Here is a 189,790-nt window from a genome sequence, read left to right as displayed (position 1 = left end):
TTTCATTTAGAAGGGCGGTTTGGAAAGCCATTCTTAAGTAAGTGTAGTTGAAATGCTTCACAACGCGCCAAAAGCCATCGTCAGAGAATCCACCTTCCGTAAGAAGGCAGTGGATATGGGGATTCCGCTCAAGAGGCCGGCCGAAGGTGTGGAGGACACAGATGAAACCGGGAACAAAGTTTCTGCTTTTATTCAACGAGTAGAACATTCGGAGAATGACACTGCGTACCGCTTGGAAAAGACAATCCAGCAGGGGCCGTTCTTCGAGGAAGAAGGGGCGGAGATCCTCATCAATGGTAAAAACACAGTGTCGGTGGGTGCAGCGGATGAGCTTAAAGGACATTTTGGTTGAGCGGTCAATACAATATCGGTTCCCTCAGGTAGGGCAAAACTTGGAGTGGCAGCGGAACGGAACAAACTTAATCTCACCACAAAAAGGGCATCCGTACATGGCANAGATAACGGCTGATATATTTCACTACGGTATCAGGATCGCAGAGACTGGGCTTTGCATAAACGTAGAATCCATTTTTGTTTTTGTGGTAAATGGCAGCCTTGGTTTTTTTGAAAGAGGGACCGATGCGTTTTTCCATTTCATTTAGAAGGGCGGTTTGGAAAGCCATTCTTAAGTAAGTGTAGTTGAAATGCTTCACAACGCGCCAAAAGCCATCGTCAGAGAATCCGCCTTCCGTAAGAAGGCAGTGGATATGGGGATTCCANGATAAGAGAAAAAGTGTGCGCCACCGATTAAAGTCTAACAGGATTTTGTGCTTTGATTTTGGCACGGCTTTACAAAGCCGTCTGTCTGCCTCACGGTGCCTTGCATAAAGACCATAATATCGGGTCATTTTGAAATGTTTTTCTGGTATGTGCTGGATGAGAAGTTTCATGAAGTCCAACACGGGAATCGTTTTCACAACATAAGAGTTATCCTCGTGCTTGTTGTAATGGAAGGTCACGTTTGTGCCATCGTAGGAATCAATCCTGGAAGTGGCAATGACAGGGCGGCCGAGATAACGGCTGATATATTTCACTACGGTATCAGGATCGCAGAGACTGGGCTTTGCATAAACGTAGAATCCATTTTTGTTTTTGTGGTAAATGGCAGCCTTGGTTTTTTTGAAAGAGGGACCGATGCGTTTTTCCATTTCATTTAGAAGGGCGGTTTGGAAAGCCATTCTTAAGTAAGTGTAGTTGAAATGCTTCACAACGCGCCAAAAGCCATCGTCAGAGAATCCGCCTTCCGTAAGAAGGCAGTGGATATGGGGATTCCACTCAAGAGGCCGGCCGAAGGTGTGGAGGACACAGATGAAACCGGGAACAAAGTTTCTGCTTTTATTCAACGAGTAGAACATTCGGAGAATGACACTGCGTACCGCTTGGAAAAGACAATCCAGCAGGGGCCGTTCTTCGAGGAAGAAGGGGCGGAGATCCTCATCAATGGTAAAAACACAGTGTCGGTGGGTGCAGCGGATGAGCTTAAAGGACATTTTGGTTGAGCGGTCAATACAATATCGGTTCCCGCAGGTAGGGCAAAACTTGGAGTGGCAGCGGAACGGAACAAACTTAAGCTCACCACAAAAAGGGCATCCGTACATGGCACCGCCGAAAGAGGGATCCCCACAGTGAATCATTTTTTCAACATTCTCTATGACAACGTCACGAGGATGAAGAATATATAGCATTTCTTCATAATGGTCAATAAAAATCTTTTGCAGGACATTCATAAGACCATTATAAAGAAAAAGTCGCAAAAAAGGAATCCCCTAATTCCCCTCATGAATGAGGGGCTAGGGGAGTTGAGGTGCCGAAGGCACTTTCTTGTATCTAAAATAGTAATTGAAGTTTGCAGTACCCAAGCGGGTGCTGCATTTTTGTGTCAAGGAGGTTTTGAAGTGAATAAACAGATTACGACTATTACTGCAAAAAATAATCACATAGATAAAAAGTTAAAGGTTGCTGCTTACTGCTGTGTCAGCACCGAGCATGAGGAGCAAAGACAGAGTTTAAAATCGCAAGTAGCTTACTACACGCAAAAAATCTGCAATAACCCGGATTGGAATTTTGCTGGTATTTACGCTGAACAGGAATCAGGTACAAGAGTGGATAACAGAGAGGAAATTCAGCGATTAATGAATGATTGCAGAAAAGGAAAAGTAGATTTGATTTTAATGAAATCCCTTAGCCGTTTTGGGCGTAATACGCTGGATGTCCTGCTTATGCTTGATGAATTATCAAAATTAAATGTAGTTGTCTACTTTGAAACTGAGAACATTTGGTCTAATGATCCTCGGGTGAAAAAGTATATTACTATGGCAGCTGCGGCTTATCAGGAAGAAAGCAGACAGAAAAGCGAAGCAATCAAATGGGGTATTCGACAGAGCAGTCACCATGGACATATAAAGCTAAATCACTCACAGTTTTTAGGCTATGGCAGAGATGATAATGGAAACTCAAGAAACATCTTGAAGATCACGGTATCAAGACTGTCACTGGCAAGGAGCAATGGAGTACATCAACCATTGACCGAATTCTATCCAACGAAAAATATATTGGCCGCAATGTTACTCCAAAAACTCATACTCCAGATTTCCTCACAGGTAAACAAGAAGAAAACCAAGGACAGATTGATACGATTATCATTAAGAATTCTCACCAAGCGATTATTAGCCAAGAGATGTTTGAGACAGTACAGAATTTAAAAGGAAATATTAAATACGAAGATAGCAAGACATAAAAAGCATAATGGACGAGAGTATTTGTGCGCAACCGCACCTGAAATAGTTACTATATTTATGTGTAGCATTATCGTTCGACATGCCTGTTGATACCTTTGAAATTATAAAGAGAAAAAAACTCTCATAATCTCCAAAAATAGTTGTATAATATAATAGTAAGTGGTAATATAATAGTTATTAGAGATATTTTCTCTCAAATTTGAAAAGAGGTGTTTTTATGCTTATTAGATTTTCGGTGGAAAATTTTTTATCTTACAATAAAAAACAAACTTTTTCTATGATTGCAGGACGCACTCAAAACCATCTTGATCATATATTTAAAATTGAAGATGTTAGCTTGCTTAAATTGAGTGCTATTTATGGTGCAAACGCCTCTGGAAAAAGTAAAATTTTTGAAGCAATGAAATTTGCTTCCCATGTGGCAAAATCAAATCTTCCCCTAGACTCAAAAGATATGTTTTGCAAACAAGCAAAGGAAAATGAGATGCAGCCGTCATTATTTGAATTTGAGTTCTATACAAATGGCTCGTTTTATGCTTATGGATTTTCTGCAATATTATCTCAACAAACAGTTACTGCAGAATGGCTTTACAAATTATATCCTAGTAAAGATAAACAAGAGTATATTTTCGAAAGGGAGTTTGACAATATACAAAGTTCATACAATTTGAATTTAAACAAAAGTTTCCTTAACTTATCAGATGAGGAAATCCACTTTTTAAATATATCAAATGATTTTATGGATGATAGGCGTATTTTGCTTCTTAATACAGTGAATAAAAGCAAAAAGGCAACTAACAGCAAGAATTTAATTAGTTTTGTTGATGTATACAAATACTTCACTTCAAATCTTGATTTTATTATGCCTGACACTGTAATTCAAAGTTTTGAATGCTATGAAAACAGCGAAGATAATTTTCAGTCATTTGTTGATGCTGTACGTAGTTTTGATACCGGGATCATTGACATAAAGAACGAGCACATTGATATTTCGGAGTTGGAAACTAAGTTACCTAGCGGAGTATATAAAGCAATTGCCAAGGCTCTAGATGAAAATCAAAACAATTCATTAATTAAAGGGTTTGCTATTATTCATTCTGGACCCACGGGTTGGTATAGAATTGAACAAAAGACAAAAGAAGAATCATTAAAAGTAACTACAATAATTCTACATCATAAAAATAGTGTATATGATTTTGCTTTCTCCGAAGAATCAGATGGTACTCAAAAAATATTCGATTTATTGAGAATTGTTATGCAAAATAAAGAAGGGGGAGTTTACATTGTTGATGAATTAGAAAGAAGTTTACACCCCAAGGTAACAGAACGGTTATTACAGTTGTTTGTAGAATTAACTAAAGGTAAAAGCACACAACTTATTTTTACAACGCATGAATCTTCAATAATGTCACAGGATGTCTTCCGGCGTGACGAGATATGGTTTGTTGAAAAAAATGAAGATAATGCTTCGATAATTNCCACAGTGAATCATTTTTTCAACATTCTCTATGACAACGTCACGAGGATGAAGAATATATAGCATTTCTTCATAATGGTCAATAAAAATCTTTTGCAGGACATTCATAAGACCATTATAAAGAAAAAGTCGCAAAAAAGGAATCCCCTAATTCCCCTCATGAATGAGGGGCTAGGGGAGTTGAGGTGCCGAAGGCACTTTCTTGTATCTAAAATAGTAATTGAAGTTTGCAGTACCCAAGCGGGTGCTGCATTTTTGTGTCAAGGAGGTTTTGAAGTGAATAAACAGATTACGACTATTACTGCAAAAAATAATCACATAGATAAAAAGTTAAAGGTTGCTGCTTACTGCTGTGTCAGCACCGAGCATGAGGAGCAAAGACAGAGTTTAAAATCGCAAGTAGCTTACTACACGCAAAAAATCTGCAATAACCCGGATTGGAATTTTGCTGGTATTTACGCTGAACAGGAATCAGGTACAAGAGTGGATAACAGAGAGGAAATTCAGCGATTAATGAATGATTGCAGAAAAGGAAAAGTAGATTTGATTTTAATGAAATCCCTTAGCCGTTTTGGGCGTAATACGCTGGATGTCCTGCTTATGCTTGATGAATTATCAAAATTAAATGTAGTTGTCTACTTTGAAACTGAGAACATTTGGTCTAATGATCCTCGGGTGAAAAAGTATATTACTATGGCAGCTGCGGCTTATCAGGAAGAAAGCAGACAGAAAAGCGAAGCAATCAAATGGGGTATTCGACAGAGCAGTCACCATGGACATATAAAGCTAAATCACTCACAGTTTTTAGGCTATGGCAGAGATGATAATGGAAACTCAAGAAACATCTTGAAGATCACGGTATCAAGACTGTCACTGGCAAGGAGCAATGGAGTACATCAACCATTGACCGAATTCTATCCAACGAAAAATATATTGGCCGCAATGTTACTCCAAAAACTCATACTCCAGATTTCCTCACAGGTAAACAAGAAGAAAACCAAGGACAGATTGATACGATTATCATTAAGAATTCTCACCAAGCGATTATTAGCCAAGAGATGTTTGAGACAGTACAGAATTTAAAAGGAAATATTAAATACGAAGATAGCAAGACATAAAAAGCATAATGGACGAGAGTATTTGTGCGCAACCGCACCTGAAATAGTTACTATATTTATGTGTAGCATTATCGTTCGACATGCCTGTTGATACCTTTGAAATTATAAAGAGAAAAAAACTCTCATAATCTCCAAAAATAGTTGTATAATATAATAGTAAGTGGTAATATAATAGTTATTAGAGATATTTTCTCTCAAATTTGAAAAGAGGTGTTTTTATGCTTATTAGATTTTCGGTGGAAAATTTTTTATCTTACAATAAAAAACAAACTTTTTCTATGATTGCAGGACGCACTCAAAACCATCTTGATCATATATTTAAAATTGAAGATGTTAGCTTGCTTAAATTGAGTGCTATTTATGGTGCAAACGCCTCTGGAAAAAGTAAAATTTTTGAAGCAATGAAATTTGCTTCCCATGTGGCAAAATCAAATCTTCCCCTAGACTCAAAAGATATGTTTTGCAAACAAGCAAAGGAAAATGAGATGCAGCCGTCATTATTTGAATTTGAGTTCTATACAAATGGCTCGTTTTATGCTTATGGATTTTCTGCAATATTATCTCAACAAACAGTTACTGCAGAATGGCTTTACAAATTATATCCTAGTAAAGATAAACAAGAGTATATTTTCGAAAGGGAGTTTGACAATATACAAAGTTCATACAATTTGAATTTAAACAAAAGTTTCCTTAACTTATCAGATGAGGAAATCCACTTTTTAAATATATCAAATGATTTTATGGATGATAGGCGTATTTTGCTTCTTAATACAGTGAATAAAAGCAAAAAGGCAACTAACAGCAAGAATTTAATTAGTTTTGTTGATGTATACAAATACTTCACTTCAAATCTTGATTTTATTATGCCTGACACTGTAATTCAAAGTTTTGAATGCTATGAAAACAGCGAAGATAATTTTCAGTCATTTGTTGATGCTGTACGTAGTTTTGATACCGGGATCATTGACATAAAGAACGAGCACATTGATATTTCGGAGTTGGAAACTAAGTTACCTAGCGGAGTATATAAAGCAATTGCCAAGGCTCTAGATGAAAATCAAAACAATTCATTAATTAAAGGGTTTGCTATTATTCATTCTGGACCCACGGGTTGGTATAGAATTGAACAAAAGACAAAAGAAGAATCATTAAAAGTAACTACAATAATTCTACATCATAAAAATAGTGTATATGATTTTGCTTTCTCCGAAGAATCAGATGGTACTCAAAAAATATTCGATTTATTGAGAATTGTTATGCAAAATAAAGAAGGGGGAGTTTACATTGTTGATGAATTAGAAAGAAGTTTACACCCCAAGGTAACAGAACGGTTATTACAGTTGTTTGTAGAATTAACTAAAGGTAAAAGCACACAACTTATTTTTACAACGCATGAATCTTCAATAATGTCACAGGATGTCTTCCGGCGTGACGAGATATGGTTTGTTGAAAAAAATGAAGATAATGCTTCGATAATTTATTCGCTTGATAAATTTAGCGAACGGTATGATCGCAAAATTGACAAAGCTTATTTAGATGGGCGGTATGGTGCATTGCCCATCTTCACACAAACCGAATGTAAAGGCGGTGATCAGTGATGCCGCTTAGAGAATATCGCCCTCTTACTAGAGAGGTTGACATTGGTCTACCGGGTGAGTTTAGGATTGCATACTATATTGTGTGTGAAGGACAAAACACAGAATGGACATATTTTACATGGATATGTAATTCCAAAAGACAGCTAGGCATACACAATGCAATCAATATTGTCCCGTTGGAAAAGACAGGGGAGCATCAAGGGTGGAGCAATCCTAAAAAGCTTTTTGGACTTGCCGAGCAAAAACGGAAAGAGCTTAAAGAAACTGAAAATTCAACCTATACTGAAGACGACAAATTTGTAATTGTATTTGATCTGGATATTTATAACGGTACAGAAAGTGCTGATTTTATTGAACTACTGACAAATGTAAAGCAAGATGAAATTATGGTGACAACAAATCCGTGTTTTGATATGTGGTTGTTATTACATGCTCCAAACGCTTATAATAATTACATTCTTGGAGATGAAAAACAAATATTACAAAATAGTAAGGTGAGCCTCAAACACACTTATACCAGTAAGAAAGCATCAAAAATATTGGGGTTTAATACAAAGGGCAACTTCACGTGTCAACCGCTACTAAACACTGTGGATGATGCAATAGAAGAAGAAAAGAAAATCTGCGAGGATGTAAGTGTTATGCTCAATCAGATAGGCTGTAACATGGGTACTTTCATAACAGAATTACGTAAAAAGCAATTTGAATAGTAAAAACATAAGGAGTCATAGTCACCGAACTCGTCATTCAACTGGGTTTGGAGATAATCCACATTTGGACTCAGCTTTTTCAAAATTTTTTATGATTTATTTAAATCCTGCATCTATTTTGACCTAATGACACACAGGATCGGGTCAAAATAGATGCAGAGCTGAAAAAGCCAGTGTTTATGAGGCCTGACGAGGGTTTTGAATGAAAGGTTCAAGGCCCTCGTTTTTTATAGATGCACCCTGCTTTTTTAGAAAAAAGCGGGGTGTTTCTATTTTTTTAGGCTAGAAGCAGTCCGGCAGACAACTAAATCAAGCCAATACCTTATTACGATACCGGGCTGAGTAGCTATTGTGTTTTTGGGAAAGCGGTCAGTGCCTAAAGAACTTCCACTATCTCTTCTCGCTTAAGGCACTTACCCCTATTTGACGATTTAATGGATGATTTGAAAAAGAAGTCCGAGGAAGAAGGTACAAGCAATTTTAAAGTATCCATGCGCTCTAATCACAGCTTCTTTAATTTAGAATTTCAAAAAGGGAAAGAACCGAAAGTCACCACAATTAAGTTAAAACACGGAAAATCATTTTACAGCTATAAATTTAAAGAAGAGTCCGATGGTACCCGACGCTTATTTGAACTGCTGGATATGCTGCTAAACAAAGGAAATAACAAGGTTTATGTAATTGATGAAATGGAACGCAGCTTGCATCCAAAACTTACTTCCAAGTTTATTGAGCTGTTTGACAAGCTCCATTGTGATCAAAAGATGCAACTAATTTTCACTACACACGAATCGTCAATAATGGATCAGGAACTGTTTCGAAGAGATGAAATTTGGTTTGTTGAAAGAGACAAGGATAACAGCAGCCATATATATTCACTCGATAAATTTAAAGAGAGATATGACAAAAAGCTTAGCAAGGCCTACTTGGAAGGTCGATATGGTGCTATACCTGTGTTTACCTCTTTTTGCTTTAAGGAGGAATAAGTTATGGCACCAATTCGCTCATATACCAATTGGAATGTCCGTTCAACAGACAACGATGCTCAAATTGAACCTTACAGACATTATTACTTCATTTGTGAAGGCCGGAACACTGAGAAATGGTATTTTGAAAAGTTAATAGATATTCGAAAAGAATTGTCAATCCATTCAGACATAGAACTGGTTTACCTTGAAAAAACTGATGAAGATGAAAATTTGTCAAACCCTACGCAGCTTATTGATTTTGCCGATCAACAGAAAAGAAATGGTGCAATAGCCTTCGATCACAAATTTGATAAGATGATTGTGGTATTTGATGCTGATGTTTTTGAAAGCATCTATACTGATTATAATGAAGTAATTGCCAAGGGGCTTCAAAAGAACTTACTCGGAGTGACGAATCCAAGCTTTGAGCTGTTTCTGCTCTTACACTATCCAAATTCAGTTGATGAGTTGATTCTTACCGATCAGGTCAATATCATTGCCAATAATTGGGTTGGAAATGGACAAAACCGCAGACGGTATATCGAAAATTTATTTAGAAAAAAATCTGGAATGCGTCCAAAGAGCAACAGCGCTATCGGAGAACTTGCACATGATGTTCTGATTGCCATTGAACAAGAGAAAAAACTTAACAACGATATTTCAATCTGCAAAGGTACCATAACCAGCAATATCGGATGTATCATCGAATCAATAATTAGGGACCAATGTAATTAGCTTTCAGCGAAATGTATTTACCTTTATGCAGGCATGGCAAATTAAGTCAGTTAGGCAGACAACTTAATAAAGTCAATATCGTACGAACAATTTGAAGCGTCTGTATTCTTTGTAGTAACTTTTCCGTTTTCGGTAAATTGAATCTGGATTTTGCCGCCGGTTATAGAAAAACAGAAGAATTTTTAAGGTAGGTAGGCCTTTGAAATGTATGAATGATATATGGAGGCTTTTATGGATAATAAGGAGAAAGTAAAATATTTTTACGAGCATGTTACTTCCAACCATCTCATTGACGAGGTTTGTGAATACGTATCCGATGCCTGTACGATTCGGTTAGGAGAAAGTACGATTCCCGTTGGGATAGAAGGAATGCAGCAGCATATGGTGGAAGTAAGGAAAACCTATCCCGATTTAAAAATGACCATTACCCGCCAATACTGTGACGGCGATTATGTGATTTCCGAATTCATTATGGAAGGTACGCATAAAGGTGAATGGCTGGGGATGAAGCCTACCGGTAAAAAAATATGCATAACCGGGGTTGATATCGATAAAGTGGTAGACGGAAAAATTATTGAACACGGTGGAGCAGCCAATACTTTTGATGCTTTGTTTGAAGCCGGGATCATCCGCCCTGCTCTGTAAAAAGATAATTTATTTCATATGGAGTGACAGGATGTCTTCGAAAATATTAACAGAAAAAGCCATTCAGTATTTATTAGAGGATCATCTTTCTAATATAGATATGCTGGAGCCGCTTCGACGCGGAACAGCGGACATTCTATATGCTGAAAACGATGGCGTAGTGATCCATGAACGAAACAGTCATGCATACATGATATCAATGCAGGATTTGGAAAAATGTCAATCAATAATTGACTTTGGCAAGTACCGTTTGTTTGCTGTCCATCAAAATAATATAGCTGACTGGATCCGGAAAAAAGGCAGGTTTTCTAATCGGTTTGAAGTCTGCCAGGCAGTATACGGAAGGAATGAAACCTTTGAAGGTCACTTTGATTCAATAAGAGTTTTATCCTATGAATATATAGATCAAATCTGCCGGAATTATGATGCCATGGATGATAGACAATATATTGAAAAACTAATTGACAAAAAACAATTATGGGGAATTTTTGACAATGATGCTCTGGCAGGTTTTATAGGCGAGCATCTGGAAGGAAGTATGGGGCTGTTAGAAGTTTTGCCTGAATATCGGAGAAAAGGTTATGGGTATAAGCTGGAAACGTTTTTAATAAATCATTTTCTGCAATTAAATGTGATACCTTTCTGCCAGGTCAGAATTAATAATTCGGAATCCCTCGCATTGCAGAAAAAAATCGGAATGGAGATATCAGAGCTGACGACATTCTGGATTTCTGACTAAGTAAGGTCCGGTCGGGGAGGATTATGATGAATGGTGCGGCTGTAGTTCGTAGTTGAGTTAAGTAAATAATACATTCATACAGGTGAAAAAATGTCATGCGGTCAAAACCTCATGGCATTTTTTTTTAATATCATTTATATGGATCCCATTGCTTCATTGCTTAATAGATGCATCCCTCATATCCTGCTGATACCTATCGTCAGGTGTCGCAAAGAAGCAGCGGATACAATATGCAAAGCTAATAAGTTAAGGCATAAATTGTAAATGCTTATGCGGGAAGTCCGGTGACGTAAAAAAACCACAGTCAGCCATGTTATTATTTTAACAATATGATAAGAAAGTTGAGAAAGTAAAATCAATAAAAAAATAAGTATGACAAAAAATCTTACAATCCTTTGATTAATATGGAAAAAATGGAAGAAAGAAAAAGCCGTACAAATAGGGTTGTTAAAAAAATACCGTTTTTGCCAGCAGAATAGGATTGTTAAAGCTTTAAAATTCCCAAAATGAAGTGAAAAATATATCAATGTGCCTTTTTTCCTCCTTTTAAATTGAACAGATTGTGCAAAAAGAAAAATCAATAATGATAGAAAAATGAATTAATTATCAATAATAACAGTAAATAAAATTAATTATTTTAACAAGCAAAATAATTTAAAATGTTAAATAATAATCAGGAAAAGATAATTAAATATCAAAATAATGTGAAATTAATATTTAAATTGACAGATTAAAAAGCGGGAATATAATGGTCAGTAAAGAACCTGTCGAATACACAATTCCGGAAAAGAGAGGAGAATAAATGATGAAGAACGTAGAGCTTCAGGAAAGATATCAACTATTTATAGGAGGTCAGTGGAAAGATGCATCCGACGGTAAAACATTTCCGACTGCCTGTCCGGCTGACGGGAGGGTGCTGGCTGAGTGTGCACAAGCCACAAAAGATGATGTGGATGAAGCGGTCCGGGCAGCATGGAAGGCATTTGAATCGTGGAAGCATGTGCCGGTGAATCAGAGAGCTGTTATTCTCAATAAAATTGCCGATATCATTGATGCCAACAGAGAGCATCTGGCAATGGTGGAATCATTGGATAACGGGAAACCCATACGGGAGACCCTGGCTGTGGATGTTCCGCTGGCAGCCCGGCACTTCCGCTATTTTGCAGGCTGTATTTTAGCGGATGAGGGCAGTGCTAATGTGCTGGATGAGAATACCCTGAGTCTGATCCTCAGGGAACCGATCGGCGTGGTCGGGCAGATCGTTCCATGGAATTTCCCGTTTTTAATGGCAGCCTGGAAGCTGGCGCCGGTTCTGGCCAGCGGCTGCTGTACGGTTATTAAGACTTCCAGTACAACACCGCTCAGCATACTTGAGTTTGCAAGGCTGGTTCAGGATGTGATACCGGCCGGGGTATTCAATGTTATTACAGGTGCAGGTTCCAAGTCCGGGCAGTATATGCTGGAGCATGAGGGCTTTCGAAAGCTGGCTTTTACCGGGTCCACAGAAGTGGGAAAAAGTGTGGCGCTGGCAGCTGCGGAAAAGCTTATTCCGGCTACCCTGGAGCTGGGCGGCAAGTCAGCCAATATTTTCTTTGAGGACTGCGATTGGGAAATGGCTATGGATGGCGTACAATTGGGGATTCTGTTCAATCAGGGGCAGGTGTGCTGTGCCGGTTCAAGAGTCTTTGTACAGGAAAGCATTTACGATAAATTTGTGGAAGAGGCGGTGAAGCGTTTTAACAAGGTGAAGGTAGGCCTTCCATGGGAAGCAGATACCCAGATGGGAAGCCAGATCAACAAAGGGCAGATGGAGAAGATCCTGGGCTATGTAGAAGTGGGAAGAAGTGAAGGCGCTGAGGTGCTCTGCGGCGGAGTACAGGTCAGGGAAGACGGCCTGGAGAATGGAGCCTTTTTACGGCCAACGCTTCTTGGTAATGTGACCAACCATATGAGGGTTGCCCAGGAAGAGATCTTCGGACCGGTTGCATGTATCATAAAGTTTAAAACAGAAGATGAGGTTATTGCCATGGCCAATGACAGCCAGTTCGGACTGGGCGGTGCTGTTTGGACCAGGGATATCAACCGGGCCATCCGGGTTGCCAGGGCGGTGGAAACCGGACGCATGTGGGTCAATACTTACAATGCCATTCCGGAGGGAGCTCCGTTTGGCGGATATAAGACTTCCGGGATCGGACGTGAGACACATAAGGTGATCCTGGACCATTATACCCAGATGAAAAATATTTTAATAAATTTAGGGGAAGCTCCTTCCGGTGTTTATCCGGTAAAATAATATTTTAAGCAGGGAAAGCGGTTTTGGATCCTGAGGTTCCAAGGCCGCTTTTTTGCATGAGTACTTCATTTGCCGGAAAATGTATGGTATGATTGTTGAAAAAGACAGCGTAAATTGTAATAAAGTAAAAAGGAGTACGACAAATGGAAAGAAAGATTCTTCTTCTCGGTGATCCAAAGCTGTATGAGATGAGTAAAGAATGCACGAAAGATGAATTGCCCCGAATCAGGCAGATACAGGATGATCTGCGGGACAGCCTGATTGAATTTCGAAACAAATATGGTGTGGGCAGGGCAATTGCGGCTCCCCAGATCGGAGTAAAGAAACGGATCATATACCGGCATCTGGAGTCGCCGATATTATTTATCAATCCCCGGATCGAGTACCCGGACGATGAAAAGATGGAAGTGCTCGATGATTGTATGTCATTTCCGGGACTTTTTGTTAAGGTGATGCGGTATAAAAGGTGCGTGTTCCATTACAAGGATGAGAACTGGAATGATTGTTCCCTGGAATTCGAAGGGGATATGTCTGAGCTGCTGCAGCATGAATATGACCATCTTGACGGAATCCTCGCTACAATGAGGGCCATTGATAATAAATCGTTTGTAATCAAGGGATAGCTTCATTTTACCTTAATCAGATAAAACAGGAGTTTGGGGAGCCGGAAAGCGATTATGAATACAGTTCTGAAATCAAATACAGCTATGGCAAAAAGAAAAAGAATATCGAGATGACGTTTGATAAAGATAACGGAAATAAACTTGAACAGCTATATGTTGAATACAATGTACAATAGTTAAGCGGAATTCAAAGAAGAGCAAACGTCAACAAAATTTTCAGTACAAACAGGTTACAAAATATATGAAATAAACAAAATAAAAATAAATATTGTTACCGAGGCGTGATTGTGATATAATCCTATTGCTTTCGATGTTTTACATAAGTTAAAGCTGGGGGCTGCCAATACCAATTGACTAGGAGAGAATATGAAAAAAAGATTTTATTGTTTATTTTTAGCTTGTTTATTAATGTTAGCATTTACGGGATGCAATAAAAAAACTGAAACGGCTGCAGAGGCTTCTGAGACTTCAGAATCTGCAGTAAATGCAGAGACAGTGGAGACAACAGAAGAAGCGAAGGAAACGGATCCGGCCGATGCATTTAAACCGTTTGAAGATCCTAAGGGCGCGTTTACAGCGGCTTTTCCTGGAACGCCCGAAGAGAGCGTACAGATGGTGCCTGCTGCCGGAACCTCGGTTGAATTACATTCTTATTATGTAGAATTAAGTGATACAGCATATAATGTGATTTATAGTGACTATCCGGAAGGCAGTGTTACTGATACGGCTGCAGTATTGGAGAGCGCAATGACGGGCATACCTTATCCCATTGAAGAAAGCAAAGACATCATGCTGGGGGATTATGCCGGCAAGGAAGTCAAATATTCAGGACAGTCAGGTTCTGATACAATTACCTTTTATCAGAGAGTTTACGTTGTAGGAGATCGTATGTATCAGCTTCAGGCAATGAATACCACAGGAGAAAGAAGTCCTGAAGTAGATGTCTTCTTTGACTCTTTTGCTCTGTCTGAATAAAGAACTGACAAATATAAAATTTAATGATTCCCCATTTTTAATGAACCTTTTTATATCGAAAGAAACGGTGTCTTTCTTAGACATAGTTTAAGAAAGGCCCATGGCTGCACCTGCAATGGAAGTGCTCCCATGGGCCTTTTAGTATTACTGGATAAAGGTTCCTGCCTTGATCTGGTCTACGATTTCCTTATACTGGGTCTGAACATCCTCAGGTACGAGATTTGAGAAGGTTCCGATGCTTAAACAGCCGTTGCTTAAATCGCCGTAGATGGTACGGTTACCAAAGGAACCGGACTCCACGTCTTTCATACAAGCCTTGATCAAAGCTGCGTTATCGGTCACTACGGAACAGATGATAACCTTATCATCGGCAGAGCCTAAGTCTCCAGGCTGGCCGATGTCGTATTTGCCTTCTGATCCTGCCAGGGCTTCCCGTGCACCGGTATCAACCGCAGATGCATCGCCGAACATCACATCCACATGATAGGTGGAAATCATGGAGGAAGCGATTTCCTTTCCTTTTGCGGTATCACTGAATGAACCGGCGTATGCAGAGGAAACCTTGATATCCGGATTTACCTTCTGTGCGGCTTTCTCGTAACATTCCAGCTTTGCCTTTGTGGTGTCAAGCTCCATGCCGCCGATGAAACCGATGCTGCCGGTTTTGCTCATAAGGCCTGCCAGCGCGCCTGCCATATAGCCGATCTGCTTTGCATCCGGAAGGATGGAGGTGATGTTATCGGTTTCTACGGTTCCGTTTAACAGGGCGAACCTGATCTCCGGATATTCTTCCGCCACCTGCTTTACTGCATCGGTGTACTGGTTGCCGGGAGCAAAGATAAGGTCATAGCCCAGCTCTGCATAATCGGTCATGACCGTAGCATAATCTGCAGTTGCCACATTATCGGTATAGACGGTCTCCCAACCGCTGTCCTTAGCGGCGTCGACCATTGCCTGGTAGCAGCTGGCTCCCCAGCCCCCGTCCGAAACAGAAGAATCCAAAACCATGGCAATCTTAAAGTCTTTGCCTTTTGCGGTTTCAGCGGCAGCAGTGGTTCCGGCGGCTGATGTACCGGAAGCAGAGGTGTCTGCTGCGGTTGTTTCTGCGGAAGATGGAGAGGTGGAATTACCGCAGGCTGACAGGCTCATGGCGGTAAGAGCGGCTGCCAGGAACAGAAAAGCTGTTTTCATAGTCTTTTTCATAATGAAATCCTCCTTTGAATGTTTGAAGTAGTATATAATCCCAGGAAATGTCCTGTAATTACCATTAACGTTCTTCCCGGTAGTAGGGCTGTCCGTTTGCCTTGGGGCCGCTTTTTTTGATGCCGAAAAATGCCAGTACGAACAGGGTGCACAGATAAGGGATCATCTGGAGTATCTGGTAGGGGGTGGAAGGGCTTAAAAGCTGCAGGCGGATCTGTAAGGCGTCGCAGAAACCAAAGAGCAGGCAGGCAAGCAGGACACCGGCCGGCATCCAGCGGCCGAAAATAACAGCTGATAATGCGATGAAGCCCCGCCCGGCTACGATTCCCTCAGAATAGGTACTGGTGTAACAGATGGTTAAATACGCTCCGCCAATGCCGGCCAGGGCCCCGCAGATGATGCAGGCAATGTATTTTTGAAGGACCACATTGATTCCCAGAGTCTCGGCGGCTTTTGGAAATTCCCCTACTGCCTTGAAATTCAGCCCTGCCTTTGTCCGGTTTAAGAAAACAGCCGTGACCGGAACCAGAAGGTATGCAATATATACCAGCGGGATATGGTTGAAGAAGACAGGCCCAATGACCGGGATATTGCCAAGTACCGGAAGGGGCACTGCCTTCATGGATACCCCCTGGATCAGGGTGGAAGTGTCGGAAAACGACAGGCGGTAGAGGAAGGAAGCCAGGGCCGGAGCAAAGATGTTGATTGCCATGCCGTACACGATCTGGGGAGCGCAAAGCTTAATGGTGCAAAAGGCATAGATCATGTTAATGGCGATTCCGGACAGAGCGCCGGCTGCGATTCCCGCCATGGGGCTTCCGGTGCGGAAGCCGATGAGAAAGCCGGCTAAGGCGCCGAAGGACATGATGCCGTCAAGGCCGATATTAACCAGACCGGCCCGTTCGGAATAGGTTTCCGCCAGAGCTGCAAACAGGATAGGAGTTGCCATACGGACGGTCGATAACAGCAATTCCACAAAAAAATTCAAGTTGAAAAAAGCGTCCATCAGTTCATTCCCTCCTTTTTCCCGGATTGTCTGCTAAAGTATTGTTTGATCGCCGGCAGTTTAAGGAGTGCGGTGCCGGCAACGGCAAATATGATAACTAACGCCTGGATGATGTCAACGACTGCGGTAGGGACCTGCATTCCGGTCTGGAGCGTGCTGGCCCCTTTTCTGAGTATTGCAAAGATAAAAGCCACGATTGCTGTGCCTATGGGGTTAAGCTGGGCGATGAGGGCGATTGCCACGCCGTCAAAGCCAAAGCCCTGGCCAAAACCGCTCATCAGGCGGAGCTGTTTCCCGTGAAGCTCCACGCTGCCGCCCAGCCCGGCGACAGCCCCCGAGGTAATAAAGGAGAACAGCACATACCGGTTGACCGGAAAGCCGTTAAAAAATGCGGCGGTAGCATTTAAACCGACTGCCCGCAGTTTAAATCCCTTGGAAGTGCAGAAGAGAAAGTAATAGCCTGCGGAGGCCAGGAAAAGTGCAATGGCGATTCCCCAGTGAACCGGAAAGCTTTTGGAAATAAAAGCGATTTTTGTACTGTCAGGAATGGCATAGGTCTGCGGTACGCTCCCGTCGCGCAGGAGCGTGGTGTATACATAGCCCATGAACAGCGTTGCCACGTAATTGAGCATGATGCTGACGATCATCTCATTGAGCCCCCGGGTAATTTTAAGGATTCCCGGGATTGCACCCCAGACGGCACCGCCGGCCGCGCCGATGAAAAGGCTTAACAGGATTCCCGGAGCCCCTTCGATTCCGGACTTCGTGACAAAAAAGATGCTGGCAACGGCTCCCATGATGAACTGACCCTCTCCTCCGAGATTGAAGACGCCGCATTTATAAGAGAAAGAAGCGGTCAGACCTGTGAAGATCAGCGGACAGGCGATGACCAGGGTCTGGGCTATCTTCCTGCTGCTTCCGAATGCACCGGAAAATAAGAAACCGTATGCCTGGAACGGATTTTTTCCGAGACACAGTATGATGATTCCGCCTATAGTAAAGGCCGCCAGAATGGAGATCACCGGCACAATGATTTTAATCAGGTTATCTTTTTGTTTCATGTCTGGTTCTCCTTTCCGGCCATGGCCAGTGAGATTTGTTCGATGGGTGGATTGTCTCCGGGATAGACGCCCATGACCCTGCCTTCAAACATAACGATGATCCGGTCAGAAAGATTTAAGATCTCATCAAAGTCCGCACTGATTAAGAGAATGCCGCAACCCTTTTCCCTGGCTTCGATCATGGTGTCGTGAACGTAGCGGGCAGCCCCGATATCAAGCCCTCTGGTGGGGTGGACTGCTACCAGAAGCTCGGGCTTGTTTTCCAGTTCCCTTGCCAGAATGATTTTCTGCTGGTTTCCGCCGGATAGGTTGCGGACTTCCTGTTCGATGGAAGCACAACGGATGTCATTTTTTTTCTGCATATCCAGGGCAAAGGCGGTTATGGATTTTTTCTTTAGCAATGCACCGCGGCCATAGGAGAACCTCTCCTCTTCCGTGGATTTTAATACCAGGTTTTCCCGCACGGTCATGTTTCCGATAAGGCCCATTTTATTCCGGTCCTCCGGTATGTGGGAGACGTGGGAAAGGATAAAGCCATTTGGTGCGAACCGGGAGACCCGGCCGGCTTTCAGCGTCACGGTTCCCTTATCCGGTGAAATGACCCCGGCAGCCAGCTGGGCCAGCTGGGACTGACCGTTTCCGTCAACACCTGCGATGCCCAGGATCTCACCTTTTTTTACCGTAAGGCTTACATCATTTAAACCGCTGTGCTTATGTTCCTTCTGGTAATCCACGTGTTCCAGGCCCAATATCTCTGCTCCGGGTTTTGTGATCTTTTTATAGTTGCCCGGAGCCATTTCCCGCCCGATCATCAGATTGGCGAGCTGGGTTCCGTCCGTCTTATCCTTGTCCAGTGTGGTCACTGTTTCACCCGCCCGAAGAATGGTGATGCGGTCGCTGATGGCAAGCACTTCGCGCATTTTATGGGAAATGAAGATAACGGATTTTTTTTCCCCCGTCAGTTTGCGGATGATCGCAAACAGGCCCTCGGTCTCAAGATCGGTAAGTGCGGCTGTAGGCTCGTCCAGGATGAGGAGTTCTGCACCGCGGTATAAGGCTTTTAAAATTTCCACCCTTTGCTGGGCTCCCACGGAAATTTCAGTAACAGGCTTATCCAACTCAACGTCCAGGCCATATTTCCCGGAGAGGTGTAGGATATCCTTTTTCAGATGTTCCTTTTTTATAAAGATGGAGGAATCCTTCTTGCTGCCCAAAATGATATTTTCAAAGACGGTCATGGCTTCCACCAGCATGAAATGCTGATGCACCATGCCGATGCCCAGCCGGACTGCTGCCTTTGGAGATTCGATCCGTACCTTTTCCCCGTGCAGACAGATTTCCCCGCCGGTGGGCTGGTATAAGCCTATGAGAATGTTCATCAGTGTGCTTTTCCCTGCACCGTTTTCCCCTAACAGGGTATGTACCTCTCCTTCCTGTACCGAGAGATTGATATTGCGGTTGGCGTACACTTCCCCAAATTTCTTGGTGATATGTTCCATTTTCAGCAATTCTTTCATGAGTCCCTCCTATCCTTTGATTTCCTTAATCAGGATTTCTTTGCAATATACGAAATAAGCATTTAAGTCAAATGCCTGCGGATCAACCAGAAACTGGACTGCGGCCCCTTCTAACAGGGAGACTGCGATACCGGAAAGCAGATTCTGTTTGCCGGGAGGCATCTCCGGCGCGAAACGGCCGATCATATCCCGGATCTCCTGGCGCCAGCTTTCGTAAGAACGGCAGAATTCCTGATGCATGTCCGGCTCCAGCCGGGACTGGTTCCAGAAATCCAGTTCTGCAACGTCATATTTATCTTCGTTCAGAATGGTATGTATCTTCTGCTTTATGAAGATGTCTAAATGATCTTCAAGAACCGGCGGTGAGCCGGTTTTTATAAGACTGATGGAGTGTTGGCGGATTTCGCGGTAACGGTTTAAGACTTTTTTCTGGACGGCAAGGAGCAGATCCTTCTTGCTGTTGTAATAATAGTGGATATTGGATTGAAACATATGGGCTTTTTCTGCCACCTGGCGGATCCTGAGCCCGCTTATGGTTTTTTCCTGAATGATATCCAGGGCGGCATCCAGAATCCGGTCTTCGGTTGAGCTGTTTTGATTTTTCATATCATTACCCCTTTTGGTCAGGTGACCAATTTCTTGCATTATACGGAAACAGCAGATGGGTGTCAACGGAAAAAAAGAATAATTGCTAATGTTAAGCTGGGGATTAATATTATAAGACAAAACCGTTTAAAACTAAGAAAAATAGAAAAAATAATAAGGGGAAGAAATAAAATTCCCATAGATTGGAATAATAGACGGAAAAGCATTACGGGATGAGTATTGCTGATATATTAGTATCAAAGCAAGGCGCTGTTTTAATGTTTTTACAATGTTTAAAACACAAAAACAACTGGTACAAATATGCGGTATTTTGTGAAAATATGACAAATAATCGGCAAAAAAACCGGGATAATACCCATATACAAGCTGATATTTTAGTACTAATATATTAGTATCGACGGTGGGGAATCACCACCGAAGGGGAGGCAGAAGGCTTAAGGGGGTCTTCTGCGGGTTACTGTTCACAACATTTTTTATAAGGAGGGTTCGTATGAACATCAACGTAATCATCGGTATTATCATGATTCTGTCTTTCCTTGGCATGGTATGGTACTGTGTAAAAGGATTCAACCTTATGGTGGGATTTGCAATCATGGCAACATTCTGGACGGCTCTTGCGCTGGTAGGAAATGCATTTTCACCAAATTCCGCCATGGAGGGCAAGTCCTTTATTGATGTATTGACCTATGTATATGCGGATGGCCCGGCAGGTTACGCAAAATCCATCCTGGTCAACGTATTCTTTGGAGCATTCTTTGGCAGGGTTCTGGTTGATACGGGAATCGCAGCAACGCTCATCCGTAAAGTTGTTGAGCTGGGCGGCGATAAGCCCAGGATCACCATGGGCCTGCTGTGCGTTGTTACCGCAATCATCTTTATGTCCATGACCGGTATCGGTCCGGTTATTTCCATTGCAGTGATCGTGCTTCCGATTATGCTATCCCTTGGCATTCCGGCACCTATTGCAATGTTCAGCTTTATGGGGTCCATCATGGCCGGTATTTTTGGAAACATTGTTAACTTCAAGCAGTACCAGACCATTTATGCAGGTTTTAATCCGGCTGCGGAAAACTACACCTATAATGACTATTTCCGGATCGGCGTTATCTGCATGGCGATTGCACTGGTTGCCGTACTCGTCGTATCAAACCTGTTTATGAACAAAAAAGCGGCTCACGCCTGGGCGGCAGTCGGCTCATCTGCAAGCGATAATGCTCCGGCTATTTCCTGGATTTCCGTTATTCTTCCGGTCCTTGGCGTTGTGCTTTTTAAGGTCCCGATCATTCTGGGATTCTGCCTTTCCGGCATCTATGCGCTGATTACCACAGGCAAGATGAAGGGCTCTTATTCTGAAATATGCCGGCTCTTTGCAAAGCTGTTTACGGATGGTTCCATTGATGTGGCTCCTATGGTGGGATTTTTGCTTACCCTCTCCATGTTCAACAATGCAGCTACTTATGCGGCGCCGTATTTTACCGCTATTTTGGGAGGATTTGTTCCGAAGACGGCCATCCTGCTTGCCATCATTTTTGCAGCTCTGACTCCTCTTGGCTTTTTCAGAGGCCCTATGAACCTGGTCGGATGCGGTACCGCCATTCTCGCGGTCGTGGTAGCTACGCTTCCTGATGCGCCGGTAGCATTTTTGTACCCGCTGTTTGCAATAACCACCATTGCACCGCAGCATCTGGATATCACGCAGTCCTGGGTAGCATGGGGCTTTGGGTATACGAAGGTTTCCACAAAGGATTATATGAAAATGTCCATACCCACAGGCTGGATCATCGGTGTCATCTGCTGCATTGCAGTGTTCGTGCTCTATGGCGGCTTAATGTAAAAAAACAGGAAGTATTCCGGAACTGGCGGGAGCTGCCGCCGGTTCCCTGCGAATCGAACTACCTTTAAAGTAAAAGAAAGGAGCGGTCTTAAAAATGGGAAGATCAGTAAGAATGGGCATCGATGTGGGAGGCACCCATACAAAGGCGGTCGCCATTGATAACGCCACCCATGAGATCATTGGGAAATCTTCGGTGAAGACTACCCATGACGATCCCAGGGGCGTTGCGGCAGGAGTGGTTAAATCCTTTCAGAACTGCTTGCACGAAAATCAAATCAGCCCGGAAGACGTAGTATTTGTAGCGCATTCCACGACTCAGGCCACCAATGCGCTGATCGAAGGCGATGTGGCTACGGTAGGCGTAATCGGCATGGCAAAGGGCGGTCTGGAAGGATTCCTTGCCAAGAAGCAGACCAGGCTGGCAGACATTGATCTGGGAAACCAGAAAAAAATTAAAATCGTAAATGAATTCCTGAATGTAAAAAAGATGGATAAGTCCGCGGTAGAAGGGGCCATTGACGGCATGAAAAAGTCCGGTGCCGAGGTGTTCGTTTCCTCTATGGCCTTTGGCGTTGACGACGGAGGCCCGGAACAGGAAGTTTATGAAGTGGCAAATGCCAGGGGGATCCCCACTACCATGGCCTCTGACATTACCAAGCTTTACGGGCTTACGAGACGAACCAGAACGGCCGCCATTAACGCTTCTATCCTGCCTAAAATGCTGGATACCGCCAATTCCACGGAAAATTCCGTACGGGAGGCGGGAGTCCATGTGCCTTTGATGATCATGAGGGGCGACGGCGGCGTAATGGAAATAACCGAAATGAAGAAACGTCCCGTGCTGACCATGCTGTCGGGACCGGCTGCTTCCGTAATGGGTTCTCTCATGTATCTGCGCGCGTCCAATGGCGTTTATTTCGAGGTCGGCGGAACCACGACCAACATCGGTGTCATTAAAAACGGCAGGCCTGCCATTGACTATTCCATTGTCGGCGGGCATCCTACCTATATTTCTTCCCTTGATGTACGGGTTCTTGGTGTGGCCGGAGGTTCCATGGTCCGGGCCAATAAGCAGGGAGTCGTGGATGTAGGACCCCGTTCCGCCCACATTGCCGGTCTGGATTATTCCGTGTTTACGGATACGGACAAGATCAAAGGGCCAAAGGTGGAGTTCTTCTCACCAAAGCCCGGCGATCCGGATGATTATGTGAGGATCCGTCTGGAAGACGGTTCTGCAGTCACTCTGACAAACTCCTGTGCAGCCAATGTGCTTGGGCTGGTTAAGCCGGAGCATTTCTCCTATGGGAACGTAGAATCTGCCAGAAAGGCCATGCAGGCACTGGCTGATTACTGCAGCACTACCGTCGAGGATATTGCCAAACAGATCATGGAAAAAGCTTATGCTAAAATAGAGCCGGTCATCCTGGAACTGGCGGAAAAATATAAGCTGGAAAAGGATCAGATCTCCCTGGTGGGAGTAGGAGGCGGAGCGGCTTCCCTGATTATTTATTTCAGCGAAAAGATGGGAGTCAAATATTCCATACCGGAAAATGCAGAAGTCATTTCCTCCATTGGCGTTGCCCTTTCCATGGTGCGGGATGTGGTGGAGCGTATTATTCCTTCTCCGTCCAAAGAGGATATCCGGGCCATTAAGAATGAGGCCTTAAATAAAGCCATTGAATCCGGTGCAACGGCGGAATCGGTGGAAATTCACGTAGAGATTGATCCTCAGACCTCCAAGGTAACGGCCATTGCAACCGGATCCACGGAAGTCAAGACCGCGGATCTGTTAAAAGAGTGCGATGAATCGGAAGCAAGGCATCTGGCAGCACGGGATATGAGGCTTTCCGACGGTGATACAAAGCTTCTGGCAAGCTCGGGTTACTTCTATATATATGGAGAAAATGTGGATGCAGGCACTCCGGGAGCGGTACGTATTGTTGACAAGAAGGGCTTCATAAAGGTGCAGAGAGGGCGGGCTATGTGTTTAAAAACCACAGCAGCAAACTATCTGGATGCCTTAAAACAGCTTTGGGATGACATGGCTGTTTATCAGACAGAGCTCATTGCAAGACCGGATTATTATCTGTGCATGGGTGCGCGTGTCATGGACTTCTCAGCCCAGGACTTTGAACAGCTGGAGCTGCTGACGGATCTGGAGGTATCCTCTCTGGAGCCTGATGCTGAAATTCTTATCGTAGCAGCCAACATAAAGCAGAACTAAAGGTCTGGAGATAAATATGGCGGAGACAGCATTGCGTGAAATGGCAGAGTATCTGTCACAGATTGATGATATATCCTGGGGAATGTACGCATTCTCCAGGGATATTCTGCGTGATAAAGTGGACAGGGCGGAAAAAAAGAAGATGATTGAAAAGGCAATCCGCTGCGGACAGGAAAGGGCAGAGCGGATTATAGATAATATGGGAACTGAGGATCCCTGGAAACTGGCAGAAAAATTGAAGCTTAAAGTGGAGTTTATGGACAGGGGGCAGATAGCAGACAGGGTGTTATTTGCTCTTTTTACGCCCCCTGACCGCATTCAGATCATGAAGGAACCCATAGAACGGGCGGCCGGGAACAGGGAGCTTACGGGTCTCATTACAGGGGAGCAGATGGAAAAGCTGATTCTGGGACATGAGATTTTTCATTATCTTGAGGAAGAAGATGAGGAAATTTATACGAAAAATGAAAAAATTGTTCTGTGGAAGCTGTTTGGATATGAGAGCAAATCGACCATCCGGGCATTATCTGAAATTGCGGGGATGTATTTTTCGAAGAAAATAAATGAATTTCCTTATTCACCATTTGCGTTAGATATACTTTTGTATTATAATTATAATCCAGACGAAGCCCTGAAAATGTACAGGGAAGTAATAAGTTTTTAACAGGAGGCATTCATGGGCGGCACAGACAACAACCAGGAAGACACCATTTACGATGTATTAAGATCAGACATACTGGATTTGAAGCTGCGCCCTGGAATGATATTCAGCATCAAGGACATCAGCGAGTCTTATCAGGTTGGAAGAACTCCGGTACGTGATGCTTTAATCAGCCTTTCCAAGGAGGGGCTCATTACCTTTCTTCCCCAGCGGGGAACCATGATATCGAAAATTGATTATGATAAGGTCCGCAACGAACGTTTCCTTCGGACCTGTGTGGAAGAAAATGTAATGCTGGAGTTTATGGCCGTGTGCAATTTAAAAGCCATCACAGCCCTTGAAATGTCATTGGACCGGCAGGAGCAGCTCGACAAGACAGAAGATATACGGGCGTTTCTGGCAGAGGACATGTATTTCCATTCCATTTTTTATGATGGAGCAAACAAAGGCTATTGCAACGACATTCTGGCCGCCAATTCCGGCCATTACCGGAGAATGCGGCTGCTGTCCATGGCGGACGCAGGAATTGAAAAAGGTCTGGTAAAGCAGCACCGGGATCTGGTGGATGCCATCCTTGCCAAGGATTCCGAACGGCTTCACGGAGTTTTAAACCATCATTTGAACCGTATGGTCAGCAAAGAGCGGCCGCTGGTATCCAAATATCCGGATTTGTTTGACCGTGAAAAAATAGAAGTACGGCGCGAGACAGATGGACTGGGAGTCGACTTCCTGGTGGATACGAAGCTTAAGTACCACGCGTAGGTTATCCGGGGAAATGCATAAGCGGGAAGAGGCAGAAAAAAGTAAAAAAATTGTTTTCAACCTCTTGCATTTCCCAGGAACATATGCTATAATCCCTGTGTTGTCACAATTGAATAAAAAACAAGATTAATTATGCGCGAGTGGCTCAGTTGGTGGAGTACGACCTTGCCAAGGTCGGGGTCGCGGGTTCGAGTCCCGTCTCGCGCTCTTTATTTTTTCTAGAATTTACGAGGGTTTCCGGCATGTTGGGATCCTTTTTTTGTTTACATAATGTAATTTGTTGAAAGTTTTTACTTAAAGTTTTCATGATATTAAAGAACTTTTAGGATATCGTACTATCAATTTTTATATATTCATTGATTAGTTCTTTTTGCTTTCTGTATCTGACTGAGTGCAAAGTTAAATCAGAGTCTTCGGGCTGGTCTCCATAATAAGTAAAATTAAAGCGGAAATCGTACAACTTAATCTGAATAGAGTAAAATAAAGAGGGCGGGGTTGATCCCCGCCTTTTTCTTATGAATATTTTGAAGTAATATAATCTACACCAGATTCTACGGGCATTACCTTGTATGCATCTTCTTTTAATATACTGATAATGGTATCGAATTTATTAGAATTTAAGATGTCAATATCATATAAAAAAATGGTTTTCTTTTCATTTCTCATTTCCCTTGCACTGTATGCCCATGCTTTGGCTGTGAATATTAATCTTGAAAGTTCTTTTTCTTCGAATTTGAATAGCTTAATTCCAAAATCATTAGTGACTAAATCAAAATTTATAGATTCGTTATGCTTGCCAATGATAGGTTCTTCGGTATAATTTATATTGGAAGATTTTAAAACCATTTTAATGTACTTTTTCTCAGTATCCTTTTTTAATCTGTGTTTTTTGTCATAATCAAATTTTAAAAAAAGTTTAGTAATATTTTCAATAAAATTTACATCATCTGTTGTTTCTGTTTTTATAGTGGAAAAACGTAATTCATTAACAAAAGGTTTGATATATTCACTTAAATTAAATTCTTTATTATGATTGAATATATTATTTTCGACTTCTTCCCTTATACTTTCTAAATAATCCCGGAAGAAATCTACACTTATTTCATCATCAAATGTTGCTAACCGTTTAAAATTCTTAATGCTTTTAAAAATCCTTGTATTTGTAGTTAGATTATTAAACAGCATTCCGACGTATAGGCATTCTTCAGAAATGCAGGAGTTATAATATTTTAATGCTGTGTATTCAATTGTATCCATTCCCATACCTCCTTATGCTTTTATATAATCTATGATAACTGTGCAAATTTGATCCAGGTGTTCCAAACGATATAAAATATAATTTTTCAGAGCAATTAAGTTTATATCACTCACATGCCATTCGTGTGGAATTTGTGACATTATATCTCCCAGTAAATGCTCTGTCAAGATAGACTGCATTTCATGTGCACATTTTGTCAAGTTCTCGTAGGTGATATTTATAGTCATATAAAACATTTGATAAAGCTGTTCATTGTGAATCATAATATCATTATCTGCATAATCATTTTCTTCTATACCAATCTTAAAACAATTAGAATCCCATATGGTCTGATTTTTAAAAACATGAGAATGATCTATGACGGAAACAAAAATATTTTTCTTACGATATTCTACAAGCAGATTACCAATGTTTCTATCTGTATTGTATATCAGGTGATCAAAAATTACCACTTTTAGGAATACATCTATATTTGAAATATATTTCATGATTCCTTGCTTAAGAAGTGTGTTTTTTTCTAGATAAGTGGAATAGAAGCCATAACCATAATTCTTTTTATTAATATAATTAGAATGATCAACGGTACTTTCATCGCACAAACATATACCTGAGTTTGGCATTGGGAGACCAAGTGCACATGCTAATTTATAACAAATATACTCATTGACTAATGTAAGATTGCCTTGACAGTTATTAAATACTTTAACAACTGCCCTTTTATCGTTATCCAGAATACATAATAGGGGTTCTGTAACACCATTACCAAGCATATTTTCGACACAATTTACGTGCTTTACATTAATTTTGACGCACCTCTTTTGCAATAAGATATGATTACTACAAAAGAAACTTATACTATAATTATGAACCTGTCAATAGCATTTTATAAACTTATTATAAATTAATGTGTTTTAATTGTCAGGACTGAGATATTATCATAATATATGTTGTATATCTAATTATACAGAACATGTGTTCTGATGTAAAGCGCAAGTTATACCAAATTTTGCACTGCAAATTGTTCTATTTATACGAAATTCATTAAATTACTAAAATGGAGGATATCCAGATCGATCATGACGGGGCGCTACAGTATCCAGGGTTGGCAGTATAAGATTAACATAGTAGGGAAGATTTCAAGCTTTGAAGTAAATGAAAACAACGAATAATGAAAGGGCTCCGGGAAATTGGGGCTTTTTCTTTTTAGAGGAGAGTGAAAAAGGCGGGTATCCGCTGTTTGGGGCCCTTCTTTTAATTGTGGGCCGTGATCCATTTAAAACAGAGTTCCGGAAGGCAGCATTATTTTAACGGAATCCGACATTGCATTTGGCGTGAGAAAATACTATAATACGGAATTACCGAATTTTAAGCTGGAATACCAGGGAGGTAAATATGATACATATTAAGAACATAATAAAAATCTTTATCGGTGATATAAAACATATAGCATTTAATCCGGTGGCTGTTATTATCTCACTGGGACTCATGATGCTTCCGGCCCTATATGCCTGGTTTAACATTGCGGCCTGCTGGGATCCTTATGCAAATACAAAGGGTCTGAAGGTCGCGGTTGTCAATCTGGATGAAGGAGCTTCCATCGACAGCATATTTGATGCGGATATTGATGATTCGTCCATCAACATCGGGGAGATGATCCTGGATGAGCTCAGAAAGAATGAGCAGATAGGGTGGCAGTTTGTTGATAAGGAAGAGGCAATTGGCGGAGTAGAATCCGGGAAATATTATGCGGCGGTCATCGTACCGGAGGATTTCAGCCAGAAGATATCAAGCATTCTCACCTCTCACATAGAACGTCCGGCGCTGCAATATTATGTGAATGAGAAGAAAAATGCCATAGCAACAAAGATTACGGGCAAAGGGGTGGAGAGCGTACAGCAGCAGATCAATGAGACATTCATCAATTCAACCTCCAAAGTAATTGGAAAGGTCTTAAACGGATATTCGGATGACTGGAGCACGGATAAAGAAACAAACAGGAGCAATGCCATAAGCTCTCTTACGGATGCAAAAACAGATTTAAACCAGCTGGCGGATACCATAAACATGCTTCAGTCCACCCTTCGGACCGTCAACAGCTTAAACGACGGAATGAAAGGGACCCTTCCGGATGTCAGCAAAATGGTGGATTCGGGCGGAAAAACCGCTGACAGTGCAAAAGAACTGATCGATTCCTCCAGAGGGCTTTCCGATACGGCGGCCGGGGGCGTTGGGGATATGCTGGATCAGATCATGCAGGTTGAGGAATCGGTGTATGAATCCTTTCAGTTAATCGGGAAACTTACGGATACGTCTGCAGATACGGTTGTGGATGCATTAAGAGCCATGGAGAATCTGGTTACAGGAAGCATCGGCCAGTGTAATAGCGTGAACAGTATTTTGGGATCACTGAACCAGAAGCTGCCGGTTCCGCTTAAAGAAGTGGCAGCCTTTCAGCAGCAGATGGCAGAGGTCATAAAGAAACAGCAGGATCTGGTCAAGGAGCTGCAGGCTGCACAGCAGACCGTAAAGCAGACAAAAAAGCTGCCTGATGATATGAGGGAAGAGATCGGAAATTCTCTTGATACGGTTTATAATTCCATATCGGACCTCCTTGACTTTTATAACGGTAAGATAGAGGTTCCCTTAAAAGACAGTGTCAATAAGACTTATGATACCCTGGATTCCACCGCAGGGGCTTTAGACAGTATCGGAAACCTGACGGGGCAGATCGATACCACGCTTACCAGTGTAACGGCCTCATCCCAGAGTCTGATAGAAGCCCTTAACAGTACCCTTAACCTGATAAACAGGAGCAGGGACCGGGTGGATGATATGATTGATGATGTGAACAGAATAGCGGACAATAAGCAGCTTAACAAAATTATGGATATCATGCAGAATGACCCGGAACAGCTCAGCGATTTCTTAAAAATGCCCACAGATATGGTTACGAACAAGATCTATCCGGTAGAAAACTATGGCTCTGCCATGGCTCCGTTCTATACCATTCTGGCCATCTGGGTAGGAGGCCTCATTCTTGTCGCCCTGCTGAAATGCAAGGTGGAGGAAAAGCGGGCAAAGGGGCTCAAGCTCTATGAGACCTATTTTGGAAGATATCTTACTTTTATGTTATTCGGAGTTGCCCAGGCGCTGGTGGTGTCGTTGGGAGATTTGTATATGCTTAAGATCCAATGCCTGTACCCGGGAAAATTCATATTGGCAGCAGTGGCCGCAAGTATCATATTTACCAACATCATTTATTCCATGACTGTTTCCTTCGGAGATGTTGGAAAGGCAATTGTAGTGGTATTTATGGTGATCCAGGTTGCGGGATCCGGCGGAACGTTTCCGATTCAGGTAACGCCGCGGTTTTTCCAGATTGTAAACCCTCTGCTTCCCTTTACCCATCTCATAAATGCCATGAGGGAGTGTGTGGGAGGAATCTATCAGGATGCTTACTGGAGCGATATACGAAACGTGCTGATCTATATCCCGATATCGCTGCTGGTTGGAATCGTATTGCGGAAGAAGGTGCTTGAACTGAATGAATTCTTTGAAGAAAAACTCAGCCAGACAGGAATCATGTAAGAAAAACCGGGGAAAGAAGAAAGCTGGAAACAGGCTCTTCCTGGCAGGGACCGTTGCTGCTGTTCTTTTGCTCCCTGTCCTTGGAGTCATGGGGTGGCATTATTTCCCCGCGTATTATGCTAAATTTTATCTGACCCGGTCGGCGCTGCAGACCAAAGGGAGATTCATGGATCTGTGGGGGAAAGATAAGGGAGATGGCGATGCTTATGAAGATGCCTTAAAGCTGGTAGCGGACGAAGTGGAATGGAACGGCCATTCTGTGCTGGTACTTCCAGGCGGCCTTGGAATCTCCTGGAAGGAGCAGCGGGATGAGAAAAACACGTTTGCCCAGGGAAATGTTGACGTGTATTTTCTGGGAGCCATAAGGGAAGGGGTCCATTATTGGGCGGATCAGGAAAACGTTGTGCTCATGGCACCCGAGATTAACGGAGCATCGGTAAGGACCAGCCAGGATGCGTTAAAAAGCGTTACGGGGTTTTCCATTATTCCGGATAAAAAGAACCGGTTAAGCGAAAAATTACAAACACTGAAAAAAGATACCGTTAATATGATAAGCCAGAGCCGGATAGAATTTAACGGGAGGGATGAGAAAGGTGTAAAAATTAAGGCCAGTGTTCCGGCCGGACTCTTTGACTCTTATCTGAGTGAAATAGGAGACTTTCTTGGAGACGGCCCCGGAAAGGATTTGAAAGAATGGAAGACCAAAGGTGAGATACAGGAAATTCTGTTTACCATTGATAAAAAGTTAAATATAACGGAGATCCGCGTAGAAGGCCTGGCTGACATGAGCCTTTTGCTGGAATCCGATGGAAGAGTGTCGGCCGGAGGAACGGTGAAGCTTCATGAAAAGGAGATCCATATGAATACAAAGATCTGTTTCGGCAATGGACAGGAAGGAAAACGTACGTTTCAGATACCGGAATTAAACATTACATACCATAATGAAAAGTTCCGGCTCCGGCTTAAACTGAGCGGGGGATATGAAGGCGGCAGGATTTCTGCAGGGGCATTGGAATATGGGAGACTGTCTGCGGCAGAGGGAGAACCGGCCGATGGAGGCTTGCAGGAGGTCATAAATACGTTTTTTGAAAGAATTGGAAAATTGGGCTTCGATTTTAATAAGTAAATAAAAAAAGCTATTGACAAATATAACTGTAACTTTTATAATAACAGTAAAGCTACTGAAACTTATAAAGTTACAGTTATCCCATTGGCAATAATCACAAAAACGGGGATATTTAAGACAATAATGATAAAACTATAAAAGAGAGAACCGTTTGTTGGGAGACATGGAAGAGGATATACTGTTCGTTATATCATACAATAGCATTTCCGGCTTTATCAGGGAATGCCGGGAAAATGAATAAAAGCGCTTTTTCATAAAGGCAGAAAGAGCAGATTAAGAAGGAGGAACATGATATGGCAGTTGTAACATTAACACAGGAGAACTTTGAGAATGAAGTAGTAAAGAGTAAGGGGATTGTTCTGGTGGATTTCTGGGCTACCTGGTGCGGCCCCTGTAAGATGTTTGCACCGGTAATGGAAGAGATTGCAGGAGAGAACCATCCTGATGTTAAGATTGGTAAGGTGGATGTGGATCAGCATCCTGATCTGGCAGGACAGTTCAGGGTCATGAGCATTCCGACTCTTGTACTTTTTAAGGACGGAAAGGCGGCAGCTACCTCCGTAGGAGCGAAATCCAAGAAAGAAGTTTTGGAAATGATAGAAAAGTTAAGATAAAATATTTCAACAGATCACAGGCCCTCCGGATTAGCGGAAAGGCCGGTGGTCTTTTTTTTTACATTTTTTTCTGCTTTCAGATTTCATCTTTTTCATTTAATATAGATTACATAAGTAGATATTGACATTCCCCTATACAGGAAGGGTTATACTAAATTTGTCGATACGCGGAAGACATGTAAATGAAAAGAGTAATTGATTAATGAACATTATGACAAAGGCACATGTTTATGGGGGTTTCCATGGAAGAAAAAAAATTATACTCAATCGGGGAAGTTAGTAAGATCTGCAACATTTCGGCAAAAGCCTTGCGGTTTTACGATAAAATCGGGATCATATCTCCTGATATGATCTGCAAGGAAAACAGTTATCGGTATTATAATAAAGAAACGCTTCTGACTGTTCCGGTGGTGAAATACTACAAACAAATGGGATTTAAACTGGAAGAGATGCAGGGGCTTGTCGAAGGAAATACCTATTACTATCTGGAACAGAACTTTCGTAACAAGATTGACCAGCTGCGTCTTCAGGAGCAGCAGATCCATAACAGCTATATTTCGGTTAAGGATTGGTATGAGCTGATACAGGAAGCCAAGCTGGTGCGCCAGAATGATATTCATGATGTTGCCGTAAAGTATATACAGCCTGCGGTTTTCTGCGGCATGGAACAGGACTTTGACTATCATTACATGGAATCCATCATTAATATAGAATGGACCAACCATCTGGAATCGGCTGAGAATGAGATTACAGGGGCGGTAATTTTAAAATTCGAATCATTTGAGGAAAAGATGGCAGGCAGGTGCAGGCGTGCCAGAATCATGCAGCAGGCTATCCACCCGTGTAAGGGCTGCGTAAACCGGCAGACCTATGGAGGATTTATGGCAGCATCGGTTTATCATATCGGCAGACATGAGACCATTGATGAAGAGTATGAGAAAATACTGAACTGGGCGGCTAAAAAAGGTTATAAATGCGGAAAAGAAAGCTTTGAACGGTATGTGGTGGATTACTGGACCACCAGAGATCCGGCTGAATTTGTTTCAGAAGTAATTGTTCCGATATACAGAGAATAAGGGAGCACGTTGAACCGGCTGGCTCCCCTGGAACAGCATCTTTTGGGAATGCTGTGCCAGGGGAGCTTTTATGCTGTTATTTGCTCCCAATAATTGGAGCATAAAAAAATTAAAAAACCGGTTGACATTCCCCATAGGGGGAAGATTTATACTAAATGCATAGAAAAACACAAAGCGCTGTCATAAAATTGGTAACATTAACTGGCGTGATGTGTTTTCTAAACGTTTTCAGCTGAACGTAAAGAAAAAGAAGAGAAACAGGCTAACTTGAATTTTGTGCAGTATTCAAATGGGGAAGGAAAACTTAGATGACGGAAGCACGAAAAAAATTTAAAACAATTGGCATTACGACAGGCTTAATATCCGGTCTTATGTATGGGTTATATACCACATTCGTATTGATCGCCGGTTATTACAAGCCTCTTGCCGGAGCAGCCGGGCTGTTTGCTGCTCCCTATGTAACCTCAGGCCTGAACGATTTATTTGCAGGTCTCTGGCTGACAGCTTACAACGTAAAGACCGGAAGGATCCGGGAGATCGGAAGAAGCTTAAGCCTGTTCCCGGGAAAAATCATTCTGATCGGCTCTCTGGTAGGCGGCCCAATCGCAAGCGGTGCTTACCTTATGGGACTTGCCATGGCAGGAGCTTATGCAATCCCGATTTCTGCCATGTACATTCTCTTTGGAGCATTGTTCGCAAGGATCTTCCTGAAACAGAAAATTGTCCCAAGAGTCGGCATTGGAATGGTGATCTGTGTGGTTGGAGCGATTGTTATTAACTGGGTAAAGCCGGAAGGCAGCACCAATTTTACGCTCGGGATGATCTGTGCTTTCGTTGCGGCCATCGGCTGGGCGCTGGAAGGCGTATTTGCGGCTTACGGAAGCGCCATGCTGGATACCGATGTGGTGATCAACATCCGCCAGCTTTTATCCGGTATTGTCGATCTGATTGTTATTTTGCCGATGGTGGGAGGCATGGGACTTTTAAAAGGCACCCTTTTCTCCCTGCCCCCGGTTGTGTGGCTGCTGGTTTCCGGACTTTGCGCCGCAGTGTCCTACTTGTGCTGGTATAAATCCAACAGTACGGTCGGCTGTGCAATGGGAATGTCATTAAATATTACCTACGCGTTCTGGGGCGTGCTGTTCTGCATTCTGTTTATCAAACAGCCTGTAACCCCGACCATAGTCATTGGTTCCATGATTATCATTCTGGGTGCGGTTTTAGTATCCGTGGACCCATTTGAATTGCTGAATAAAAAGGAGGAATTAAGCAATGAAATATGATGCATTAGGAATGATCGAGACAAAGGGCCTGATCGGTTCCATCGAAGCTGCAGATGCAATGGTGAAGGCAGCAAATGTTACGCTTTTAGGAAAAGAATTTGTCGGCGGCGGCCTTGTTACCGTTATGGTAAGAGGCGACGTAGGCGCTGTAAAGGCAGCAACCGATGCTGGCGCAGCAGCAGCCCAGAGAGTTGGGGAACTGGTTTCCGTTCATGTGATCCCACGTCCTCACGCTGAGGTTGAAACCATTCTTCCGAAAGAAAAAAAGGAGAGTAAGTAATGAGTAACCAAGGAATGACATCTGCATCCGCGGATGCAAAAATGGCAGCGGTCAACAAAAAATTCAGGACAACCGGAATGACAACCGGTGCATTATCCGGGCTTACATACGGGATCTATACCGTGCTTGTACTGGTAGCCGGATATTATGAACCTCTTGCCAGTGCGGCAGGACTTTTGGCAGGGCCATACGTGTGCTCTGGTTTAAATGATCTTTTCGCGGGAATCTGGCTGACTGCTTATAATGCAAAAAGCGGCCGTATCCGTGAGATGGGAAGAAGCCTTAATACATTCCCTGGTAAAATGATCGTCATCGGATCCCTTCTCGGCGGTCCGGTAGCCAATGGCGCTTATCTGGTAGGTCTTGCCATGGCCGGCGCCTATGCGATTCCGATTTCCGCATTATGCAGTTTGTTCGGAGCAATTTTTGCATGGATCTTTTTAAAACAGAAAATCACAAAGAGAGTTATGGCAGGTATGCTGGTATGCGTAGCCGGTGCCATCATCATCAACTGGACGAAGCCGGAAGGCAGCGATAACTTCACGCTGGGAATTATCTTCTCCTTTGTCGCAGCGATCTGCTGGGCCCTGGAAGGTGTATTTTCCACTTACGGCGGAGCCATGATCGATACCGATGTTGCGGTAAATTTACGCCAGCTTATTTCCGGTGTTGTGGATTTATTCGTGATCCTGCCCATCGTTGGAGGCTTAGGACTTCTGGGCGGAACACTTTTTGCGGGAATTCCTGCTGTCTGGCTTGCAGTTTCCGGCTTAAGCGCCGCAGTATCTTTCCTTTGCTGGTATAAGAGCAACTCCACGGTTGGCTGTGCTGTCGGAATGTCCTTAAATGTAACCTATGCGTTCTGGGGAGTTTTCTTCTGTATCCTGTTTTTGGGACAGGCAGTGACCCCTACGATTGTAATCGGTTCTATTGTAATCGTATTTGGTGCGGTTCTGGTAACCATGAATCCACTGGATTTATTCAGGAAAGGGGAATAAAGAAATGTTATTACCTGCAAGAACAGCGGTTTTAAATTATTTGTATGGGGTAAAAGATGCGGACATCAGCCAGATCATGGAGGCTTTAAAGCCGCTTTACGGCGGAGAACGCCAGTTTACCAAAGAGCGTTATATGGATCATGTCATGTCTCTGGAAGCAAACGGTATGGTAAACTTACGCAGCTATGATCTGGATCAGAACGGGGAACTGCGCATGCGTTACGAAATCAACGATGACGGCAGAAGCGCGGTTGACAAGTATGTGGATAAAAAATACCGCAAATAAAAAAGAGGAGGTTTACAAAGGTGAGATATTACGGCGAAGAAGCTTTAGGCCTGGTAGAGACCGTTGGACTGGTTCCCGCACTGGAAGCAGCAGACAAAATGCTCAAGGCAGCTGATGTAGAATTGATTTCCTATGAAAACGTAGGTTCCACCCTGGTGACCATTATGGTAAAGGGTGATGTGGCAGCGGTACGTTCCTCTGTAGAGGCGGGCGCAGAAGCAGCCGCTGCCATTGGCAAGCTGACAGCAAAGAATGTTATGCCAAGGCCGATCAAAGAGGTCGGAGACATTGTATCCGTACATGATATCGACGCATAGAGAAAGGAAAACAGTATATGGAAAGATATGAAGCCATAGGCGGGGTAGAAACATTTGGTTTGGTATTCGTTCTCGAAGCGGCTGATGCGATGTGCAAGGCGGCAGATGTGGAACTCATCGGCTATGAGAACGTAGCTTCCGGTTATATTTCTGTCCTGGTACGCGGAGATGTGGGAGCCTGCAAGACTGCGGTAGAAGCGGGAATTAAGGCGGTAAACGATATGGGAGCGGAAGTTTACAGCTCCGTAGTTATTCCAAGACCTCATCCCCATCTTGAAAAAATCATCAGACGATATGCCTTAAGTACTGCTCCGGAACAGGAATAGCAGGCATCCCGGATGAAGGGAGAAAAGGAAATGAGTTTTGTAGATAAAGACCTGCTCTCCATACAGGAGGCAAGGATATTAATGGAAAGCGCACGGGAAGCCAGAGAGACCATGCTTACCTTCCCCCAGGAAAAGCTTGATCTCATCACCGGCACCCTTGCTGCGGCAGCAAAGGAAATGGCAGAGGAGCTGGCGGTCATGTCCGCAGAAGAAACCGGATATGGGCGGTGGCAGGACAAGTACGTGAAAAACACCTTTGTCTGCGATTCCCTGCCGGAACGCGTGAAAAACATGAGATGCGTCGGCATTTTAGAAGAAGATTCCGGGTTGAAGACCATGGATGTAGGCGTTCCTGTAGGCGTGATCGCAGCCCTGACCCCGGCTGTAAGCCCGGTTTCTACCGCGATTTACAACGTACTGATTGCCGTTAAGTCCGGCAACCCCATCGTCATTGCTCCCCATGAGAGGGCAAGGAAGGTAACGGGCAGGCTTCTTGACCGGCTGATGGAAGCCGGAAAATGCTGCGGACTTCCGGAAGGAGCGATCGGGTATTTAAAGACAGTGACAAGGGCAGGGGCCCTGGAACTGATCCGTCACCCGGCAGCAGCCATCGTAGTAAACACCGGAGTTCCGGAGCTGTGCCGGGAGGCGGCAGAAAGCGGAAAGCCTTATATTTACGGCGGTACGGGAAACGGGCCGGTCTTTATTGAGCGCACCGCTGACGTAAGGCAGGCGGTAGAGGATATCATTGCCAGCCGTACCTTTGATTTTGGGATCGTGTCTGCGGCAGAGCAGTATATGGTGGCAGACAGTCTCATCGCAGCAGAAGTAAAGGCCGAAATGTTAAAAAACGGCGCCTATTTCATGAACGGGGAAGAGGAGAAAAAGCTGATAGACCTCCTCTGCCTGGAGAGTGGAAAGGCGGATACGGAAATTATGGGAAGACCGGCCGCAGAGCTTGCCAAAAGGGCAGGATTTGCGGTGCCGGAGTCCACGGCTGTGCTGGTTTCCGAACAGAAATATATTTCTGACAGGAACCCATTTGCAAAAGAGCTTCTTTGTCCTGTATTGGCCTACTATATCGAAAGCGACTGGATGCACGCCTGCGAGAAATGCATGAGTCTGCTGGTAAACGAAAGCCATGGACATACCCTGGTGATCCATTCCAGGGATGAGGAAGTGATACGTCAGTTCGCCTTAAAGAAACCGGTGGGCAGAGTTCTTGTAAATACCCCTGCCACCCTGGGCAGCATGGGAGCCACCACCAACCTGTTTCCGGCTATGACCCTGGGAAGCATTACGGCAGGTGCCGGAATCACGGCGGACAACGTTTCCCCCATGAATTTCATCTACGTCCGGAAAGTGGGATATGGAGTCCGGGGAGCAAAGGAATTCCTTGGGTCTGCGGAGAAAGTCTTAAGCGGATACGGGAAAGTCCCTGAAACAAAGGGGGATACCGAAGATGCAAAAGCGCTTTTGAAACAGATTTTAGAAACATTGTCCAAAGAACTGGATGATAAGTGTTGAAAGAAAAGCGTCTTTCAACCTTGAATTTGTGAATCAACTGGATATGCAAGCATATCCGTTTGATTCATTAGGCGGCAAATAATTGAAAGAGAGGGAAATCAGATTGGATATTCGTGAATTTTCAAATAAATTTGTGGAAGCAACAAAGAACATGTCACCGGAAGAAAGAGCTTCCCTGATGAAAATGTTTGAAAACGTTTCAGATGAAATCAACAAAAAAGAGCCTGCTCCCCAGGCAGCAGTATGCTGTGAGGAAGGAACAGAGATACCGGATGGGATCACTCCCAGACTTCAGAAATTAAAAGAAAATTATTTAAAGCACAAACCATCCATAACTACATACCGTGCCCGTGCGATCACAAAGATCGCAAAAGAGAATCCCGGTATGCCGAAGATCATGCTTCGTGCAAAATGTTTCCGTTACTGCTGTGAGACAGCTCCCCTTGTGATTCAGGACAACGAACTGATCGTAGGCGCTCCCTGCGGCGCTCCCCGTGCAGGTGCATTCTCTCCGGATATCGCATGGAGATGGATGGTGGATGAGATTGATACCATCGGAACACGTCCACAGGATCCATTCTATATTTCCGAAGAAGACAAGAAAATCATGAGAGAAGAACTCTTCCCTTACTGGGCGGGTAAATCGGTTGATGAGTATTGTGAGGACCAGTACCGGGAAGCAGGCGTATGGGAATTATCAGGTGAATCCTTTGTATCGGACTGTTCCTACCATGCCATCAACGGCGGCGGTGACTCCAACCCAGGCTATGATGTGATCCTCATGAAAAAGGGTATGCTGGATATCCAGCAGGAAGCCAAAGATCATTTAAAAGAGCTGGATTATGAAAATCCGGATGATATCGAAAAGATTTATTTCTACAAATCCATTATCGATACCACAGAAGGCGTTATGATCTATGCAAAGAGAATTTCCGGGTATGCGGCTGAGCTTGCAACAAAGGAAACCGATCCAAAGCGCAAGGAAGAGCTGTTAAAGATTTCAGAAGTAAATGCTTACGTTCCGGCTCACAAGCCTAGAACCTTCTGGGAAGCGGTCCAGGCTGTATGGACCATCGAATCCCTGCTCGTAGTAGAAGAAAATCAGACCGGTATGTCCATCGGACGTGTTGACCAGTATATGTATCCATTTTACAAAGCTGATATCGAATCCGGCCGTATGAATGATTTCCAGGCATTTGAGCTTGCAGGCTGTATGCTGATCAAGATGTCTGAGATGATGTGGATCACCAGTGAAGGCGGTTCCAAATTCTTCGCAGGCTACCAGCCATTCGTTAATATGTGCGTAGGCGGTGTGACCCGCAGCGGACACGATGCCACCAATGACCTGACTTACTTATTAATGGATGCCGTCCGCCATGTAAAGATTTACCAGCCTTCCCTTGCATGCCGTATCCACAACAAGTCCCCGAAGAAATATATGAAGAAGATCGTAGATGTGGTCCGTTCCGGTATGGGCTTCCCGGCCTGCCACTTTGACGATGCCCACATCAAGATGATGCTTGCAAAGGGCGTATCCATTGAAGACGCACGTGATTACTGTCTCATGGGCTGTGTAGAACCTCAGAAGTCCGGCCGTCTGTATCAGTGGACCTCTACGGCTTATACTCAGTGGCCGATCTGTATTGAGCTCGTGTTAAACCACGGTGTTCCATTGTGGTATGGCAAGCAGGTTTGCCCGGATATGGGTGACTTAAGCAATTTCAAAACCTATGAAGAGTTTGAAGCAGCCGTAAAAGAAGAGATCAAATACATTACAAAATGGACCGATGTAGCGACTGTAATTTCCCAGCGTGTTCACAGAGATTTAGCTCCGAAGCCGCTTATGTCCATTATGTACGAAGGCTGTATGGAGAAAGCAAAGGATGTATCCGCAGGCGGTGCGATGTACAACTTCGGACCTGGAGTCGTATGGTCCGGACTTGCTACCTATGCAGATTCCATGGCAGCCATCAAGAAGCTTGTATTCGAAGAAAAGAAATATACTCTGGAGCAGTTAAACGAAGCATTAAAGGCAGACTTTGCCGGATGTGACCAGATCCGCACCGATTGCCTCAATGCTCCGAAATACGGAAATGATGATGATTATGCAGATCTCATTGCGGCTGACCTGGTTGATTTTACAGAGCATGAGCACAGAAAATATAAGACCTTATACTCTGTTTTAAGCCATGGTACCTTATCCATTTCCAATAACACCCCATTCGGACAGATGACAGGCGCTTCTGCCAATGGCCGTCACGCATGGCTGCCGCTTTCCGACGGCATCAGCCCGACACAGGGTGCGGATTTCAAGGGCCCGACAGCGATCATCAAGTCCGTATCCAAGATGGCCAATGACAGCATGAACATCGGTATGGTTCATAACTTTAAGATCATGGCAGGGCTTCTCGATACTCCGGAAGGAGAAGAGAGCCTGATCACATTGCTTCGTACGGCCTGCATGTTCGGTAACGGCGAGATGCAGTTCAACTACTTAGACAACAATACCCTGATCGAGGCTCAAAAAGCTCCGGAGCTGTACCGCGACTTAATCGTCCGCGTAGCCGGCTACAGCGCATTCTTCGTAGAGTTATGCAAGGATGTACAGGATGAGATCATAAGCAGAACCATGCTGACACATTTCTAAAAGAAAACGGAGATAAATCACAATGGACCATGGAAATACAGGAGAGATTGAACGTAAGGCGTTTATCTTTAACGTGCAGAAGTACAACATGTATGACGGGCCGGGAATCAGAACCCTGGTATTCTTTAAAGGCTGTCCGCTCCGGTGTAAATGGTGTTCCAATCCGGAAGGTATGGAACGGAAATTCCAGGTGATGTATAAACAAAATTCCTGTGTGAACTGCGGGGCGTGCGCCAGTGTGTGCCCCGTGGGAATCCATGTGATGTCCAAAGAGACCGGTAAACATGAAATAAAGCGGGAAAAGGACTGCATCGGATGCATGAAATGCAAGAACATCTGCCCGAATGCGGCACTGACCATTGCCGGAGAGATGAGGACCATTTCAGAACTGCTTAAGACCGTGGAAGAGGATGCTGCCTTTTATGATATTTCAGGCGGCGGAGTGACCCTTGGCGGCGGCGAAGTGACCGCTCAGCCGGAAGCAGCCTTAAATCTTTTAATGGCCTGTAAGCAGGAGGGAATCAATACAGCGATCGAGACCTGCGGTTATACAAAAACGGAAACCATATTAAAGATAGCGGAATACGTGGATTTATTCTTATTTGACATAAAACATATGGACCCGGTAAGGCACAACGAACTGGTTGGTGTAAACAATGAACAGATATTGACTAATATCAGGGAACTGCTCCATCACCGCTGCAATGTAAAGGTGCGTATGCCTATGCTAAAAGGAATCAATGACAGCCGGGAAGAGATCGATGCGGTTATTAAATTCCTGATGCCATACCGTGATTACAAGAATTTTAAGGGAATTGACTTGCTTCCGTACCATAAGTTGGGCGTCAACAAATACAACCAGCTTGATATGGAGTACCCCATTGCAGGCGATCCAAGCTTAAGCGCTGATGATTTAGACCGGATTGAAGGGTGGATGAAGGAATATCAGTTCCCGGTTACTGTGGTAAAGCACTGAGAAAGGGGAAGACGCCGTGATCGAAATGCAACGAGTCATAGAGGAGTCCGTTCCGGGCAAGCAGGTGACCATAGCCCATGTAATCGCATCCCCCATACCGGAGGTGTATGAATGTCTTGGCATCGATGAACTGGGAGCTATCGGAATTCTCACGCTGTCCCCTTTTGAAACGTCCATCATTGCTGCGGACATAGCGGCAAAGGCAGCGGACGTACAGGTGGGGTTTTTAGACCGCTTCACAGGCTCTGTGATCATTGCAGGCGACGTGGACAGTGTGGAAACCGCTTTAACCGCGGTGTGTGATACCTTAAAGCGCGGGCTGGGTTATACGGTGCCCGCAGTATCAAAAACATGAGAAGAAAAAGGATCATGCTCATCGGTCCCGGCGGCAGCGGGAAAACTTCGCTGGCGCATGTTATAAACGGTTTTACCGGTCCTGCCAGGAGAACCCAGAACATGGTGTATGGGGAAAAAACTCTGGATGTACCGGGGGTTTACTTGGAAAGTCCCTGGATGCACAAGCATATCATTGCGGCAGCTCAGGACGCCTCCCATGTACTGATGCTGGTAGACCAGTCTTCATGCCGGGAAAGTTACCCGCCGGGATTCGCAAAAGCGTTCCGGGTTCCAGTCATCGGTGTGATTACAGGAAGCGGAGAGAAGCCGGAAAATGATGGCTGGTGTATCCGTCAGTTAAAAAAAGCCGGGGTCCGGGAGCCCTATTATCACATCAATCTGTCTGGAAGGGCGGGTCTTCCTGAATTAATGGAGGCATTATGCCCAAAGAACGTGGGCAAATAAGAGGAAATACCCTACGGGTATACCTATATGCCCAAAGAACGTGGGCAAATATAAGGAAAGGAGGGAAATGTAACGTGGAGCAATTTGTAATGAATACAAAAGTATATATGGGATCTTCCTGTCTGGATAAGATAAAGGAACTTCCTGTGAATAAGGCCTATATTATTTGTGACCCCTTTATGGCCCAGTCCGGAAAGGTGAACTGGATTACAGAGCTTTTACAGGAGAAGGGAAGCAGCTTTGAAGTGTTTTCAGAGGTAGTGCCGGATCCGACCATCGAAGTGGTATCAAAGGCCATCGGCGGGATGAAATGCTTTAATCCGGATGCAGTGATCGCCCTTGGCGGCGGCTCTGCCATCGATACGGCAAAGGCGGCAAACCACATCTACAGTCAGATGGGAAATGAGAAGCTGTATTTGATCGCGGTCCCGACAACCAGCGGCACAGGCAGCGAAGTAACCAATTTTTCCGTCATATCCGACCCGCAGGCCCAGGCGAAATACCCGCTGCGTTCCGACAGCATGGTGCCGGATGCAGCGTTCCTTGATCCGCGCTTTACGGCGTCGGTTCCGCCTCACATTACGGCGGATACCGGAATGGATGTTCTGACCCATGCCTTAGAGGCCTATGTTTCATCCAATGCAGGTGATTTTACCGATGCCTGTGCAGAAAAGGCTGTGAGACTGGTCTGGAACTATCTGGCACGTACCGTAGAGGAAGGAAGCGACATGGAAGCCAGAACCCACATGCACAATGCATCCTGTCTGGCCGGAGTTGCCTTTAACGGAGCATCCTTAGGACTTTGCCACAGTATGGCCCATGCTCTGGGAGCGCGCTTTCACATTCCTCACGGAAGAAGCAACGCGATTCTGCTGCCTCATGTCATCAGCTATAACGCAGGTCTGGAAGACGCAGGCGATCAGAAAGCGTGCGGCAGGTATGTGGAGATTGCCAATATGCTTGGGATCGCGGCAGGAACAGATAAGGCCACGGTACACGGCCTGGTGCGTCATTTAAAGAACCTGATGAATAAGATCAAAATACCGCAGCAGATTACGGATTTAAAGGTTGATAAAGATGAGTTTGAGCAGGCTGTACGGGAAATGGCGGAAAAAGCCCTGGCTGATAACTGCACATTGACCAACCCAAGAGTGCCGTCGGTAGAAGAGATTGAAGCCATCTATCGGAAACTGTGTAAGGGGGGCTATTAATGAAATTCATCACGGAAGACGATTTGAGGATTTTATTCAGAAGAGAACCCTTTACCTCCTACGATCTCCCTGGGGGAACCAGACTGACACCCGGAGCGCGCCAGTTCCTGGTGGATAAGAAGATTCCCATAAGTGACGATCCCATGACGGTAAAACGAAAAAACGAAAAGCCTGGAGAGAAAAACGAAGCGCCGAAAAATGAAATTTGCCCGGATCGTTTCCTATTAAGAAAGAAAACGCTTCAGGCGCAGTTTCTGGAGGCGGGCCTTGAATTATTAAACCGGGACGTGCTGTTGGCAGAGCAGATATTTGACCTGGAACGAAGGCTTTCTGACCTGGGGAAAGAAGGCCGGGATGAGGAAATTGCATTTGAGCCCTGCACCGGATTTAATAAAGAGAATTTTAACGAGCCTTCCGGGGATTGCTTTGAAATTACAGGTTTTCATGCACAGTCAGAAAAGGGAAAAGAAATCGTTCTTCTGCACCGCCTGCGCTGCAGCGTAAGAGAGCTGGCGGCGGAAACGGAGAACGCAGACTTAAACCCGGTCATTAACCGCTTATCACAGATGATATGTCTGGAATATGGAGGAAAAGCATGTCAAAGGAAGAAATAACATTTGATGGATGCAATGAGCTGGTAAGCCAGTTTGAAGCAGTTGTTAAGCATCCTATTAAAGGAAGCTCCTCTGTTTACTATACCGGAGTGGATCTGGGTACGGCGTGTGTGGTACTGGCTGTGTTAGATGAGAATTACAAGCCTGTAGCAGGTGCTTACCGGTATGCAGATGTGGTCCGTGACGGAATGGTCGTTGATTACATCGGCGCGATCCGGATCGTGCGCGAGCTAAAGGAGGAACTGGAGGAAAAGCTGGGCACCGGGCTGATTTATGCAGCCGCAGCCATTCCTCCGGGCACCGATTCCCTGGACGGAGGAGCCATTAAGAACGTGGTCCAGGGAGCGGGATTTGAAATCACAGCCCTTCTCGATGAGCCTACGGCAGCCAATGCAGTTTTAAAAATAAAGAATGGCGCGGTCGTGGACATCGGAGGCGGCACCACCGGAATTTCCATTTTAAAGGATGGAAAGGTGGTGTATGTAGCGGATGAACCCACGGGAGGGACTCATTTCTCCCTGGTGATCTCCGGTGCTTATCATATGTCTTTTAAAGAGGCGGAGGTATATAAACGCAGGGAAGAAAACCATAAAGAACTGCTGCCGGTATTAAAACCGGTTGTGGAGAAAGTGGCTTCCATCATAAGCCGCCATATAGGAGGGCACGATGTCCGGGAAATCTATCTGGTAGGCGGGACCTGCTGTTTGACCGGAATTGAAACAATCATTGAAAAACAGACGGGAATCAGGACGCTGAAACCTGAGAACCCAATGTTTGTAACTCCTCTTGGAATCGCATTTTCCTGTAATCAGGAAGAGCTGGCATAAAGGATGTGGACATATGGAATACCGTATTATTAAATCACCGTCACAGGGGACCATCGATATTTTGAACCGCAGGAAGGGCTCCGGTACCTCTTCCCCCATAGGACCGGTGGATGCAGTAGGACTTGTGCAGGGCAGAATCATCGAAATGGTTTGTGCTGCCGATGTGGCAGAAAAAGCAGTGGGTGTTACGGTAGAAGATATCAGAGGAAGCTGCCCGCAGAACATGATCATGCTGGCGGTTTTTGGAGATACGGCATCGGTAGAGGCAGCCATGGAAGAGATCAGGCAAAGAGAGAAGAGAGGTGCCGAAGAATGGTAGCAGCGAGATTAATTGATAACGTATGGGCCACCAGAAAGGCTGAATCCTTAAGCGGATATAAATTCATGCTTGCCGAGATCATCGGAGGCACACGGGAAGGCGAGCGGCTGATCGTAGCGGATATCATCAGCGCAGGCATCGGTGACCGTGTGATCGTTTCCACCGGCTCTTCTGCCAGACGGATGCTGGGAAGCGATGACATCCCCATAGATGCCGTAGTAATTGGAATTATTGATGAAGATTGCCAATTTATATAGAAGGGAAGTGATCCTATGAAGCAGTTGATTTGTGCAAAAGATGTAGAAAAGATAAACGCAGAGGGCAAAAAGGTTTTTTATATGGAAAGCGGAAGCATCATCACTCCGTCCGCAAAGGATGCAGCAGATGCGTTCGGCATCACATTCTGTGATAAGGCCGAAGAGCAGACGCAGGCCCCGGCGGCTTTTGCAGGTATGGATATTGACAGCGAGAAAATTTATATGGTACTGAAGGCACTCATGGAAAAGGGAATGTTAAATGACATTTTAAAACCCTATGAGTCGGAAAGCCATGGAAACGGTCTTAAGGTAGTTCGCGGAGGCTCTGTAAAAATGGATGTATTTGATACGGGTGACCCGTCTGTTAAGGCTTATTACCAGGAGCTGGTAAGCAAAGAGGAATCCCATATAAGCGCAGGTTTCCTCGTAATCGACCATTCAAGCTTTGAATGGGAATTGACCTATGAGGAGATCGATTATGTAATCGAAGGAACCTTGACCGTAACCATTGACGGGAAAACTTATACCGCAAAAGCCGGAGATGTACTTTTCGTACCGTCAGGCTCTAAGGTAATCTGGGGTTCCCCGGATAAGGCCAGGATATTCTACGCAACTTATCCGGCAAACTGGGCTGATTTGGTTTAAGGAGGTAAACAATGCAGGCACTTGGCTTTATAGAAACAAAAGGCGTGCTGGCGGCCATAGAGGCGGCAGATGCCATGTTAAAAGCAGCAGACGTGTCCCTTATGGAAAAGACCAAAGTCGGCGGAGGACTCATCGCTGTTACGGTGACCGGCGATGTGGCGGCAGTAAAGGCAGCGGTGGACGCCGGAGCAGCAGCGGTAGAACGCATAAACGATGCTGCTTTAATTACACGCCATGTTATTGCCAGGCCTCATGATGAGCTGACGGCTGTAATCGGCGGAGGTACTCCTGACGAACCGGAAAAAGAACAAGAGGTTGAGGTACTTAAAGAGATAACGGCAGAAGAACCGGTCGAAGAATCTTCCAATGAACCGGAATCGGTGGATACCATAAAAAGAGAAACCGTGGACTTATGGATGAAGCAGGATGGTCTGGAAGAAACCATGAAGATACTTGAAGATATGAAGGTAACAGAGCTTAGGACGCTTGCCCGTGAATATCCGGAATTCAGTATAGCCGGACGAGAAATTTCAAAGGCAAATAAAACCCTGCTGCTGGAAGAATTCGGGAAGTATTATGGACAGAATGATTAAGATTTTGAAAGGAGAAATGGAACATGGAAAATTTTGATTATGATTTACGTTCCATCCAGGAAGCAAGGGATTTAGCAAGATGCGGGGAAGCGGCCGCAAAAAAAATTGCCGGATTTACGGAAGAACAGATAGATACCATACTTAAGAGCATGGCTAAGGCAGGAGAGGAACACGCTCTCTGCCTGGCAGAAATGGCTGTGGAGGAAACAGGATTCGGTAAAGTAATGGATAAAGCATATAAAAATCACGCAGCCTCCACACTTTTATACGAGCAGATCAAAGGCATGAAGACAACAGGCATTCTTTCCGAGGATACTGTAAATAAAACCATTGAAGTAGCAGAACCGGTAGGACTTATCATGGGTATCGTTCCTTCCACAAACCCTACTTCCACTGTATTTTTTAAGTCTATGATCGCTGTTAAATCAGGAAATGCGATCGTATTCTCCCCACATCCATCCGCTGCAAAATGTACTTTAAAGGCAGCTGAGGTCATGCGTGACGCCGCTATCGCAGCAGGCGCTCCGGAGGGAATCATCGGCTGTGTATCCATGCCTTCCATGGGTTCCACCAATGAGCTGATGAAATGCAGGGAAGTTTCCATCATCATCGCAACCGGTGGTCCTGGAATGGTAAAAGCTGCTTACAGCGCAGGAAAGCCGGCTATCGGCGTAGGCGCAGGAAACTCTCCGGCTTATATTGAGAAGACGGCAAACGTGAAAGAAGCTGTAAAAACTATCATCGCCAGCAAGACATTTGATTATGGTACCATCTGCGCTTCTGAGCAGTCAATTATCTGCGAGGAAAGCAATCATGCAGAAGTAGTTGCTGAGTTAAAGAGCCAGGGCGGATACTTCATGACAAAGGAAGAAACCGACAAAGTCTGCAGCCTGTTATTCAGGAATGGCCATAGCATGAATGCAAAATTCGTTGGACGTTCTCCACAGGTCATTGCTGCCGCAGCCGGAATCCAGATCCCGGAAGGAACCAAAGTTTTAATCGGTAAGCAGGAAGGCGTTGGAGACGGTTATCCGCTATCCTATGAAAAACTGACAACGGTTCTTGGCTTCTACACCGTTAAGGATTGGGAGGAAGCATGCGGACTCAGCATTCGCCTGTTACAGAACGGAATCGGACATACCATGAGCATCCATACCCAGGATCGTGATAAAGTACTTAAATTCGCAGCAAAACCTGCTTCCAGGATCCTTGTAAATACAGGCGGAAGCCAGGGCGGAACAGGAATCAGCACAGGACTTCCGATCGCTTTTACTTTAGGATGCGGAACCTGCGGCGGAAGCTCTGTTTCCGAAAATGTAAGTCCGAAGCATTTGATCAATATTAAGACAGTTGCATTTGGCTTAAAGGATTGTGCGACCATCGCAGCCGATGATCCAACCTTTATATGGAAAGACAACGGCACAAAAGCTGCATGCAGCCCGGCTGACTTTGTAGCTTCCTTTGAAAAGAAGGAAACCGCTCCGGTATCATCCTGCCAGAGCGGCTGTGATGACAACGAGAAGCTGGCAGCGCTTGTGAAAGAAATTGTACTGGCTATGAAAGGTCAGTAATCACAACTGGGAAAGGAAACAATCATGGATAAATATGAAGCAGTAATCCAGCTCTTAATGGAAGCTGTGAAATCAGACTCCGGAAAAGATGAGTCCCAAATACCAGTAGGCGTTTCCAACCGTCACGTGCATTTGTCCCAGGAAGACTTAGATGCTCTTTTCGGCAAGGGATATGAGCTTACCAATATGAAAGAGTTATCCCAGCCCGGACAGTATGCCTGCAAGGAAACGGTGACCGTATGCGGCCCCAAAGGAGCCATTGAAAAGGTCCGTATCTTAGGACCGGTCAGAAAACAGACTCAGATTGAGATCCTGGCAGCTGACGGCTTTAAGCTTGGTAAGAAAGCAGAGCCTAAGATGTCCGGTGAATTAGCCGGAACACCAGGAATCACACTGGTAGGACCGAAAGGTTCCGTAGAGACAAAAGAGGGCTTAATCGTTGCCCAGAGACATATACACATGAGTCCTGCAGATGCTGTAAAATTCGGCGTACATGACGGACAGACCGTAAGCATTCAGACAGAAGGGATCCGCGGAGGCATTTTTAATCATGTAGCAATCCGTGTAACGGATACTTCAAGCCTGGAATGCCACCTTGATACGGAAGAAGCCAATGCCATGGGGCTTGGCGGCTCTTCAAGCGTTACCATTGTTAAGTAAGTGAACCATTAAAAATTAATTATATTATCAGGAGGATTTAAAAATGAAATACGATGCATTAGGAATGATTGAAACAAAAGGTTTAATTGGATCCATCGAAGCAGCAGATGCTATGGTTAAGGCAGCAAACGTTACCCTGATCGGCAAGGAATTCGTAGGCGGCGGTCTTGTTACTGTTATGGTAAGAGGCGATGTAGGAGCTGTTAAGGCAGCTACCGATGCAGGTGCAGCAGCAGCTCAGCGCGTAGGCGAGCTGGTATCCGTACATGTAATTCCCCGCCCGCATGCAGAGGTTGAAACAATTCTTCCGGGTACAAAAGAGGCATAATTAAAAATTTGGTAAAAGGTCTGGTTTTTACGGGTTCCTCTCGCAGAAATCAGACCTTTTACATATTTTCCATTTAAATCATGTAAAACCCCGGAGTTTTTTGGCGGGTTACAAATTTTAAGGAATATCGTTTTATAATGAGCATTCAGTTACTAATATTCTATACATCTTCCATAAAAATCCAGTAATATTTCCGTATATAATAGACAAAACAAAAATAATTAGGTATAATACCAAGTATATGTGCAGGATGCAGGAAGCAGGTGTAATGATGCGTCATAAAAAAAGCGTAATGAGAAGTTTCATGATGGTGACCCAACTGGGGTTAAGTGTCATGGTACCTGTATTCGTCTGCATTCTTGCCGGTTACTACCTTGACCGGTATGCAGGGACAAAGCTGACGTTACTATTCCTGTTTCTGGGATTTCTGGCAGGCGGTTTAAACGCCTATAAGATGGCGAAGGCCACTCTTGCCATGAATGAAAGGGAGGAGAGGGACGAGGATCAGAAGACACGCATGGAGAGACAAAAGGAAAACCAGCCAAACGTGCATAAGCCCAAGCAGCCAAGCCGTGTGAAACGACATGACGATGAGAAACTTTGATAGACAGGAGGACTTGTAATGGGGAAGGAAACAAAGAATCTGATGCTTGAAGTTTCAGCTGGAATTGTACTTTTCACGGCAGCAGCCATGCTTGCGGCGTTTTTTACGTATCCCAAACGTGCCGTTTTTGCAGGATTGTTTTTGGGAATGGTTTTATCCCTGGCCATGTTTTTATCCATGGCGCTGGTACTTGAGAGCTCCATGAAGACGGAAGATCCGAAGACCGTCCAGAAGCGGAGTGTGATCAGCTCTGTGGTCCGCTATTTGCTTCTTATTGCCATACTGGTGACTGTAATTACCCGGTTTTCGGACTGGTTTCATCCGGTCGCAGTAGTAATCGGAGTCCTTGGACTCAAGGCTGGGGCATTCCTTCAGCCTGTTATACACAGGATCGCAGCCCGCAGGGCAAAGGGAGAATGATCCCGTATGCGGTCAGGTGGGATCACTTAAGAAAGGAGGCTTAAGCGTATGGTCGTTGCGAGTGCCAATAATGTGGACTTCATGATCAAAGGCGTTACAAAGTTCCAGGCTTTTGGGCAGGAGCTTTGGGTTACAACAACGGAGATAGGCCTTAGTATTGTGACGATCGTAATCCTGATTATCGCAGTGATCGCCAACCGGAAAATGAAGAAGGCGGCGGAAGTACCCGGCACGTTCCAGAACATAATAGAATTTGCCGTGGAAGCACTTGATAATCTGGTGAACGGAACCATGGGTCATAATGCAAAAAAGTTTGTTAATTATATTGGGACGATCTTTATTTTCATTTTGTTCTGCAATATTGGCGGCTTATTTGGTCTAAGAACACCAACGGGAGACTTTGGTGTAACGTTCATGCTTGGTGTATTCACGTTTTGTATCGTGCAGTACCAGGGCATTAAGAATCACGGAATCGGTCATCTGACAAGTATGTTCCAGCCATTTCCGATTTTGTTCCCGATCAATCTGATCGGTGAAATTACAAACCCATTATCCCAGGCGCTCCGTTTATTCGGTAACATGATGTCAGGTGTTGTTATCATGGGATTGTGGTATGGGATGATGCCAATCTTTGTAAAGATCGGTATCCCATCATTTTTACATGTGTATTGTGACTTGTTTTCCGGCTGTATACAGACCTATGTGTTCTGTATGCTGACCATGGTATATGTCAACGACAAGATGGATTAGTCAGCCGGACATCATTAATAATTAAATTCAGGAGGAATTTTTCTATGAACGGAATTTCAGGACAGGATTTTATCTTTGGTTGCTCAGCAATCGGTGCAGGTCTTGCGATGATCGCAGGTATCGGACCTGGTATTGGACAGGGTATTGCGGCAGGCCATGCTGCTGCTGCTGTCGGACGTAATCCCGGCGCTAAGTCAGATATTACATCTACCATGCTTTTGGGGCAGGCGGTTGCCGAGACGACCGGTCTTTATGGTTTCGCAGTTGCTGCTATCCTCATGTTCTTAAAGCCATTCAGCTAAAGACGGATGCGGCGGGAGTTAAAATCAGCCCGCAGAATGGGAAAGAATAAAGAGCGAGAGGAGGCGAAACCTTGGAACGATTATTGGGATTTGACCCACAGCTGCTTTTCGGATCATTTGTGACAGGCGTTAACGTATTCATCCTGTTTTTTGCATTATCCTATATGCTGTTCAATCCGGTGCGTGAAGTGCTGGAAAAAAGAAAGCAGAAGATTGCGGGAGAATTAAAAAGCGCTGCTGACGATATGGAAGCTGCGCATGCAATGAAGGAAGAATATGAATTAAAGCTTCATGAGGTGAAGAAAGAGGCAGAAGCAATCTTAGAGGATGCCAGAAAAAGAGCAAAGCAGCGTGAGGCAGAGATTATTGCAGAAGCCAGGGATGAAGCAAACCGCATCGTGATGAGGGGCAACCGGGAGGTTGAACTGGAGAGAAAGAAAGCGCTTGATGATATGAAGGAACAGATCATATCCATCGCTTCCGTCATGGCCGGTAAGGTCGTGGCTGCCTCCATTGATACCACGGTGCAGGATGCCCTGATTGACGAAACTTTGAAAGAGATGGGTGAGAGTACATGGCAAAGCTAGTATCAAAGGTATACGGCGATGCATTGTTTGAGGAAGCCCTGGAAAAGCAGGAAGTGGACGCTTTGTTCGAGGAAGTGAAGGGCCTGCAGATGGTTTGGCGCGAGAGCCGGGAATTAGCGGAGCTTCTTGATAATCCGAAGATTGTAAAGGAAGAAAAAATCGGCATTATTAAGAATGTTTTCGCCGGACGGGTGTCGGATGATCTGATGGGGTTCCTGGCAGTCATTGTCGACAAAGGCAGGCAGAAGGATATTCCGGCAATCTGTGAATACTTCGTGAACGCTGTCAAAGAATATAAAAATATCGGCGTGGCCCATGTGACCAGCGCCGTGGAATTAAAAGAGGAGCAGAAGGCTCAGCTTTTAAAAAAATTACTGGATACGACCCGGTATGTGGATTTTGAAATGGATTATAAAGTAGATCCGTCAATCATAGGCGGCATGGTAATCCGGATCGGGGACCGCGTGGTGGATTCCAGCATTAAGACCCAGATTTATGAATTGCGCCGCAGCTTATCAAAGCTGCAGCTGGCATGATTTCCTCTTTCCTGCCAGCCGTTCGATCAGCCGTTAGGTGAGTCGGACTTCATTATCATTTAGAAAGAAGGTGCAAACCTTAATGAATTTAAGACCAGAAGAGATCAGTTCTGTCATCAAAGAACAGATTCAAAGATATTCCACAAAGCTGGAAGTCTCTGATGTCGGTACAGTCATTCAGGTAGCGGACGGTATCGCCCGTATCCACGGTCTTGAGAACGCCATGCAGGGAGAGCTTCTGGAATTCCCGGGAGAAGTCTACGGCATGGTGCTCAACCTGGAAGAAGATAACGTTGGTGCGGTTTTGCTGGGTACCGGCGATATCAGCGAAGGTGACACGGTAAAAACTACCGGACGAGTGGTGGAAGTACCTGTAGGCGATGCATTGACCGGACGGGTTGTGAATGCGTTAGGACAGCCGGTTGATGGAAAAGGACCGATCCAGACAGACAAATTCCGTAAGATTGAGCGTGTAGCTCACGGCGTTATTGACAGAAAATCAGTAGATACCCCCCTTCAGACCGGTATCAAGGCCATCGACGCCATGATCCCCATCGGAAGAGGCCAGCGTGAGCTGATCATTGGTGACCGCCAAACGGGTAAGACGGCAATCGCCCTTGATACAATCATTAATCAGAAGGGCCAGGGCGTTCATTGTATTTATGTAGCCATTGGTCAGAAGGCATCTACGGTTGCCACCATTGTTAAGACACTGGAAGAGTATGGGGCAATGGATTATACAACCATTGTTGTATCGACTGCTTCCGATTTGGCTCCACTTCAGTATATTGCGCCGTACTCCGGCTGTGCCATAGGAGAAGAGTGGATGGAAAACGGCGGGGACGTGCTGGTTGTTTACGATGATTTAAGCAAACACGCAGCCGCTTACCGTACCCTGTCCCTGCTTCTTAAGAGACCGCCGGGCCGTGAGGCTTATCCGGGCGATGTTTTCTATCTGCATTCCAGATTGCTGGAGAGAGCATCAAAGCTGTCCGATGAACTGGGAGGAGGCTCCTTAACAGCTCTTCCGATTATTGAGACACAGGCGGGAGACGTATCCGCTTATATCCCCACCAATGTTATTTCCATTACAGACGGTCAGATTTATCTGGAAACGGAGATGTTCAACTCCGGTTTCCGTCCTGCCATCAACGCAGGTCTTTCCGTATCCCGTGTAGGCGGCTCTGCCCAGATCAAGGCTATGAAGAAGATCGCAGCACCGATCCGTGTGGAACTGGCACAGTACCGTGAACTTGCAAGCTTTGCCCAGTTTGGTTCCGAGCTTGATAAAGAGACTGCGGAACAGCTTGCACAGGGTGAGAGAATCAGGGAAGTATTAAAGCAGGGGCAGTATCAGCCGATGCCGGTCGAATACCAGATCATCATAATCTTTGCGGCAACCAGAAAGCTTCTTCTGGATATTCCGACTGCGAAGATCCTTGATTTTGAGAAAGCCTTAACAAGCTTCATCGACAGCAAGTATTCTGAGATCCCTGCCAGTATCCGTGAGACAAAGCAGATTACATCTGAGACAGAGGAATTGCTTATTAAGGCAATAAACGAATGTAAAGCAGGTGTATTTTAAAGGCAGGTGAACAATCATGGCATCCATTAGGGATATCAAACGAAGAAGAGACAGTATATCGAGTACCGAACAGATTACGAAAGCCATGAAGCTCATATCTACCGTTAAGCTGCAGAAGTCCAAAGCAAAGGCAGAGGAATCCAAACCCTATTACGACATGATGTATGATACGATTAACTCCATGCTGCGTAAATCCGGCAACATTGAGCATAAGTATTTAAAGGCAGGGGATTCCAAACGGAAGGCCGTTATCGTCATCACTTCAAACCGCGGACTGGCAGGGGGCTACAACAGCAACATTGCCAAGCTGGTTGCGGGGGATGGCAGGCTTACGGCGGAGTTAACGGATGTCTATGCCATCGGAAGAAAAGGGAAGGAAGCATTGGCAAAAAAGGGTTATGCGATTGCCCGGGATTATTCCGAAGTAATCAATGAGCCGATCTACCGTGATGCTTCTGATATCACTATGGAGCTTCTGGACGCATTTGGACAGAACCGGATAGGTGAAATTTATCTGGCTTATACTTCTTTTAAGAATACGGTGACCCAGATACCGACCCTTAAGAAGCTTCTTCCGGTTGAAATGGAAGAGGGAAGCGGGAAGATGGATCTGGCTCTTATGAATTATGAGCCGAATGAGGATCAGGTATTGGATTCCATTATTCCGAAGTATATGAGCAGTCTGATCTATGGCGCATTGCTGGAAGCCGTTGCCAGTGAAAACGGAGCCAGAATGACCGCCATGGACTCTGCGACCAACAATGCGGAAGAGATGATAGAAGAACTGGGATTGGCCTATAACCGTGCAAGACAGGGCTCCATAACCCAGGAGCTTACCGAGATTATAGCCGGAGCCAATGCAATTTCGTAGGCATAACTGTTCGGTGAGCGGCCAGGCGAACTTGGAAGCAGGTTTGTTTGGCTCGTTGCTCACATAAATAAATAAAGAAGGAGAAACAAGATGGCAGAACAAAATATTGGTAAGATCACCCAGATCATCGGTGCCGTACTGGATATCAAGTTCAGCCAGGGCAAGCTGCCGGATATCAATGAGGCCATAGATATCACCACAAAAGACGGCGGCAGACTGGTTGTAGAAGTATCCCAGCATCTTGGCGATGATACCGTAAGATGTATCGCCATGGGCACGACCGATGGACTGGTACGTGGTATGGACGCCGCAGCTACCGGCGCTCCGATTACCGTACCGGTTGGAGAAGAGACTCTGGGACGTATCTTTAACGTTCTGGGTGATCCAATCGATAAAAAACCAGCACCGGAAGTAAAGGAGCATTTACCGATCCACAGGCCGGCTCCCACCTTTGAGGAGCAGTCCACAGAGACGGAGGTTCTGGAAACCGGCATCAAGGTCGTAGACCTTCTCTGCCCTTATCAGAAGGGTGGTAAGATCGGCCTTTTCGGCGGTGCAGGAGTAGGTAAAACCGTTTTAATCCAGGAACTGATCCGTAACATCGCCACAGAGCACGGCGGATATTCCGTATTCACAGGCGTTGGTGAGCGTACCCGTGAAGGAAATGATCTTTATCACGAGATGCAGGAATCAGGCGTTATCAATAAAACAACCATGGTGTTCGGACAGATGAATGAGCCGCCGGGAGCACGTATGAGAGTAGGTCTTACAGGTCTTACCATGGCTGAGTATTTCCGTGACCAGGGCGGAAAGGATGTGCTGTTATTCATTGACAACATATTCCGGTTCACTCAGGCAGGTTCCGAGGTTTCCGCGCTGCTTGGGCGTATGCCTTCCGCAGTAGGTTACCAGCCGACTCTGCAGACCGAAATGGGTGCCCTTCAGGAACGTATCACTTCAACTAAGAATGGTTCCATTACATCTGTTCAGGCTGTTTATGTGCCGGCCGATGACTTAACGGACCCGGCTCCGGCCAACACATTCGCCCATCTGGATGCGACCACGGTTCTTGACCGTTCCATCGTTGAGCTGGGCATTTACCCTGCGGTTGATCCTCTTGGCTCCACATCAAGAATTCTGGACCCGCGTATTGTAGGTGAGGAACACTACCGCATTGCCCGCGGCGTTCAGGAGGTGCTTCAGAAGTATAGAGAGCTTCAGGATATCATTGCCATGTTGGGTATGGATGAGCTTTCCGAGGAAGATAAAGTTACGGTAGCCCGTGCAAGAAAGATTCAAAGATTCTTATCTCAGCCGTTCTTCGTTGCGGAACAGTTTAACGGTCTGGAAGGCCGTTATGTACCTCTTGCTGACACCATTCAGGGCTTTAAGGAGATTCTGGAAGGCAAGCATGATGATATTCCGGAGAGCTATTTCTTAAATGCAGGTAGTATTGATGATGTTCTTGCCCGTGTGAAAAAATAGGGGGTGGGAATATGGCTGATTTATTCAAACTGCAGATCATCACTCCGGAACGGAAGTTCTACGAGGGAGAGGCATCCATGGTGGAGCTTACCACCACGGAAGGTGACATCGGTGTATACCGGAACCATATTCCGATGACTGCCATTGTTGCCCCGGGAGTCCTTAAGATCCACGAGGAAGGCGGAGTAAAGGAAGCGGCCCTGATATCTGGCTTTATTGAGATTTTACCGGAAAAGATCGTCATTATGGCAGAAATTGCGGAATGGCCCGGAGAAATCGATGCAGGCCGGGCTGAGGAGGCCAAGGTCCGTGCAGAACGCCGCTTAAAAGAACAGAGCGGTGAGGTGGATATCATGAGAGCGGAAACAGCCCTTAAAAGGGCTCTTGTAAGGCTTTCACTTATAAAATAATATTGGACTTGAACCTTTCAAAAGAGGTTCAAGTCTTATTTTTTCTTAACAGATGTTTGGACGGAGATATCGTTCCTATGGATTAAACTCATTTTCTGTGTTATACTATAAGACAGATAAAATCGAATAGGGAGAAAGTATTATGAAGGAAACAGCATTAGTGATTATGGCAGCCGGCATTGGCAGCCGGTTTGGCGGAGGAATCAAGCAGCTGGAGCCAGTAGGTCCCAGCGGTGAGATTATCATGGATTATTCCATTCATGATGCATTGGAAGCAGGATTTGACAAGATCGTGTTCATCATCAGAAAGGACTTGGAGCAGGATTTTAAGGAGATCATTGGAAAGAGGATAGAAAAGATCGCTCACGTGGAGTACGCCTATCAGGAACTTGATGATCTTCCGGCTGGTTTTAAAAGGCCCGCCGACAGGACAAAGCCATGGGGAACAGGCCAGGCGATTCTGTGCGCCAGAGATGTGATCCATGAACCTTTTATCGTAATCAACGCAGATGATTATTATGGAAAAGAAGGCTTTATAAAGATTCATGATTATCTGGTGAATGAGATGGATCCTCAGTCACAGCCTTTTGATATCTGCATGGGCGGATTCATACTGGGTAATACCTTAAGTGAGAACGGCGGGGTGACCCGTGGGGTATGTCACGTGGATGAGAATGGGATACTGAAGGAAGTGGCGGAGACTTACGAGATTAAAAGATGCGGTGGTGCTGCCAAGGGGCGTGACGAGGATGGAAACGTGGTGACATTCCCGCTGGAGCAGAATGTATCCATGAATATGTGGGGACTTTCTCCGGCGTTTCTTAAAGAACTGGAGAGAGGATTTCCAGAGTTTCTTAATGGACTAAAAGAAGGAGATGTGAAAACAGAATATCTGCTTCCTAAGATCATCGATAAACTTGTTCATTCTGATAGAGCCCGGGTCAAGGTGCTTGAGACAAAGGACAAGTGGTTTGGCGTGACCTATAAAGAGGATAAAGCTGCTGTTGCAGAGGCCATAAGGAACCTGGTGTCAGAAGGAGTATATCCGGACCGGTTATTTGATGAAAGTAAATAAAAATGAAGATAGACGGCTTCCTGATAAAAGAAATATCCGGAGACCGTCTTTTCATTTACGCGGGCAACGAGCCAAACGAACATGTTTGCGTTTTTCTTCCGGTTTCATGTAATTTTGCACTTTTCATTTCTGCTATGCATACAATAGTGATGTATAAGCAGAAAGCAGGGAGTGATAACAGCCGTGCCGAATAACCCAGATTATACTTATGGAAACAATCACCAGGGGCTGGAGCCATACATGCTTTACGGTGACAGGAGCATTGCGGAGAGTCCCATGGAGAGAAAAGATATCATAGTAAAGGATTTGGAATATCTGCAGGGGATGTACCCGGGACATATGAAACGTTTGCAGGAATATGTGGTTTCTGCGTGCGATCATCTGGATTATAAGAACAGCCCTATGTATGATGAATTTCCGGATCGTATACTGATTAATCAGATTTGTGATTCCATTTGCCGCCAGGTCCATGAGGATGGCCTCATAACAGATGAGGAGATGACCGGAAATGGAGATTTTGCACAGGCGGCTTCGGAAAATCGGAATACAGAAGAGATAGGCTGGGAAGCAAACGAGATAGAGAGAGCGGAACTGCCGCCCCGGCAGCGTTACTCGACATGGGGTGCGCCGCCGTGGGGTCCGCCACCGGGCCCGAAACCGCCTCATTGGGGTCTATCGCCATGGGGCCCGCCGCCAGGTCCGCCCCCCTCTCATTGGGGTCCCCCGCCAGGCCGGCGTCCGTGTTGTCCCCCTAAGTATAGCGGAGGAAACTGGACGAATGATATAGTTGCAGTGCTTCTGCTTAATGAGATGCACCGCAGGAGATGCCGTTCAGGACTGTGCAGGTAGAGAACGGTAATCAGGTTAAGAGAGTGAGAAGCAGCTGTCCAGGGAAGGACGGCTGTTTTTTTAGGGGTACGCCAAGGTAATCGCCAGTGAGTCTTGCAGCAAAGCCTCCATTGCTATGGGGTGACCGATCGTGCTGAAGCGGGGTATGTCGGATAAAAAAAGCAACCTAATCCAACATCAACGTAAGTTTAGCAATGAATGATAAAAGAATAGCAATTTATGAAATGATAAAAATGGGAATAAGTTGTATTATAGTTTTATAAATTAAGGAATTTATTGTAAATATTTCAGAAGGAATGCTGTAAATAGTACAATACTTTTTTATCTTCATCTAAGTGATTTTCTTCAATGTGTTTTCTGCTTTCAAGATGTTTTTCATAATACGAATGAACTCTCTATACGAATCCTCAGCCACAGAAAAATTATAAGTTCCATATGAGCCGAATTTATGATTCTGCTTTATAAATAAAGTATTTTATAATCCTAATTAACATTGTAATTATTTAGGTAAAACAAACACTTTGTTGTTGTTTTAAAAGAATTTATCTTCTCAGGGAGGAGGTGTCCGTCAGATGTTCACGGAATATAACACAGGATAAGAGATATACTGCAAAGAGAAATTACCGTCAAAAGCATGAAAGGGAGTGATTTATAAAATATAATATCCAATGTATGCAGTTAAGTGGTACTGATAAAAAATATTGTGCAGGAGGGTTTTGTATGAGTAACTTAAATAAGTTAAATAAGAAAGCTTTAGCGTTATTTTCTGTAATTTTATTGGGCTTTACCAGCATGTTCGCAAGAACCGCATATGCTGCGACAGACTACTGGCAAAATTGGACCGATGGCGGTGGAACAGTAAATGCTACCAATGGTTCTGATGGTAATTACAGTGTTAGTTGGACAAACTGCGGGAACTTTGTCGTCGGTAAAGGCTGGGGGACAGGAACCCCAACCAGGGTATGTAACTACAATGCCGGCGCCTTTTCGCCCTCCGGTAATGGGTATTTAACATTATATGGGTGGACGAGAAACTCACTCATAGAATACTATGTTGTAGATAGCTGGGGCACTTATAGACCTACCGGAACGTATAAGGGTACCGTGAGCAGTGATGGGGGTACCTATGACATATATACGACTATGCGATACAACGCACCTTCCATTGATGGTACCCAAACTTTCCAACAGTACTGGAGTGTCAGACAAACGAAAAGAGCGACCGGAAACAACGTTCAGATTAATTTCGGCAACCATGTTAACGCTTGGAGGAGTAAAGGTATGAATCTGGGGAGCAGTTGGTCTTACCAGGCATTATGTGTAGAGGGATATCAAAGTAGTGGTTATGCTAATGTAACGGTGTGGTAACAGGTCGCACTGCAATCTGATAACTGATAGGTGTCTGACCGTTAAAGTCTTTTAATCATTCGATATATAAGGCCGGACGGTCTCACAGCCGGCGGCCTTATATATCAGAACGTTTAAATACCTATCAGCTTAAAGGAGATATATCAATGAGAAAACTTTTGATTTTACTTTTATTGGCTATGATTGTTGTTGGTGCTTGTTCACAGAATAAGCAGGATAGCTTTGTTTATGTCAAAGGCGGTCTTTTTATGAATACAAAGTCCAACTATTATGGAAAAAATGTAACAATATCAGACTTTTATATGGGCAAATATGAGGTTACACAAAAAGAATGGATGGAGGTAATGGGAAGTAATCCTTCGGAATTCAAAGGTGACAATTTGCCGGTAGAAATGGTAAGCTGGTATGACTGTATTGAGTACTGTAATAAAAGAAGTATAAAAGAGGGCTTAGAACCTTATTATAATATTGATAAAAATAAAAATGACCCGAATAATAAAAGTGATAACGATGATCTGAGATGGACAGTTACAATCAATATGGGGGCTGATGGATACCGGTTGCCGACAGAAGCGGAATGGGAATATGCGGCAGGCGGAGGCCAGATGAGCAAGGATTATACATACAGCGGAAGTAATAATGGAGATGAAGTGGCATGGTATTGGAGAAACGCAGGAAATGAATACTTATCGGGAGATTGGTATTGGCCTGCGATAGAAAATAATAATAATAAAACAAAACCCGTCGGTTCCAAGAATCCCAACGAGTCAGGACTTTACGATATGTCGGGTAATGTAAGGGAATGGTGTTGGGACTGGTATGAAGACGCGGACATTAACAGCGGCTTTTTCCGGGTATGGAAAGGCGGCGGTTGGATTGGAGATATCGTCAGCTGCGAATCATCTTACCGTGGCAAGTTCGAGGCGAATGGTAAAGGCTCCGATCAAGGTTTTCGTGTGTGCCGTGCCGAGTAAGCGGGAGCACATATATAGTATTGCCCTTGAAACTATCCTTGAACAGAGAATAGACATTTTAGATTCAGATATACGTATTCTTTATCCATTCAATGCCCCTCTGTCCCTTCTCTATTAGGTTATGGGCGCTTGCGCGCCCAAGCCCCTTTTCAAAACCGTACGTGCCCTGTTAAGGCATTCGGTTTTTCACTCTATATTCATTAATTTCCAATTAAAGAATGTATCTGCCGTATAACTTCTCTTCTGGTTTCTGCGATTAAGCCATTTACATAGCAACCCTTTTGTTTGTATAAGAAAAGCCCTGATAGGACCTGACTCGGGAAAATTATAGGCTAAGCTCGGTTTTCGGATTAATTAAGAAAGTTTTCATTGTAGTTTTGGATATTATTGTATACAATAAAGAAGAGAGAATGCTAAAACAAAGGAAGCCTGGTATGAAACGTTTGATAAAAAAAGTAGGGATCTTATCTGCGGTTTTTATTATAGCAATCGCAGTTTATTTTGTGTGGAATCAGAAAAATACAGAGAAAAATGATATAATGGTATATACTTCCATGGATGAGGCGGCCTTACCGGTTGTATATTCGGATATGTTCGGAAGAAAGATGAATCTTCTCCATGGTTATACCCAGGATATGAAGCAGTCTGTTTCCCGGGAGGCGCTGACCGTTCTTCCGGCGGACCGGCTCATGAACATACAGATTTCCGATTATGGCGGCAGCATCCAGGGAATAGAATATGAAGTCCGCAGCCTGGACTTAGGGCGGCTGGTGGAACGGACAAGTGTGGATAAATGGAACGAAGAGGAGGGAGGGATTACGGCAACCCTTCCCATTCAGAACCTTTTGACAAAGGATAAGGAGTACCTTCTCATTCTGACACTGGATACCTCTGGTAACGGGAAGCTCCTCTACTATACCCGTATTATGTGGACGGACAGCACTAATACAAAAGACATGGTGGATTTTGCGGTGGATTTTACGACACGGACGTTTAATTATGACCAGGCCAGGGATCTTACCACCTATCTGGAGACCAATGATTCAGAGGATAACAGTTCCCTTGGGCATGTGACCATCCATTCCAGCTTTTCCCAGCTGACCTGGGGAGGGCTTACCGTCACGCCGGTAGGAGAGATCAGGGCCACATTAAAGGATATGGACGGAATCATGTGCAGCGTCCAGCTGCAGTATGAAGTGTCCCGGGCTTTGGAGGGCGGGGCCCAGGAATTTTATGAGGTGGAGGACAATTTCACCATGAAGTGGGACAGCCGGCGTATCTACCTCATGGATTTTGAGCGGAATACCAATCAGATATTTTCCGGTCAAAAGGAGCTGTTCTCTGAAAAACGGATCATGCTGGGCATTTCCAATAACGATGAAATACGGACGGCAAAAAGTCCTTCGGGAAACACCCTGGCTTATGTGGTAAACCGGGATTTATGGGCCTTTGACCAGAACAACGGGCATGCGGTAAAGGTATTTTCCTTCCGAAGCGGTGAGGATGACGGACTTCGCAGCGGTTATAACCAGCATGATATCAAAATATTATCGGTCAGTGACAACGGGAATGTGGACTTTCTGGTTTATGGATATATGAACCGCGGCATTCATGAAGGAAGCTTAGGGATCGCCATGTACCAGTACAGCAGTGAGGATAATGCCATCCGCGAGCGTTTTTTTACCCCGGTCACGCTGTCTTTTGAGACTCTGAAGGAGGATATAGACCAGCTTGCCCATTTAGGGGCCAACGGAATGCTGTATTTAATGGCAGACCGGGCGGTTTATGGGATCGATTTAAACAGTAATGAATATATGGTCCTGGCGGATTCCCTGATAGACGGCGGATTTGCGGTCAGCAGTACAGAACGCCATTTTGCCTGGTTAGAGGGAAGCAGCCTTTATGGAGCCGGTGTGATCCATCTCATGGACCTGGATACCGGTGTGAAGAGGGAGATAACAGGAGGAGAGAATAACCTTTACCGCCCCCTTGGATTTGTAGGCGATGATTTCATTTACGGAATTGCCAGGGAAGGGGATGTGTGGGTTCAGAACGGAAGGATCAAGGATGCACCCATGTACCGGATTGAGATCATGGATCAAAGCGGGAAGATCGTTAAGGAATATGAGCATGAGAATGTGTATATTGCAGACGTGTCCGTGGATGACAGCCGGATCCACTTGACCCAGGCAGTAAAGTCCGGAGAGCAGTCCTATGCGGCGTCCAAACAGGATACCATTGTCTGCAATCAGGAGCTTGCCGATGAAGAAATGGAAGGAATTGGATGGAAGGTTTCCGAGGACCGGAAAAAGGTGTATTTTGTACAGCTTGACAAAGAAATTTTAAGCCGGGAAGTGAAAATTACAGTCCCGAAAAAGGTTGCTTATGATGCTACAGAGGTTGTGGAGCTAAAGTCCAGTGCCAAAACACCGGAAAACAGGTTTTATGCCTATGGCGGAGGGCATTATCTTGGAAGCAGCCGCAATTTTACCGATGCACTTGAGCTCGCTTATGATAAGATGGGGGTCGTAACGGATCAGAACCAGGAGGTCATATGGAACCGTGTGAACCGTCCACCTGCCCGCAATATGAAAGATCCAATGAAAACCGGAGCTGCATTCTTGCGTAACCTGGATGGATTTACGGAAAGCGGATCCCATGGGGAGGGGATTCTTATGCTGGATGCCAGAGGCTGTATACTGAATCAGGTCCTGTATTTCGTGGGCCAGGGCTGTCCTGTGGCTGCCTATACCGGCCAGGGAGGTTATGTGCTGATCTCCGGTTACGATCAGTATAATGTGACTCTTTATAACCCGGTTTCCGGGGAAAGCCAGAAGATGGGCTTAAATGATGCCTCTGCTTACTTTGCAGGCCAGGGAAATGACTTTGTCTGCGGGGTATTTATGGAATAAGAAAATGCGTTCTCTTTACAAATCCGCAAGATATGTTATAATCATTAAAGGTTAATGAATGGAATGTAAGAATTTTGTAATAGATAACTTGATAATCAGAGGTGTGAAATGGAGCAGTATATTATGAAAGGCGGCAATCCGCTGGTTGGCGAAGTGACCATCGGAGGAGCAAAGAATGCCGCTTTGGGAATCCTGGCAGCGGCCATCATGACAGATGAGGATGTACTGATTGATAATTTGCCGGATGTGAGAGATATAAACGTGTTACTGGAAGCGATTGAGGAGATCGGTGCGAAAGTAGAGCGGATCGACAGACATACGGTCCGCATCAACGGCAAGACCATCCGGGAAGTTTCGGTTGATGACGAATACATCCGCAAAATAAGGGCTTCTTATTATTTTATTGGAGCCATGCTGGGAAAATATAAGAGTGCCCAGGTTCCGCTTCCGGGCGGCTGCAACATTGGGAGCCGGCCCATTGACCAGCACTTAAAGGGATTCCGTGCCCTTGGAGCTGATGTAAAGATTGAGCGTGGGGCTGTCATTGCTCATGCCATTGATCTGGTGGCCAGCCATATCTATCTGGATGTGGTCAGCGTCGGGGCGACAATCAACGTCATGATGGCGGCGACCCTGGCAGAGGGACAGACCATTCTGGAAAATGTAGCAAAAGAACCCCATGTGGTTGACGTAGCCAACTTTTTAAACAGCATGGGTGCCAATATCAAGGGAGCCGGTACGGACACCATCCGGATCCGCGGCGTAAGAAAGCTTCATGGAACCGAGTACTCCATTATTCCTGATCAGATTGAAGCCGGTACCTTTATGTGTGCGGCAGCCATTACCCGCGGGGATGTGATGGTAAAAAATGTCATCCCCAAGCATCTGGAGGCTATTTCTGCGAAGCTTTTGGAGATGGGATGCGAGGTCGTGGAATTTGATGATGCGGTCCGTGTGGTTGGAAAGTCCAATCAGAAGCATACGGACGTCAAGACGCTTCCCTATCCGGGGTTTCCCACCGATATGCAGCCACAGATGACAGTGACTCTGGCCCTTGCGGGCGGAACCAGCGTAGTGACCGAGAGTATTTTCGAAAACCGTTTCCGTTATGTGGATGAGCTGTCCCGTATGGGAGCTAATGTAAAGGTAGAAGGAAATGTAGCGGTCATTGACGGTGTAAGCGGCTTTACCGGAGCCTTTGTAAACGCTCCGGATCTTCGTGCAGGTGCAGCACTGGTCATCGCCGGACTGGCTGCGGATGGATACACCGTTGTGGACGAGATCGGATATGTTCAGCGGGGTTATGAATGCTTTGAAGAGAAGCTCCAGGGTCTGGGAGCTATGATTGAAAAGATAGATTCTGAAAAAGAAGCAAAAAAATTTAAATTAAAAGTTGGATAGGCGGGGGGTTCCCCGCCGTTTTCCGTTTTCAGGGCTGTATGTGCAAATATCTTTTGATGAGCATTCATTATACTTAGGTTAGTAAATTCGAGGAGGTAACAGCAATGAACGAGAAACCGGTTCTGGTCATTATGGCAGCAGGCATGGGAAGCCGTTATGGAGGTTTAAAGCAGATCGACCCTGTCGATGCCTATGGGAATAAAATCATTGATTTCTCTATTTTTGATGCGGTTCAGGCTGGATTTGAAAAGGTTGTTTTTATCATTAAGAAGTCCATAGAAAAAGAATTCAGGGAGAACATCGGAGACCGTATGGCGGCCCATGTACAGGTGGAATACGTGTTTCAGGAGCTTGACAGGCTTCCAAACGGGTATCAGGTACCGGAGGGAAGAGTGAAACCCTGGGGAACCGGTCATGCTGTTTTATGCTGCAAGGACATCATTAACGGTCCGTTTGCAGTCATTAATGCCGATGATTATTATGGAAAAGGCGCATTTGTATCCATTTATGACCGGTTGTCCAGGGTTTCCGACGGGGAGAAATACCAGTATGCCATGGCAGGCTATCAGCTTTACAATACCCTGACGGAAAACGGCCATGTGGCAAGAGGCGTATGCAGCACCGATGAAGCGGGGAAGCTTGTTGACGTTCACGAGCGCACCAGAATCGAAAAACACGGGGACAGAGCGGAGTTTACGGAGGATGACGGTGTGACCTGGACGGAATTAGGCGAAGATACCATTGTCTCCATGAATATGTGGGGATTTACAAAGAGTATTTTAAGCGAGCTTGATGAACGGTTCACCGCCTTTTTAGACAGGGAACTCCCTGTGAATCCGGTGAAATGCGAATATTTTCTCCCGTTTGTGGTAGATGAACTGTTAAAGGAAGGCAGGGCAGAGGTCTCCGTATTAAAGAGCGTGGACCGCTGGTACGGCGTTACCTACAAAGAGGACAAGGAAATGGTAGTGAATGCCATTCAGGGACTGAAAGAAGCAGGACTTTATCCGGAAACGTTATGGGGGTGGAAACTCAAGTAACCAGTAGTTGAACCATTTGCATATTTAGTGTCCAGCTACTATTGCCATGACCGAAATTAAGAATTTAAATATGCTGTCCATTTGACACCCCCTTTCTGCTGCTGCAGTCTGGGAAAAACAGCATTTGCACTTGACAGCCATTTTAAAATACGGTAGAATAGATATGCAATAAATGTAGCTTTCAATTGAATAACAAATGAAAAGTACGTAATATCCCTTATTCAGAGTGATGGAGATACAAAGGATCTGTGAAGTCACGGCAACCCCGACCGGAATGATGGCGCATAAGCCAGAAGGAGCGGTTGGAAGGTGCCAACCTGAGCGAGAAATCGAGCAATAAGAGGATTTGATACAGTGTTGAATCAAGTCCGCGTTGCTGCGGACTTTTCTTTTTGTTATTCCCCCATGTAAAATAGAGGAGGAAATGACAACATGGAAAAATTATTATTTACTTCTGAATCCGTAACTGAAGGACATCCAGATAAAATGTGCGACCAGATTTCCGATGCGATCCTTGATGAGATGTTAAAGCAGGATCCAATGAGCCGGGTGGCTTGTGAAACATGCTGTACCACTGGCCTTGTCATGGTCATGGGAGAGATTACCACCCATGCCTATGTAGACATTCAGAAGGTGGTGCGCGAGACAATAAGGGAGATCGGCTATGACCGGGCCAAGTATGGTTTTGACTGTGATACCTGCGGTGTGATCGTAGCGTTAGATGAGCAGTCAAAGGACATCGCATTAGGCGTTGACCGGGCGTTGGAAGCAAGGGAAAACAAGATGTCAGACGAAGAAATCGATGCCATCGGAGCAGGAGATCAGGGAATGATGTTCGGCTTTGCCAGCAATGAAACCGAAGAATATATGCCATATCCCATCGCTCTTGCCCATAAGCTGGCACTCCGGCTTACAAAAGTCCGTAAGGATGGAACCCTGACCTATCTCCGCCCGGATGGAAAGACCCAGGTTACGGTAGAATACGATGAGAATGGAAAACCGATCCGCCTGGATGCAGTGGTTTTATCCACCCAGCATGATGAGAACGTAAGCCAGGAACAGATTCATGTAGATATTAAAAAATATGTATTTGATGAGGTTCTGCCGGCAGAGCTGGTGGATAAGAATACCAAGTTCTTCATAAATCCAACCGGCCGTTTTGTAATCGGGGGTCCTCACGGCGACAGCGGTTTAACCGGCCGTAAGATTATTGTAGATACCTACGGGGGTTATGCCCGTCATGGCGGCGGGGCATTTTCCGGTAAGGACTGTACCAAGGTAGACCGTTCCGCTGCTTACGCCGCCCGCTATGTTGCAAAGAACATCGTGGCAGCAGGGCTGGCTGACAAGTGTGAGATCCAGCTTTCCTATGCGATCGGCGTGGCGCATCCGACTTCCATCATGGCCGATACCTTTGGGACCGGAAAATTAAGCAATGAGAAGCTTGTGGATATCATTCGCCAGAACTTTGACTTGCGTCCGGCAGGAATCATCAAGATGCTGGATTTACGCCGTCCAATTTACAGACAGACTGCGGCTTATGGTCATTTTGGAAGAAATGATCTGGATCTGCCCTGGGAGAAGCTTGATAAGGCGGAGCTTTTAAAGAAATATTTATAATTTAAAATATTCGGGACGGAGGTTTCATGAGCGGACATGAGCCTCCGTCCTTTAAATTTTAGAATTGTTTTATAAATTCTCTGTCCTATGTGTGTTATAATACCTTTACGTGATATAAATTTTTTGTTATGATTTTCAGTATAGAAGCATGGGAGAGTCGAGAAAAAGTGAAATTGAAATTAAGAACCCGTCTGGTCGTGGCTTTTATGATCATTACGGTGATCCCTTTAACTCTGATATTTGCAGTGGTGGCAGGGCTTGGCAGTTACCAGATGAAGGCTTTCCGAAAGGCCTATAATTTAACAGAGCAGATCGATCTTCTATCGGGCAATACCCTGCAGATTTTTAACCGTCTGACCAGGGAGGAGCAAAAGGAGATCAGCCAGATTCTGCAAAGTGATCCCGGACAGTTTCGTGATACGGATTATCTGGAAAAGCTTAATGAGAAGCTGACATCCAAATATGCCTATATGATCGTTCGCAAAGGGGATGTCCTTTTTTTTGATGGAAACAGCCACATTACCCAGGGGCTTTTTGAACAGCTGCCTAAGTACGAGGAGATGGACAGCAACATTGATGGCGCCATCTATCTGGATGGAGAGACCCAGCATCTGGTGAAGCAGATGGATTTTCTGTATCCGGATGGGGACAAGGGGAGCGTATTCATCGTCTCTAATGTGGACGGCCTGATTCCTGAAATTAAGATCATGATGGCAGAGATGCTCATGGCGGTTATCATGATCATCGTATTTACGGACGCGATCCTGATGATGTGGGTATACCGGTCTGTGATAAGTCCCTTAGGAAGGCTTCAGGTCGCCACCAAGAAGATCCGGGATGGAAATCTGGATTTTGCCCTTGAAGTGGAGAATGACGATGAGATCGGCCAGCTTTGCCAGGATTTTGAAGAGATGAGGATCCGTTTAAAGGAGTCCGCAGAGGAAAAGATCGAGTATGATAAGGAGAACAAAGAGTTAATCAGCAATATTTCCCATGATTTAAAGACTCCCATCACGGCGATCAAGGGATATGTGGAAGGAATTATGGATGGCGTGGCTTCCTCTCCGGAAAAACTGGACCGTTACATTCGGACCATCTATAATAAAGCCAATGACATGGATAAGCTGATTGACGAGCTGACCTTTTACTCCAAAATCGACACCAATAAGATTCCCTATACATTTTCCAAAATCAATGTGGCAAGCTATTTCAGGGATTGCGTAGATGAAGTGGGGCTTGAGATGGAGGCCCGGAGCATTGAACTTGGATATTTTAATTACGTGGACGAAGATGTGGTGGTCATTGCGGATGCAGAGCAGATGCGGCGTGTCATTAATAATATTATCAGCAATTCTGTAAAATATATGGATAAGAAGACGGGAATCATCAACATCCGGATCAAGGATGTGGGAGATTTCATTCAGGTAGAGATTGAGGATAACGGCAAAGGAATTCCGGCAAAGGATCTGCCGAGCATTTTTGACCGGTTTTACCGCACCGATTCCTCCAGGAATTCCTCACAGGGAGGAAGCGGGATCGGTTTGTCCATTGTTAAAAAGATCATTGAAGATCATGGAGGCCGGATATGGGCCACCAGCAAGGAAGGCATTGGAACGGAGATACATTTTGTTTTAAGAAAATACCAGGAGGTCATGCAGGAATGAGCAGAATACTGATTGTAGAGGATGAGGAAAGTATTGCGGAGCTTGAGAAGGATTATCTGGAGCTGAGCGGATTTGAGGTAGAGATCGAGAATAATGGAGAAGAAGGGCTTAATCTGGCGCTCCATGAGGACTTTGACCTGGTGATCCTGGATTTGATGCTTCCGGGGGTGGATGGCTTTGAGATATGCCGGAAGGTCAGGGAAGTAAAGAATACCCCGATTATCATGGTTTCCGCGAAAAAAGAGGATATTGATAAAATACGGGGCCTGGGCCTGGGAGCTGATGATTATATTACCAAGCCATTCAGCCCAAGTGAGATGGTTGCCCGTGTAAAGGCCCATCTGGCCCGTTATGAAAGACTGATCGGAAGCGGTACACCGGATAATGAGATCATTGAAATCCGGGGCCTTAAAATCGATAAGACTGCAAGACGGGTATGGGTCAATGGGGAAGAAAAGAATTTTACGACCAAAGAGTTTGACCTCTTAACATTTCTTGCTCAGAATCCAAATCATGTATTTACAAAAGAAGAGTTGTTTAATAAAATATGGGATATGGAATCCATCGGCGATATTGCCACGGTTACCGTCCACATTAAGAAGATCCGGGAAAAAATTGAATTCAATACAGCGAAACCCCAGTACATCGAGACTATATGGGGAGTTGGATATCGGTTTAAGGTGTAAGTTCATATCAAAGAGTCTTGATATCTTTGATTTCTGCTGACCTCTTGAATAGATAGTGAGTTGACAGCAAAAGCGAAAATATTGTGGTTATATGCGAATATAGGGTGATGCATGAAAAATGAAATTGTTTTATTTACTGATGGTGATCTGAAATTAGAAGTACCTATAACTCCGGAAACGGAAACTGTATGGCTTACGCAGGAGCAAATGGCAGATTTATTTGATACTGCCCGTTCTTCAATTGCTTATCATATAGGTAACATATTTAAAGAGGAGGAATTGTGCAAGGGCACTTCTGTCGAAGCATTGGAAATATATACCAGACATTTGCTGGCAATGATTTATATTCCACATTAGAAGAAAAAGCAGCTAATTTATTATATCTTATAACCAAGAATCATAGTTTTTCCGACGGAAACAAGCGCATTGCAGCAACCATGTTTTAATATTTTTAGATAAGAATGGGGCTTTATTTTCAGAGGGGAATAAGCTGATTGAAGATTATACGCTGGTTGCATTAACAATTATGATTGCGGAATCGAAGCCGGAGGAAAAGGAAATGATGATTAGTGTTATTATGAACTGTTTAAGATAAGTGCACGAAAAGACTATGAGATACGAATCAGGCTGTGTTAGGTGGAAGCACACTTAACACAGCCGCTTTTTGCTCCGCAGAAAGGAAATGAGGGAACATGAAGGAAAAACTATATGAAATACCATTAAATGATGCCATGGATGCGGATGAGGAATGTCCATTCTGCTTTCTTGAACGGAAGGCAGAGCAGGAGCTTATGGACTTTGTGCTGGGTTCCTGTGCTTCCTATATGGAAAGCGATACCAGGGAAAGAACCGATCAGGCAGGCTTCTGCCGGCTGCATCAAAAAAAGATGTTTGATTACGGTAATGCCCTGGGAAATGGCTGGATCTTAAAGACGTACTATAAAAAGCTGATCAAAGAGATGAAAGAGGAATTCAAAGACTTCACTCCGGGAAAGGCTTCCTTAAAAGACCGTCTTACCGGAAAGACAGGAAATTCAAATTCCATCCATGCCTGGATCGCCGGGAAGGAAAAGACCTGTTATATCTGTGACCGGTACTCGGAACGTTATGAGAGGTATGTGGCGACCTTTTTTCATTTATATAAAAAAGATCCCGCGTTCCGGGAAAAACTGAATCACGGCAAGGGCTTTTGCTTTCACCACTTTGCCGGTCTGTGCAGCGGGGCGGATCAATATTTAAATGAGGCCGGGCGGAAAGAATTCTACCCGCTCGTATTTCAGATCATGGAACAGAACATGGAACGGGTCTCCGGCGACATAGACTGGTTCATTGAAAAATTTGACTATTTAAACCGGGAGGGGGATTGGAAGCAGTCGAAGGATGCCCTGCAGCGAGGGATGCAGAAAATCCGGGGCGGCTATCCTGCGGATCCGGCTTACAAGCTTAAATAGAAGTATTTTTACCGGCTTAGCCGTTTGAACTGTCCGGGGGTATAGCCGGTGGTCTGGCGGAATGTGCGGATAAAATTGGAATAATCATTAAACCCGGATAAATGGCAGGCCTCGGAAACCGTGTGGCCCTGGGACAGCAGTTCTTTTGCCAGAGCAACCCGCTTGACTACAATATACTGGAATATACTGCTTTCCGTTTCTGATTTAAATAAGTGGCTTAAATAATATTTGTCCAGGGAAAGTGCCTGGGAAATGGTATCCAGGGTCATGGGATTTGTTAAGTTTTTATCAATGTAGCTCATAATTGCCTGGGCCCGGTGAGGTCTTGGCGCTGTCCGGGAAGAACTTGTTTTTTGCCATGCCTGGTTGATCAGGATCAGGATCTGGATCAATGTTGTGACCGCTGTTAAATCGCTGCCGTAGGAGCAGCGGTTTTTTATTGCCTTTTCTATGGTTGTGGCCATGGTAACCAGATCCTCATATTCCTTTTTTGACAGCAGTACAAGATTGCCGATGGCAGGCTCCCGGTGGAAACAGTCTAACAGGTTGGTATTGGGGGTGCAGTATGGACGGATAAAGGCCGGATTTACGTGTATGACAAGACGGGTGAACGCTTCATTCGCAGTGTTGATGGCCTTGTGGATCTCCCGGTTGGAAAACAGGATCAGGCTGCCGGCATTCATTTCATAGCAGGCGTTCTCCACAAAATACTGAATATGGCCGTCTAAGAGCAGATAGATTTCATGGCTGTTATGCATGTGGAAATCCACATTTCCGGCCATATGGCTGGTCGTAAAGTCACAACTGAAGGGTTCGGAAAATTCACTGTAATGGTATTGGCTTTCCTTTTTCATATCGTCCTCCTGAAATAGACAATTTGTGCATATTTCTAGTCAATCTGCGCAAACAAATTGCGTTAATAACAGTATATAATAAATTTATCATAGAAACAATAAAAAGAAAAGAGGAGGTTATCATGGTTCGGGTTGGGGTAATCGGCTGCGGGAACATCGGCGGAGTTCATGCCATGATCCTGAATAAGATAAAACAGGCCAGGCTTTGTGCTCTGGCCGATATCCGCCTGGAACGGTCAGAGGAATATTCGGCTCGTTTTACGGGAGGAAAGGCAGCAGCTTATGGGTCTATGGAGGAAATGCTTGAGAGGGAGGAGTTAGACGCGGTTCATATCTGTACCCCTCATGTCTGCCATGTACCTATGGCGGTCCAGGCCTTAAAGAAGGGGCTTCATGTATTTATGGAGAAGCCGCCTGCCATAAGCAGGGAGCAGTTTGAAGAGCTTTTGACGGTCTCAAACGGATGCAAAGGAAGATTAGGCATCTGCTTTCAGAACCGGTATAATGAAACGACCAGAAAGGTAAATGAAGTTCTGGCAGAAGGAACCCTTGGCAGGATAAAGGGCGGAAGGGCCTTTGTGACCTGGCACCGGGATGCTTCCTATTACACGGAAAGCGGCTGGAGGGGAAAGCTTGAGACCGAAGGCGGAGGGGCATTAATAAACCAGTCCATCCACGCACTGGACCTGCTTCTGGGCTGGATGGGGAAACCCGTAAGGACAGAGGCTGCCATGAGCAACCATCATTTGAAAGGCATTGTGGAGGTGGAGGATACTCTGGAAGCATATATGGCCTTTAGCAAAGGGGCGGAACCGGTAAGTGCAAGCTTTTACGCCACCACCGCTTACGCCGCGGATGTTCCGGTTCTTATAGAGCTTGTCTGCGAGAATGGGTTTGTGCGGTTGGAAGGAAACTCTGTCTGGTATCAGACGGAGGGAAAAGAAGAAACTGTTGTCTGGCAGGCGCCAAAGACGTCCGTGCCGGGAAAAACCTATTGGGGCAGCGGACATGAAGCCTGCATCCGGGATTTTTATGACTGCCTGGAATCCGGAAAGGCTTATTTTAATGATCTGGCTTCGGTAGAAAACACATTTTATACCATGATGGATATTTATGATTCCGCAAGAAATGAGGGGAGATAGGACATGGATCAAGTAAGACTTGGAGTAATCGGAATTGGGAATATGGGAACGAATCACTGCAAGAGCATTCTGGAAGGCAGGGTTCCGGAAATAGAGCTTACCGCAGTGGCAGACCGGCGGGAAGACCGAAGGGCCTGGGGAAAAGAGAATCTGCCGGAACCGGTTGTTATTTTTGAGGAAGGAAAGGACTTAATAGAGGCTGGGGTATGTGATGCGGTCTTAATCGCAGTGCCTCATTACCAGCATCCGGAACTGTCCATCCATGCCTTAAGCCACGGGCTGCATGTCCTGTGCGAGAAGCCTGCCGGAGTTTACACAAAGCAGGTCCGGGAAATGAACGAAGCGGCAAAAAAGAGTGACCGGGTTTTCGCCATGATGTTTAACCAGAGGACCAACTGCATTTACCGGAAAATGCATGAGCTTGTAACCGGCGGAGAGCTGGGGGCAATCAAACGGGTCAACTGGATCGTCACGGACTGGTACCGGACTCAGTCTTATTATGATTCCGGAAGCTGGAGAGCCACCTGGGATGGAGAAGGCGGGGGCGTTCTGTTAAACCAGTGTCCCCATAACATGGATCTGCTCCAATGGATCTGCGGAATGCCAGGTAAAGTACGGGCCTTCTGCCACAATGGAAAATGGCATGACATTGAAGTGGAAGATGATGTGACCGCTTACATGGAATATCCGGGCGGGGCCACCGGTGTCTTTGTCACCACCACCGCGGATGCGCCGGGGACCAATCGGTTTGAAATAACCCTGGAGATGGGAAAGCTGGTCTGCGAAAGTGACAGGCTCATGCTCCACAAGCTGGCTGTAAACGAGCGCACCTTCTGCAAGACAGCCAGGGGTGGATTTGATACCCCGGAATTTACGGTGACGGAAGTGGAGACCGACGGGAAAAATGAGCAGCATGTGGGAGTTTTAAAGGCATTTGCAGGCAATATCCTTCACGGGACTCCTCTGGTTGCAGAAGGAGTGGAAGGCATCAACGGACTGACCCTGTCAAACGCCATGCATTTATCCAGCTGGCTGAAACAGGAGGTAGAACTGCCGTTTGATGAAGAACTGTTCTTACAAGAGTTAAATAAACGCCGTGCAGCTTCCAGAAAAAAAGAAGGGACCGGCGTGGTTTTTGATACGGAAGGAAGCTATTAAGACATTGAAAAAAGGAGAGATGATTATGTGGGATGGAGTACAATTATCTGGTTTTGCAGATGAAATCGACAGCAGCCTGGAAAAGCAGATCAAAGTGTTAAAAAAACTGAATATCCGTTATGTGGAGATGCGCGGAGTCAACGGAAAAGGTCTGGTGGAGTATTCCGCTCATGAGGCAAAGGAAATAAAAAAGCAGCTTGATGAGGCAGGCATCCGTTTATCTTCCGTAGGTTCTCCCATCGGGAAGATACGGATCACCGATGATTTCGCTCCTCACATGGAGCTGTATAAGCATACCGTGGAAATTGCCAATGTGATGGAGACTCCATACATCCGAATGTTCAGCTTCTTCATGCCCCAGAATGAAAGCTATGCTCCCTGCCGGGGAAAGGTCATGGACCAGCTGGGCCGGTTTGCGGATTATGCGAAGGCGAACCATGTGATCCTTCTTCATGAGAATGAAAAGGAAATCTACGGTGATATGGCGGACCGCTGTCTGGAGATCATGAAGGAATTCCATGGGGAGCATTTTAAGGCGGTATTTGATTTTGCCAATTTTGTACAGTGCAAACAGGATACGATGGAAGCCTATGAAATGTTAAAGCCTTACATTGCTTACATTCATGTAAAGGATGCCCTGTGGTCCGATGCAAGCGTAGTTCCTGCCGGTATGGGGGACGGTCATGTAAAGGAAATCCTTAAGCTGTTGAAATCCGGGGGATACAAAGGCTTCTTATCTCTGGAACCGCATTTAAGTGATTTTGCAGGATTCAGTGCTTTGGAGCAGAATGCGGCTGAAAAGAAAAAGCTGAGCGGAGAAGAGGCGTTTACCATGGCCTATGAAGCGCTTGAGAAAATACTGGAAACAATTGACTGATTTTCCATGTTAAAAAACGGTAGAGGTGTTACAAAAAACAGCTTTTTTGTGCACCCCTGCCGTTTTTTTTCAATAACATCTTCCATTCTAAGGGTAGAATTGGTATAATTGGGCCGTTTTAAGTGTACCATTTGGCACATCCTAATATTTACTGTAAAATTTCATTCAAATATAAATGGAGTGGAGGAAATTATGATTTACAATGTATTGGAATTCGGAGCAAAAGGCGATGGAAAAACCAATGACGGGGCGGCGATCCAGAAGGCTATTGATGCATGCAGCAACGAGGGCGGGGGCTGTGTAGTCCTGCCTGGCGGACATGTATATAACAGCGGTTCCATACTGTTAAAATCCAATGTGGAATTTCATCTGGAAATGGGAGCAGTCTTAAAGGCAAGCGACGATTTAAAGGATTACTATCCTCTGGCAAACGGCGGAAATATCGTAGCCCATGAATCCGGGCTGCCCTCCTTTTTAAACAGCGAATACAAGGGAAGGCCATTTCATGCGTTTATTTACGGTTATGACCAGGAAAATGTAGCCATCACCGGTTTTGGAACCATTGATGCGAATGAAAGGATTTTTTATGGGGATAATTCCGGATATCATATTGAAGGCAGTTATTACCCGAGAATCCCTCTCATGCTATTAGAAAAATTTGAACACCTGACCATCCGTGATGTAAAACTCATCAACTGTGCATTCTGGACCGTTCATCTGGCCGGCTGCAATGATGTCCTGATCGAAGGAATCCGCCTGATCAACAATTTGCAGATGGCTAATTCTGATGGCATTGACCCGGACCATTGCACCAACGTCCGCATCATAGGCTGCCACATCGAATGCGGGGATGATGCCATTGTCCTTAAAAACTCCGGCGATTATAACCAGTATGGGCCATGTGAGAACATTGTTATCTCCAACTGTACCCTGATTTCCACAAGTGCGGCCATTAAGTTCGGAACAGAAGGCGAATGCAGCTTCCGGAACGTTCTGGTGGAAAACTGTGCCATCAGCAGAAGCAACCGCGGAATTTCCATTCAGATCCGGGATGGCGGGAATGTGGAGAATGTGGTATTTTCCAATATCACCATTGAGACACGCCGCTTTTCCCATGAATGGTGGGGAAGGGCGGAGCCGGTCTGCATCACAGCCCATGACCGCAAGCCTGGGGTGAAGGCCGGAAAAATCCGCAATGTAAGGTTTGAGAATATCAGCTGCAAAGGGGAAAACGGGATCTTTATCCGTGGGAGCGAGGATAATTTCATAGAAGATTTAAGCTTTGAAAACATCCATCTGACCCTGGAAAAGACCTCCCGCTGGGAGATCGAAGGATATGATATCCGTCCCTGCCAGGGCGATGGTGCGATCCGTACAAAGATATCCGGTATCTATGCGGACTACGCTAAAGATATCCGGTTTGAGCATGTGAAGATCAAAGTGGAGGAAAGCATGAAGCCTTATTACAAAGAGGACGTTACGCTTCTCCATACCGAACAGGTGGAAATTTAACCTACGGTTCGGGAGCAATCCGGATGGCGCATTCCCGTTCTTTGCAGTAAGAGCAGAAGGCGTCATCCGGCATTTGGTCGGTCAGGATATAATCAAACTGATCCACGTCTCCGAAGGTCATCAGGGATGCACGTCCAAACTTTGAGGAATCTGCCAGAAGATAATGCTTCTGGCTTTTTTTTAACGCTGCTTTCTTAATGCTGTATTCTTCCGTAGAGGCATTGCAGATTCCGGCCTGGACGGAAATACCGGTGCAGGCCATAAAGGCTCTTACAATGTTATAGTCCTCTAAATATTCCACGCAGGAGGTTCCCACAAGGGAAGCGGTATCCCGTTTTAAGGATCCGGGCAGGACGATCAAGTTGATGTTCGGATAATTCATGGATTTGTTGATGACCTGGACGCTGCCCGTGATAATGGTAACCGTGCTTAAATGGGCCAGATGATCCACAATATTCATGGTAGTGGTGCCGCTGTCGATGAAGATGATATCCCGCTCACGCACAAAGGAAGCGGCAAGAGCTGCGATCCTCTGCTTGCTGTGGGCATTCCGGCTGGCCCGTTCATGGAAGGTGACCAGATCCGGAATGGCGGCTGTACTTTCACACGCAATGACACCGCCGTAAACCTTTTCTACGCTGCCCCGGGTAACAAGAACCTCTAAGTCGCGGCGTACGGTGTTTTTAGAGACTTCGAATACTTCGCACAGGGTATCAATGGATGCCGCTTTGTGCTCCAATATATATTGTTCCAGTTGGTCGATACGGGAAATTCTCATAGATGTACTCCTTATATAGCAGCCTCTCCGGCATGCTGTTATGCTGAGATTATAACAGACATACAAACAAATATCAAGAAGTAACCAATAAGTGACCAGATTAAGAAAAAAATTTGGAAGTTCATCTTGACCATTTTTAAGCTAAGTGCTAAAATATAACCAAAACATTACATAAATAAAATCAAAAGATTATCACAAAGGTAAAGGAAGAGTAAAATGGGAAGAGAATTTATCATGCCTGGAAAAATTGTAAGCGGCAGCAAAGCGCTTGAGGATGCAAGGGGACATTTCAAAGCGCTTGGGTCAAAAGCTCTCATAGTCACCGATGAGGTTATGGTAAATTTAGGAAATGTTGATATTCTGGTCAGGGTATTAGAGGAACAGAACATTGCTTACAGCATCTTTTCGGGAATCAGTGGAGAGCCGGCGGATATCATGATCTCTGCCGGACTGGACCTCTACCAGGAGGAGAAATGTGATTTCCTCATTGCACTGGGCGGAGGAAGTCCCATTGATTCCATGAAGGCAATAGCAGTCCTGTCCGCAAACGGCGGCAGCATTTCCGATTATATGGGAAAGACCATCAAAGGAAAGCTTCCACCTATGGCTGCGGTCCCCACCACAGCGGGAACCGGCTCTGAGGCGACCCAGTTCACTATAATTACGGATACGAAAAAGGACATCAAGATGCTTCTTAAGGGAACTGTGCTGATGCCGGACCTGGCCGTCATTGACCCTCAGTTCACCATGACAGTGCCGCCGAAGATCACGGCAGCTACCGGGATTGACGCTCTGACCCATGCCATCGAGGCTTATACATCGGGAAAAGCCCAGCCCCTATCGGATGAATTCGCTTTATCCGCAGTCAAAAGGATATTCACATGGCTTCCTAAGGCATTCCACCACGGTAATGACGAAAAAGCCAGAGAGGAGATGTCCCTTGCGGCTCTGGAGGCCGGAATCGCATTCAATAATGCTTCCGGTTCGCTCTGGACGGAGCGTATGACCGTTTTGCAGTGATGGCCCGGGAAATTGGCGCAGCCGGGGAGAAGGACAGCGATGAAGCAGCCGGCAAGGCTTTTTTAGAAGCAGTGGCCGGCATCTGTAAGGAAGTGGAGATCCCGACTCTGGCGGAATACGGCATTGACCGGGAGACGTTTTTTGCGGCAATTGATAAGATGGCGGAAGATGCCATGGCAAGCGGAAGCCCTTCCAATACCAGAAAAGAGATGAACAGGGAAGATGTGTCGGAGATTTACCGCAGGCTGTGGGATTGATCCCCGGAAAGAGGAGGAGAAGTATGGCGTTAGTAAAAATGAAGGAATTGTTGAATCAGGCGTCAGAGAAAAGCAGGGCGGTGGGAGCCTTCAGTGTAGGAAATCTTGAGATGGTAAAGGGAGCTGTGAAGGCGGCCGAGGAGATGAATGCTCCCATTATTCTGCAGATTGCGGAAGTGCGTCTTCCCTATTCCCCGCTGGCTCTGATGGGGCCCATGATGGTGGAGGCGGCAAAGAACGCAAAGGTCGGCATTGCGGTTCATCTGGATCACGGTAAGACCGTAAAGGTCTTAAAACAGGCTTTGGATTACGGGTTCACCTCCGTGATGATGGATGGCTCCACCCTTCCTTTTGAGGAAAATATCGCAAAGACCCTGGAAGCGGCCAATCTTGCCAGGGAATACGGAGCAACCGTGGAAGCGGAGCTTGGCCTGGTGGGCGGCAGCGAGGACGGGAGCACGGATGAAGGGATCCGCTGTACCAATCCCGGCGATGCCAGAACGTTCTGCGAGAGGACCGGCGTGGATGCGCTGGCAGTGGCCATCGGCAATGCCCACGGCAATTATCCGGTGGCACCAAGGCTGGCCTTTGATGTCCTGAAAGCCATTGACCAGAAGACAGATGTGCCTCTGGTTCTTCACGGCGGGACCGGAATCACCCCGGAAGACTTCCGGAAAGCCATCGGCCTTGGGATCCGGAAGGTCAATATTGCGACAGCCAGCTTTGACAGTCTTACGAGGGAAGCTGCGAAGTATCTGGGATCCGGTGGAAAACATGATTATTTCGGACTGAACGAAGCCATGGTCCGCGGAGTATATGATAATGTAAAGCAGCATATCCGAATCTTTCATTGTACGGAGCCGCTCGCGTGAGCCAGCATGGTATAAATAAAAATTTACATACCGTATCTGGAGAAGGAAAGCTGCCGGCAATGGCATGATGTAAGCATAGATCAGAAAAAAAGGCACGCAAAAACAAATGGGAGAGGTGTAACGATGGAATATGTAAAATTTGATGAAACCAGAGAGCTGGACTTAATTCTTCTTGGCAGGGTGGCAATTGATTTTAACCCGGCTTACAACGGGCAGGTGAAAGAAGAATTTAAGCCGCTTAAGAAGGTACACATGTTTGAGAAGTTTGTAGGAGGTTCTCCGGCCAATATCGCCGTAGGTGTGACCAGACACGGAATGAAGGCGGGATTTATCGGAAAAGTGTCGGATGACCAGTTCGGTGAATTTGTAGTGGATTATTTTAATGAGCAGGGGATCGATACTTCTCATATCACAAAATGTAAAAACGGAGAAAAGCTGGGGCTGACATTTACGGAGATGCTGTCTTCCAGTGACAGCAATATCCTGATGTACCGGAACTGCATTGCTGACCTGCAGCTGGCTGTAGAAGACATCGATGAAGCGTATATCAGAAAAGCAAAAGCGATTTTGATATCAGGTACGGCGCTGGCCCAAAGCCCGTCAAGAGAAGCGGCTATGAAGGCGGTCATGCTGGCGAAGAGAAATGATGTCAGAATTATCTTTGATATCGATTACAGAGCGTATAACTGGAAAAATGCGGATGAGATATCCATATACTACTCCGCCGTTGCCAAAGAAGCCGACATTATTATGGGTTCAAGAGAAGAATTTGACTTAACAGAAAAACTGATCAGGCCGGGCATGACAGACGAAGAAAGTGCGGCGCTGTGGCAGGGATATGAGGCCCGGATCGTGGTGATCAAGCATGGAATGAAGGGCTCTACTGCATATACCTTCGACGGGCAGTCCTTTTCCATCAAGCCGTTCCCGGTTGAGGCCAGAAAAGGATTTGGCGGAGGCGATGGATATGGTTCAGGCTTTTTGTACGGCCTGTATCAGGGATGGGATATCATTGACTGCCTGGAATTTGGATCAGCAGAAGCATCCATGATGGTAAAGAGTAATAACTGTTCGGATTCCCTGCCGGCACCGGAGGAAGTGCATGCATTTATAAAAGAAGAAAAGGAAAAGTTTGGTGAAATGATCGCCCGTGTATAAAAAAGTAAAGGAGAGCGGAACATGTCAAAAACAATGAGAATGACAACGGCACAGGCACTTGTGAAGTTCCTGGATAACCAGTATGTTTCTGTCGATGGAGTGGAAACAAAGTTTGTAGAAGGATTTTTTACCATTTTCGGTCATGGAATCGCGGTTGGCTTAGGAGAAGCTCTGGATATGGACCCGGGGCGTCTTAAAGTGCTTCAGGGAAGAAATGAGCAGGGGATGTGTCATGCGGCCATTGCTTTTTCAAAGCAGAATAACCGGAAGAAAATTATCCCATGTGCATCATCCGTGGGGCCGGGTGCGGCAAATATGGTAACAGCATGTGCGACGGCAACGGTAAATAACATTCCGCTGCTGGTATTTCCGGCCGATACCTTTGCCTCCAGACAGCCTGACCCGGTGCTTCAGCAGTTAGAGCAAAGCAGCAGCCTTGCAACCACAACAAATGATGCATTCAAACCGGTTTGTAAATACTGGGACAGGATCACCAGGCCGGAGATGATCATGAGCGCTTTGATCAATGCCATGCGTGTGTTAACGGACCCGGCGGAAACCGGAGCATGCTGCATTGCGCTCTGCCAGGATGTGGAAGGGGAATCCTATGATTACCCGGATTACTTTTTTAAGAAACGGGTACACCGGATCACCAGGCCTCTTGCGGTAGAAGAAGAACTGGATGAGATCGCAGACATCATTGCAGAGGCGAAGAAACCGCTTGTAATCGTAGGCGGAGGAGTCCGCTACTCTGAGGCAGGAGAAACCGTAGAAAAGTTCTGTGAAGAATTTAAAATACCGTTCGGAGAAAGCCAGGGAGGAAAGAGTGCCTGTAAATCAAGCCATCCCTATTGTCTTGGCGGAATCGGAGTTACCGGGACTTATGCTTCCAATGTGATTGCAGGGGATGCAGATGCGGTGATCGCCATCGGAACAAGGCTGACCGATTTTACTACGAGCTCAAAACGGCTGTTTAAAAACGAAGATGTAAGATTCATAACCATCAATAACAGCAGATTTCATGCATACAAAATGGATGCGGTCAAGGCAGTGGGAGATGCAAAGGTAACCGTTTGTGCGCTGGCGGAAAAGCTGAGAAAAAAACATTATGTATCCCAATATAAAAACGAAATCTCCGATGCAAAACGAAAATGGGATGAAGAGATGGTGCATTTGGGCAGCATGGAATACACAGGAGAGGATTTTGAACCCATCATACAGGCCCGGGATCCCAGAACGATTCCTGAATTTGTCCGGTTAACAAATGGGAAGATCACGCAGACAGCCGCTCTGGCAGCAATCAGAAGGGTCATTGATGAAGATGCTACGGTCATTACGGCAGGAGGCTCCCTTCCAAGCTGTATGCAGCGCATGTGGACCACCGATAAACGGGGCGGATACCATGCGGAATACGGGTATTCCTGCATGGGATATGAAGTGGCGGCCACACTGGGCGTTAAATTTGCGGAACCGGATAACGAAGTTTACTGTGTTGTCGGTGATTCCAGTTTCCAGATGCTCCATAGTGAAATTATGACCATCATGCAGGAAAGGCAAAAGGTCAATATCCTGATATTTGATAACTGCGGGTTTGGCTGCATCAATAATCTGGAAATGACCCATGGGATCGGAAGCATTGCCACGGAGTTCCGCTATACGGACGGGAAAAAGCCGGCAGGCGATTTGATCCCTGTCGATTATGCTAAAATCGGGGAAGGCTACGGCCTTAAGGCTTATACCTGCAGAACCATCAAAGAGCTGGAAGCGGCTCTTAAGGATGCCAAAAAACAGGAAAGAGCCTGTCTGTTTGACTTAAAGGTGATTCCAAAAACCATGACGGATGGATATGAATCCTGGTGGAATGTCGGAATTGCCACAACCTCAGAAAAGAACAGTGTAAGAGAAGCGTGCGAAAGGGTCATGGAAGGAAGAGAAGAAGCCAGAAAATATTGATTTGCCGGACATAAGCAGAAAGGAAGGTTACTATGAGCCAGGTATTCGGATATCCGGAATTTGATGAATCCGGAGAAAAAATCTTAACAACCTATACCAATGAGTATAAGGATATGCTGATGGATATTCGGGTTTACCGTATGCAAGCCGGAGAGGTACGAAGCTTCTTAAAAAAAGGGGAAGAAATGGCAGTTCTTCTTTTAAAGGGAAAGATCGTATTTCATATGGAAGGTACCGAACAGGAAGCCTCCAGAAAAGATGTTTTTACGGAAGGCCCCTGGTGCCTGCATGTATGCACGGGAACAGATATAGCGGTAGAAGCGGAAGCAGATTCGGAAATATTAGTGCAGTCCACCAGGAATGATAGAACGTTTAAAAATAAACTGTATAAACCGGAAGACGCGCCCTGGAAATATTCCTGTGTGGGAAAGTTTGGAAATGTGGCCAAACGGCGGGTGAATACGATTTTCGATATTGAGATCGCTCCATATTCCAATATGGTTCTTGGAGAAGTCCTGAATGACCGGGGGAACTGGTCCGGTTACCTTCCTCACAGACACCCGCAGCCTGAGACCTATTACTTCCTGTTTGACCGTCCGGAAGGCTTTGGTGCAAGCTTCGTGGGAGATCAGGTGTTTAAAAGTACGGATGGAAGCTTTTCCGCAATACCGGGGGGAGAACTTCACCCCCAGGCAGTGGCGCCGGGATATCAGATGTACACCTGCTGGATGATCCGCCATTTGGACGGCAATCCGTGGAATCAGACCGACCGCAATGAAGATGAAAAATATGTATGGCTGCATGATGCCGGGTTTTAAAATGGCAAAGAGGATATCCGCCGCAAGGCCGGCGGTATGAAATAATATTATGAAACAGGGAAGGGAAGCAAAAACATGTTAAACAAGGAGAAAGTAAAATTAGGAATCGCACCGATCGCATGGACCAACGATGATCTTCCGGATTTGGGAAAAGAGAACACCTTCGAGCAGTGTGTCAGCGAGATGGCGCTGGCAGGATTTACCGGATCGGAAGTGGGCAACAAATATCCGAAGGATACAGAGGTATTAAAGAAAGCTTTAAATCTTCGGGGAGTGGAAATCTGCAACGCATGGTTTTCAACATTCCTGATCAGCAGGCCTTATGAGGAGACGGAAAGAGAATTTGAAAAGCATGTTGCATTCCTGGCAGCCATGGGGGCAAAGGTGGCAGGCGTTTCCGAGCAGAGCTACAGTACCCAGGGCATGCAGGAACAGCCGGTTTTCGAAGGGAAGCATGAGATGGATGACAGAGAATGGGATATGCTGTGCAAGGGCTTAAACCGCCTTGGAAAGCTTTCCAAAGAGAAATACGGAGTGGCATTAACCTTCCACCATCATATGGGAACGGTTGTCCAGAGTGCAGCAGAGACAGAGCGCATGATGGAAAATACGGATCCCGAATACGTAAGCCTGCTGTTTGACAGCGGTCATTTTGCATACTACGGCGAGGACCCGGTTGCCATGGTAACAAAATATATAAACCGCATCAGGCATGTACATTTAAAGGATATCCGCCCGGAGGTCGTGAAAAAGGTGAGAGAGGACAAAATGAGCTTTCTGGCAGGCGTCCGCGCAGGTGCATTCACCATTCCGGGAGACGGATGCATCAGCTTCGATCCGATTTTCAAGGTGTTGGAGGAGGCTTCCTATGAGGGGTATATGGTAGTGGAAGCCGAGCAGGATCCGGCTAAGGCCAATCCTCTGGAATATGCCATCCGTGCAAGAAAATTCATCGCTGAAAAAACAGGTCTTTAATAAGGTTGAAAGGTAAAAGGAGAAGAAAATTATGGTAACCGTAGGAATTATCGGAGCAGGAAGAATTGGAAAAGTTCATACCACCAGCATCTGCAATATCGTAAAGAACGCAAAGATCAAGACCATTGCCGACCCATTCATGAACGAGGAAACGGACAAATGGGCAAAGAGCATGGGTGTTCCAAATACAACCAGGGATTATAAGGAAATTTTAGCGGACCCGGAGATCGATGCGGTTCTGATCTGCTCCTCCACCAATACCCATTCGCCGATCTCCGTTGAGGCGGTCAAGGCCGGAAAGCATGTATTCTGTGAAAAACCCATTGATCACGACATTGAGAAGATCAAAGAAGTGATCGAAACATTAAAAGGCAGCAAGGTGAAATATCAGGTGGGCTTTAACCGCCGTTTTGACCATAACTTTGAGGCAGTAAGAAATGCGGTTGCAGCCGGAAAGATCGGCGAGCCCCACATCATCAAGGTGACCTCCAGAGACCCGGAGCCGCCCAGCGCAGAGTATGCAGCCGTATCCGGCGGCATGTTTTTAGACATGACCATTCATGATTTTGATATGGTCCGGTACTTAGCAGGCTGTGATGCAGAAGAAATCTACGTACAGTCCGCAGTGCTTGTGGATCCAGCTATCGGAGAAGCCGGCGACGTGGATACCGCAGTTATCACTCTTAAAATGGAGAACGGTGCCATTGCGGTCATCGACAATTCCAGAAGAGCTGCCTACGGATATGACCAGAGAGCGGAAGTATTCGGTTCTAAGGGTATGGTTGCAACCGCCAATGATACGGAGTCCAGCGCTGTTTTAAGCACGGCTGACGGCGTTACCGGCGAAAAGCCCCTCTATTTCTTCTTAGAGCGCTACATGCAGTCCTTTGCAAAGGAAGTGAACTGTTTCATCGAAGCCATTGAGAATGATACCGATACCCCTCTTGGTGTAGAAGACGGATTAAAGCCGGTATTAATGGGAATCGCTGCAAAGAAGTCAGTACAGGAGCACAGGCCGGTGAAGATTTCCGAAATCATGATGTAAGAAACCCACAGATGGATGTTACAAGGAATAACTGGATTCGAAAATTAAAATAAATTTAGTCAGAAGTCTCTCATAAGGTCAGAAAGAGATAGAGAACGTGCCGTTTTATGTAAATAAAGCCCGCGGTCTCTGTCTTTTTCTCGTTTTTCTTTATCAGGCTTTCCGTTCCTGCAGAAATACAAAAAATGCATAAAAAACAAACCAAAATTCGCAAATACTGCGCTGACGTTTTTACGCAAAAATGATACATTAGTAGCATATTTTATAAGACACCAGTTTATATCAGAAAAGAGGAATACCAATGTATCAGGTTCAGGAAACCATAGTAAATTTTGTGGTAAGGTATGATCTGGTATACCAGACCAGTTTGTTTTTGCGGATTATTATTGCAGGCTTTCTTGGATATCTTATAGGTTATGAAAGGAAGAGCCGTTATAAAGGAGCAGGCATGAGGACCCATGCCATTGTGGCAATGGGAGCGGCGCTCATGATGGTGGTCTCCAAGTATGGATTCCGGGATATACCGGATTACGATGCTTCCAGAGTTGCAGCACAGATCGTATCAGGAATCGGTTTTTTAGGAGCAGGTGTCATATTTGTAAAAAATAATTCTGTCAGCGGCCTGACCACTGCAGCAGGGATTTGGGCAACTGCAGGAGTGGGTATGGCAATTGGGGCAGGCACATATTATGTAGGCTGCGGGGCCGGGCTGCTTTTGATTCTGACTCAGATCATCCTGCATGATGTGCCATTCCTTTCGAAAGAGCCTTACCGGAGCATATTAAAGCTGACAACGACTCATTATGACAGTGTTATCACAGAATTGTTTCATTATTTTAATGAGGAAAAGATCAAGGTTTTAAACGTTAAAATCAGTAAATCAAAGGACTCCACAAAGGTTGAGCTGGATCTTCTTTATCCGGCCGGATACGGAAAAAATGACCTGATCATCAGATGGTCAAATGACAAGCGGATCGAGTCCATCAGCGGTTAAAAAATATCAGAAAAAACAGGAAAGCCATTTCTGAAATTTACGGGTCATCCCGGAGATGGTAGATGGGATGGTGGTAAATTCCAGTGGGAAACGGCTGTTGGAATGGTCACAGAGGTTTTTAGGCCGGGGCGGATGCCTGCTCCGGCGTATATAAAAGAAGAGAGGAGAACGTTTTCCATCCGCAGGTTTTAAAAAAAGATAATGCAAATTGTTTCTATATTATAAGATTAAAATTATATAAAACATTGTTTTCATATGGAAAAAGTATGATTTGCTTCAAAAGCAGTTGCAAATAAAGCAGGAATGTGTGTATAATAAATCTAATTTTCCGGTGGATGACCGGATCCGTTTTTTAAAGAATACGGCACCGGTCATCCGGCAGAAAAAGGAAAGGAGAAACCTATGAAAAAAATTTTATTGAAGAGCACAGCTTTTCTGCTTGCATCTTTCATGGTGCTTGGAGGCCTTACCGCCTGCGGGGGAAAAGACCCGGTTGCAGAAGAGAGCACTGCCGCTGATACCGGTTCGGTGGGCACCGGTGAGACAAAAGACGCGGCTTCCCAGCCGGCACAGGGAGGGGAAAGCACATTTACCTATGCAATTGCCGGTGATCCGGGCGCCAACGTGAATGTTATTACCACAAGCGACCGTTTCGGCCTTATGACTCTTAAGATGATCTATTCCCCATTGTATATGTATAATGCGGACGGGATCAATTATTTTCTGGCAAAGAGCATAGACACCTCCGATGACAACCTGACTTATACCATGCACCTGCGTGACGATGTAAAGTGGTCAGATGGAGAGAAGTTCACTGCAGATGACGTTGTCTTTACGTTTGAGGCCATGGAAAACGAGAAAAATGCAGGCTGGGCATATTCCCAGCTGGTTTATCCCGAAGGGGCGGTTAAGATTGAAAAGGTCGACGATTATACCGTGGCATTTACCATGCCCTTTGTCAATGCAGCGGCAGAAGAGATGTTTTCCCAGATCTTTATTATGCCGAAGCATGTCTATGAAAATGTAACGAGCTTTGAAAACAATGATGTGAATAGCAAGCCGGTGGGAACGGGACCTTATGTCATGGCGGAATATTCCGCAGGCTCTTATGTGAAATTCACGAAGAATGAGAATTATTTCCTGGGAGCTCCGTCTATTAACAACATCGTTTACCGCATCATTGAAAATGAAAATACGGCCATGACGGCAATCCAGAGCGGGGAAGTGGACGCCTGGATAGGAACACCCGCACAGGTGGGACAGATGGACCTGGAAACAGCAAACCTGACCGTTTATCCATATCAGGAAGGCCGTGTTGCCTATCTGATGATAAATGCCAACCGGGTTCCGGATGAAAATTTAAGAAAAGCCATCCTGTATGCCCTGGATAAAAAGGCAATTGCGGACGCGGCCCTTCTGGACGAGGAATACTATGATCTGCCATGGAGCTTCATGCCTCCCAACAGCAAATATTTTACGGAGGATGTGGAGAAATATGAGCAGAACCTGGATAAATCAAAAGAATTCCTTGCAGCTTCCGGTGTGACCGATCCGGAACTGACCCTTGCCTATAGCGCATCTGACAGCCTCCAGTCGACCGGCGTGATCATGATGCAGGAGCAGCTGCAGAAAGCCGGATTTAAGGTGAATTTAACCGGTGTGGACTCCACGGCGCTCAGCCAGCAGATGAAGCAGGCGGATAATCCTTATGATATGTATTTTGGCGGATATATCATGGGCATTGATCCGGATACGTTTGCCAGCTTATTTGAAACAGGCGCCGGATACAATTACATGTATTACGACGAGCCTGAGATCAATGAGCTCTTTGCCCAGGGACGCAGGGAAACGGATGGGGCAAAGCGTAAAGAGATTTATACGAAGCTCCAGCAGAAAATACAGGATACCGCCTGCTTCTATCCCCTGTATTCCAATAAACGTCTTCTTGTGGTATCGAAGAATGTATCAGGAATTGAAGATGCCATGCTGGTTCCTGTTTATACCTTTGAAGACACATCAAAACTACAGAAAAAGTAATGCAGACACCTCTTTCTTTCTATAAGGAGAAACGATATGGCCAAATATATATTAAAGCGGATATTAACAGCCATACCCATGGTCCTTCTGATCACAATTCTATGTTTTGCTTTGATGCATTTTGCGCCGTATGATGCCATTGATGCGATGACAACGCCAAAGATGTCACAGGAAACCATTGAATTGATCAAGGCAAAATATGGGTACGACCAGCCTCTTTTTATTCAGTATCTACGCTGGCTCGACGGAATGCTGAATGGAAATTTCGGATATTCCATCGTGACCAAGCAGAGCATTGCCGGAGATCTTGCGGTGAGAATCCCCAATACCGTGAAGCTGGTGCTTCCTGCCTATGTGACTGCTTATATCCTGGCGGTCGTGCTGGGACTTTTAGCAGGTTCCCATAAGAATAAAACAGCAGATAAGGTGATTGACGGAATATCCTCGGTGGGAATCGCGGTTCCGACCTTTTGGTTTTCCATGCTTTTAATCTTTGTCATAGGCTATAAGCTTAAGCTTCTTCCCATCGTGGGGATGCATTCGGTTGGAATGGAATCCTCTATAACGGACTTTCTCAGGCATTATATTATGCCTTTTCTCACACTTACCGTCTCATTCATGCCGCCCAACATAAAGTTTGTCCGTTCCTCCACAATCACCCAGTTTTCTGAGGATTATGTGCTGGTCCAGCGGGCATTCGGCGCCACCAGAGGAGAAATTATGTACAAGCATGTCTGCAGGAATGTGCTGCTACCCGTTATTACGAGGCTTGGCATGGCCCTTCAATTATTGGTAACGGGTGCGATCATTACGGAAACCGTATTTGGATGGCCGGGAGTTGGGCCTTATTTTATCAAGGCGATCCAGGGGATGGATTATCCCATTGTTATGATCATCCTGGTGCTGTCTTCCGTTCTTGTAATTCTTGGAAACCTGCTGTCGGATATCCTTTACTGCATCACGGATCCGCGTATCAGGGAAATGGGGTGACAGGTTATGAACAGGAAAGAAAAAAACACAAGAAAAAGCAGATCCGTCAGAGTGGACAGCGTACGGATGGTTTTAAAGCATGATAAGGCCGCGGTCATTTCCCTGTTTCTTTTGGGAGTGATCATCCTATTTGCATTCATAGCACCGTTTCTTCCCATAGAACCCAATGCCACCGATATTGCAAACCGCTTAAGAGAGCCATCCTTCAGGCACTGGTTCGGAACGGATGAAGTGGGCAGGGATTATTTTGCCAGGGTCATCTATGGCGGCCGTGTTTCACTGTTGGCAGGCTTCCTTGCCATGCTGACAAGCCTTACCATCGGTGTGGCGGTGGGTACTGTTTCCGGCCTCTGCGGCGGGATCATAGACATGGTTCTTATGCGCATTGTTGATATTTTACATTCTATTCCCTGGATGATCCTGGTCACGGTGGTCAGTATCTTTTTTAAACCCGGCTTGAAGTCCATTATCCTGGTAATCGGTATTTTTACCTGGATGGAAATAGCCAGACTGGTGCGGGCCGAGACACTTTCTCTCAAGGAAAGGGAATTTATTCTTTATGCCGAATTTTCAGGCGTGGGCATTTGGAAGATCATTACCCGTCATATCATACCTTCTGTATTTCCCACGATCATTGTGTCGGCGACCACCAGTATGGCCAATGCAATTATGACGGAATCTTCCTTAAGCTTTCTGGGAGTCGGCATCCAGCAGCCCATGTCTTCCTGGGGAAGCCTGTTACAGAGTGCCCAGGGCACCATGCAGAGTACATTTTACATGGCTCTGATCCCCGGACTTCTGATCATAATCACGATTTTTGCCTTTAACAAGCTGGGGAACCTGCTCCGGGTTTTCGTGGAACCGAAAATTATGAACGATGAGAAAGAGTAAAGTGAGGAAACAGGAATTGGAAGAGACAAAGAAAAACGATGACAGAATCCTGTCTGTTGAAAATGTGCGCACGACCTTTCATACTCATGGGAAATCGGTAAAGGCGGTACGCGGGGTAAGCTTTCACGTGAATCACCAGGAAATCCTGGCTGTAGTGGGAGAATCCGGCAGCGGAAAAAGTGTTTTGATGAAATCCATCCTGGGCCTGATGCCGGAAAATGCGGAAGTCACCGCGGATCAGATCCTGTTTATGGAAAAGGATCTGCTTGGAATGGTACCGGAACAGCTAAGAAAGATACGCGGAAAAGAGATCGCCATGGTTTTTCAGGATCCCATGACAGCTTTGAATCCGGTGAGGACCATAGGATTTCATCTTGTTGAAGTATTAAGGAGACACAGGGGAATGGATAAAACCTCTGCCCAAAAGGAAGCAATCGCTGTTTTGGAACAGGTTGGTATCCCATCTCCGGAAAAGCGGTTAAAACAGTACCCCCACGAATTCTCCGGAGGCATGAGACAGAGGGTATTGATTGCCATGGCCCTTTGCTGCCGGCCGAAACTTTTGATTGCAGACGAGCCGACTACGGCTCTGGATGTGACGATTCAGGCACAGATTCTTGAGCTTTTGAAAAAACTTCAGGGTGAGACGGGAATGAGTATTGTACTCATCACTCATGACCTGGGGGTAGTTGCAAGCCTGAGTCACCGGATTTTAGTCATGTACGGCGGGCTGATAATGGAAGAAGGACTCACGGGTGAAATCTTTTATAAGCCGAAGCATCCGTATACCCGGGCCCTTCTTAAGGCTGTTCCAAAAGCGCGGACAGGCAGCCGGAAGCGGCTGGAACCCATTCCCGGCATGGCGCCATCCCTGGTGGATCCGCCCGATGGCTGTCCGTTTGCAGAGCGCTGTAAATTTGCCTGTGAAACATGTAAAAACGGTATTCCGCAGTACCGGGTATATTCGGACACCCAAAGAGCCATGTGCATCTTTACGGAAGAGGAACTGGATGCCATGGAAAGGGAGGTACAGTGATATGGATAACAGGAATCAGGAAATATTACTGGAAGCCAGGGATTTATGCAAATATTTCCCTGCCAGGGATTTTTTCGGCCGCAAGAAAGCAGAAGTAAAAGCAGTAGACGGCATCAATCTCACCATTCGGAAAGGCGAGACCTTTGGATTGGTAGGAGAATCCGGCTGCGGAAAATCTACCCTTGGGCGGACGGTCATCCGTATGTATGATCCCACCGGCGGAACGATCCGGTTCAAGGGGCAGGATATAACCAGGCTGAAAGGGAGAAAATTACTTCCCGTCCACAGGCAGATGCAGATCATTTTCCAGGATCCCTATTCAGCTCTGGATCCCCACCACAATGTACGTGAAATCATTCGGGAATCCATGACAACGGTATCCGGCATGGCGGTGAGCGAAATGGACGGCAGAACGGAAGATCTGCTTAAGAAGGTTGGGATGAAGCCGGATGACATGTACAAGTATGCATATGAATTTTCCGGCGGCCAGCGTCAGAGGATCGGAATTGCACGGGCATTGGCAGTGGAACCGGAATTCCTGCTCTGCGATGAACCGATTTCAGCTCTGGACGTTTCGATCCAGGCCCAGGTAGTAAATATGCTGGAGGATCTGCAGCAGGAAATGGGATTAACCTATCTGTTTGTAGCTCATGATTTGTCCATGGTACGGCATATTTCCACAAGAATCGGTGTGATGTATCTGGGAAGGCTGGTGGAGATCGCAGACAGCGATGAACTGTATGAAAATCCGCTGCATCCCTATACAAAGGCATTGCTTTCCGCAATACCGGTGGCCGATCCGAAGCTGGCGGCAAAATCCAGGCGTTTGATGCTCCAGGGAGAACTTCCCAGTCCCATGCATGTGCCGCCGGGCTGTCATTTTCACACCAGATGCATGAGTGCGCAGGAAGGGTGCAGGAAAAATATACCTGAGATGTCAGAAGTTTCTCCCGGACATTTTGTGGCATGTTCCTGTCTGTAGTTTGTACGAATAATAAGGAAATCAGATATGCTGACAGGGATCGTGACTGCCGTAGCAAACCAGAATGGAAGGCATAAGAAAAAATAATCCTTGACTTTTCAAATAAAACTTTTTATAATAACACCAATATACGAACCAAACAAAGCAAAGGCGCTTAAGAACTTTAGATTCTTAGGCGCCTTTATGCTTTTTTGCGGAAAATTATCCAGAGAGGGGATGGAATTATGCCAGATATGGTAAAAGTTGAAAACTTAAAGAAAAGCTTCGGGGATTTAGAGGTTTTAAAGGATATAAGCCTTACGGTAAAGGAAGGTGAAAAGCTGGTTATCATCGGGCCATCCGGCTCGGGAAAATCAACCTTTATCCGCTGTATTAACTATTTGGAGGAACCCACCAGCGGGAAAATCACCGTGGCAGGTACGGAAGTCACGAAGAAGAACCATTTGGAAATGGCGAAAAAGTATTCCTCCATGGTCTTTCAGCAATTTAATTTATATCCCCATCTCACAGTCTTAGAAAATCTGACTCTGGCGCCCATCAAGCTGCAGCATGTTCCCAAGGAAGAGGCAAAAAAGAATGCCATCAAGTGTCTGGAGCGGGTCGGTCTAAAGGAAAAGGCAGGGAATTATCCGGTTCAGCTCTCCGGCGGACAGCAGCAGAGAGTGGCCATAGCCAGGGCGTTATGCACCAAACAGCCATTGATTCTCTTTGATGAGCCCACCTCGGCGCTGGACCCTGAGATGGTTCAGGAGGTTTTAAATGTAATGGTGGAGCTGGCACATGAGAACATCACCATGATCTGCGTGACCCATGAAATGGGCTTCGCCCGTCAGGTGGCGGACCGGGTGATCTTCATGGATGGCGGTTATATCCTGGAAGAGGGTACCCCGGAACACTTTTTTGAATGTCCGGAACACGAGCGGACCAAGGCGTTTTTAAGCAAAATCCTTCATTAGGGTGTTGTTTAATATAATATGAAAATTAAGGAGGAAGCAATTATGATGAAGAAAATATTATCCCTGGCACTGACATGCGTCTGTGCGGCAGCCTTAACAGCATGCGGTTCCAAGGCACCGGAAACCACAACGGCAGCTCCGGCAGAAACTACTGCAGCAGAAGGTGCGAAAGCAGCCGCAGGCTCCACAGAGGCAGCAGGCGGGAATGTGACAAAAGACGTTCAGAAGATCATTGACCGCGGCGTTTTAAAGGTTGGCTGCAAGGCCGATATTCCGAAGTTCAGCTTACAGAATACGGCAACCGGGGAATACGAAGGCTTTGAGGATGACCTGGCTTATGAGATCGCCGGTTCCATCTTCGGCTGCACCGCTGATGAAGCAAAGGAAAAGAAACTGGTGGAGTTTCAGGGCGTGACCGCGAAAACGAGAGGACCTCTTCTTGAAAATGGGGAAATTGATCTGGTCATCGCCACCTTTACCATTACACCGGAAAGAAAAGAAACCTATAACTTCTCCACCCCATACTATACCGATGCCGTGGGCTTACTGGTCAACAAGGACTCCGGCATCAATTCCATTGAAGATCTGGACGGAAAGATCATCGGTGTAGCCCAGTCCGCCACAACAAAGGACGGCTTTAAGAAATACGTAGAGGAAAAGGGATTGAAGGTAAATCCCCAGTTCCAGGAATTTGACGGCTATCCGGCACTGGCACAGGCACTGGCTACCAAGCAGATCGACTGCTTTTCCGTAGACCGCGCCATTTTAGCAGGTTATGTAAATGATGGCAACCAGATCTTAGAGGACCGGTTTGCAGAGCAGGATTATGGCGTTGCGGCCGCAAAAGAGAACACAGGGCTGGCTGCTCTGGTAGAGGAAAAAGTTACTTCCATGCTTTCTGACGGTTCAATGAAGGCCCTTCAGGACGAATGGGAATTACAGTAAGCTGTTTTGTAAAGGAAAATTGACATGATAAAAGGTCTTTTTGATGTAAAACGCTGGAATGCCCTGTTACAGGCATTTCCAGAATATTATATACCGGGTTTTCTTATGACGCTTAAGATATCACTGGTGGGGCTGGCCACAGCGCTGGTCCTGGGAGTGATATTTGGTATGTTCTCCACGGCTAAATTTAAACCATTTAAGATAATTTCACGAATTTATGTGGAATTCATACAGAACACGCCTCTGGCTTTGCAGATAATGTGCTATTATTCCGTTCTGCCTATGGTGTTTTCCAGCTCAGGCTTCCGGATTCCCAAGTTCGTGCTGGGGGTGATCGGTGTGGGCGTTTACCATGGTGCCTATATATCGGAGGTCATAAGGACCGGAATCGAAGCCATACCTAAGGGTCAGTCCGAGGCGGCTTCGTCCCAGGGCTTTTCCTATCTGGAAACCATGTATCACATCATTCTGCCTCAGACCGTCAGGGTTATCATGCCGCCGCTTGCAAATCAGGCTTTAAACCTGGTGAAGAACACCTCCATCCTGGCTATGGTGGCCGGTATGGATCTCATGTACTTTACGGATTCCTGGGGTGCTGACCGGGGATACTTTGCCCAGGCGTATTTCACCAGCGCTCTGATGTACTTTATCATCTGTTTCCCACTCGCAAGGCTGGCCCGCTACTTAGAGATCCGCTCCATGAGGCTGCCGGCCGCAAAGAAGCTTGATCTGCAGGCAGATGAGGAGGTTGCATGTTAGAATTATTTCACCAGATATTTACCCCGGCCAATGTGACCTTCATGTTAAAGGGGCTGAGGATGACGGTTATGATCGCTGTTCTCGCAACGCTTATCAGCATGTTTTTCGGGACACTGCTGGCCCTTATCCGGACCTATTCATCGGGGAAATGGAAGTGGGCGGGAGCCCTTGTGGCCGCTTATACGGAATTTTTCCGCTGTACGCCCAATCTTTTGTGGATACTATGGATCTATTTTACCGTTAAGGGGAATAAAGTAGGAGTATCGGTATTTGCGATTTCCCTTTTCACCTCAGCGGTCATGGCTGAAATATTCCGGGGAGGCTTAAACTCCATTCCCAAGGGGCAGTTTGAGGGAGCCCAGTCCCAGGGGTTCAGCTTTGCAGAGACCCTCTGGTATATCGTACTTCCCCAGACGTATAAAAAGGTCATCCCGGCCCTGCTCAGCCAGGTCATCACCATCATCAAGGATACCTCCTTCTTAAAAATGGTGGATGTGGCGGAGTTCATGAGGAACTGCTCCATTGTCCTGGGAAGTATTTACGATGTACGCGGCATGCTGTTGCTGTTTGGCTTTGAAGCCCTCTGCTATTTTACCATCTGCTTTGCGCTCAGCTGTGCGGTAAGGGGATATCAGAAAACCATTGTAACCGGTTAGGGAGGAACTCTTGTTATGGAAAAGTTTACAATCACGATTACCCGTGAATTCGGAAGCCTGGGGCGTTCCATCGCCAAAGAGCTGTCCGGAGAGCTGGGAGTGGAATTCTATGACCGTGATATTGTGGAAGAGGTTGCAAAGCAGCTGAACCTTCCCGTCTCCACGGTAAGCGATGAGGAGGAGAAGTCAAAGCATAGCTTTCTGCCCCGCATGTTTCCTCTTGGGACTGACGAGGCTTATATCCAGGACATTATCTTTGATGTGCAGAAGGGAATTATTCTGGATCTGGCAAGAAAGTCCAGCTGTATCCTGGTGGGAAGGTGCTCGGATTTTCTTCTGGAAAATGAAAAGAATAACATCAATATCTTTATCTACGCGCCTTATGCGAAAAGGCTGGAAAACTGCGTGGATACTCTCGGAATGACGGAGAATGATGCAAAAAAGATGATCGCGTCCGTAGACAAGGCCAGAAATACCTATCACAAAAAGTATGCAGGCTATCTGCCGGGTGATCCGGAGCACAAGAGCCTGATGATCGATTCCTCGCTCCTGGGTGTAACGGGAACTGCAAAGCTGATCGCAGGGATCGTGCGCCAGCTTTTTCCGGAGTAATTCATTGTAAAAAAATTTCTGTTTTTGTTAATAACAGGCCCTTTTGGTGAAACTGGATTATGTAAGCCCAATGTTTCACGGAAAGGGCCTGCTGTGTTGACATTCGTGGAGACAGGAACTAAACTGGAGGAAGAAACAGACTGGCTAAGGTGCGGTTGACCGGCCGGCATTGTTCAGACGAGAATCTGGCAGCAGGAGGAAATGAAAGTGCGTTATAAATTAAAGAAGAAACTGATCCCGATCGAGAAGGATGAAGCTGTTGCAGAGGGGGAAGCTCTGGTGGAGATCATGAGCAAAGAGGAATACTGGAAGGCGCATCATACCCGGTACCAGGATCATCTGCTCATTAAGAATCTGGAAAGGGCCCGGTACTGCCGGGCGGATTTGCTAAAGGATTGCATCATAGGAACCTTTGTTATTCCGGATGAAAAGGACCTTTTGGGAAAGCCGGTGGTATTTGGCTATTACATGGACCGGGACAGGCTCATATTTGTAGACGACACCGGTGAAGTAAAGAAAATGCTCCACGAAATTGAACGGGAACAGATTTTTGAGAAAACCTATGTCTCCCACTTGTTTTTTGAGTTCCTGGATTTTCAGGTGCGGGACGAAATAGGCTTTTTGCAAAAGTACGAGGAAAGGCTGACTGAAATGGAAGACCGGATCATGAGCGGCAGGAGGGAGAGGGCCGATGTCCCGGCTATTATATTAAGAGCGAGAAAGGAAATGGCAAAGGTCTCTTCCTATTATGGACAGCTCTTAAATATCAGCCAGACATTGACAGAAAATTATAACGGCCTGTTAAGAGAGGAAGACTGCGCTCTGTTCCACCTGTTTTCGGGCCGTATGGCAAGGCTGGTGGAACACGGAAAGGAACTGCGGGAATATGCCCTGCAGATCCGGGAAATGTATCAGGTCCGGATCGATATGAAGCAGAATCGTGCGTTGTCTTTCCTGACCATGATGACCGCTATTTTCGCGCCATTGACCCTGATCGCGGGCTGGTATGGCATGAATTTCAAAAATATGCCGGAGCTCAACTGGGATTACGGCTATCTGGTTTGTGCTTTGGTCAGCGTTCTTTTGATCGTTGCAGAGATATGGTATTTTAACAGGAATGGCTGGTTTAAAAAATGAAGACATGGAAAAATTAAAGTCATTCCCTTGACATGAAAAAAAAAATCTGCTATAGTTTATTTTTGTGTGAAACGAGAGGATGAAGGTCTGAAACGTGCCTGATACCTCTCGTTTTGTTTGCGAAAAGTGTGTGCGCGGCGGTCGGCAACATGGGAACCCGGCTGGCCATGAGAAAGGAATTAATCATTTATGGAGACAGTGAGATTTGATGAGTTACAATTAGATGAAAGAATTCTGCGGGCAGTAGCAGATATGGGATTTGAAGAGGCATCTCCGATCCAGGCCCAGGCCATTCCGGTCCAGGCAGAGGGAAGAGACATCATTGGTCAGGCTCAGACAGGAACCGGAAAGACCGCAGCCTTTGGAATTCCTTTGCTGCAGAAAATCGACCCTAAGGTGAAAAAGCTTCAGGCGGTCGCCCTCTGTCCTACCAGAGAGCTTGCCATTCAGGTGGCAGATGAGATCCGCAGGCTTGCAAAATATATGCACGGTGTCAAGGTCCTTCCAATTTACGGAGGACAGGACATTGTAAAACAGATCCGTTCTTTAAAGGACGGCACTCAGGTCATCATCGGAACTCCGGGACGTGTTATGGACCATATGCGCCGGAAGACCGTGAAATTCGACCACGTTCATACCGTGATCATGGATGAGGCCGATGAGATGTTAAATATGGGATTCCTGGAGGATATGGAAACCATCTTAAGTCAGCTTCCCGAGGAGCGCCAGACCGTTATGTTCTCCGCTACTATGCCGCCGGCCATCATGGAGATCGCCAGAAAGTTCCAGCAGGAGCCGGTGATCGTTAAGGTGGTCAAAAAGGAGCTGACCGTACCCAAGGTGACCCAGTATTATTACGAGGTGAAGCCAAAGAGCAAGGTAGAGGTTATGTGCCGTCTGCTTGATATGTACGCTCCGAAACTGTCCGTTGCTTTCTGCAATACCAAAAAACAGGTGGATGAACTGGTACAGGCTCTTCAGGGACGCGGATACTTCGCAGAGGGCCTTCACGGCGATCTGAAGCAGATCCAGCGTGACCGCGTCATGAACAGCTTCCGCAACGGTAAGACGGAGATTCTTGTGGCAACCGACGTAGCAGCCCGTGGAATCGACGTAGACGACGTAGAAGCCGTATTCAATTACGACCTGCCCCAGGATGACGAGTATTATGTGCACAGGATCGGCCGTACCGGCCGTGCAGGCAGAGAAGGCATTGCATTCAGCTTTGTAGTGGGCAAGGAGGTTTATAAGCTTCGTGACATTCAGCGCTATTGCAAGACCAAGATCGTTCCCCAGGCCATTCCGTCCTTAAATGACGTAACCGCCATTAAGGTAGATAAGATTTTGGAAAACGTAGCCGATACCATCGGTGATATCGATTTAAGCAAGATGGTAAACATCATTGAGAAAAAGCTGATCGAAGAGGATTATACCTCTCTCGATTTAGCGGCTGCCCTGCTTAAAATGATGATGGGCGAAGAAAATGAGGACATCATCGATACAAGAGAGCCCCGTTCCCTTGACGAACTGGATAATTTCTACGGCGGCGGAAACCGCAGCCGCGGCAGAAACGGAAACGGCCGCGGAGGCAGATATGAATCTTCTTCCAGAGAAGATATGGCCCGCCTGTTCATCAACATCGGAAAGAACCAGAATGTAAAGCCTGGTGACATCCTGGGCGCCATTGCCGGAGAATCCGGAATGCCGGGCAAAATGGTTGGAAGCATTGATATGTATGATAAGTATACATTTGTAGAAGTTCCGAGAGAAAGTGCGGATGCCGTGTTAAAGGCCATGAAGGATGTAAAGATCAAAGGCAAAAATATCCATATGGAAAAAGCCAACGGAAAAAGCAGATAAGTTTCCGGGAGCTGAGCGAGGAAGGAAGACGGATTGTCTTACCGGATGTGCCCGGCCCCCGGTTTTTTTATCTGCGGGACAGTGAAAGGTCTTCTTGCTTCTTATGGAAAAAGAAGTTACAATATGTTCAGATGTGCGTATAATACAGGCTGATTAAGGCCCCGGGCTTTAAAATATCCTGGGCCGGAATGCGCCTGTCAGGTTCAGGAGTCAGGTCATGCATAAATTGGAGGTCATGATGGCAGAGTGGAAGAAAAATGATAAAATAGAGGTAGAGATTGAAGATATAAGCGAGACCGGGGAGGGGATCGGAAAGACCGATGGATTCACCTGGTTTATTAAGGATGCGGTGATCGGAGACAAGGTTGAGGCTAAGGTGATGAAAACCAAGAAATCCTATGGGTTTGCAAGGCTGGAACGGATCACAGAGCCGTCCCCGAACCGTGTGGACCCTAAGTGTCCGGTTGCGAGACAGTGCGGTGGCTGTCAGCTTCAGGCTATGGCGTATGAGGAACAGCTTCGGTATAAGGAGAGGAAGATCTATAACAACATCACCAGGATCGGGGGTTTCTCTGAGGTTCCCATGCTGCCGATCATGGGAATGGACGAGCCCTGGAGATACCGGAACAAGGCACAGTTTCCATGGGGGACGGATAAGGAGGGAAGAATCATCGCGGGATTTTATGCGGGGCGTACCCATTCCATAATCGGATGCGAGGACTGCCTTCTGGGGATAGAGGAGAACCGGGAGGTTCTAAAACGGATCAGGGCGCATGTGGAGCGGTATCAGCTTCGTCCGTATGACGAAGCTGCCCACAAGGGTCTGATCCGTCATACGTTGATCCGTAAGGGCTTTCAGACCGGGGAGCTGATGGTGTGCCAGGTCATTAACGGCAGCCGTCTGCCTCATAGTGAGGAGCTTGTGAAGAGCCTTCTGGAGATTCCGGGTATGACCAGCATCTCTGTTAATATCAATAAGGAACAGACCAATGTGATCCTGGGAAACCAGGTGGAAAACCTTTATGGGCCCGGATATATTACGGATTATATTGGTGAGGTGAAATACCGCATTTCGCCCCTCTCCTTTTATCAGGTGAATCCGGTCCAGACGGAAAAGCTTTACAAAACGGCACTGGAGTATGCCGGGCTCACGGGCTGGGAGACGGTTTGGGATCTTTATTGCGGAATCGGTACCATCTCCCTTTTTCTGGCACAGAAGGCAAAGAAGGTGTATGGGGTGGAGATCGTGCCCCAGGCCATTGCGGATGCAAGGGAGAATGCAAGGTTAAATGGTATAGATAATGTGGAGTTCTTTGTGGGGAAGGCGGAAGAGGTATTGCTGGAACAGTATGAAAGGAATCATGTGTATGCCGATGTGATCGTGGTGGATCCGCCCAGAAAGGGCTGCGATGAGGTGTGTCTGGATACCATTGTGAAGATGGCGCCGAAGAGAGTGGTTTATGTGAGCTGCGATTCGGCTACGCTGGCAAGGGATATGAGGTATTTGGCGGGGAGAGGGTATGAGGTGGTGAAGGTTAGAGGGTGTGATATGTTCCCGAACACGACACATGTGGAGACCGTAATACTACTACATCGGAAAGATACCTGAAACTCCTTGATTTTAGGCACTTTGAGCGATTTTATCAGTTCTCCCAAAGTGATTGAAAAGAGAGAAAAAAGGCAATTTCAGACGGGGTGAATGTGTCGGTAGTTCTTGATATGGTGTCTCGGAACACATGAAGCTACAGTTCATAATTTCATTATAAAAACAAAATTCTTTATCATTCATCTAAATATTTAAAAGTCGTATAGACCGCTTATTTTCAAGCTTTTTGAAGATGAGCGGTCTGTTTGCGTTTCAGATAAGAAATTGAAATGCAAGCACAAAACGAAAGGTGGTGAGGATGGTGAAAGAAAATGAAGAAATGTGTTCTTCTTGGCAAGCTAACGATGATACGGAAAGTAAAACAGTTAAAAATGACCAGAAAATAGTAATAATGCAACTAAATAAGCTAAGTGGCTTTAAAAATCATCCGTTCAAAGTGGAAACTAATACAGCGTTATTTGAGTTGATGCGAAGTATTGAAAATGATGGCATCTTGGAACCGTTGTTAGTTAGACCTAAACCAGATGGAAATGGATTTGAGATAATCGCTGGTCATCGAAGAAAAGCAGCCTGTGAATGGGCGGGAATTACAGAGGTTCCGGTTATTATACGTAATCTGGATGACAATCAGGCGGTAATAGCTATGGTAAACAGTAATCTCCAGAGAGAAAATATAAAATCCAGTGAGAAAGCATTTGCTTATAAGATGAGATTAGAGGCTATGAAACAACAGGGGAAGAGAACCGATTTAACTTTTTCTCAAGTTAAGAAAAAGTTGGATATTCAAAATCCAACCTTACAATTATCTGAAGTAGAATGTGGATTTGATGGCGAAGGGATTTGGGAACTAAGAAATAGTGAGACAGAAAAAGAAAATAGATATTCCAATGATACTTTGGCAAAGCAAGTGGGTGAGAGTAGAGCTCAAATATCAAGATATATTCGATTGACGAATCTCATCCCTAAGCTATTAGACATGGTAGATGACGAAAAAATAGCATTTACCGTGGCGGTGGAACTCTCTTACTTAAAAGAAGAAGAACAGTATGAGCTTCATGCTGTAATGGATTTGGAACAATGTACACTTTCCTTGTCGCAAGCTAATCGTTTAAAAAGACTAAGTCAGGCAGAAGAATTGGATATTGATACAATTTATACAGTTATGGGATAAGAAAAGCCAAATCAAAAGTTACAGATTAAAATTAGAGCAGATAGAGTTGAAAAATATTTTCCAAAGGATTTTACAGAAAAGCAAAAAGTAACATTGATTGAAAAACTGCTTCAGGAATGGCATGGACATCAACCGAAAAAAGAGCAGAGACTAGTTAGAAGCAGATAAGACAGTTCTGCATATTTGTTAATAGTCGAGCAACAGCTTATGAATCTGAAATTCAGGAAGATAGGCTTTCATGGAAAAGAAAGAATGCAGAAAGGAAAGCATATCATGTCTGGAGGCCCTCTCCAGGAGGGGAAATACAGGTAAATCGCCTTGCGAATCCGAAGCAACGAACATGTACAGGTGATAGCCATGGTAATAGCATTCACGGGATGAATCCCATCCCCAGTTGCAATCCGGCTGATGGTAGTGACGTTTGCAATGACATCATGAATTCCTTTATCTTTGCAGCCACAAATCCGTTTGTTTCTACCTCTTGCAGAGGCTCTGACGGGTGTATCGTCACCGGCCAGAGCAAGATGTGAAGAGCTAATCAATCCATTCTGAATGGATTGATTAAGAAACTGTTCCTGATAGAGCTTGAAAATAAGAGAAAAAGGATTCACAGGTTTTAGAGGATGGCGTTCTAAAAACGGAAGCAGCGGGAAGAAATAGTTTCAGATCAGCAGGTGTTTTATCGCCAGTCTTTTCCCCTTTTTTAACTTTAGGTTTAGGGAACCGCTCCTTAGGAGAGAGGTTGTTCTGGTCTGATTGCCACAAGTGGCTAAAGAAATCATAGAAGGTGCCGACACCGGGAGTATCAGTCGGGTTAAAGCCACTAAGAATGGCATAGAGAGGACAGTCCTTCAGCATGGCACATCAGACCGTAACAGAGGTAACCTTAAACTTAATGGAGAGCAGATAGGATCGGAGCATGCAGGAAGGAAGCCGAGGTTCGGGACCGTATTTAGAATAGCAGTCCTGCATCATAGTATCGGTAAGAGATAAATCCAGATACCAGAATTCAATGATTGTCTCCCATGAACTCTTTGATATAGCAAAAGGGTCTGGGTAATATTTAATAAAAGGGATACGAAAGTATCCTGATAGGCGGCATGACCTCCTTTTACGTACGGTTCTGTGAGAAGCTCGAGGTGAAAGTCCTATTGCTTACTTGACTGAGAGGTCGGTAGCTGAAATAATCAGCTACCTCCTCCTCGATTACACGACGGATTTGTTCCATCGCTTACATTATCTCACAGGCGACTCTTGCATTTTGTTTAGAATATAATTAGCTATTATTTAGAAAGCAATTTGTTTGTTACCCAAGTTATAGCTGCATTATTTACATCTTCACCTTGATATCCATGGGGAGCTTCAGAGTTAGACATAAAAGTATTTTCAACGCCTGCTTTATTAAGAGCCTCTCTAAGTCTTAAGCTTTGCTGAATTGGCACTAAAGTATCCTGTCCTCCATGTGCCATGAACATTGGCGGATCGTCTGATGTTACGTTATTTATAGGGCTAGCAAGTTCTGCTAACTTTACCTTATCCCAATATGGAGAACTAATGTCATTTTTGTCTCTAATTTCCCTAAGAACACCTACACCTTGCCCTTCTTCAGCAAATCCAAGTAGCTTAGATTCATTTGCGTCTATAGAATCGTGTGTTGCTACTGCATCCTCATGAGATTGAAGAGATGGGTCCATCTCAGTTGACATTGTCAGTAAATCTGTTGGACCATAAAAATCAACACAAGCAATTACTTTACTTGAATAATCAAGGTTACCGCCTACATCACCTTCAAGTTCATCTACATCACCGGTAGTAGCAAGTTCAGCAGCTAAATGTGCACCGGCAGAAGTTCCACATACTGCTATTTTATCTGGATCAAGACCATATTCTTCGGCATGTGCGCGAAGGTATCTGATGGCACCTTTAACATCATAGATTTGTGCTGGAAAAACAGCTTCTGAATTCAAACGATAATCTATAGATACAAAAGCAATTCCATTATTTAATATACTTTTAAAAATTTTATATGATGATGCATTATCACCAGCCATTTGACCAGTCGGTCGATCTGTTTGATTTTTCAGAGAGTCGTTTGAAGCATTTAAATCTTTAGGAGCGTCATCACCTTGATAGTCACCCATAGCCCAGCCGCCTCCATGAATGTATACAAGAACAGGAGTTGCTTCAGTTTTATCCTGTGGTTTAAAGATATTCATCTTTAAATCTCTTTTATCGCCATTATCATTATTAACTGTTGCAAAAACTACATCTTTATATGTGGGTGGCATGTTGGTCTGATCTGTAGTTGAAGAATTTGTAGAGGTCGAATCGTTTGTCTTTTGTGAACAGCCAGTAAAAGGCAGTACAATGGTTGCTGCTAATAAAAGTGACAGTGATATCATTTTAATTTTTCTATTCATTTATTTCCTCCTAATATTCACACTTGATTGTAAAAAGTAATAATTTTCTGTAATTAAAACATATTGTTGTAACTTATTATTCTTCATTTTGAAATTCCATCAGGTTATCTAGAGTTCTTTTTAAGAAACTTTCATACAGTGCTACTTCATTATCACTGAAACCCTTATAAAATATCTCTCCAGTTTCATCTATAATACTTTTGTTTAAAGTTACGAGGTCTTCATTTCTATTTATTACCTTAACAAGAGTCTTACGTTTATCAATTTTGCATGGTATTAATTTGATATGACCAGCTTTTTCTAGTTTGGCTAATGTACTTGTTAATGTTGACTTTTGCAGATGGGTAATTCGCGATACTTCTTTTATAGATATCTCGTCCTTTTGCCAAAGTAAGAATAAAAGCCGAGCCTGTGCAGCGGTTAAAGTATCAACATTTGATTCTCTGTGTTTTTTTGATAAAATTCTATCTAATGATGCATCTATTGATGCAGACAATAAAATAGAAGCTCCTTTTATAATATTCATTTTTCCTCCGGATTAAAAAAATGTTTTATATAGTACTATATAAAAAGTATAGTACTATATAAAACTAAAGTCAATACATAATGTGAAATTAATTTTATAGGTTTTACATTAAATTTTTATTTAGGTATGGATTGCATGGAGAAGGTGAGATTGATGAATTAATTATTCCTCTTTTGTAAAATTAAAAGGGCTTGAGGCAAAAAATTGTTATCGCGTCGAGGGAAGCGATACAAAGTATATGGGAAGTATCCTGATGTACGCAGGTCTTCCGGTTTCGTTTCTGACGGATGAAAATCAGACATAGCAGGCGCACCTGATAAAAGAGTGACAGGATTCGTCGAAGAGAGATTTCCGGATGACCGGATTGATATTGCAGAGTGCAGGGAAGAGGCAGCAGGAGGAAACTACAAAGCTTAAATATCAAATATCCGGCACTGTGTATTACTCTTGAAGCTATTTTTATTAGTTTTAGACGTATGGTATCAATACGGTATTTTCTCATGTTTGCAGGCAATGCGATTGTTCTAAACCAGTTAAAGAGGTTATAAGCAAGCATTGATATCTGAAGGCGGTTAGCATTTACTACCATATCGTGACTGCTCATGGAATCAAAATCAAATCCACTTTTAGATTCTTTGATAAAGTTCTCCATACTACCACGATTACAATAAAACTTTATAAGCTGCTCTGGCTTTAAATCCATGTTTGTGACGATAAAAGTATACATGTAATTTATTTGGTTCATTGGTTTCTCCACTTTTATTACAACCCTTCTTGGCTGATTCCATGAACCTGCCTGATACATGATTTCACCATAGCAGACTGCAAAATCCACTTTGTTATATTTGGTAGCTATATCTAATTCAGATGTAAGAAAATCCGCCTTATCATGCAGGATATTATTGAACTTGAGTCGTATTGCATAAGAGGTTCCATTTGTTTCTAAAAGTTCATAAAGCTTTGGTACTGCAAATCCACTATCACTTCGTAGATAAAGTTCGGTAGATGGATATAACATAAGATATTCCTCAAGCAATGGACGAAGAAAATCAACTACTCCGTTTGAAGTATATACGGTTCCCTCACGTAAACATGCTTTCAGTAAATCTCTGGTAAGACCATCAAATACCAAAAGAGGGTGGTACCCGTTTTCAGCATAATGTGAATTATATCCAGAACCCTCTTGTTTTCCAAATGTACCAAAGTTGTAGAATCGATATCAAAGAGTATTCTTTCCGGTGGTTTTACTCCGTAAACAATCTGTCTTATAGCAGTATGTATATTTTCAAACTGTAATAGGGTATCATCATCTGTACGGTTAAATAAGCGAGACATCGTAGGTTGTGATGCTTGTGTATCTTTTTCAAGAATGGTATTGAATATGGGGTCATTTGTTAATTCATCGGCATCATTTTCACGAAAATAACCAGCTATGGTATGAAAAATCTCCTGTAGAAGATTTTCATGCTCCTTATGGAAACGAACTTTGGCAGTATCCTTTGTCTTAAAAAGATTTTTAATACGTTTAATAAATCCTATTTTACTTGCAAATTCTTTCACTAAAAGCATACCACTATCAGAGGATAAATCACCACTGTCAAAATTTATTTTAATATTTTTATTGCTTTCTAAACGAACATCATTTAAACTGGACATAGATTAAGGTTTCTCCTTTGTTTGGTTTTTTTGTGCTGACTAAATTTTAAGTTGAAGCCTTTTTTCTATATTTTTTTAATTATATCTTCACTTTTTAGATGAAAATTTTATCAGTAAAAACACAGCAATTATGCGGTGCGAAGCATCATTGGACTAATTATCATGAATAATTCAGGATAAATTAATACGTTCAAAAAATTTCTATCCAGCCAGACTGCCACAGGGTCAATGGCTGGTAATACTGGATGGACCGGACTTTATCATTTTGACGAAAGACATTGCGAGAACTGCCTTGTGAGAGAGATTACCGATAAGGAAGGAAAGAAAAAGAAAGTGTACAGCCACCATGTACTTGAAGCCAAGCTGATTCTGGCAGATAACATCATTATAAGCCTCGGGACTGAATTTATTTGAGAATGAATCGGAGAACGTGACGAAACAGGATTGCGAAATATATGCCTCCAAGCGTTTGATGAAAAACATCAAGGAGAAATTCCCACGACTCAAACTTTGTGTTCTTGGTGACAGCCTTTATGCTGCTGAAACCATTATAGAAATCTGTAAAGGATACGGATGGAATTATATTCTTAACTGTAAGGACGGGAGACAGAAAACACTGATACAGGATTATATTTATATACTTGGGGGTGGTGAACACGGAGAAAAGAAAAAACTCCTCGGAGAAGAAAATGGAACTGCAAAATACGTAAACCATGTGGAAGAAATCAGTGGTAAAAACTTTACAGCAAATATATTTGAGTATGAATATAGCAAGAAGATTAAAAGCAGGGAAACGATAGTACGATTACAATGGCTAACAGATATGGAGCTGAATGAAAAGAATATAGAAGAGATGGTAAGATACGGGAAAAAAAGATGGAAAATAGAGAATGAAGGCTTTAACAATCAGAAAAATATCCTGTATAAGATAGAACATCTAAACAGCCATAATCCAAATGCAATGAAGAACCATTATCTTCTTACCCAGATAGCGGATATCTTAATGTAGCTCTACCTTGCAGGACATAAGCTTTTAAAGGAACTAAAGCAGGGGATAAAAAATACATCTTCAAGATTACTGGAAACTTTTCGCAGAGCAACAGTAAGTAATGAAGATGTAAAATACATTGAGAAGTACACGACAGTGCAATTCACCTAACAATGTAATGATACCACAGGAGGTGGTCGATGGGAAGTAAAAGTTGAACGAAATATGCTGGAAAACTATGGATATACGATGTGGATAACATATCGTAAAAAGGTCATTAGGAAGTAAAAATGTGAATAAATTTCTAAACTGTATTTTAACATAGAAAAAACACAGTTCAAAAAAATTTACTCCTCACCGCTGCACTTGCCGCGTTTCGTTGTTTTATCCGGCATAAAGCTGGTATAATAAAACCAATTGGAGGTAAAATATTGAATGAATACTTCGAATTACATAAAAAAGGCTTAAAAAGGTAAAAAGATATTACTATGAGAATAAAATATCATAAAATAACAAAAACCATATAATTATTTTGTATTGGAGGTAGTTGTCCGAATGAATACCAAAGAAATACTTATTACTGGGATGTTTAATCTAATGAAAGAACAGTCATTTGATAACATTACGATACAGATGATTCTTAATGAGTGCAATGTGTCTCGCTCAACCTTCTATAGGTACTATCGAGATAAGTACGATATAATGAATGACTGCTATCAATACGAGGCAGATGGACTGTTAAAAATGGTGGACTCTATTGGATGGGAAGCTGTACTTACGAAAATCTTCTCATTTGAAAAAGAAAACTTGTCTTTTTTCTATCAGGCATCAAAAATAGACGGTAAAAATTCGTTCTGGGATTTCTTGTATGATTATTCATATAAGTTTTACTCAAGGAATTTGGATCTTTCTGATGAATATAATAAGATTGCCCTTACTCAAACAATAGCTGGAGAAATCCAGGTAGTTAAAGATTGGATTGAAACAGGCTGTCAAATCGAGCCAGCTGTTCTGGCAGGTTATTTAATCAAACTTACTCCTGATGGTTTTTATTAAGCACAATTGACGATAACTAAACGGTTTTAGATGATGAAACAAAAAAGCGAATTTGTATGCTTTTGTACAAATTCGCTTTTTTGTTTCTTTTCATTTATCGGGCAGATTGATAATATTAAGACAATCTTATCTGAATAGCAAGTAAAATCTTTTTTCATGAAAGATTCCCTGTAATGTGTAGCAAATTTCACATAATAGATGTGAAGAATGGAGGCAATATGAAATTATTTGAAAAAGCAAAATTTGGTAGCATTGATTTAAAAAACAGAATTATTATGTCTGCCATGGTTACAAATTATTGTAACGATGATGGTACTCCTTCTGAACGATTCACGAGATATCATGAAGAAAGGGCAAAAGGCGGTGTTGGTATGATTACCGTCGAAGCAGGATACATTAGTAAAGCTGGAAGAGGATTCCCGACTCAGGCAGGACTTCATCAGGACAGTAATGTTGAAGCATGGAAGAAATTTGTCGAAAGGATCCATGCCTGCGGTGCAAAGGTTTCTATACAGCTACACCATGCGGGAAGACAGACTTCATCAGCGTCAACAGGTGAAGCCTTAGAGGCACCATCACCAATTCCTTGTCCGGTAATGCAGGAAATGCCAAAGGAATTATCAATTGAAAGAATTCATGAACTTGTAAATGAATATGGTGCTGCTGCCCGTCGTGCTAAGGAAGCGGGATTTGATGCAGTTGAGATACATGGCGGTCATGGATACCTTATTTGCCAGTTCCAGTCAGCATATAGCAATAAACGACAAGATGAGTATGGTGGAAGTCAGGAAAACAGAGAGCGCTTCCCATTAGAAGTATTGAAATCTGTTAGAGAAAATGTTGGTCATGAATTTCCAGTAGCATATAAATTAAGTGCAGAAGAAGGTGTAGCTGGTGGAATAAGGATTGAGGATACCTGTGAATTTGCAAAGAAACTTGTTGCAAATGGGGTAAGTGCTATAATATGTTCAAGGGGTGTTTATGAAAGTGCTCATTTACAGACTCCAACAATAGCAGCTGGATACGGTTTTAACGTTGAAAATGCCACAAAAATAAAACATGCCATCAACAATGCTATTCCTGTAGCTGTAGTCGGGCTAATAAAAGACTTTAGCCTTGCAGAAAAAATCATAAGCGAAGGAAAAGCAGATTTCATAGTAATGGGACGTTCCCTTATTTGCGACCCTGAATTTCCGAATAAAATGAAAGAGGGCAGGTTTGAAGATATAAGACTTTGTCTCTCATGTAATCAGGGCTGTGTAGAGAAGTTGCTTGGTGGCAATGCTGTCGAATGTATGATCAATCCGATGGCCGGCAATGAATATAGATATGATCTTTCGCCAGCAAAAGACAAGAAAAAAATTGTAGTTATAGGGTCTGGTCCTGCCGGATTGGAAGCAGCTAAAATAGCGGCTATGAGGGGTCATGATGTAACACTGTTTGAAAAAGAATCATGTCTTGGCGGACAGCTGAATGAAGCATCTGTTCCACCTTATAAGAAAGACTTAAAAACCTATTTAGATTATCAGGTTCATGAAATCAATAAACTTGGAGTAACTATTCGCACAGGTGAAGAAGTAACTGCTCAGCAAATCAAAGACCTAGGAGTAGATGAAGTGATTGTTGCAACAGGTTCCTTACCTGTAATGATAAATGTACCGGGTTCTGATTCACAGTCTGTAATTTCAGCAAGAGATGTATTAGTCGGAGCTGAAACAGGAGAAAACATTGCTGTAATAGGAGGAGGTCTTGTTGGAAGTGAAACTGCGGAATTTTTGCTAACACAGCATAAAAAGGTTACCATTGTTGAAATGGTGGATGAGATTGCAAGAGATATGGCTGGCGCAGCCAAAGCTTTCATGATGTCATATTTCAACATAGAACCAAATCTAAACATCATGTGTAACAGCAAGCTAAAAGAAATCGGTGAAGGATATATTGTTGTCGAACAGAATGGCTCAGACATTAAGCTTGAAAATATTGATACTGTTGTTATGGCGGCAGGTGCAAGATCAAATCAAAGCTTGCTATCAGAGCTTGATTCACTCGGCATTGGATATAATGCAATTGGAGATTGTGTAAAAGCCAGACAGATTATTCACGCAGTTAATGAAGCTTTTAACATTGCAATTACAATATAGCAGTTTTGTATGTTGCTCACCGATGATAAAAGCAGCGGTACAAACAGAACATTGATACTGGCCTTTTCCCCCATTATTATCGTAGAGATATTCATGGGAACACCACAGCGGGGCCAGACAGTATCGGTAGGAACATTAGGCGTAGAACCTTTTACGGATATGAACAGGCTTAATTAGTTTAGCATACCGTTTGTGAAAGTAAGCAATAAGTTCTTTGCAATCATATTGTTCGTGTATCATCAAACACCTAATGCTAAGAGGAATATATTTTGTTAGTGTTGTGGTGACTTCAATTATACTAGAAAAAAGGGGGAATCGTTATTTTTTGTGATGCAAACCTTGATATATAAAGGTTTCAAATAAAAATGCCAGTGTAAAACTTTACACTGACAAACGAAAAATGGAGGAGATAATATGAAACTAAGTGGAAAAGTAGCTTTGATAACTGGAGCAGCATCAGGAATGGGAAAGGCTCAAGCTTTACTCTTTGCGGAAAATGGGGCAAAAGTTATTGCAGCAGACATCAATTTGGAAGGTGTTACGAATGTAGCTAATGAAATTAGTTCCAAAGGAGGCAAAGCTTTGGCTGTTCAAGTGAATCTTACAGATCTAAATAGTATTAAGGAGATGGTAAGATCTGGACAGGAAGAATTTGGACAAATTGATATTGTTAGCAATACCGCAGGCATTTACGATTATTGTGCACCCTCCCTGGAGACTTCCGAAGAAGCCTGGGACAGACTTATGGATGTTAACGTAAAAGCTCCATATCGGATTTCGAACCTGATATTACCTCAAATGATTGAAAGAGGTAAAGGTGTAATTATTAATATTGCTTCCTGCTCAGGATTATTAGCGGGTGGCGGTGGCGCAGGATATACGGCTTCAAAACATGCTGTTATTGGATATACCAAACAACTTTCCTGCGATTATGGTCCTAAAGGAATAAAAGTTAATGCAATTTGTCCGGGACTTATAGAAACTCCCATGGTGACCCCGATGATTAATGGCGAAGCAGGAGAAGCAGCAGGTGAAGCAATTATGGCACAGGTACGCGCGACTCCTGCACAAAGATTTGCACAGCCGGTGGAAGTCGCTCAATTGGCATTATTCCTTGCCAGTGAAGATTCTGATTTTATCCACGGTTCTGCCGTTGTAATTGACGGAGGTTATACTATTAAATAGTCAGTAGTTATACAGTTTGAGGATAATAACCCCAACTCCATAACCTAAATGCAATTATAAGTGAAAAAGCCGATATGATAGCTATGGGCAGAGGCTCATCAGAAGGAAGCCGGGGTTCGGGTCCATATTTAGAATAGCAGTCTTGCATAAGAGATAAATCCAGATACTAGAATTCAACAATTGTTTCTCAAGTACGCTTAGAAAGAACAAAAGGATTGGATAATATTTAAGAGAAAGGGATACAAAAGTATCCTGACAGGCGGAATGACCGTCAGAAATAATAGGTAACAATAAAATCGCCTTCAGTCGAAAAAATAATATATGATTCCGAGAAGTCATAGTAAGAAAAAAGGAGGAGAAATACTATGTCAAACAAATTTCAATCTTACGATCATGAAGTTGCAGTCTTTGATGACATCATGATTCCAATGCGTGACGGTTCAAGAATGTGTGCTGTAATCACATTCCCAGCTAAGGACGGAAAGGTGGATTTTACCAAAAAATATCCAGTAGTACTTAATCGTACAGGATATAGAGCTACATCAACACTTGGATATGGTGCATGGCCAAGTTGGTGTATGGAAGAATTCTCAACTGCAGATGGTTATGCTTCAATGGTAATTTCCGGACGTGGAACATATCACAGCGAGGGTCAGATGCACCCTTTATGCGATGAAGGCTGGGGCCAGGATGGCTGCCCGGATCGTGGGGGCTGGGGAGTACATAAGGACGGTATTGATGCAATCAACTGGATTCTTAAACAGCCTTGGTGTAATGGACAGATTGCCACATATGGCATTTCATGGATGGGCGCTTCACAGCTGCTTCCATGGTTAGCAGACAATAAGTGTGGTATATCAACATCATTTATTTTCGCACCTGCAGTAAATAGTGGACACAGAGACTGGGGGTATACAAACGGATTTTTTACATTAAAGCTCCAGCTTATATGGGCACTTCAGATGTTCAAGGGTGAATTAGAAAGATACCCATTAGCTGTGGTAGAAGCTATCAGAAAAGAGGAGGAAATCATTGGAAAGATTCCTGAATTAGTGACAGAACACATCGCATACGCAGAAAAATTGGTAAGAGAATTTGTACCAAAATATGGCGTTTTAAACCTTCCTGTTTTTCGTCATATCAGGTTCTGGAGAAAATGGGTGGAGAATCGTGAAAACATGGATTTCTTCTCTTACAACGACACTACAGAAAGACCACATGCATTTAATAAACCATTACTATTCATGACTGGATACAACGATGTATTTACTTTAAATGCTGTTAAGGCTTATGAGCAGGCCGTTAAGGATGCACCTACACAGGAAATTGCTGATGGTCATCGCCTTGTATTAAGTCCATATAACCATGTTGGAGTTAGAATGAGTGATAATCCTGAATATATAACCTCCACAATGACTGATCATCCAAGTATGATTCTGTCCTGGAGCGACCGACAGCTTAGAAATATCCCATGCGAAGTTTTTGACAAGGGCAAAGCGCTTATTTTTGTTCAGGGTGAAGAACGCTGGCGCGCTGAAAAGTCATGGCCTATTGCAGATACACAGTATACAGAGTTCTACCTTCACAGTAATGGAAATGCAAATACAAGCAGTGGTGACGGTGTACTTTCTACTGAAAAACCTGTTGCAGAGGCAGTAGATACTTATAAAGCAGATCCGGCAAATCCAGCTCCATCTATTTGTGATAATGACTTGATGATGGGAGGATATGGAGATGTAAGCGCAGCAGAAGGCAGAGAAGATATGCTTGTATATACTACACCTGTACTTGAAGAAGATACAGAAATCACAGGTTGGGTTAATGCAACACTTTATGCGTCTACAAGTGCAACTGATTCAGACTTTATTATGCGATTGGTTGATGTGTTCCCAGATGGCAAGGCAAGACATCTTACAATGGGCGGATGCCGTGGACGTTATCGTAAAGATCGCCGTGCGCCAGAAGCTATGATTCCAGGACAGATTGAAAAACTGGAACTCCCAATGCATGTAACAAGCTGCATGTTCAAAAAAGGACATAGGATCCGTGTAGAAGTAATCAGTGCAGCATCACCTCTGTGGGATGTAAATCCGAATGCATTTGTTGACCTTAATACATGTACAGCAAAAGACTATGTAATTGCTAATCAGACAATCTATCACGATGCAGAACATCCTTCATCAATTACACTGCCTATTATTCCAACAAATCATGAGGCTGAGTGGCTTGAATGGCCATTTGAGGCAAGTGTTACAGGTGGAGTTCATGAAGGAGAAATGATGATACCGGGATTTGATGTGACAAGACTTATGAGCAAACTCCAGAAAACAATTATTGATGCAGACGAACTTCCAAGAGTTGACTAAATAATATAGCAATTCTTAACCAATCGTGTCCAGCAAGGGACCGATTGTGAATTTCCTCATACTGGTAAATCAGGATTCATGATGGATTTTGATTTACCAGTAAATATAAAGGAGATAGAAATGGCAATACAAACCATAATGGTTATCGGTGCTGGACAGTTGGGCGGAGGAATCGCACAGGTCTTTGCACAGGCCGGTAAAAAAGTGTTTTTGAATGATATTAAGCAGGAATTTATCGATGGACGTATGGCTTTTGTCGAAAAACTTTTGGATAAAGACATAAGCAAAGGTAAAAAGACAGAAGAAGAAAAAGCAGTTATTATGTCCAACCTTCATGCGACTCTTGATCCGAACGATGCTGCAGAGTGTGATCTTGTAGTGGAGGCGGCTATCGAGAACATTGAAGCAGTTAATGCATTATCCAAGAAATAATGTTCCAGAAGATAAAATGGCAGAACTAATGCCGTGGTAAGAGGAATTACCTGATTGTTGTAGAAAACTAAAAATACGGTAAATATACCGCCGCCCCAATCGGGCGGCGAACTTATTGGCCTGGACTGGTTATTTACCATTTACGATACAAAAATACTTGCTGTCAGTTTTGTAGTTGAAAGTGAGTATTTTTTTGTTGTACGTCTTGACACAAGCTAATGAAAAATATATGGGCGATGCATTACTGCAAAAGACCTATACCGTAGATTTTCTTAGTAAGAAACGAGTGAAAAACCAAGGAATTGTTCCGCAGTACTATATTGAGGACAATCATGAGGCGATTATCCCAAGAGAGCTTTTTTATAAGGTGCAGGAAGAAAAGGCAAGGCGGGCTGCTATATACAAGCCATCTGCCGAAAAGAAATCAAAGACAGAAAAAAGCAAATACAGCTCTAAATACGCTTTATCGGATATTATGGTATGCGGAGAATGAAAGGAGGCATGGTAAATGGATCATGCAATTCAAAAAATGGTCGTAGAAATGCAGATCAGAGGGCTGGCGGAATCGTCTCAAAAGAAGTATGTGCAGTATGTAAAGAAGCTTCAGAAATTCTGTGGAAAGCCTGTAACAGAGGTGACAGAAAACGAAATCAAGGTGTTTCTCTATCATCTGGCTGCTACCAAAAAGCTGTCCGCCAGTACAGTCAATGCGCACAATGCGGCGCTGAAATTCCTCTACGAAAAGCACTGAAAAGGAGATGGGATTCAGAGATTGAAAGGTGTCGTACCGCTGCCATGGGCTGCCATGTGGACGAGTGTGATGAATGCGGATATACACAAATTTCGTACAACTCCTGCCGCAATCGGCATTGTCCCAAGTGCCAGACACTGGCGAAAGAGCGATGGATCGAGGTAAGAAAAGAGGACCTGCTGTCTGTACAGTATTTTCATGTGGTGTTTATCATATCGGATAATTAATATTTATTATGCTCTATGTCAATAACTTACAGAGCTTTTATGCTTTCCAGACATTAAGGACACTTTTGGTACTCGAGATAATGCCGTAAACTTCAATATAATTTAAACAAGATAATAAGTTGCTGGTGAAATATTCATCTTTTTCATAATAGGCGATGATACGTTCACCACTGTCAGGCGTAACCAAAACAAAACATACACAGCCATTTACAACTTTTCCAATCAGATCATTTTTATCAAAGGAATGATAAATTAGTTGATGCTTATTTACAGACAAGGTTTGAGATGAAAAATAATTGCATAAAAAAAGCTCTGTTTCTGTGTTATATGGGGATTGCATAGAAATAACCACCTTATATGGAGTTTCATAGCGCTTATGATACTATATATAGTATTATAATGAAAAAATGGTGCAAATGCAACTGAAATATAAAAATGGTAGTGATATAATCATTCTATAAAATAAAAGGAGATAGAAGAATGAAGATATTAAAGAGAAATGGTTCAGAAGAAATATTTGATTATAACAAGATAATTATGGCAATCACAAAGGCCAATCAGGCATCGGAAAATATGAAATTAAAAGAGGAACAAATTAGTGATATTGCAGATTATATCCAATACAAATGCCAGAAAATAAACCGAGGGGTGTCAGTGGAAGAAATACAGGATATGGTTGAAAACCAAATTATGTCAACCGGTGCTTTTGATGTGGCCAGAGGTTATATTAAATATCGGTATAAAAGATCTTTGGTCAGAAAAGCGAATACGACGGATAACAGGATAATGACCCTGATTGAGTGCAATAATGAAGACATTAAACAGGAAAATTCAAATAAAAATCCGACTGTAAATAGTGTTCAGCGGGATTATATGGCGGGAGAGGTCAGTAAAGATATTACCAGCAGATTACTACTTCCGAAGGACATTGTAGAAGCGGACAGACAGGGAATCATTCATTTCCATGATTCGGATTACTATGCATAATTGTGATTTAATCAACCTTGAGGACATGCTTTTGAATGGTACCGTAATCAGTGAAACGATGATAGAAAAGAGCTATTTATAGATTAATTTATGTTGGAGCATCGACTTAAAAATTAAAAGCATATACTAACTGCAATTTATAATTCTGCCTGATTTTTAACCAAAAATTGAGTAATACCCGCCTGGCAAAAAAACGCGAGTTTGGCGGGTACTTATCAAAAAGACTGTTTCATTTACCCGAGTGGAAAGGAACTGACGCTGCTGAGTCTTGAGAGGGAGCACTACAATATCTGCCGGATCTACAGGGCTGACCGGAAGGACTGCCGGGAGTGTGCGCTGTTAAGCCGCTGTGTGAGTGATAGCCACCGAAGCCGGACGATGCGGGTCAATATCTTTGAGGAAGCAGTAAGTAGGCAAAGGGAAACAGAGGAAATACCCAATCATAAACAGATCCTGAAGCTACGTCAAATCTGGTGTGAGGGCAGCTTCGCAGCCCAGAAATGGATACATAACTTAAAATGGCTGTTCGGGGGGGAATAGAGGCAGCAAAGCACCACTGCCTCTTATCGGCGACCGCCTTAAACTTAAAACGTATGGTAAAGTGTCTGGGATGACGCCGAACTATCCTATCTTTGTAGCCAGAGAGCAGATAACGCTTAATAATATGCTCCTAATCGGATACAGCGTGGTGTTTTCAAATACTAAGCTTATTATCAACTTCCTTTAGCCACTGCAAATATCCCTCTTCCCGCCTGATAGCATGTTCCAATATCAAAAAATGACCGTAATTTTGCTCTTTCTCTTCCGGCGAAGCAAACACCGAATCCATTCGCCATTTCAGGTGATTCAATTTTTCCGCGTGCAGTGCCAGTTGCTCTGCAAACATTTCCTTTATGCGTTCATCGTCCTGGCTTCGGATAAAATACAGCTTCAAAATGAATTCATCTTTTGCGGCAGACAGTTCCGGTGTCGAAGAGGCAATCCATGCTTCCAATTCGGCTCCTCCCTTGCCTGTAAGCGTATAGAGCCTTTTTTCCAGCTTATTACCGACAATTTCTGTATGCGAAAAGATTAATCCCGCTCCCTCCAGCTTTTGTAATTCAGGGTAGATTTGACTGTGCTTTGCTTGCCAGAATTGGCCGATTTCATCCTCAAATATTTTGGTTATATCATAGCCGGCCAAATCCTGCTTTTCCAAAAGCCCAAGAATAATGTATTTTAATGTGTTCTTTTTTGCCATATGTTATCCTCCTTGACAAATTCCTGTGTATAGTATATCATAAGGATAACAACATGTCTATATTTACATGTTTATATATACATAATTGATCTAAACAACTGAAAGGAGTATTATCATGAACGAGAAAAAGATATTTAAGAATCTGGAAGATTTTTTAGGGACACATTTCATTTATACCTACGATAACGGATGGGAGTATGAATGGTACGCCAAAAATGACCATACTGTTGATTACCGCATCCATGGAGGGATGGTCGCGGGACGCTGGGTAAGGGATCAGGAAGCCAATATCGTTAAATTAACCGACGGGGTCTTTAAAATTACATGGACAGAACCTACCGGTACGGATGTCGCTCTGGATTTTATGCCCAACGAAGGGCGGCTGCACGGTGTAATTTTCTTCCCCAAATGGGTTCATGAGCATCCAGAAATCACAGTGACCTACCAAAACGAGCATATTAATTTGATGCTGGAATCCCGTGAGAAATACAAAACCTATCCCAAATATGTTGTGCCTGAATTTGCTACCATTACCTATATCGGAAATGCGGGACTTGACAATGAGGGCGTCATCAGCGAGGCTCCTTATGAGGGGATTTTAGAGGATATTCGTGGCGGCAAATACTTTGATACGAATTATAAGAAAATTAGAAAGTAATTAAAGCTGTGGAAAGGAGGCCCCCGAGAACTTCCCCCTGTTGTTGGGAAGCCCCGAGGATTCCTTTATATGGTGATCTTTTAAACCACCTGCTATGTGAAGTTGGCATACAAGTAATGATCTGGAATACCTTAAAATGATCTGTCCCACTTATACGGGCGAAAAGTATTACAAAATGGAGTCGGTAGTAACTGATGGAAAATTGATCACCGCATCTGGAATAGCTCCGTTGGAATTTTCTGTACACGTCTTGAAATCTCTGGGTGTGTTTTCTTCAAAAACATTAGATGCCTGGTATAGTCTTAATAAGACTCATGAATCCAAATATTTCTATGAGTTGATGAATTCAATCCAATAAAGATATAAGCATAAAATAGAAATGCTAGTGCCAAATAGTTGACGGAAATAGAAACTTCAAAATTTTGAGGTTGAAAAAGCAATCTTTTGAAAATACACTCTGCCGCCAAGGGGCTATCAGCTTCATGCGTCATCATTATCACCGCTAAAAGTCATGTTGAAGTAGTGATAATGATGACGTATTGTGGTAGAGAGAAGAAAAAGCAGGTTTTTTTAATGACATTTGAAAAATCCTTTGGAATCAGTTATCATAAACATGGAAACAATAGTTTTATTTACGCAGAATACTTTCATTTTTCTGATATTATTCTGTACTTGACAGGGAGGAAAATTGGAAGATGAAAATATTATTGGTGGAAGACGATAAAGAAATCAGTGAGATGTTAATCGATTTTCTTCAGATGGAGGGCTTTGAAGTCCATGGTTCTTTTGACGGAGAGCAGGCGGTAAAGACATTTTTCAGCGGATCCTATGATCTGGTGATTTTGGATCTAATGCTGCCGAAAATAAGCGGACTGGAGGTCATGAAACGGATCAGAAAGGAAAGTGTGGTTCCTATTATAATTCTGTCCGCCAAAGATACGGAATCAGATAAGATTTTTGGATTGGGACTGGGGGCGGATGATTATATTACGAAACCATGTTCTCTTACGGAGGTGCTTGCCAGAGTGAAGGCAAATCTGCGGCGCACCACCCAGTATTCTTCCGGTGGGGAACCCACCTCTGTCTGTCTTGGTCTGGGAGATTTGGAAATGAATCTGGAAAGTCACACAGTTCACAAAAATGGGCTGGCAGTGGACTTAACTGCAAAGGAATATGAAATTCTTCGTCTGCTTCTTTCCAATCCGAAAAAGGTTTATACCAAGGCACAGCTTTATTCTTTCATATGGCAGGATGATTATTTGGGTGATGAAAATGCCGTCAATGTTCATATCAGTCGCCTCCGCACAAAGATTGAGGATGATCCCAGAAAACCAAAGTATATTTTAACCGTTTGGGGAATCGGATACAAGCTGGGAAGTCCAAAGGAGTGAATTCATGTCTCTATTAAATAAAAAGATTTTAAAACAAATTCAAACTATTGCCGATGAACTGGAACGGATTTTAGATGAAGATACTGATGAAAAAGTGATGGCATTTACCGAAGATAAGGAAATCAAGCATCTTTTGGAACAGATCAACCGCACGCTGGAAGACAGGCAAAATGCAAATGCCGGTTACCGCAGATCGGAATTAAATACCAAACGAATGCTTTCTAATATTTCTCATGATTTGAAGACGCCCCTGACCGTTATCATCGGGTATTTGGAAATGCTTTTGATGCAGGAGACGCTTGAAAAGGACATGGTAAAGAAAGTTTCTCATAAGGCCAACGAATTAAAGGAGCAGATTGACCAATTTTTCACACTGGCAAAATTGGAAGCAGGAGATACGGTATTGACTATGTCCAAAATAAACTTAAATGAATTTTGCCGGGAGACCATTGTTGATTTCTATAATATCTTAACGGAGAAAGAATTTGAAGTGAACATAAACATTCCTGATCCCCTTGTTTTCGTTTATGCGGATCGGGAAGCATTGGGACGTATTCTGAATAATCTGATCAGCAATGCAGTCCGCTATGGAGATGCAGGACATTACCTGGGACTGACCCTTCGCAGGGAGGACAACTTTGTCTTTGTGGATGTCATTGATCATGGAAAGGGCATTGCATATTCGGAAATTCCACGTGTATTTGACCGCCTCTATACGTTAGAAGATTCCCGGAACCGGGAGATCCAGGGCAATGGATTAGGTCTTACCATAGCAAAAAGTCTGGCAGAAAAAATCAACGGCACACTGACTTTAAAAAGTATCCAGAATGAGGAGACTGTATTCACTTTAAAACTCCAGCAGTTTAATTACTAAAATTTTTTGCAATGAAATTTTTTTGCGCGAAAGAAATTCGTAAGATTTATTCAAGAGTTTTGAAGAAATCACATGCTAGAATTTTGGATATGGAAAGGAAGTGACAAAATGCAGACAATTTTAACAACGGATCATTTAAACAAACAAATTGGTGCAGAAACCATTGTATCCGATTTGAACATGCATATTGCCAAAGGAGAGATCTATGGCTTTCTTGGGCCAAACGGCGCAGGAAAAACAACGGTGATGAAGATGATCACCAACCAATGGAAACCAACTTCAGGAGATATCATTTTATTTGGTGAAAAACTGCTCCCGGATTCGTATTCATTTTTTAAACGTGTGGGAAGCATGATTGAGTTTCCAGTGTTTTACAAGGAACTGACGGCGGAAGAAAATTTAAAGCTGCACTGTGAATACATGGGCTATTACAGTCCTGACAGTGTAGAAAAAGCATTGTCCCTGCTGTCTCTGTCCGATACCAGAGGAAAAAAAGTGAAGGAATTTTCATTGGGAATGAAGCAGCGGTTGGGTATTGCAAGAGCCGTTCTTACAAAGCCGGAATTCCTGGTGCTGGATGAACCGACAAATGGCCTTGACCCGGCAGGAATGAAACAGCTCCGTGATTTGTTCCTGATGCTGTGCAAAGAATATGGAATGACCATTCTTATTTCCAGCCATATGCTTTCTGAAATCGAAAGCATTGCACATACCATAGGAATCATTCATAAAGGCAGGTTAGTAAGAGAAATTTCTATGAAAGAGATTACAGATAAGGGACTTGAGTATCTGGAGATCAAAACGCCGGAGACAGCGAAAGCATCTTATATATTTACAGACCGTCTTAATATTTCAAACTTCAAAGTAATAAATGACAATCATATCAGGGTCTATGCAAAACAAGCCACGTCCCAGGAGATTATGAAGGCGTTAACGGAAAATCAGATTGAAATTCAGGGGTTCCATTCCCATTCAGAGTCCTTGGAAGAGTATTTTCTGAAAGTCACAGGAGGTGAGAGCGAATGTGGAAATTAATTCGGCTGGAATGGAAGAAGAACCATACAAAAAAATATATGATTAATCAGGCAATTGTAATTGCAGTCCTTGGACTTCTTTTATTTGCCATGTGCTATTACATTCCGATTGATACTGAATCAGGAATGACGGATTCCGTGCCGGAGATAGAGAATATGGCAGTGCAAATTGATTTGCTTACCAATCTCTCGTTTTTGATTTTTACTTCAGTCATGCTGTCTTCCTTTATTATCAATGCATATAAAAATAAAACTCAGAGCCTTATGTTCAGCTATCCCATCTCCAGGAAAAAAATAATTCTCTCTCAAATGATGGCAGTATGGATTTTCTGTGTGGCAGCTCTTTTCCTTGGAAAACTGTTGATTTATCTGCTGTTGGCTTTGGCCTCCGGGGTAAAAGCCGGTTTTCCGCTGGGATATGATATGATAAGTGTAAGTTTTTATATACAGATCATCTTAAAGACGGTTCTTACGGTGACCCTGGGCTTTATTCCTTTGTATATAGGGAAAAGGCTGAAGTCATCGAAGGCAGCTATTATTTCTTCCTTTTTATTGTTTTCTGTTATGAATGGGACCATAGGAGACTTGACTTTAAGGGAAAATACGATTCTTCCGGTCTTGTTATTTGGTGTTTCCCTGATTTGCGGTTTTCTTACCGTACACAACGTTGAAAAAGAAGATGTAATGTAAATCACGGTATGAATAAGAATGTATTTCGTTTATGAGATTTGGGCTATCGCACGAAGAAAATATAGTGCGGTAGCCCTTTTTAGTACATAGTACATGGGATAAATTTCAGCTTTGTATCTTTTGGCAGTATTTTTATCTGAGTTAAAAAAAGTTACTGCTTTTGTACAAAACAGAAACAATATTAGGACATTCATCCGTATATGTACAAACAAGCAAATGAGTATAAACGGCTCTTGCCGTTTAGTGTAACATCAAGGAAAACGATTACCCAATATGTGACCCAACATTAGATATGGTTAATAGCAACTATCCTTTGCTTGATTTGCCTTTGCATCCACGATATTCTGAATATAAGGAGGTATCTTTTATGTTTGATATAAAAAAATTTGGTGCATATATTTCAAGGCTTCGTAAGAAAGCAGACATGACGCAATCTGAACTTGCTGAACGGCTTAACCTGACCCGTCAAGCAATATCAAAATATGAGTGCGGAGACAGTTTCCCTGATATATCTATTTTAATTGAAGTTGCAGATGTTTTCGGCATCACTCTTGATGAACTTATAAGTTCCGGCCATCCAACTGAAAAGGAAGCCGCCATTCTTGAAAGCGCTGTGGAAGGGCAAGATTTATGCAGTGAATTGGACAAGCAATGCATATCTGATATTGTAAATATCGCACCGTTGCTAAAGCCCAGTTTACTTGACAAAATGGCAAAAGGTCTTGCAAAACATGGAATAGATATTTCAAGCATTGTTTCACTAGCAGAATACATAAATGATGATGCAGTTGTCAAACTGCTGGAAAACGCAACATATGACACAATCAATGAAAATTTGCTTGAACGGTTAATTCCGTTTCTTGACGGAAATTCAATTTCTAAAATATTTCAAAAAATCCTTGAAGGTGATCTTGATTATAGGTTAATCAGGATTATGCTACCGTACGCAGAATATATTTATCCTCAAGTTGAAGCTGCTGTTTTATATGGTGCTCTTAATGCAAAAGCGCTTCATATTCTAAGAGATTATGAATCCGAAAATGATAGATTAAACATTATGGCAAAGGAAATGAAAGGTAAAAATTAAAATGGATGAAAAAAGAATACAATTATTAAGTAGTGCATCTGTCAGCAAAGCTGTCTATTAATATTGCATTGACTGAAAAGGTAAAGAGTTCACATTTAATCACTAACAGAATTTGAAATTAAATATAAGTAAAAGATTTTCAAGCCTTAGTGATGAAGAACTAGAACAGTTTTTATATCAATAGCTAATTTTCAAAATGTTATGACAAAAACAAATATGGAAAGTGAATAAGGAGATAAACAATGTATTCAGAATTTAAAGAATTTAAAAATTATCCAATACCTGAAGAGGTAGATAAATGGGTAGAATCTATATGGAAAATGGCTGACTCAATAAAATGTGATGTTGAAGTTCTTTCTGACAATGGATTTTCCTTCAATTTTGGGATTAGACATGTAAAAAACGAGTTTAGATATGTTAAATTCAAGCCTGAGGGTATGGATGAGTTTTATGGGTACTGGCAACCAGTAATGTCTGGACCAGCACCATTACTGATCCATACTCCTGGATATGGTGCAGAAATTAGTACTCATCCAGAACTTGTATCACATGGATATAATGTTCTTCACATTTCACCACTAGGATATGCTACGCCAAATGGACCAGATGAAAGCAAACAACGGGATAATACTTGGCCTGTATTGGCTGACACGGTAATAAGCTATGCCGAAAAAGGATATAGACAATGGCTTGTGAACTGTATTTTAGCAATAAAGTGGGCAATGGCGCAAACTGAAGTAATAGAAAATAGGGTTTCATTTTTTGGAACAAGTCAAGGCGGAGGATGCTCTTTGCTATTAGGTTCGATTTTTAAAGATAAGGGAGTAAGATGTGTAGCGGCAGATGTACCTTTCCTTACTAATTTGCCTATGGCAAAGAGTCTGGGAGCTATTACTTATAACTACGAACCACTTTGTTCCATTGATAATATAGATGGTGGATGGCAAGCTTTGGGATTTATAGATACTATCTCTCATGTTAAAAGATTAAATTGTCCTGTATTACTAACTGCAGGTGGAAAAGATAATATCTGTCCTGCTGAAGCTATAAAATCTTTATCTCAATTATTATCTGGTACTTGTTCTTATAATTACTTTGATAATTTAGAACATAGATATTCAAGAGAGTTTATAACTCTTTTATTATCCTGGGTTCGTATGTATGCTTGACGATGTTGTACAAGAGATGTATGGAATAGTATCGTATTAAGTATGAGATAAGAATTGTTGTAACTGCGTATTTTCTTGCAAATGTACTCTGCCGCCAAGGCCCCACCAGGTTCAACGGGCATCTTTATTGTCCGTTCAAGGCATGTGGAAACGGTTTGCCCATTCTCCCGTCAATTCCATTGCCACGTGGCTCCTCTTTTTCGTGTTCGTAATTATCCCATATTATCATTTCCTTTCTATTTTTGGGTATAAAAATAACGCCCCTTGCCAGGACGTTCCGAAAATGATATAATTCTACTGATTGGATAGAGTATATCTTTCCGGAAGCCCGGTAAGAGAAATCTATGTAAAGCCGTTCGGTGTTACTAGCACCGGGCGGTTTTTACTTATTGATGTTATCTTAATGCAAAATTGATCTTCTCATTTCCACTTGAAATCTCCAGAATAATAGGATCTGTTGCAGAAGCTACACTTTCCGGAATCTCAAAAGCAATATCCCCCTCTTTAGAGGAAAGTGGATTAATTGTAGAATCAGTCATGGATTTACTATATCCCAATAGATTAGTTTGAGTGAATTCGTATCCGTCCCCATAAATTACTTTAGCGGAAGTGTCATCTCCCATAGAAAATGACGGAAGGAATGAGTCGGCTTGTTTCCCTTCGTTAGATACCGTCATGGTAACTAGCAGATATTTGTTTCCTGCGTCAGGAGAAAAGCTTCCATACCCGTCTGGAATATTATCTAAAATTTGCATATTACTTACAGTAACATTCCATTCTCCAATTTTTGCGGCTTGGCCCATAGGAATTGTCTGGGGAGCTGCTTCTGTTTCAGGAGCGGTAGTGGTTTCGTCCACTGTTGTAGTCTCTGCTGCAGTAGTGGTTTCTGTGGTCGTGGTCTCTGCTTTTTCAGGTGCTGCATTGCTGCCACATGCAGTTGCGCTGAGCGCCACCGCACATAATACTGGTACTAATAATTTCTTTTTCATGCTGTTCCTCTCTTCTTTTGTATATTTATTAAAAAGCCATAGGCTATTTTAATCTCAACCTAATTAGTTCTTCAGGGTATCCCGTACAATCACTGAACTGTTCCCAGGTAATTCTTTAAATCCAAAAAGCAAATTATCGTCGATAAGCAAATATGCCGCAAAAGTATTTGCCCTGCGCTCAAACTTAGAATTTAGAAGGAGAGTTTTATTGCGAATGAAATAGCAATTTCCAATTTGATACAATACCCCTAATTGATCAGCTATTTTAAACGGATCCCTGGTTTTAAGAATCTTTGTATAGTATGCAACTAGATGCTTAATTCTTTCAGTTTCCCCCATAAGCGTCACCTATTTTTTATACTTCTTTGTAGTATACTTTTCCTTGTTAATTATTTTAAGCCTCTTAAGAGCAATTTCTAATTCATCTCTAAACAGTTCTGCAGCTTCTGGATCAAGTTCTTCCCCATTATAACTGGCTGGACCGTCTTCGCCGGACATAAGTTTTTTCATAATGCTCTCAAGGTCCTTTGTTATGTCTTTTTGGTCTTTTTGTGTGAGTCCTTCTTCAATATTAGATATAGTACCTCCGGATAAAAGGTATTGTAATTCGATGCCTAAATAATTTGCTATGTCCACCGCTCTATCAGACGGTATGGTACCTTTACGAAGTTGACCAATATATCCATTTCCATAACCAAGATCTCGTTCTAGGCGGGATAAGGGTATTTTACGTTCCTTACATATCTTTTTTACTAATTCAACACTGTTCATTATACACCTCTTATTTTTTAGAGAAAAAAACTAAAAATATGGCTTGGTGAAATAGAGACGACTCTATATAATGAACTTATACATTTAAAGAAATACCTAAATGCAAGAGAAACATTTTAGAGAATAGCCTCGTGTAATAGTTGGACACTCTTATGTTAGATTAATCTCTAAAAAATGTCAATAGTTTTCATGCATTTATCTAAAAAAGGAGGTGATTTTTTGTACTATAAAAAAGTAGTACCTGTTATTATTCGTGATTTTGATAAATGTTAGGCAGTCATTGCAATGGCAGATAGTAGAGAATAGTAAGCTAAGTGAGGAAGCATATGTATACCGAATGAAATTGAAGGCAATTAACATAGGATTTGTAAGCTTTGGTAATAATAAAAAATATCAACTTTGACATGAGGATCATTCATTATGAGAGAGAAAATAGTCAGTAAAAAAAACCAGATGAGAAGTATCCTATTCATGACCTCTTTGATGGCAGTTACTGTTGCAGTTGTATTAAAAGAGTATTCGATTGGGGAATTAATTAAAGCGGTTGGGAGCGTACATTTATTCTACCTCATTACCGGAATTGCATTGATGTTTTTCTATTCTGGGTGCCAGGCCATGAATTTTTATATGATTATGCATAGATTAAGACAGGCTACTACGTATAAAAATTGTATTGATTATACGTATATCGGAAATTATTTTAGTGCAATAACACCGGGAGCATGCGGAGGGCAGCCTGCTCAGATGTATTACATGAATAAGGATAAAATCCATGTTGATATCTCTGCCATCACTATATTTCTTATGATTTTTGTAAGTCAGATTGTTATTGTCTTAATGGGCGGAGTATTTGCGGTGTTACGATTTTATATATTAGCTAAGTCTGCACACTGGTTTATCTGGCTATTATTCGCAGGAGCATCTGTTATGCTTTTTTTGACGGCTGTTTTATCAGCATTGATGTTTTCCAGAGTAATCATACCTTTTCTGATTGACTTGGCATTGAAACTTGGCGTAAAACTTCACCTCTTTAAAAAGCCAAAGGAAATAAAAGAAAAGCTGGATATTCTGATCATCTCTTACCGTGAAAAATCAAGGCTGATTATAAAAAACCCAGATTTGTTTCTGAAGGTGTTTGTGGTTTCTATGTTTCAATGGATTGCATACTGCCTTGTAACATATCTGGTTTATTTAAGCTTCGGTTACAGGAAGAATGATTGCCTTGATCTGATGGCAGGCCAATCTTTTATTAATATTGCAGTTGCCGCAGTCCCCCTTCCGGGTTCAGTCGGAATTGCAGAAAAAGCATATTTAAATGTGTTTGGTCAGTTTTATCCGGGTGAGCAGCTCCCATCCGCTATGATCTTAAGCAGAATTATTAACTTTTATTTTCCGTTATTAATCAGCTATATTGTTTATGCTTTTGCGCATCATAGAATTATGAAGGCACAGAGGCGTTCAAGTTAAATCAGCTGCCAGGCGGTATGAAATGAAAGCTTAATATTGCCAGGAATATCTCTTCCAATGTCGGCTGTTTTTCAATGTACTCCACCTTTGCGGGCGGGAACAGATTTTTTAGTTCTGCGAGCGTCCCGCTCACGATAATCTTGCCCTCATGCAGAATGGCAATTCGATTCGCAAGCTGCTCGGCTTCCTCCAAATACTGTGTGGTCAGGAACACCGTTGTGCCGCCCTCAGCAAGCTCTTTGACAATCTTCCAAACCTCAATTCGCGCCTCGGGGTCAAGCCCGGTGGTCGGCTCGTCGAGAAAAATAAGCTCCTAAAGATTAAATGATGGTCACCTGAAAAGCCGTTTCATCATCCTTACCTTCAGCCTTGAGTTCATTAAAGCGTTCCTGTAAATCTGAGAGTAGGTCGGCTTTTAGTTCGGCGGCACTTTTCACCCCGTTGTAAGGGGCGAAAACGCCGTTCAAATAGTTTATCAATTTCTCATTCATAACATCAAATCTCCTTTACAATAATTTATCTAGTACGCGCTTTGCATACTCCCAGTTGCTTTTGTTGCTGGCGTAAGTGGCTTTGCCCTTTTCGGTAATGCGAAAATACTTGCGCCGTCCGCCCTGCGATTCATCGCCCCAATACCACTCGATATCACCGTCGGCCTCGAGCCGCCGGACGCTGGAGTACATCGTGGCTTCCTTCAATTCATACTCCCCATCTGAGCGTTCGGCAATCAGCTTGACAATTTCGTAGCCGTAGCGGTCAGCTTCGGATAGGAGCCGTAAAATCATCGTATCGGTATGCCCACGCAGCAGGTCGGATGTGATTTTGTTCTCACTCATATCATCACCTCGTATTGATATTATATGTCATATTACCATGACTGTCAATGTAATATGACATATAAAAAACTGCCAAATATTGGCTTTCGCAAAACGGCAAGCGGGGCAACTTTGGCCACAGTTGCATGTTGCCGTTCTAGTTTTAGTGCATCCATTTTCGGGAGCTTTGCCCCGGAAAGAATCTGCTAGAAAGTAGCCTGCGCCGCCCTATGCAAAAGTAATGATGCTCGGGGTTTTTTGCTTTGGGTTGACATATAATCCATATTAAATTATAATAACTGCTATAGTCTAATTAGACTATACTTTAGGTATAAGAAATTAATGATTTTAATTGCTTGGAAAGGAATATATGATGATTAAATCTTTTTTGATGATAGGACAATCCAATATGGCTGGTAGAGGCTTTTTGAATGATGTGCCCCCCATAATAAACGAACGTATACAAATGTTACGCAATGGCAGATGGCAAATGATGATAGAACCTGTGAACTATGACCGACCTGTTTCTGGTGTTAGTTTGGCGGCATCATTTGGGGATGCGTGGTGTTTAAAGTATCCGGAAGATACGATCGGCCTGATACCGTGTGCCGAAGGCGGAAGCCTGTTAGATGACTGGGCCATTGACGGTGAACTTTTTCAGCATGCCGTCAGCGAGGCCAAATTTGCCATGAAACATAGTACTTTGACAGGTATTTTATGGCATCAAGGCGAAAGTGATAGTGCAGGGGGCAAATACAAAGCGTATTATGACAAGTTATTGATAATCGTTCAAGCGCTTAGAGATATCCTTAATGTTCCGGAAATACCGTTCATCATTGGCGGCTTAGGAGACTTTTTAGGTAAAACGGGATTTGGGCAGTACTGCGTTGAGTATGAGCGGATAAACGATAGCCTTCAAAAATTTGCTTTTGAGCAAGCACATTGTTATTTTGTGTCCGCGCAAGGGTTGACAGCAAATCCAGATGGAATTCATGTGAATTCATTATCTCAAAGATATTTTGGTCTGCGCTACTTTGAAGCTTTCGATAAAAGAACTCACGTTTTAGCACCACTGAGCAATGAGGCTGAGCTTTTAGATAGACTTATTGCCAGATTGCATACACCGGCTGAATTGATGTTTGTGAAACAGATGGACTTTGCACTTGGTAAACTTTCTTACGAAGCACTTATAAATGAACAGTGAGGAACAGATTATGATTCCATTGTTAATTTTAGGACTGTTAATACAAAATCCGGGAGCCCATGGATACGAGCTTCTGGCACAAATGGAAGAAAGGCACTACAAGTATATTGTAAATTTTACGAAGGGTTCCTTCTACTATAATCTTCAGCAGTTAGAAGAAAAAAATTTAATTAAGCAGGTTATTCCAACGGAACAAAGCCGGGATAGTCACCATTATGTTATCACGGAGCCTGGGAAAGACGAGTTTCAAAGGTTGATGTACCAATACGGAGCAAAAACAGAGTATGTTAACCTGTCTTTTTATGCTACGCTTTTATTTACCAAGGAATACAAAGACGATAATATGGCCAAGCTTATTAGAATTCAGATTGAGCAGACTGAAGCGAAAATTCAATTATTAAAGGATGCCTTGGAAGGGGAACTTCAGCTCTCAAAATATTTTAGGAAGATGTTAGAAAACTCAGTTTCACACCATTTGGTAAACTTAGAATGGTTTAATTCGCTTTTAAAGGATATGGATTGTCTATAAATTTTCAACTTAAATGGACAATTCAAAGGAATACGTGCTTCCAGCGCCAGGGTGAACTGGTAAAGAAAGCAGTGTGGACAAAATTTGCCTGCACTGCTTTTGATGAAAAATCTTATCAGATTGATTATTATAATTTGGATGTCATTATTTCTGCAGGATATCGTGTCAAATCCCTTAGGAGAACTATGGTGTTGCCGGTTCCAAATACCAATGCTGGCCGTCTCCGCCCCAGTAGTTCCATTGGACGATGTTTCCACCCGGTTCCTTGCTCATATTATATACATCCAGGCAGGATTTTCCTGAGGAACAATTGGTCATTATGGCATAGGTCCCATTGGCTGCAGGTACAAACTTAAATTTCTGCATGTCTCCGCCCCAATAATTCCATTGCATAACATTGGTTCCGTCGGCCGGGTCTCCATTTTTAATATCGACGCAGCTTTTATATCCGGATGCACCGGTCAATAGAAAATAGTATCCGTTTCCGGCTGAGACCAGTTTGAATTTCTGGGCATGGCTGCCGTTATAGCCGAATTGCCGGATGTTTGTGCCGTCTTCTGTTTTTCCGTTTTCTACATCTAAGTATAATTTGCTTAAAGAACTTTTAATATAATAATAACCTTCCAGACCGCCTGTCTGGTCTGATGTTTTGGAACCCCAGATGGCCTGGTCATTGGATCCGATGAGCGAGAATGTCATGGTTTCCTTATGGGAAGAGGATTCGTCGTATTGTTTAAAAAATACTCCCTTATAGGTGACATTATCGATCTTCATGGTACAGTAACAGGTTCCCGGAACAGCGGACCAGGTTCCCGTAAAAGCACCGGATATGGTACCGTCAGCATTTAAGGATACGGAGTAGGTGGGCAGCATCCCGGTTTTGGCCGTTGTGGCACTGTTTCCATGATTGATAAAGTCATAGGTACCAACAATCTCGTTATTAGAATATCCGCTAGCTGACAGCTGGCTTCCCAAATATTCATAAACAGCAGTTACCGGCCATTTGTCCTGATTTAAAAATTGCTGATGCACACGGACCTGATGGTATTCCTCTCCAACGTTAAATCTGGTGTGGTATACCAGGTATCGCTGCCCATTGTCATCAATAAAAGCAGAATTATGTCCGGGTGACATGTAACCGTCCCTGCTTAACTCGGAACTGTCCGCATCTTTTAGGGAGGATAACGCATAATTGCCCATTAATTTGACGCCCTTTGTTGTCTGATTGGCATTTTTGCTTGTGCAGACCGCATCGTTGCCTGCTGCATCCTTATACGGGCCCGTAATATTTTGGGAGCGGAATAAGCGCATATGGTAGCCGCTGAAATCATCGGTCGCATTCAAGCCGCAGTAGGAAAGATACATGTAATAGTATCCCGCTTCTTTATCCCATACAATATAAGAGCCTTCTCCCGTACAGCCGTAACCGCCGGACAGCCGGATGCCGAAATACTGGTCAGAGGAATTGGTTACGGTAGAATAGGTATGGGAATAATCCCTTAAACCTGTCTTGTTATCCAATTTCAGCATAAATATGCCGCCAAACCAGGAACCGTAAGACATCCAGAGCTGCCCATTCTTATCGTACAATACACAGGGATCAATGGCATTTGGCCCGTAAGAGGAATTCCAGGCTCCGTTGGAGAGATACCGGCTTGCAACTCCGGTTGATCCCATTACGGTTTTATAGTCCGTGGCACCGGCCTCTTCCGAATTCCGGAAACCGGAGTAAACGATGGTTCCTGCGTAGGTATAGGGTCCGGTAATGCTGTCCGCGGTGGCTAACGCTATGGAAGAATAGTAATTAGAGCCATTAACGCTCATGTACATACACCATTTTTTCATGTCCTTATTATAGATAACATCCGGTGCCCACAGGTTTCCGCTGATATTGTAATTGCTGCTTCCCCTGGCAGCCCAGGCGCCTCCTTTTGAAAATATGTTTGCATAATCACTATTGATATTGGTGGTGAAGGTTTTCCAGGAAGTTAAATCGGAAGTTACAGCATTTGCCATGTGAGAACCAAAAATATAATATTTCCCGCCGGCTTTCACAACAGATGGGTCATGGACCGATACTCTGTCCGTTCTAAGTGATGCCGCATTGGCAACGCTGGCCTGCCTGGAACCGGCCGGAAAGCCGTAAGGACTTTGAAATAAGAAAACCAGTGTAATAACGAACCAGACAATTCTTTTAAATACTTTTTTCATGTTTATCCATCCTTTCTTCTGGCTCAATGCATGAACGTTATGAGAACGTTAGCTCAGAGCATTTTTTTGACCGATAAAACTAAAATATTTTAACATATTATAAATACTGAATTCATCACCCCTCCTTGAATTTGGTAAAATACACTATAAAAACTGTGGAAATAGGTATAAATATATCGCGTTATACCTATATAATAAAGGGCGATCCTCTGTTCTGTCAATATTAATTTATATAAAGATTAATTAGTTTATGTTCATTAAAACATAGAAAACCCAGGATAAAATTTGATTCGTTGTTGTTACCTGTTATGAAAAAGTGGTAGAATTCTAGACATGATACTTTCTAGTTGAACAACAGCCGCGGAAATGCTGCCAGTTAAGAAGCTTTGGGAGTTGGTACAACTTTATCTGAAATTTGATGATGAACATTCCGGTGATAGAAATAGCAGATGAGGTATGGAAGCAATAGGAGCCGGCTGTACCCGGATTCTACAGATGCCGGGCAGCGGTTCACTGCTTTCATAAGTAATCGTTCTTTTATGATTGAAATTGTTCCAAAAATTTTTGGATATAAGGTAATGCAGCTCCAACAGGAACGGTGTGTTCCGGATATTTACTTTGGAAAAGGAACGGTTCACTGTCAGGAAAGGCAGCTTTTTCATCGCTGCGTTTCAGGGGTTTTTTGTAAAGGCCAGCATGGGTCTTGCCAGTGCGGTTATCGGCTGGCTGCTTAAATTTGGTGGCTATACTGCGAATGAAACACAGACAACAAAAGCTCTTATTTATATAGAAGCCAGCTTTATCTGGATCCCATTGGGACTTTGCATTTTGATCGCCATTATTATGGCTTTTTATAAACTGGATGACGAACGTAAAAACATGGATGTTGAATTAGAAAAAAGGAGAAAAAATCTTGATAGTGTTTTAGGTTAAATTCCAAATTCAGATTAAGTATTGCGAATAGTAATATGTTTATATGTTGTTTGAGCATAATATGGAGGTCAGGGAAAATGATATCTCACAAGGAGCATCTAATTTACCCTGACCTTTTTTATTATTAAATAAAATTAAATACAAGCTGGATTGCAAAAACTGTCAGTCATATAATTATCGCTGGTTGATTTTGCATATTGGCGCTACGCATGTAAAATCTAATTACTCCCCGCTATTCACTAACTACGCCCTGTACCTTCCATTCTAAAATTCCTGTAGATTTTCCATTTGAAACCATCTGAATTCGAATGGATTTAGCAGTTACAGGTTTAAAGGTTGTAGTATTATACTGATTAGCAGTAGTTTTCAAACCTGATGCTTTTTCAACATTAACCCATTTACTTCCATTCCAATACTGAATCATATATGAGGAAGGTACATCAATTCCTTGTTCATCCTTAAACCAATAGATATCACATTGGGAGATGGTATAATTCTGACTAAAATCATATTGTACCCATTGTGTACCTGTTTCCGGCCAGTTTCCATATACACTATGAGTTCTGTCATTTGAGCTTGCAGGGTCATAGCCATCATTCACTGCACTGATGCTTTCCCAACTGGAACAATAGGAGGTGCTTGCTGTTGCTTTTAAGGCTATATTATCTGTTGCTGGGGTAGTTTCTCCGCTTGTGGAAACCTGAACTTTATAAGGATATTTTGTACCAACTGCATCCAAATCAAAGGAGGTTAAGTCAAGCATAGTATCCGGAGTAGCGCAAACTACCAGATAAGCCTTCTCTTCATCTCCCTGAAGCTTCATACTATTTCTGCCACTGTTCCACATAGAAGAATATCTGGTATCCCCGCTCTTCGTTTTGGTTACAATACTCACACGGTAATCTGCTCCTGAAGCAGAGCTGTTTCCTTGAAAATTTACCGTAACCTGCTCACTGTTTCGATTTATATCAAGCGGAATAATATTGTAACCGCCCTGCTGCGGAGCTTTTGCATCCGATACCTGAAGCCATCCATCACCAGTGCTTGTCAGAGTTGTATAAATCTTATCATAATTGGAGCCATCCTGTAAAAGTTCATTTAAATAGTTCAAATAGCTGAATTGTCTTTCAAAATCCATTGTTACCATTCTTCTGGCGTAACCACCCAGCATATCCTTTGTTGAAGTTCCGGATAACCTGGCAAGCTTGTCAAACATATTATCACTGCCGGTATCCCGGAACATCTTTCTCATTAAATCCAGACCTAATCCATTCATATTATCAGGATTTTCTGTTATGTATAGTAAAAATGGCCATGCATCATAATAGTTTTTCAAATGGGGAAAATAGTACTCGGAATTTAGTACAATTGGCTGAAAGAAATCTGAAGTCGGTCCATAAACTGTGCTTCCATATTTATAATAGGTGCTTCCTAAATACTGATCCCGAAACCAGTTTGCAGTAGTTTCATACCATGGATTTGAAACATTACCGCGTTGATGCATCGTAATTGCATGTGCGTATTCATGTGGAATTACCCAGCTTGGCGGATCAACACGCATTGCTCCGGGTTCTACTGCAAGATATGCAAATCCGTCACTGTCACTAGACATATATGCCCAGTCACTTGTTATTTTCGATAAACCTGTTTTATTTATGTACAGGTTGGTTTTGTAATGCGTAGTAGAATTAATTGGGCTATTTACAGAAACACTTGTATCGTAAAAGCCCATTACATTAACATAAAAATCTCTGATTGTCTCTAAGTTTTCCAGATTGCCCTTTACTAACTCCTGAGTAACTGTTCCTGTTTCATCCTGTTTTCCCCAGATAATTTGGAAATGCTCGGATGAAAGCCTGTTTACAGAAGTATCATTCATAGCATAAAAAGCATCTCTTGCTATGTAAGTACCGGATGAACTGGTATTTGCCGCCTCTGCCTTTACACTGCCTAGCATTGCGACTGATAAAATGACTCCTGCTAAAAATCTAAACGTCTTTTTTAATTTCATTCATTCTCCTCCTATTATGGATTTATTTTCTAATTGGTGATTATAAATACTTTTCTATATATAGCTACTTTATAAGTATATATTAGGTGTTTAGATTTTAAAATATTATTTTATAATATTTTAAAGTTTTGTATATGTTATATGCTTTGAATAAGGAATGTAATATATTGTTGTGAACTATTAACAAGAAAAAACTTGAGAATAAAAATGCACCAATCATAAAAGTAATCGTACCTTGCAGATTTACTTATTGGGAGGAGCTTCCGGAGGAAGTAAATGCGGCAGTGTTTGATGCTGCTATGGTATACGCTTAACTCTTAACTTAAGAGGATATGTTGAGTTTTGATTTTCATTGATAGAACAGCCGTTTCCTGCTATACTGGTAGTGAAATTGAACAGGTATAGTATTTTTGAAGTTTCAGGCAGAAGGACAGCATTCGATGTTATGATAAACAGATATGTTTTAGGAGGGCTTTAAATGGTTTTGGAGCATATTTTAATAGATTCAGTCGGCAAAATTTTCTCTTCCGCTTGGCATTGCCGTATTACTCATTTGTATTTTTTCCCTAACCTTTATGTACTGGAGGATATTGACCCTGAGAATATCCCGGCTGTAATGTATTTAAACATAGTTGGCGGTATATCTTTTATTAAACTCCTCTGTAAACGCATCAATTCGCCTTTGCCACAAGGACTTTCTTGCTTACGTCAAAACACTTTTTTTTGAAACAATAGTGGTTCAATTTAATGTGTTCGAACATAAAGTTATAATCATAATCAAAGTGAAGTTTAGACATCAGCAAAAACAAATATAATTGAATGTTTGTAGTGTTTGCTTGACGAGAACAACTTTTTATGTGTTAAAAAAATAGGTGGGAGATTAATCAATATGAAAGTAAGGACATTAAAAAAAGACATGCAAAAATATGGAATTCTGATTCTGTTACTATTGTTATTTAGTAATTTGACTGCATGTGGATCGCAGAATACATTGAGTGATAAGGAGCCGGAAGTTTCACAAAATAAAACGGAGGAAGGCACTACCGGAACTACCGAAGACGATATAGAAGCAGAACAATCTGCAGCATCAAAAGAATCAGATGACACTGAATCAAGGCAGGATGCTGAAGCGTCGCAAATGAACGGAGCAGATTTTGACAGGGAAGCTATGAAGAATACATACACATCTATTCTGGAGGGTATCTATTACAATCACACTTTCCCAGATGGTCAGGCTTGTGATTGGGAGGATAATGGTGATATTTCGCAGAATCGATTTTCCGTATTTGATATAGACCAAGACGGCAAAGAGGAATTAATTCTTGAATATATAAATGGATCCATGGCGGGTATGGTAGCATTGATATATGATTTTGACAACAATACCAAAACTGCAAACGAAGAGTTTCGGGAATTTCCAGCTCTTACTTATTATGATAATGGTGTAATCCAGGCAGAATGGTCACATAATCAAGGTTTGGCAGGAGATTTTTGGCCCTATACCTTATATCAGTTTGACAGAGAATCAGATAGCTATGTCAATGTCGGAATGGTAGATGCATGGGACCGGTCGTTATCAGAGACAGATTATAATGGGGACCCATTCCCTTCGGAAAGTGATACCGATGGGGATGGAATCGTGTATTATATCATGCAGGATGGAGAGTATGAACTGGATCATCCAGTAGATTGGGCAGAATATAAGCAGTGGCGTGATTCTTATATGGGCAATGCGAAAGAGGTTAAGGTTCCATTTGTAAATTTGACTGAAGAAAATATAGATGATATTCAATAGTATCCCTAATATGATACAATGCATGAGTTTAAGAAATTATTAGTACTGCTTGAAGATTGACGGATTTACCTATTTAATTGCAGGTCATATCATTAAGCCAGAGATAATTCCATTTGTCTTTGGCTTTTTTTCGATAAACTTATAAACCAGAGCCGTGAGGCTCTTATTTTATTGCCCTTTTATAAGTTGAAAGGAATTTTATATGAGCAACTTCCTCTTCCATGGTCCCAATCACTTCTTGTGGAATGCCGTAAGCCTATAGCTAATTAATAGTCATGTATGTGCCACCAACAATGGCCACTTCATTATCAAGATACGTATGACTAACATTTTTGTATGGAATGAATAAAAAAATAATAAGAAAAACTATTAGGAATATATAAGGTTAATAATTGGAAGATATAAATTATTGACAAAACTATATGTACTCCAATGTTGAAGAAAAAGTTAGAAGTAAATATCATATTAAAGATGAGGAGGTAATTCGGGCGTATGATAGAAAAAAAATTGCACCGGAATCAGCAGCCTGTCTGAATCCGTATCGTGAGTGGATCGGTGCACAGATCCGGGGAGATTTCTATGGGTATGTTAATCCGGGTAATCCGTTAGAAGCAGCAAAAATGGCATATCGTGACGGTGCAGTCAGCCATATAAAAAATGGAATCTATGGAGAGATGTATGTTGCTGCACTTATTAGTTTGACTGCTGTTTCGAAAGATATGTTATGGAATTGTTCCGAAGCTTTGAAACAGATTCCCCCAAAATCCAGAATTGCAGAAGATATTAACATAATACTGAATAAATACCGGGAGAAGGCATCCTATGAATCAGTCATTCAATATATCCATCAAAAGTATAATCAAAAGGATTTTTTTGACTGGTGTTATGTAAATCCCAATGCCATGATCGTTACTGCCGGTATATTATGGTTTTCCGATCAATTCGGAGAAGCAATCATACAGACAGTATTAGCAGGGTTTGATACTGATTGCAATGGCCGGTTCTAAATACGAGTATCCATCGTTATACGCAAATCCCTTTGGATGAAATTGCAGAGCGGACAGCAGCACTGGTGATATGTTAGATAATAGAACAGACTATTCTTAATTGGATTAATTTAGAATTATATCTCTCTTTAAAATAGATTTCCGGTTTTGAATGTGATACCGCAATCCCTTATAAAAAAGGATTGCGGTTTTTACTTGCAGTTTCATATAAGATTATAAAATCTGTGTTAAGTTACTTCCAACCGGAAAGCCAGGTCTTGTCATTAGCAACAGCAGTTACTACTTCTTCTCCGGATTTGAAATCGTCAAAGGTTCCATTATTAATTTCGCTGATGACTTTGCTTAACAGGTTTTCATAATAAGCTTCAGGTGTCATATCAGTTGTGGTTTGGTGAAAATGCTGCTGGGATTCAGAAGAGGCTATTCGTGCATATTCGTCTTTTACCTGATCTATGAGTTTATCACGATTCATATAATTTGCTCCTTTGCATAAAAAGTTTATTATTTATCGTTACCGGGTTTGTGGCGGCTGCCAGACTGCTTCTTGGTATTTCGGCTTTCTCCATCCAGCGCGCTCTCTGTCATGGCAGGGCCGCCATTCGATTTTTTCTTACGAATCGGTTTCGGGTCGATTTGTGAATCCTTTGCCATAATTACTCTCCTTCAAAATTAATAGTGTTATTATTTACAGGTAAAAAGATATTATTCAGAAGTATGATTATATGACCTTGGGAGTAATCCTGTTTCTACTCTTGAAGCTGTTAAGAATAAAATTCTTGGCATGCTGAATGGAGAAAGGGATTTATCTATGGCATAAATCCTGCCTTTTCTGCATATCATCTTATTGTATATAACAAATCAGCTTGTCCATTGTATAACAAATTTTTATATTGAAAGTGTTCGAAATACGTTATTAGTTTTTAAAAACGAGTCAATATAAATAGATGATATTTTAGGGGCAAACTGGCAAAAGGTGATAGCTGTGTTAAATAAAATGAAAGGGGATAAATTATGTAAGTGCAGACAAGAAAATATATTAAAATATGGAGGATGGTTATATGGTAAGGAAAGCTAAAAGTTTTAAAGTATTAACTACGGTTGCTATGGTATGTTGTATAGTATCATTGAGTGGTATTACTGCTAAAGCGCAAAGTGTTAATGAAACAGAACCTAATAATAGTATGGAAACTGCACAACTTATACAAGCAAATAATGAAACAGCGGCCCAGGCTGTTAGCGGCAATAGACCCAATCAGTATGTAGTGAAGGGGTATACAAGTAAAACAGATGAAGATTGGTTTAAAGTCTATTTAAATGCAGGGGTACAATATGTTACTTGTAATGATAATTCATTTGATTATGAGGTATATAATTCCGACAGTAATTTAGTATCTTCCGGTTCCTATTCCAAAAGTCGCTTATTTCCAACCGCATATCCTTTTAAAGCTTCCTCAAGTGGATATTATTATGTAAAAATTAAAGGAATTACATCAACATCATCAAGTTATATTATGCTGGTTGGCGGACCTACATATTTAGTAGCAAATTGTTCTGTATCTCTAGGAAGTATAAATATGAGCGGCAGCGATGTTACAGTACCGATTGATTTACGATTTAAGGATGCAATACCAGAAGGTTCTGTTGTATATACAATAACAATGAACGGGGTAAGAAGCACATCTGTAAATGGAATTACATTGAAAAATTTAACCAGCAACAGTACAGTTGCTTTAAATAATTTTTCGTGGAATAAGACTGGACTTGTTTCAATGAACATGCCGGTTAAAGGTAGTTGGCAAATAATTTTTGATTATTATAAAAATACAACGTTTACACCAAAGCTCAATTTATTTTTTGCATATCCGTTGACTTCTGTGTCTGTAAATGATATAGAATTTTAGAGGGCAAAATTTATAGGAACATTTCCCTGCCGCCAAGGCCTTATCAGGCTTAAGCGGCATTTTTTTATCTTCTTAAGGCATTATGCATGTAACCGGAAATTCCTTGAACAGGGAAAAGAAAACCCGGGATATATTGAGCTGGGGATGCGGGTAAACGGAGCAGAAGGGTATGTAGAAATCCTGTAAGTGTTGAGATGATTTTTCCTTTGAGGCCTGATCCGCCGCTTTTTGTTTGTCCTGAACAGTATAGTAAAGGCGTCGAATTCGGCGCCTTTAGAAAATGAACAACTGGTTATTTTATCAGGATTAACTGTTTTCTATTGTTAAAAAAACTCCTGTAAGAAAGATAACAGGCTAAAAAGGAAGATATGGAAGTTGTTGAAAGCAGCATGAAAGTAACCATTATCTGATATTTTATCGCTTCCATCGGTGATGACCCGGCGAGGATCAGTCCTGTCATCATGCCGGGAAGAGATACGATACCTAATGTTTTCGCCGAATCGATCGTAGGCAGCATGCCAGTCTTTATGGAATCGCGTATGATTTCGATAGAAGACGGTAGTATGTCGGCTCCTAATGAAAGCTTTGTTTCTACTTCCTCACGTTTATTTTTAAAATCAGCCGCTATTTGTTTATAGCACAGCCCCAATGCAACCATGGCATTACCAATAATCATTCCACTGACAGGGATAATCTGATACGGTTCATATTGTATTGTTTTTGACAAAACCAGGATCGCCAAAGTTACGGTAGTTCCAACTGTTATAGATAAGAAAGATATCATAAGCCCTTTTTTAACAACCTTCCCTCTCTTTGCAGCATTATATGCAGCATTAAAGATCATGAAAAACAATAAAAGGGTTGTAAAAAGCGGATTGTTAAAGCCAAAAACATATTCTAAAACATATCCTACGGCAACAAGCTGGATTACCGCCCTGAACACGCCAATAATTACTTCCTTTTCCAGTTTGAGCTTTTGCCAATAAGAAAAGAAGAGTGTCACTAATACGAGAGAAGATGCCATTAGTAACGATGTTATATTGATTGTATTTGAAGCATTCATAATATGACCTCCAATGATTTTATTTCACCGGCTTCAATTGTCAAAAGCTTATTGGCATATTTCCTGCTTTGTTCAAGATCATGGGTGATCCATAAAATGGTTGTACCTTCCTTATTCAGTGCAGCGATAACGTTTTCAACGATTTTTGTATTATCCACGTCAAGGGCAGAGGTAATTTCATCTAAAAGCAGAATTTCAGGCTTAAAAAGTAAACTTCTGATAAGTGCAATTCTTTGCTTTTCGCCTCCTGAAAGGTTCTTTACGTCTTTATTTAAATAGTCAGTTGTCATATAAAACATAGAAAATAAGTCATTTACTTTCTTTTGGTCGGGCTTTAAATTTCTTATGAAAAAAGGGAAATTAATATTTTCCAGCACTGTATCGCCGAAAAGATATGGAGTCTGAAAACAATACCCGATACTTTTCCGCAATTCTGGGGGACTATACTCGGTAACATTTTTACCCCTGTAAATAATATTCCCATTGCTGGGACTAAGCAAATGGCTGCAAATCTTAAGAAACGTACTTTTGCCGCTACCTGATGGACCGATGATTGAAATAAAATCGCCTGACTCGATGTTCATTGATGTATTTTTAAGAATAATTTGACCGTCATTGGCAAAAGATACGTTCTGAAATTCAAGTAATGACAAAATAAGCACCTCCGTATTTATTCATTATTCGCTGCCAAGAAAAAATAAAGTGTCTTTATTTACGTTATTTAGCAGTTCAGCAAGTAATTTCTTTAGCTGCTCTTTTTTATCGTTATCAAGAGTATCAAAAAAATGCTTTGAAAATAGCTTATCCTCTTTTATATGCTTCTCTACAGCTGTTTTTCCTTCCGGTGTGACCACAAGTTCTATGGTTCTTCTATCAATATTCGTCCTTAACCTTTTAATTAACTTTTTGTTTTCCAACCTGTCTATAATCCCTGTGAGTGTGGAAGGGGGAATGCTATATTGTTTTGAAAGGTCTTTGGCTGCCATTTTTCCGTTAAAAAATATCCTTTCTAAAACGTACATATCCTGAGGCTGAATCTTTGAGGTTTGAAGCTGATATTCATTTTTGAATTCAAAGACTTCCAATAGTTTATGGATCAAAGTGTTTTCATCCAAAGTATAGCCTCCTGTTAATTTATTTACGAGTATCATAAAATACGATACTCGAATCAAATTATAACACCTGTTAGTGTTTAAATCAATAAAATTTTCATTAAAAATGCACCGCTGCGTCCGGACAATGGAGCATATTGTTCGGAGTATAATTAACTAATTAAAACAACAAAAATTTGTATGAACTGTACAATTTGAAATACATATCAAGAAAAATACTGTCAAAATGTCTGATTTTGATAGTGAATCAAACGGATAATGACAACAAAAAATATAAAAAAGGGATATAATTATATCATCATATCTAAAAGGTTACACAAAAGGAAAATAATATGAGCTCATATATTTTTGAAACAGTTGAATTTAAAAATCAATATCCGGTTAATGCTTTTGTGGCCTCTATTCAGAGCAGCAGTTTTCACTGGCACTATGAATATGAGTTAATTGTAGTGCTGAAAGGCAGTATTACAATAAGTGTCAGTCCTAAGCCGATCACTTTGTACCAGGGAGATATTATCCTGGTGAATTCCAAGACTGTACATGAAATAAAAAGCGAGGATAAAAACATCTGCATGATTTTACAACTGGATCCGGGACTTTTTAAAAAGGAGAATAATGATAACATTTATTATCGTTTCTACTTGAACAGTGTTGTGAATGAAGAACCTGTAAAAAAGGAATACACCTACTTTGTAAAGAAGGTGGCTGGGATTGTATTACCTACACTGCAGCAGGATAAGAAAAGCTGCTACCGCTTAAGAGCTGAGATTTATGGCTTGATTGCAGATTTATTTGAATATGTACAGTATGATATGCATTTAAAGACAGAGCAGTCTGACAGTAATGCGGCTATGCTGATGAAAATCATTGATTATTTGAAAGATAACCTGTCAGAAGAGGAGGTTGTGAACCGCCTTTATAGAGAAATCGGCATGGGGGAAAAGACTGTATATGAGGAATAGAAAAAACAACAGAGAAATGATCGAAAAACTCTGCGCGGATTGCAGGTACGGTGCGATTGCAGGGAGTATGAAATAGCTGAAAAGAAAGGTGATTGTGCATCCGCGGCAATCACCTTTCTTTCCGCTTTAATTGTAACATATAGAATCAACAACAAGACTGTTATGAGAAATTCATCCTATTAATTTTTCACCGTCTTGAAATGCTCTTAAAGATAACTCCTCAAACATTGCGGAGTCAGGATCAGCATTGGTTCCGCAGCAATGAATGCTGTCCTCTAATTTCCAGCCATATGTTTCTAATACATCATTGGCAAATTTAATGCCTTCTGCACCTATCTTAGGATCAGGGTTTCCCTGAGCAAATATTGTTATTAACTTTTTGCCTGGATGTCTGGGTGCAAAGTTAACTCCAAGCATTGGAAAGGTACGGTCTAACCAGACTCTTGCCTGACCTGTAATTTGATAATAATAGATCGGAGAACCGAATACAATGGCATCTGCTTCAGCGATAGCCTCATACATGGGCTGCAGATAATCTTTCACAGCACAACCATCATGGGTACGGCAATAGAAGCATCCCTGGCATCCGCGGATTCCGGGATCGTTTAAATCAAATTCAATAATATCGGCACCTTTCGATCCGGCACCTTTTGCTACCTGTTCTAATAATTTTGCAGTATACCCATTCTTTCTTGGACTGCCTTTGAAAATAACTACCTTTGACATTTCGCATCTCTCCTTTTTAACCCTAAATTTTCTTAGATCAAGTCTATGGTCTATTGATAAATTTTATTATATTTAGTAACATATAAAATAACAAGTACGCAAAAAATATTCAGTAACTAATATTAATATAAGTAATGGAGGCCGCTTTATGGAAGATTGTTATGTTAAGTATGCTATGGATATGATAGGCGGGAAATGGAAGCTGATGATCATTTGGACTATGTCTCAAAATGGAACGATCCGGTTTAATGAACTGCAGAGAAAAGTTGATGGCATATCCAGCCTGATGCTTTCGAAAAATTTAAAAGAACTTGAACAGGACCAGCTTATTATTCGCCATCAATACAATGAAATTCCGCCAAGAGTTGAATATGAATTATCAGAACTCAGTCAAAAGCTGATAACCGTTTTACACACCCTTGGAGAATGGGGATATGAAGTTAATGAATATAAAAAATCACCAGAGCTTCTTAACCGACATTAAAGAGGCAGTGCGTTATTGGCGCATAAAATAAATTTATCCCATTCTTACGGGAAGACAGACAGCAGAAAAGAAAGGCGGTTGCCGCGGATGTGCAATCACCTTTCTTTCCACCTTAATTATAGCATATGGAACCGCCAACAACAAGACTGTTTTTCTGACCGGAGTTGTGTTAGACTTTTGGAACAATGGTTTAGGAAGTGGATTTCCTGCCGATTCTAAAAGAGAGGTGGCATGCATTATGGAAAATAAACGGTCTGAATTAGAATTTGAAAACAGCAGGTTAGAACAAACCATAGCATTGGTAAGAGAACATCTGGAACAGGCAAGAGAGCGCAATGAGGAAAATAAGTCGGCTATTATATCTGCCAAGCAGGAGCTGCGTGAAAATACGACACACTCCATATCAGATCTTTGGTCCAGCGAAGGCTTTGAAGCCCTTGCAGAATTAAACCAATATGCGAGCCCTATAACGGATAAAATCGCAGATTATGAAGCGGTGGAAAACAGGATCGCAGTGTTGGAGAACATGATGGAATCGCCTTATTTTGCTCGAATTGATTTTAAATTCGAGGATGAAGATACAATTGATAAAATTTACATCGGGCGTTCCTCCTTAAAGAAAGGCAATGCCAGCGAATTCTGGGTTTATGACTGGAGGTCGCCCATTGCAAGTGTGTTTTACCGTTTTGTGCTGGGGCAGGTATTTTATGATGCACCTGGCGGCAGGATAACAGGGGAAGTTCATTTAAAGCGCCAGTACGAAATCAACAAAGGAGTATTGGAATATTTTTTTGATGCCGATGTACAAATCGTAGATGAATTTTTGAGGAAACTGCTTTCTCAAAATACTTCTTCCAAAATGAAAACCATTGTTGAGACCATTCAGAGGGAACAGGATGTTGTGATACGGGATATGGAAAATGATTTAATGATGGTGCAGGGAGTGGCGGGCAGCGGGAAGACGTCGATTGCTCTTCACAGAGCTGCATACCTTATGTATCAGGGACTGTCATCAAAGCTGGCTGCTGATAACATATTGATTATTTCTCCCAATTCCCTGTTTGAGCAGTACATTTCAAATGTTTTACCCGAACTTGGAGAAAATAATGTTGTCTCAGTCGTATTGGAAGACATTTTTGCCTTAATATTAAAGAATGACCATGTTCAGTCAAGAAATCAATTTTTGGAAAATTTGATCGCAGGCTCCCGAAACCGGGAACTTATAAAAAGCAGCATGGAATTTAAAATGTCACGCCGTTTTTTGGAACTGTTAGACCGGTTTATCGAAGATATACCGCATAAATGGATCAATTTTACAGATATCTGTTATAATGGGAAGTGTATCCTGAGCGGAGAAGCACTAAAAGAGAAAGTACGATCCGGAAGAAAAGAAACTCCTCTTGGTGTGAAATTAAAGCTGATGGAGGAGTATATTTTAGATTTAATCAGTGAGTCAGAGAAAGGCCGCATCAAAAAGCCGGAAAGGATTTTAATAAAAGAAGAATTACTGAAATTTTTGGAGCTTAACGTGGAAAACATTTATCGAAAGCTGTTTCATGATAAAGAGTACTTTGACAGCTTATCAAAAGGCATTGAGCTTCCCGATTGCATGGAGAACATTTTCGTTTATACGCAGGAAAACTTAGATACCGGTTTCCTGTACTATGATGATGCAGCGGTTCTCACCTATTTGAATTTAAAAATAAATGGAGTCAGCGAATATAAAACCATAAAGCAGGTTGTCATTGATGAAGCGCAGGATTATTATCCCCTGCATTTTGAAATATTCCGCTTGCTGTTCTCAAAATCTAAATTTACGATTTTGGGGGATATCAATCAGACCCTTGAAAAAAGAGAAGACTTATCGCTGTATGAGCAGATCAGAAAAATATTCAATAAGAAAAAGTCTTCCCTTGTTACTATGGATAAAAGTTTCCGCTGTACTAATGAAATTTTAAATTATGGCCTGAAATTCCTTGAGAAAAGTTCGGAAATAAAGAGCTTCAACCGAAAAGGAGATGAGCCTGAAATATACGCAATGGCAGACCAGTCATCTTTTATTAATGTGGTCACTTCAGAAGTTAAATCCTGTTTGGAAATGGGGTATCAGTCGATCGGGCTGGTCTGTAAAACCGAAAAAAATGCCCTTTCCCTGTTTGAGTGTTTAAAAGACAAAATTGATGTTCAATTAATTAAAAATGAGGGTACGGCAGATTTGCATGGCGTATTTATGATACCTGTATATATGTCGAAGGGGCTTGAGTTTGATGCTGTTTTGATATGTGACGCTGATGCCCAAAATTATTACAGCGAAGATGATAAAAAGCTTTTATACATTGCGTGCACAAGGGCACTTCACAGGCTCAGCCTGTTCTGCATGGGAGAGGTCAGTCCGTTATTATAATTCTGCTGCACTGCGGTGGGGAACCGGGATTATCAGTAATTTAAGCCGTATGATACCAGGCTGTTATGAAACAGGCTGGTATCATACAATGTAAGTCTCATTGGATCTGATCGATCCAGTTAAGCATGACATCTGCCGCCAGTCCTAAATTTCCTATCTGGCAATGGGTATCTGCTGTTTCCTCCGGTGTAAACATACGTGCGGTGAGGGAATGTACGTTTGTCAGCGTTAAGATCTGGTCTGTAAACTGTTTTATCGGAATATAATGGTCATTCTGTCCCGCAAGAAGAAGTACGTCCTGAGTTATCAAATGTGAAAAGGCCGCTGTATTATAAGAAATCATTTTATGAAAAAATTCATAAGAAGATTTACTGCCGGTTATGTGCATTCCCTGCATAATTGCCCATTCCAGCATTAAATTATTTTCCGCCAGTTCTTTCAGTACCTTGTTAACCTCTTCCATTTTTTCCTGAGTTATCATGTCTTTAAAGGCATCTCTGAAAATAGGGTCGATCTGATGTATCAACACATCAGAAAAGTCCGCTAAAATGTCATATGCAATCACTTTTTTAACTCTTTTTTCATATGCTGCAGCCCTTAATGATAAATAGCCCCCAAGTGACATGCCAATTAAGGTGACATCATTTAACTTGAAATAATCAAGAATTGATTTTACAGGCTTTTCCCATTCATGTGTCATTGGTATTTTATAATCCTCCAATGTACTGCCCTGACCTGGCCCGTCAAAACAGATAACATCATATCCGGCATCTTTAAATATTACAGTCATCAAAAAAAGTTCTTCTATATAACTGTCGAAACCACCGAAAAAGACAACGGTACCTTTCGGATTTTCCGGTGATATGCGGTACGCTGAGAGACAGCCATTCTGATATGGGATCATATAGTGCTGATTTTCTGAAATGCTGTAAAAATCACTCACAAGAGAGATAAATCGTTTGCGTAAATTTTGTTTGCGTGGATCAGATTCAGATAAATAAAACTCAGCACCACGAAAATAATAGGCAGCCCTTAAATTTTCACTTTTTTTAAGAGAATTTTCACCAAGCTCAATAAATGACTGAATCAGGTCATGATATGAATGGATTGTATTACTTGCAGCGCGCATTTCATCCAGCATAAGTTTATCATTCGTCCAATTGTAAAATCGGTTCATTTGAAAATTCACGCTTGGATCCGGGTGTAAATTATAAAGGCCTACCGGAAAATCTTTTGTTGTCCACTTTTTCATCATATTGAAAACTCCTTTCTTGTTTTTACAAGAAGTAGTATAATAGAGCCGGATTTTGTATTCAATGATTGAAAAAGCCGGATTTGCTGCTTATGTAACAAAGCTGCTATGATTGTTGATTATTACACGAATAATAGATAGGCGGGATAAAAATGTCGAATGAAAATGATTTGCGGATCATAAAGACACGCAAGCTGATAAGGGACGCTTTTATAAAACTGATGGATAGAAAGGGCTTTCATGGAATAACAATCAATAATATTGCTGACATGGCAATGATTAACCGTTCGACCTTCTATCTTCATTATACCGATAAATATGATCTTTTGCAGCAAACAATGGAGGAAGCAATACAGAATATATTGCAGCTGGTAGCTCCTGAAACACATATCATAGATGGAAAGCTTGAATATGATAGCTTTGTACAAAATATAAATTCTATTCTTGAGACAATTGCAAATGATGCTTTGCTTTATAAAATAATTCTGAATGATAAAGAAATGTCAGGAATAAGCAAAGAGTTTGAAGATGCTTTAATTGAGAAGCTTGACATTTGTTTTCCTGATCATATTTTAATTTCAAGAGATTTATTTTTAGAGCTGCTCACTTCACTGTATATGTCAGCCATAAGATGGTGGTTAAATAATGATATGAAATACTCACCGAATTTTGTTTCAGAACAGTTGGTTAAGCTGCTTGTAGCAGGACCATGTAAGACTGTCGGAATTTGATATGGGCTACTTAGAAAACTTTTTATAAAACAAATAAGTTTTCGACTAAAGTGGTTGACACAGTCAACATTAAGACTTATAATATAATGGTTGATTGAGTCAACTAAAAATAAGGGGAAAATATGGATCTTTTAACTTTAGCAAGGTATGTTGGAATATTGAACAGGCAAACACAGTCCTATATCACAGCAGCTTTTAGCAGTTTGGATATAAACTTTTCGGAGTGTATCATTTTCATGAACCTATTCGATAAAGAGGGAATTAACCAGGAAGAACTTTCTTCCATGCTGTTTATTGATAAAGCTGCAACCGCAAGGACAATAAAATCACTGGAAAGAAAGGGATTTATCACGCGAGAAGTGCCGAAAGATGACAGAAGAGCAAAAAAACTTTTCTTAACCGACAAAGGAAGAAATTATAAAAGCTATTTTTACTCGCTTTTAGAAAAATGGGAGAATTGTACAACCGAAGGGCTGAATAAGGAAATGATAAATCTGGTTTTCAAAGGGATTCAGACTATGGCGGAAAATTCTTCAAACGCAAATTTTGCTGAATTAACCGGACAGACGAAAGAAGGAAATTAAAATGCCATTGAACCCAAAACTTAATAAATTACTTGAAACTGATTTTGCTAAAATATATTCGCTTCCGCTTGAGCAACAAAGAGAATGGTATGTAAAAAGCTGGGATGATTTTAAAGAAAGCACTGTGGAGGTAGGTGCTGTAAGTGATTTTACTGTTAAAACATCCGTGCGAAATACTCCGGTCAGAGTTTACGAGCCCAAGGGCAAAGGCAGCCATCCTGCTTTTATCTGGATTCACGGCGGCGGATTTGTATTCGGAAATATTGAAGTTTATGATTCCATATGCCGTAAGATTGTAAACAATACGAATTGTACGGTGATCTCAATTGATTATGGATTGTCTCCGGAACACAAATTTCCCCAGCCGGTAGAAGAATGCTACCAGACTGTAAAATGGATATCCGACCATGCTGAAAAACTAAATATATTTGCCGATAAAATTGCTGTTGGAGGCGACAGTGTAGGCGGAACACTTACTGCTGTAGTCAGCCGGCTTTCCAGAGATAAAGGGGAATTTAAAATTGTTTATCAGGTGATTATTAATGCGATGTTAGATTTACTCGGTGAGACAAACCCCGGATCCAGAGTGGAAAACGCCGAGGGTTACAGGCTGACAACCAAAGGCATTGAATGGTTTGTACGTCACTATCTGAACGAATTAAGTGAAGCGGAAAATCCTTTGGCTTCCCCGCTGCTCGCAGAAAACTTCGCTGACCTTCCTGCCGCATGCATCATTACCTCAGAATACGATCCGTTAAGGGATGAAGGTGAAATGTATGGGGAACGGCTGTCAGCAGCGGGAGTCAGCGTATGTCTGAAAAGATACGACGGAATCATACATGGATTTTTTAACATGCAGCAAACATTGGAAGAAGCAAGAGATGCGCTTGCTTTGGTATGTACAAAATTAAGGGAAGCGTTTGATCAATAAGTTGAACCGAAGGGATTATAAGAATGGGAAACATGAGTCAACACAATAAACTTAAGATTGATCTTCATGTACATTACCTGCCTTGGGCATATAGAGAAACATTGCTGAAGCACGGTGGAAAAAATCCGGATGGATTTCCCACTCCTTCGTGGAGTATGGAAACCCATCTGGAAGCAATGGACCGTCTGGGTATTGCTGTCTCAATGCTTTCTTTGTCGTCCCCTCATATTAATTTCGGGGACAAGAATGCCACGAAAGCTTTGGCCAGAGAAGCGAACGAAGACGGTGCGGAACTTGTGAAGAAATATCCCGGGCGATTCGGTTTGCTTGCTTCTTTGCCATTGCCTGATATGGAAGACAGCATTATGGAAATTCGATACGCAGCGGATGTATTACATGCGGATGGCTTTACGCTGCCAACTAACACGCAGGGGATATATCTGGGTAATCCATGCCTGGATCCGATATTTGAAGAGTTGAATAAGCGTAAATCCGTTGTCACTCTCCATCCCAACAAACCCGGTTGCATTCCTGACGGTGTTGCCGAAGGATTACCAGTACCTATGATGGAATTTTTCTTTGATACGACCCGTACCGTTATCAATATGATATTAAAGGGAATACCAAACCGCTTTCCAGAAATAAAATTCATCATACCTCATGCCGGAGCGTTTTTGCCAATCCTTGCGGATAGGATCGCACCCGCTATTAAAATGATGCCTTTATCGTTTGGCGGCCAGATCGGAAAAGATGGTGCCGATATCTACGGTACTTTGAAAGGTCTGTACTATGACCTTGCCGGTGCCTGCCTGCCCAGACAACTTGCGAACCTGGTGCAAATCACTGATATTGACCACTTTGTATACGGCAGTGACTATCCCTATACCCCCGAACCTGCATGCAGGATGTTAGCGGATGCATTAGACAAAACAGAAATGCTCACTGAAGAAAAACGCCGGCGCATTTATTTTAAAAATGCACTATGTTTGTTTCCCGGATTAACGGCAGAGCGTCTTTTCCCATAGCAAAGGCTATGCTTTTCTAAAATGAAGAGCATAGCCTGTTTTATGTTTTCCAGAATTTTATTTAACCGAAAACTCTGCGCCGGAATACTTTACCACTTGATGACTACAACCGGCTTTATTAAATCCCTCGGTTTATCTTTCATTAGCAAAAGCGCTTCTTCAAGGCTTTCAAAACCTTCAAACCGGTGTGTTACCAATTTGCCGGGGTCCAGTCTTCCTGTAGATACGAGGGAAGCCAGCTTTTCCATCCGGAGTCTTCCGCCTGGCATAAGGCCGCCTGCAATAAGCTTATGGCCCATGCCGCATCCCCATTCAACCCGCGGAATCTTTATGTAATCCCCTTCGCCTAAGTAATTGACATTGCCGATTTTTCCGCCGGGTTTTAACATCGTAATTGCCTGCGCAAAGGTATCTGCATCACCGCCTGCGATGATGACCCGGTCAACACCTTTTCCGTTGGTTTTTTTCGTGATCTGTTCTACAATATCGCCTTCGCGGTAATTGATGATCTCCGTAGCGCCATATTCCATGGCAAGCTTCACACAGTTCGGGCGGGAACCGACTGCATATATATGGGAGGCTCCCCGGATAGCGGCACCGGCAACAGCCATGAGTCCGACAGGGCCGATTCCGACCACTACCACGCTGTCACCAAATTGCACATCTGCAAGTTCAACTCCGTGAAATCCGGTGGGTACCATGTCAGAAAGCATACATGCAGCGACTGGATCCATTCCTTCCGGCAATAATGCGAGGTTTCCGTCTGCATCGTTTACATGAAATAATTCACCGAAAACACCGTCTTTGAAATTGGAAAACTTCCATCCGGCAAGCATTCCTCCGGAATGCATCTGATAACCGCCCTGAGCTTCAACGGAATTCCAATCCGGTGTAATGGCAGGTATAATAACCCTGTCGCCGGGTTTAAAATCTTTTACATAGCTTCCGACTTCAACTACTTCCGCAACCGCTTCATGACCCAGGATCATATCATGACGGTCACCGATGGCACCTTCCCAGACCGTATGAATATCGGATGTGCAGGGGGCAAGTACAATCGGACGGCAAATTGCATCGAGTGGTCCGCAAACCGGTTTATCCTTCTCGATCCACCCCGTTTTACCAATACCTAACATTGCAAAACCTTTCATAGTAAGTAACTCCTTTAAGATTATTTCTTTGTTATAAAATTAACAAATATGACCACGATTATTATACATCATAATGTTTTTGGAGTCAATTCCTATTTGGTGTTTAAATTGATAATGTTTAAGCGGGAAAGTGTTGATTACAGGTGAGATTTGTCCTGTAGTGTTTGAAAAGATCATGATGAATAGCAGCGTGATGATAATGTTTATAGTTCTTTCTACGGAAAGATATCGGGCAAACCTGGGAAAGATACCGCCTCTTCCATGATATGCATGGCGGAATCCACGGATATTCCAAAACGGTCGCACCCCGCCTTTTTCATTTCCAGCAGACCAGTGAGATTACGGATTCCTCCGGCTGCTTTGATTTTCGTCCGGGGTTGAATGACGGACTTGATCAGCTTAATATGATCGACCAGAGTGGGTTCGCTGCACCAGCCAGTACCTGTTTTAATATAGGAAGTTCCGGCATGCTCTGCAATCCGGCATGCCGTTACGATTTCTTCGTTCGTAAGAAGAGCTACCTCAAGGATTGTTTTTACAGGTATCCCGCCGGCGGCATCGACCACTGCTTTAATGTCCTGATAAACAAACTCATGGTTCTGTGATTTTAATTGTGCTATATTGATTACCATGTCCAATTCATCACAGCCCATGGATAATAGTTCTCTGGTTTGAAAGACTTTACTTTCTGTTGTATCGCATCCGGATGGAAAGCCTACGGTTCCACCGATCATGGTGTTGGATTTCCCCTTTAAATGTTCTGCTAAATAGGGGGTCATACCCGGCAGGGCAAATGCGCAGATAAAACCGTATTTTTTTGCGGCTGCGATCATCTGATCCAGATCATGAACCGTATGATTCGGTTTTACACAGCTGATATCGATTGCTTTTGAAAGATTTCCGATCGTAAAACGGTCCATGGTTTTCCCCTCCCAATCTTATTTATACCGTCCGTTCATAGAAATCATGAGCTCATACTGATCTCCAAGTATGCGGACATCATCAACACAAATGGCCTCTTTTTCCTTATAACAAATACGGCGGATGCAAAGAAGCGCTGTACCCGGTTTTACACCAAGCATTTCTGATTCGGCGAAATCTGCAGATTTCGCAAATATCTTATCATTTGCAGAATCGATCTCCAGATGATAATGTTCTTCCAGAAATTCATATAATCCCGAGAACTTATTTGTAAACTGTTCCAGGTCAGGAACAAGCTGATGAGGAATATAATTTTTCATGATAGCGATCGGCTTTTCATTGATGAGCTGAATCCGCTGTATCCGGGCTATCAAGTCTCCGGATTTAAGATCAAGTTCATTTAAAAGCTGTTCACCGGCATGTATGATATCAATATACATGCTTTTCGTCCGAACATCAAATCCGCGTCTTTTTAAGGACTCCGTAACCGAGGTGACTTTGTTTAAATCCTGAATGGTCCTCTGATCCAGCACCATGGTGCCTCTGCCCTGCTTAATTTCGACCAGGCCCTCCTCCTTCAGCATTTCCATAGCGCTTCTTATGGTGGTGCGGCTTACATTATAAATTTTTTCAAGTTCTGGTTCCGTGGGAAGCAATTCAGAAACAGGATAGGTTCCATCCTGAATTTTCTTTTTTATTAAATCATGAATCACCATATAAGCTGGAATTTTACGCATTTTAAAGTGATTATGAAAATCATGCATCATCGGATGATTTCATAACTTCTCCTTTCTCCTGTTTCATAATTCTTTTTTGACCTAAGTTTCATTATAACATTTTGTCTATTTTATATCAAAAAAAATGTCAGGAAAGGCTGCTTAGATCGATGTGGCAGTTTTGAAAGGATGTTTCCAGTGTTTTCTTTGATTCTTTCAGCAACTGAATGACGAAATCCAGCTTTTCCACGGAAAAACGGAAAGATGGAATCGAAACGCTGAGGGCTGCGAATATATGCCCGTTATTGCGTAAAGAAATGCCGGCACAGTGGACATCAGGGGTGGATTCCTCGTGTTCAATGGCATAGCCCCGTTTACGGGTTTCTTTCAATTCCGCTAATAAAAGCGGCCATTCCGTAATGGTATGAGGGGTAAATGCTTTTAGTCCGTCTGGATATAAAGCGTAGATTTCATCCGGTTCCATATCTGCCAGGATTGCCCGTCCGATTGCCGTGCAATAAAGTGGAAGCTGCTTTCCTACATAAGAGACCAGACGAATTGGTTCGTCAGAATCCTCTTTGGCAATATAAAGTAAATTGCTTTGGTTTTGAATGCCTAACTGGCAGGTTTCATTGCTTTCCGAAACAATGTGTTTCATTTCTGATTTGATGAACTCAAGTGCATCGATATGGTTGGTATAAGAAGAACCTACCGAAAATGCTGCAATGCCAATAAAGTATTTTAAATTTTCCTGGTTCATATAAATGAATTTTCTCGAAGTCATTGTATGTACTAATGGCATAATGCTGCTTTTAGGAGCATTTAAGGCCTTTGATAATTCCGTTAACGTCATTCCGTTTCCGTTTGTTGATAATAACTCAAGAATATCTAAAACCCGTTCTGTTGGCCGATGTTCATTTGATGGCATAAACCGTCACCTCATTCATTCTGATTTATTTCTATTATATCAAAGGACAATTAAGAATTCTATACGATTTATTTGTGAATCATGTATAAAAAGCAAGAATGAAATATGTTAAATCAGACGAAAACAGTTCCATTTTAATATCCTTTATTGACAATACCGTTAGAGCGTGATAATGTATAACGTGCGATACGCATTTACATACTGCGTACGTATATACATACTAAAACAAAGAGAAAAGGACGGAAGCGTGAAAATGGTCTATTATGTACCGCCAATTAATTTACTGGGGAAAGGCTGTTTAAAAGAAGCGGTTATTTAAAAAGATTTTTTAAATGATAAAAATTAATTAAAAGGAGAAGGAAATCATGGAAAGAAGCAAAAAAATACTATGCGGGCTTCAGAATCAGTATTACAGAGCTACTTATAAGTCAATGGGGTTTACAACAGAAGATTTAAAGCGTCCCATGATCGGTATTGCAAATGCATGGAGTGAGTGCGTGCCGGGACATTATAATCTGCGGCAGGTCGCACAGCGTGTGAAGGACGGAATTTACCGTGCAGGCGGCACTCCGGTGGAATTTGGTGTGATCGGTGGGTGTGACGGTATGGGACAGGGGCATGATGGCATGCACTTTATCCTTCCGTCAAGGGAGATCATCGCCAATTCGGTTGAATCCATGGCACAGATCAATCTGTTTGACGGAATCGTGCTTCTTGGTTCCTGTGACAAGATTGTTCCGGGGATGCTGATGGCAGCTGCGCGCCTTGATATTCCCTGCATTTTACTTCCCGGCGGCCCGATGGAGGGGGGAATTGAGTTTGACGGGCGTAAATCCGATCAGACTTCCAGCACCGAGGCGTATGGCATGCTTTCCGCCAATAAGATCACGGAAAAAGAATATACATCACTGGAGAATTTAGCCTGTCCTACCTGTGGTTCCTGTTCTTATCTGGGAACAGCGAATACGATGTGCTCTTTATCCGAAGCACTTGGTATGACCCTTCCGGATGGAGGCATCATCCCGGCTTCCGGTGCAGCCCGCCTTGCCATTGCGGAAGAAACCGGCATTAAGATTGTGGAACTGGTGGAAAAGAATATTACAGCCCGCCAGATCATTACAAAGGAAAGCTTGCAAAATGCCATTAAAGTATGTCTCGCAATGAGCGGAAGCACCAATGCGGTCATGCATCTGACGGCCATTGCTCATGAAGCAGAGCTGGATATGAACGTACTGGAAGAATTTGACCGGCTTTCGAGAGTAACACCCCAGCTGGCTAAGATCAATCCGGCTTCCGAATACAATATGATTGATTTTTACCGGGCAGGCGGCGTGATAAAGCTGTTGGAGGAAATGCAGCCGATCATCGCAGTTGACGAGATGACAGTTACCGCTCATACCGTGGCCGAAAATATAAAGGACCATGTATATCAGTATCCGGAGGACCGCAAGGTTGTGAAAACCATGGATGATCCATTCGGATATCAGGGAGGCGTGGCTGTGCTCCGCGGAAATCTGGCTCCGGATTCCGGTATTACAAAACCGGGAGCTTTTGATGAAAGCCTTCATCATTTTATAGGAGAAGCCATCTGCTTTGATTCAGAAGAGGAAGCAGAAGAAGCGATCCTGGAAGGGAAAATACGGGATGGACATGTGGTAGTCATCCGGTATGAAGGCCCGAAGGGCGGTCCGGGTATGCGTGAAATGTATAAAGCCATGAAGTATTTATATGGGCGCGGACTTTCTAAAACAACGGCCCTGATCACAGATGGGCGCTTCAGCGGTACCAACAATGGATGTTTCGTAGGCCATATTTCACCAGAGGCGGCAGAGGGCGGTGTGATCGCAATCGTAAAAGACGGCGACAGGATAGAAATTGATGTGGAAAAGCGCAGCATCGATCTGCTGGTCAGCGAAGAGGAGATTGCAGACCGTTTAAAAGAGTGGAAACGTCCGGAACCGAAATTTAAACGGGGGTACTTAGGTCTTTATTGTAAAATTGCGGCATCCGGGTCAGAGGGCGCAATTTTAAAATATGACAGTCTGTAAGGAGGTATGGAGATGGAGATTTCTGCTTTCGGTGCGATCCTGGCTCTTGTAATTGCAATCATTCTGATCTTAAAAAAAGTGGAGCCAACCTATGCCATGATTTTCGGCGCCATTTTTGGCGGTATTTTTGGAGGTGCGGGTTTAGCGGGTACCGTGAGCTGCATGATCACAGGGGTTCAGGGGATCGTTTCCGCGATTGTAAGAATTGTGACTGCCGGCATTTTAGCCGGTGTGCTCATTGAGACCGGTGCGGCTGCCCGCATCGCAGAAACGATTATAAAAAAGATGGGGAGCAAGCGCAGCCTGATCGCCATGATGCTTGCAACATGGTGCTTAACCGCCGTTGGAGTTTTTGGGGATGTGGCACTTATTACAGTAGCGCCGATTGCAATTCAACTGGCAAAGCGTTCCGGTTTTAAAAAGCTTGGTATTTTAATGGCGCTGGTCGGCGGTGTGAAGGCTGGAAATGTCATGAGCCCGAACCCCAATGCGATTGCAGCGTCCGAGGCCTTTGGCATTCCATTGACATCGGCCATGATGGCAGGGATCGTTCCGGCAGTGGCTGCATTGATTACGACAGCATTTCTTTCACGTGCTTTGATACATAAAGGCTCCGATTTTGAACATGTGGAGGAAAATGTGCCGGAAAATGAACTGCCTGGCCTGGCAGGAGCGGTTACCGGGCCGTTGGTGACCATTCTGCTTTTACTGTTAAGGCCAATCTGCGGGATCACTATTGATCCGCTGGTTGCATTGCCCGTTGGGGGAATCGCGGGCATTCTTGCCATGAAAAAAGGAAAATATACCTGTTCCTACCTTTCCTCAGGACTAAAAAAGATGAGTGGAGTTGCCATGCTTCTGGTGGGAACGGGAACTTTAGCCGGTATTATTTCCAACTCCAGTCTAAAGGATGTCATCATTCAGGGAATCGAGCTTGTGGGCCTGCCAGGCTTTCTGTTAGCCCCAATATCCGGTATGTTAATGGGAGCAGCCACTGCATCCTCAACCGCCGGAACAACTCTGGGAAGCCAGATTTTCGGGCCAACGGTCATGATGAGCGGGATTTCTGCGATCGCAGCGGCAGTGATGACACATACCGGAAGCTTTGTTTTTGACGGGCTTCCCCATGGCTCGTTTTTCCATGTGAGTGCCGGCGCATTGAATATGGAAATCCGTGAGCGCTTGAAATTAATTGGATATGAATCCTTAAATGGACTTGTAATGGTAGCTGCAGCAGTTTTGGTTTATGGTGTGCTGCGGATCGTTGGGTAAATTTTGGGAGAAAGGAAAACAAATTATGTATAAAATTATTACTCCGGTCGTAACTGTTTTTGATAAGCACGAAAAGCCGGATTATGAGGCGAATAAAAAGGTAATCGATTTTTTGATTGAAGGAGGAGTGGATGGAATTCTGGTGCTTGGCTCCACTGGGGAATTTACCGGGCTTTCCAAAAAGGAAAAATCCGATTTCTTCCGGTTTTACGCAGAATATACCAATGGACGCGTAGAATTGTACGCAGGTACCGGAAGCACCAATTTTGAAGAGACCGTGGAGCTTTCCAATGAAATCTATTCCATGGGATATGCAGCACCAATGGTAATCGGGCCATACTACTATGGGCTGGATCAGGAAAAGCTGTTCATTTTTTACGATACGCTGGCAAAATGCGTAAAAGGAGATCTGTACATTTACAATTTTCCTGCGAGAACAGGGCATTCCATTGCCCCGAAAACTGTAAAGAAACTGCTGGAAGCGAATCAGAATATCGTTGGTTTAAAAGATTCCGTTGCAGAGCCAAACCACACAAATCTGATCTGCCTGGAGGCCGGCGCACATCCGTTTCTGGCTTATTCCGGTTTTGATGATCAATTTCTGTACAACATTTCCTCCGGCGGAAACGGCTGCATCGGAGGACTGTCAAACATTGTGCCGGAAATCTGGAGTGATCTGGTAAGAGCAGCCAATGAAAAGGATTTTGACCGTTCCATGAAGCTGTCTTATCTGATCCACCAATTAATGCCGCTTTATGACATGGATTCCAACTTCTCACTTCTATTTAAGAAACTGATGATTCAAAGAGGGGTGGATATTTCGCCGAAGGCCATTTTTCCGTTTGACCAGTTGGAGGAGGAAATCTATAAGAATGCAGGGAAATTAATGGATCATGTGATTGATGAATATAAGAAGCTAACGGATCACTGAATGTAAAAAGCAGCGGACAGGTTCCCTTTGGTGCAATCTGCTGTTCTTAAAAAGAATACATAGACAGGATGAGAGTGCTTTATTCCGGGCACTCTTTTTTCTTAATAAAACTTATTAAAAAAGCTTTGACTCTCGTATTGTGTCATTGCTGATTTCGAGGAAAGAGCGTATAATATATTATTATGATTGAGAGAATCAATGTATATTTCAGGAGGAAAATCAATGAAGTTTTGCTTAAGCACATTAAGAGTCGTGGATTTAGAGGAATCAATAAAGTTTTATAAAGAAATCATAGGCCTTCCGGTAGTCAGCCGTTTTTCGGCCGGACCTGGTATTGAGATTGCATTTTTAGGCAGCGGAGAAACAAAAATTGAGCTGATATGCGGCGGTGAAAGCCGGGAAACGGATATCGGAGAAGATATTAGCTGGGGATTTGAGGTAGAATCTCTTGAAAATGCACTTTCTATGGTAAAAGAGAAAGGCATAGCTGTTATCGGAGAACCAATGCAGCCAAATCCCAGAACCAGATTTTTCTTCATCAAAGACCCCAATGGCATGAGAATCCAGCTGATAGAGAATCTTGAATAATTAAAATAGAAGAAATTGTTAAAAAAATATTCTTTCACAATCTTTTATAAGATGGTAGAATAAGCTTATTATTCTGCCGTCTTATGTTTTTTCTTAAGAACTGAATTTTACGAAGCAATAGGGTCAATGTAAAATCTTAAAGAAAATTATGGCAGTCACGAAAAAGTTTGAAAACCAGGCAGAAGCTGCGGCCAAAAACAAGGAGTAGAAGAATATGAAAAACCTGATTGATAAACTATACCGGACTCATGTACTGGAAAAAGGTGAATTTACTTATCTGCTGGAGAATTATGATAAGGAAGCCAGTGAATATCTGTTTTCCCTGGCCAGGTCATTGAGTGAGAAATACTTTGAAAAGGAAATCTACATCAGAGGCCTGATTGAATTTACGAATTATTGTAAGAATGACTGCTACTACTGTGGGATAAGAAGGAGCAACAAAAATGCGGACCGCTACCGGCTGAGCAAGGAGGAAATTCTATCCTGCTGTAAAAACGGGTATGAATTGGGGTTTCGGACCTTTGTGCTTCAAGGCGGCGAAGATCATGCATTTACAGATGAGATCCTGGTGGATATTATAGGAAACATCCGGGAAGGATACCCGGACTGCGCGATTACGCTTTCCATCGGAGAAAAAAGCTACGGCCAGTATTTAAAATATTATGAAGCCGGGGCCAACCGTTACTTACTTCGGCATGAAACGGCAAACGATGAGCATTATTCGCTGCTTCACCCCCATTCCCTGTCTCTGGAAAACCGGAAAAACTGTTTAAGAAATTTAAAAAAGATCGGATACCAGGTTGGTACCGGATTTATGGTTGGATCTCCTTACCAGACCGCCGAATGTCTGGCAGAGGATCTGCTGTTTATTTATGAACTGTCTCCTCAGATGGTTGGCATAGGGCCCTTTATTCCTCATAAGGATACCCGGTTTGCCGGTTTCCCGGCAGGAAGTATCGACCTCACCCTGTTCCTGATCGGTATTTTAAGGCTGATGCTTCCCAATGCGCTGTTGCCGTCAACCACAGCTCTGGGAACCCTTGATCCAAAGGGAAGGGAAAAAGGAATCTTATCAGGTTCCAATGTGCTGATGCCGAATTTATCGCCGGTTGGTGTCAGGAAAAAATATGAACTGTATGATAATAAGATATGTACCGGGGAAGAAGCAGCGGAGTGCAATGTCTGCTTAAGAAACCGCGTTGCCTCCATTGGTTATAACGTAGTAGAAAAAAGGGGCGATTTCATGGAAGACATCATTCATGCAGATTAACATTTTAACCTTATCAAGCAGCGAATCGGATTGCGAATATCCGCTTTGACCAAACATAGGAGAAAAATTATGGCAGAGCTTTTAAAACTGGAATATGAGGATACGGAAGACGTACTCTTAATCGGCATCAGCAGCAGGGACTATGGAGTCACGACCAACGAACTATGGGGAGTTTTCTGGGAGCAGGGATTTGATAAAAAGCTATACGAACAAAAGGATTGTCAGGCCGGCATGGATGGTTGTATCGGCCTTGGCTATATGACCGGTTTTTCGTCGGATGCAGGGCTTGGTGATACTTACATTGTCGGGAAGTATTTTAAGGTGGGAACTCCCATACCGGAGGGCATGACCGGCAGGATTATCAAAGGCGGAACAATTGTTAAGGCACAGATCGGTGCAAAAGATCTTAACGATATAATCGGCAATGCATATGCTCTTATATCCAATATGGTGCAGAAAAACGGTTTTATGCCTGATCATGAAGATTTTTACTGGGTGGAGTTTTACTCGGTCAGCAGATTCTGCGATCCTCTTGAAAGCGGTGCGGAGCAGGTGGTTCTTGACTGGCAGATGCCCGTAAGGAAAATAGGATGACCGGATCATCCCGGAAATCAAGGAAAAGGAATGAATGTTATGAAGATAGGCTTTTTTGATTCTGGTGTCGGGGGCATTACGGTTTTGCATGAGGCTCTTAGAGTACTGCCCGGAGAAGATTATTTATATTATGCCGATACGTTAAATGTTCCGTATGGTTCTAAGCCAAAGGAGCAGGTGAAAAAGTGTATATTCCAAGCGGTCGAATTTATTGCCGGTCAGGGGGTAAAAGCCATCGTGATCGCATGCAATACGGCAACAAGCGTGGCAATCGAAGAGTTAAGGGATAAGTACAGCATTCCGATTATCGGCATGGAGCCTGCAATTAAGCCTGCGGTCGAGCGAAACGAAGATATTAATAAACGGATTTTGGTAACAGCGACCGCCCTGACCCTTAAGGAAGAAAAATTGCAGAAGCTGATCGATAAATGGGACAACCACCATATCGTTGACCGGCTGCCGCTTCCGGGCTTGGTGCAATTTGCAGAAAGCTTTGAATTTCGTGAGAATATTGTCTTGCCCTATTTACAGGAACAATTGGCGCCATATGATTTTAACGAATACGGAACGGTCGTTTTGGGATGTACCCATTTTCCTTTCTATAAAGATTTCTTTCGAAAATTACTGCCGCCATCGGTAAATATTATTGACGGAAGTGCGGGCACCGCTAACAATTTAAAGAGAATTTTGACGGATATGAATTCGTTAGAGGAAGGGAAGGGAACCATTGTTTTCTATCATTCCGGTGTTGAGGTTACAGACAAATCCGCATTAAAGAACTACAGAAATCTGATCAGGCGAATGGATGGCTGAATTGGATTTCTAAAATTTGACATACTACACCATGAATAATATTTTAATGGAGGTTACTATGTCAGAAACGGTTTTAGAAAAGACAGAGGGTCGCGTAAGTTATCATGATTCCGTTGAAGAGATGCTTATAAGGATAAGAGATGACGGCTTATCCAGTGTGTTTTCCAGATATGACGAACAGGAAAAAATACGATGCAAATTCTGCCTTCAGGGGTTAAGCTGCCAATTGTGTACCAACGGGCCTTGCAGGATTAACGAACAAAAAGGACCGGAAAAAGGAGTCTGCGGGATAGGGCCGGATGCCATGGCCATGAGAAACCTTCTCATGAGAAATATCATGGGAGCAGCCACCTATGCCCATCATGCTTATGAAGCTTTTCGAACGTTAAAAGAAACAGGAAAAGGCAATACTGTTTTTAAGATCACAGATGTTGAAAAATTAAGGTGGATGTGTGAAAAAACCGGCATTGATACCGACCAGGATGTAAATCAGATGGCAATCAGCCTGGCGGATTTTCTTGACCGGGAGATGAAAATAAATCCGGACAAGAAAAGTGTCATGGTAGAAGCTTTTGCACCGAAGAAACGAAAGAAGATATGGGAGGACTTACACATTTATCCTTCCGGGGTCCAGCATGAAGTGGAAAACAGCATTGCAAGCTGTTTGACCAATGTAGACGGTGATTATGTTTCTCTGGCAAAAAAAGCCCTGCGGCTGGGCTTATCAACCATCTATACTGCGCAGATCGGTCTTGAAATGACACAGGATATTTTATTCGGAACCCCAAAGCCTCATGAAGTGGATGTGGATCTGGGAATTATGGATCCTGATTATGTAAATATTGCATTTAACGGACATCAGCCATGGATCGGAGTGGCTGCGCTGCAGAAAGCAAAAATGCAGGAATATCAGGAGTTAGCCAGACAAGCCGGTGCAAAGGGGATCCATATTGTCGGGTCCATTGAAACAGGGCAGGAGATGCTTCAAAGATTTGAAGTCGATGATGTATTCGTGGGACTTATGGGTAACTGGTTAGCTATTGAGCCATTTTTGGCGACGGGCACCGTAGATGCTTTAGTAATGGAAGAAAACTGTTCTCCGCCGGCCATTGACCAATATGCGGAAAAATATCAGGTCGCATTGGTGAGCGTCAGCACGATCATCGGCGTTCCGGGAACAGAACATGAGATGCCATATTATCCGCAGCAGGCAGAGAAGATGGCGGAAAAGTGTATCAACATTGCAATCGAAAACTTTAAGAAGAGGCATAAACGGATCAAACCTATGGTACCGGACCATAAACAAAAAGCAATCGCCGGATTTTCAACAGAGGCGGTATTAAATGCGATCGGAAATGATTTAAATAACCTGGTGGATGTCATCGCAAAAGGACAGCTTAAGGGAGTCGTTGCCCTGGCAAACTGTTCCACGTTAAGAAATGGGCCCCAGGACTGGAATACGGTAAATTTAACAAAAGAACTGATTAAAAAGGACATCCTTGTCGTCGCAGGGGGCTGCGGCAACCATGGACTGGAAGTGGCGGGAATGTGCAATTTAGATGCCATCGATCAGGCGGGGGAAGGGCTTAAAGGAGTTTGCAGGGCTTTGGGCATCCCGCCGGTCTTAAGCTTTGGAACCTGTACCGATACAGGAAGAATCTCCATGCTTGTAACGGCCCTTGCAGACCATCTGGATGCAGACATTTCGGATCTGCCCATTGCGGTAACGGCGCCGGAGTGGATGGAACAGAAAGCAACCATAGATGGCATTTTTGCCGTAGCATACGGAGCCTATACCCATCTTTCTCCGACTCCCTTTATCACCGGAGCGCCAAAGCTGGTCAAGCTGTTCACAGAGGATGTAGAAGGACTGACAGGCGGGAAAGTTGCTTTGGGAGATGATCCGGTACAGGTAGCAAATGATATTGAGAGTCACATTATGAAGAAAAGACGGGAAATGGGACTTCAATCATAAAATTACAGAATTATGGATCGGCAAAAGGATTGAGTCCTGTTTCTCGCAGGAATCAATCCTTTTGTCTGGTCCCCTCGTTACATTCATGGCTCCTTCATCTGGGCTACGATACGGATCGCGTTGGATTGAGGAGGATCGCTTTGGGTGATGTAAGTGGAGAATTCGGCATTGACCAGCATCCCTTTTACGATGATACAAAGACTGATGGATTCTCCAAATTGATTTTCTAAAATGGTTTCCCATCCAACATTCAGTTTAAGGAACTGGCTGAAGATCATGTCATTCTCACCCTGGACCGCATAAGAGATCAGGATATAACCTGTTCTGCTGTTGGGGGTAAATACTTCTTCCACCAGGGCATTGTCAATGCGCATAATGTTATTTCTTTGTGCGGTGGTTACTCTGCTGTCTGTACCGTAATAATTCATATAAAACCTCTGAAATGCATATATTTCTAATTATACTATATGCCGTCCGCGTAAAATATACCAAATAGTTTTGAGTGGAGAGGAACCGGCTGAGGGATAAAAGGGGAAAAGATATCATTTATACGAAAAAACCTATGAATGTATCCATAACTGGTATATAATTGAAATAGATACTTGGAAAGGAGAATGAAGGGGGATTACATATGAATGGCAAAAAGGCTGGCTTTAAACGTTAATGATGGCGTATTTTTCCGAAACAGGTTGTACGCGTCGGCGGAAGTTACTATTTATGTTGTCAGCGGCAGCTGAGGAATGGAGGATCAATATGAAACGATTAAATTTTACAAAAGCAGTATCTCTCTTATTACTTATAACGTTTTTAGTTAACTCACTATTTGTATCTAATGTATTTGCAGCATCATCGGTATCTGATGATAAAACAGCTGCCGAAACAGTTCGTGCTATGGGAATTGGGTGGAATTTAGGAAATACGCTTGAAGCGTGCGGGGATTGGATTGATGGAAGCTCGGTAGAAAACTATGAAACAGCATGGGGAAATCCGGTTACAACGCAGGAAATGATTGACGGTGTCAAAGCCGCAGGCTTTAAATCCATTCGTATTCCGGTAGCCTGGTCGAATCTTATGTCAGCTGATTACACAATTAACAGGGACCTTCTGAATCGTGTTAAAGAAGTAGTTGATTACTGCTCAAATAATGATATGTATGTTATTGTGAATATTCACTGGGATGGCGGTTGGTTTGAAAAATTTGCAACCGATTATGATGGATCTATGAAAAAATATACTTCAATATGGACACAATTAAGCGATTATTTTAAGGATTATCCTAAAAATCTGATTTTTGAATCTCTTAATGAGGAGGGCTGCTGGGATACTATTTGGAACAGATACAGCGGTACATCCGGAGATAATAAAACAAGAGCGTATAATATACTTAATAACATGAATCAGGAATTTGTTAACATTGTCAGGGCATCCGGAGGAAATAATGCATCCCGCTGTCTTCTGATTGCCGGATATGCAACAGATATAGATCTTACATGTGATGACAGCTTTAAAATGCCTAAGGATACTGTAAATGATAAATTAATCGTTTCGGTACATTATTATACCCCTTCTACTTTTACAATTCTTGAGAAGGACGAGAGCTGGGGCAAGTGCGCAAGGACATGGGGAACAGACGAAGAAATTAATCAGGTTAAAACTGACTTTAATAAAATGAAAAAGAAGTTTGCCGATAAAGGAATCCCTGTCATCATAGGTGAATATGGCACCACTACTGTAAATAAGGAGCCGAAAAGTGTAAGGCTTTATCTTTCGACAGTTTGTAAAACTGCCTATGATATGGGATTTTGCCCTATGCTTTGGGATAATGGTACTCATTATTCAAGAAGTGAAAAGAAATTTAAAGATCCTGAACTTGCAGCAATGTATTTAGAATATAAAGATTCTGCCCGATAATGCTTGTTATATTTAAAACGTCTAAATATTAAAAAAATTAAGTCTTGGGGAATAGAACGCCTCAAGGCTTTCTATTTGTCCATTTTCAGGAAGAAAGCAGATATAGGCTGCTTTCCGTTTGGGACGGAATGGGAAAAAGTACTGACATTGGCCAGCGGTTTTTCAAGTATATAGAATTTTTGTTAAAAAGAACACATAAATCTAAATTCATTTATATAATTTTACTATTTTATACAGAATTTGGAAATGGTATGATATATGTATAAATTTTATATAAGGAGGCTTTCCAATGAGAAGGAAAATAGCATTTATGCTGGCTGCCATTATGATTCTGTTTATGGTCTGGCCCTCGGCGGATGTTCATGCCGCCGGGGGCGTAAGAATCCAGTTTTATAATACGGGGAAGGCTGGTACCCGAATCTTAAAACCCATAAAATGATGGCAGATCAGCTTTCAGAACAAATTAAAGAAGATCTGGGCTGGTAAAGAACATAATAAGATATTCCAAGAAGAGCAGGGGACATTTACACGACCAAAGAATAAGGAGGTATTTTCTATGATGAAGAAGAAGAACATAAACGGCAGCGCAATTTTAAAGTTAGCGGCTGTATTATTGGTTGTATTTTTTACGTTTCAAAATACAGCCACTGCTGCTTATGCCGCGGCAGCCAACAGTACCACAAAAATAATGTCCTTAGGGGATTCTATTACAGACTGTGATTTCTGGCGTACACTGCTGTTTAAGAAACTGACCGCTAACGGATATGACGTTAAGTTTGTTGGCTCGCAGGGGACACATGAAGGCCATAGCGGTATGCTTGTTACAGACCTTGCTGCTACTGCAAAATTAGCTGACTGGCTCTCCTCTTCAAACCCTGATATCGTAATGATGCACTTCGGAACAAACGATTGCTGGAGCGGCAAAGGCACTGCCGCAATTCTGAATGCGTACACCGTACTTGTAGATCAAATGAGAGCAAATAACCCAAATATGAAAATTATCGTAGCTCAGATTACACCGTTACACCCGAATGATGACGCCGATTACGAAGCCCGCGTTAAAGACCTTAACACATCGATGGTTGACTGGGCCGAAAAATTATCGACCGGCGAATCCCCCATAACGTTAGTTGACCAATACAGCGGTTATGATACAAGCACCGATACGTATGACGGAGTTCATCCCAATAGTTCCGGCAGCCAGAAAATGTGCGATAAATGGTATGAGACATTAAGTACGATTTTAACGGCTGCATCAGATGTTCCGCCTGTTTCTGATGAAAATTTACAGCTGACAACAGAAATCAATGCATGGTCAGACGGCTATATGATGAATCTGTATATAAAAAATACATCCAGTTCCACAGTAAACGGCTGGAAATTAATTGTAAACAAAGCGGACTTTACTATTTCAAATATCTGGGGCGGAGAAATAACGGAATTGGGAGATACATACATTATTACACCACCTGTCTGGAACCAGACAATCAGCGCAGGAGGGAGCATAAATTTGGGGATCCAGGGCATTGGGACCCCGGTATCCGGCTTTTCCTATATACTGAAATAAACCAAGGTGCCGGTAAAGTCTATCCTGCCGTCGAAATTGAGTCTTTAAATTATAAAGTTTCATATCCATATGGTTTAAAAAGTAGAAATATGGAAACAGATAAGGTATAATTGAAGACAAAAAGGAGGTGGCCAGAGATGAATAAAACCTATATTATGCTGAAGGATACTCCTGTACTTGAGATAGAAGACTATTGCTGCAGAATTTTAGACTACGAACACCTTCCGATTTCTTTACGGTACCGAGAGGTGAATTTTGATGATGTAATGCATGGCTGGACAGAAAACAGGACGATGAATATCGGAAAGACAAATGCTAAAAAATTACTTGCTGGATTCCGGATAAGCCAAAGTAATCCTTATTTAATTGCAAGGTTATTTCATTTTGCTTCCCTCACTGATTGTTACTGGCTGAAAGAGTCCGGGGAGAATCTTACATGGAAACAGATGAATCTGTTCCGCAATCCATTGGAAAAGGCGGTGTCGGCAACTGCGCTCATGGGAGTGAATGGAAGTTTCCGGGAATTGGTACAAAAAGTCCACACTCCGGAGTTAACTGTACAGGGGATGGCGGCCAAAGCGTGGATTCGGGAATCAGATGGCTTGTACTTATATAAAGTTGGTAAAAAAGAGATCGCAGCCAGTAAAATTTTAGATGCCTTAAATATTCCGCATGTGTCCTATTTAGAAGCAGAAGAAGCTGATTTAAGACAGATTGCGGATCAGGAACATATTGATAGAATTTATTTTAGCGGTGAGAAAATTGTAAAGTGTAAAATTATTTCAACAGAAGAAAAGGCGATTGTATCCTGGGAAGATTTCCAGATATACTGTAGTTACCATGATATAAATGAATATGACTATATCAGGCAATCGGATCCGGCTGCTTATTATCAGATGCAGGCAGTTGATTATATTCTTGGAAATGAGGACCGTCATGGCGCTAACTTTGGTTTCTTTATGGATAATCAAACAGGAAGTCTGCTTGGTTTCTATCCTCTTATGGATCATGACCATGCATTTTCAACAGATAAAAATATTCCATCCCAGACATCAGAGTTGGAGGAGAGTTTACAGGAAGCAGCATTTAATGCGATTCGTTCGGTGAATATTGAATTAAGCAATGTATTGGAGATGGAAAAACCGGAAGAGATCACGGATGCAGAATGGGCGGCAACGGTAGAACGTACAAAGGATCTATATATAAGACAACAGTTGATACATGAAAACAGATAGGCAAATTGAATACTTATATTGAAAGAAGGGGCTGCTTAAGGCCCCTTTTTAAATTCCGGCGTTTAACGGAAGAATAGGTATTTTGCGGCTTTCTAAATAAGCAGATGTTTCCGTTCAAAAGCCGGTTACAAAGATCAGGTGGAAAGGATTGCCACCTTGAAATTGGAAAAAAGTTTCATCGAATTAAAAATCAAACTATGATAACATGTAAATATGCATAAAACAATGTGAGGGTAAGTGAGAATATTAAATATAACATACAAAAATTCAGTGCGGAACCTGTATTTTGATCTTTTAATAAAAGGCTCTTACATCTACTTATAGGGGTGAACGATATGGATAAGCGAATGCAGCAGATTATGGACATTTTATCGGACGGAGAATATTATACTGCAGAAACGCTTTCGGAAGAAGTCCGTTTTGGAACAAAGACGATCCGGAATCTGCTGAAGGATATCAATCGTGAAATTGAACCATACGGAGCCTCGGTGCTTTCAAAATATGGAGTGGGGTATTATCTGAAAATTACGGATGAAAAAAAATATGCGGCATTCTGCGGGAAAAAATATAAGAATATGCTGGATGAATATCTGCCCTCTACTTCGGAGGAGAGGATCCAGTATCTGCTTGAATATTTATTTAACAGCCCGACCTACGTTAAGCTGGATGAATTAAGCGATAGCCTGTATATTTCCAAGCGTACATTGACGGCGGATTTAAAGGAAGTAGAGCATTTCCTGAAAAAATACAACATCAGGCTCATACGGAAGCCCAATTATGGCATAAAGCTGGAGGGAAATGAATTTGATGCCAGGTTATGCATTGCTTCCTTTTCAGGAAAACGCCTTCACAAGGGTAATCAGAGCATGGACCAGATTGCGGCCTGTGTATCGGGAGTCCTTGAAAAGAATGATTTCCTTATAACGGGAACAGCCTATCAGAATCTGGTGGTTCATCTTTATATAGCCATCAGCCGCATTATGGAAGGCCATTCTGTGCCCATGCCTGAGGAACCCATGGAAAACAGGAATGACCATTATGAATATCAGATAGCAGAGGCCATTGCGGAGCAGATCGAAGATACGTTTCATATCACTTTTCCTGAAAATGAGGTCGCATATATCGCCATCCATCTGGCCGGAAAAAAGATGGTATTCCATGGAGATGATGAAAGGCCGGGCAGCAACGTGATTATTACGCAGGAAATCAGTGATCTGGTGACTGAGATGCTGGACCGGGTATACGGCCTGTTTAAATTTGACTTTCGGGATGACTTGGAGCTCCGCATGCTCTTAAGCCAGCATCTGGTTCCCTTAAGCGTGCGGATCAGGTATGATATGGACTTAAAGAATCCAATGCTGCGGGATGTGAAGGAAAAATTCTGTTTATCCTATACCATGGCGTGCAGCGCGGTTACCGTTATCAATGAGCACTATGGCGTTTCCCTTTCAGAGGATGAAATTGCGTATTTTGCCTTTGCGTTTGCCCTTGCCCTGGAACGGAAAAAGTCGGAGATCAAGAAGAAAAATGTCCTGCTGGTGTGTTCCTCGGGAAGGGGAAGCGCCCAGCTCCTCCAATATAAATATAAAAGCTCCTTTGGCTCTTATATTAACGAAATTACGGCTTGTGATGTGGGGAGCCTCTATAAAATGGATTTTTCAAAGTATGATTATGTCTTTACCACAGTTCCCATTCCGGTGGCAGTCCCTCTCCCCATTCAGGAGGTGCGCTACTTTCTGGATGACGATGACATCGTAAACGTAAAAAAGGCTCTTGCGGCTGATAAGGTGTCTTCGGTCGGGAATTATTATGAAAGAGAAATGTTTTTGCCCCATTTAAAGTTCAAAAGTAAGGATGAAGTCCTGCGTTTTATGTGCCGGTTCGTGACCGAAAAAAAGCATCTCCCGGAAGAATTTTATGAATCGGTGTTAAAAAGAGAAAAGCTGGCAAAAACAGCATTTGGCAACATGGTGGCAATGCCCCATTGTTATGAAGCCATGAGCGATGAAACCTTTGTGTGCGTGGGCATACTGGATGAACCGGTGGACTGGGGAGACCAGAAGATACGGACCGTTTTTCTGATCTCCATAGCCAATAAAGACCATAACAGCGCGGAGCTGCAGCGTTTTTATCAGATGACGGCGTCTTTTGTGCTGAGCCAGAAGCAGATACAGGATCTGATCCGGAAACAGGATTATGACACCTTTATAAAGGCCATGAGTGAAATAGAAGCCCAGATGCCTCAGGTGTTATAGGCGGCCGGCACATAACAGGGGCTGTACATCTGCAGTTTTTTAACTGCTGATGCCAGCCCCTTCTTTTTTATCTGTCTTATTCCTCGAACAGGCAGGCACCGTTGGTTTCGATCACCTTCTTATACCAGTCAAAGGATTTTTTCTTAAGACGTTTATAAGTGCCTTTTCCGTAATCGTCACAGTCCACATAGATGAAGCCATACCGCTTGGACATCTGCTTGGTGGATTCGGAAACGATATCAATGCATCCCCAGGAGGTATAGCCAAGGCATGTAACCCCATCCTCCTCAATGGCATCCAGGATCGCTTTCATATGTGCCTTGAAATATTCGATGCGGTACGGATCGTCAATGGTTCCATCCTCTTTCACAACATCCTTTGCTCCCAGGCCGTTTTCCACAATGAATAAAGGCTTACGGTAGCGGTCGTACAAATCCACCATGGAGATGCGAAGGCCGGTGGGGTCGATCTGCCAGCCCCAGTCGGAAGCTTTCAGATGCGGGTTTTTAATGGCATTGATGGTATTTCCGGCCGTTACATTTAAGTCTGAAGTGTCTTTTGCGGCACAGGAAGAATGATAGTAGGAGAAGGATACGAAATCCACCGGATATGCTTTCATGATTTCATCATCTCCGCTTTCTTTTTTTATGTGGATGCCGTTATTTTTAAATCTGGCAAGGAGATATGCCGGATATTCTCCAAAGACCTGGGTATCACTGTAACAGTAGGTGCTCCGCATGGTCTGCTGAGCCTCTAAAACATCCTCCGGCTTGCAGGTATAAGGATAATAAGTCAGCTTTGTGAGCATACATCCGACCATGGAGCCGGGAATGATCTCATGACAGATTTTCGTGGCAAGTGCGGAAGCCACAAACTGGTGGTGCATGGCCTGGAAGATCACCTCTTCGAAGTTCTGTTCCGGAAAACGGTCTTCAACGAGCGCACCGGTCGTATAAGGGTGGCGGATCATGGAATCAACTTCGTTGAATGTGAGCCAGTATCTTACTTTATCTTTGTAACGCCTGCAGATGGTTTCAACAAATTTTGTGAAGAAACCGATCACTTCTCTGGAATACCAGCCTTTGTAGTTTAAAACCAGATTTAAGGGCGGTTCGTAGTGTGACATGGTGACCAATGGCTCAATGCCGTATTTATGAAGCTCATCAAATACGTTGTCATAAAATTTAAGTCCCTCTTCGTTGGGCTCGGCGTCATCCGCATTTGGAAAGATCCGCGACCAGGCGATGGACATACGGTAAACCTTGAAGCCCATTTCAGCAAAAAGCCGGATGTCCTCTTTGTAATGATGGTAAAAATCAGAAGCATGCCTTTTGGGATAATATACTTCATCATCCGTTGCAAGCGCTTCTTTGATATCCTTGGTAGTCACTGCATTGTGAGCTTTATAATTGGTGACATCCGTATCGAAATGCGCCCGTGCGCAGTCGGATACGGAAATTCCTTTTCCGCCCTCTTTCCAACCGCCCTCTACCTGATTGGCCGCTGTGGCGCCGCCCCAAAGAAAGCCCTCCGGAAATGCTCTTTTATGCTCCATATTGATTCCTCCTGTTCAAATTAAAAGATAAGATTTTCATGAAACCGATGCACAAATATCATGAAATAATTATAGCAAAACTGATTTTTAAAATCCAAGCACAATTTTTCCAATTTCATGGTGGCGGCTGTTTCCCGGTAATGAGAGAAGAAAAAAGTACCATTATGAAAATGGAAAAAAAGAACATGGAGTTCAAAAACGAATTATGATAACATGTGAATACGCATAAAAGAGCACTGCGAAAACCGGGTTAAAAAGGGATGATGCACAAATAGAACCGGATGCAGCAGTGAATCTCTTTCGGAATGCGTACCAGGTGGGGAGGGTTGAACAAAGCGCTTTCAGCCCAACAGCAATGAAGACCGCGATCAGCGGTGGAGATGGAGGAAAAGATGAAAGACAAATTAATGAATGGCCTGCTTTCCGTGGCAGGCGTAATGCAGACACAAAGACATCTGGCAGCGATCAAGAATGCATTTATGAGCTTACTGCCCATTATTATTATCGGTTCGTTCTGCACACTGTTTTCGAATGTTATCTGCAGCACAACACCAGGTTACTTCAGCCTTGCCAATATTCCGGGACTGGGCTTCCTTGGAAAGCTGAATCCGATGTTCACCGCGGCAAATTACGGGACCATGAATTTTATTGCCATTGGCTGCGTCATTCTGATCGCAATGGAGCTTGGCGAATATTATGGGATCACCGATAAGGCACTTCCGGTCGTTGCATTGGGCGCTTATATTTCACTGTGTGCCTTTACCGCCTCCGGGAAAGCGGCAGACGGAAGCGAAGTGATCGTTACCAATGTACTTTCCAGAATATATACAAATGCCCAGGGCTTATTTGTAGGCATGTTTGCCTCCATTGCGGCTACGGAGCTTTACTGCAGGCTGGTGAAAAGCGGAAAGCTGGAGATCCATATGCCGGACAGCGTACCTTCCAATGTTGCCCGTTCATTCTCCATTTTATTTCCGTCCCTTCTCACGATCATCATAATAGCCGGTGTGGGAATGGCATTTGAAATGATCACGGGCATGACCCTGTTCAATGCAATTACAGCCTTTATTCAGAGGCCATTGTCAAATATACTTACAAGCTTCCCGGGCTATGTTACCCTGATATTCATTACAACGGTTTTGTGGTCGTTTGGTATTCATGGAACCCAGGTTACAAAAGCGGTGTATGAGCCCATCCTGTTAGCGGCTTTTGCGGAAAATGAAGCGGCCTATGCTGCTGGAACGGCCATTCCCAATATCATTTCCACGCCGTTTATGTCCTGCTTTTCCACGGTGACAGGTGCGGGGATCACGGGCGGGCTGATCATTGCGATCATGATATTTTCAAAAAGAGCTGATTACAAGGCAATTGCAAAACTTGCCATTCCATGTGCCCTCTTTAACATTAATGAGCCCCTGATATTCGGCCTTCCCATTGTCATGAACCCGATCATGGCGATTCCGTTTATGATCGCGCCGGCGGTTTCCGCAACCTTTGCCTATGTTATGACAAACATTGGATTTAGCGGAAGAATGGTTGTAAATGCTCCCTGGACAACCCCACCCGGACTTATGGCCTTCTTATGCTCCGGCGGCAATATCGGTGCGGCAGTTACACAGATTCTTTGTATTTTACTTGCATTCCTTATTTATATACCTTTTGTCCTGGCGGCCAACAAACAGCAGGTTGAAACAGAAGAATAAAAAGAATAAAATAACAGCAGGAGGTGATTATGAGTTTGAAAGGCAAATCAATGTTACCGGAAAATCAGATGCAGGACGTTTTTTCAAAAGCCAGAATCATTACTTATATATGGGTTATCCTTTTTCCGCCTTACGGATTATACCGTGTCTGGGGCAAAGGATCACATTTCCGCAGATCAGAAAAATGGGTATGGACGATGATCGTGATCGTTTATCTTATTTGCTTTGTCAAGCTCATAATCACAGGATGAGAGAGAGGAATGTTGAAATGGATATTGAAATGATCGTTATGAAGCTTGTGGTCAACAGCGGAAATGCCAGAAGCACAGCAATTGAAGCCTTACGTGCAGCAAGGGAAGGCAATTTTGAACATGCAGATGAGTTAATGAATGAAGCAGATCAGATGATTCTCCAGTCCCATGAGATACAGACGGAAATGATTCAGAATGAATTGAACGGCAAAAAAGTAGAGGTTGGCCTTTTGATGGTCCATGCCCAGGATCATCTGATGAATGCGATGACGGTTATGGACCTCAGCAAGGAAATGATTGAAATTTTAAAAAAACAAAAATAAAGGATGGAAAGGAAGTTTGTTTATGAGAAATATTGTATTATTCTGTGCGGCAGGCATGTCAACCAGCCTTCTGGTAAACAAGATGAAAGAGGCAGCGGCAAAAGAAAATTATGAGTGTCAGATCCATGCGTATGCTTTGGCAAGTACAAGAGAAAAGGGGGCAGATGCGGATATCATTCTTTTGGGCCCCCAGGTTCGGTTCAGCAAGGCAAAGGTAGAGAAGGACTGCCCGGGAAAGATCATTGAATGCATTGATATGCAGGCTTACGGAACCATGAACGGAGCAAAGGTGATTGCCCAGGTCAAGAAGGCACTGGGAGATTGAGCGTTAGATGCAGACCGTTTTGTTGAAGGCAGGCAGCTTTGTTTTGATCATCCTTGCCGGTTATATCCTTAAGAAAGCGGGCCTGTTTCAGCCTGGAGAGAACAGGACGATCATGAAGCTGATACTCAATGTGACACTTCCGGCAGCCGTAATCACCAGCTTTGCCAATTACGAAAGGGATATGGCTCTGCTTTCTGTTTTCTTCCTCGGATTCATTCTGAATGTCCTTATGGCAGCGGTCGGTTATCTGGCTGCCGGAAAACAGGATAGGGCGGGGAAAGCATTTAACATGATCAATTATTCCGGCTACAACATTGGAACATTTGCCATGCCTTATTTGCAGAGCTTTCTGGGGAATATGGGCACGGTCGTTGCATGCCTGTTTGATTCCGGAAATGCGGTTATGTGCACGGGGGTCACGTTTGCAGTTGCCTCTTCCGTTGCGGGAGAAAAGAACGGACAGGGAATGGCGGGCTTTATGAAGAAGCTGTTTCATTCTGTTCCGTTTGTTACATACCTTTTCATGATCCTCTTTTATGTTGCAGATTTCCGTTTCCCGGCCCCGGTTTATACGGTGACCAGTGCCTTTGCCGGCGGAAATGCCTTTCTGGCCATGTTCATGATAGGGGGAGCATTGGAATTTAGCAGGGACAGGAAAAAATTAAGGTCCGTCATGAAAGTTCTGGCGGTCCGGTATGGGACCGCAGTGTGTCTGGCGGCTGCATTCCGTTATTTTCTGCCATTTTCCCCGGAAATAAAAAGGATCCTGATGATCATTGTATTTGCTCCCATTACGTCAATGGGGGTGATCAATACGGAACGGTTAAATGGCGATATGGAACGGGCAGGAATGATCAACTCCATGTCCATACTCATAAGCCTTGCGGTTATGACAGGTCTTGTGAGCTTTTGGAAACTTGGAGTTTAGAATAAAATTGGAAAAGCGGGTTTTAAAGATCCCGTGCAGATATGAGGAAAAAATGGACTTGGCGTACATTACAGTAAATAAAATTATCGAAATGTTTCTTATCCTGATGATAGGGGCAGCTGCTTTAAAAGCAGGGTTTGCTGACAGCGAAACAAGCAAAAAACTGTCCGCGATTCTGCTGAATGTAATTTCACCGTGTGTGATCATTATGTCCTATCAGATTGATTTTGACAAAGGTCTGATAATAGGACTGGCAGTTACGGCAGGATTATCCGCAGCCAGCTTTTTACTGGCGATCCTGCTTTCCAGGCTTGTGATCAGATCCAAGGGGAATCCGGATATGGCAGTCGAACGGATGTCCATCGTCTATTCCAACTGCGGCTTTATCGGTGTTCCCCTTATCAACGGATTGTTGGGAGCAAAAGGCGTGTTCTTCATGACCGCATATATTACCGTATTCAACATTCTGATCTGGTCCCATGGGATCATGCTCATGAGTGGAAAGGCCGGCAGTCTGATGGATACTGTGAAAAATTTTTTGCATCCATCAACATTTGCGATCGGAGCAGGGATCTTTTTTTTTGTCATTGGATTGCATTTACCGGAAGTAGTGGGAAATTCCCTGTCCATGATCGGTGCTATGAACACGCCGGTCGCAATGCTGATCTCCGGAATGAATCTGGCGGAAAGCGAACTGCTTTCCTGTCTCAAAAATCCCAGAACTTATATGATCAGCTTTGTTAAGCTGGTGGTGATTCCGCTCCTTACATTACTGCTGCTTGCGGCAGCCAGGGCGGACCGTACCATTGCGGTTACAATTTTAACGGCTGCGGCCTGTCCCAGCGGAGCTATGGGAACCATGTTCGCCCTGCAGTATAATAAGGACAGTGGATACGCTTCAAAATTATTGGCAGTTACAACGGCCTTATCATTGTTTACAATCCCTGCCGTCATGCTGGCCGGCAGTGCGGTTTTATAAATAGCAGAAAGGAAGAGGAGAAATGATAATTATCAATACACCATTAAAAGCAGATGTCTTTCAGAAAATCGCGGAAGAAGAGGGGCTTGTTTTCATGAAAAAAGCCGGCATGAAGCTGGAATTTGACAATCCGGCAGGAAATGACGAAGAAATGGCGGCGGCACTCAAGAAAAAATGCAAAGGGAACAGGGAACTTTCGGCCATATATTTTCAGGTAAATGCCGGGTAAAACAGGATTGTGTTTTTTATCAAAAAGTGTTAATATAATGTCATAAGATGTATGATACAAACAAATGAGAGAGTTCAGAAAGGAGAAACATGAATAAGAATTCAATCACCCCTTTGTACCAACAGCTGGCAGATGACATTAAGAAACAGATCATGGAAGGAAAGCTGCAGGAAAATGATAAGCTGATGACAGAGCTGGAATTCAGCCAGGCTTATGATGTCAGCAGGATCACCGTAAGAAAGGCGATCGAGATCCTTGCAGATGAGGGGTATGTGACAAAGCATCAGGGCATTGGAACCTTTGTAGCAGCGAAAAAGCTGAACCGTGTCATGAATAAGCTTTTAAGCTTTACGGAGATGTGTGAAAACGATGGGAAGACTGCATCCACAGAACTGGTTTCCCTGGAATGGACGACTGCTTCTGTTTCCATAAGCCAGTATCTCCATGTAAATGAGAATGATCGCATTTTTAAAATTGTCAGGATCCGCAAGAGCGATAAGGAACCGGTCATGCTGGAAGAAAATTATTTCCCGTCCAAATATTCCTATCTGATGGGAGAGGATTTGACAAGCTCTGTTTACGGGATCCTGCGCAGGCATGGCACCGTTCCGACTCATGCGGTAAAGACTGTGGAAATATGCTTTGCAACAAAAGAAGAAGCGGAGCATCTGCACGTAAAGGAAGGGAAGGCCCTGCTTTTGCATAAGGACCAGGTGATGGATGAGGCTGGAGAGGTCATCCATTACTGTAAATTAATTATCAATCCGGAGCGGTATAAGCTGACAATCCTGACATAATCGAAAAAAGTAAATATTAATAAAAGAAATTGATTCCTTAAATGACGAAGAATTTTAGAAAGTAAAACTTTATTTTCTTAAATTTTCGTCATTTTTACTATGTAAAAAAAGAATAAATTTAAGTTTAAGGATAAAACATACAATAAAATAAAAAAAGCTATTGCAAAATATAACACATCATAATATAATGTATCTAAGTTGTAATAAGATGTATGCATACAACATCATACATAGACGTGACAACTATTTTATGGATACTAGAAAGGAGAGAGTAAATTATGAAAAGAAGTTTAAAAAAAGTAATGTATGCAGGGTTATCCTGTATCATGGCAATGTTCATGACTGCCTGCAGCGGAAATACCTCTGGTTCCTCGTCCCCTTCCTCAGCTCCGGCTGAATCTTCACAGGCGGCTTCCGGAGATACGGCTGCAGCCGCGTCTTCCGGGGACAAGAAGATTATTAAGCTGTTCCACAGATTTCCTGATGATCCATGTAACTCATTCATAGAGAAAAAAGCAGCAGAATATGAAGCGGCTCATCCGGATATCGATATTGAGATCACCAGTGCCCAGAACCAGCCGTATAAAGAAAAGATTAAAGTCGTTGTGGGTTCCGAGGAATGTCCGGATATTTTCTTCAGCTGGGGCGGCGAGTTTTCCGAACGGTTTATCCGCGAAAATCTGATTCTGGATCTGACGCCTTATATGGAAAAAGATGCGGCATGGAAGGATTCTCTTCTGCCCACCCAGATGGTGGAGTATACAACCGGCGACGGAATGATTTACGGAGTCCCGTTCCGCCTGGATGGCAAGCTTTTCTTCTATAATAAGGATATATTTGAGAAAGAAGGCATTGAAATCCCGAAGACATGGGACGAGTTTATAGCCGTATGTGAAAAACTGAAAGCAGACGGGATCACTCCCATTGCGGAAGGAAACCAGGATCAGTGGCCGGCCTGCCATTATGTTGGCACATTAAATCAGATGCTTGTCGCAGATGATGTCAGGGCAAAGGATTATGATCCCAAAACAGGTGAATTCATTGATCCGGGATATGAGAAAGCCCTTGAGTACTATCAGCAGTTGGTACCGTACATGAATGCCGGTGTTAATGGACAGACTCATGATATGGCAAGGCTTGGATTTACACAGGGGCAGACCGCCATGTTGTATGCGGAGCTTGTTGAAATTACAAATGTGAAACAGGAAAATGCGGATTTAAACTGGGGAATGTTCAACTTCCCGGTGGTAGAAGGCGCCGGCAATCCGGATCTTCTGACCGGTTCACCGGAAGGATTCGTTATTTCTTCCAAAACAAAGTATCCGGAAGAGTGTGTTGAATTCTTAAAATGGTTCCTTGGACCGGAAGTGGGTGCAGCACAGGCCGAAGAGGTCGGCTGGTTCAATGCCTCCAAGGGCGTTGATGCGAATCTGAAGGACCAGTCCCTGATCGATGCATATCAGGCAATTTCATCGGCAAAGGAAATGGGACCATGGTTTGACAGCTCCCTGTATTCAACCGTATGCGATACGTACCTGACCGCGATTTCTGATATAACAAACGGAGATGTGACTCCGGCGGAAGCCATGCAGAAGGTGAAAGCAGCGGCAAAAGAAGCACAGTCACTGGTCCAGTAATTTTATAGACGGATATCAGCTTAACAGGGAGCGTGCCACGCTCCCTGTTAATGAAAAAAGGATGGGATTCAGATGAAAAAAAAGAAATTTGCACCATATTTGTATCTATTGCCGGGACTCATTATGGTGCTCGGTTTTGTATACATTCCTATCATCGTTAACTGCATATACAGCTTTTTCCGGTTATCTTCCTACTCTTCCGGCATGAAATTCGTAGGACTCGATAATTTCAGGCGTTTATTTACCAATGAAGTATTTCCGGTCATGATGCGCAACAATGTGTATTATTGTGTGATCTCTCTGGTCGTCCAGGTTGGATTCGGAACGGTCCTTGCCCTTTTACTGGAAAGTAAGCTTACCGGAAAGGCCAGAGGATTTTATCGGAACGTCTATTTTATTCCATCGCTGATTTCGCTGACAGCGGTAGGGCTGATGTTTAACTTTATTTATTCGCCGCAGGTGGGGCTTTTAAATACTTTTTTAAAAAATGCAGGACTTTCCGGTCTTCAGCAGACCTGGCTGGGGGATAAAAGACTGGCTATATTCTGTATTATAGCCATGAGCCAGTGGCAGTTTACCGGTTATATCACACTGCTTATGGTGGTGGCCTTTCAAAATGTGCCGGTTGATTATCTGGAAGCAGCCGTCATTGATGGGGCGGGACCCTTAAAAAGGGCTTTAAGCATATCGCTTCCGCTTGCCAAAGAGCAGCTTCTGGTATGTTCCATCATAACCATCATCGGAGCATTTAAATTATTTACCGAGGTTTATTCAACGACCAGCGGAGGTCCGGGCAATAATTCCCAGGTTCTTGGCCTGTTTCTTTATCAGAACGCATTCCTGCATGATGATATGGGCATGGCAGCCACGACAGGGGTATTGATATTTGCCATAACCGTGACCGCGTCCATCATACAGTTAAAGGTCTCAAGGTCCGGCGAGGTTTAAAGGAGGAATGCAGAATGAAACATTCTAAGAACTCAAACGTTTTTTTATGGAAGATATTGCTGCATAGTTTCCTGATTTTTCTGGTATGCATCATTCTTTTTCCGGTGATGTGGCTCATACTGAACTCATTAAAAACGAATCAGGAAATGTTTTTGAATTCCCTGGCTCTTCCGAAAAAATGGATGTTTACAAACTATATGACGGCATGGAACAAGGGACTTTTCAGCTACTTTCAGAATTCCATCCTGGTCAGTGCAGTTTCCCTGTTTTTCATTCTGCTCATCAGTTCCTTTCTGGCCTATGGACTGACCAGGTTTCAGCTTCCGGGCAGCAATTTTATCTTTATTCTGGTACTGGGAGGCATGGCCTTATCCGAGCAGGTCGCTTTGGTCCCTCTCTATAAGATCCTGCAGTCATTTAAGCTTTATAATACCCAGTGGGCCATTATTCTGCCGTATGTGGCTTTCCGGATTCCATTTACCATGTTCCTGCTCCGGTCTTATTTTATCTCGATCCCAAGGGAATTGGAGGAAGCGGCCATCGTGGACGGCTGCAACAGCCTGCAGCGCTTTTTCCTGATCATCGTTCCCATCAGCAAGCCGGTTCTGGCTTCCTGCGCAATTGTAAATTTAAATTTTGTATGGAACGAATTCCTGTTTGCCAATGTATTCCTGGAAAGCAAATCCATCATGACCATTCCGCTGGGACTCATGGCATTTCAGGGGGATTTGAAGTCGGATTATGTAGTTATGCTGGCCGGCATACTGATTGCCTCTGTTCCCATGGTGCTTTTGTTCCTGTGTATGCAGAAACAGTTTGTACGGGGACTCACACAAGGGGCCATAAAGGGCTGAAATTATGGGAAAATAACGAAAAAGGAGTGAGGAACTATGATCAGAGTGTTGGGTTTGGGAGATAACGTGGTGGACAAATACATGCATATCCTGACCATGTATCCGGGAGGGAATGCTTTAAACTTTGCAGTCTATGCGAAAATGTTCGGGTATGAATCGGCATATTTGGGTAATTTCGGGGATGACAAAGAGGCAGAGCATGTATATGAGACCATTTCATCGCTGGGGCTTGATGTTTCCAGATGCCGCTTCCTGAAAGGGGAAAACGGCGCCGCCAAAGTAAAGATCGTGGATGGAGACAGAGTATTTCTTGGAAGCAACAAAGGAGGGATATCCAATCAGCATCCTCTGGAACTGACCAATATGGATAAGAATTATATATCCGGCTATGACATCGTACATACCAGCATCTTCAGCCATATCGAGACCCAGCTTCCCCTGATCCGGGAAGCAGCCTCTTTTGTTTCCATGGATTTTTCAAATTATGCTTCTTCCGAATACTTAAAGGAGAATTGTCCTTACATTGACTGTGCCTGTATATCCTGTGGGGAGGATATGCCTGAGGCAGAGATACGAAATCAGATAGAAGCCATCCTTTCTTATGGCTGCAGGCATATTGTCATAGCAACCAGGGGGGCAAAGGGGGCATTTGTTTCTGTCGGCGGAAACGTTTATAAACAGTCGCCGTGCCTGGTGGCAGCAAGAGACACCATGGGTGCCGGGGATTCCTTTATCACCTGTTTTTTGGTCAGCTATGTGGATGGAATAAAATATGCAGTTGATTTCCCCGAAAATTCCAGGGAATTTGGCATTACCACGGCAGAAGAATATAAAGACCTGACCGTGAGGACAAGTCTTTATAAGGCAGCTGTTTATTCTTCCCGGAACTGCCAGAAGGATGGTTCCTTTGGATTCGGAAAAGAATTTTAAATGTTCATGATTTTGAGGAGAACGTGCAATACACTGGAATGGTAAATTTGAATATCCGTATTGATGATGAAATAAAAAAACAGAGTGAAATGATATTTGCAGAGCTTGGTATGAATACAAGCACAGCAATCAATATTTTTTTAAAACAGGTGATTCGTTCGAATGGAATTCCGTTTGCCTTGCAGGCAGGTCCATTTTATTCAGTTGAAAATGAGTCACATTTAATAGCTGCGAGAGAGCGGATGGAAAAAGGCGGAGGAAAGGTTCATGATATCATAGAGGCAGATGAATGATAAAGGTATGCTTTTCTAGTACGAATCCGAACAGTGATATGAAAAAGAATGGGATAGCGATCACCACAGAGGAGAATAATGAGAGGGTGAGAATATCCTGATAGACAGGCACGCCGCGTGCTTACTTTATGGGTAAGCGTCGCGGCGTATTTATTTTATTTAAGAAAATCAGTATTTACAACTGTCTTGTCATATGTAAATGCATGTGCTATAATTTGCAGTATCCTGTGTAAGGAGGACGATAAAATGGAGGATATAAATAAAAAGATAGAAAAACTAAAAAAAGAAAAGGATGCAGTCATTTTAGCTCATTATTATACCGATGACCGGATCCAGGCTCTTGCGGATTATGTTGGGGACTCCTACTACTTAAGTAAAATAGCGACGGAGGTTCCTCAAAATGTCATTATATTCTGCGGAGTTTCCTTTATGGGTGAGAGTGCGAAGATACTGAATCCGGAAAAGACCGTGATCATGGCTGACAGTTATGCGGATTGTCCCATGGCCCATATGGCGGATGAAGACAAGATCATGGAGGTAAGGGAAAAATATCCGGCTGCTGCTGTTGTGTGCTATATCAATTCTACCGCTGAGATCAAGGCCGCGTCCGATGTATGTGTGACATCATCCAATGCAGTAAAGATAGTGAAAGCTTTGCCCAATCATGATATTTATTTTATTCCGGATGGGAATCTGGGAAGATATGTCGCAAATATGGTCCCCGAAAAGAATATTATTCTGAGTAACGGTTTTTGCCATGTTCACACCAGTATTAAGCGTTCAGAGGTAGAAAAAGCAAAAAGGCTTCATCCGGAGGCTCTGGTTCTGGCTCATCCGGAATGCACCTTCGATGTTCTTGAAATAGCGGATTATGTCGGAAGCACCTCCGGAATCATTGATTTTGCTGCCAAAAGTGACGGAAAGGTATTTATCATCTGCACGGAAATGGGTATCTTATATGAGCTGCAATTAAAAAATCCGGATAAAAAATTCTATTCTGTCGGGCATCGTCAGTTTTGCCCGAATATGAAGCGGATTACCCCTCAAAAGGTATTGGAGCAATTGGAAAACTTAAATAATACTGTGGAACTCAATGAAGACTTATATAGGAAAGCAAACAGAGCCTTGGACCGGATGCTTGCTTTGGCAGAATAAGAGGTGGTCAGAATGAAGACTGATATTGTTATTGTTGGAACCGGAGTCGCCGGATTATACTGCGCGCTTCATTTGCCTGAGGATAAAACGGTCCGGCTTATTACGAAAAGCTCCGTGGAAATGAGTGATTCTTTTCTGGCTCAGGGAGGGATCTGTGTCTTAAAGAATGAAGAGGATTATAACAGCTTCTTTGAAGATACCATGAGGGCCGGACATTATGAGAATAACCGGGCATCCGTCCGGCAGATGATACAGAAATCACCGGAGATTATTAAAGATTTGATCTCACTGGGGGTAGAATTTGAAACAAAGGACGGAAAATTACGTTACACCAAAGAAGGCGCTCATTCCTTTGCGAGAATCGTATATCACAAAGACTTAACAGGGCAGGAGATCACGAGTAAGCTGCTTAAGCAGGTAAAAAGGAAAAAGAACATTACGGTCATGGAGTATACGGAAATGATTGACCTGATCTGCAGTCAAAACCGCTGTGGCGGAGTCATTATCCGGTCAGGGGATGGGGGGATTGCGAGGCTGGATGCTGACTATACGGTACTCGCTACCGGCGGAATAGGCGGCTTATTTAAGAATTCTACCAATTATCCTCACCTGACCGGGGATTCCCTGGCATTGGCGGCCCGGTATGCAATTCCTGTTCAGAATATCAATTATATCCAGATTCATCCGACTACGCTTTATTCTTCAAAGCCCGGAAGGCGGTTCCTGATTTCAGAATCTGTGAGGGGGGAGGGTGCTTATCTTCTTAATGCGGAAAAGGAGCGCTTCGTTGACGAACTGCTGCCAAGAGATGTTCTGACGCAGAAAATCCTTCAGCAGATGAAGGAGGAGGGGAGCAGCCATGTATGGCTTTCCGCCGTACATTTAGGCAGTGACAGGATAAGAAAACGATTTCCGAATATCTATGAACGCTGTCTGGAAGAAGGGATCGATATGACCAGGGAATGCATTCCCGTTACGCCGGCCCAGCACTATTTCATGGGAGGCATTGCGGTAGATTTACAAAGTAAAACCTCCATGGAGCATCTGTATGCGGTAGGGGAAACAAGCTGCAACGGAGTGCACGGTGCAAACCGCCTGGCCAGCAATTCCCTGCTGGAAAGTCTGGTATTTGCGAAGGAAGCGGCAGCGCATATTACGGCCACTTATGAAAAGAACGAATGGATACCGTCCATGATCAATTTATCCGGGTATGAGAATTATGAGCAGATACAAAAGAAGAACAGAGAAACCGTATTAAAGGAAATAGAAAGGACTGACCGGAATGAACAACCAAATAACCTTCAGTTTAAATGTGGATGATTTATTATTGCAGGCATTGCGGGAAGATATAACCAGTGAAGATGTCACGACCAATGCCATACTTCACGATAAGAAAACCGGGCGTGTGGAACTTTTATGTAAGCAGGATGGAGTGATAGCAGGGCTGGACATATTTTACCGTGTGTTCCTTCTCCTGGACCCGTCTGCCACCATGCAGGCTTATGCTTCGGATGGGGATCAGGTTTCAAAAGGAGAACTTCTTGCAGAGCTTACGGCAGATGCGAGGGCGCTGTTATCCGGAGAGAGAACCGCATTAAATTATCTGCAGAGAATGAGCGGAATCGCTACTTATACCCACAGGATTTCTGACAGACTCAAAGGCAGCAAGACGAAATTGCTGGATACCCGGAAAACCACTCCGAATATGAGGATTTTTGAAAAATATGCAGTAAAAGCAGGCGGGGGATATAATCACCGCTATAACCTTTCCGATGGAATTCTTCTAAAGGATAATCATATCGCGGCAGCAGGAGGAGTGAAAAATGCGGTCCGGTCAGCCAGAGAATATGCTCCTTTCGTCCGTAAAATTGAGGTTGAGGTGGAAAATCTGGAAATGGTAAAAGAAGCTCTGGAAGCAGGTGCCGATATCATCATGCTGGATAATATGGACGCCGCAAACATGCGCCGGGCGGTAGAACTGATCGGGAATAAAGCGGAGACAGAATGCTCAGGCAATGTAACGGAGGAACGGATTGCAGAGCTGATGGAAATCGGGGTGGATTATATTTCCTGCGGGGCATTGACCCACTCCGCGCCGATTCTCGACTTATCCTTAAAAAATCTAAATATCATTGGTTAATAAACTTTCAAAATAGAACTTTATTTTCTTGATTTTTCGTCATTTTTACTATGCAAAAATAATTTAAGGATAAAACTTACAATAAAATAAAAAAACTGGAAATCATTTTTTCCTCTGTAAAGCCGGAGCAATTGGCTGCCTGAATCATCAAAGTGGCTTAATTATTGTATAATGTGATAAGCTATTCCGATAATATATATGTCAGCTTTTTTAAATCTGGCATTTGGCCAATAGGAGAATATGGAGGAAAAAATGAAAAAAAATCATAATTCAGTAAGAACGATAACAGAATATGCAATAGAAGAATACTGCAAATGGCTGTACTGCCAGGAAAAGAGCCAGGTGACCATTCAAAAATACCGGTATTATCTGGAACAATTCAGACTGTATCTTGAAGGAAAGAGCATAAGCAAAGAGTCGGTAATTTTATGGAAAGCCGCGCTGCGCAAAAAGTTTTCACCGGTAACGGCGAATGGTGCATTAGCTGCAGTCAATGGATTTTTTAAGTACAATGGCTGGCTGGATTGCACGGTAAAATTTTTTAAGATCAGCTGCAATGTGTTTTGTGCGGAGCAAAAGGAGCTCTCCAAGGAAGAGTATAAAATGCTGGTCAGAGCGGCAAAAGAAAACAAAAATGAACGCCTGGTATTGATCTTACAGACGATCTGCTCCAGCGGAATCCGCGTTTCCGAGCTGCCGTTTATTACTGTTGAAGCGGTAAGGAATGGTATGGCAGAAGTTGAATGCAAGGGAAGGATCCGTTCTGTTTTTCTGACCGGTCAATTATGTGATTTATTGAAAAAATACGCAAAGGAACGGAATATTATGTCCGGTATGATATTTGTAACCCGGAACGGTAAGGCGCTTGACAGAAGCAATATCTGGCGCGAGATGAAAGCACTGGGCGGTTTGGCCGGGGTTGCAGAAGAAAAGATCTTTCCTCATAACCTTCGACATTTGTTTGCCAGAACGTTCTACATGATGGAGAAGGATCTATCGAGGCTTGCAGATATATTGGGACACAGTGATGTGAATACTACCCGTATTTATACCAGAGAAAGCGGACATGCGCATTTAAAAATATTAGAGAAATTAGATTTATTAGTCATACATTACAACGGAATACCTCTTTTGTTGTAAAAACATGTCGAATCTATTTCATAATATACTACATATTTTTTATAAAGTCTACATTTTTTTGAAAAAAAAGTTTTAAATATACAAATTTATTATTTTTGGATATTGCAAGCAGGCCGGATTTGTGAAAAATCTTCCGGCCTATTTGTAATGTCCTTCTTTTTTTCTGGGAAGGACATTTCTCTGTTAAATTTTAATGTTTTTACAACAAAAGAGGTATTCTGTTGTAACCAGTTGTAAAAAGGTTCTTTTAACAGGCAGAACAGCCATATGAAATGAAAGGCATGAGGGGAGAAAATGAATGGAATTTTGGGAAATGCCGTATTAACCGGCATGAGTGGCTTGGTTGGTTATTTTATACCGGATTTATCGCATTCTTTTGCC

Annotated in this window: 183 protein-coding genes, 1 tRNA gene, 14 pseudogenes and 1 riboswitch; of the genes and pseudogenes, 159 read left to right on the top strand and 39 right to left on the bottom strand. The window is 43.2% G+C overall.

Going from position 1 to position 189,790, the window contains the following annotated elements; translation table 11 throughout:
- From BQ9856_RS25850 to BQ9856_RS25840, 3 pseudogenes are all read right to left on the bottom strand, one after another.
- Positions 1-454 (bottom strand): annotated as a pseudogene (locus BQ9856_RS25850) (IS91 family transposase); the annotation flags it as partial.
- A gap of 4 nt (positions 455-458) precedes the next feature.
- Positions 459-725 (bottom strand): annotated as a pseudogene (locus tag BQ9856_RS25845) (transposase); the annotation flags it as partial.
- Positions 726-1,727: pseudogene (locus tag BQ9856_RS25840) on the bottom strand (IS91 family transposase); the annotation flags it as partial. It lies immediately after the preceding pseudogene.
- Between BQ9856_RS25840 and BQ9856_RS25340 the strand changes: the two are divergent.
- From BQ9856_RS25340 to BQ9856_RS19990, 14 genes and pseudogenes are all read left to right on the top strand, one after another.
- Positions 1,695-2,336: pseudogene (locus BQ9856_RS25340) on the top strand (recombinase family protein); the annotation flags it as partial. The pseudogenes BQ9856_RS25840 and BQ9856_RS25340 sit on opposite strands and share 33 nt — an antisense overlap.
- A gap of 143 nt (positions 2,337-2,479) precedes the next feature.
- Positions 2,480-2,737 (top strand): recombinase family protein, encoded by a 258-nt coding sequence (locus BQ9856_RS25335; protein ID WP_235839326.1) that lies wholly within the window; start codon positions 2,480-2,482, stop codon positions 2,735-2,737.
- A gap of 218 nt (positions 2,738-2,955) precedes the next feature.
- Positions 2,956-4,134: pseudogene (locus BQ9856_RS20040) on the top strand (AAA family ATPase); the annotation flags it as partial.
- A gap of 156 nt (positions 4,135-4,290) precedes the next feature.
- A pseudogene (locus tag BQ9856_RS25330) lies at positions 4,291-4,932 on the top strand (recombinase family protein); the annotation flags it as partial.
- 143 nt (positions 4,933-5,075) lie between these two features.
- The gene (locus BQ9856_RS25325; RefSeq protein ID WP_235839326.1) at positions 5,076-5,333 is read left to right on the top strand and encodes a recombinase family protein; all 258 of its coding nucleotides are present in this window, start codon (positions 5,076-5,078) and stop codon (positions 5,331-5,333) included.
- A gap of 218 nt (positions 5,334-5,551) precedes the next feature.
- Positions 5,552-6,931, top strand: a complete 1,380-nt coding sequence (locus BQ9856_RS20030) for an AAA family ATPase (protein ID WP_077612594.1) — start codon at positions 5,552-5,554, stop codon at positions 6,929-6,931.
- Positions 6,931-7,641 carry an RloB family protein gene (locus BQ9856_RS20025; RefSeq protein WP_077612593.1) on the top strand — a complete coding sequence of 237 codons (711 nt, stop codon included), beginning with the start codon at positions 6,931-6,933 and terminating at the stop codon, positions 7,639-7,641. The genes BQ9856_RS20030 and BQ9856_RS20025 overlap by 1 nt, the downstream gene beginning before the upstream one ends.
- Before the next feature lie 434 nt (positions 7,642-8,075).
- A complete protein-coding gene (locus BQ9856_RS20020; protein WP_077612592.1) occupies positions 8,076-8,627 on the top strand; it encodes an AAA family ATPase in 552 nt (183 codons plus the stop codon).
- 3 nt (positions 8,628-8,630) lie between these two features.
- Positions 8,631-9,344, top strand: coding sequence for an RloB family protein (locus BQ9856_RS20015; protein ID WP_077612591.1), 714 nt, complete (start codon positions 8,631-8,633; stop codon positions 9,342-9,344).
- 231 nt (positions 9,345-9,575) lie between these two features.
- Entirely contained in the window at positions 9,576-9,989 is a 414-nt protein-coding gene (locus tag BQ9856_RS20010) for an ester cyclase (RefSeq protein WP_077612590.1), read from the top strand.
- 31 nt (positions 9,990-10,020) lie between these two features.
- On the top strand, positions 10,021-10,728 hold the full coding sequence (locus BQ9856_RS20005) for a GNAT family N-acetyltransferase (RefSeq protein WP_159442049.1): 708 nt from the start codon (positions 10,021-10,023) through the stop codon (positions 10,726-10,728).
- Positions 10,729-11,533: 805 nt separating this feature from the next.
- A complete protein-coding gene (locus BQ9856_RS20000; RefSeq protein WP_077612588.1) occupies positions 11,534-13,021 on the top strand; it encodes an aldehyde dehydrogenase family protein in 1,488 nt (495 codons plus the stop codon).
- 143 nt (positions 13,022-13,164) lie between these two features.
- Positions 13,165-13,644 carry a peptide deformylase gene (locus BQ9856_RS19995; RefSeq protein ID WP_077612587.1) on the top strand — a complete coding sequence of 160 codons (480 nt, stop codon included), beginning with the start codon at positions 13,165-13,167 and terminating at the stop codon, positions 13,642-13,644.
- Between the two features lie 366 nt (positions 13,645-14,010).
- Positions 14,011-14,619 carry a hypothetical protein gene (locus BQ9856_RS19990; RefSeq protein ID WP_077612586.1) on the top strand — a complete coding sequence of 203 codons (609 nt, stop codon included), beginning with the start codon at positions 14,011-14,013 and terminating at the stop codon, positions 14,617-14,619.
- A gap of 144 nt (positions 14,620-14,763) precedes the next feature.
- On the opposite strand, the gene BQ9856_RS19985 is transcribed toward BQ9856_RS19990, so the two are convergent.
- From BQ9856_RS19985 to BQ9856_RS19965, 5 genes are all read right to left on the bottom strand, one after another.
- The gene (locus BQ9856_RS19985; protein WP_235839264.1) at positions 14,764-15,822 is read right to left on the bottom strand and encodes a BMP family protein; all 1,059 of its coding nucleotides are present in this window, start codon (positions 15,820-15,822) and stop codon (positions 14,764-14,766) included.
- Between the two features lie 64 nt (positions 15,823-15,886).
- On the bottom strand, positions 15,887-16,828 hold the full coding sequence (locus tag BQ9856_RS19980) for an ABC transporter permease (protein WP_077612585.1): 942 nt from the start codon (positions 16,826-16,828) through the stop codon (positions 15,887-15,889).
- The gene (locus BQ9856_RS19975; protein ID WP_077612584.1) at positions 16,828-17,889 is read right to left on the bottom strand and encodes an ABC transporter permease; all 1,062 of its coding nucleotides are present in this window, start codon (positions 17,887-17,889) and stop codon (positions 16,828-16,830) included. Before BQ9856_RS19975 ends, BQ9856_RS19980 begins: the two co-directional genes overlap by 1 nt.
- The gene (locus BQ9856_RS19970; protein WP_077612583.1) at positions 17,886-19,406 is read right to left on the bottom strand and encodes an ABC transporter ATP-binding protein; all 1,521 of its coding nucleotides are present in this window, start codon (positions 19,404-19,406) and stop codon (positions 17,886-17,888) included. Before BQ9856_RS19970 ends, BQ9856_RS19975 begins: the two co-directional genes overlap by 4 nt.
- A 9-nt stretch (positions 19,407-19,415) precedes the next feature.
- Complete coding sequence (locus BQ9856_RS19965) at positions 19,416-20,012, bottom strand: TetR/AcrR family transcriptional regulator (protein ID WP_077612582.1); 597 nt, start codon at positions 20,010-20,012, stop codon at positions 19,416-19,418.
- Positions 20,013-20,502: 490 nt separating this feature from the next.
- On the opposite strand from BQ9856_RS19965, the gene BQ9856_RS19960 reads away from it, so the two are divergent.
- The 5 genes from BQ9856_RS19960 to BQ9856_RS19940 all read left to right on the top strand — a co-directional run bounded on the left by BQ9856_RS19960 (position 20,503) and on the right by BQ9856_RS19940 (position 25,700).
- Positions 20,503-21,846 (top strand): citrate transporter, encoded by a 1,344-nt coding sequence (locus BQ9856_RS19960; RefSeq protein ID WP_077612581.1) that lies wholly within the window; start codon positions 20,503-20,505, stop codon positions 21,844-21,846.
- A 94-nt stretch (positions 21,847-21,940) separates the two neighbouring features.
- The gene (locus BQ9856_RS19955) at positions 21,941-24,070 is read left to right on the top strand and encodes a hydantoinase/oxoprolinase family protein (RefSeq protein WP_077612580.1); all 2,130 of its coding nucleotides are present in this window, start codon (positions 21,941-21,943) and stop codon (positions 24,068-24,070) included.
- Positions 24,071-24,086: 16 nt separating this feature from the next.
- Complete coding sequence (locus BQ9856_RS19950) at positions 24,087-24,734, top strand: hypothetical protein (RefSeq protein ID WP_077612579.1); 648 nt, start codon at positions 24,087-24,089, stop codon at positions 24,732-24,734.
- A gap of 12 nt (positions 24,735-24,746) precedes the next feature.
- A complete protein-coding gene (locus BQ9856_RS19945; RefSeq protein ID WP_077612578.1) occupies positions 24,747-25,493 on the top strand; it encodes a GntR family transcriptional regulator in 747 nt (248 codons plus the stop codon).
- Between the two features lie 134 nt (positions 25,494-25,627).
- Positions 25,628-25,700 (top strand) — tRNA-Gly (locus BQ9856_RS19940).
- Positions 25,701-26,006: 306 nt separating this feature from the next.
- On the opposite strand, the gene BQ9856_RS19935 is transcribed toward BQ9856_RS19940, so the two are convergent.
- Both BQ9856_RS19935 and BQ9856_RS19930 read right to left on the bottom strand, forming a co-directional pair.
- Positions 26,007-26,750: a hypothetical protein gene (locus tag BQ9856_RS19935; RefSeq protein ID WP_077612577.1), complete on the bottom strand. Its 744-nt coding sequence runs from the start codon at positions 26,748-26,750 to the stop codon at positions 26,007-26,009.
- A gap of 12 nt (positions 26,751-26,762) precedes the next feature.
- The gene (locus BQ9856_RS19930; protein ID WP_077612576.1) at positions 26,763-27,521 is read right to left on the bottom strand and encodes a HipA family kinase; all 759 of its coding nucleotides are present in this window, start codon (positions 27,519-27,521) and stop codon (positions 26,763-26,765) included.
- A gap of 622 nt (positions 27,522-28,143) precedes the next feature.
- Between BQ9856_RS19930 and BQ9856_RS19925 the strand changes: the two genes are divergently transcribed.
- The 48 genes from BQ9856_RS19925 (at position 28,144) to BQ9856_RS19690 (ending at position 72,211) form a co-directional block, all read left to right on the top strand.
- Positions 28,144-30,339 carry a YhgE/Pip domain-containing protein gene (locus tag BQ9856_RS19925; RefSeq protein WP_077612575.1) on the top strand — a complete coding sequence of 732 codons (2,196 nt, stop codon included), beginning with the start codon at positions 28,144-28,146 and terminating at the stop codon, positions 30,337-30,339.
- Positions 30,296-31,465: a hypothetical protein gene (locus BQ9856_RS19920; protein WP_077612574.1), complete on the top strand. Its 1,170-nt coding sequence runs from the start codon at positions 30,296-30,298 to the stop codon at positions 31,463-31,465. The genes BQ9856_RS19925 and BQ9856_RS19920 overlap by 44 nt, the downstream gene beginning before the upstream one ends.
- 293 nt (positions 31,466-31,758) lie before the next feature.
- Complete coding sequence (trxA, locus tag BQ9856_RS19915; protein ID WP_077612573.1) at positions 31,759-32,079, top strand: thioredoxin; 321 nt, start codon at positions 31,759-31,761, stop codon at positions 32,077-32,079.
- Positions 32,080-32,321: 242 nt separating this feature from the next.
- Entirely contained in the window at positions 32,322-33,155 is an 834-nt protein-coding gene (locus tag BQ9856_RS19910) for a MerR family transcriptional regulator (RefSeq protein WP_077612572.1), read from the top strand.
- 308 nt (positions 33,156-33,463) lie between these two features.
- Positions 33,464-34,438: a DMT family transporter gene (locus BQ9856_RS19905; protein ID WP_077612571.1), complete on the top strand. Its 975-nt coding sequence runs from the start codon at positions 33,464-33,466 to the stop codon at positions 34,436-34,438.
- The gene (gene eutM, locus BQ9856_RS19900; protein ID WP_077612570.1) at positions 34,428-34,718 is read left to right on the top strand and encodes an ethanolamine utilization microcompartment protein EutM; all 291 of its coding nucleotides are present in this window, start codon (positions 34,428-34,430) and stop codon (positions 34,716-34,718) included. Before BQ9856_RS19905 ends, eutM (BQ9856_RS19900) begins: the two co-directional genes overlap by 11 nt.
- Positions 34,718-35,716 carry a DMT family transporter gene (locus BQ9856_RS19895; protein WP_077612569.1) on the top strand — a complete coding sequence of 333 codons (999 nt, stop codon included), beginning with the start codon at positions 34,718-34,720 and terminating at the stop codon, positions 35,714-35,716. The genes eutM (BQ9856_RS19900) and BQ9856_RS19895 overlap by 1 nt, the downstream gene beginning before the upstream one ends.
- A 4-nt stretch (positions 35,717-35,720) precedes the next feature.
- The gene (locus tag BQ9856_RS19890; protein WP_077612568.1) at positions 35,721-36,002 is read left to right on the top strand and encodes a hypothetical protein; all 282 of its coding nucleotides are present in this window, start codon (positions 35,721-35,723) and stop codon (positions 36,000-36,002) included.
- A 20-nt stretch (positions 36,003-36,022) separates the two neighbouring features.
- Positions 36,023-36,319 carry a BMC domain-containing protein gene (locus tag BQ9856_RS19885; protein ID WP_025230287.1) on the top strand — a complete coding sequence of 99 codons (297 nt, stop codon included), beginning with the start codon at positions 36,023-36,025 and terminating at the stop codon, positions 36,317-36,319.
- A gap of 17 nt (positions 36,320-36,336) precedes the next feature.
- Positions 36,337-36,645, top strand: a complete 309-nt coding sequence (locus BQ9856_RS19880) for a BMC domain-containing protein (RefSeq protein ID WP_077612567.1) — start codon at positions 36,337-36,339, stop codon at positions 36,643-36,645.
- A 30-nt stretch (positions 36,646-36,675) separates the two neighbouring features.
- Positions 36,676-38,172 carry an aldehyde dehydrogenase family protein gene (locus BQ9856_RS19875; protein ID WP_077613464.1) on the top strand — a complete coding sequence of 499 codons (1,497 nt, stop codon included), beginning with the start codon at positions 36,676-36,678 and terminating at the stop codon, positions 38,170-38,172.
- A gap of 103 nt (positions 38,173-38,275) precedes the next feature.
- Positions 38,276-40,819 carry a choline trimethylamine-lyase gene (gene cutC, locus BQ9856_RS19870; RefSeq protein ID WP_077613463.1) on the top strand — a complete coding sequence of 848 codons (2,544 nt, stop codon included), beginning with the start codon at positions 38,276-38,278 and terminating at the stop codon, positions 40,817-40,819.
- Positions 40,820-40,841: 22 nt separating this feature from the next.
- Positions 40,842-41,795, top strand: coding sequence for a choline TMA-lyase-activating enzyme (cutD, locus tag BQ9856_RS19865; protein ID WP_077612566.1), 954 nt, complete (start codon positions 40,842-40,844; stop codon positions 41,793-41,795).
- A gap of 25 nt (positions 41,796-41,820) precedes the next feature.
- A complete protein-coding gene (locus BQ9856_RS19860) occupies positions 41,821-42,150 on the top strand; it encodes a BMC domain-containing protein (RefSeq protein WP_077613462.1) in 330 nt (109 codons plus the stop codon).
- Positions 42,147-42,596 carry a EutP/PduV family microcompartment system protein gene (locus tag BQ9856_RS19855; protein ID WP_077612565.1) on the top strand — a complete coding sequence of 150 codons (450 nt, stop codon included), beginning with the start codon at positions 42,147-42,149 and terminating at the stop codon, positions 42,594-42,596. The genes BQ9856_RS19860 and BQ9856_RS19855 overlap by 4 nt, the downstream gene beginning before the upstream one ends.
- 74 nt (positions 42,597-42,670) lie before the next feature.
- Positions 42,671-43,807 (top strand): 1-propanol dehydrogenase PduQ, encoded by a 1,137-nt coding sequence (locus tag BQ9856_RS19850; protein WP_200801330.1) that lies wholly within the window; start codon positions 42,671-42,673, stop codon positions 43,805-43,807.
- Positions 43,807-44,421: a hypothetical protein gene (locus BQ9856_RS19845; RefSeq protein WP_077612564.1), complete on the top strand. Its 615-nt coding sequence runs from the start codon at positions 43,807-43,809 to the stop codon at positions 44,419-44,421. Before BQ9856_RS19850 ends, BQ9856_RS19845 begins: the two co-directional genes overlap by 1 nt.
- Positions 44,403-45,248 carry an ethanolamine utilization protein EutJ gene (gene eutJ / locus BQ9856_RS19840; protein WP_077612563.1) on the top strand — a complete coding sequence of 282 codons (846 nt, stop codon included), beginning with the start codon at positions 44,403-44,405 and terminating at the stop codon, positions 45,246-45,248. Before BQ9856_RS19845 ends, eutJ begins: the two co-directional genes overlap by 19 nt.
- A gap of 13 nt (positions 45,249-45,261) precedes the next feature.
- Entirely contained in the window at positions 45,262-45,567 is a 306-nt protein-coding gene (locus BQ9856_RS19835) for a BMC domain-containing protein (protein WP_077612562.1), read from the top strand.
- Entirely contained in the window at positions 45,561-45,824 is a 264-nt protein-coding gene (locus tag BQ9856_RS19830) for a EutN/CcmL family microcompartment protein (protein WP_077612561.1), read from the top strand. Before BQ9856_RS19835 ends, BQ9856_RS19830 begins: the two co-directional genes overlap by 7 nt.
- 15 nt (positions 45,825-45,839) lie before the next feature.
- A complete protein-coding gene (locus BQ9856_RS19825; protein WP_077612560.1) occupies positions 45,840-46,469 on the top strand; it encodes a cupin domain-containing protein in 630 nt (209 codons plus the stop codon).
- Positions 46,470-46,480: 11 nt separating this feature from the next.
- Positions 46,481-47,062: a BMC domain-containing protein gene (locus tag BQ9856_RS19820; RefSeq protein ID WP_077612559.1), complete on the top strand. Its 582-nt coding sequence runs from the start codon at positions 46,481-46,483 to the stop codon at positions 47,060-47,062.
- 23 nt (positions 47,063-47,085) lie between these two features.
- Positions 47,086-48,633, top strand: a complete 1,548-nt coding sequence (locus tag BQ9856_RS19815) for an acetaldehyde dehydrogenase (acetylating) (RefSeq protein WP_077612558.1) — start codon at positions 47,086-47,088, stop codon at positions 48,631-48,633.
- A 24-nt stretch (positions 48,634-48,657) separates the two neighbouring features.
- Positions 48,658-49,293 (top strand): phosphate propanoyltransferase, encoded by a 636-nt coding sequence (locus tag BQ9856_RS19810; RefSeq protein ID WP_077612557.1) that lies wholly within the window; start codon positions 48,658-48,660, stop codon positions 49,291-49,293.
- A gap of 43 nt (positions 49,294-49,336) precedes the next feature.
- The gene (gene eutM, locus BQ9856_RS19805) at positions 49,337-49,621 is read left to right on the top strand and encodes an ethanolamine utilization microcompartment protein EutM (protein ID WP_024293096.1); all 285 of its coding nucleotides are present in this window, start codon (positions 49,337-49,339) and stop codon (positions 49,619-49,621) included.
- A gap of 268 nt (positions 49,622-49,889) precedes the next feature.
- Complete coding sequence (locus tag BQ9856_RS19800; protein ID WP_235839263.1) at positions 49,890-50,225, top strand: AtpZ/AtpI family protein; 336 nt, start codon at positions 49,890-49,892, stop codon at positions 50,223-50,225.
- A gap of 18 nt (positions 50,226-50,243) precedes the next feature.
- Positions 50,244-50,645 carry an ATP synthase subunit I gene (locus BQ9856_RS19795; protein ID WP_077612556.1) on the top strand — a complete coding sequence of 134 codons (402 nt, stop codon included), beginning with the start codon at positions 50,244-50,246 and terminating at the stop codon, positions 50,643-50,645.
- A gap of 48 nt (positions 50,646-50,693) precedes the next feature.
- Positions 50,694-51,395 (top strand): F0F1 ATP synthase subunit A, encoded by a 702-nt coding sequence (atpB, locus tag BQ9856_RS19790; RefSeq protein ID WP_077612555.1) that lies wholly within the window; start codon positions 50,694-50,696, stop codon positions 51,393-51,395.
- 44 nt (positions 51,396-51,439) lie between these two features.
- A complete protein-coding gene (atpE, locus tag BQ9856_RS19785) occupies positions 51,440-51,697 on the top strand; it encodes an ATP synthase F0 subunit C (protein ID WP_077612554.1) in 258 nt (85 codons plus the stop codon).
- Positions 51,698-51,768: 71 nt separating this feature from the next.
- Positions 51,769-52,284, top strand: a complete 516-nt coding sequence (atpF, locus tag BQ9856_RS19780) for a F0F1 ATP synthase subunit B (protein WP_077612553.1) — start codon at positions 51,769-51,771, stop codon at positions 52,282-52,284.
- Positions 52,272-52,820 carry an ATP synthase F1 subunit delta gene (atpH, locus tag BQ9856_RS19775; protein ID WP_077612552.1) on the top strand — a complete coding sequence of 183 codons (549 nt, stop codon included), beginning with the start codon at positions 52,272-52,274 and terminating at the stop codon, positions 52,818-52,820. Before atpF ends, atpH begins: the two co-directional genes overlap by 13 nt.
- Positions 52,821-52,902: 82 nt before the next feature.
- Entirely contained in the window at positions 52,903-54,405 is a 1,503-nt protein-coding gene (atpA, locus tag BQ9856_RS19770) for a F0F1 ATP synthase subunit alpha (protein ID WP_077612551.1), read from the top strand.
- Between the two features lie 16 nt (positions 54,406-54,421).
- A complete protein-coding gene (gene atpG / locus BQ9856_RS19765) occupies positions 54,422-55,276 on the top strand; it encodes an ATP synthase F1 subunit gamma (RefSeq protein ID WP_077612550.1) in 855 nt (284 codons plus the stop codon).
- A 90-nt stretch (positions 55,277-55,366) separates the two neighbouring features.
- Entirely contained in the window at positions 55,367-56,761 is a 1,395-nt protein-coding gene (gene atpD, locus BQ9856_RS19760; RefSeq protein ID WP_077612549.1) for a F0F1 ATP synthase subunit beta, read from the top strand.
- A gap of 11 nt (positions 56,762-56,772) precedes the next feature.
- Positions 56,773-57,171 (top strand): ATP synthase F1 subunit epsilon, encoded by a 399-nt coding sequence (gene atpC / locus BQ9856_RS19755; protein ID WP_077612548.1) that lies wholly within the window; start codon positions 56,773-56,775, stop codon positions 57,169-57,171.
- A 142-nt stretch (positions 57,172-57,313) separates the two neighbouring features.
- The gene (locus BQ9856_RS19750; protein ID WP_077612547.1) at positions 57,314-58,246 is read left to right on the top strand and encodes a sugar phosphate nucleotidyltransferase; all 933 of its coding nucleotides are present in this window, start codon (positions 57,314-57,316) and stop codon (positions 58,244-58,246) included.
- Between the two features lie 183 nt (positions 58,247-58,429).
- Entirely contained in the window at positions 58,430-59,095 is a 666-nt protein-coding gene (locus tag BQ9856_RS19740; RefSeq protein ID WP_077612545.1) for a hypothetical protein, read from the top strand.
- 720 nt (positions 59,096-59,815) lie between these two features.
- Complete coding sequence (locus tag BQ9856_RS19735) at positions 59,816-60,463, top strand: glycoside hydrolase family 11 protein (RefSeq protein ID WP_077612544.1); 648 nt, start codon at positions 59,816-59,818, stop codon at positions 60,461-60,463.
- Positions 60,464-60,609: 146 nt separating this feature from the next.
- Complete coding sequence (locus BQ9856_RS19730; RefSeq protein WP_077612543.1) at positions 60,610-61,437, top strand: formylglycine-generating enzyme family protein; 828 nt, start codon at positions 60,610-60,612, stop codon at positions 61,435-61,437.
- Positions 61,438-61,871: 434 nt separating this feature from the next.
- Positions 61,872-64,349: a hypothetical protein gene (locus BQ9856_RS19725; RefSeq protein ID WP_077612542.1), complete on the top strand. Its 2,478-nt coding sequence runs from the start codon at positions 61,872-61,874 to the stop codon at positions 64,347-64,349.
- A 108-nt stretch (positions 64,350-64,457) separates the two neighbouring features.
- The gene (locus BQ9856_RS19720) at positions 64,458-65,750 is read left to right on the top strand and encodes a UDP-N-acetylglucosamine 1-carboxyvinyltransferase (protein ID WP_077612541.1); all 1,293 of its coding nucleotides are present in this window, start codon (positions 64,458-64,460) and stop codon (positions 65,748-65,750) included.
- Positions 65,751-65,854: 104 nt separating this feature from the next.
- The gene (locus BQ9856_RS19715; protein ID WP_077612540.1) at positions 65,855-66,790 is read left to right on the top strand and encodes a sugar phosphate nucleotidyltransferase; all 936 of its coding nucleotides are present in this window, start codon (positions 65,855-65,857) and stop codon (positions 66,788-66,790) included.
- Between the two features lie 214 nt (positions 66,791-67,004).
- A riboswitch (SAM riboswitch) is annotated at positions 67,005-67,133 on the top strand.
- Between the two features lie 89 nt (positions 67,134-67,222).
- On the top strand, positions 67,223-68,410 hold the full coding sequence (gene metK, locus BQ9856_RS19710; RefSeq protein ID WP_077612539.1) for a methionine adenosyltransferase: 1,188 nt from the start codon (positions 67,223-67,225) through the stop codon (positions 68,408-68,410).
- A 167-nt stretch (positions 68,411-68,577) separates the two neighbouring features.
- Positions 68,578-70,074: a sensor histidine kinase gene (locus BQ9856_RS19705; protein WP_077612538.1), complete on the top strand. Its 1,497-nt coding sequence runs from the start codon at positions 68,578-68,580 to the stop codon at positions 70,072-70,074.
- On the top strand, positions 70,071-70,760 hold the full coding sequence (locus BQ9856_RS19700) for a response regulator transcription factor (RefSeq protein ID WP_077612537.1): 690 nt from the start codon (positions 70,071-70,073) through the stop codon (positions 70,758-70,760). The genes BQ9856_RS19705 and BQ9856_RS19700 overlap by 4 nt, the downstream gene beginning before the upstream one ends.
- A gap of 111 nt (positions 70,761-70,871) precedes the next feature.
- Positions 70,872-71,117, top strand: a complete 246-nt coding sequence (locus BQ9856_RS25835; RefSeq protein WP_442855607.1) for a hypothetical protein — start codon at positions 70,872-70,874, stop codon at positions 71,115-71,117.
- Entirely contained in the window at positions 71,042-71,206 is a 165-nt protein-coding gene (locus BQ9856_RS25830; protein ID WP_442855549.1) for a Fic family protein, read from the top strand. The genes BQ9856_RS25835 and BQ9856_RS25830 overlap by 76 nt, the downstream gene beginning before the upstream one ends.
- A 246-nt stretch (positions 71,207-71,452) precedes the next feature.
- Positions 71,453-72,211, top strand: coding sequence for a DUF6062 family protein (locus tag BQ9856_RS19690; protein WP_077612536.1), 759 nt, complete (start codon positions 71,453-71,455; stop codon positions 72,209-72,211).
- An 8-nt stretch (positions 72,212-72,219) separates the two neighbouring features.
- On the opposite strand, the gene BQ9856_RS19685 is transcribed toward BQ9856_RS19690, so the two are convergent.
- Complete coding sequence (locus tag BQ9856_RS19685; protein ID WP_077612535.1) at positions 72,220-73,065, bottom strand: AraC family transcriptional regulator; 846 nt, start codon at positions 73,063-73,065, stop codon at positions 72,220-72,222.
- Between the two features lie 122 nt (positions 73,066-73,187).
- On the opposite strand from BQ9856_RS19685, the gene BQ9856_RS19680 reads away from it, so the two are divergent.
- The 4 genes from BQ9856_RS19680 (at position 73,188) to BQ9856_RS19665 (ending at position 77,754) form a co-directional block, all read left to right on the top strand.
- On the top strand, positions 73,188-74,207 hold the full coding sequence (locus BQ9856_RS19680; RefSeq protein ID WP_077612534.1) for a Gfo/Idh/MocA family protein: 1,020 nt from the start codon (positions 73,188-73,190) through the stop codon (positions 74,205-74,207).
- Between the two features lie 3 nt (positions 74,208-74,210).
- A complete protein-coding gene (locus BQ9856_RS19675; RefSeq protein ID WP_077612533.1) occupies positions 74,211-75,365 on the top strand; it encodes a Gfo/Idh/MocA family protein in 1,155 nt (384 codons plus the stop codon).
- A gap of 25 nt (positions 75,366-75,390) precedes the next feature.
- Positions 75,391-76,242: a sugar phosphate isomerase/epimerase family protein gene (locus BQ9856_RS19670; protein WP_077612532.1), complete on the top strand. Its 852-nt coding sequence runs from the start codon at positions 75,391-75,393 to the stop codon at positions 76,240-76,242.
- 192 nt (positions 76,243-76,434) lie between these two features.
- Positions 76,435-77,754, top strand: a complete 1,320-nt coding sequence (locus BQ9856_RS19665; protein WP_235839262.1) for a glycoside hydrolase family 28 protein — start codon at positions 76,435-76,437, stop codon at positions 77,752-77,754.
- 1 nt (position 77,755) lies between these two features.
- On the opposite strand, the gene BQ9856_RS19660 is transcribed toward BQ9856_RS19665, so the two are convergent.
- On the bottom strand, positions 77,756-78,532 hold the full coding sequence (locus tag BQ9856_RS19660; protein ID WP_077612531.1) for a DeoR/GlpR family DNA-binding transcription regulator: 777 nt from the start codon (positions 78,530-78,532) through the stop codon (positions 77,756-77,758).
- 216 nt (positions 78,533-78,748) lie between these two features.
- Between BQ9856_RS19660 and BQ9856_RS19655 the strand changes: the two are divergent.
- The 22 genes and pseudogenes from BQ9856_RS19655 to BQ9856_RS19550 all read left to right on the top strand — a co-directional run bounded on the left by BQ9856_RS19655 (position 78,749) and on the right by BQ9856_RS19550 (position 103,262).
- Positions 78,749-79,809, top strand: a pseudogene (locus BQ9856_RS19655) (iron-containing alcohol dehydrogenase).
- A 23-nt stretch (positions 79,810-79,832) separates the two neighbouring features.
- Complete coding sequence (locus BQ9856_RS19650; protein ID WP_077612530.1) at positions 79,833-80,681, top strand: class II fructose-bisphosphate aldolase; 849 nt, start codon at positions 79,833-79,835, stop codon at positions 80,679-80,681.
- A 123-nt stretch (positions 80,682-80,804) separates the two neighbouring features.
- Positions 80,805-81,839 carry a 5-dehydro-2-deoxygluconokinase gene (iolC, locus tag BQ9856_RS19645; protein WP_077612529.1) on the top strand — a complete coding sequence of 345 codons (1,035 nt, stop codon included), beginning with the start codon at positions 80,805-80,807 and terminating at the stop codon, positions 81,837-81,839.
- A 33-nt stretch (positions 81,840-81,872) separates the two neighbouring features.
- Positions 81,873-83,792 carry a 3D-(3,5/4)-trihydroxycyclohexane-1,2-dione acylhydrolase (decyclizing) gene (iolD, locus tag BQ9856_RS19640; RefSeq protein WP_442855601.1) on the top strand — a complete coding sequence of 640 codons (1,920 nt, stop codon included), beginning with the start codon at positions 81,873-81,875 and terminating at the stop codon, positions 83,790-83,792.
- Between the two features lie 32 nt (positions 83,793-83,824).
- Positions 83,825-84,610, top strand: a complete 786-nt coding sequence (locus tag BQ9856_RS19635; protein ID WP_077612527.1) for a 5-deoxy-glucuronate isomerase — start codon at positions 83,825-83,827, stop codon at positions 84,608-84,610.
- 75 nt (positions 84,611-84,685) lie between these two features.
- Entirely contained in the window at positions 84,686-85,585 is a 900-nt protein-coding gene (iolE, locus tag BQ9856_RS19630; protein WP_077612526.1) for a myo-inosose-2 dehydratase, read from the top strand.
- A gap of 31 nt (positions 85,586-85,616) precedes the next feature.
- Positions 85,617-86,630, top strand: coding sequence for an inositol 2-dehydrogenase (gene iolG, locus BQ9856_RS19625; RefSeq protein ID WP_077612525.1), 1,014 nt, complete (start codon positions 85,617-85,619; stop codon positions 86,628-86,630).
- A 301-nt stretch (positions 86,631-86,931) separates the two neighbouring features.
- Positions 86,932-87,624 carry an MgtC/SapB family protein gene (locus BQ9856_RS19620; RefSeq protein WP_077612524.1) on the top strand — a complete coding sequence of 231 codons (693 nt, stop codon included), beginning with the start codon at positions 86,932-86,934 and terminating at the stop codon, positions 87,622-87,624.
- Positions 87,625-88,026: 402 nt separating this feature from the next.
- A complete protein-coding gene (locus BQ9856_RS19615) occupies positions 88,027-89,661 on the top strand; it encodes an ABC transporter substrate-binding protein (protein ID WP_077612523.1) in 1,635 nt (544 codons plus the stop codon).
- A 36-nt stretch (positions 89,662-89,697) separates the two neighbouring features.
- Positions 89,698-90,651, top strand: coding sequence for an ABC transporter permease (locus tag BQ9856_RS19610; RefSeq protein WP_077612522.1), 954 nt, complete (start codon positions 89,698-89,700; stop codon positions 90,649-90,651).
- Between the two features lie 6 nt (positions 90,652-90,657).
- Entirely contained in the window at positions 90,658-91,542 is an 885-nt protein-coding gene (locus BQ9856_RS19605; RefSeq protein WP_077612521.1) for an ABC transporter permease, read from the top strand.
- A 1-nt stretch (position 91,543) separates the two neighbouring features.
- Entirely contained in the window at positions 91,544-92,578 is a 1,035-nt protein-coding gene (locus BQ9856_RS19600; protein ID WP_235839261.1) for an ABC transporter ATP-binding protein, read from the top strand.
- Position 92,579: 1 nt separating this feature from the next.
- Complete coding sequence (locus tag BQ9856_RS19595; RefSeq protein ID WP_077612519.1) at positions 92,580-93,560, top strand: ABC transporter ATP-binding protein; 981 nt, start codon at positions 92,580-92,582, stop codon at positions 93,558-93,560.
- Between the two features lie 233 nt (positions 93,561-93,793).
- The gene (locus BQ9856_RS19590; RefSeq protein ID WP_200801384.1) at positions 93,794-94,516 is read left to right on the top strand and encodes an amino acid ABC transporter ATP-binding protein; all 723 of its coding nucleotides are present in this window, start codon (positions 93,794-93,796) and stop codon (positions 94,514-94,516) included.
- A 42-nt stretch (positions 94,517-94,558) separates the two neighbouring features.
- Positions 94,559-95,461, top strand: a complete 903-nt coding sequence (locus BQ9856_RS19585) for a transporter substrate-binding domain-containing protein (protein ID WP_077612517.1) — start codon at positions 94,559-94,561, stop codon at positions 95,459-95,461.
- 27 nt (positions 95,462-95,488) lie between these two features.
- Entirely contained in the window at positions 95,489-96,220 is a 732-nt protein-coding gene (locus tag BQ9856_RS19580) for an amino acid ABC transporter permease (RefSeq protein WP_442855600.1), read from the top strand.
- Positions 96,214-96,876 carry an amino acid ABC transporter permease gene (locus BQ9856_RS19575; protein ID WP_077612515.1) on the top strand — a complete coding sequence of 221 codons (663 nt, stop codon included), beginning with the start codon at positions 96,214-96,216 and terminating at the stop codon, positions 96,874-96,876. Before BQ9856_RS19580 ends, BQ9856_RS19575 begins: the two co-directional genes overlap by 7 nt.
- Positions 96,877-96,891: 15 nt before the next feature.
- Positions 96,892-97,488, top strand: coding sequence for a cytidylate kinase-like family protein (locus tag BQ9856_RS19570; protein WP_077612514.1), 597 nt, complete (start codon positions 96,892-96,894; stop codon positions 97,486-97,488).
- Positions 97,489-97,695: 207 nt separating this feature from the next.
- Positions 97,696-98,625: a magnesium transporter CorA family protein gene (locus BQ9856_RS19565; RefSeq protein WP_159442048.1), complete on the top strand. Its 930-nt coding sequence runs from the start codon at positions 97,696-97,698 to the stop codon at positions 98,623-98,625.
- A 189-nt stretch (positions 98,626-98,814) separates the two neighbouring features.
- The gene (locus BQ9856_RS19560) at positions 98,815-100,485 is read left to right on the top strand and encodes a DEAD/DEAH box helicase (RefSeq protein WP_077612512.1); all 1,671 of its coding nucleotides are present in this window, start codon (positions 98,815-98,817) and stop codon (positions 100,483-100,485) included.
- A 217-nt stretch (positions 100,486-100,702) separates the two neighbouring features.
- Positions 100,703-102,094 carry a 23S rRNA (uracil(1939)-C(5))-methyltransferase RlmD gene (gene rlmD / locus BQ9856_RS19555; protein WP_235839260.1) on the top strand — a complete coding sequence of 464 codons (1,392 nt, stop codon included), beginning with the start codon at positions 100,703-100,705 and terminating at the stop codon, positions 102,092-102,094.
- A 295-nt stretch (positions 102,095-102,389) separates the two neighbouring features.
- A complete protein-coding gene (locus BQ9856_RS19550) occupies positions 102,390-103,262 on the top strand; it encodes a ParB/RepB/Spo0J family partition protein (RefSeq protein WP_328587257.1) in 873 nt (290 codons plus the stop codon).
- A gap of 561 nt (positions 103,263-103,823) precedes the next feature.
- Here BQ9856_RS19550 and BQ9856_RS24380 read toward each other — a convergent pair.
- The 3 genes from BQ9856_RS24380 to BQ9856_RS19530 form a co-directional block, all read right to left on the bottom strand.
- Complete coding sequence (locus BQ9856_RS24380; RefSeq protein WP_139348739.1) at positions 103,824-104,120, bottom strand: hypothetical protein; 297 nt, start codon at positions 104,118-104,120, stop codon at positions 103,824-103,826.
- 425 nt (positions 104,121-104,545) lie between these two features.
- A complete protein-coding gene (locus BQ9856_RS19535) occupies positions 104,546-105,682 on the bottom strand; it encodes an alpha/beta hydrolase (RefSeq protein WP_077612511.1) in 1,137 nt (378 codons plus the stop codon).
- A gap of 76 nt (positions 105,683-105,758) precedes the next feature.
- Positions 105,759-106,208, bottom strand: a complete 450-nt coding sequence (locus BQ9856_RS19530) for a MarR family winged helix-turn-helix transcriptional regulator (protein ID WP_077612510.1) — start codon at positions 106,206-106,208, stop codon at positions 105,759-105,761.
- Between the two features lie 157 nt (positions 106,209-106,365).
- Between BQ9856_RS19530 and BQ9856_RS25825 the strand changes: the two genes are divergently transcribed.
- On the top strand, positions 106,366-106,512 hold the full coding sequence (locus BQ9856_RS25825) for a GH36 C-terminal domain-containing protein (protein ID WP_077613457.1): 147 nt from the start codon (positions 106,366-106,368) through the stop codon (positions 106,510-106,512).
- A gap of 99 nt (positions 106,513-106,611) precedes the next feature.
- Here BQ9856_RS25825 and BQ9856_RS19520 read toward each other — a convergent pair.
- Positions 106,612-107,864, bottom strand: a pseudogene (locus tag BQ9856_RS19520) (IS1380 family transposase); the annotation flags it as partial.
- Between the two features lie 472 nt (positions 107,865-108,336).
- Between BQ9856_RS19520 and BQ9856_RS19510 the strand changes: the two are divergent.
- The 10 genes and pseudogenes from BQ9856_RS19510 to BQ9856_RS19470 all read left to right on the top strand — a co-directional run.
- Complete coding sequence (locus tag BQ9856_RS19510) at positions 108,337-108,873, top strand: hypothetical protein (RefSeq protein WP_139348738.1); 537 nt, start codon at positions 108,337-108,339, stop codon at positions 108,871-108,873.
- A gap of 534 nt (positions 108,874-109,407) precedes the next feature.
- On the top strand, positions 109,408-109,908 hold the full coding sequence (locus BQ9856_RS19505) for a TetR/AcrR family transcriptional regulator C-terminal domain-containing protein (protein WP_077612507.1): 501 nt from the start codon (positions 109,408-109,410) through the stop codon (positions 109,906-109,908).
- Between the two features lie 218 nt (positions 109,909-110,126).
- The gene (locus BQ9856_RS19500) at positions 110,127-112,049 is read left to right on the top strand and encodes an oxidoreductase (protein WP_077612506.1); all 1,923 of its coding nucleotides are present in this window, start codon (positions 110,127-110,129) and stop codon (positions 112,047-112,049) included.
- Positions 112,050-112,058: 9 nt separating this feature from the next.
- Positions 112,059-112,226: a hypothetical protein gene (locus BQ9856_RS24640; protein WP_159442047.1), complete on the top strand. Its 168-nt coding sequence runs from the start codon at positions 112,059-112,061 to the stop codon at positions 112,224-112,226.
- 237 nt (positions 112,227-112,463) lie between these two features.
- Positions 112,464-113,234, top strand: a complete 771-nt coding sequence (locus BQ9856_RS19495) for an SDR family NAD(P)-dependent oxidoreductase (protein WP_077612505.1) — start codon at positions 112,464-112,466, stop codon at positions 113,232-113,234.
- A gap of 365 nt (positions 113,235-113,599) precedes the next feature.
- The gene (locus BQ9856_RS19490) at positions 113,600-115,600 is read left to right on the top strand and encodes a CocE/NonD family hydrolase (RefSeq protein WP_077612504.1); all 2,001 of its coding nucleotides are present in this window, start codon (positions 113,600-113,602) and stop codon (positions 115,598-115,600) included.
- A gap of 78 nt (positions 115,601-115,678) precedes the next feature.
- Positions 115,679-116,032 (top strand): 3-hydroxyacyl-CoA dehydrogenase NAD-binding domain-containing protein, encoded by a 354-nt coding sequence (locus BQ9856_RS19485; protein ID WP_077612503.1) that lies wholly within the window; start codon positions 115,679-115,681, stop codon positions 116,030-116,032.
- Between the two features lie 214 nt (positions 116,033-116,246).
- Positions 116,247-116,522, top strand: a pseudogene (locus tag BQ9856_RS19480) (recombinase family protein); the annotation flags it as partial.
- 18 nt (positions 116,523-116,540) lie between these two features.
- A complete protein-coding gene (locus tag BQ9856_RS19475) occupies positions 116,541-116,783 on the top strand; it encodes a site-specific integrase (RefSeq protein WP_077612502.1) in 243 nt (80 codons plus the stop codon).
- A gap of 20 nt (positions 116,784-116,803) precedes the next feature.
- Positions 116,804-117,004 (top strand): annotated as a pseudogene (locus BQ9856_RS19470) (transposase zinc-binding domain-containing protein); the annotation flags it as partial.
- A 43-nt stretch (positions 117,005-117,047) separates the two neighbouring features.
- Here BQ9856_RS19470 and BQ9856_RS19465 read toward each other — a convergent pair.
- A complete protein-coding gene (locus BQ9856_RS19465) occupies positions 117,048-117,350 on the bottom strand; it encodes a hypothetical protein (RefSeq protein ID WP_077612501.1) in 303 nt (100 codons plus the stop codon).
- Positions 117,351-117,490: 140 nt separating this feature from the next.
- Here BQ9856_RS19465 and nrdD point away from each other — a divergent pair.
- Together nrdD and BQ9856_RS19455 are read left to right on the top strand one after the other, a co-directional pair.
- Positions 117,491-118,073: pseudogene (nrdD, locus tag BQ9856_RS19460) on the top strand (anaerobic ribonucleoside-triphosphate reductase); the annotation flags it as partial.
- Between the two features lie 125 nt (positions 118,074-118,198).
- Positions 118,199-118,537 (top strand): transposase, encoded by a 339-nt coding sequence (locus BQ9856_RS19455; RefSeq protein WP_235839259.1) that lies wholly within the window; start codon positions 118,199-118,201, stop codon positions 118,535-118,537.
- A 154-nt stretch (positions 118,538-118,691) separates the two neighbouring features.
- Here the strand turns inward: BQ9856_RS19455 and BQ9856_RS19450 are convergent, their stop codons facing one another.
- The gene (locus BQ9856_RS19450; RefSeq protein WP_077612500.1) at positions 118,692-119,237 is read right to left on the bottom strand and encodes a PadR family transcriptional regulator; all 546 of its coding nucleotides are present in this window, start codon (positions 119,235-119,237) and stop codon (positions 118,692-118,694) included.
- Between the two features lie 115 nt (positions 119,238-119,352).
- Between BQ9856_RS19450 and BQ9856_RS19445 the strand changes: the two genes are divergently transcribed.
- The 8 genes and pseudogenes from BQ9856_RS19445 to BQ9856_RS19410 all read left to right on the top strand — a co-directional run bounded on the left by BQ9856_RS19445 (position 119,353) and on the right by BQ9856_RS19410 (position 126,140).
- Positions 119,353-119,895, top strand: coding sequence for a phenolic acid decarboxylase (locus BQ9856_RS19445; protein WP_077612499.1), 543 nt, complete (start codon positions 119,353-119,355; stop codon positions 119,893-119,895).
- A 106-nt stretch (positions 119,896-120,001) separates the two neighbouring features.
- A pseudogene (locus tag BQ9856_RS25320) lies at positions 120,002-120,253 on the top strand (glutamine amidotransferase); the annotation flags it as partial.
- Positions 120,254-120,590: 337 nt separating this feature from the next.
- Positions 120,591-121,286, top strand: a complete 696-nt coding sequence (locus BQ9856_RS19435) for a response regulator transcription factor (protein ID WP_077612498.1) — start codon at positions 120,591-120,593, stop codon at positions 121,284-121,286.
- Between the two features lie 4 nt (positions 121,287-121,290).
- On the top strand, positions 121,291-122,160 hold the full coding sequence (locus BQ9856_RS19430) for a sensor histidine kinase (protein ID WP_077612497.1): 870 nt from the start codon (positions 121,291-121,293) through the stop codon (positions 122,158-122,160).
- Positions 122,161-122,268: 108 nt separating this feature from the next.
- Positions 122,269-123,195 (top strand): ABC transporter ATP-binding protein, encoded by a 927-nt coding sequence (locus BQ9856_RS19425; protein WP_077612496.1) that lies wholly within the window; start codon positions 122,269-122,271, stop codon positions 123,193-123,195.
- Positions 123,183-123,884 carry an ABC transporter permease gene (locus BQ9856_RS19420; protein ID WP_077612495.1) on the top strand — a complete coding sequence of 234 codons (702 nt, stop codon included), beginning with the start codon at positions 123,183-123,185 and terminating at the stop codon, positions 123,882-123,884. The genes BQ9856_RS19425 and BQ9856_RS19420 overlap by 13 nt, the downstream gene beginning before the upstream one ends.
- A gap of 367 nt (positions 123,885-124,251) precedes the next feature.
- Positions 124,252-124,971, top strand: a complete 720-nt coding sequence (locus BQ9856_RS19415) for a helix-turn-helix domain-containing protein (protein WP_077612494.1) — start codon at positions 124,252-124,254, stop codon at positions 124,969-124,971.
- 242 nt (positions 124,972-125,213) lie between these two features.
- Entirely contained in the window at positions 125,214-126,140 is a 927-nt protein-coding gene (locus BQ9856_RS19410; RefSeq protein ID WP_077612493.1) for an acetylxylan esterase, read from the top strand.
- Between the two features lie 395 nt (positions 126,141-126,535).
- Here BQ9856_RS19410 and BQ9856_RS19405 read toward each other — a convergent pair whose 3' ends face one another.
- The 3 genes from BQ9856_RS19405 to BQ9856_RS19395 all read right to left on the bottom strand — a co-directional run bounded on the left by BQ9856_RS19405 (position 126,536) and on the right by BQ9856_RS19395 (position 127,900).
- On the bottom strand, positions 126,536-127,129 hold the full coding sequence (locus BQ9856_RS19405; protein ID WP_077612492.1) for a DUF4352 domain-containing protein: 594 nt from the start codon (positions 127,127-127,129) through the stop codon (positions 126,536-126,538).
- A gap of 63 nt (positions 127,130-127,192) precedes the next feature.
- On the bottom strand, positions 127,193-127,468 hold the full coding sequence (locus BQ9856_RS19400) for a hypothetical protein (protein WP_235839258.1): 276 nt from the start codon (positions 127,466-127,468) through the stop codon (positions 127,193-127,195).
- 9 nt (positions 127,469-127,477) lie between these two features.
- On the bottom strand, positions 127,478-127,900 hold the full coding sequence (locus BQ9856_RS19395) for a hypothetical protein (protein ID WP_077612491.1): 423 nt from the start codon (positions 127,898-127,900) through the stop codon (positions 127,478-127,480).
- A 420-nt stretch (positions 127,901-128,320) separates the two neighbouring features.
- On the opposite strand from BQ9856_RS19395, the gene BQ9856_RS19390 reads away from it, so the two are divergent.
- Positions 128,321-129,367 (top strand): lysylphosphatidylglycerol synthase transmembrane domain-containing protein, encoded by a 1,047-nt coding sequence (locus BQ9856_RS19390; RefSeq protein WP_077612490.1) that lies wholly within the window; start codon positions 128,321-128,323, stop codon positions 129,365-129,367.
- A gap of 1 nt (position 129,368) precedes the next feature.
- Here BQ9856_RS19390 and BQ9856_RS19385 read toward each other — a convergent pair.
- From BQ9856_RS19385 to BQ9856_RS19380, 3 genes and pseudogenes are all read right to left on the bottom strand, one after another.
- Positions 129,369-129,680, bottom strand: a pseudogene (locus BQ9856_RS19385) (ABC transporter ATP-binding protein); the annotation flags it as partial.
- Between the two features lie 7 nt (positions 129,681-129,687).
- Positions 129,688-129,858 (bottom strand): hypothetical protein, encoded by a 171-nt coding sequence (locus BQ9856_RS24375; protein WP_200801328.1) that lies wholly within the window; start codon positions 129,856-129,858, stop codon positions 129,688-129,690.
- Between the two features lie 15 nt (positions 129,859-129,873).
- Complete coding sequence (locus BQ9856_RS19380; protein ID WP_077612489.1) at positions 129,874-130,203, bottom strand: PadR family transcriptional regulator; 330 nt, start codon at positions 130,201-130,203, stop codon at positions 129,874-129,876.
- 352 nt (positions 130,204-130,555) lie between these two features.
- On the opposite strand from BQ9856_RS19380, the gene BQ9856_RS19375 reads away from it, so the two are divergent.
- The 3 genes and pseudogenes from BQ9856_RS19375 to BQ9856_RS25820 all read left to right on the top strand — a co-directional run.
- Entirely contained in the window at positions 130,556-131,386 is an 831-nt protein-coding gene (locus BQ9856_RS19375) for a sialate O-acetylesterase (protein WP_077613455.1), read from the top strand.
- Positions 131,387-131,396: 10 nt separating this feature from the next.
- Complete coding sequence (locus BQ9856_RS19370) at positions 131,397-131,915, top strand: PadR family transcriptional regulator (protein ID WP_077613456.1); 519 nt, start codon at positions 131,397-131,399, stop codon at positions 131,913-131,915.
- A 47-nt stretch (positions 131,916-131,962) separates the two neighbouring features.
- Positions 131,963-132,094: pseudogene (locus BQ9856_RS25820) on the top strand (cell filamentation protein Fic); the annotation flags it as partial.
- A gap of 4 nt (positions 132,095-132,098) precedes the next feature.
- On the opposite strand, the gene BQ9856_RS19360 reads toward BQ9856_RS25820, so the two are convergent.
- Positions 132,099-134,126 (bottom strand): RICIN domain-containing protein, encoded by a 2,028-nt coding sequence (locus BQ9856_RS19360; protein WP_077612488.1) that lies wholly within the window; start codon positions 134,124-134,126, stop codon positions 132,099-132,101.
- 600 nt (positions 134,127-134,726) lie between these two features.
- Here BQ9856_RS19360 and BQ9856_RS19355 point away from each other — a divergent pair.
- Positions 134,727-135,059: an MFS transporter gene (locus tag BQ9856_RS19355; protein WP_235839257.1), complete on the top strand. Its 333-nt coding sequence runs from the start codon at positions 134,727-134,729 to the stop codon at positions 135,057-135,059.
- Positions 135,060-135,291: 232 nt separating this feature from the next.
- Here BQ9856_RS19355 and BQ9856_RS19350 read toward each other — a convergent pair whose 3' ends face one another.
- Entirely contained in the window at positions 135,292-137,070 is a 1,779-nt protein-coding gene (locus BQ9856_RS19350; protein WP_077612487.1) for a DUF6055 domain-containing protein, read from the bottom strand.
- A 478-nt stretch (positions 137,071-137,548) separates the two neighbouring features.
- Here BQ9856_RS19350 and BQ9856_RS19345 point away from each other — a divergent pair, with 478 nt between their 5' ends.
- The 3 genes from BQ9856_RS19345 to BQ9856_RS19335 all read left to right on the top strand — a co-directional run bounded on the left by BQ9856_RS19345 (position 137,549) and on the right by BQ9856_RS19335 (position 139,872).
- On the top strand, positions 137,549-137,797 hold the full coding sequence (locus BQ9856_RS19345) for a hypothetical protein (RefSeq protein ID WP_077612486.1): 249 nt from the start codon (positions 137,549-137,551) through the stop codon (positions 137,795-137,797).
- 162 nt (positions 137,798-137,959) lie between these two features.
- Entirely contained in the window at positions 137,960-138,865 is a 906-nt protein-coding gene (locus BQ9856_RS19340) for a hypothetical protein (protein WP_077612485.1), read from the top strand.
- A 422-nt stretch (positions 138,866-139,287) separates the two neighbouring features.
- Complete coding sequence (locus BQ9856_RS19335; RefSeq protein ID WP_077612484.1) at positions 139,288-139,872, top strand: ADP-ribosylglycohydrolase family protein; 585 nt, start codon at positions 139,288-139,290, stop codon at positions 139,870-139,872.
- A 232-nt stretch (positions 139,873-140,104) separates the two neighbouring features.
- On the opposite strand, the gene BQ9856_RS19330 is transcribed toward BQ9856_RS19335, so the two are convergent.
- A complete protein-coding gene (locus BQ9856_RS19330; RefSeq protein ID WP_077612483.1) occupies positions 140,105-140,344 on the bottom strand; it encodes a hypothetical protein in 240 nt (79 codons plus the stop codon).
- Positions 140,345-140,373: 29 nt separating this feature from the next.
- Positions 140,374-140,523 carry a hypothetical protein gene (locus BQ9856_RS24945; RefSeq protein WP_200801327.1) on the bottom strand — a complete coding sequence of 50 codons (150 nt, stop codon included), beginning with the start codon at positions 140,521-140,523 and terminating at the stop codon, positions 140,374-140,376.
- Positions 140,524-140,930: 407 nt separating this feature from the next.
- Between BQ9856_RS24945 and BQ9856_RS19325 the strand changes: the two genes are divergently transcribed.
- Positions 140,931-141,773, top strand: a complete 843-nt coding sequence (locus BQ9856_RS19325; protein WP_077612482.1) for a hypothetical protein — start codon at positions 140,931-140,933, stop codon at positions 141,771-141,773.
- Between the two features lie 292 nt (positions 141,774-142,065).
- Here BQ9856_RS19325 and BQ9856_RS19320 read toward each other — a convergent pair whose 3' ends face one another.
- The 3 genes from BQ9856_RS19320 to BQ9856_RS19310 are packed head-to-tail and all read right to left on the bottom strand — an operon-like array spanning position 142,066 to position 143,951.
- Positions 142,066-142,836, bottom strand: coding sequence for an ABC transporter permease (locus tag BQ9856_RS19320; protein WP_077612481.1), 771 nt, complete (start codon positions 142,834-142,836; stop codon positions 142,066-142,068).
- Complete coding sequence (locus tag BQ9856_RS19315) at positions 142,833-143,489, bottom strand: ABC transporter ATP-binding protein (protein WP_077612480.1); 657 nt, start codon at positions 143,487-143,489, stop codon at positions 142,833-142,835. Before BQ9856_RS19315 ends, BQ9856_RS19320 begins: the two co-directional genes overlap by 4 nt.
- A 24-nt stretch (positions 143,490-143,513) precedes the next feature.
- On the bottom strand, positions 143,514-143,951 hold the full coding sequence (locus BQ9856_RS19310) for a MarR family winged helix-turn-helix transcriptional regulator (RefSeq protein ID WP_077612479.1): 438 nt from the start codon (positions 143,949-143,951) through the stop codon (positions 143,514-143,516).
- Between the two features lie 329 nt (positions 143,952-144,280).
- Here BQ9856_RS19310 and BQ9856_RS19305 point away from each other — a divergent pair, with 329 nt between their 5' ends.
- Positions 144,281-144,910: a cupin domain-containing protein gene (locus BQ9856_RS19305; RefSeq protein WP_077612478.1), complete on the top strand. Its 630-nt coding sequence runs from the start codon at positions 144,281-144,283 to the stop codon at positions 144,908-144,910.
- Between the two features lie 171 nt (positions 144,911-145,081).
- Here BQ9856_RS19305 and BQ9856_RS19300 read toward each other — a convergent pair whose 3' ends face one another.
- On the bottom strand, positions 145,082-145,636 hold the full coding sequence (locus tag BQ9856_RS19300) for a flavodoxin family protein (RefSeq protein ID WP_077612477.1): 555 nt from the start codon (positions 145,634-145,636) through the stop codon (positions 145,082-145,084).
- Positions 145,637-145,784: 148 nt separating this feature from the next.
- On the opposite strand from BQ9856_RS19300, the gene BQ9856_RS19295 reads away from it, so the two are divergent.
- Positions 145,785-146,120, top strand: a complete 336-nt coding sequence (locus BQ9856_RS19295) for a winged helix-turn-helix transcriptional regulator (protein ID WP_077612476.1) — start codon at positions 145,785-145,787, stop codon at positions 146,118-146,120.
- A gap of 238 nt (positions 146,121-146,358) precedes the next feature.
- Positions 146,359-148,524, top strand: a complete 2,166-nt coding sequence (locus BQ9856_RS19290) for a HelD family protein (protein ID WP_077612475.1) — start codon at positions 146,359-146,361, stop codon at positions 148,522-148,524.
- A gap of 97 nt (positions 148,525-148,621) precedes the next feature.
- Here the strand turns inward: BQ9856_RS19290 and BQ9856_RS19285 are convergent, their stop codons facing one another.
- A complete protein-coding gene (locus BQ9856_RS19285; protein ID WP_139348736.1) occupies positions 148,622-149,779 on the bottom strand; it encodes an alpha/beta hydrolase in 1,158 nt (385 codons plus the stop codon).
- 149 nt (positions 149,780-149,928) lie between these two features.
- On the opposite strand from BQ9856_RS19285, the gene BQ9856_RS19280 reads away from it, so the two are divergent.
- The 4 genes from BQ9856_RS19280 (at position 149,929) to BQ9856_RS19265 (ending at position 153,047) form a co-directional block, all read left to right on the top strand.
- The gene (locus BQ9856_RS19280; RefSeq protein ID WP_077612474.1) at positions 149,929-150,507 is read left to right on the top strand and encodes a TetR/AcrR family transcriptional regulator; all 579 of its coding nucleotides are present in this window, start codon (positions 149,929-149,931) and stop codon (positions 150,505-150,507) included.
- A 122-nt stretch (positions 150,508-150,629) separates the two neighbouring features.
- Complete coding sequence (locus BQ9856_RS19275) at positions 150,630-151,091, top strand: MarR family winged helix-turn-helix transcriptional regulator (protein ID WP_077612473.1); 462 nt, start codon at positions 150,630-150,632, stop codon at positions 151,089-151,091.
- A gap of 1 nt (position 151,092) precedes the next feature.
- Positions 151,093-152,022: an alpha/beta hydrolase gene (locus BQ9856_RS19270; protein WP_077612472.1), complete on the top strand. Its 930-nt coding sequence runs from the start codon at positions 151,093-151,095 to the stop codon at positions 152,020-152,022.
- A 23-nt stretch (positions 152,023-152,045) separates the two neighbouring features.
- Positions 152,046-153,047, top strand: a complete 1,002-nt coding sequence (locus BQ9856_RS19265) for an amidohydrolase family protein (RefSeq protein WP_077612471.1) — start codon at positions 152,046-152,048, stop codon at positions 153,045-153,047.
- Between the two features lie 89 nt (positions 153,048-153,136).
- Here BQ9856_RS19265 and BQ9856_RS19260 read toward each other — a convergent pair whose 3' ends face one another.
- The 4 genes from BQ9856_RS19260 to BQ9856_RS19245 all read right to left on the bottom strand — a co-directional run bounded on the left by BQ9856_RS19260 (position 153,137) and on the right by BQ9856_RS19245 (position 156,763).
- Positions 153,137-154,198 carry an NAD(P)-dependent alcohol dehydrogenase gene (locus BQ9856_RS19260; protein WP_077612470.1) on the bottom strand — a complete coding sequence of 354 codons (1,062 nt, stop codon included), beginning with the start codon at positions 154,196-154,198 and terminating at the stop codon, positions 153,137-153,139.
- Between the two features lie 215 nt (positions 154,199-154,413).
- Positions 154,414-155,118, bottom strand: coding sequence for a deoxyribose-phosphate aldolase (gene deoC, locus BQ9856_RS19255; RefSeq protein WP_077612469.1), 705 nt, complete (start codon positions 155,116-155,118; stop codon positions 154,414-154,416).
- 18 nt (positions 155,119-155,136) lie between these two features.
- On the bottom strand, positions 155,137-155,886 hold the full coding sequence (locus BQ9856_RS19250; RefSeq protein ID WP_235839255.1) for a GntR family transcriptional regulator: 750 nt from the start codon (positions 155,884-155,886) through the stop codon (positions 155,137-155,139).
- Positions 155,887-155,983: 97 nt separating this feature from the next.
- The gene (locus tag BQ9856_RS19245; protein ID WP_077612468.1) at positions 155,984-156,763 is read right to left on the bottom strand and encodes an IclR family transcriptional regulator; all 780 of its coding nucleotides are present in this window, start codon (positions 156,761-156,763) and stop codon (positions 155,984-155,986) included.
- Positions 156,764-157,128: 365 nt separating this feature from the next.
- On the opposite strand from BQ9856_RS19245, the gene ilvD reads away from it, so the two are divergent.
- The 8 genes from ilvD (at position 157,129) to cooS (ending at position 166,254) form a co-directional block, all read left to right on the top strand.
- Positions 157,129-158,811 (top strand): dihydroxy-acid dehydratase, encoded by a 1,683-nt coding sequence (gene ilvD, locus BQ9856_RS24940; RefSeq protein ID WP_077612467.1) that lies wholly within the window; start codon positions 157,129-157,131, stop codon positions 158,809-158,811.
- A 6-nt stretch (positions 158,812-158,817) separates the two neighbouring features.
- Positions 158,818-160,083 (top strand): GntP family permease, encoded by a 1,266-nt coding sequence (locus BQ9856_RS24935; RefSeq protein ID WP_077612466.1) that lies wholly within the window; start codon positions 158,818-158,820, stop codon positions 160,081-160,083.
- 25 nt (positions 160,084-160,108) lie between these two features.
- Positions 160,109-161,014, top strand: a complete 906-nt coding sequence (locus BQ9856_RS19230) for a dihydrodipicolinate synthase family protein (RefSeq protein ID WP_077612465.1) — start codon at positions 160,109-160,111, stop codon at positions 161,012-161,014.
- Between the two features lie 222 nt (positions 161,015-161,236).
- Positions 161,237-161,602, top strand: coding sequence for a VOC family protein (locus BQ9856_RS19225; RefSeq protein WP_077612464.1), 366 nt, complete (start codon positions 161,237-161,239; stop codon positions 161,600-161,602).
- A 214-nt stretch (positions 161,603-161,816) separates the two neighbouring features.
- Positions 161,817-162,872 (top strand): [FeFe] hydrogenase H-cluster radical SAM maturase HydE, encoded by a 1,056-nt coding sequence (gene hydE, locus BQ9856_RS19220; RefSeq protein ID WP_077612463.1) that lies wholly within the window; start codon positions 161,817-161,819, stop codon positions 162,870-162,872.
- A 69-nt stretch (positions 162,873-162,941) separates the two neighbouring features.
- On the top strand, positions 162,942-163,466 hold the full coding sequence (locus BQ9856_RS19215) for a hypothetical protein (RefSeq protein ID WP_077612462.1): 525 nt from the start codon (positions 162,942-162,944) through the stop codon (positions 163,464-163,466).
- Between the two features lie 39 nt (positions 163,467-163,505).
- Entirely contained in the window at positions 163,506-164,279 is a 774-nt protein-coding gene (murI, locus tag BQ9856_RS19210) for a glutamate racemase (RefSeq protein ID WP_077613451.1), read from the top strand.
- A gap of 58 nt (positions 164,280-164,337) precedes the next feature.
- Positions 164,338-166,254: an anaerobic carbon-monoxide dehydrogenase catalytic subunit gene (gene cooS / locus BQ9856_RS19205; protein WP_077612461.1), complete on the top strand. Its 1,917-nt coding sequence runs from the start codon at positions 164,338-164,340 to the stop codon at positions 166,252-166,254.
- 83 nt (positions 166,255-166,337) lie between these two features.
- Here the strand turns inward: cooS and BQ9856_RS19200 are convergent, their stop codons facing one another.
- Positions 166,338-166,682, bottom strand: coding sequence for a hypothetical protein (locus BQ9856_RS19200; protein WP_077612460.1), 345 nt, complete (start codon positions 166,680-166,682; stop codon positions 166,338-166,340).
- A gap of 325 nt (positions 166,683-167,007) precedes the next feature.
- Between BQ9856_RS19200 and BQ9856_RS19195 the strand changes: the two genes are divergently transcribed.
- The 5 genes from BQ9856_RS19195 to BQ9856_RS19180 all read left to right on the top strand — a co-directional run bounded on the left by BQ9856_RS19195 (position 167,008) and on the right by BQ9856_RS19180 (position 173,222).
- The gene (locus BQ9856_RS19195) at positions 167,008-168,165 is read left to right on the top strand and encodes a glycoside hydrolase family 5 protein (RefSeq protein ID WP_077612459.1); all 1,158 of its coding nucleotides are present in this window, start codon (positions 167,008-167,010) and stop codon (positions 168,163-168,165) included.
- 289 nt (positions 168,166-168,454) lie between these two features.
- Positions 168,455-168,604 carry a hypothetical protein gene (locus tag BQ9856_RS24635; RefSeq protein ID WP_159442046.1) on the top strand — a complete coding sequence of 50 codons (150 nt, stop codon included), beginning with the start codon at positions 168,455-168,457 and terminating at the stop codon, positions 168,602-168,604.
- Positions 168,605-168,721: 117 nt separating this feature from the next.
- The gene (locus BQ9856_RS19190; RefSeq protein ID WP_077612458.1) at positions 168,722-169,732 is read left to right on the top strand and encodes a GDSL-type esterase/lipase family protein; all 1,011 of its coding nucleotides are present in this window, start codon (positions 168,722-168,724) and stop codon (positions 169,730-169,732) included.
- A 137-nt stretch (positions 169,733-169,869) separates the two neighbouring features.
- A complete protein-coding gene (locus BQ9856_RS19185) occupies positions 169,870-170,967 on the top strand; it encodes a hypothetical protein (RefSeq protein ID WP_077612457.1) in 1,098 nt (365 codons plus the stop codon).
- A 335-nt stretch (positions 170,968-171,302) separates the two neighbouring features.
- Entirely contained in the window at positions 171,303-173,222 is a 1,920-nt protein-coding gene (locus BQ9856_RS19180; RefSeq protein ID WP_077612456.1) for a BglG family transcription antiterminator, read from the top strand.
- A gap of 76 nt (positions 173,223-173,298) precedes the next feature.
- Here the strand turns inward: BQ9856_RS19180 and BQ9856_RS19175 are convergent, their stop codons facing one another.
- Positions 173,299-174,777, bottom strand: coding sequence for a family 1 glycosylhydrolase (locus BQ9856_RS19175; RefSeq protein WP_077612455.1), 1,479 nt, complete (start codon positions 174,775-174,777; stop codon positions 173,299-173,301).
- Positions 174,778-175,169: 392 nt separating this feature from the next.
- Between BQ9856_RS19175 and BQ9856_RS19170 the strand changes: the two genes are divergently transcribed.
- The 16 genes from BQ9856_RS19170 to BQ9856_RS19090 all read left to right on the top strand — a co-directional run bounded on the left by BQ9856_RS19170 (position 175,170) and on the right by BQ9856_RS19090 (position 189,409).
- Entirely contained in the window at positions 175,170-176,480 is a 1,311-nt protein-coding gene (locus BQ9856_RS19170) for a PTS sugar transporter subunit IIC (protein ID WP_077612454.1), read from the top strand.
- A gap of 268 nt (positions 176,481-176,748) precedes the next feature.
- Positions 176,749-177,054, top strand: coding sequence for a PTS lactose/cellobiose transporter subunit IIA (locus BQ9856_RS19160; RefSeq protein WP_077612452.1), 306 nt, complete (start codon positions 176,749-176,751; stop codon positions 177,052-177,054).
- 22 nt (positions 177,055-177,076) lie between these two features.
- Entirely contained in the window at positions 177,077-177,379 is a 303-nt protein-coding gene (locus tag BQ9856_RS19155; RefSeq protein ID WP_077612451.1) for a PTS sugar transporter subunit IIB, read from the top strand.
- A 7-nt stretch (positions 177,380-177,386) separates the two neighbouring features.
- The gene (locus tag BQ9856_RS19150; protein WP_077612450.1) at positions 177,387-178,307 is read left to right on the top strand and encodes an AEC family transporter; all 921 of its coding nucleotides are present in this window, start codon (positions 177,387-177,389) and stop codon (positions 178,305-178,307) included.
- A 58-nt stretch (positions 178,308-178,365) separates the two neighbouring features.
- Positions 178,366-179,286: an AEC family transporter gene (locus tag BQ9856_RS19145; RefSeq protein ID WP_159442045.1), complete on the top strand. Its 921-nt coding sequence runs from the start codon at positions 178,366-178,368 to the stop codon at positions 179,284-179,286.
- A gap of 22 nt (positions 179,287-179,308) precedes the next feature.
- On the top strand, positions 179,309-179,515 hold the full coding sequence (locus BQ9856_RS19140; RefSeq protein WP_077612448.1) for a hypothetical protein: 207 nt from the start codon (positions 179,309-179,311) through the stop codon (positions 179,513-179,515).
- An 89-nt stretch (positions 179,516-179,604) separates the two neighbouring features.
- Positions 179,605-180,312 carry a GntR family transcriptional regulator gene (locus BQ9856_RS19135; protein WP_077612447.1) on the top strand — a complete coding sequence of 236 codons (708 nt, stop codon included), beginning with the start codon at positions 179,605-179,607 and terminating at the stop codon, positions 180,310-180,312.
- 278 nt (positions 180,313-180,590) lie between these two features.
- Complete coding sequence (locus tag BQ9856_RS19130) at positions 180,591-181,949, top strand: ABC transporter substrate-binding protein (RefSeq protein ID WP_077612446.1); 1,359 nt, start codon at positions 180,591-180,593, stop codon at positions 181,947-181,949.
- Positions 181,950-182,021: 72 nt separating this feature from the next.
- Positions 182,022-182,897, top strand: a complete 876-nt coding sequence (locus BQ9856_RS19125; RefSeq protein ID WP_077612445.1) for a carbohydrate ABC transporter permease — start codon at positions 182,022-182,024, stop codon at positions 182,895-182,897.
- 14 nt (positions 182,898-182,911) lie between these two features.
- Positions 182,912-183,751 carry a carbohydrate ABC transporter permease gene (locus BQ9856_RS19120; protein WP_077612444.1) on the top strand — a complete coding sequence of 280 codons (840 nt, stop codon included), beginning with the start codon at positions 182,912-182,914 and terminating at the stop codon, positions 183,749-183,751.
- A gap of 36 nt (positions 183,752-183,787) precedes the next feature.
- Complete coding sequence (locus tag BQ9856_RS19115) at positions 183,788-184,681, top strand: PfkB family carbohydrate kinase (protein WP_077612443.1); 894 nt, start codon at positions 183,788-183,790, stop codon at positions 184,679-184,681.
- Between the two features lie 47 nt (positions 184,682-184,728).
- Entirely contained in the window at positions 184,729-184,974 is a 246-nt protein-coding gene (locus BQ9856_RS19110) for a type II toxin-antitoxin system RelB/DinJ family antitoxin (protein WP_442855548.1), read from the top strand.
- A gap of 246 nt (positions 184,975-185,220) precedes the next feature.
- Entirely contained in the window at positions 185,221-186,129 is a 909-nt protein-coding gene (gene nadA, locus BQ9856_RS19105) for a quinolinate synthase NadA (RefSeq protein ID WP_077612441.1), read from the top strand.
- Between the two features lie 12 nt (positions 186,130-186,141).
- Positions 186,142-187,449, top strand: a complete 1,308-nt coding sequence (locus BQ9856_RS19100) for an L-aspartate oxidase (RefSeq protein ID WP_077612440.1) — start codon at positions 186,142-186,144, stop codon at positions 187,447-187,449.
- Positions 187,412-188,269, top strand: coding sequence for a carboxylating nicotinate-nucleotide diphosphorylase (gene nadC, locus BQ9856_RS19095; RefSeq protein ID WP_077612437.1), 858 nt, complete (start codon positions 187,412-187,414; stop codon positions 188,267-188,269). The genes BQ9856_RS19100 and nadC overlap by 38 nt, the downstream gene beginning before the upstream one ends.
- Positions 188,270-188,521: 252 nt before the next feature.
- Entirely contained in the window at positions 188,522-189,409 is an 888-nt protein-coding gene (locus BQ9856_RS19090; RefSeq protein WP_077613450.1) for a tyrosine-type recombinase/integrase, read from the top strand.
- Positions 189,410-189,790 lie beyond the last annotated feature (381 nt).

The organism is Clostridium sp. Marseille-P2415 (assembly GCF_900155545.1).
GTDB lineage: Bacteria > Bacillota > Clostridia > Lachnospirales > Lachnospiraceae > Lacrimispora.
Note: the sequence above shows the minus strand (reverse complement) of the source record. Positions and strands in the feature narration are given on the sequence as shown.

Coding starts and splice junctions, on each gene's coding strand:
- BQ9856_RS19230 (WP_077612465.1), top strand. CDS start 160,109: ATGTATAAAATTATTACTCCGGTCGTAACTGTTTTTGATAAGCACGAA.
- BQ9856_RS19605 (WP_077612521.1), top strand. CDS start 90,658: ATGAACAGGAAAGAAAAAAACACAAGAAAAAGCAGATCCGTCAGAGTG.
- BQ9856_RS19700 (WP_077612537.1), top strand. CDS start 70,071: ATGAGCAGAATACTGATTGTAGAGGATGAGGAAAGTATTGCGGAGCTT.
- BQ9856_RS19390 (WP_077612490.1), top strand. CDS start 128,321: ATGAGAGAGAAAATAGTCAGTAAAAAAAACCAGATGAGAAGTATCCTA.
- BQ9856_RS19935 (WP_077612577.1), bottom strand. CDS start 26,750: ATGGATACAATTGAATACACAGCATTAAAATATTATAACTCCTGCATT.
- BQ9856_RS19895 (WP_077612569.1), top strand. CDS start 34,718: ATGAGTAACCAAGGAATGACATCTGCATCCGCGGATGCAAAAATGGCA.
- ilvD (WP_077612467.1), top strand. CDS start 157,129: ATGGAAAGAAGCAAAAAAATACTATGCGGGCTTCAGAATCAGTATTAC.
- BQ9856_RS19855 (WP_077612565.1), top strand. CDS start 42,147: ATGAGAAGAAAAAGGATCATGCTCATCGGTCCCGGCGGCAGCGGGAAA.
- eutM (WP_077612570.1), top strand. CDS start 34,428: ATGAAATATGATGCATTAGGAATGATCGAGACAAAGGGCCTGATCGGT.
- nadC (WP_077612437.1), top strand. CDS start 187,412: ATGAACAACCAAATAACCTTCAGTTTAAATGTGGATGATTTATTATTG.
- BQ9856_RS19435 (WP_077612498.1), top strand. CDS start 120,591: ATGAAAATATTATTGGTGGAAGACGATAAAGAAATCAGTGAGATGTTA.
- deoC (WP_077612469.1), bottom strand. CDS start 155,118: ATGGACCGTTTTACGATCGGAAATCTTTCAAAAGCAATCGATATCAGC.
- BQ9856_RS19250 (WP_235839255.1), bottom strand. CDS start 155,886: ATGATGCATGATTTTCATAATCACTTTAAAATGCGTAAAATTCCAGCT.
- BQ9856_RS19490 (WP_077612504.1), top strand. CDS start 113,600: ATGTCAAACAAATTTCAATCTTACGATCATGAAGTTGCAGTCTTTGAT.
- BQ9856_RS19735 (WP_077612544.1), top strand. CDS start 59,816: ATGAGTAACTTAAATAAGTTAAATAAGAAAGCTTTAGCGTTATTTTCT.
- BQ9856_RS19835 (WP_077612562.1), top strand. CDS start 45,262: ATGGAATACCGTATTATTAAATCACCGTCACAGGGGACCATCGATATT.
- BQ9856_RS19330 (WP_077612483.1), bottom strand. CDS start 140,344: ATGAATCGTGATAAACTCATAGATCAGGTAAAAGACGAATATGCACGA.
- BQ9856_RS19585 (WP_077612517.1), top strand. CDS start 94,559: ATGATGAAGAAAATATTATCCCTGGCACTGACATGCGTCTGTGCGGCA.
- atpA (WP_077612551.1), top strand. CDS start 52,903: ATGAATTTAAGACCAGAAGAGATCAGTTCTGTCATCAAAGAACAGATT.
- BQ9856_RS19845 (WP_077612564.1), top strand. CDS start 43,807: ATGAAATTCATCACGGAAGACGATTTGAGGATTTTATTCAGAAGAGAA.
- BQ9856_RS19905 (WP_077612571.1), top strand. CDS start 33,464: ATGACGGAAGCACGAAAAAAATTTAAAACAATTGGCATTACGACAGGC.
- BQ9856_RS19135 (WP_077612447.1), top strand. CDS start 179,605: ATGAATAAGAATTCAATCACCCCTTTGTACCAACAGCTGGCAGATGAC.
- BQ9856_RS19495 (WP_077612505.1), top strand. CDS start 112,464: ATGAAACTAAGTGGAAAAGTAGCTTTGATAACTGGAGCAGCATCAGGA.
- BQ9856_RS19340 (WP_077612485.1), top strand. CDS start 137,960: ATGAAAGTAAGGACATTAAAAAAAGACATGCAAAAATATGGAATTCTG.
- BQ9856_RS19475 (WP_077612502.1), top strand. CDS start 116,541: ATGGATCATGCAATTCAAAAAATGGTCGTAGAAATGCAGATCAGAGGG.
- BQ9856_RS19450 (WP_077612500.1), bottom strand. CDS start 119,237: ATGGCAAAAAAGAACACATTAAAATACATTATTCTTGGGCTTTTGGAA.
- BQ9856_RS19370 (WP_077613456.1), top strand. CDS start 131,397: ATGATTCCATTGTTAATTTTAGGACTGTTAATACAAAATCCGGGAGCC.
- BQ9856_RS19175 (WP_077612455.1), bottom strand. CDS start 174,777: ATGGAGCATAAAAGAGCATTTCCGGAGGGCTTTCTTTGGGGCGGCGCC.
- BQ9856_RS19195 (WP_077612459.1), top strand. CDS start 167,008: ATGAAACGATTAAATTTTACAAAAGCAGTATCTCTCTTATTACTTATA.
- cutD (WP_077612566.1), top strand. CDS start 40,842: ATGGACCATGGAAATACAGGAGAGATTGAACGTAAGGCGTTTATCTTT.
- atpG (WP_077612550.1), top strand. CDS start 54,422: ATGGCATCCATTAGGGATATCAAACGAAGAAGAGACAGTATATCGAGT.
- BQ9856_RS19930 (WP_077612576.1), bottom strand. CDS start 27,521: ATGCTTGGTAATGGTGTTACAGAACCCCTATTATGTATTCTGGATAAC.
- BQ9856_RS19970 (WP_077612583.1), bottom strand. CDS start 19,406: ATGAAAGAATTGCTGAAAATGGAACATATCACCAAGAAATTTGGGGAA.
- BQ9856_RS19505 (WP_077612507.1), top strand. CDS start 109,408: ATGAATACCAAAGAAATACTTATTACTGGGATGTTTAATCTAATGAAA.
- BQ9856_RS19130 (WP_077612446.1), top strand. CDS start 180,591: ATGAAAAGAAGTTTAAAAAAAGTAATGTATGCAGGGTTATCCTGTATC.
- atpD (WP_077612549.1), top strand. CDS start 55,367: ATGGCAGAACAAAATATTGGTAAGATCACCCAGATCATCGGTGCCGTA.
- hydE (WP_077612463.1), top strand. CDS start 161,817: ATGAAAAACCTGATTGATAAACTATACCGGACTCATGTACTGGAAAAA.
- cooS (WP_077612461.1), top strand. CDS start 164,338: ATGTCAGAAACGGTTTTAGAAAAGACAGAGGGTCGCGTAAGTTATCAT.
- BQ9856_RS19875 (WP_077613464.1), top strand. CDS start 36,676: ATGAGTTTTGTAGATAAAGACCTGCTCTCCATACAGGAGGCAAGGATA.
- BQ9856_RS24635 (WP_159442046.1), top strand. CDS start 168,455: ATGAGAAGGAAAATAGCATTTATGCTGGCTGCCATTATGATTCTGTTT.
- BQ9856_RS19715 (WP_077612540.1), top strand. CDS start 65,855: ATGAACGAGAAACCGGTTCTGGTCATTATGGCAGCAGGCATGGGAAGC.
- iolD (WP_442855601.1), top strand. CDS start 81,873: ATGAGAATGACAACGGCACAGGCACTTGTGAAGTTCCTGGATAACCAG.
- BQ9856_RS19485 (WP_077612503.1), top strand. CDS start 115,679: ATGATGGATTTTGATTTACCAGTAAATATAAAGGAGATAGAAATGGCA.
- BQ9856_RS19595 (WP_077612519.1), top strand. CDS start 92,580: ATGGATAACAGGAATCAGGAAATATTACTGGAAGCCAGGGATTTATGC.
- BQ9856_RS24640 (WP_159442047.1), top strand. CDS start 112,059: ATGTTGCTCACCGATGATAAAAGCAGCGGTACAAACAGAACATTGATA.
- BQ9856_RS19140 (WP_077612448.1), top strand. CDS start 179,309: ATGATAATTATCAATACACCATTAAAAGCAGATGTCTTTCAGAAAATC.
- BQ9856_RS19400 (WP_235839258.1), bottom strand. CDS start 127,468: ATGGGGGAAACTGAAAGAATTAAGCATCTAGTTGCATACTATACAAAG.
- BQ9856_RS20005 (WP_159442049.1), top strand. CDS start 10,021: ATGTCTTCGAAAATATTAACAGAAAAAGCCATTCAGTATTTATTAGAG.
- BQ9856_RS19215 (WP_077612462.1), top strand. CDS start 162,942: ATGGCAGAGCTTTTAAAACTGGAATATGAGGATACGGAAGACGTACTC.
- BQ9856_RS20015 (WP_077612591.1), top strand. CDS start 8,631: ATGGCACCAATTCGCTCATATACCAATTGGAATGTCCGTTCAACAGAC.
- BQ9856_RS19350 (WP_077612487.1), bottom strand. CDS start 137,070: ATGAAATTAAAAAAGACGTTTAGATTTTTAGCAGGAGTCATTTTATCA.
- BQ9856_RS19560 (WP_077612512.1), top strand. CDS start 98,815: ATGGAGACAGTGAGATTTGATGAGTTACAATTAGATGAAAGAATTCTG.
- BQ9856_RS19320 (WP_077612481.1), bottom strand. CDS start 142,836: ATGAATGCTTCAAATACAATCAATATAACATCGTTACTAATGGCATCT.
- BQ9856_RS19955 (WP_077612580.1), top strand. CDS start 21,941: ATGGGAAGATCAGTAAGAATGGGCATCGATGTGGGAGGCACCCATACA.
- iolG (WP_077612525.1), top strand. CDS start 85,617: ATGGTAACCGTAGGAATTATCGGAGCAGGAAGAATTGGAAAAGTTCAT.
- BQ9856_RS19890 (WP_077612568.1), top strand. CDS start 35,721: ATGTTATTACCTGCAAGAACAGCGGTTTTAAATTATTTGTATGGGGTA.
- eutM (WP_024293096.1), top strand. CDS start 49,337: ATGAAATACGATGCATTAGGAATGATTGAAACAAAAGGTTTAATTGGA.
- BQ9856_RS19815 (WP_077612558.1), top strand. CDS start 47,086: ATGGAAAATTTTGATTATGATTTACGTTCCATCCAGGAAGCAAGGGAT.
- BQ9856_RS19420 (WP_077612495.1), top strand. CDS start 123,183: ATGTGGAAATTAATTCGGCTGGAATGGAAGAAGAACCATACAAAAAAA.
- BQ9856_RS19960 (WP_077612581.1), top strand. CDS start 20,503: ATGAACATCAACGTAATCATCGGTATTATCATGATTCTGTCTTTCCTT.
- BQ9856_RS19395 (WP_077612491.1), bottom strand. CDS start 127,900: ATGAACAGTGTTGAATTAGTAAAAAAGATATGTAAGGAACGTAAAATA.
- BQ9856_RS19325 (WP_077612482.1), top strand. CDS start 140,931: ATGGTAAGGAAAGCTAAAAGTTTTAAAGTATTAACTACGGTTGCTATG.
- BQ9856_RS19425 (WP_077612496.1), top strand. CDS start 122,269: ATGCAGACAATTTTAACAACGGATCATTTAAACAAACAAATTGGTGCA.
- BQ9856_RS20010 (WP_077612590.1), top strand. CDS start 9,576: ATGGATAATAAGGAGAAAGTAAAATATTTTTACGAGCATGTTACTTCC.
- BQ9856_RS19225 (WP_077612464.1), top strand. CDS start 161,237: ATGAAGTTTTGCTTAAGCACATTAAGAGTCGTGGATTTAGAGGAATCA.
- BQ9856_RS19675 (WP_077612533.1), top strand. CDS start 74,211: ATGGATCAAGTAAGACTTGGAGTAATCGGAATTGGGAATATGGGAACG.
- BQ9856_RS19360 (WP_077612488.1), bottom strand. CDS start 134,126: ATGAAAAAAGTATTTAAAAGAATTGTCTGGTTCGTTATTACACTGGTT.
- BQ9856_RS19290 (WP_077612475.1), top strand. CDS start 146,359: ATGGAAAATAAACGGTCTGAATTAGAATTTGAAAACAGCAGGTTAGAA.
- BQ9856_RS19300 (WP_077612477.1), bottom strand. CDS start 145,636: ATGTCAAAGGTAGTTATTTTCAAAGGCAGTCCAAGAAAGAATGGGTAT.
- BQ9856_RS19615 (WP_077612523.1), top strand. CDS start 88,027: ATGAAAAAAATTTTATTGAAGAGCACAGCTTTTCTGCTTGCATCTTTC.
- BQ9856_RS19265 (WP_077612471.1), top strand. CDS start 152,046: ATGGGAAACATGAGTCAACACAATAAACTTAAGATTGATCTTCATGTA.
- BQ9856_RS19285 (WP_139348736.1), bottom strand. CDS start 149,779: ATGATGAAAAAGTGGACAACAAAAGATTTTCCGGTAGGCCTTTATAAT.
- eutJ (WP_077612563.1), top strand. CDS start 44,403: ATGTCAAAGGAAGAAATAACATTTGATGGATGCAATGAGCTGGTAAGC.
- BQ9856_RS19160 (WP_077612452.1), top strand. CDS start 176,749: ATGGATATTGAAATGATCGTTATGAAGCTTGTGGTCAACAGCGGAAAT.
- BQ9856_RS19690 (WP_077612536.1), top strand. CDS start 71,453: ATGAAGGAAAAACTATATGAAATACCATTAAATGATGCCATGGATGCG.
- BQ9856_RS19305 (WP_077612478.1), top strand. CDS start 144,281: ATGAGCTCATATATTTTTGAAACAGTTGAATTTAAAAATCAATATCCG.
- BQ9856_RS19590 (WP_200801384.1), top strand. CDS start 93,794: ATGGTAAAAGTTGAAAACTTAAAGAAAAGCTTCGGGGATTTAGAGGTT.
- BQ9856_RS19445 (WP_077612499.1), top strand. CDS start 119,353: ATGAACGAGAAAAAGATATTTAAGAATCTGGAAGATTTTTTAGGGACA.
- BQ9856_RS19665 (WP_235839262.1), top strand. CDS start 76,435: ATGATTTACAATGTATTGGAATTCGGAGCAAAAGGCGATGGAAAAACC.
- BQ9856_RS19200 (WP_077612460.1), bottom strand. CDS start 166,682: ATGAATTATTACGGTACAGACAGCAGAGTAACCACCGCACAAAGAAAT.
- BQ9856_RS19090 (WP_077613450.1), top strand. CDS start 188,522: ATGAAAAAAAATCATAATTCAGTAAGAACGATAACAGAATATGCAATA.
- BQ9856_RS19620 (WP_077612524.1), top strand. CDS start 86,932: ATGTATCAGGTTCAGGAAACCATAGTAAATTTTGTGGTAAGGTATGAT.
- BQ9856_RS19410 (WP_077612493.1), top strand. CDS start 125,214: ATGTATTCAGAATTTAAAGAATTTAAAAATTATCCAATACCTGAAGAG.
- BQ9856_RS19680 (WP_077612534.1), top strand. CDS start 73,188: ATGGTTCGGGTTGGGGTAATCGGCTGCGGGAACATCGGCGGAGTTCAT.
- BQ9856_RS19430 (WP_077612497.1), top strand. CDS start 121,291: ATGTCTCTATTAAATAAAAAGATTTTAAAACAAATTCAAACTATTGCC.
- BQ9856_RS19945 (WP_077612578.1), top strand. CDS start 24,747: ATGGGCGGCACAGACAACAACCAGGAAGACACCATTTACGATGTATTA.
- trxA (WP_077612573.1), top strand. CDS start 31,759: ATGGCAGTTGTAACATTAACACAGGAGAACTTTGAGAATGAAGTAGTA.
- BQ9856_RS19120 (WP_077612444.1), top strand. CDS start 182,912: ATGAAACATTCTAAGAACTCAAACGTTTTTTTATGGAAGATATTGCTG.
- BQ9856_RS19975 (WP_077612584.1), bottom strand. CDS start 17,889: ATGAAACAAAAAGATAACCTGATTAAAATCATTGTGCCGGTGATCTCC.
- BQ9856_RS19860 (WP_077613462.1), top strand. CDS start 41,821: ATGCAACGAGTCATAGAGGAGTCCGTTCCGGGCAAGCAGGTGACCATA.
- BQ9856_RS19995 (WP_077612587.1), top strand. CDS start 13,165: ATGGAAAGAAAGATTCTTCTTCTCGGTGATCCAAAGCTGTATGAGATG.
- BQ9856_RS25835 (WP_442855607.1), top strand. CDS start 70,872: ATGAAAAATGAAATTGTTTTATTTACTGATGGTGATCTGAAATTAGAA.
- BQ9856_RS19635 (WP_077612527.1), top strand. CDS start 83,825: ATGAGCCAGGTATTCGGATATCCGGAATTTGATGAATCCGGAGAAAAA.
- murI (WP_077613451.1), top strand. CDS start 163,506: ATGAAGATAGGCTTTTTTGATTCTGGTGTCGGGGGCATTACGGTTTTG.
- BQ9856_RS19415 (WP_077612494.1), top strand. CDS start 124,252: ATGTTTGATATAAAAAAATTTGGTGCATATATTTCAAGGCTTCGTAAG.
- BQ9856_RS19575 (WP_077612515.1), top strand. CDS start 96,214: ATGTTAGAATTATTTCACCAGATATTTACCCCGGCCAATGTGACCTTC.
- BQ9856_RS19990 (WP_077612586.1), top strand. CDS start 14,011: ATGAAAAAAAGATTTTATTGTTTATTTTTAGCTTGTTTATTAATGTTA.
- atpC (WP_077612548.1), top strand. CDS start 56,773: ATGGCTGATTTATTCAAACTGCAGATCATCACTCCGGAACGGAAGTTC.
- BQ9856_RS19950 (WP_077612579.1), top strand. CDS start 24,087: ATGGCGGAGACAGCATTGCGTGAAATGGCAGAGTATCTGTCACAGATT.
- atpH (WP_077612552.1), top strand. CDS start 52,272: ATGGCAAAGCTAGTATCAAAGGTATACGGCGATGCATTGTTTGAGGAA.
- rlmD (WP_235839260.1), top strand. CDS start 100,703: ATGCATAAATTGGAGGTCATGATGGCAGAGTGGAAGAAAAATGATAAA.
- BQ9856_RS19920 (WP_077612574.1), top strand. CDS start 30,296: ATGAATTCTTTGAAGAAAAACTCAGCCAGACAGGAATCATGTAAGAAA.
- BQ9856_RS19980 (WP_077612585.1), bottom strand. CDS start 16,828: ATGGACGCTTTTTTCAACTTGAATTTTTTTGTGGAATTGCTGTTATCG.
- iolC (WP_077612529.1), top strand. CDS start 80,805: ATGGAATATGTAAAATTTGATGAAACCAGAGAGCTGGACTTAATTCTT.
- BQ9856_RS19405 (WP_077612492.1), bottom strand. CDS start 127,129: ATGAAAAAGAAATTATTAGTACCAGTATTATGTGCGGTGGCGCTCAGC.
- iolE (WP_077612526.1), top strand. CDS start 84,686: ATGTTAAACAAGGAGAAAGTAAAATTAGGAATCGCACCGATCGCATGG.
- BQ9856_RS19260 (WP_077612470.1), bottom strand. CDS start 154,198: ATGAAAGGTTTTGCAATGTTAGGTATTGGTAAAACGGGGTGGATCGAG.
- BQ9856_RS19185 (WP_077612457.1), top strand. CDS start 169,870: ATGAATAAAACCTATATTATGCTGAAGGATACTCCTGTACTTGAGATA.
- atpB (WP_077612555.1), top strand. CDS start 50,694: ATGGTCGTTGCGAGTGCCAATAATGTGGACTTCATGATCAAAGGCGTT.
- BQ9856_RS19335 (WP_077612484.1), top strand. CDS start 139,288: ATGTACTCCAATGTTGAAGAAAAAGTTAGAAGTAAATATCATATTAAA.
- BQ9856_RS19725 (WP_077612542.1), top strand. CDS start 61,872: ATGAAACGTTTGATAAAAAAAGTAGGGATCTTATCTGCGGTTTTTATT.
- BQ9856_RS20025 (WP_077612593.1), top strand. CDS start 6,931: ATGCCGCTTAGAGAATATCGCCCTCTTACTAGAGAGGTTGACATTGGT.
- BQ9856_RS19150 (WP_077612450.1), top strand. CDS start 177,387: ATGCAGACCGTTTTGTTGAAGGCAGGCAGCTTTGTTTTGATCATCCTT.
- BQ9856_RS19100 (WP_077612440.1), top strand. CDS start 186,142: ATGAAGACTGATATTGTTATTGTTGGAACCGGAGTCGCCGGATTATAC.
- BQ9856_RS19500 (WP_077612506.1), top strand. CDS start 110,127: ATGAAATTATTTGAAAAAGCAAAATTTGGTAGCATTGATTTAAAAAAC.
- BQ9856_RS19925 (WP_077612575.1), top strand. CDS start 28,144: ATGATACATATTAAGAACATAATAAAAATCTTTATCGGTGATATAAAA.
- BQ9856_RS19880 (WP_077612567.1), top strand. CDS start 36,337: ATGGAAAGATATGAAGCCATAGGCGGGGTAGAAACATTTGGTTTGGTA.
- nadA (WP_077612441.1), top strand. CDS start 185,221: ATGGAGGATATAAATAAAAAGATAGAAAAACTAAAAAAAGAAAAGGAT.
- BQ9856_RS19345 (WP_077612486.1), top strand. CDS start 137,549: ATGGTTTTGGAGCATATTTTAATAGATTCAGTCGGCAAAATTTTCTCT.
- BQ9856_RS24375 (WP_200801328.1), bottom strand. CDS start 129,858: ATGAATGAGAAATTGATAAACTATTTGAACGGCGTTTTCGCCCCTTAC.
- BQ9856_RS24945 (WP_200801327.1), bottom strand. CDS start 140,523: ATGGCAAAGGATTCACAAATCGACCCGAAACCGATTCGTAAGAAAAAA.
- BQ9856_RS19170 (WP_077612454.1), top strand. CDS start 175,170: ATGAAAGACAAATTAATGAATGGCCTGCTTTCCGTGGCAGGCGTAATG.
- BQ9856_RS19720 (WP_077612541.1), top strand. CDS start 64,458: ATGGAGCAGTATATTATGAAAGGCGGCAATCCGCTGGTTGGCGAAGTG.
- BQ9856_RS19275 (WP_077612473.1), top strand. CDS start 150,630: ATGGATCTTTTAACTTTAGCAAGGTATGTTGGAATATTGAACAGGCAA.
- BQ9856_RS19795 (WP_077612556.1), top strand. CDS start 50,244: ATGGGGAAGGAAACAAAGAATCTGATGCTTGAAGTTTCAGCTGGAATT.
- BQ9856_RS19380 (WP_077612489.1), bottom strand. CDS start 130,203: ATGAGTGAGAACAAAATCACATCCGACCTGCTGCGTGGGCATACCGAT.
- BQ9856_RS19820 (WP_077612559.1), top strand. CDS start 46,481: ATGCAGGCACTTGGCTTTATAGAAACAAAAGGCGTGCTGGCGGCCATA.
- metK (WP_077612539.1), top strand. CDS start 67,223: ATGGAAAAATTATTATTTACTTCTGAATCCGTAACTGAAGGACATCCA.
- BQ9856_RS19155 (WP_077612451.1), top strand. CDS start 177,077: ATGAGAAATATTGTATTATTCTGTGCGGCAGGCATGTCAACCAGCCTT.
- BQ9856_RS19295 (WP_077612476.1), top strand. CDS start 145,785: ATGGAAGATTGTTATGTTAAGTATGCTATGGATATGATAGGCGGGAAA.
- BQ9856_RS20030 (WP_077612594.1), top strand. CDS start 5,552: ATGCTTATTAGATTTTCGGTGGAAAATTTTTTATCTTACAATAAAAAA.
- BQ9856_RS19750 (WP_077612547.1), top strand. CDS start 57,314: ATGAAGGAAACAGCATTAGTGATTATGGCAGCCGGCATTGGCAGCCGG.
- BQ9856_RS19910 (WP_077612572.1), top strand. CDS start 32,322: ATGGAAGAAAAAAAATTATACTCAATCGGGGAAGTTAGTAAGATCTGC.
- BQ9856_RS19825 (WP_077612560.1), top strand. CDS start 45,840: ATGAAGCAGTTGATTTGTGCAAAAGATGTAGAAAAGATAAACGCAGAG.
- BQ9856_RS19510 (WP_139348738.1), top strand. CDS start 108,337: ATGAAAAACATCAAGGAGAAATTCCCACGACTCAAACTTTGTGTTCTT.
- BQ9856_RS19270 (WP_077612472.1), top strand. CDS start 151,093: ATGCCATTGAACCCAAAACTTAATAAATTACTTGAAACTGATTTTGCT.
- BQ9856_RS19570 (WP_077612514.1), top strand. CDS start 96,892: ATGGAAAAGTTTACAATCACGATTACCCGTGAATTCGGAAGCCTGGGG.
- BQ9856_RS19245 (WP_077612468.1), bottom strand. CDS start 156,763: ATGCCATCAAATGAACATCGGCCAACAGAACGGGTTTTAGATATTCTT.
- BQ9856_RS19800 (WP_235839263.1), top strand. CDS start 49,890: ATGATGCGTCATAAAAAAAGCGTAATGAGAAGTTTCATGATGGTGACC.
- BQ9856_RS19550 (WP_328587257.1), top strand. CDS start 102,390: ATGGTGAAAGAAAATGAAGAAATGTGTTCTTCTTGGCAAGCTAACGAT.
- BQ9856_RS24380 (WP_139348739.1), bottom strand. CDS start 104,120: ATGCTGAAGGACTGTCCTCTCTATGCCATTCTTAGTGGCTTTAACCCG.
- BQ9856_RS19115 (WP_077612443.1), top strand. CDS start 183,788: ATGATCAGAGTGTTGGGTTTGGGAGATAACGTGGTGGACAAATACATG.
- BQ9856_RS19280 (WP_077612474.1), top strand. CDS start 149,929: ATGTCGAATGAAAATGATTTGCGGATCATAAAGACACGCAAGCTGATA.
- BQ9856_RS19190 (WP_077612458.1), top strand. CDS start 168,722: ATGATGAAGAAGAAGAACATAAACGGCAGCGCAATTTTAAAGTTAGCG.
- BQ9856_RS19830 (WP_077612561.1), top strand. CDS start 45,561: ATGGTAGCAGCGAGATTAATTGATAACGTATGGGCCACCAGAAAGGCT.
- BQ9856_RS20020 (WP_077612592.1), top strand. CDS start 8,076: ATGGATGATTTGAAAAAGAAGTCCGAGGAAGAAGGTACAAGCAATTTT.
- BQ9856_RS19125 (WP_077612445.1), top strand. CDS start 182,022: ATGAAAAAAAAGAAATTTGCACCATATTTGTATCTATTGCCGGGACTC.
- BQ9856_RS19465 (WP_077612501.1), bottom strand. CDS start 117,350: ATGCAATCCCCATATAACACAGAAACAGAGCTTTTTTTATGCAATTAT.
- BQ9856_RS19685 (WP_077612535.1), bottom strand. CDS start 73,065: ATGAAAAAGGAAAGCCAATACCATTACAGTGAATTTTCCGAACCCTTC.
- BQ9856_RS19375 (WP_077613455.1), top strand. CDS start 130,556: ATGATTAAATCTTTTTTGATGATAGGACAATCCAATATGGCTGGTAGA.
- BQ9856_RS19660 (WP_077612531.1), bottom strand. CDS start 78,532: ATGAGAATTTCCCGTATCGACCAACTGGAACAATATATATTGGAGCAC.
- BQ9856_RS19535 (WP_077612511.1), bottom strand. CDS start 105,682: ATGAATAGAAAAATTAAAATGATATCACTGTCACTTTTATTAGCAGCA.
- BQ9856_RS19965 (WP_077612582.1), bottom strand. CDS start 20,012: ATGAAAAATCAAAACAGCTCAACCGAAGACCGGATTCTGGATGCCGCC.
- BQ9856_RS19180 (WP_077612456.1), top strand. CDS start 171,303: ATGGATAAGCGAATGCAGCAGATTATGGACATTTTATCGGACGGAGAA.
- atpE (WP_077612554.1), top strand. CDS start 51,440: ATGAACGGAATTTCAGGACAGGATTTTATCTTTGGTTGCTCAGCAATC.
- BQ9856_RS19730 (WP_077612543.1), top strand. CDS start 60,610: ATGAGAAAACTTTTGATTTTACTTTTATTGGCTATGATTGTTGTTGGT.
- BQ9856_RS19670 (WP_077612532.1), top strand. CDS start 75,391: ATGTGGGATGGAGTACAATTATCTGGTTTTGCAGATGAAATCGACAGC.
- BQ9856_RS20000 (WP_077612588.1), top strand. CDS start 11,534: ATGAAGAACGTAGAGCTTCAGGAAAGATATCAACTATTTATAGGAGGT.
- BQ9856_RS24935 (WP_077612466.1), top strand. CDS start 158,818: ATGGAGATGGAGATTTCTGCTTTCGGTGCGATCCTGGCTCTTGTAATT.
- BQ9856_RS19650 (WP_077612530.1), top strand. CDS start 79,833: ATGGCGTTAGTAAAAATGAAGGAATTGTTGAATCAGGCGTCAGAGAAA.
- BQ9856_RS19530 (WP_077612510.1), bottom strand. CDS start 106,208: ATGAATATTATAAAAGGAGCTTCTATTTTATTGTCTGCATCAATAGAT.
- BQ9856_RS19810 (WP_077612557.1), top strand. CDS start 48,658: ATGGATAAATATGAAGCAGTAATCCAGCTCTTAATGGAAGCTGTGAAA.
- BQ9856_RS19985 (WP_235839264.1), bottom strand. CDS start 15,822: ATGAAAAAGACTATGAAAACAGCTTTTCTGTTCCTGGCAGCCGCTCTT.
- BQ9856_RS19610 (WP_077612522.1), top strand. CDS start 89,698: ATGGCCAAATATATATTAAAGCGGATATTAACAGCCATACCCATGGTC.